The 221,498-nt window shown below is 62.4% G+C and carries 228 protein-coding genes and 6 pseudogenes (2 of these 234 only partly in view); 138 read left to right on the forward strand and 96 right to left on the reverse strand.

Features of this window, described 5'->3' with window-relative positions:
* Nucleotides 1-799, forward strand: the 3' portion of a protein-coding gene (locus tag I6F35_RS05360; RefSeq protein ID WP_225116616.1) for an NAD(P)/FAD-dependent oxidoreductase. It extends 1,208 nt beyond the left edge of the window; the window shows 799 of its 2,007 coding nt (coding positions 1,209-2,007); its start codon lies beyond the left edge, outside the window; its stop codon occupies nt 797-799.
* Here the strand turns inward: I6F35_RS05360 and I6F35_RS05365 are convergent.
* The gene (locus I6F35_RS05365) at nt 777-1,076 is read right to left on the reverse strand and encodes a winged helix DNA-binding protein (protein ID WP_249792389.1); all 300 of its coding nucleotides are present in this window, start codon (nt 1,074-1,076) and stop codon (nt 777-779) included. The genes I6F35_RS05360 and I6F35_RS05365 overlap by 23 nt on opposite strands.
* Nucleotides 1,025-1,363 carry a hypothetical protein gene (locus I6F35_RS05370; RefSeq protein WP_225116617.1) on the reverse strand — a complete coding sequence of 113 codons (339 nt, stop codon included), beginning with the start codon at nt 1,361-1,363 and terminating at the stop codon, nt 1,025-1,027. The genes I6F35_RS05365 and I6F35_RS05370 overlap by 52 nt, the downstream gene beginning before the upstream one ends.
* Nucleotides 1,364-1,536: 173 nt before the next feature.
* On the opposite strand from I6F35_RS05370, the gene I6F35_RS05375 reads away from it, so the two are divergent.
* Nucleotides 1,537-2,769: a dienelactone hydrolase family protein gene (locus I6F35_RS05375; protein ID WP_225116863.1), complete on the forward strand. Its 1,233-nt coding sequence runs from the start codon at nt 1,537-1,539 to the stop codon at nt 2,767-2,769.
* 69 nt (nt 2,770-2,838) lie between these two features.
* On the forward strand, nt 2,839-3,558 hold the full coding sequence (locus tag I6F35_RS05380) for an SDR family oxidoreductase (protein ID WP_225116618.1): 720 nt from the start codon (nt 2,839-2,841) through the stop codon (nt 3,556-3,558).
* A 7-nt stretch (nt 3,559-3,565) separates the two neighbouring features.
* On the opposite strand, the gene I6F35_RS05385 is transcribed toward I6F35_RS05380, so the two are convergent.
* The 5 genes from I6F35_RS05385 to I6F35_RS05405 are packed head-to-tail and all read right to left on the reverse strand — an operon-like array spanning nt 3,566 to nt 9,306.
* Nucleotides 3,566-4,306: a helix-turn-helix domain-containing protein gene (locus I6F35_RS05385; protein WP_225116619.1), complete on the reverse strand. Its 741-nt coding sequence runs from the start codon at nt 4,304-4,306 to the stop codon at nt 3,566-3,568.
* Between the two features lie 16 nt (nt 4,307-4,322).
* Entirely contained in the window at nt 4,323-4,883 is a 561-nt protein-coding gene (locus tag I6F35_RS05390; RefSeq protein ID WP_225116620.1) for a hypothetical protein, read from the reverse strand.
* A 1-nt stretch (nt 4,884) separates the two neighbouring features.
* Nucleotides 4,885-7,788, reverse strand: a complete 2,904-nt coding sequence (locus I6F35_RS05395) for a 2Fe-2S iron-sulfur cluster-binding protein (RefSeq protein ID WP_225116621.1) — start codon at nt 7,786-7,788, stop codon at nt 4,885-4,887.
* Nucleotides 7,785-8,054 (reverse strand): sarcosine oxidase subunit delta, encoded by a 270-nt coding sequence (locus tag I6F35_RS05400; protein WP_225116622.1) that lies wholly within the window; start codon nt 8,052-8,054, stop codon nt 7,785-7,787. Before I6F35_RS05400 ends, I6F35_RS05395 begins: the two co-directional genes overlap by 4 nt.
* 10 nt (nt 8,055-8,064) lie before the next feature.
* Entirely contained in the window at nt 8,065-9,306 is a 1,242-nt protein-coding gene (locus I6F35_RS05405; RefSeq protein WP_225116623.1) for an FAD-dependent oxidoreductase, read from the reverse strand.
* 178 nt (nt 9,307-9,484) lie between these two features.
* Between I6F35_RS05405 and I6F35_RS05410 the strand changes: the two genes are divergently transcribed.
* Genes I6F35_RS05410 through glnT form a run of 4 tightly spaced genes read left to right on the forward strand, consistent with a single transcriptional unit; the run spans nt 9,485 to nt 13,791 of the window.
* Nucleotides 9,485-10,378, forward strand: a complete 894-nt coding sequence (locus I6F35_RS05410; protein WP_225116624.1) for a glutamine amidotransferase family protein — start codon at nt 9,485-9,487, stop codon at nt 10,376-10,378.
* Nucleotides 10,379-10,380: 2 nt separating this feature from the next.
* Nucleotides 10,381-11,070 (forward strand): GXGXG domain-containing protein, encoded by a 690-nt coding sequence (locus I6F35_RS05415; RefSeq protein ID WP_225116625.1) that lies wholly within the window; start codon nt 10,381-10,383, stop codon nt 11,068-11,070.
* A 47-nt stretch (nt 11,071-11,117) separates the two neighbouring features.
* Nucleotides 11,118-12,446, forward strand: a complete 1,329-nt coding sequence (locus I6F35_RS05420; RefSeq protein ID WP_225116626.1) for an FMN-binding glutamate synthase family protein — start codon at nt 11,118-11,120, stop codon at nt 12,444-12,446.
* Nucleotides 12,447-12,483: 37 nt separating this feature from the next.
* Complete coding sequence (glnT, locus tag I6F35_RS05425; protein ID WP_225116627.1) at nt 12,484-13,791, forward strand: type III glutamate--ammonia ligase; 1,308 nt, start codon at nt 12,484-12,486, stop codon at nt 13,789-13,791.
* Between the two features lie 6 nt (nt 13,792-13,797).
* On the opposite strand, the gene I6F35_RS05430 is transcribed toward glnT, so the two are convergent.
* The gene (locus I6F35_RS05430; RefSeq protein WP_225116628.1) at nt 13,798-14,796 is read right to left on the reverse strand and encodes a LacI family DNA-binding transcriptional regulator; all 999 of its coding nucleotides are present in this window, start codon (nt 14,794-14,796) and stop codon (nt 13,798-13,800) included.
* Between the two features lie 130 nt (nt 14,797-14,926).
* Here I6F35_RS05430 and I6F35_RS05435 point away from each other — a divergent pair, with 130 nt between their 5' ends.
* Together I6F35_RS05435 and I6F35_RS05440 are read left to right on the forward strand one after the other, a co-directional pair.
* Nucleotides 14,927-15,799, forward strand: a complete 873-nt coding sequence (locus I6F35_RS05435) for a phytanoyl-CoA dioxygenase family protein (protein WP_225116629.1) — start codon at nt 14,927-14,929, stop codon at nt 15,797-15,799.
* A gap of 88 nt (nt 15,800-15,887) precedes the next feature.
* Nucleotides 15,888-17,237, forward strand: coding sequence for an MFS transporter (locus tag I6F35_RS05440; protein ID WP_225116630.1), 1,350 nt, complete (start codon nt 15,888-15,890; stop codon nt 17,235-17,237).
* A gap of 86 nt (nt 17,238-17,323) precedes the next feature.
* On the opposite strand, the gene I6F35_RS05445 is transcribed toward I6F35_RS05440, so the two are convergent.
* Nucleotides 17,324-17,989 carry a VOC family protein gene (locus I6F35_RS05445; protein ID WP_225116631.1) on the reverse strand — a complete coding sequence of 222 codons (666 nt, stop codon included), beginning with the start codon at nt 17,987-17,989 and terminating at the stop codon, nt 17,324-17,326.
* 251 nt (nt 17,990-18,240) lie between these two features.
* Between I6F35_RS05445 and I6F35_RS05450 the strand changes: the two genes are divergently transcribed.
* The 6 genes from I6F35_RS05450 (at nt 18,241) to I6F35_RS05475 (ending at nt 22,982) form a co-directional block, all read left to right on the forward strand.
* On the forward strand, nt 18,241-18,390 hold the full coding sequence (locus I6F35_RS05450; RefSeq protein WP_225116632.1) for a hypothetical protein: 150 nt from the start codon (nt 18,241-18,243) through the stop codon (nt 18,388-18,390).
* A 370-nt stretch (nt 18,391-18,760) separates the two neighbouring features.
* On the forward strand, nt 18,761-19,198 hold the full coding sequence (locus I6F35_RS05455) for a hypothetical protein (RefSeq protein WP_225116633.1): 438 nt from the start codon (nt 18,761-18,763) through the stop codon (nt 19,196-19,198).
* On the forward strand, nt 19,195-20,052 hold the full coding sequence (locus I6F35_RS05460; RefSeq protein WP_225116634.1) for an alpha/beta hydrolase: 858 nt from the start codon (nt 19,195-19,197) through the stop codon (nt 20,050-20,052). Before I6F35_RS05455 ends, I6F35_RS05460 begins: the two co-directional genes overlap by 4 nt.
* 21 nt (nt 20,053-20,073) lie before the next feature.
* Nucleotides 20,074-21,270, forward strand: coding sequence for an ABC transporter substrate-binding protein (locus tag I6F35_RS05465; RefSeq protein WP_225116635.1), 1,197 nt, complete (start codon nt 20,074-20,076; stop codon nt 21,268-21,270).
* 63 nt (nt 21,271-21,333) lie between these two features.
* Entirely contained in the window at nt 21,334-22,218 is an 885-nt protein-coding gene (locus tag I6F35_RS05470) for an NAD(P)-dependent oxidoreductase (protein WP_225116636.1), read from the forward strand.
* An 8-nt stretch (nt 22,219-22,226) separates the two neighbouring features.
* Complete coding sequence (locus I6F35_RS05475; RefSeq protein ID WP_225116637.1) at nt 22,227-22,982, forward strand: IclR family transcriptional regulator; 756 nt, start codon at nt 22,227-22,229, stop codon at nt 22,980-22,982.
* 13 nt (nt 22,983-22,995) lie between these two features.
* Here the strand turns inward: I6F35_RS05475 and I6F35_RS05480 are convergent, their stop codons facing one another.
* The gene (locus tag I6F35_RS05480) at nt 22,996-23,676 is read right to left on the reverse strand and encodes a GntR family transcriptional regulator (protein ID WP_225116638.1); all 681 of its coding nucleotides are present in this window, start codon (nt 23,674-23,676) and stop codon (nt 22,996-22,998) included.
* A gap of 138 nt (nt 23,677-23,814) precedes the next feature.
* Here I6F35_RS05480 and tcuA point away from each other — a divergent pair, with 138 nt between their 5' ends.
* Together tcuA and tcuB are read left to right on the forward strand one after the other, a co-directional pair.
* Nucleotides 23,815-25,206 carry an FAD-dependent tricarballylate dehydrogenase TcuA gene (gene tcuA / locus I6F35_RS05485; RefSeq protein WP_225116639.1) on the forward strand — a complete coding sequence of 464 codons (1,392 nt, stop codon included), beginning with the start codon at nt 23,815-23,817 and terminating at the stop codon, nt 25,204-25,206.
* A complete protein-coding gene (tcuB, locus tag I6F35_RS05490; protein ID WP_225116640.1) occupies nt 25,193-26,299 on the forward strand; it encodes a tricarballylate utilization 4Fe-4S protein TcuB in 1,107 nt (368 codons plus the stop codon). Before tcuA ends, tcuB begins: the two co-directional genes overlap by 14 nt.
* An 83-nt stretch (nt 26,300-26,382) precedes the next feature.
* Here tcuB and I6F35_RS05495 read toward each other — a convergent pair whose 3' ends face one another.
* The gene (locus tag I6F35_RS05495) at nt 26,383-26,970 is read right to left on the reverse strand and encodes an ANTAR domain-containing protein (RefSeq protein WP_225116641.1); all 588 of its coding nucleotides are present in this window, start codon (nt 26,968-26,970) and stop codon (nt 26,383-26,385) included.
* Nucleotides 26,967-28,139 (reverse strand): transporter substrate-binding domain-containing protein, encoded by a 1,173-nt coding sequence (locus tag I6F35_RS05500; protein ID WP_225116642.1) that lies wholly within the window; start codon nt 28,137-28,139, stop codon nt 26,967-26,969. Before I6F35_RS05500 ends, I6F35_RS05495 begins: the two co-directional genes overlap by 4 nt.
* Here I6F35_RS05500 and I6F35_RS05505 point away from each other — a divergent pair.
* The 10 genes from I6F35_RS05505 (at nt 28,114) to I6F35_RS05550 (ending at nt 37,978) form a co-directional block, all read left to right on the forward strand.
* Nucleotides 28,114-28,281, forward strand: a complete 168-nt coding sequence (locus I6F35_RS05505) for a hypothetical protein (RefSeq protein ID WP_225116871.1) — start codon at nt 28,114-28,116, stop codon at nt 28,279-28,281. The genes I6F35_RS05500 and I6F35_RS05505 overlap by 26 nt on opposite strands.
* A gap of 279 nt (nt 28,282-28,560) precedes the next feature.
* Entirely contained in the window at nt 28,561-29,961 is a 1,401-nt protein-coding gene (locus tag I6F35_RS05510) for an amidase (RefSeq protein WP_225116643.1), read from the forward strand.
* 17 nt (nt 29,962-29,978) lie between these two features.
* Nucleotides 29,979-30,974, forward strand: coding sequence for an acetamidase/formamidase family protein (locus I6F35_RS05515; RefSeq protein WP_225116644.1), 996 nt, complete (start codon nt 29,979-29,981; stop codon nt 30,972-30,974).
* A 31-nt stretch (nt 30,975-31,005) separates the two neighbouring features.
* Nucleotides 31,006-32,244, forward strand: a complete 1,239-nt coding sequence (locus tag I6F35_RS05520; RefSeq protein ID WP_225116645.1) for an urea ABC transporter substrate-binding protein — start codon at nt 31,006-31,008, stop codon at nt 32,242-32,244.
* A gap of 81 nt (nt 32,245-32,325) precedes the next feature.
* A complete protein-coding gene (locus I6F35_RS05525) occupies nt 32,326-33,192 on the forward strand; it encodes a branched-chain amino acid ABC transporter permease (protein WP_225116646.1) in 867 nt (288 codons plus the stop codon).
* Between the two features lie 11 nt (nt 33,193-33,203).
* Complete coding sequence (locus tag I6F35_RS05530; protein WP_225116647.1) at nt 33,204-34,277, forward strand: branched-chain amino acid ABC transporter permease; 1,074 nt, start codon at nt 33,204-33,206, stop codon at nt 34,275-34,277.
* A gap of 1 nt (nt 34,278) precedes the next feature.
* Nucleotides 34,279-34,998, forward strand: coding sequence for an ABC transporter ATP-binding protein (locus I6F35_RS05535; RefSeq protein WP_225116648.1), 720 nt, complete (start codon nt 34,279-34,281; stop codon nt 34,996-34,998).
* Nucleotides 34,988-35,698 (forward strand): ABC transporter ATP-binding protein, encoded by a 711-nt coding sequence (locus I6F35_RS05540; RefSeq protein WP_225116649.1) that lies wholly within the window; start codon nt 34,988-34,990, stop codon nt 35,696-35,698. The genes I6F35_RS05535 and I6F35_RS05540 overlap by 11 nt, the downstream gene beginning before the upstream one ends.
* A gap of 83 nt (nt 35,699-35,781) precedes the next feature.
* Nucleotides 35,782-36,543 (forward strand): SDR family NAD(P)-dependent oxidoreductase, encoded by a 762-nt coding sequence (locus I6F35_RS05545; protein ID WP_225116650.1) that lies wholly within the window; start codon nt 35,782-35,784, stop codon nt 36,541-36,543.
* 31 nt (nt 36,544-36,574) lie between these two features.
* Entirely contained in the window at nt 36,575-37,978 is a 1,404-nt protein-coding gene (locus tag I6F35_RS05550) for an amidase (RefSeq protein WP_225116651.1), read from the forward strand.
* Nucleotides 37,979-37,993: 15 nt separating this feature from the next.
* Here the strand turns inward: I6F35_RS05550 and I6F35_RS05555 are convergent, their stop codons facing one another.
* Nucleotides 37,994-38,437 carry a DUF1127 domain-containing protein gene (locus tag I6F35_RS05555; RefSeq protein ID WP_225116652.1) on the reverse strand — a complete coding sequence of 148 codons (444 nt, stop codon included), beginning with the start codon at nt 38,435-38,437 and terminating at the stop codon, nt 37,994-37,996.
* A gap of 378 nt (nt 38,438-38,815) precedes the next feature.
* Between I6F35_RS05555 and I6F35_RS05560 the strand changes: the two are divergent.
* Nucleotides 38,816-39,031: pseudogene (locus I6F35_RS05560) on the forward strand (protein norD); the annotation flags it as partial.
* A 217-nt stretch (nt 39,032-39,248) separates the two neighbouring features.
* Here I6F35_RS05560 and hemN read toward each other — a convergent pair.
* Complete coding sequence (hemN, locus tag I6F35_RS05565; RefSeq protein WP_225116653.1) at nt 39,249-40,601, reverse strand: oxygen-independent coproporphyrinogen III oxidase; 1,353 nt, start codon at nt 40,599-40,601, stop codon at nt 39,249-39,251.
* Between the two features lie 145 nt (nt 40,602-40,746).
* Between hemN and I6F35_RS05570 the strand changes: the two genes are divergently transcribed.
* From I6F35_RS05570 to I6F35_RS05640, 15 genes are all read left to right on the forward strand, one after another.
* Entirely contained in the window at nt 40,747-41,172 is a 426-nt protein-coding gene (locus tag I6F35_RS05570; protein WP_225116654.1) for a hypothetical protein, read from the forward strand.
* 202 nt (nt 41,173-41,374) lie between these two features.
* The gene (locus I6F35_RS05575; protein WP_249792390.1) at nt 41,375-42,427 is read left to right on the forward strand and encodes an NAD(P)-dependent alcohol dehydrogenase; all 1,053 of its coding nucleotides are present in this window, start codon (nt 41,375-41,377) and stop codon (nt 42,425-42,427) included.
* Between the two features lie 654 nt (nt 42,428-43,081).
* A complete protein-coding gene (locus tag I6F35_RS05580) occupies nt 43,082-44,752 on the forward strand; it encodes an aromatic/alkene/methane monooxygenase hydroxylase/oxygenase subunit alpha (RefSeq protein ID WP_225116656.1) in 1,671 nt (556 codons plus the stop codon).
* An 86-nt stretch (nt 44,753-44,838) separates the two neighbouring features.
* Nucleotides 44,839-45,879, forward strand: coding sequence for a 2Fe-2S iron-sulfur cluster-binding protein (locus tag I6F35_RS05585; protein WP_225116657.1), 1,041 nt, complete (start codon nt 44,839-44,841; stop codon nt 45,877-45,879).
* A gap of 55 nt (nt 45,880-45,934) precedes the next feature.
* Nucleotides 45,935-47,005, forward strand: a complete 1,071-nt coding sequence (locus I6F35_RS05590; protein WP_225116658.1) for an aromatic/alkene monooxygenase hydroxylase subunit beta — start codon at nt 45,935-45,937, stop codon at nt 47,003-47,005.
* 5 nt (nt 47,006-47,010) lie between these two features.
* Nucleotides 47,011-47,382: an MmoB/DmpM family protein gene (locus I6F35_RS05595; RefSeq protein ID WP_225116659.1), complete on the forward strand. Its 372-nt coding sequence runs from the start codon at nt 47,011-47,013 to the stop codon at nt 47,380-47,382.
* Nucleotides 47,383-47,486: 104 nt separating this feature from the next.
* Nucleotides 47,487-48,509, forward strand: a complete 1,023-nt coding sequence (locus I6F35_RS05600) for an amidohydrolase family protein (RefSeq protein WP_225116660.1) — start codon at nt 47,487-47,489, stop codon at nt 48,507-48,509.
* Between the two features lie 4 nt (nt 48,510-48,513).
* On the forward strand, nt 48,514-49,368 hold the full coding sequence (locus tag I6F35_RS05605) for an iron-sulfur cluster assembly protein (protein WP_225116661.1): 855 nt from the start codon (nt 48,514-48,516) through the stop codon (nt 49,366-49,368).
* Nucleotides 49,369-49,456: 88 nt separating this feature from the next.
* Nucleotides 49,457-51,088 (forward strand): molecular chaperone GroEL, encoded by a 1,632-nt coding sequence (locus tag I6F35_RS05610; RefSeq protein ID WP_225116662.1) that lies wholly within the window; start codon nt 49,457-49,459, stop codon nt 51,086-51,088.
* Between the two features lie 172 nt (nt 51,089-51,260).
* Nucleotides 51,261-51,755 carry a hypothetical protein gene (locus I6F35_RS05615; protein ID WP_225116663.1) on the forward strand — a complete coding sequence of 165 codons (495 nt, stop codon included), beginning with the start codon at nt 51,261-51,263 and terminating at the stop codon, nt 51,753-51,755.
* 92 nt (nt 51,756-51,847) lie between these two features.
* Nucleotides 51,848-53,926 (forward strand): sigma-54-dependent Fis family transcriptional regulator, encoded by a 2,079-nt coding sequence (locus tag I6F35_RS05620; protein WP_225116664.1) that lies wholly within the window; start codon nt 51,848-51,850, stop codon nt 53,924-53,926.
* Between the two features lie 22 nt (nt 53,927-53,948).
* Nucleotides 53,949-54,425 carry a hypothetical protein gene (locus tag I6F35_RS05625; protein WP_225116665.1) on the forward strand — a complete coding sequence of 159 codons (477 nt, stop codon included), beginning with the start codon at nt 53,949-53,951 and terminating at the stop codon, nt 54,423-54,425.
* A gap of 55 nt (nt 54,426-54,480) precedes the next feature.
* The gene (locus I6F35_RS05630; protein ID WP_225116666.1) at nt 54,481-55,593 is read left to right on the forward strand and encodes a WD40 repeat domain-containing protein; all 1,113 of its coding nucleotides are present in this window, start codon (nt 54,481-54,483) and stop codon (nt 55,591-55,593) included.
* A 100-nt stretch (nt 55,594-55,693) separates the two neighbouring features.
* Nucleotides 55,694-55,876 carry a hypothetical protein gene (locus I6F35_RS05635; RefSeq protein ID WP_225116667.1) on the forward strand — a complete coding sequence of 61 codons (183 nt, stop codon included), beginning with the start codon at nt 55,694-55,696 and terminating at the stop codon, nt 55,874-55,876.
* Nucleotides 55,877-56,134: 258 nt separating this feature from the next.
* Nucleotides 56,135-57,247 carry a hypothetical protein gene (locus tag I6F35_RS05640; RefSeq protein ID WP_225116668.1) on the forward strand — a complete coding sequence of 371 codons (1,113 nt, stop codon included), beginning with the start codon at nt 56,135-56,137 and terminating at the stop codon, nt 57,245-57,247.
* A gap of 17 nt (nt 57,248-57,264) precedes the next feature.
* Here I6F35_RS05640 and I6F35_RS05645 read toward each other — a convergent pair whose 3' ends face one another.
* Nucleotides 57,265-58,848, reverse strand: a complete 1,584-nt coding sequence (locus I6F35_RS05645) for an FAD-dependent oxidoreductase (protein WP_225116669.1) — start codon at nt 58,846-58,848, stop codon at nt 57,265-57,267.
* Between the two features lie 75 nt (nt 58,849-58,923).
* On the opposite strand from I6F35_RS05645, the gene I6F35_RS05650 reads away from it, so the two are divergent.
* The 4 genes from I6F35_RS05650 (at nt 58,924) to I6F35_RS05665 (ending at nt 64,468) form a co-directional block, all read left to right on the forward strand.
* The gene (locus I6F35_RS05650; protein ID WP_225116670.1) at nt 58,924-59,268 is read left to right on the forward strand and encodes a hypothetical protein; all 345 of its coding nucleotides are present in this window, start codon (nt 58,924-58,926) and stop codon (nt 59,266-59,268) included.
* 263 nt (nt 59,269-59,531) lie between these two features.
* The gene (locus tag I6F35_RS05655) at nt 59,532-59,987 is read left to right on the forward strand and encodes a hypothetical protein (RefSeq protein ID WP_225116671.1); all 456 of its coding nucleotides are present in this window, start codon (nt 59,532-59,534) and stop codon (nt 59,985-59,987) included.
* 71 nt (nt 59,988-60,058) lie between these two features.
* Nucleotides 60,059-60,931 carry a polyprenyl synthetase family protein gene (locus I6F35_RS05660; RefSeq protein ID WP_225116672.1) on the forward strand — a complete coding sequence of 291 codons (873 nt, stop codon included), beginning with the start codon at nt 60,059-60,061 and terminating at the stop codon, nt 60,929-60,931.
* A gap of 183 nt (nt 60,932-61,114) precedes the next feature.
* Nucleotides 61,115-64,468 carry an AAA family ATPase gene (locus I6F35_RS05665; protein ID WP_225116673.1) on the forward strand — a complete coding sequence of 1,118 codons (3,354 nt, stop codon included), beginning with the start codon at nt 61,115-61,117 and terminating at the stop codon, nt 64,466-64,468.
* A 141-nt stretch (nt 64,469-64,609) separates the two neighbouring features.
* Here the strand turns inward: I6F35_RS05665 and I6F35_RS05670 are convergent, their stop codons facing one another.
* The 6 genes from I6F35_RS05670 to I6F35_RS05695 all read right to left on the reverse strand — a co-directional run bounded on the left by I6F35_RS05670 (nt 64,610) and on the right by I6F35_RS05695 (nt 71,628).
* Nucleotides 64,610-65,434: an IclR family transcriptional regulator gene (locus tag I6F35_RS05670; RefSeq protein ID WP_225116674.1), complete on the reverse strand. Its 825-nt coding sequence runs from the start codon at nt 65,432-65,434 to the stop codon at nt 64,610-64,612.
* Between the two features lie 10 nt (nt 65,435-65,444).
* On the reverse strand, nt 65,445-67,178 hold the full coding sequence (locus I6F35_RS05675) for an FAD-dependent oxidoreductase (RefSeq protein ID WP_225116675.1): 1,734 nt from the start codon (nt 67,176-67,178) through the stop codon (nt 65,445-65,447).
* Nucleotides 67,179-67,186: 8 nt separating this feature from the next.
* Complete coding sequence (locus I6F35_RS05680) at nt 67,187-68,386, reverse strand: ABC transporter substrate-binding protein (protein WP_225116676.1); 1,200 nt, start codon at nt 68,384-68,386, stop codon at nt 67,187-67,189.
* A gap of 332 nt (nt 68,387-68,718) precedes the next feature.
* Complete coding sequence (locus I6F35_RS05685; protein WP_225116677.1) at nt 68,719-69,732, reverse strand: SIS domain-containing protein; 1,014 nt, start codon at nt 69,730-69,732, stop codon at nt 68,719-68,721.
* Nucleotides 69,729-70,685 carry an N-acetylmuramic acid 6-phosphate etherase gene (locus I6F35_RS05690; protein WP_225116678.1) on the reverse strand — a complete coding sequence of 319 codons (957 nt, stop codon included), beginning with the start codon at nt 70,683-70,685 and terminating at the stop codon, nt 69,729-69,731. The genes I6F35_RS05685 and I6F35_RS05690 overlap by 4 nt, the downstream gene beginning before the upstream one ends.
* A 19-nt stretch (nt 70,686-70,704) precedes the next feature.
* Complete coding sequence (locus I6F35_RS05695; protein WP_225116679.1) at nt 70,705-71,628, reverse strand: BadF/BadG/BcrA/BcrD ATPase family protein; 924 nt, start codon at nt 71,626-71,628, stop codon at nt 70,705-70,707.
* A gap of 117 nt (nt 71,629-71,745) precedes the next feature.
* On the opposite strand from I6F35_RS05695, the gene nagA reads away from it, so the two are divergent.
* The 4 genes and pseudogenes from nagA to I6F35_RS05715 all read left to right on the forward strand — a co-directional run.
* Entirely contained in the window at nt 71,746-72,936 is a 1,191-nt protein-coding gene (nagA, locus tag I6F35_RS05700; protein ID WP_225116680.1) for an N-acetylglucosamine-6-phosphate deacetylase, read from the forward strand.
* Nucleotides 72,937-74,139, forward strand: a complete 1,203-nt coding sequence (locus I6F35_RS05705) for an aspartate kinase (RefSeq protein ID WP_225116681.1) — start codon at nt 72,937-72,939, stop codon at nt 74,137-74,139.
* Nucleotides 74,140-74,588: 449 nt separating this feature from the next.
* Nucleotides 74,589-75,728 (forward strand): DUF3824 domain-containing protein, encoded by a 1,140-nt coding sequence (locus tag I6F35_RS05710; protein WP_225116682.1) that lies wholly within the window; start codon nt 74,589-74,591, stop codon nt 75,726-75,728.
* A 221-nt stretch (nt 75,729-75,949) separates the two neighbouring features.
* A pseudogene (locus I6F35_RS05715) lies at nt 75,950-76,090 on the forward strand (hypothetical protein); the annotation flags it as partial.
* 507 nt (nt 76,091-76,597) lie between these two features.
* On the opposite strand, the gene I6F35_RS05720 reads toward I6F35_RS05715, so the two are convergent.
* Nucleotides 76,598-76,978, reverse strand: coding sequence for a transposase (locus I6F35_RS05720; protein WP_225116684.1), 381 nt, complete (start codon nt 76,976-76,978; stop codon nt 76,598-76,600).
* 301 nt (nt 76,979-77,279) lie between these two features.
* Here I6F35_RS05720 and I6F35_RS05725 point away from each other — a divergent pair, with 301 nt between their 5' ends.
* The 7 genes and pseudogenes from I6F35_RS05725 to I6F35_RS05760 form a co-directional block, all read left to right on the forward strand.
* Entirely contained in the window at nt 77,280-78,530 is a 1,251-nt protein-coding gene (locus tag I6F35_RS05725; protein ID WP_225116685.1) for an urea ABC transporter substrate-binding protein, read from the forward strand.
* Nucleotides 78,531-78,588: 58 nt separating this feature from the next.
* Nucleotides 78,589-80,196: an urea ABC transporter permease subunit UrtB gene (gene urtB / locus I6F35_RS05730; RefSeq protein ID WP_225116686.1), complete on the forward strand. Its 1,608-nt coding sequence runs from the start codon at nt 78,589-78,591 to the stop codon at nt 80,194-80,196.
* Nucleotides 80,193-81,284: an urea ABC transporter permease subunit UrtC gene (gene urtC, locus I6F35_RS05735; protein ID WP_225116687.1), complete on the forward strand. Its 1,092-nt coding sequence runs from the start codon at nt 80,193-80,195 to the stop codon at nt 81,282-81,284. Before urtB ends, urtC begins: the two co-directional genes overlap by 4 nt.
* Nucleotides 81,284-82,009: an ATP-binding cassette domain-containing protein gene (locus I6F35_RS05740; RefSeq protein ID WP_225116688.1), complete on the forward strand. Its 726-nt coding sequence runs from the start codon at nt 81,284-81,286 to the stop codon at nt 82,007-82,009. Before urtC ends, I6F35_RS05740 begins: the two co-directional genes overlap by 1 nt.
* Nucleotides 82,006-82,704: an ATP-binding cassette domain-containing protein gene (locus I6F35_RS05745; protein WP_225116689.1), complete on the forward strand. Its 699-nt coding sequence runs from the start codon at nt 82,006-82,008 to the stop codon at nt 82,702-82,704. The genes I6F35_RS05740 and I6F35_RS05745 overlap by 4 nt, the downstream gene beginning before the upstream one ends.
* A gap of 31 nt (nt 82,705-82,735) precedes the next feature.
* Nucleotides 82,736-83,674, forward strand: a complete 939-nt coding sequence (locus I6F35_RS05750; protein ID WP_225116690.1) for an acetamidase/formamidase family protein — start codon at nt 82,736-82,738, stop codon at nt 83,672-83,674.
* Nucleotides 83,675-84,165: 491 nt separating this feature from the next.
* Nucleotides 84,166-84,264: pseudogene (locus I6F35_RS05760) on the forward strand (FAD-binding protein); the annotation flags it as partial.
* An 87-nt stretch (nt 84,265-84,351) separates the two neighbouring features.
* On the opposite strand, the pseudogene I6F35_RS05765 reads toward I6F35_RS05760, so the two are convergent.
* Nucleotides 84,352-84,818, reverse strand: a pseudogene (locus tag I6F35_RS05765) (hypothetical protein).
* A gap of 190 nt (nt 84,819-85,008) precedes the next feature.
* Nucleotides 85,009-85,956 (reverse strand): PhnA-like protein, encoded by a 948-nt coding sequence (locus I6F35_RS05770; protein ID WP_225116692.1) that lies wholly within the window; start codon nt 85,954-85,956, stop codon nt 85,009-85,011.
* Nucleotides 85,957-87,623: 1,667 nt separating this feature from the next.
* On the opposite strand from I6F35_RS05770, the gene I6F35_RS05775 reads away from it, so the two are divergent.
* From I6F35_RS05775 to I6F35_RS05785, 3 genes are all read left to right on the forward strand, one after another.
* The gene (locus I6F35_RS05775; protein WP_225116693.1) at nt 87,624-88,493 is read left to right on the forward strand and encodes an SIR2 family protein; all 870 of its coding nucleotides are present in this window, start codon (nt 87,624-87,626) and stop codon (nt 88,491-88,493) included.
* Nucleotides 88,494-88,841: 348 nt separating this feature from the next.
* Nucleotides 88,842-89,735, forward strand: a complete 894-nt coding sequence (locus I6F35_RS05780; protein WP_225116694.1) for an NAD(P)/FAD-dependent oxidoreductase — start codon at nt 88,842-88,844, stop codon at nt 89,733-89,735.
* Nucleotides 89,736-89,799: 64 nt separating this feature from the next.
* Nucleotides 89,800-90,003: a hypothetical protein gene (locus I6F35_RS05785; RefSeq protein WP_225116695.1), complete on the forward strand. Its 204-nt coding sequence runs from the start codon at nt 89,800-89,802 to the stop codon at nt 90,001-90,003.
* 142 nt (nt 90,004-90,145) lie between these two features.
* On the opposite strand, the pseudogene I6F35_RS05790 reads toward I6F35_RS05785, so the two are convergent.
* From I6F35_RS05790 to I6F35_RS05805, 4 genes and pseudogenes are all read right to left on the reverse strand, one after another.
* Nucleotides 90,146-90,300, reverse strand: a pseudogene (locus I6F35_RS05790) (non-heme manganese-containing catalase); the annotation flags it as partial.
* 1 nt (nt 90,301) lies between these two features.
* Nucleotides 90,302-90,772 (reverse strand): DUF2269 domain-containing protein, encoded by a 471-nt coding sequence (locus I6F35_RS05795; RefSeq protein WP_225116696.1) that lies wholly within the window; start codon nt 90,770-90,772, stop codon nt 90,302-90,304.
* Complete coding sequence (locus tag I6F35_RS05800) at nt 90,772-92,055, reverse strand: SDR family oxidoreductase (protein WP_225116697.1); 1,284 nt, start codon at nt 92,053-92,055, stop codon at nt 90,772-90,774. Before I6F35_RS05800 ends, I6F35_RS05795 begins: the two co-directional genes overlap by 1 nt.
* Nucleotides 92,056-92,244: 189 nt before the next feature.
* Nucleotides 92,245-92,418, reverse strand: a complete 174-nt coding sequence (locus tag I6F35_RS05805) for a DUF2934 domain-containing protein (RefSeq protein ID WP_225116698.1) — start codon at nt 92,416-92,418, stop codon at nt 92,245-92,247.
* 575 nt (nt 92,419-92,993) lie between these two features.
* On the opposite strand from I6F35_RS05805, the gene I6F35_RS05810 reads away from it, so the two are divergent.
* Nucleotides 92,994-93,422: a hypothetical protein gene (locus tag I6F35_RS05810; protein WP_225116699.1), complete on the forward strand. Its 429-nt coding sequence runs from the start codon at nt 92,994-92,996 to the stop codon at nt 93,420-93,422.
* Between the two features lie 61 nt (nt 93,423-93,483).
* The gene (locus I6F35_RS05815; RefSeq protein WP_225116700.1) at nt 93,484-94,467 is read left to right on the forward strand and encodes a patatin-like phospholipase family protein; all 984 of its coding nucleotides are present in this window, start codon (nt 93,484-93,486) and stop codon (nt 94,465-94,467) included.
* A 186-nt stretch (nt 94,468-94,653) separates the two neighbouring features.
* Here the strand turns inward: I6F35_RS05815 and I6F35_RS05820 are convergent, their stop codons facing one another.
* From I6F35_RS05820 to I6F35_RS05840, 6 genes and pseudogenes are all read right to left on the reverse strand, one after another.
* Complete coding sequence (locus tag I6F35_RS05820; RefSeq protein WP_225116701.1) at nt 94,654-95,196, reverse strand: DUF1003 domain-containing protein; 543 nt, start codon at nt 95,194-95,196, stop codon at nt 94,654-94,656.
* Nucleotides 95,197-96,243: 1,047 nt separating this feature from the next.
* Nucleotides 96,244-96,681 (reverse strand): annotated as a pseudogene (locus I6F35_RS05825) (transposase); the annotation flags it as partial.
* An 88-nt stretch (nt 96,682-96,769) separates the two neighbouring features.
* Nucleotides 96,770-97,327 (reverse strand): hypothetical protein, encoded by a 558-nt coding sequence (locus tag I6F35_RS39900; RefSeq protein WP_249792407.1) that lies wholly within the window; start codon nt 97,325-97,327, stop codon nt 96,770-96,772.
* On the reverse strand, nt 97,210-97,782 hold the full coding sequence (locus tag I6F35_RS40430; protein ID WP_346283138.1) for a hypothetical protein: 573 nt from the start codon (nt 97,780-97,782) through the stop codon (nt 97,210-97,212). The genes I6F35_RS39900 and I6F35_RS40430 overlap by 118 nt, the downstream gene beginning before the upstream one ends.
* A gap of 107 nt (nt 97,783-97,889) precedes the next feature.
* Nucleotides 97,890-99,341, reverse strand: coding sequence for a TIGR00366 family protein (locus I6F35_RS05835; protein ID WP_225116702.1), 1,452 nt, complete (start codon nt 99,339-99,341; stop codon nt 97,890-97,892).
* Between the two features lie 43 nt (nt 99,342-99,384).
* Entirely contained in the window at nt 99,385-102,789 is a 3,405-nt protein-coding gene (locus I6F35_RS05840; protein WP_225116703.1) for a molybdopterin-dependent oxidoreductase, read from the reverse strand.
* 162 nt (nt 102,790-102,951) lie between these two features.
* Between I6F35_RS05840 and I6F35_RS05845 the strand changes: the two genes are divergently transcribed.
* Entirely contained in the window at nt 102,952-103,623 is a 672-nt protein-coding gene (locus tag I6F35_RS05845; protein ID WP_225116704.1) for a GntR family transcriptional regulator, read from the forward strand.
* Between the two features lie 111 nt (nt 103,624-103,734).
* Here the strand turns inward: I6F35_RS05845 and I6F35_RS05850 are convergent, their stop codons facing one another.
* Nucleotides 103,735-104,643, reverse strand: a complete 909-nt coding sequence (locus I6F35_RS05850; protein ID WP_225116705.1) for a LysR family transcriptional regulator — start codon at nt 104,641-104,643, stop codon at nt 103,735-103,737.
* A 178-nt stretch (nt 104,644-104,821) separates the two neighbouring features.
* On the opposite strand from I6F35_RS05850, the gene I6F35_RS05855 reads away from it, so the two are divergent.
* From I6F35_RS05855 to I6F35_RS05875, 5 genes are read left to right on the forward strand one after another with little or no spacing between them, the layout of a single operon-like run.
* Nucleotides 104,822-105,649, forward strand: a complete 828-nt coding sequence (locus tag I6F35_RS05855) for a creatininase family protein (RefSeq protein ID WP_225116706.1) — start codon at nt 104,822-104,824, stop codon at nt 105,647-105,649.
* A 17-nt stretch (nt 105,650-105,666) separates the two neighbouring features.
* The gene (locus tag I6F35_RS05860) at nt 105,667-106,083 is read left to right on the forward strand and encodes a cupin domain-containing protein (protein ID WP_225116707.1); all 417 of its coding nucleotides are present in this window, start codon (nt 105,667-105,669) and stop codon (nt 106,081-106,083) included.
* A 6-nt stretch (nt 106,084-106,089) separates the two neighbouring features.
* Complete coding sequence (locus I6F35_RS05865; protein ID WP_225116708.1) at nt 106,090-106,920, forward strand: cysteine hydrolase; 831 nt, start codon at nt 106,090-106,092, stop codon at nt 106,918-106,920.
* Entirely contained in the window at nt 106,917-108,272 is a 1,356-nt protein-coding gene (locus I6F35_RS05870; RefSeq protein ID WP_225116709.1) for an FAD-binding oxidoreductase, read from the forward strand. The genes I6F35_RS05865 and I6F35_RS05870 overlap by 4 nt, the downstream gene beginning before the upstream one ends.
* A 1-nt stretch (nt 108,273) precedes the next feature.
* On the forward strand, nt 108,274-108,858 hold the full coding sequence (locus I6F35_RS05875) for an NAD(P)H-dependent oxidoreductase (protein ID WP_225116710.1): 585 nt from the start codon (nt 108,274-108,276) through the stop codon (nt 108,856-108,858).
* Here the strand turns inward: I6F35_RS05875 and I6F35_RS05880 are convergent.
* Nucleotides 108,855-109,250: a RidA family protein gene (locus I6F35_RS05880; protein WP_225116864.1), complete on the reverse strand. Its 396-nt coding sequence runs from the start codon at nt 109,248-109,250 to the stop codon at nt 108,855-108,857. The genes I6F35_RS05875 and I6F35_RS05880 overlap by 4 nt on opposite strands.
* A gap of 214 nt (nt 109,251-109,464) precedes the next feature.
* Between I6F35_RS05880 and I6F35_RS05885 the strand changes: the two genes are divergently transcribed.
* From I6F35_RS05885 to I6F35_RS05905, 5 genes are read left to right on the forward strand one after another with little or no spacing between them, the layout of a single operon-like run.
* Nucleotides 109,465-110,460: an ABC transporter substrate-binding protein gene (locus tag I6F35_RS05885; protein ID WP_225116711.1), complete on the forward strand. Its 996-nt coding sequence runs from the start codon at nt 109,465-109,467 to the stop codon at nt 110,458-110,460.
* A 9-nt stretch (nt 110,461-110,469) separates the two neighbouring features.
* On the forward strand, nt 110,470-111,324 hold the full coding sequence (locus tag I6F35_RS05890; protein ID WP_225116712.1) for an ABC transporter ATP-binding protein: 855 nt from the start codon (nt 110,470-110,472) through the stop codon (nt 111,322-111,324).
* Nucleotides 111,321-112,121, forward strand: coding sequence for an ABC transporter permease (locus tag I6F35_RS05895; protein ID WP_225116713.1), 801 nt, complete (start codon nt 111,321-111,323; stop codon nt 112,119-112,121). Before I6F35_RS05890 ends, I6F35_RS05895 begins: the two co-directional genes overlap by 4 nt.
* Nucleotides 112,118-113,479 (forward strand): amidohydrolase family protein, encoded by a 1,362-nt coding sequence (locus I6F35_RS05900; protein WP_225116714.1) that lies wholly within the window; start codon nt 112,118-112,120, stop codon nt 113,477-113,479. The genes I6F35_RS05895 and I6F35_RS05900 overlap by 4 nt, the downstream gene beginning before the upstream one ends.
* A 14-nt stretch (nt 113,480-113,493) precedes the next feature.
* Nucleotides 113,494-114,519 carry an aromatic ring-hydroxylating dioxygenase subunit alpha gene (locus tag I6F35_RS05905; RefSeq protein ID WP_225116715.1) on the forward strand — a complete coding sequence of 342 codons (1,026 nt, stop codon included), beginning with the start codon at nt 113,494-113,496 and terminating at the stop codon, nt 114,517-114,519.
* Here the strand turns inward: I6F35_RS05905 and I6F35_RS05910 are convergent.
* From I6F35_RS05910 to I6F35_RS05950, 9 genes are all read right to left on the reverse strand, one after another.
* Nucleotides 114,516-114,695 (reverse strand): hypothetical protein, encoded by a 180-nt coding sequence (locus I6F35_RS05910; protein ID WP_225116716.1) that lies wholly within the window; start codon nt 114,693-114,695, stop codon nt 114,516-114,518. The two genes, I6F35_RS05905 and I6F35_RS05910, sit on opposite strands and share 4 nt — an antisense overlap.
* Nucleotides 114,696-114,765: 70 nt before the next feature.
* Nucleotides 114,766-115,170 carry a DUF4440 domain-containing protein gene (locus I6F35_RS05915; RefSeq protein ID WP_225116717.1) on the reverse strand — a complete coding sequence of 135 codons (405 nt, stop codon included), beginning with the start codon at nt 115,168-115,170 and terminating at the stop codon, nt 114,766-114,768.
* A 79-nt stretch (nt 115,171-115,249) separates the two neighbouring features.
* Nucleotides 115,250-115,816, reverse strand: a complete 567-nt coding sequence (locus I6F35_RS05920; protein ID WP_028161443.1) for a nuclear transport factor 2 family protein — start codon at nt 115,814-115,816, stop codon at nt 115,250-115,252.
* Entirely contained in the window at nt 115,813-116,331 is a 519-nt protein-coding gene (locus I6F35_RS05925) for a flavin reductase (RefSeq protein ID WP_225116718.1), read from the reverse strand. Before I6F35_RS05925 ends, I6F35_RS05920 begins: the two co-directional genes overlap by 4 nt.
* Nucleotides 116,332-116,344: 13 nt before the next feature.
* Nucleotides 116,345-117,289 carry a PDR/VanB family oxidoreductase gene (locus tag I6F35_RS05930; RefSeq protein WP_225116719.1) on the reverse strand — a complete coding sequence of 315 codons (945 nt, stop codon included), beginning with the start codon at nt 117,287-117,289 and terminating at the stop codon, nt 116,345-116,347.
* Between the two features lie 74 nt (nt 117,290-117,363).
* Nucleotides 117,364-118,122 carry an SDR family NAD(P)-dependent oxidoreductase gene (locus tag I6F35_RS05935; RefSeq protein WP_225116720.1) on the reverse strand — a complete coding sequence of 253 codons (759 nt, stop codon included), beginning with the start codon at nt 118,120-118,122 and terminating at the stop codon, nt 117,364-117,366.
* Nucleotides 118,119-118,601: an aromatic-ring-hydroxylating dioxygenase subunit beta gene (locus I6F35_RS05940; RefSeq protein WP_028161447.1), complete on the reverse strand. Its 483-nt coding sequence runs from the start codon at nt 118,599-118,601 to the stop codon at nt 118,119-118,121. Before I6F35_RS05940 ends, I6F35_RS05935 begins: the two co-directional genes overlap by 4 nt.
* Nucleotides 118,602-118,614: 13 nt before the next feature.
* Nucleotides 118,615-119,880: an aromatic ring-hydroxylating dioxygenase subunit alpha gene (locus tag I6F35_RS05945; RefSeq protein ID WP_225116721.1), complete on the reverse strand. Its 1,266-nt coding sequence runs from the start codon at nt 119,878-119,880 to the stop codon at nt 118,615-118,617.
* Between the two features lie 48 nt (nt 119,881-119,928).
* Nucleotides 119,929-121,107, reverse strand: a complete 1,179-nt coding sequence (locus tag I6F35_RS05950) for an acyl-CoA dehydrogenase family protein (RefSeq protein ID WP_225116722.1) — start codon at nt 121,105-121,107, stop codon at nt 119,929-119,931.
* A gap of 295 nt (nt 121,108-121,402) precedes the next feature.
* Here I6F35_RS05950 and I6F35_RS05955 point away from each other — a divergent pair, with 295 nt between their 5' ends.
* The 6 genes from I6F35_RS05955 to I6F35_RS05985 all read left to right on the forward strand — a co-directional run bounded on the left by I6F35_RS05955 (nt 121,403) and on the right by I6F35_RS05985 (nt 128,736).
* Nucleotides 121,403-121,867, forward strand: a complete 465-nt coding sequence (locus I6F35_RS05955) for a MarR family transcriptional regulator (protein WP_196237189.1) — start codon at nt 121,403-121,405, stop codon at nt 121,865-121,867.
* A 213-nt stretch (nt 121,868-122,080) separates the two neighbouring features.
* On the forward strand, nt 122,081-123,223 hold the full coding sequence (locus I6F35_RS05960; RefSeq protein ID WP_225116723.1) for an ABC transporter substrate-binding protein: 1,143 nt from the start codon (nt 122,081-122,083) through the stop codon (nt 123,221-123,223).
* Nucleotides 123,224-123,311: 88 nt separating this feature from the next.
* A complete protein-coding gene (locus tag I6F35_RS40435) occupies nt 123,312-126,173 on the forward strand; it encodes a branched-chain amino acid ABC transporter permease/ATP-binding protein (protein ID WP_346283139.1) in 2,862 nt (953 codons plus the stop codon).
* Nucleotides 126,170-126,922, forward strand: a complete 753-nt coding sequence (locus tag I6F35_RS05975; RefSeq protein ID WP_225116724.1) for an ABC transporter ATP-binding protein — start codon at nt 126,170-126,172, stop codon at nt 126,920-126,922. The genes I6F35_RS40435 and I6F35_RS05975 overlap by 4 nt, the downstream gene beginning before the upstream one ends.
* 38 nt (nt 126,923-126,960) lie before the next feature.
* Nucleotides 126,961-127,710, forward strand: coding sequence for a class II aldolase/adducin family protein (locus tag I6F35_RS05980; RefSeq protein WP_225116725.1), 750 nt, complete (start codon nt 126,961-126,963; stop codon nt 127,708-127,710).
* A gap of 30 nt (nt 127,711-127,740) precedes the next feature.
* The gene (locus tag I6F35_RS05985) at nt 127,741-128,736 is read left to right on the forward strand and encodes a 2-dehydropantoate 2-reductase (RefSeq protein ID WP_225116726.1); all 996 of its coding nucleotides are present in this window, start codon (nt 127,741-127,743) and stop codon (nt 128,734-128,736) included.
* Nucleotides 128,737-128,747: 11 nt separating this feature from the next.
* Here I6F35_RS05985 and I6F35_RS05990 read toward each other — a convergent pair whose 3' ends face one another.
* Nucleotides 128,748-129,410, reverse strand: coding sequence for a TetR/AcrR family transcriptional regulator (locus I6F35_RS05990; RefSeq protein ID WP_225116727.1), 663 nt, complete (start codon nt 129,408-129,410; stop codon nt 128,748-128,750).
* A 163-nt stretch (nt 129,411-129,573) separates the two neighbouring features.
* On the opposite strand from I6F35_RS05990, the gene I6F35_RS05995 reads away from it, so the two are divergent.
* The 8 genes from I6F35_RS05995 (at nt 129,574) to I6F35_RS06030 (ending at nt 138,660) form a co-directional block, all read left to right on the forward strand.
* Nucleotides 129,574-130,941: an aminotransferase class III-fold pyridoxal phosphate-dependent enzyme gene (locus tag I6F35_RS05995; RefSeq protein WP_225116728.1), complete on the forward strand. Its 1,368-nt coding sequence runs from the start codon at nt 129,574-129,576 to the stop codon at nt 130,939-130,941.
* 42 nt (nt 130,942-130,983) lie between these two features.
* Nucleotides 130,984-132,093 (forward strand): class II histone deacetylase, encoded by a 1,110-nt coding sequence (locus I6F35_RS06000; RefSeq protein WP_225116729.1) that lies wholly within the window; start codon nt 130,984-130,986, stop codon nt 132,091-132,093.
* Between the two features lie 130 nt (nt 132,094-132,223).
* Nucleotides 132,224-133,519 carry an ABC transporter substrate-binding protein gene (locus I6F35_RS06005; RefSeq protein ID WP_225116730.1) on the forward strand — a complete coding sequence of 432 codons (1,296 nt, stop codon included), beginning with the start codon at nt 132,224-132,226 and terminating at the stop codon, nt 133,517-133,519.
* 12 nt (nt 133,520-133,531) lie between these two features.
* On the forward strand, nt 133,532-134,347 hold the full coding sequence (locus I6F35_RS06010) for an ABC transporter ATP-binding protein (protein ID WP_225116731.1): 816 nt from the start codon (nt 133,532-133,534) through the stop codon (nt 134,345-134,347).
* On the forward strand, nt 134,340-135,068 hold the full coding sequence (locus I6F35_RS06015; RefSeq protein ID WP_225116732.1) for an ABC transporter ATP-binding protein: 729 nt from the start codon (nt 134,340-134,342) through the stop codon (nt 135,066-135,068). The genes I6F35_RS06010 and I6F35_RS06015 overlap by 8 nt, the downstream gene beginning before the upstream one ends.
* A gap of 4 nt (nt 135,069-135,072) precedes the next feature.
* Nucleotides 135,073-135,957 (forward strand): branched-chain amino acid ABC transporter permease, encoded by an 885-nt coding sequence (locus I6F35_RS06020; protein WP_225116733.1) that lies wholly within the window; start codon nt 135,073-135,075, stop codon nt 135,955-135,957.
* Between the two features lie 34 nt (nt 135,958-135,991).
* Nucleotides 135,992-137,002 carry a branched-chain amino acid ABC transporter permease gene (locus I6F35_RS06025; protein ID WP_225116734.1) on the forward strand — a complete coding sequence of 337 codons (1,011 nt, stop codon included), beginning with the start codon at nt 135,992-135,994 and terminating at the stop codon, nt 137,000-137,002.
* 77 nt (nt 137,003-137,079) lie between these two features.
* Nucleotides 137,080-138,660: a GMC family oxidoreductase N-terminal domain-containing protein gene (locus I6F35_RS06030; protein WP_225116735.1), complete on the forward strand. Its 1,581-nt coding sequence runs from the start codon at nt 137,080-137,082 to the stop codon at nt 138,658-138,660.
* Nucleotides 138,661-138,989: 329 nt separating this feature from the next.
* Here the strand turns inward: I6F35_RS06030 and I6F35_RS06035 are convergent, their stop codons facing one another.
* Nucleotides 138,990-140,420, reverse strand: coding sequence for a pyridoxal-dependent decarboxylase (locus I6F35_RS06035; protein WP_225116736.1), 1,431 nt, complete (start codon nt 140,418-140,420; stop codon nt 138,990-138,992).
* A gap of 423 nt (nt 140,421-140,843) precedes the next feature.
* Between I6F35_RS06035 and I6F35_RS06040 the strand changes: the two genes are divergently transcribed.
* The 6 genes from I6F35_RS06040 to I6F35_RS06065 all read left to right on the forward strand — a co-directional run bounded on the left by I6F35_RS06040 (nt 140,844) and on the right by I6F35_RS06065 (nt 147,696).
* Nucleotides 140,844-141,695 (forward strand): AraC family transcriptional regulator, encoded by an 852-nt coding sequence (locus I6F35_RS06040; RefSeq protein ID WP_225116737.1) that lies wholly within the window; start codon nt 140,844-140,846, stop codon nt 141,693-141,695.
* A gap of 116 nt (nt 141,696-141,811) precedes the next feature.
* On the forward strand, nt 141,812-143,317 hold the full coding sequence (locus tag I6F35_RS06045; RefSeq protein WP_225116738.1) for an amidase family protein: 1,506 nt from the start codon (nt 141,812-141,814) through the stop codon (nt 143,315-143,317).
* Nucleotides 143,289-143,666: a hypothetical protein gene (locus I6F35_RS06050; RefSeq protein ID WP_225116739.1), complete on the forward strand. Its 378-nt coding sequence runs from the start codon at nt 143,289-143,291 to the stop codon at nt 143,664-143,666. Before I6F35_RS06045 ends, I6F35_RS06050 begins: the two co-directional genes overlap by 29 nt.
* A 258-nt stretch (nt 143,667-143,924) precedes the next feature.
* Entirely contained in the window at nt 143,925-145,112 is a 1,188-nt protein-coding gene (locus I6F35_RS40440) for an acyl-CoA dehydrogenase family protein (RefSeq protein WP_225116740.1), read from the forward strand.
* Between the two features lie 75 nt (nt 145,113-145,187).
* Complete coding sequence (locus I6F35_RS06060; RefSeq protein ID WP_225116741.1) at nt 145,188-146,363, forward strand: epoxide hydrolase; 1,176 nt, start codon at nt 145,188-145,190, stop codon at nt 146,361-146,363.
* 538 nt (nt 146,364-146,901) lie between these two features.
* Nucleotides 146,902-147,696: a response regulator transcription factor gene (locus I6F35_RS06065; protein WP_225116866.1), complete on the forward strand. Its 795-nt coding sequence runs from the start codon at nt 146,902-146,904 to the stop codon at nt 147,694-147,696.
* A 292-nt stretch (nt 147,697-147,988) separates the two neighbouring features.
* Here I6F35_RS06065 and I6F35_RS06070 read toward each other — a convergent pair whose 3' ends face one another.
* Entirely contained in the window at nt 147,989-148,918 is a 930-nt protein-coding gene (locus tag I6F35_RS06070) for an AraC family transcriptional regulator (RefSeq protein ID WP_225116742.1), read from the reverse strand.
* A gap of 111 nt (nt 148,919-149,029) precedes the next feature.
* The gene (locus I6F35_RS06075) at nt 149,030-150,145 is read right to left on the reverse strand and encodes an SGNH/GDSL hydrolase family protein (protein ID WP_225116743.1); all 1,116 of its coding nucleotides are present in this window, start codon (nt 150,143-150,145) and stop codon (nt 149,030-149,032) included.
* A 703-nt stretch (nt 150,146-150,848) separates the two neighbouring features.
* On the opposite strand from I6F35_RS06075, the gene I6F35_RS06080 reads away from it, so the two are divergent.
* The 7 genes from I6F35_RS06080 (at nt 150,849) to I6F35_RS06115 (ending at nt 158,082) form a co-directional block, all read left to right on the forward strand.
* The gene (locus I6F35_RS06080; RefSeq protein WP_225116744.1) at nt 150,849-152,072 is read left to right on the forward strand and encodes an acyl-CoA dehydrogenase family protein; all 1,224 of its coding nucleotides are present in this window, start codon (nt 150,849-150,851) and stop codon (nt 152,070-152,072) included.
* 111 nt (nt 152,073-152,183) lie between these two features.
* Nucleotides 152,184-152,798, forward strand: a complete 615-nt coding sequence (locus I6F35_RS06085) for a glutathione S-transferase family protein (RefSeq protein WP_346283140.1) — start codon at nt 152,184-152,186, stop codon at nt 152,796-152,798.
* 142 nt (nt 152,799-152,940) lie between these two features.
* Complete coding sequence (locus I6F35_RS06090; RefSeq protein ID WP_346283141.1) at nt 152,941-153,699, forward strand: filamentous hemagglutinin family protein; 759 nt, start codon at nt 152,941-152,943, stop codon at nt 153,697-153,699.
* Nucleotides 153,700-154,724: 1,025 nt separating this feature from the next.
* The gene (locus I6F35_RS06100; RefSeq protein ID WP_225116745.1) at nt 154,725-155,978 is read left to right on the forward strand and encodes an aromatic ring-hydroxylating dioxygenase subunit alpha; all 1,254 of its coding nucleotides are present in this window, start codon (nt 154,725-154,727) and stop codon (nt 155,976-155,978) included.
* A gap of 8 nt (nt 155,979-155,986) precedes the next feature.
* Nucleotides 155,987-156,505: an aromatic-ring-hydroxylating dioxygenase subunit beta gene (locus I6F35_RS06105; protein WP_225116746.1), complete on the forward strand. Its 519-nt coding sequence runs from the start codon at nt 155,987-155,989 to the stop codon at nt 156,503-156,505.
* Between the two features lie 12 nt (nt 156,506-156,517).
* The gene (locus I6F35_RS06110; RefSeq protein ID WP_225116747.1) at nt 156,518-157,348 is read left to right on the forward strand and encodes an enoyl-CoA hydratase-related protein; all 831 of its coding nucleotides are present in this window, start codon (nt 156,518-156,520) and stop codon (nt 157,346-157,348) included.
* Nucleotides 157,349-157,350: 2 nt separating this feature from the next.
* A complete protein-coding gene (locus I6F35_RS06115; protein ID WP_225116748.1) occupies nt 157,351-158,082 on the forward strand; it encodes an SDR family NAD(P)-dependent oxidoreductase in 732 nt (243 codons plus the stop codon).
* On the opposite strand, the gene I6F35_RS06120 is transcribed toward I6F35_RS06115, so the two are convergent.
* From I6F35_RS06120 to I6F35_RS06130, 3 genes are all read right to left on the reverse strand, one after another.
* A complete protein-coding gene (locus tag I6F35_RS06120) occupies nt 158,011-159,003 on the reverse strand; it encodes an alpha/beta hydrolase (protein ID WP_225116749.1) in 993 nt (330 codons plus the stop codon). The genes I6F35_RS06115 and I6F35_RS06120 overlap by 72 nt on opposite strands.
* A 76-nt stretch (nt 159,004-159,079) precedes the next feature.
* A complete protein-coding gene (locus I6F35_RS06125) occupies nt 159,080-159,682 on the reverse strand; it encodes a TetR/AcrR family transcriptional regulator (protein ID WP_225116750.1) in 603 nt (200 codons plus the stop codon).
* A gap of 72 nt (nt 159,683-159,754) precedes the next feature.
* Entirely contained in the window at nt 159,755-161,095 is a 1,341-nt protein-coding gene (locus tag I6F35_RS06130; RefSeq protein ID WP_225116751.1) for a hypothetical protein, read from the reverse strand.
* 204 nt (nt 161,096-161,299) lie between these two features.
* Here I6F35_RS06130 and I6F35_RS06135 point away from each other — a divergent pair, with 204 nt between their 5' ends.
* The 12 genes from I6F35_RS06135 to I6F35_RS06190 all read left to right on the forward strand — a co-directional run bounded on the left by I6F35_RS06135 (nt 161,300) and on the right by I6F35_RS06190 (nt 175,228).
* Nucleotides 161,300-162,442 carry an ABC transporter substrate-binding protein gene (locus I6F35_RS06135; RefSeq protein ID WP_225116752.1) on the forward strand — a complete coding sequence of 381 codons (1,143 nt, stop codon included), beginning with the start codon at nt 161,300-161,302 and terminating at the stop codon, nt 162,440-162,442.
* A 55-nt stretch (nt 162,443-162,497) separates the two neighbouring features.
* The gene (locus tag I6F35_RS06140; protein ID WP_225116753.1) at nt 162,498-163,538 is read left to right on the forward strand and encodes a branched-chain amino acid ABC transporter permease; all 1,041 of its coding nucleotides are present in this window, start codon (nt 162,498-162,500) and stop codon (nt 163,536-163,538) included.
* Complete coding sequence (locus I6F35_RS06145; RefSeq protein ID WP_225116754.1) at nt 163,535-165,307, forward strand: branched-chain amino acid ABC transporter ATP-binding protein/permease; 1,773 nt, start codon at nt 163,535-163,537, stop codon at nt 165,305-165,307. Before I6F35_RS06140 ends, I6F35_RS06145 begins: the two co-directional genes overlap by 4 nt.
* On the forward strand, nt 165,304-166,068 hold the full coding sequence (locus I6F35_RS06150; protein ID WP_225116755.1) for an ABC transporter ATP-binding protein: 765 nt from the start codon (nt 165,304-165,306) through the stop codon (nt 166,066-166,068). The genes I6F35_RS06145 and I6F35_RS06150 overlap by 4 nt, the downstream gene beginning before the upstream one ends.
* Nucleotides 166,068-167,465 carry an FAD-linked oxidase C-terminal domain-containing protein gene (locus tag I6F35_RS06155; RefSeq protein ID WP_225116756.1) on the forward strand — a complete coding sequence of 466 codons (1,398 nt, stop codon included), beginning with the start codon at nt 166,068-166,070 and terminating at the stop codon, nt 167,463-167,465. Before I6F35_RS06150 ends, I6F35_RS06155 begins: the two co-directional genes overlap by 1 nt.
* A gap of 54 nt (nt 167,466-167,519) precedes the next feature.
* On the forward strand, nt 167,520-171,014 hold the full coding sequence (locus tag I6F35_RS06160) for an indolepyruvate ferredoxin oxidoreductase family protein (RefSeq protein ID WP_225116757.1): 3,495 nt from the start codon (nt 167,520-167,522) through the stop codon (nt 171,012-171,014).
* 7 nt (nt 171,015-171,021) lie between these two features.
* On the forward strand, nt 171,022-171,384 hold the full coding sequence (locus I6F35_RS06165) for a YciI family protein (protein ID WP_225116758.1): 363 nt from the start codon (nt 171,022-171,024) through the stop codon (nt 171,382-171,384).
* A 493-nt stretch (nt 171,385-171,877) separates the two neighbouring features.
* On the forward strand, nt 171,878-172,054 hold the full coding sequence (locus I6F35_RS06170; protein WP_225116759.1) for a hypothetical protein: 177 nt from the start codon (nt 171,878-171,880) through the stop codon (nt 172,052-172,054).
* Between the two features lie 15 nt (nt 172,055-172,069).
* On the forward strand, nt 172,070-172,762 hold the full coding sequence (locus tag I6F35_RS06175; protein WP_225116760.1) for a hypothetical protein: 693 nt from the start codon (nt 172,070-172,072) through the stop codon (nt 172,760-172,762).
* Nucleotides 172,763-173,207: 445 nt separating this feature from the next.
* Entirely contained in the window at nt 173,208-174,041 is an 834-nt protein-coding gene (tcmP, locus tag I6F35_RS06180; protein ID WP_225116761.1) for a three-Cys-motif partner protein TcmP, read from the forward strand.
* Nucleotides 174,042-174,050: 9 nt separating this feature from the next.
* The gene (locus tag I6F35_RS06185) at nt 174,051-174,842 is read left to right on the forward strand and encodes a DUF5131 family protein (protein ID WP_225116762.1); all 792 of its coding nucleotides are present in this window, start codon (nt 174,051-174,053) and stop codon (nt 174,840-174,842) included.
* The gene (locus tag I6F35_RS06190) at nt 174,839-175,228 is read left to right on the forward strand and encodes a hypothetical protein (protein ID WP_225116763.1); all 390 of its coding nucleotides are present in this window, start codon (nt 174,839-174,841) and stop codon (nt 175,226-175,228) included. Before I6F35_RS06185 ends, I6F35_RS06190 begins: the two co-directional genes overlap by 4 nt.
* Before the next feature lie 10 nt (nt 175,229-175,238).
* Here I6F35_RS06190 and I6F35_RS06195 read toward each other — a convergent pair whose 3' ends face one another.
* Both I6F35_RS06195 and I6F35_RS06200 read right to left on the reverse strand, forming a co-directional pair.
* Nucleotides 175,239-175,904 (reverse strand): SOS response-associated peptidase, encoded by a 666-nt coding sequence (locus tag I6F35_RS06195; protein WP_225116764.1) that lies wholly within the window; start codon nt 175,902-175,904, stop codon nt 175,239-175,241.
* Between the two features lies 1 nt (nt 175,905).
* Nucleotides 175,906-176,367, reverse strand: coding sequence for a hypothetical protein (locus tag I6F35_RS06200; protein ID WP_225116765.1), 462 nt, complete (start codon nt 176,365-176,367; stop codon nt 175,906-175,908).
* A gap of 50 nt (nt 176,368-176,417) precedes the next feature.
* Between I6F35_RS06200 and I6F35_RS06205 the strand changes: the two genes are divergently transcribed.
* Together I6F35_RS06205 and I6F35_RS06210 are read left to right on the forward strand one after the other, a co-directional pair.
* Nucleotides 176,418-176,585 (forward strand): hypothetical protein, encoded by a 168-nt coding sequence (locus tag I6F35_RS06205; RefSeq protein ID WP_225116766.1) that lies wholly within the window; start codon nt 176,418-176,420, stop codon nt 176,583-176,585.
* Nucleotides 176,582-176,791, forward strand: a complete 210-nt coding sequence (locus tag I6F35_RS06210; RefSeq protein ID WP_225116767.1) for a hypothetical protein — start codon at nt 176,582-176,584, stop codon at nt 176,789-176,791. Before I6F35_RS06205 ends, I6F35_RS06210 begins: the two co-directional genes overlap by 4 nt.
* Nucleotides 176,792-177,230: 439 nt before the next feature.
* Here I6F35_RS06210 and I6F35_RS06215 read toward each other — a convergent pair whose 3' ends face one another.
* Both I6F35_RS06215 and I6F35_RS06220 read right to left on the reverse strand, forming a co-directional pair.
* A complete protein-coding gene (locus I6F35_RS06215; protein ID WP_225116768.1) occupies nt 177,231-177,428 on the reverse strand; it encodes a hypothetical protein in 198 nt (65 codons plus the stop codon).
* A 281-nt stretch (nt 177,429-177,709) separates the two neighbouring features.
* Nucleotides 177,710-178,045 carry a hypothetical protein gene (locus I6F35_RS06220; protein ID WP_225116769.1) on the reverse strand — a complete coding sequence of 112 codons (336 nt, stop codon included), beginning with the start codon at nt 178,043-178,045 and terminating at the stop codon, nt 177,710-177,712.
* 97 nt (nt 178,046-178,142) lie between these two features.
* Between I6F35_RS06220 and I6F35_RS06225 the strand changes: the two genes are divergently transcribed.
* The 3 genes from I6F35_RS06225 (at nt 178,143) to I6F35_RS06235 (ending at nt 179,748) form a co-directional block, all read left to right on the forward strand.
* Nucleotides 178,143-178,742 (forward strand): RNA ligase family protein, encoded by a 600-nt coding sequence (locus tag I6F35_RS06225; protein ID WP_225116770.1) that lies wholly within the window; start codon nt 178,143-178,145, stop codon nt 178,740-178,742.
* Nucleotides 178,742-179,272, forward strand: a complete 531-nt coding sequence (locus I6F35_RS06230; protein WP_225116771.1) for a hypothetical protein — start codon at nt 178,742-178,744, stop codon at nt 179,270-179,272. The genes I6F35_RS06225 and I6F35_RS06230 overlap by 1 nt, the downstream gene beginning before the upstream one ends.
* A gap of 257 nt (nt 179,273-179,529) precedes the next feature.
* Entirely contained in the window at nt 179,530-179,748 is a 219-nt protein-coding gene (locus tag I6F35_RS06235) for a hypothetical protein (protein WP_225116772.1), read from the forward strand.
* 79 nt (nt 179,749-179,827) lie between these two features.
* On the opposite strand, the gene I6F35_RS06240 is transcribed toward I6F35_RS06235, so the two are convergent.
* The 3 genes from I6F35_RS06240 to I6F35_RS06250 all read right to left on the reverse strand — a co-directional run bounded on the left by I6F35_RS06240 (nt 179,828) and on the right by I6F35_RS06250 (nt 181,928).
* Entirely contained in the window at nt 179,828-180,670 is an 843-nt protein-coding gene (locus I6F35_RS06240) for an AraC family transcriptional regulator (protein WP_225116773.1), read from the reverse strand.
* Nucleotides 180,671-180,881: 211 nt separating this feature from the next.
* Nucleotides 180,882-181,226, reverse strand: coding sequence for a hypothetical protein (locus I6F35_RS06245; RefSeq protein ID WP_225116774.1), 345 nt, complete (start codon nt 181,224-181,226; stop codon nt 180,882-180,884).
* 15 nt (nt 181,227-181,241) lie between these two features.
* Nucleotides 181,242-181,928, reverse strand: coding sequence for a Crp/Fnr family transcriptional regulator (locus I6F35_RS06250; RefSeq protein ID WP_225116775.1), 687 nt, complete (start codon nt 181,926-181,928; stop codon nt 181,242-181,244).
* A gap of 396 nt (nt 181,929-182,324) precedes the next feature.
* Here I6F35_RS06250 and I6F35_RS06255 point away from each other — a divergent pair, with 396 nt between their 5' ends.
* The 8 genes from I6F35_RS06255 to I6F35_RS06290 all read left to right on the forward strand — a co-directional run bounded on the left by I6F35_RS06255 (nt 182,325) and on the right by I6F35_RS06290 (nt 185,394).
* A complete protein-coding gene (locus tag I6F35_RS06255) occupies nt 182,325-182,702 on the forward strand; it encodes a helix-turn-helix transcriptional regulator (protein ID WP_225116776.1) in 378 nt (125 codons plus the stop codon).
* Between the two features lie 32 nt (nt 182,703-182,734).
* Nucleotides 182,735-183,490, forward strand: a complete 756-nt coding sequence (locus I6F35_RS06260) for a hypothetical protein (RefSeq protein ID WP_225116777.1) — start codon at nt 182,735-182,737, stop codon at nt 183,488-183,490.
* On the forward strand, nt 183,483-183,869 hold the full coding sequence (locus I6F35_RS06265) for a hypothetical protein (protein WP_225116778.1): 387 nt from the start codon (nt 183,483-183,485) through the stop codon (nt 183,867-183,869). Before I6F35_RS06260 ends, I6F35_RS06265 begins: the two co-directional genes overlap by 8 nt.
* Nucleotides 183,870-183,872: 3 nt before the next feature.
* Nucleotides 183,873-184,349: a hypothetical protein gene (locus I6F35_RS06270; RefSeq protein WP_225116779.1), complete on the forward strand. Its 477-nt coding sequence runs from the start codon at nt 183,873-183,875 to the stop codon at nt 184,347-184,349.
* Complete coding sequence (locus I6F35_RS06275; protein ID WP_225116780.1) at nt 184,346-184,570, forward strand: hypothetical protein; 225 nt, start codon at nt 184,346-184,348, stop codon at nt 184,568-184,570. Before I6F35_RS06270 ends, I6F35_RS06275 begins: the two co-directional genes overlap by 4 nt.
* 115 nt (nt 184,571-184,685) lie before the next feature.
* The gene (locus I6F35_RS06280; RefSeq protein ID WP_225116781.1) at nt 184,686-184,898 is read left to right on the forward strand and encodes a hypothetical protein; all 213 of its coding nucleotides are present in this window, start codon (nt 184,686-184,688) and stop codon (nt 184,896-184,898) included.
* Nucleotides 184,895-185,140, forward strand: a complete 246-nt coding sequence (locus I6F35_RS06285; protein WP_225116782.1) for a hypothetical protein — start codon at nt 184,895-184,897, stop codon at nt 185,138-185,140. Before I6F35_RS06280 ends, I6F35_RS06285 begins: the two co-directional genes overlap by 4 nt.
* On the forward strand, nt 185,140-185,394 hold the full coding sequence (locus tag I6F35_RS06290) for a hypothetical protein (RefSeq protein WP_225116783.1): 255 nt from the start codon (nt 185,140-185,142) through the stop codon (nt 185,392-185,394). The genes I6F35_RS06285 and I6F35_RS06290 overlap by 1 nt, the downstream gene beginning before the upstream one ends.
* Nucleotides 185,395-185,488: 94 nt before the next feature.
* On the opposite strand, the gene I6F35_RS06295 is transcribed toward I6F35_RS06290, so the two are convergent.
* From I6F35_RS06295 to I6F35_RS06460, 33 genes are all read right to left on the reverse strand, one after another.
* The gene (locus tag I6F35_RS06295) at nt 185,489-185,707 is read right to left on the reverse strand and encodes a hypothetical protein (protein WP_225116784.1); all 219 of its coding nucleotides are present in this window, start codon (nt 185,705-185,707) and stop codon (nt 185,489-185,491) included.
* Between the two features lie 398 nt (nt 185,708-186,105).
* Complete coding sequence (locus tag I6F35_RS06300; protein ID WP_225116785.1) at nt 186,106-186,330, reverse strand: hypothetical protein; 225 nt, start codon at nt 186,328-186,330, stop codon at nt 186,106-186,108.
* Nucleotides 186,331-186,332: 2 nt separating this feature from the next.
* Nucleotides 186,333-186,662: a hypothetical protein gene (locus I6F35_RS06305; protein WP_225116786.1), complete on the reverse strand. Its 330-nt coding sequence runs from the start codon at nt 186,660-186,662 to the stop codon at nt 186,333-186,335.
* Between the two features lie 2 nt (nt 186,663-186,664).
* Nucleotides 186,665-186,871, reverse strand: coding sequence for a hypothetical protein (locus I6F35_RS06310; protein ID WP_225116787.1), 207 nt, complete (start codon nt 186,869-186,871; stop codon nt 186,665-186,667).
* Nucleotides 186,872-186,882: 11 nt separating this feature from the next.
* Nucleotides 186,883-188,946 carry a hypothetical protein gene (locus I6F35_RS06315; protein ID WP_275945436.1) on the reverse strand — a complete coding sequence of 688 codons (2,064 nt, stop codon included), beginning with the start codon at nt 188,944-188,946 and terminating at the stop codon, nt 186,883-186,885.
* Nucleotides 188,943-189,290, reverse strand: a complete 348-nt coding sequence (locus I6F35_RS06325; protein ID WP_225116789.1) for a hypothetical protein — start codon at nt 189,288-189,290, stop codon at nt 188,943-188,945. The genes I6F35_RS06315 and I6F35_RS06325 overlap by 4 nt, the downstream gene beginning before the upstream one ends.
* Before the next feature lie 8 nt (nt 189,291-189,298).
* Nucleotides 189,299-189,892: a DUF4376 domain-containing protein gene (locus I6F35_RS06330; protein ID WP_225116790.1), complete on the reverse strand. Its 594-nt coding sequence runs from the start codon at nt 189,890-189,892 to the stop codon at nt 189,299-189,301.
* Nucleotides 189,889-190,932 carry a hypothetical protein gene (locus I6F35_RS06335; RefSeq protein ID WP_225116791.1) on the reverse strand — a complete coding sequence of 348 codons (1,044 nt, stop codon included), beginning with the start codon at nt 190,930-190,932 and terminating at the stop codon, nt 189,889-189,891. Before I6F35_RS06335 ends, I6F35_RS06330 begins: the two co-directional genes overlap by 4 nt.
* 12 nt (nt 190,933-190,944) lie before the next feature.
* A complete protein-coding gene (locus tag I6F35_RS06340; RefSeq protein ID WP_225116792.1) occupies nt 190,945-191,721 on the reverse strand; it encodes a putative phage tail protein in 777 nt (258 codons plus the stop codon).
* Nucleotides 191,714-192,787, reverse strand: a complete 1,074-nt coding sequence (locus tag I6F35_RS06345; protein WP_225116793.1) for a baseplate J/gp47 family protein — start codon at nt 192,785-192,787, stop codon at nt 191,714-191,716. Before I6F35_RS06345 ends, I6F35_RS06340 begins: the two co-directional genes overlap by 8 nt.
* A 3-nt stretch (nt 192,788-192,790) precedes the next feature.
* On the reverse strand, nt 192,791-193,294 hold the full coding sequence (locus tag I6F35_RS06350) for a phage GP46 family protein (RefSeq protein WP_225116794.1): 504 nt from the start codon (nt 193,292-193,294) through the stop codon (nt 192,791-192,793).
* Between the two features lie 4 nt (nt 193,295-193,298).
* Complete coding sequence (locus I6F35_RS06355; protein ID WP_225116795.1) at nt 193,299-194,138, reverse strand: phage baseplate assembly protein; 840 nt, start codon at nt 194,136-194,138, stop codon at nt 193,299-193,301.
* A gap of 20 nt (nt 194,139-194,158) precedes the next feature.
* Nucleotides 194,159-195,418 (reverse strand): phage baseplate assembly protein, encoded by a 1,260-nt coding sequence (locus I6F35_RS06360; protein ID WP_225116796.1) that lies wholly within the window; start codon nt 195,416-195,418, stop codon nt 194,159-194,161.
* 1 nt (nt 195,419) lies between these two features.
* Nucleotides 195,420-196,088: a hypothetical protein gene (locus I6F35_RS06365; protein ID WP_225116797.1), complete on the reverse strand. Its 669-nt coding sequence runs from the start codon at nt 196,086-196,088 to the stop codon at nt 195,420-195,422.
* A complete protein-coding gene (locus I6F35_RS06370; protein ID WP_225116798.1) occupies nt 196,085-196,651 on the reverse strand; it encodes a DNA circularization N-terminal domain-containing protein in 567 nt (188 codons plus the stop codon). Before I6F35_RS06370 ends, I6F35_RS06365 begins: the two co-directional genes overlap by 4 nt.
* Nucleotides 196,651-199,089 carry a hypothetical protein gene (locus I6F35_RS06375; RefSeq protein ID WP_225116799.1) on the reverse strand — a complete coding sequence of 813 codons (2,439 nt, stop codon included), beginning with the start codon at nt 199,087-199,089 and terminating at the stop codon, nt 196,651-196,653. The genes I6F35_RS06370 and I6F35_RS06375 overlap by 1 nt, the downstream gene beginning before the upstream one ends.
* A gap of 146 nt (nt 199,090-199,235) precedes the next feature.
* Nucleotides 199,236-199,634 carry a phage tail assembly protein gene (locus tag I6F35_RS06380; protein WP_225116800.1) on the reverse strand — a complete coding sequence of 133 codons (399 nt, stop codon included), beginning with the start codon at nt 199,632-199,634 and terminating at the stop codon, nt 199,236-199,238.
* An 11-nt stretch (nt 199,635-199,645) separates the two neighbouring features.
* A complete protein-coding gene (locus I6F35_RS06385) occupies nt 199,646-200,011 on the reverse strand; it encodes a phage tail tube protein (RefSeq protein WP_225116801.1) in 366 nt (121 codons plus the stop codon).
* Between the two features lie 45 nt (nt 200,012-200,056).
* Entirely contained in the window at nt 200,057-200,698 is a 642-nt protein-coding gene (locus I6F35_RS06390; protein ID WP_225116802.1) for an FkbM family methyltransferase, read from the reverse strand.
* Nucleotides 200,695-201,351, reverse strand: a complete 657-nt coding sequence (locus tag I6F35_RS06395) for a hypothetical protein (RefSeq protein ID WP_225116803.1) — start codon at nt 201,349-201,351, stop codon at nt 200,695-200,697. Before I6F35_RS06395 ends, I6F35_RS06390 begins: the two co-directional genes overlap by 4 nt.
* Nucleotides 201,348-202,316, reverse strand: a complete 969-nt coding sequence (locus I6F35_RS06400; protein ID WP_225116804.1) for a hypothetical protein — start codon at nt 202,314-202,316, stop codon at nt 201,348-201,350. The genes I6F35_RS06395 and I6F35_RS06400 overlap by 4 nt, the downstream gene beginning before the upstream one ends.
* Nucleotides 202,313-203,038 (reverse strand): hypothetical protein, encoded by a 726-nt coding sequence (locus I6F35_RS06405; RefSeq protein ID WP_225116805.1) that lies wholly within the window; start codon nt 203,036-203,038, stop codon nt 202,313-202,315. Before I6F35_RS06405 ends, I6F35_RS06400 begins: the two co-directional genes overlap by 4 nt.
* Nucleotide 203,039: 1 nt before the next feature.
* Nucleotides 203,040-203,720 carry a hypothetical protein gene (locus tag I6F35_RS06410; protein ID WP_225116806.1) on the reverse strand — a complete coding sequence of 227 codons (681 nt, stop codon included), beginning with the start codon at nt 203,718-203,720 and terminating at the stop codon, nt 203,040-203,042.
* 55 nt (nt 203,721-203,775) lie between these two features.
* Entirely contained in the window at nt 203,776-205,335 is a 1,560-nt protein-coding gene (locus I6F35_RS06415) for a phage tail sheath subtilisin-like domain-containing protein (RefSeq protein ID WP_225116807.1), read from the reverse strand.
* A 61-nt stretch (nt 205,336-205,396) separates the two neighbouring features.
* Nucleotides 205,397-205,957, reverse strand: a complete 561-nt coding sequence (locus I6F35_RS06420; protein WP_225116808.1) for a hypothetical protein — start codon at nt 205,955-205,957, stop codon at nt 205,397-205,399.
* Nucleotides 205,954-206,307 carry a hypothetical protein gene (locus tag I6F35_RS06425; protein WP_225116809.1) on the reverse strand — a complete coding sequence of 118 codons (354 nt, stop codon included), beginning with the start codon at nt 206,305-206,307 and terminating at the stop codon, nt 205,954-205,956. The genes I6F35_RS06420 and I6F35_RS06425 overlap by 4 nt, the downstream gene beginning before the upstream one ends.
* A gap of 52 nt (nt 206,308-206,359) precedes the next feature.
* Complete coding sequence (locus I6F35_RS06430) at nt 206,360-207,379, reverse strand: major capsid protein (protein ID WP_225116810.1); 1,020 nt, start codon at nt 207,377-207,379, stop codon at nt 206,360-206,362.
* Nucleotides 207,380-207,432: 53 nt separating this feature from the next.
* The gene (locus tag I6F35_RS06435; RefSeq protein WP_225116811.1) at nt 207,433-207,813 is read right to left on the reverse strand and encodes a head decoration protein; all 381 of its coding nucleotides are present in this window, start codon (nt 207,811-207,813) and stop codon (nt 207,433-207,435) included.
* A 33-nt stretch (nt 207,814-207,846) separates the two neighbouring features.
* Nucleotides 207,847-208,875, reverse strand: coding sequence for a head maturation protease, ClpP-related (locus I6F35_RS06440; protein ID WP_225116812.1), 1,029 nt, complete (start codon nt 208,873-208,875; stop codon nt 207,847-207,849).
* A gap of 3 nt (nt 208,876-208,878) precedes the next feature.
* On the reverse strand, nt 208,879-210,456 hold the full coding sequence (locus I6F35_RS06445) for a phage portal protein (protein ID WP_225116813.1): 1,578 nt from the start codon (nt 210,454-210,456) through the stop codon (nt 208,879-208,881).
* Between the two features lie 2 nt (nt 210,457-210,458).
* The gene (locus I6F35_RS06450; protein ID WP_225116814.1) at nt 210,459-210,695 is read right to left on the reverse strand and encodes a hypothetical protein; all 237 of its coding nucleotides are present in this window, start codon (nt 210,693-210,695) and stop codon (nt 210,459-210,461) included.
* Between the two features lie 12 nt (nt 210,696-210,707).
* A complete protein-coding gene (locus I6F35_RS06455; RefSeq protein ID WP_225116815.1) occupies nt 210,708-212,672 on the reverse strand; it encodes a terminase gpA endonuclease subunit in 1,965 nt (654 codons plus the stop codon).
* Nucleotides 212,584-213,264 (reverse strand): hypothetical protein, encoded by a 681-nt coding sequence (locus I6F35_RS06460; RefSeq protein WP_225116816.1) that lies wholly within the window; start codon nt 213,262-213,264, stop codon nt 212,584-212,586. Before I6F35_RS06460 ends, I6F35_RS06455 begins: the two co-directional genes overlap by 89 nt.
* A 223-nt stretch (nt 213,265-213,487) precedes the next feature.
* Between I6F35_RS06460 and I6F35_RS06465 the strand changes: the two genes are divergently transcribed.
* The 12 genes from I6F35_RS06465 (at nt 213,488) to I6F35_RS06520 (ending at nt 218,942) form a co-directional block, all read left to right on the forward strand.
* The gene (locus I6F35_RS06465; protein WP_225116817.1) at nt 213,488-214,486 is read left to right on the forward strand and encodes an amidoligase family protein; all 999 of its coding nucleotides are present in this window, start codon (nt 213,488-213,490) and stop codon (nt 214,484-214,486) included.
* Between the two features lie 89 nt (nt 214,487-214,575).
* The gene (locus I6F35_RS06470; RefSeq protein WP_225116818.1) at nt 214,576-215,481 is read left to right on the forward strand and encodes a gamma-glutamylcyclotransferase family protein; all 906 of its coding nucleotides are present in this window, start codon (nt 214,576-214,578) and stop codon (nt 215,479-215,481) included.
* Nucleotides 215,482-215,511: 30 nt separating this feature from the next.
* Nucleotides 215,512-215,961, forward strand: a complete 450-nt coding sequence (locus I6F35_RS06475; RefSeq protein WP_225116819.1) for a hypothetical protein — start codon at nt 215,512-215,514, stop codon at nt 215,959-215,961.
* A gap of 73 nt (nt 215,962-216,034) precedes the next feature.
* A complete protein-coding gene (locus tag I6F35_RS06480; RefSeq protein WP_225116820.1) occupies nt 216,035-216,181 on the forward strand; it encodes a hypothetical protein in 147 nt (48 codons plus the stop codon).
* Nucleotides 216,182-216,194: 13 nt separating this feature from the next.
* A complete protein-coding gene (locus I6F35_RS06485) occupies nt 216,195-216,548 on the forward strand; it encodes a DUF6876 family protein (protein ID WP_225116821.1) in 354 nt (117 codons plus the stop codon).
* Nucleotide 216,549: 1 nt separating this feature from the next.
* Nucleotides 216,550-216,828, forward strand: a complete 279-nt coding sequence (locus tag I6F35_RS06490) for a hypothetical protein (RefSeq protein WP_225116822.1) — start codon at nt 216,550-216,552, stop codon at nt 216,826-216,828.
* A 136-nt stretch (nt 216,829-216,964) separates the two neighbouring features.
* Complete coding sequence (locus I6F35_RS06495) at nt 216,965-217,252, forward strand: hypothetical protein (protein WP_225116823.1); 288 nt, start codon at nt 216,965-216,967, stop codon at nt 217,250-217,252.
* A gap of 62 nt (nt 217,253-217,314) precedes the next feature.
* Complete coding sequence (locus I6F35_RS06500; RefSeq protein WP_225116824.1) at nt 217,315-217,887, forward strand: hypothetical protein; 573 nt, start codon at nt 217,315-217,317, stop codon at nt 217,885-217,887.
* A complete protein-coding gene (locus tag I6F35_RS06505; protein WP_225116825.1) occupies nt 217,884-218,090 on the forward strand; it encodes a hypothetical protein in 207 nt (68 codons plus the stop codon). Before I6F35_RS06500 ends, I6F35_RS06505 begins: the two co-directional genes overlap by 4 nt.
* A 236-nt stretch (nt 218,091-218,326) precedes the next feature.
* On the forward strand, nt 218,327-218,566 hold the full coding sequence (locus tag I6F35_RS06510) for a hypothetical protein (RefSeq protein WP_225116826.1): 240 nt from the start codon (nt 218,327-218,329) through the stop codon (nt 218,564-218,566).
* Nucleotides 218,563-218,736 carry a hypothetical protein gene (locus tag I6F35_RS06515; protein ID WP_225116827.1) on the forward strand — a complete coding sequence of 58 codons (174 nt, stop codon included), beginning with the start codon at nt 218,563-218,565 and terminating at the stop codon, nt 218,734-218,736. Before I6F35_RS06510 ends, I6F35_RS06515 begins: the two co-directional genes overlap by 4 nt.
* Nucleotides 218,737-218,774: 38 nt before the next feature.
* Nucleotides 218,775-218,942: a hypothetical protein gene (locus I6F35_RS06520; protein ID WP_225116828.1), complete on the forward strand. Its 168-nt coding sequence runs from the start codon at nt 218,775-218,777 to the stop codon at nt 218,940-218,942.
* A gap of 61 nt (nt 218,943-219,003) precedes the next feature.
* Here the strand turns inward: I6F35_RS06520 and I6F35_RS06525 are convergent, their stop codons facing one another.
* From I6F35_RS06525 to I6F35_RS06540, 4 genes are all read right to left on the reverse strand, one after another.
* The gene (locus I6F35_RS06525) at nt 219,004-219,630 is read right to left on the reverse strand and encodes a sulfotransferase family 2 domain-containing protein (protein WP_225116829.1); all 627 of its coding nucleotides are present in this window, start codon (nt 219,628-219,630) and stop codon (nt 219,004-219,006) included.
* Nucleotides 219,630-220,394, reverse strand: coding sequence for a glycosyltransferase family A protein (locus I6F35_RS06530; RefSeq protein ID WP_225116830.1), 765 nt, complete (start codon nt 220,392-220,394; stop codon nt 219,630-219,632). The genes I6F35_RS06525 and I6F35_RS06530 overlap by 1 nt, the downstream gene beginning before the upstream one ends.
* A gap of 117 nt (nt 220,395-220,511) precedes the next feature.
* On the reverse strand, nt 220,512-221,147 hold the full coding sequence (locus tag I6F35_RS06535) for a hypothetical protein (RefSeq protein ID WP_225116831.1): 636 nt from the start codon (nt 221,145-221,147) through the stop codon (nt 220,512-220,514).
* Between the two features lie 183 nt (nt 221,148-221,330).
* On the reverse strand, nt 221,331-221,498 hold the final stretch of the coding sequence (locus I6F35_RS06540) for a hypothetical protein (RefSeq protein ID WP_225116832.1). Its footprint extends 426 nt past the window's final position; 168 of the gene's 594 nt are visible here — the last part of the coding sequence; the start codon falls outside the window, past its right edge; its stop codon occupies nt 221,331-221,333.

The following is a 221,498-nucleotide window of genomic DNA, read 5'->3' on the forward strand; positions in this document are numbered from 1 at the left end:
TCTGCCGCTTGTTGCTGTCGACCCCGGGTGGGATCATCCGATCTCCGTCGGGCGCGCCAACGAGAGCCTCCGCCTCGAATGCATGGCGCATCTGGAGGCGCAACTCGTCGACCGTCCGGATCTCCTGAAGAAGCTGACCCCGACCTATCCGCCGGGCGCCAAGCGAATGCTGCGAGACAATGGCGTCTGGACATCGGCTCTCAAGCAACCTCATGCGAGTCTGCTGGTCGACGGCATCACATCCATCACCGAAACAGGTGTCGAGACGCCGGACGGCACTTTGCATGAAGTTGACGTGATCGTATTCGCCACCGGCTTTCTCGCGTCGGACTATCTTGCGCCGATCAAGATCGTCGGGCGGGGCGGAAAGGATTTGCACGTGTGGTGGGGCGGCGACTGTCGCGCCTATCTCGGGATCACCGTTCCCGGCTTTCCCAACCTGTTCATGACGGGAGGCCCCAATACGGGAGTGGTCGTCAATGGCAGCGCGATCTTTTCGGCCGAGTGTGCCGTCGAGTACGCCCTTTCGGCGATCGGGCAACTGCTTGCGGGCGGGCATGCCGCGATGGACGTCCGGGACGCGCCGTTCCGGGCGTTCAACGAGCGCGTCGATGCCGGCAATCTGACGAAAGCCTGGGGCGTCGCCAAGACGACGAGCTGGTACAAGAACCAATTTGGAAGGGCCTCGCAGACCTGGCCGTTTTCGCTGCTGGAATATTGGCGCCTGACCGAGACCGCGGATCTTGCCGACTATGAGCTGCTGCCTGATTCCACGTTCAGGGCTGATGGCGGCGGGTGATCGCAACCTGGGCGGCCTGGGCATAGAGGCTCGAGATCAATTCGAGATAACTGCCCGCGGCCTCGGACTTCTCGGCCCAGCCATCCAGCGCTTCCAGCATCGGCGGCAGGGTTTCCGCCCGCAGGCTGGCATATGCTTCCGTCACGGAGCGGCCGCTCTCGGTGGCGCGATAGCGCGTCTCCTTGCGCGACGAAGAACCCGCCGTCTCGATGAGCCCGGCCCGCATCAGCTTGCGCGTGGTGTATTGTAGGTTCGGGACATCGACGCGGTTGAGCAACTGCCCGATCTCTGACAGCCGCTTTGGCTCGTCGCCATCCTGACCACGTTGAGCACGGCGACGTCATCGCCCGTGAGCGGCACGTCGCAGACGGCGGCAAGGCACGCAGACTTCCAGCGATAATAGGCCTGCGCCAGCCGCTCCAGCCCGAATTCGAATTCCGTCAGGCGTCGCTCGGTATCGGTGCGCGCGAGATGCCAGGATCCCGGCTGATCGGCCGTCGCCTGCGGCTTCAGCTTTGCCGCCCGGCCGTTTCGCTTCACCGCGATCTTCTGCGTCTTCTTCAAAAACGTCTCCTGCGTTCACGCGCCGCTCACGGCCTGGGCATGTCCTGCCCAATCTATGCCATTTACAAGTTGAATTCTTACCTTAAAAATTCAATTAAGAAAGCATGATGAAGTCGCTACGCCCAGGGCTGTTCGGAATGGGTCGGAGCGCGCAGGGAGAGAAGGCCGATACGATGGCGGGACAGTGGATCGACATCGCCGCGAAGGATGGCGGCAGCTTCAAGGGCTATCTCTCCGTTCCCGCTTCGGGCTCCGGTCCGGGCATCCTGCTGCTGCAGGAAATCTTCGGCATCAATGCCTCGATGCGTGCGGTGGCCGACTACTACGCGGAAGAAGGTTACGTCGTGCTCGCGCCGGATCTATTCTGGCGCATGGACCCCGGCGTCGAGCTCGGCTACAGCGAGGCGGATTTCGGCAAGGCGATGGGCTACTACCAGCGCTTCGATGTCGACCAGTCGATCAGGGATGCGGCCGACGCGCTGCAAGCTTTGCGCGCGCGTAGCGAATGCAAAGGCAAGGTCGGCGCGCTCGGCTTCTGCCTGGGCGGAAAGCTCGCCTATCTCGTCGCCGCGCGCACCGACGTCGATTGTGCCGTCAGCTATTACGGCGTCGGCATCGAGGCCGATCTCGGCGAGGCCGGCGACATCAAGGGGCCGATGGTCTTTCATTTTGCCGAGCTCGACCGCTTTGCGCCGGCGGAGGCGCGCGAACAGATCAAGGCGGCATTTGCGGCACGTCCCGACGTCGAATTCTATCTCTATCCCGGTTGCGATCACGCCTTCGCCGCGCCGGAGCGGGCGAGCTTCAACAAGCCCGCGACGCTGATGGCGCATACGCGTTCGATCGCGCTGTTCCGGAAAGTGTTAGGTCCCCGCTACGATCTCTCCGCGTTGTGGGACAGGCATACCGAACTTGAATTTGCGACGCGCTCGGCGGAAGAGACCATGAAGACCATGGTCGCCGAGCCCTATGTCAATCACATTCCGACCCTGACTGGCGGCGTCGGCTATCGCGATCTCTTGCGCTTCTACAAGAACCACTTCATCCCGAAGACGCCGCGGGACACCAAGTTGGTGCCGATCTCGCGCACCATCGGTGCCGATCGCGTCGTGGACGAGATGCTGTTCTGCTTCACCCACGATATCGAGATCGACTGGATGCTGCCCGGCATCCCGCCAACCGGCAAATATGTGGAGATCCCGCTGGTCGCGATCGTCCGCTTCCGCGGCGACAAGCTCTACAACGAGCATATCTATTGGGATCAGGCCTCGGTGCTGGTGCAGATCGGGCTGCTTGATCCTGCGAAGCTTCCGGTGGCGGGCGTCGAGATCGCGAAGAAGCTGGTCGATGAGGCATTGCCCTCGAACGCGCTGATGGCGCGCTGGGCCGAAAGCGCCCCGCAATGACCAGAACAGGAGAACGGCGCCCGCGAGAGGCGCCGTTCTCGCACATGATCCATATCGGTGAGGTGCCGCATGACCGAGACCATCAAGGGTTCTGTCGTTTTCATCACCGGCGCAACTGGCGCGATCGCGCAGGCGCTGATCGCCGAACTCAAGGCCCGCGGCGCGGCGAAGATCTATGCCGCGGCGCGCGATATCTCCGCGCTCGCGGTGTCCGATGACCTGCTGCCAATCAAGATGGATGTCGCCAGTGATGAGGACGTCGCGCGCGCCGCAAGCCGTGCGTCTGGCGTTACGCTCCTGATCAACAATGCGGGCGTCAACCACAACACCGCCTTCATGCTGGCGCCGGATCTGGCCTTCGCGCGCGACGAGATGGAGATCAACTACCTCGCGCCGCTACGGGTGACGCGGGCCTTCGCGCCGATTCTGATCAAGAACCGCGGCGCAGTGCTGAACCTTCTCACCATCCTGGCCCGCGTCAATCTGCCGTTCATGGGGTCTTATTGCGCATCCAAGGCGGCGGGACTGAGCATGACGCAGGGGCTGCGCGGCGATCTCGCACCAGAGGGCGTCCGCGTCGTCGCGGCGCTGCCCGGCGCGATCGACACTCGGATGACCGCGGTGCTCACGATCCCGAAAATGACCACGGCGGAGGCGGCGGCGGAAATCCTCGACGGCTTCGAGAGGGGCGAGGAGGAGATCTATGTCGGCGAGATGGCCCGTGGCCTCGCGCAAGGCCTGACCGAGGATCCGAAGGCAGTCGAGCGCCGACTGGCTTCGCCGGGCTGAAGCGGCATCAGTCGTTCTCTCTGATGTAGCAGATGATCGAAAGAAAGCGGATCGGCAGGGTCACCATTTCTTCCGGCCCGTGCGGCGCGTCGGCGTCGAAGAACAGGCTGTCGCCTGGTGTCATCGTGTAGCGCTTTTCGGCGTGGCGGTAGACCACCTTGCCTTCGAGCATGTAGAGAAACTCCATGCCGGAGTGCTGGAACAGCGGAAATACGTCCGACTCGTTCGTCAGCGTGATCATGTAGGGCTCGACCACGAGACGCGAGTTCTGGTCGCCGTTGTAACCGAGCAGGTGATACTGATGCCCGCTTCGCGTCCCGCGCCGCTCGATCGCGAGACCTTCGCCGGCCTTGACGAAGCTGACCGAACGCCGCTCTTCGTAGCGGCGAAAGAACGAACTGACGGGGACACTGAGCGCGCGCGCCAGCGCCTGCAGCGTCGTGAGCGAGGGTGAGGTCATGCCGTTCTCGATCTTCGACAGCATGCCAAGCGAGATGCCCGCCGCTTCCGCCAGATCGGAAATCTTGATGCCGAGCTTGTTGCGGAAGTTGCGGACCTCGCGCCCGATCGCGACTTCGAGAATGTTGTCGCGTGGCTCGCTCAGCGCGTGGGGATTCTGACTGCTGAGAACCTTCGCTGGATCAAGCGGCGCCTTGATGCCGTCAGAACGTTTCCAGTTGGCGACGTTCTCGGCCTCGCGTTTGGCAGCCGTCTTCGACGTTCGAGCCTTCGTCTGCGCCTTCACCATGCTGCGTCCTCCTCGCTTAGGACACTAGGCTTCCGGCGTCCGTTACGCTGCCTCCGAATTCCCCGGCAGAATCTGTGAGGCACGATAGCATGTAGGCCGATGAGGCGCTATCGGCCAGCACGTGATAGGTCAGTCGCTGCGCAATGTCCGCCCGCAGCACGATCGAACTGAGTCGGGCGACCGAAGTCTGCGCGATCGCAAGATCCTCGAAGCGGTGCGGCCTGAGGTCGACTGCACAGAGCTTGGCAAGCATCGCCGGCGCGCCATCGCCCTGGACAGCGAACCATGCATGGCTGTGGCGGCGGGGCATCGGATAGGTTCGTTCGCCATCCTCGATCCGCCATCCGTTTTCCAGGGGCGCGAAAGCATCTTCGTTTGCGTCCAGCGCGCCGAGGAGGACAATTTCGCTCGCGGCAAGCACCATGCAGAGGGCGCCGCCGGCTTGCCGGAACGCGCGGTTGGGTTTGTTCTCGACCACGATGCCTCGCTTCTGCATCGCCGGCAGCGTGCCGCGGCCCTTGAAACCGAGGCGGGGCAGTTCGGAGAGGTCGACGATGCCGAGCCGAGCAGAGACCATGTCACATCTCCTGTCGCTTGTGTTCGGGATCGTAGAACGGGGTCGGCACCACTTCGGCCTGCACCATGCGCCCGCCATCGACGCGAATCTGGAACCGCGCGCCGACAGCATTCTTCCCGGCGGGCAGGTAGGCGAGACCGATCACCTTGTTCAAAGTCGGCGACAGCGCCACAGACGTGACGCGGCCGGCGATATCGCCGTTCTCGATCACCAGGTGATTCTCCTTCGGCATGTCGGCCGTCGCTGCCACGGTGAAGCCGGTCAGCACGCGCCGTGCACCCTTGGCGATCTGCATGTCGACGGAACGCTTGCCGAGATAGGCCGGCTTGGTCTTCGACAAGGCCCACGTCATGCCGGCTTCGGCCGGGTGAGTGAGACCGTCGGTGTCCTGGCCGACGATGATGTGCCCTTTCTCCAGCCGCAGCACGCGCTGGGCCTCCACGCCGAAGGGCTTGATGCCGAATGATTTGCCGGCCTCCATCAGTCGATCCCACAGCCTGGCGCCGAAGGCTGACGGACAACGGATCTCGTATCCGAGTTCGCCGACGAAGCCGACGCGCAGCACGCGCACGGGAATGCCGGCGAGATGTCCGGTGCGAACGCCGAGATAGGGGAATGCGGCGGTCGAGAAGTCGATGTCGCTTTCGAGCTGTTCGATCACGCTACGTGCGCGGGGACCGGCAATGTTGATGCCCGCGTAGGCCGCCGTGACCGCGGCGATATCGACGTCCAGACGCCACTGTTGGTTCCAGAAGCTCATCAGCCGGTAGACCTGATCGGCCGCGCCGGTCGTGGCGGTGACGTAGAAGTGCTGTTGGTGCAGCCGGCAGGCGACACCGTCATCGATGATGACGCCGGTCTCGTCGGTCAAAAGGGTGTAGCGGGCCCGGCCGACGGGCTGGTTCAGGTAGTTGAACGTGTAGATGCGATCGAGGAAGGCCGCGGCATCGGGGCCGCGGATATCGAAGCCGCCGAGCGTCGAGACGTCAATGAGGCCGACATTGTCACGAACGGCTTTCACCTCGGCGGTGATCACAGCCGCGCTGTTGCCCTTCGGTCCGTAATAGGCGGGACGCAGCCACAGTCCGGCCGGCATCATCTGTGCGCCGAGCGCAAGATGCCGGTCGTGCATCGCCGTCAGCCGCGTCGGCTCGAACCCGCGCCCGGCGAGGTGGCCGAATTTTTCCGGCACCAGCGGCGGACGAAACGTCGTGGTGCCGACCGCCTCGACCTTGCGCTTCGTCTCACGCGCAACCAGGCGGATGGTGTTGAGATTGGCGTGGCGCCCCTGGCTCGGACCGAGGCCCGCGGTCGAATAGCGTTTGACGAGCTGGATATCGTCGTAGCCGTCATGCACGGAATCGACGATGTCGCGTGTGCGCAGGTCCTCGTCGAAATCGATGAAGTCCTTGCCGTGCGCGGCTTCGGTGATCGGCCACGGGTGCGTGACGTCGCTTGCTGTTGCATCCGCGACCGGCGCTGGCGGCGCCGCGCCTTGCCCGAGCGCTGCCTTCGCTGCTGCTTGCCCCACGCTTGTCCCGTGCGCACAGGCGAGATCATCCGACCATGCGCCGGCAACCGAGCCCGCAAGGCTGACGCCCGGCGGCAGGTCCGCCGCGCGATGCATGGCGATCGACGGATCGTAGGCGACCTTCGCACCGGTGTGGCAGGCGAGGTTGATGGCCGGCGTGTAGCCCGCGCTCATCAGGACGAGATCGCAACCGATCCATTCCGGCGGACCGCGCCTGTCCCGGTCGATGATCGAAGCGGCTGCGACAGCCTCGACACGCCGGCGGCCACGGGCCTCGATCAGTGTCGAACCGGGGATGATGCGGATACCCCGGGCTCTCGCGGCCGCGCCGGCGCCATCCTCGACATTGTTTCTGAGGTCGACGACGGCCGCGACGGCGATGCCGGCATCGAGAAGGTCAAGCGCGGCGTCGTAGCCGAACCGGTTGGCCGTGGCAACGACGGCGCGAGTGCCGGGCTTGACGCCATAGAGCCGCATCAAGCGCTGGGCCGCATCGGCGAACATGATGCCGGGCAGGTCGTTGGCGGCGAACACGATCGGCTGGTCATAGCCACCGGTTGCGAGCACCGTCTGGCTGGTGCGGATCTTGTAAAGGCGATTGTCTTTCAGGGCTAACGCCCAATTGTCGGCGAACAGGCCGCTCACCGTCGTGTCGGTCATGACGCGCAGGTTCGGCAGCGCCTCTGCGCGCGACGACAGCTCGAGCCGTCTGGTCTCTGCGTTTGGGCGGCTGCCATTGATTCTTCCGTACAACAGCGATCCGCCGACAACAGGCCATTCGTCGATCAGCAGCGTTTCAGCGCCGGCTTCGGCTGCGGCGATGGCCGCACACAAGCCGGCCGGTCCGCCGCCCACGACAAGGATGTCACTAAATAGATATTGCTTGTCGAAATAGCCGTGCGGCGCCTTCGGATCGAGCGATCCAAGGCCGGCCAGCGCGCGGATCGGCTTCTCGAAAAAACGCCAGGCCCCGTGGGGGCGAAAGAATGTCTTGTAGTAGAAGCCGACCGGGAGAAAGCGCGAGAACAGGCCGAGCAAGGCCAGCCAGTCCCGATCGAGCGTGCCGAAGCGATTGATCGACGTTACGGCTATTCCTTCCGCGATCCTGTGGCGGTCGCCGCGGACGTTGGGTTCGGGCCCGACCTGAACCAGGCTGTTGGAATCGTGCCCGGCCATCGTCAGCGCGCCGCGTGGGCGGTGATATTTGAAGGAGCGCGACAGCACGTGTCGCCCCGAAGCCATCAGTGCGCTGGCGATGACGTCCCCGGAAAATCCCTGGAAGCGAATGCCGTCGAAGCTGAACGTGACCGGACGCTCGCGGTCGAGCAACAAGCCCCATGGACCGGCCGGCAGTCTGAGTTGGTTTGCCGTCATGGTGCGTGATCCGCAAAGTATTCGGCCGGGCTCTTGGTCCAGAGGATCTCATCGGTCAGCCGGTTGCGGCGGGCGATGAACCAGTTGTTGCTGGGTGCGTGAACCCACCATTCGTCGACCTCGCCGGCGAGGTTGTCCTCGATGAAGAGATAGTCGGTCCATTCCCGGTCGGTGCATGACGGATCCGGCGTGCGCTTGACATCGCCGATCCAGACGAACTCCTGGATGTTGCGCGGGCCGTTGAGCGGACAGTTCATGATTTTCATGGCGGCAACGTCAGTGACCGACCGAGGCGGCGCCTTTTTCGCCGACCAGGTCGAAGCTGTGAAAGCGATCGAGTGCGAAGGGTTTCAGAAGGTCCGGCTGGCGGCCGGTGGCGACGCATTCGGCCATCCGGAAGCCGCACACCGGCGTCGCCTTGAAGCCCCAGGTGCCCCAGCCGGAATCGACGTAGTAGCCGCGGATCGGCGTCAGTCCCATGATGGGTGAGAAGTCCGGCGTCATGTCGGCAAGGCCGGCCCATTGCCGCAGCACGCGCAGCTCGGCCATGAAGGGAAACAGCTCGAGCATGTGCGCCATCAACCCTTCCTTGAAGTCGAGCGTGGAGCGCGCCGAATAGAGCCCGTAAGGATCGGTCGCGCCGCCCATCACCATCTCGCCGCGCGCGCTTTGCGAGATGTAGACATGCAGCGAGCCCGATACGACGATCTGGTCGAGGATCGGCTTCACCGGCTCGGACACGCAGGCCTGCAGCGGAATCGTCTTGATCGGCAGCCGAAAACCGGCAAGTGCAGAGACCCTGCTGGAAGAGCCGGCGACCGCCTGCATGACCTTGCCGGCGTAGATCGTGCCGCGGGTGGTCTCGACACCGACGGCGCGGTCGCCTTCCTTCAGGATGCCGGTGACCTCGGTGCCGGGATGGACCTCGACGCCGCGCGCCATTGCGCCCTTGGCGTAGCCCCACGCCACCGCATCATGCCGCGCCAATGCTCCCGGAGGATGATAGAGCGCGCCGAGGATGGGATAGCGAACCTTGTCCGACACGTTCATGACCGGACAGAGCCGCGCCACCTCGTCGGCATCGATCACCTCGGAATCAACGCCGAGATGCTTGTTGACCTCGGCGCGCCAGCGCGCCGTGCGCATCGCGGCATCGGTATGCGCGAGCGTGAAGTGGCCGCGCTCCGAATACATGATGTTGATGTCGAGCTCTTCGGAAAGGCCGCGAAACAGCTCGACCGATTCCTTGTAGAAGGCGACGCCCTCCGGGGTCAGATAGTTGGCGCGAATGATCGTGGTGTTGCGCGCGGTATTGCCGCCGCCCATCCAGGCCTTGTCGAGCACGGCAATGTTGGTGATGCCGTGACGGCTCGCGAGATAATAGGCGGTTGCCAGGCCATGGCCGCCGGCGCCGATGATGACGATGTCGTAATTCCTCTTCAGCTCCGGATGCCAGCGGAACTGCGGCGCGTCCCGATGTCTCGGATTCAGGCCGTATTTCAACAGTGCGAAAGGCAAGCGTGCCTCCGTTAGGCGTTGCGACGGCTGCTTGGTCCGTTGCATCGGCGCGCGAGAGGATGCCCGACGCAGGTCAGTTTCACAATAGGAAACTTAATTTATTGATGTTGAAATTAGCCAAAAGCCTTGCTAGGAATCCGGCACCGTCGCGTTCGGTCCGGAAGCAGGGTGAAATTCGATGTGCGGGATTGTCGGCCTTTTCATCAAGGACAAGGCACTCGAGCCACAGCTCGGCAAGCTGCTTGCTGGCATGCTGGCGACGATGTGCGACCGCGGCCCTGACAGCGCAGGCTTCGCCGTCTACGGATCCGATGAGTCCGGGTCTCGCAAGATCACCGTGCAGTCGCCGGATCCTGCGCTGTTCAGCGGTCTTGACGCCGCACTGGGCGACGCACTCGGCGCCAAGCTGCAGATGACCGTCAGGGATACGCATGCGGTGCTTCGCCTGGAAGCTGCGCAGGCGGATCAGGCGAAGCAATTGCTGCGCGAAAACTATCCGCACTTGCGGGTGATGGGCGTCGGCGAGCGCATCGAGATCTACAAGGAGGTCGGCTATCCCACCGGCGTCGCCGAGCGCTTCGGTCTTGCATCGATGAGCGGCAGCCATGGCATCGGGCATACGCGGATGGCGACGGAATCAGCGGTGACGACGATGGGCGCGCATCCGTTCTCGACCGGCAGCGATCAATGCCTGGTGCATAATGGTTCGCTGTCCAACCACAACAATCTGCGCCGCGAGCTCAAGCATGGGGGCATGACCTTCGAGACCGAGAACGATACCGAAGTCGCTGCAGCCTATCTGACGGCGCAGATGGACAGCGGCCTCAGCCTTGGCGATGCCTTGCAGAAGAGCCTCGACGATCTCGATGGCTTCTACACCTTTGTCGTCGGCACCCGCGACGGTTTCGGCGTACTGCGCGATCCGATCGCCTGCAAGCCCGCTGTGCTGGCCGAGACGGATCAATATGTCGCCTTCGGTTCGGAATACCGGGCCCTCGTGGGATTGCCTGACATCGACGGCGCGAAAGTCTGGGAGCCGGAGCCTGCCACCGTGTATTTCTGGGGACGTTGATCATGCCGACCGTGGATCTCGCGGCGACCGAACTGCGTGCGCTCAATCAGGCGCTGCATGAATTGAGCGACGGCACCAACGAGAGCCGGTGGGAGATCGTCAACCCGCGCGGCTCGCATGCGGTCGCGGTCGGCGTCAACGCGCCGGTGGAGATCGATATCCGCGGGAGCCTCGGCTACTATTGCGCCGGCATGAACCGGCGGGCGAAAATCACCGTTCATGGTTCGGTGGGGCCTGGCGTGGCCGAGAACATGATGTCCGGCGAAGTCGTCGTCAAAGGCGATGCCAGCCAATATGCGGGCGCGACAGGCCAGGGCGGCCTGCTCGTGATCGAAGGCAACGCATCGTCCCGTTGCGGCATCTCGATGAAGGGCATCGATATCGTCGTGCGCGGCAATATCGGCCACATGTCCGCATTCATGGCCCAGGCCGGCCATCTCGTCGTCTGCGGCAATGCCGGTGATGCGCTCGGCGATTCGATCTATGAGGCAAAGCTGTTCGTGCGTGGCTCGGTGAAGAGCCTCGGCGCCGACTGCATCGAAAAGCCGATGCGGCCGGAACATATTGAGGTGGTTGCAAAATTGCTTGACCGCGCCGGCATCACCGACATCAAGGCGCAGGAATTCAGGCGCTATGGCTCGGCGCGCAAGCTCTACAATTTCAATATCGATCATGCGGATGCCTATGGCTAGCCGTTGAATCCCCACATCTCCATTCATGGTCAATCGCGCGGCACCGCATGTCCTATACAAATCCTCCGACCGTTCCCCGCAAATCGCACACTTTCGACGACTATACCTTGTCGGAGATCCGTCGTGCCGCCACGACCGGCATCTATGACATCCGCGGTGCGGGCGCGAAGCGGAAAGTGCCGCATTTCGATGACCTGCTGTTTTTGGGCGCATCGATGTCGCGCTATCCGCTGGAGGGCTATCGTGAGCGGTGCGATACCGATGTGGTTCTCGGTTCGCGCCATGCGAAGAAGCCGCTGCATCTCAAGATTCCGATCACGATCGCCGGCATGAGTTTTGGTTCGCTCTCGGCCAACGCCAAGGAGGCGCTGGGCCGCGGCGCGACGATCGCGGGCACCTCGACCACCACCGGCGACGGCGGCATGTCGCCCGAGGAGCGCGGCCAGTCCAAGACGCTGGTCTATCAATATCTGCCCTCGCGCTACGGCATGAATCCGGAGGATCTGCTGAAAGCAGACGCGATCGAGATCGTGATCGGGCAGGGCGCAAAGCCCGGTGGCGGCGGCATGCTGCTGGGGCAGAAGATCACCGATCGGGTCGCGGCGATGCGAACCCTGCCGAAGGGCATCGATCAGCGCTCCGCGTCGCGGCATCCGGACTGGACCGGGCCCGACGATCTCGAAATCAAGATCCTCGAGCTGCGGGAAATCACCGACTGGCAGAAGCCGATCTTCGTCAAGGTCGGCGGCGCCCGCCCATATTATGACGTCGCGCTGGCAGTGAAGTCGGGCGCCGACGTGATCGTCGTCGATGGCATGCAGGGCGGCACCGCGGCGACGCAGGAAGTCTTCATCGAGAATGTCGGCATGCCGACGCTGGCCTGCATCCGCCCCGCGGTGCAGGCGCTGCAGGATCTCGGCATGCATCGCAAGGTGCAGCTCATCATCTCCGGCGGCATCCGCAATGGCGGTGATGTGGCCAAGGCGCTCGCGCTCGGCGCCGACGCGGTTTCGATCGGGACCGCGGCGCTGGTCGCGCTCGGCGACAACGATCCCACTCACGAGGCTGAGTACGAGAAGCTCGGCACCACCGCCGGCGCGTATGACGACTGGCATGAGGGCAAGGACCCCGCCGGCATCACCACGCAGGACCCTGAATTGATGGCGCGGCTCGATCCGGTTCTCGCCGGTCGTCGCCTCGCCAACTACCTGAAAGTTATGACCCTGGAGGCACAGACAATCGCCCGTGCCTGCGGACATAACCACCTGCACAATCTGGAGCCGGAGGATTTGTGCGCTCTAACCGTTGAAGCCGCCGCGATGGCACGCGTGCCACTCGCCGGGACCGATTGGATCCCGGGTCGCGACCGGCTTTAGCGGGTTCTCGTCAACCGCCAATGAAAGAGAAAGCGTCGTGTCCCAGGATCTGGCTTCCCTCGCGAAAGACCGAGGCATTCGCTATTTCATGATCTCGTTCACGGACCTGTTTGGCGTGCAGCGCGCCAAGCTGGTCCCGGCGTCCGCCATTGCGGACATGCAGAAGGACGGCGCGGGGTTTGCGGGCTTTGCGACCTGGCTCGATATGACACCGGCACATCCGGACCTGTTTGCGATGCCGGATGCGACCGCAGTGGTGCAATTGCCCTGGCGCAAGGATGTGGCGTGGGTGCCGGCGGACTGCGTGATGGACGAAAAGCTGGTGTTGCAGGCCCCGCGCACGATCCTGAAGAATATCGTTGCCAACGCTGCCGCGCGGGGATTGCGGGTCAGGACCGGTGTGGAAGCCGAGTTCTTCCTGATCGAGCCCGACGGCGCGGGCATCTCCGACGCAAAGGACAATGCCAGCAAGCCCTGTTACGACCAGCAGGCCCTGATGCGCCGTTACGACGTGATCGCCGAGATCTGCGACTACATGCAGGAACTCGGCTGGCATCCCTATCAAAATGACCACGAGGATGCGAACGGCCAGTTCGAGATGAACTGGGCGTTCGATGATGCGCTCATCACCGCGGACCGGCATTCTTTCTTCAAGTTCATGGTGCGCTCGATCGCGGAGAAGCACGGCCTGCGCGCAACCTTCATGCCGAAGCCGTTCCCGAATCTCACCGGCTCCGGCTGCCATGTTCACGTCTCGGTCTGGGACGAGGCAGGCAATAAGAACCAGTTTCATGATGACGACGATGAGATGGGCCTGTCGAAACAGGGCTATCACTTCCTCGGCGGAATCATGAGGCACGCCGAAGCCATCGCGGCCATCACCAATCCGACCGTGAACAGCTACAAGCGGATCAATGCGCCGCGCACGATTTCGGGGGCGACCTGGTCGCCGAATACGGTGACCTGGACCGGCAACAACCGCACCCACATGGTTCGCGTTCCAGGCAAGGGCCGTTTCGAGTTGCGGTTGGCGGATGGTGCAGCAAATCCGTATCTGCTGCAGGCGGTCATTATCGCTGTCGGCCTCGATGGCATTGAATCGAAGGCGGATCCGGGCAAGCGCCTCGACATCGATATGTACGCGCTCGGCCATACCGTGAAGGACGCGCCGAGGCTTCCGCTCAACCTGCTCGATGCGCTCCGAGCTTTCGACAAGGACGTGAGCCTCAAGACCGCGCTCGGAGCGGAGTTTTCGGAAGCCTATGTCAACCTGAAGCAGCAGGAATGGAACAGCTATACCGCGCACTTTACCCAATGGGAGCGCGACGCGACGCTCGATATCTGAACCAGTTCAGCCGCTGTCGCGCAGCACCAGCTCGAAGCCGAGATCGATGCGGCGTTCGCCGCCGCGCTCGAGCGTCAGTGTCGCCGCGGTGCGGCCGATCGCATCGCCGTGGACACTGATGGTGCTGAGGCTTGGCGAGATCAGCCGGCCCATCTCGAGATCACCGAGGCCGATGACCGCGACCGGCTGTGCCGAGGCCGGGCCGTCGCGCAACAGTCCGGCCTTGCGCAGGCCAGCCATGAAGCCGATCGCATGGGCGTCGTTGGCGGCGAACACGGCATCGACGCCGGGCAGGTTCGCATGCGCGGCGACGCTGCCCGACGCGTTGCGTTCGAGGATCAGCCGCCGCGGCGGCCGCAACCCGGATGCCAACGCGTGGTCGTGGAAGCCGAGCCATCGCCGCGTGCCACGCGGGTCGTCGCCGCCGATGAAGGCGAGGTGCTGACGGCCCTGTGCGATGAAGTGGCGTGCGACGGCGACACCGGCTTCGTAATTGTCGAATCCGGCAACGGCATCGATCGGATCGATCGGCAGCTCCCAGGTCTCGACGATCGGAATACGCGCGTGACGCAGCAGGCGCTTGCCATCCTCGGTCGCCGGCGAGCCGACCATGATGATCGCTTCCGGCCGCCGCGACAGTAGCGCCGCGAGCATGCGGTCCTCGCGCGCAGCGTCGTAGCGCGACTGTGCGAGGATCACGGAATAGCCGAGCGGCTCAAGCTTGTCGGAAAGGCCCTGCACCGTGTCGGCAAAGATCGAGTTCGCGATCGTCGGCACCAGGACACCGACCGAATTGGTCTTCGCGCTCGCCAGCGCTCCCGCGACCAGATTGGGCACATAGCCGAGTTCCCGCATCGCCTTCTCGACCCTGGCGCGGGTCTCCGGCGCGACCAGGTCCGGCAATCGGACCACCCGGCTCACGGTGATCGATGAGACGCCGGCGCGTTTGGCCACTGCCGACAGCGTCGGGGCGAGCTGGCTGGAACTGGTTTCGGTGTCGGTCATTCGGAACTCATGATGACGGCGAATCTGCACGATTCCGGATTGCGTATCCACTGTGACAGCGCTAGCATTGCTTATGATAGCGCTGTCATCAGAAATGATAGCGCTAGCATAATAACGGAGGAACCGCTGCATGATTTCGGACGAAATGGCCCAAGCCTACCGGCGCGACGGGGTGATCGTCGTCCCCGAGGTGCTCGACAAGGATACTCTGGCGCGGGTTCGCACGGTGCTGGCCGAACTGGTCGCCGGCGCGTCCAATGTGACCGAGCATACCGACGTCTATGACCTCGAACCCGGCCACACCCCGGACAATCCGCGAGTCCGCCGCATCAAGGCGCCGCACAAGGTGCACCCGATCTTCGATCAGATCGTGCGCAGCGACCCCGTCATCTCCATCCTCACCAAGCTGATCGGACCCGGCCTGCGCCTGCACGGCTCCAAGCTCAACATGAAGTCCGCGCAGTACGGATCCCCGGTCGAGTGGCACCAGGACTGGGCGTTCTATCCCCACACCAATGACGACATCCTTGCGATCGGCGTGCTGCTCGACGATTGCGATCTGGAGAACGGTCCCATGCTGGTGACGCCCGGATCGCATGTCGGCGACACCATGTGGAATCACCACGGCGAGGACGGCTGCTTCGCCGGTCTGATCGATCCAGACCTGATTCAGGACGAGATCAAGCGCGCGGTGCCCTGCATCGGCAAGGCGGGCAGCATGTCGTTCCATCACGTGCGCGCGCTGCACGGCTCGGCGACCAACACGTCGAACCGCCCGCGCAACCTGCTGCTCTATGAAGTCGCGGCAAGCGACGCCTGGCCGCTGGCGGGTGTGAAGGATTTTGCCGAGTTCGACAGCCGTCTGCTCGCCGGCGGTTCGGTGATCGCGCCGCGCATGACCAGCGTTCCGGTGCGCATGCCGCTGCCGCCGCCCAAGCGCCAGGGCTCGATCTACGAAACGCAGTCGGCGTCGAAGAAGACCTACTTCACGCGCGCAGCCTAGAGAATTCAGACGAAGCCCGCGGGGAGCAAGACCCGCGGGCTTCGCGCTTGTGACGATCAGATAAACAAACCAACAGGGATGGAAACCCATGACCGAGCTCAAGGCCGGCGACGCCGGCCAATCGCGTTTACGTGTGATCCTTGCTGCGAGCGTCGGCTCCGCGCTCGAATGGTATGACTTCTTCCTCTACGGCACCGCGGCCGCACTGGTGTTCGGCGAGCTGTTCTTCCCGAAGAGCGATCCCGTCGTCGGAACGCTGCTGGCGTTCCTGACCTTCGGCGTCGGCTTCGTGGTGCGCCCGTTGGGCGGCATCCTGTTCGGTATCATGGGCGATCGTTATGGCCGCAAGCCGGTCCTGGTCGCAACGCTTCTGATGATCGGCGTCGGCACCACCGCGATCGGCCTGTTGCCGACCTATGCGCAGATCGGGATCTGGGCACCTCTGCTGCTTGTCGCAATGCGCGTGGTTCAGGGCCTCGGCGCCGGTGCCGAATATGGCGGCGCGGTGATCTATCTCGTGGAGAACGCACCGCGCCGGCATCGCGGCTTTTGGGGTGGCTTCGCGCCGCTCGGCGTGTCGGTTGGCAATCTGCTTGCCGCCGGCGCCTTCGCGCTTGTGACCATGTTGCCACGCGAGGCGATGATGAGCTGGGGCTGGCGCCTGCCGTTCCTGGCAAGCTTCCTGTTGATCGTCGTCGGCATCTTCGTCCGCATGCGCGTGGCGGAAACGCCCGTTTACACCGAGGCGGTCGTCGCGCGCGGCAAGATCGAGCGCAACCCGGCGATGGAGGCGTTGCGCCAGCATCCGCGCAACTTCCTGGTCGTGCTCGGCGCGCGGATGGCCGAGAACGGGCTCGGCTATTTCTTCCCCGTGTTCGGCCTCAGCTACGTCATCACCACGGTGGGCGTACCGAGATCGGAAGCGCTGAGCGCGCTGATGCTCGCATTCACCATCGAGCTGTTCGCGATCCTCGGCTTTGCGGCGCTGTCGGATCGCATCGGACGGCGGCCGGTCTATCTGTTCGGCGCGTTGGCGGGCGTGGCGTTGGCTTTCCCGTTCTTCTGGATGGTCGGGACCAAGGAGTGGATCTGGATCGCGATCGCGTTCATCCTGGCCCGGGCGGTGGTGACGGCCGCGATGTTCGGACCGCAGGCTGCCTACTTCGCCGAGCTGTTCCCGCCGCAGCGTCGCTTTGCCGGATTCGCGTTTGCGCGCGAGCTCGGCTCGCTGCTCGCAGGCGGTCCGGCGCCGTTCGTCGCAACGGCACTGGTTGCCGCCTACGGCAGTTGGTGGCCCGTCGCCTGCTACGCGATGTTCCTGTCGCTGTGTACGGTGATCGCGGTCTGGATCGGGCCCGAGACCTATCGGGAGGATATCGCCGCGGACGAGCCCGTCGTGCAGCACGACTTACCCGTGGCAATGCCGCAGCGGGCCTGAGGGCGGCGCAGCCCCTCCGCGCCCAGTCGCCGCTCCGATTCATGGAGCGGCGATTGGCCGATGCGATGCCTTTCACAGCGCCGTTGCTACGACGGCAACGGTTTGCCGGTCTGTTCATTGACGATGTACTCGGCGTACCAGTCAGGCCAGTTCGCATCGTGCTCGCCGCCGTTCCGCTTCTCGTGCTCGCCATGCGCGGCCGCCGCGCGGCGGAGTGCGCTCGCGAGTTCGCTCGGCGAGGTGAACATCGTGCCGTCCGTGTCCACGCGGCCCGGCAATCGCGCGGTGATCTCCTGGAGCAGCCAGCCGTTGCCGTCCGGATCGCTGAACGAGGCAAACGACTGATAGCTGCGATGTTCGGGATCGACGCCGCCGACCCGCAGCCGGCCAAACAAATAGGGTTCGTCCCTGCCATTGTGTTCGTCACCGCCGCCGTGGAACACTTCGCTGACCTTGACGCCGCGACTGAGCAGATCGCCGCGGGCGGCCTCGATGTCGGAGACGATCAGGTACAGGCCCTGTGCGGAGCCGGGCGCTGCCGGGGTGACGTTCTTGCCGAAGATGACCGAGGAGGGCGAGCCAGGCGGCGTGAACTGGATCACACGCCACTCGCCAGCGGCGAAATCGGCATCGAGTCTCCATCCGAGCTTTGCGTAGAACTGTTTCGCGCGATCGACATCTGAAACCGGGATGACGACGATCTCGAGCTTCATGTCGACCCGCGCCTTCGAGCCTTCGACTGCTGCTGCCATGCTTCTCTCCCTGATGTTGATCGTTGATCGGCGAGCACGTTGCCCGTGCCCCTCTTGATTTTATATCGATTGCCGCAGGCACTGCCGTGTGAGGTGGGCCTGCCATCGGTTCCCTTCTCACGCACTTTCACGATCTTTTTATAGCCGCATCGGGACCTATGGGATGCGGATTTCTGCCGCGATCACAATGTATTTGAGATGATTGCCGTCATCTAACGGGAATTGCCTCTGGGATTGGCTTGGAGCCGCATATGGGTGAAGTCGTTCGATTTGTTCCAAAGTCTGAGCTGGAACGGGCTCGGCTTATCCGCGAAGCGCGCGCCATCTACGACGCCATATTCCCGGCGACCGATGACGCCAGCTCACCACGGCACGACGAAACGCCGCAGGATCAGGGGTGAGCTCACGTTCAAGGCGGCCGCTCCTCGCATCCACTGAGCGCTTGGCCGGCCTCAATTGAAAGCTGTTTTGGCGCCGAAAGCGATCGGCGTCTTTATGTTCGACGTATCCCCCGGCCGACCGCCATAAGATCCGCTACTCCAGCAGCGGGAATTTCCTCGGCACGTTGCAGGCCTTGGGTCATCCTGGCCGAGCCATGTAGTGGTCCCAGCGCGCTCGGATCGCGCGTGGCAAATGCACCAAGCGCGCCCGAACCACCAAACACCGATGCCCATCGATCCCCCTTGAGTTCGATCGTCGACTGAGTGTAAAGGAGTGCCAGAAAAATAGAACAGCGTTCTATTGTGCAGAACGATGCGGGAGGAAATTAGCGTGAACCCTGATGCGGGATCGACCGACCGGCAATCTGTCCCGTTCGACAATCAGGTGGTCGAAGCGTTCAGGACCATTCCAGAATTGCTGTCGCGTGATGAGAAGCTGATCAGCCGCGGCCGGTTGCTCGACGTGGAGTGCCTGCTCGGGCCCACGGTGCAGCCCTTTCATGTGACCATTCAGGGCGGGCGCATCCTCGATATGACCCCCGCGCCGGTGTTGATGCGGTCGTGGCGCTTCGCCTATCGCGCGACGCCGGCCGCGTTCCGCGCCTATTGGCAGGCGATGCCGCCGCCCGGCCGGCACGATCTGCTCGCGCTCACCAAGCGCGGGGAGGCGACGCTGGAAGGCGATCTGCATCCCTTCATGGCGCATCTGCAGTACTTCAAGGATCTCCTGGCGCTGCCGCGTCGCAGCGGTCTTTTGGGCGCATCATGAGTGGCTTTGTTGAACCGATCGTTGGCCGCTACGTTCACGTCGAGATCGATGGCGAGATCAACCGCATCTATTTCGAGGAGAATGGCACCGGCATTCCCCTGGTATGCCTGCACACCGCCGGCTCCGATGCGCGGCAGTGGCGCCATTTGCTTGTTGACGAAGAGTTCACCAGGCAGTTTCGCATCATCACGTTCGACATGCCCTGGCACGGCAAGTCGAACCCGCCCGACAGCCAGTATGGCAACGAGTACAGGCTGACGACGGCGACCTACACGGCCACGATCCGCGCGTTTTGCAGCGCCTTGAGGCTCGATCGGCCGGTGGTGATGGGCTGCTCGATCGGGGGACGCATCGTCCTCAATCTGGCGATATCGCATGCCAGCGAGTTTCGCGCGCTGATCGGACTCGAGGCCGCCGACTTCCAGCAGCCCTGGTACGACACGGCCTGGCTGAACCGGCCCGATGTCCATGGCGGCGAAGTGTGCGCCGCGCTGGTCTCCGGCCTGATCGCGCCGAACGGACCAGTGGTGGCGCGCGACGAGACTCTTTGGGGCTACAAGCAAGGCGGTCCCGGCATCTTCAAGGGCGATCTCTATTTCTACCGGGTTGACGGCGATCTGCGCGGCCGCGTCGGCCAAATCGATGTGCGCCAATGCCCGCTCTATCTCTTGACCGGTGAATACGATTTTTCCTGCACGCCGGAGGACACGCTGCGCACGGCCGCGAGCATTCCCGGCGCCAGGGCCAAGATCATGGAACGGCTAGGCCATTTCCCGATGAGCGAGAATCCAGCTCAATTCCGCGCCTATATCGCTCCAGTGCTGCAGGACATCCTGAACAGACAGAATACTTGAATTAGATAGGGAGGCGTATTGATGAAGTTGTGTTGGATGGTCGCGGCCGCGCTTGTTGCGCAGGTGAGTGTCGCGTCGGCAGCCGATAATGTGATTCGGATCGGTGTGCTCAACGATCAATCCGGCGTGTTCGCCGACAATGGCGGCCGCGGCTCGGTGGCAGCGGCAAAGCTCGCGGCGGAGGATTTCGGCAACGAAATCCTCGGCAAGAAGATCGAGATCATCTCCGCCGATCACCAGAACAAGCCGGACATTGCCTCCGCCACCGCGCGCAAATGGTTCGACAACGAAGGTGTCGACATGATCGCCGATGGCGCCGCATCCTCCGCGGGCTTTGCCATCCTCGAAGTCGCGCGGCAGAAGAACAAGATCTTCGTCATCTCCGGCCCCGGCTCGTCCGACTTCACTGGAAAGTCCTGCTCGCCGGTCAGCTTTCACTTCAACTACGACACCTATGCGCTGTCGAAGCTGACCAGCGATGCGATCACGCGCGCCGGCAGCAAGACCTGGTACTTCGTCACGGCCGACTATGCGTTCGGCCATGCATTGCAGCGTGACGCCACGAAGTTCATCGAGGCCGCCGGCGGCAAGGTGATCGGTTCGGCCGCACATCCACTGGGCACCGCGGATTTCGCCTCGTTTCTGCTGCAGGCGCAGGGATCCAAGGCCGATGTGGTCGGGCTCGCCACCTCGGGCGCGGATGTGCAGACCGCGATCAAGCAGGCCGGCGAGTTCGGCATCGTCGAGGGCGGGCAGAAGCTGGCCGGTCTTCTTGTCTTCATTACCGACGTCAACTCGCTCGGACTCAAGGCGACGCAGGGCCTGCAGGTGACGACCTCCTTCTACTGGGATCTCAATGACGAGACCCGCGCCTGGTCGAAGCGCTATGCGGCGCTGATGGATGGCAAGGTCGCGAGCATGGTCCAGGCCGGCGTCTATAGCGGCGTCCACCACTATCTCGCCGCGGTCAAGGCAGCCGGCACGACGGATACGACCGCCGTCGCCGCCAAGATGCACGAGATGAAGGTCAGCGACATGTACAACAAGGATGTCACGGTCCGCCCCGATGGACGGGTGCTGCACACCATGTATCTCGTGCAGGTGAAGAAGCCGGACGAATCGAAGTACAAATACGATTACTACAGGATCGTCAGCTCCAGGCCCGGCGAAGAGGTGTTCCGGCCGATGAACGAAGGCGGCTGTCCGCTGGTCAAGTGAAGATATCGAGACGGGCGGGCGCTCGCATCAGGCGCCGCCGCAAAGCGTGAGGAGAATGCCGGCATGGCACAGACAATCGGATTTATCGGTCTTGGCGTCATGGGCGAGCCGATCTGCCGCAATCTGGTGCGCAAAAGCGGACGAAAGGTGCTGGCATTTGATCTTTCGGCGGAGCCGCTGGCGCGGATCGTCGCCGATGGCGCTGCGGCCGCTGGCTCCGTTGCCGAAGTCATCGGCGGTAGCGAGGTCATCTTCATCTGCCTGCCGAGCGCGAAGCATGTGTCATCGGTGTTCGAGGGCGGCATCGCGGCGTCGATCCGAAGCGGTCAGACCGTGATCGACCTCGGCACCTCCGAGGTCGGCATGACCCGTGAGTTTGCGCGGCGGCTGGCGGAGAAGGGCGCGCTCTGGATCGACGCGCCGATCGCTCGCACGCGCCAGGCGGCGCAGGACGGCACGCTCAGCGTGATGGTCGGCGCGACGGCCGACGAATTTGCCAAGGTCGAGCCGCTGATCCGGCATTTCGCCACCGACGTCACGCTCTGCGGCGGCACCGGCGCCGGACAGGTGACGAAGATCCTGAACAACATGGTGCTGTTCGAGACGGTCAACGCACTGGCGGAAGCCGTTGCCGTTGCGAGCCATAGCGGCGTCGAACCAAGGCTGCTGCTGGAAACGCTATCCAAGGGGTCGGCGGACAGCTTTGCGCTTCGCAACCACGGCATGAAGGCGATTGTTGCGAACGAATTCCCGCTGCGGGCGTTCTCGACTGAATATGCGCTGAAGGACCTGACCTATGCGCTGGAGCTCGGCGGTGAGGCCGGCCTGAACCTGCGCGGCGCGGCGCTGATGCGCAGCATTTTCGAGGAGACGATCGACAAGGGGATGGGAGATGCGTACTTTCCGGTCATCGCAAAACTGATCGATCCCGCCAGCTTCTCCAGCTAGGACACACCATGCGTTCGCCCGGCGTCGCCGCCGTCGATCGTGCGCTCACCATTTTGGGGGCGTTCGAGGAAAGACCGGAGCCGATGAGCCTGGCCGAGCTCTCCCGGCACACCGGGATGTACAAGAGCACGCTGCTGCGGCTGATGACCTCGCTGCAGGAGTTTGGCTACCTCGTGCAGCTCCCCGAGGGACGCTATCACCTCGGGCCGACGCCGTTCCGCCTGGGCGCGATCTATCAGCGCGCCAACAATCTGCATGACCGTGTGATCCCGGTTCTGAGGCAATTGGTGGCTGCCGGCACGGAAAGTCCGTCGTTCCACGTCCGGCATGACGGCAAGCGCCGCTTGTGCGTCTTTCGGATCGATTCCCAGCACTCGACGCTCGACCGCGTCGAGGCGGGGATGCTGCTGCCGCTGGACCGCGGCGCCGCAGGGCGAGTCATCCTGGCGTTCGACGGCGAGAGCGGCGAGGTGTACGATCCTATCAGGAAGGGCGCCATTGCGGTTTCGTTCGGCGAGCGCGACCCGGACTGTGCCGGCATTGCCTGTCCCGTGTTCGGGCCAAACGGGAAGCTGGTCGGCGCGCTGTCGCTGTCCGGCCCCAAACCGCGCTTCACCAAGGAGAACATCAAGACGATGTCCTCGCTGCTGTCGCAAGCTGCGTCTCGGCTGACGCGCTCGCTCGGCGGTCCGACCGAGCTTCTCGATCACGCTGCCGCGCCGCTCGACGGGACGGCGCGCCCGCCGCGACGGGCAAGGAAATAGCGCGCGGCGTGCGCTACTGCTTCTGCAGAAGTTTCAAGCGACAGCGCAGCGCTTCCCTGATATGGGTGCGCGCCAGCTTCTCCGCCTTGTCGCCATCGCGGGCGGCGATCGCGCTGATGATGGCGCGGTGCTCCTTGCGGCTGGTCGACGGGCGGCCGGCCACGGAGAAGGTGGTGGGGCCGAGCAGCGCAATCCAGTCCTGCAGCTCCCTGGAGGCACCATCGAGATAGCGATTGCGGGCCGCGCGGCAGATCGCCTCATGGAAGGCGCGGTTGAGCTCCGCCATCTCGGCCGGATCGTCGGGGTGTTCCGCAAACGCCTGCTCGATATCCGTGAGGGCATCGATCTCGGGCCGCGAGGCGTGTTCGGCGGCAAGCCGGGCGGCCGCGCCTTCCAGAATTTCGCGCATGGTATAGAGCTCGAGCACCTCGCTGATATCGAGGCTGCGGACGATCAGCCCGCGGCCGCCTGCCGGCGCCACGAAACCGCGCGCAGCAAGCCGCCCCAACGCCTCGCGCACGGGGGTGCGGCTGACCTTGAGCCGCTGCGCGACCTCTTCTTCGCGCAGCCGGTCGCCGGCGCGATAGGCTCCCGCCTTCAGCGCCTCGCACAAGGAGCGGAACACGGCCTCCCCGAGCTGTACGCCGGAGCCGCGCGAAATCGATCCGATCGCCTTGTTTGGCCGCCTTGCCATCCTGCCTCCGGTCGCAAGCGCATCAATCCCATGCAAAGACGACGCTTGCGGCATCGATGTATATCTTTGTATACAAAAAGGAACAATGGGTGCAAACCCGGAAACGCCGAAAATGGCCTTCGCGATCGGGCAGAAGGAATGAACAGCAAATACGACGTGCTGGTGATCGGTGGCGGCAATGCGGCGCTGTGCGCGGCGATCAGCGCGCGGCGCGCGGGCGCCTCCGTGCTGGTGCTGGAGGGCGCGCCCAAATTCTACCGCGGCGGCAATACGCGCCACACCCGCAACATGCGCTGCGCCCATGACGCGGCGACCGAGATCCTGACCGGCCCCTATACCGAGGAGGAATTCTGGGACGATCTGCTGCGCGTCACCGGCGGGGAGACCGACGAGGAACTCGCCAGGTTCATGATCCACGAATCCAAGGACATCCTGAACTGGATCGTGGAGCAGGGCGTGCGCTGGCAGCCCTCGCTCGGCGGCACGCTCAGCCTCGGCCGCACCAACTCGTTCTTCCTCGGCGGCGGACGTGCGATGCTGAACGCCCTCTATCTCACGGCGGAACGGCTCGGCGTCGACATCCGCTACGACGCCGAAGTCATCGATCTCAGGATCGATGACGGCATGTTCGTCTCCGCCGAGCTGAAGCGGCCGATCGACGGCACGACCGAGGTCCGCGCGTCGACGCTGGTTGCGGCCGCCGGCGGCTTCGAAGCGAATATCGAATGGCTGAAGGAATATTGGGGCGAGGCCGCCGACAATTTCCTGATCCGCGGCACGCCCTATAATCGTGGCTCGATCCTGAAGATGCTGCTGGCCAAGGGCGTGCAGGAGGTCGGCGATCCCACCCAGTGCCACGCGGTGGCGATCGACGCCCGCGCGCCGAAATTCGACGGCGGCATCATCACGCGGCATGATTCAGTCGTGTTCGGCATCGTCGTCAACAAGCATGCGCAGCGCTTCTACGACGAGGGCGAGGACATCTGGCCGAAGCGCTATGCGATCTGGGGCCGGCTGGTCGCCGCTCAGCCCGACCAGATCGCCTACATCATCTTTGATTCCACCGTCGTGACCAGCTTCATGCCGACGCTGTTCCCGCCGATCGCGGGCGACACCATCGCCGAGCTTGCGGCCAAGCTCGAGCTTGATCCGGCGGCGCTGGAAAAGACCATCACCGAGTTCAATGCCGCGGTGCGGCCCGGCACTTTCGATCATACCATCCTCGATGATTGCCGTACCGAAGGCATCACACCGGCGAAGACGCATTGGGCGCGCCGGATCGAGACGCCGCCCTATCTCGCCTATCCGGTGCGGCCCGGCATCACCTTCACCTATCTCGGCACGCGCGTGAATAAGCAGGCGCGGATGCTGATGAACGACGGCAAACCTTCCGCCAACATGTTCGCCGCCGGCGAGATCATGGCCGGCAATGTGCTGGGACGCGGCTATGCCGCCGGCATCGGCATGACCATCGGCAGCGTGTTCGGCCGGATCGCAGGACGGGAAGCGGCAAAGAATGCACGGAACTAGGATCTTGCAGGAAGCCGATCGTCTGATGACGGTCTGCAATTCATGTCGTTACTGCGAGGGGCTGTGCGCGGTCTTCCCGGCGATGGAGATGCGCCGGTCGTTCTCCGACGGCGATCTCAATTATCTCGCCAATCTCTGCCATGCCTGCGGCGCCTGCTATGTCGACTGCCAGTTCTCGCCGCCGCATGAATTCAACGTCAATGTGCCGAAGACGCTGGCGGTGGCGCGCGCCGAATCCTATGCCGCCTACGTCTGGCCGCGCGCGCTGTCCAGCATGTTCGAACGCAACGGGCTCGTCATCAGCCTGGTGGCTGCGTTCAGCATGGCCGCTTTCATTCTCGGCTTTGCCGCCTTCAACGATCCGAAGCTGCTTTTCGGCGTCCACACCGGCCCCGGCGCTTTCTACCGCCTGATGCCTCACAACGCGATGGTGGCGCTGTTCGGCGCGGCCTTCCTCTATGCCATCCTGGCCCTGGTCATGAGCGTGCGCGCATTCTGGCGCGATATTGGCGAGCCGATCGGTGCGCGCGCCGACGGTGGTTCGATCTTCCAGGCGATCCGCGATGCCGGCGAACTGCGCTATCTCCATGGCGGTGGGGTCGGCTGCTACAATGAGGACGATCGGCCGACCGACAGGCGCAAGCTCTATCACCATCTCACCTTCTACGGCTTCCTGCTCTGCTTTGCTGCAACGTCGGTTGCCACGCTCTATCACTATCTGCTGGGACGCGAGGCGCCCTATGCGTGGTGGGATCTGCCGGTCGTGCTTGGCTCGCTCGGCGGCATCGGCCTGATCGTCGGGCCGGTCGGCTTGCTGGTCGCGAAGGCTCGCCGTGATCCTGCTCTGCTGGACGAGGGGCGCTATGGCATGGACGTCGGATTCATCGCCATGCTGTTCCTGACGGGCATCACCGGAATGGCGCTCCTGCTGTTGCGCGCGACGCCCGCGATGGGACCGCTGCTCGCGCTGCACCTCGGCGCCGTGTTCGCGTTGTTCATCACCATGCCCTATGGCAAGTTCGTCCACGGCATCTACCGTTTCGCCGCGCTGGTGCGTTACGCTCAGGAGCGACGCCACGGCCCGAATGGTTAGGCGGATCCAGGGAGGGACGACGAGGTGGTGCTGGTGACCGCCACGGAGATTTCCGCGAAGTCGAACGACCAGGTCAGATGAATCTACCCGGTCGCGCGGGGCAAGCTCCCTTTGGCGGCGATCTCGGCCGACATCTGCTCAATGGTTTTGCGCTGCTCCATGGCAGCCCGCCGGATCAGCGCAAACGCGGCTGGTTCGGCGACGGAGTGGCTGTGCATCACCTGAAGGACAGCAGCCAATACGACGCGACGCGAGCGAAGACGCTCTTCCAGCTTGACGACTTGCTGCTTGAGCTCGTTGGTGCGCTCGGCCCGCTCGAATGCCATCACCAGCGCCGCATAAATACCCGCCGAGCGCAGCGGCTTGACCAGAAATGACGCCGGATCGAGTTCGAGCACCAGCTTCAGCCGGCTCGGCGTCTCGGTGCCCAGCAGGGCGATGACGGGACATCGTCCGAGCACCGCCCGCTGCACGGGCGAGGTAAGCGGCAGGAATTCGTCGTCGATCAGCGTCACATCCGGATCGCACGCCAGGGCGCTATCCGGCTCCCATGTGAAGACGTCGATGCCCAGACGTTCGAACTGGCGCCTGACGATCGACAGGTCACGCTCGTCCTTGATGGCGACGAGCGCCTTGCGGCCGCGGAGGGAAAATGAAGACGGCTTGCTCATTTCACAACCCGCAAATGGAGCGCACTCGGCGACGATCCGTCCCTTGACTTCTCACGCACAGGTCCGGCGGCGACGTCGAGCTGCGTCAGGTAGGGGTCCGGTTTAACAGGCGCATCGGATTCCCAGAAGATGTCGAACTGTCCTTGCGCGTTGGAGACCGCGAGGCGTGGCGTAAGGACGCAATGGTTATTGCCACCATCGATCCAGACCGGTCCCTGCGGCGAATTGTAGCGATAGCCTGCTGCAGCGCGCCGTACCTCGCCAATGTTGGACGTTCCCGCCCGCTGCAGCGCGCGGGCCAGCAGATACACCGCGACATAGGCCGATTGTCCGTCGACCGAGGGGCTGCTGTTTTCACCATGGCGTGCCTTCCAGCGCTGCACGAAGGCGCGGTTCTCGGGCAGGCGGATGCTCTCGAAATAGGCCGATGACGTGATGCATCCGGCCGATGCGGGTCCGACGATCTTGAGCTCCGGTTCGCAGAGGCTGCAACTCAGCATCGGGATTTCGAGACCGGCGGCCGTGGTGGCGGCATGAAGGGCGCGGATGAAATCGTAGCTCGAGCTGCCGACGAGTGTATTGAACACGACCGGCGGCTTGCGGCGGACGATTTCATCCACGATGTGTCCGACTGCGCTTTCGCCCAATTCGAGCAGCCGTTCGGCAACAATGCTTCCTTGCGCGGCCGTCACCAGTTCGCGGGTGACGCGATTGGTCTCCCACGTCCAGACATAGTTGGATCCGACGCAGAAGATGTGCCGTGACACGTTGTCGAGCGCATAGCGCACGAGTGGCAAGACATTGTGGTTGGGCGACGCGCCGACATAGATGACATTGTCGGAGCATTCGAATCCTTCGTAACGGGCAGGATACCAGAGCAGCCGATCGGTACGCTCGACGATCGGCAGCACCTGCTTGCGCGAAGCCGACGTGTAGCAACCGATGATGTGCTCGACCCCGGCGTTGCGAATAAGGTCGTCGCAAACCGTGTGGTATTCCGAAATGACGCCGCGGGGATCGCGGACGTGCGCCGTGAGTGAGAAATCAAAATCAGGGTGATTGTTGATCTCGTCGACTGCCATCAAGGCGCTCTTGAGTATCTCGCGCCCCATGGCCTGGTAGGGCCCGGACTGCGAACATATGATGCCAACTGGAACCGACGGCTTCATCGTTAATGGCTTTCGAGAGAACAGACTTCAGGAAATCATCATCGTCGATGTTGGTGCAAGAGGTCTTGCCGATTTGCTGCGCATGATGCTTGTGAAATTTGTGCAGCCTCCCTCGTTGACAATGCGCTGCACACGAACCTAGAATTTTTGACTACCGGGCTTACTGTCGAACCTTAATTTGCTTCGGTCGGGCCGATGACGTCCTGATCCCTGCAGCGACTGCTTCGTTCGATCTTAAGCCCATGCGATAGACCATAGCAGCGGCATTTGAGCCATTCGTCACCTCATTCGGGAGGGGCGGGTGGCTTTTTTCTTTTGCCGCACAAGAAACTGGCGAAACACGCGTGTGGCCAGGGCGATGCCGCATGCGCAGCGATCGGCCGAGACGCGCTTGAGGAACGACAAACGGGGACGAAAGACAATGCCGACAACAGATATTTGCTATCTCGGGTTGGTCGAAGTTGGGCAGCAGATACAGGCGAAGAAACTGTCACCCGTCGAAGTGACGAAGGCGATGCTTGAACGCATTGAGCGGCTCGACGCCAGGCTCAAGAGTTACGCCTATGTCATGGCGGATTCCGCGCTGGCCCAAGCGGCCGCTGCCGAAAAGGAGATCGCATCCGGCAAGATCAAGGGGCCGCTGCACGGCGTGCCGGTCGCGATCAAGGATCTTTGCTGGGTCAAGGGCGCACCGGCCGCCCACGGCATGACTATCCATCGCGACTTCCGTCCGAGCGAGGACGCCACGGTCGTCGCACGCCTGAAGGATGCGGGCGCGATCATCCTCGGCAAGCTGCAGCAGACCGAAGGGGCCTATGCCGATCATCATCCGAAGATCGACCCGCCGAAAAATCCGTGGAATGCAGATCTGTGGTCGGGCGCATCGTCGAGCGGCTCGGGTTCCGCCACTGCGGCCGGCCTCTGCTTCGGATCGCTAGGGACTGACACCGGCGGATCGATCCGCTTTCCATCCGCAGCCAACGGCATCACCGGGCTGAAGCCAACCTGGGGGCGCGTCAGTCGCTACGGCGCGTTCGAACTTGCGGCCACGCTGGATCACATCGGGCCGATGACGCGTAGCGCGGTCGATTGTGGCGCCATGCTCGGTGCGATCGCGGGCCAGGACGCCAAGGATACCACGGCCGTGCCGCTGCCGGTGCCGGACTATCTCGCCGGCCTGTCCGGCAGCTTGCGGGGCGTTGTGATCGGCGTCGATCGGCGCTGGACCAGCGAAGGCACGGATGAGGCCGCGAGCAAGGTTCTCAGTGAAGGTTCGCGGGTCGCGGCAGACCTTGGCGCCGAGATCAGCGAGATCACCTTTCCGGATACCAAGGCCATGGTCGACGACTGGTTTCCGCTGTGCGGCATCGAGGCGGCGGTCGCGCATGAGGCGACCTATCCCTCGCGCAAGGACGAATATGGCCCTGCGCTTGCGGGGCTGCTCGACCTTGGCCTTCAGCAGTCCGGCACCGACTATCAGAAGATCGTGCTGCGGCGCGAAGCGTTCCGCGGCGCGGTGCGACGGCTGTTCGAAACGGTCGATCTCATCGCCGTGCCGGCCCAGGCGTTCGCCGCACCGACGCTCGCCACGATGGCGACGCTCGGCGAAGACGCTTCCCTGATTGCCGGCTTGTTGCGCTTCACCTGTCCGTTCGACATGACCGGCAGCCCGACCATCACGCTTCCGGGCGGCTTCGCCCCGAACGGCGGTCCGGTCGCCTTCCAGTTTGTCGGCCGCCACTTCGACGAAGCGGGTCTCGTCCACGCAGGCGATGCATTCCAGCGCGTCACTGACTGGCATAAGCGTCATCCCGCTCTCTGATCCAAGGAGCCGTTCGCATGAAAGAAGATTGGTTGCGGAGTTCCATCATGTCGAGGCGTGCCGTCGCGAAGGGGATGGCCGGGGCGAAGCGTAGCCTGACGATCGAGCAGCAAGGGGGCTTTCACTACGTCTACGGACCTTACGCCAAGCCGACGCTGTCGATCGATCCGGGAGAGGTCGTTGTCGTCGAAACCGAGGACGCGTTCGGCGGCGCGCTGACGAGCGAGAGCGACAGTCCCACGGCGAAGCTGAATTTTCCCTACCTCAACCCGCAATGTGGGCCGATTGCCGTCAAAGGCGCCAAGAAGGGCGATTGCCTGGCCGTCTATATCCACGATGTCGAGACCCGCGGCGAGCAGCCGGCCGGAACGACCTGCATCATCCCCGAATTCGGCGGGCTTGTCGGGACGGGTTCGACGGCGATGCTCAATCCGCCGTTGCCTGAACGCGTTCGCAAGCTGCATGTCGACAGGAACGGCGTACGCTGGAACGACAAGATCACGCTGCCCTACGAGCCGTTCATCGGCACGATCGGTGTGTCACCCGAGATCGAGGCGATCTCCTCGCTGCAGCCGGACTATCACGGCGGCAACATGGACCTGCCCGACGTCGCGCCCGGAGCCATTATCTATTTTCCTGTGCACGCCGAGGGAGGACTTCTTTACGTCGGCGACTGCCATGCAACGCAGGGCGATGGTGAACTCTCCGGCGTCGCGCTCGAGCAGCGTGCGACGGTCACGCTGCAGATCGATCTGATCAAGAACTGGAGCTTTGCCTGGCCGCGCCTGGAGACGCGCGACTTCATCATGACGATCGGCAGCGCACGGCCGCTCGAGGATGCGGCCCGCATCGCCTATCGCGAACTCACGCGATGGATGAGCGCCGACTACGGCTTCGACGAGATCGACGCGTACATGCTGCTCAGCCAGGCAGGCCGCATGCGGCTCGGCAACATGGTCGATCCGAAATACACGATGGGTGCATCGATCCTGAAATCTTACCTCAAGGCGTGAACTTCCGAGGCTTTCAACAGGGGATATTTCAATGAAATCAGGACATCTGCTCAAGGTTGCGGTTCTTGGCGTCGTGCTGGGAACCGCGGCGTTCGGAGTTGCCCAAGCGGCCGAGCCTCCGTTGAAGGTCGGTCTGCTCGAAGACGTCTCCGGTGATCTCGCGTTCATGGGCATGCCGAAACTCCACGGCTCGCAGCTTGCGGTCGAGGAGATCAACAAGAGCGGCGGCATCCTCGGACGGCAGATCGAACTGATCCATCTCGACCCGCAGGGCGATAATGCCCGCTATCAGGAATTTGCGCGGCGCCTGCTCAGCCGCGACAAGGTCGACGTGCTGATCGGGGGCATCACGTCAGCTTCGCGCGAGGCTGTCCGGCCGATCATCGATCGAACGACGACGCCGTATTTCTACACCAACCAGTACGAAGGCGGCGTGTGCGACGCCAGCATGATCAGCATGGGGGCGGTACCCGAGCAGCAGTTCTCGACGCTGATCCCCTGGATGGTCGAGAAGTTCGGCAAGAAGGTCTATGTCATCGCGGCCGACTACAATTTTGGGCAGATCTCGGCGGAGTGGAACCGGAAGATCATGAAGGATCTCGGCGGCGAGGTCGTCGGGGAGGAATTCATCCCGCTCGGGGTTTCGCAGTTCGCGCAGACGATCCAGAACATCCAGAAGGCCAAGCCCGATTGGCTCTTGACGATCAATGTCGGCGCCGCCCAGGACTCGTTCTTCGAGCAGGCCGCCGCGGCCAAGCTCAACCTGCCGATGGGCTCGTCGATCAAAATCATGCTCGGCTTCGAGCACAAGCGGTTCAAGCCGCCGGCGCTCAACAACATGCACGCAACCGCGAACTGGTTCGAGGAGATCGATACACCCGAAGCCAAGGACTTCAAGAAGCGCTGGCGCGCGAAGTTCCCCGATGAACTCTACATCAACGACATGGGCTACAACGCCTATAACGCGCTCTACATGTACAAGACGCTGGTCGAGAAGGCGAAATCGACCAAGCTCGAGGACCTGCGCAAGGTGATCGCGGCCGGTGATGCCTGCATCGATGCACCCGAAGGCAAGGTCTGCATCGACCCGAAGAGCCAGCATACGTCTCACCGCATGCGTCTGATCTCGGTCGGCCCCCAGCATGAAGTGACCGTCGAGAAGGACTACGGAACGATCAAGCCCTACTGGCTCGGCGACATTGGCTGCGACCTCACAAAGAAGAATGACAAGGATCAGTACACGCCGAGTCATTTGCCGAACAAGTCGTGACGCATTGATCGGTCATGATTTTGGACTGCACGGGCGCCGCATCGTCGCCGCGCCCCATAGCGAAGGAGCAGGAGACCGACGATGTCGGCTGAACTATTCTCGGTATTCTACCAATTCGCCGACGTCTTCGCGTTTCTGATCCTCTCGGCGGCAGGCCTCGCCATCGTGTTCGGCATGATGGGCGTCATCAACATGGCGCATGGCGAGTTCATCATGTGCGGTGCCTATGTGACGGTCGGGCTTGTCAAGCTCGGCCTGCCGCTTGCCATTGCCCAGGCGCTTGCCGCGCTGACGGCAGGATTGATCGGGGTTGCCGTCGAATACCTCATTGTTCGTCGCCTCTATAAGAGGCCGCTGGATTCGTTGCTCGCCACCTGGGGGCTCAGCCTGATCGTCACGCAATCGATGCTTTTGATCGTGGGATCATCGATAACCGGGATCGGCACGCCGGAGGGCAGCTTCGCCATCGGCGGCTACACCTTCTCGACCTATCGCCTGGTGCTGTTCGCCTGCGCTGTCGCCGTATTGATCGGTCTCTACGTAATCTTCATGAAGACGCGCTTCGGTGTGATGGCGCGCGCCACAATGCAGAATGCGGCGATGGCAAAGGCGTTGGGCGCGCGCACGGGGCGCATCTATGCAATCAGTTTCGGCATCGGCGCCGGCCTTGCGGGGCTTTGCGGTGCGCTTTATGCGCCGACGATGACGCTGATTCCGACGATGGGGGCGACGTTCGTGGTAGAGAGTTTCGTTACCGTCGTGGTCGGCGGCGCAAATGTCCTGCTCGGCACTGCGCCGGCCGCGGTGTTCCTGGCGATGATTCGAATGGCCCTGAATGCGAGCTATGGGCAGATCATCGGCCAGATCGGCATGTTGTTTGCAGTGATCCTGATCATCCGTGTCTTGCCCGAAGGCCTTTCCAGCGTGCTGGTCCGTCGCGGGCGCTAAGCGGGGGTGTGATGTTCAAACTGCTTGATGGTCCGCAGACCTTGGGACGTGGACGGACGTTCTGGTCCTGCTTTCTTGTCGTGCTGGCGGCGGCGCTGATCTATCCGGTCTTTGCGGACTCCTACGATGTCGGCAACTTTTCCTATTTCCTGATCTGGGTCTTCATGGCGCTCGGCCTCTGCCTGATGTGGGGCTATGGCGGCATGCTGTCGTTCGGCCAGACGTTCTTTTTCGGCATCTCCGGTTACGCCTATGGCGTGCTGGCCATCAACATGGGTGGAGGATCGACGACGATCGCCGCGCTCATCCTGTCGGTTTTCATCGCGATGATCGCGGCAGGAATCCTCGGTTACTTCATGATCTGGGGCGGCATCAACGGCATCTTCTTCGGCATCGTGACGCTGTCGGCGACGCTGGTGCTGGCGTTCTTTCTTGGACAGACGGCGGGACCGGAATGGCACATCGGCGCAGCGCGGCTGAACGGCTTCAACGGCATGAAGGGCATGGATCCACTTACGATCGGCGACTTCTACATCGAAGGATCCGCGCTCTACTACGTCATGGTCGCGCTCATCGTCATCGTCTACATCGCGCTGCGCATGCTGGTGAATTCGCGGATCGGTAACGTGATCGTCGCCACGCGCGAAAATCCGCAGCGGGCCGAGATGCTCGGATATGACGTCCGCAAATATCAATTGCTGACATTCACCATCGGAAGCGGGCTGGCGGGCCTCAGCGGCGCCCTCTACACGTCCTGGGGGCAGTTCATCACCCCGTCGAGCATCGGCTTGCCGGCCGCAGCCATGCCGATCGTGTGGGTCGCATTCTCGGGACGAAGCGATCTGACGGCAACGCTGGTCGGCTCGTTCCTGCTGCTGTTCGGCTTCCAGACCATCACTGTTTATAGCCAGCAGGCGGCGCTCGTGCTGATGGGCACGCTTCTGCTCGCCACCGTGATGTTGGCGCCGCACGGCTTCGTGCTCGGTATCGGCAAGCTTGTTGTCGATCGATGGACCGGGCGTCGACGAAGCGACGGGACGCCTGCTCTCGCGGACACCAGCCGTTTGCAATCGGACGAGACGTAACATGGCGCTTGTCGATGTGAAGGGCGTGACAAAACGCTTTGGTGGATTGACGGCCGTCTCAGACGTCGATCTCACGGTGAATGCCGGGGAGGTCCACTGCCTGATCGGCCCCAACGGAGCCGGCAAGAGCACGCTGTTCAAACTGATTGTCGGCCTCTATCCGCCGACCAGAGGCAGCATATTCTTCGACTCCATCGATATCACCGAAGAGCGCCCGTTTGCGCGGGTGCAGCGGGGCATGAGCATCAAGATGCAGGCGCCGAGCGTTTTCAAGGAACTGCCGGTCCGGCAGAATATCCAGATCGCGCTGCAGGGGCGCTTTTCGGGATCGGAGCGCGACGCCGAGGAGGAACGCCTGCTCACGCTTCTCGGTGTGGCGTCGGACAGCAGCAAATTGGCCGGTGCCCTGTCGCACGGCCAGCAGCAATGGCTCGAGATCGGCATGGCGCTGGCGCTGCAGCCGCAGCTATTGCTACTGGACGAGCCGACGGCCGGCATGTCGCCGGAGGAAACGTTCAAGACCGGAGAGCTCATCAAGTCGTTCAATGCCGAGGGCATGACGGTTCTCGTCGTCGAACACGATATGGCGTTTGTGCGCCAGATCGCGCAACGCGTGACCGTGCTGCATCTCGGCAAGATCTTTGCGCGAGGCAGTCTCGAGACCATCATTCAGGACGAGAAAGTCGCGGAAATCTACCTGGGTAAGACGCATGCCCACTGATCGGATCCTCGACGTAAGGGAACTCTGGGCAGGCTACGGCGCCACGCCGATCCTGCAGGGCGTGAGCATGTCGGTATCGCGCGGCGAGATTGTCGGCGTGATCGGTCGGAACGGCGTCGGCAAGTCGACGCTGATGCGGTGCCTCATCGGGCTTCTGGAGACGTGGCGCGGCACGATCACCTTCTTGGAGCAGGATGTAACCCAGTTGCAGGCCGATGCCCGAGCGCGCGCAGGCTTCGGCTATATCCCGCAGGGACGGGATGTGTTTCCGCAGATGAGCGTCGAGGAGAACCTGCAGGTCGGCGAACTGATCGGCGGACCAGAAGGAAAGAAGCTGCCGGAGCTCGTCTACGAGTATTTTCCGCGGCTGAAGGAGCGCCGGCGACAGGTTGCCGGCACGATGTCGGGCGGCGAGCAGCAGCAGCTCGCCATCGGCCGGGCTCTGATCGGAAATCCGAGTTTGATGATCCTCGACGAGCCATCCGAGGGCATTCAGCCGTCGATCGTGCAGCACATCTGCGACGCGCTGAAATCGTTCCGGGCCGAACTGGGGACGACGATCATTTTCGTCGAGCAGAACCTCGACACGATCCTGGAGATCGCCGAGCGCTGCTACATCATGGAAAAAGGCAAGATCACGCGATCACTGGCCGGCGAGGATGTCAACGCAGACAATGTCCGCGCGCAACTTCTGCTGTGAGGTCGACCGGTCCTCTTTCAGGAGTATGCCGATATTCATGAGTGCGTCGTTTGAAATCGAACTTATGACGGAGGGAGACGAACATGGATTTAGGACTTCAGGGAGCCAATGTTCTCGTCACGGGCAGCACGAAGGGGATCGGCCGGGCCATCGCCGAGACTTTTGCGGCCGAAGGTGCCAATGTCGGAATCTGCGCGCGCAATCAGGCGGACGTGGACAGCACCGTCGCACAGCTCAAGGCAAAAGGCGTTGCGGCCTTCGGCGGTTCAGTGGATGTGTCCAATGGTGCGGCACTCAAGGCCTGGGTGAGTGACACGGCATCGAAGCTCGGCGGCATCGATGTCGTCGTCGCCAATGTCAGCGCGCTCTCCATAGGGCAGGATGAGGAAAGCTGGGAGAAGGAATTCTCCACCGACATGATGGGGACAGTGCGGCTGGTGAATGCCGCGATGCCGTATCTGGAAAAGAGCAGCGCGGCTGCGATCGTGACAATCTCCAGCGTCTCGGGACGCGAGGTCGACTTTGCATGCGGTCCCTACGGCACCTTCAAGGCCGCAATCATCCACTATACGCAGGGCCTGGCCTACCAGCTCGCCGGGAAGGGCATACGCGCCAATTCCGTGTCGCCGGGCAACACCTATTTCGAGGGTGGAGTTTGGAACATGATCAAGGACAACAACCCCGAACTGTACAAGACCGCGCTGGCGCTCAATCCGACCGGCCGGATGGGCACGCCACAGGAGATGGCGAATGCCGTCGTCTTTCTTGCGAGCCGGGCCGCCAGCTTTATCACGGGAACGAACCTTGTCGTGGACGGTGCCTTGACGCGAGGCGTCCAGTTCTAAGGCGCATTCCCGATGACAGCAGGAAATCGATATGTCCGCGGATCAGCTGCACTACAAGTCCATAACCGAACTGTCCGAACTGTTTCGCCGCAAGGAGGTGTTGCCTTCAGAGGTCACTAGGGCAACGCTGAGCCGTATCGAAAGGCTCAACGGAAGCCTGCACGGATACGCCATTGTCCTCGCCGAGCGGGCCATGGCCCAGGCAAAAAAGCACGACGGCGAAATCGCCAAGGGCATCTGGCGCGGCCCGCTGCATGGCGTTCCGATCGGACTGAAGGACCTGTGCTACACGACGTTCGCGCCGACGGCGGGCGGCACCAAGATTCACGCGAAGTTCGTGCCGTCGTTCAATGCCACCATCGTCGATCGGCTCGAGCGCGCCGGCGCGGTCACGCTCGGCAAGCTCAAGATGACGGAGGGCGCCTATACGAGCCATCATCCGGACGATCAAGTGCCGATCAATCCGTGGAATGCGAATTACTGGGTCGGCTCTTCGTCGACCGGCTCCGGCGTCGCCACCTCCGCCGGGCTTTGCTACGGATCGATCGGAAGTGACACCGGCGGTTCGATCAGGTTTCCATCGGCGACCTGCGGGCTGACCGGGATCAAGCCGACATGGGGGCGGGTGAGCCGATACGGCATTTTCCCGTTGGCGGATTCGCTCGATCATGTCGGACCGATGTGCCGAAGTGCCGCGGACGCCGCAGCGATGCTGGGTGTCATCGCAGGTGCAGATGCCAACGATCCGACGGCTTTGCAGGCGCCCGTTCCGAACTACCTGGCCCGGATTGGAGATGGCGTTCGCGGCCTCAGGATTGGCGTGGACCGCAAATACACGCAGGAGGGAATAGACCCGCAGGTTGTTGCGGCCTTGCTGGAAGCCGAGCGCGTGCTGGCGGATCTCGGTGCCGAGATCCGCGAGGTTCAGTTTCCCTCCTACGAGAAACTCGTCAGCCTGTGGATACCGATGTGCTCGGTCGAGACCGCCGAAGCGCACCTGGGGACCTATCCGTCGCGCAAGTCGGAATACGGTCCAGACCTCGCGCAGTTGATCGAGCAGGGCAGGTCGGTGAGCGGCATCGAGATCGCGGCGATCCATCATGAACGCCTCAAATTCTCTGGCAGCCTGGCGGCGCTGTTTGGGGATATCGACCTTTTGCTGATCCCGACGATGCCGGTGCCGATTCCGACCCTCGCGAAGATGAGTGAGTACGGCGCCGACCCAAACGTGCTGTTGAGTATCTTGCGCTTCACTGCGGTGTTCGACTTCAGTGGAAGTCCGACGATCACGCTCCCGATCGGGATGGCATCGGACCGGATGCCGCTGAGCATGCAACTGGTCGGTCCGCATCTATCCGAGGATGTGCTTGCTCGCGCGGCTCACGCATTCCAGTCGATCACGGACTGGCATACGCTGCGACCACCGATTGGATGACCGCTCCTCATGCCGTCAGCCATCCTGGCAGCATCTCACCGTGTGCTCGATGTCGGTTCGGCTGACAATACCCATGTCCCGCAGGGTCCGATCATCGAACTCCGACAAAGCCGCGACCGCCTTTCTGACCTCTCGTTCTCGTCGCCAATATGCATGCAACGACAGGATGGCTTCCTTCAGTGAGGTCAGCCAGCGGAAGCCGCTTGCATCAACAGTGCAATCAGGTTGGACAACGTCGTGCTTGGCGGACGCCGCGTCGCAAAGCGTGGCGCGCGAAGCGGTGCGCATTCGGTCGAATTCCGCGACGATCAGCATGGCCGAGTGCAAATCCAGTACGGCAGGCCATGAATGCGTGACCAACTGCATGTCGGTAAATGCCACCCGGACGGCCTCATCGCTTCTCATCGCAAGAGGTTCGACCGCGCTCTTCACATTTTGCGACGAATGCTTGTTCAGCATGCACCGTCTCCCTAAGGAAAGCCCCAAGGAGACTCTGAAGAGCGCGCGTTACGGCGTTGTCACCAGCCGAGGAAAAATGGTTACGTTTGCAGCTTGTGTTGCAACACCGCGCACCTCGCTTGGGCCTGACCTCGAGACCGCCTTACGGGATCAAGCGACGTTCGAGCGTTCGTGAAGTCGGCTCCGTCTGAAATCACGTGCGCGAGGTATCATCTCCGGTTCGGATAACTCGATGCCGTTCGCCTTCGCGCGCTCGAACTTACCCGCCTTTGTCCGGCGACAATGATCGGAGCTCCCATCCCCGATAGCGATCGCAGGCATGACCCCGTCAGGAGGATTCATGTCACCTCAAGATTGCGAAATGCCGGAAAACGGCCCGTCGACCACTACGAAGGGCGCTTCGCCATCGAAGACACCCGCAAGACCGTGCAGGAGGCGCGCCGGCTTGCCGCCGCAGTTTTCGGCGGCTCGATCGACGCAACCGCCCAGCGCTATTGTCCGACGCTGTTCGGACGCGGCGGCTAGGCGATCGTTGGCAATATCCGACGGCTGCCTGCCGTCTTGCCGGCCCTCTACCGGCAGATCACGCAATAGTTCGCGTCTTGGGCAGATGCAGGGCTATCGCATATAGTTGTTTGATGGCTGAGAACGAGGCGGGCCTCATGGTTCGAGACGCGCCGCAAGCGGCGCTCCTCGCCATGAGGGTCTAAGATTCCGCCGCGAAATCAGACCTCATCCTGAGGAGCCCGCTAGGCGGGCGTCTCGAAGGATGGGCCGCGAAGGAGCCGCCCACCAAGTTCTATTTCATAGTTCAGACCGCGCGGCTGTGCGTCGCCGCGGATCGTGGAAGGTGCGCGTCGAACGCCGAAGCGACGCTTCGGACCAGGAACTCCGCACCGTGGTTGACCGAGAGGCGATTATTGAACATCGTCACGGCGCCGTCGGCGATGAGCCGCTCAATCCGCGACCGATCGACGATAGCGGAATCCGGATCGCGGCCGTGCAGCCGCGATATCCTGGGGAGATCGACGGCAAGGTCGCACATGATCCGTTCGATGATGTCGGAGCGGAAGCGATCTTCCTCGGTGAATGCGTAGCCCTTGACGGTAGCAAGCCGCTCCTCGACGATGCGCGCAAGATAGTCGCGGGTCGGCACGGCGTTCTGTACAAATCCTTGAGGCATCCGGCCGATGGCGCTGGCGCCGAGACCGATGAGCGTGTCGGCCGAATCGTCGGTGTAGCCCTGGAAATTCCGCCGCAGCCTGCCTTCCTGTTTTGCCAGCGCTAGATTGTCGGTGGGAAGCGCGAAATGATCGAGGCCGATACGCACGTATCCTGCATCGAGCAAGGCTTGCGCGATCGCTTCGGACTGACTATGCCGCCCGATGCTATCAGGCAAGGACTCTTCGGCAATCTTGCGCTGATGCTTCTTGAAGGACGGGACGTGCGCATAACCGAACACCGAGAAGCGATCCGGACGCAGCTCGATGCATTTTGCTACCGTATCCAGGCACGAATCCACCGTCTGTAGGGGAAGGCCGTAGAGCAGGTCGAAATTGAGCCTGCCAACGCCTGCCCGGCGCAGCCGCTCGACGGAGGTGGCAGTTTGCTCGAAGCTCTGCCGCCGATTGATGGCGTGCTGCACGGCCGGATCGAAGCTTTGGATGCCGAGGCTGGCACGGTTGACGCCGCAGTAGCCCAGCGTCTCCGCCATCGGCTCGGTCAGTGTGCGCGGATCGATCTCGACAGCGATCTCGGCATCGGGCAGCACGAAGAACGAATAGCGCAGGGCGCCGACGAGGTCCGCGAGCGTCTCCGGCGACATGATTGTCGGCGTGCCGCCACCGAAGTGGATGTGAGAGACCGGCAGCCTGTGTCCAATCGCCTCGGCGACAAGGAGCGCTTCGGTGCGCAGGCCAGCCGCGTAGATCGCGATCGGTTCATCACGCTTGGTCACCGACGTATGACATCCGCAGTACCAGCACATGGATCGGCAGAACGGTACGTGGAGGTAGAGCGAAGCCGGTTGGCGGACGGGCACCGATTTGAGCCAGCGCCGGTAGTCATCTTCGGAGATCGCCGGCGAGAAATGGGGGGCCGTGGGGTAGCTGGTGTAGCGCGGCAGCCGGTCCTGCCCGTAGGATAGCGCCAAGTTCGATCGCATCTGCCTTCCTCCTCGGTCTCCGCATCATTTATCGGACCCGTGGGGGAATGACTTTGTTCTAGCTCAACCCTCCGTTAGCCATCAGGTTCATACTTGTCGCACCTTCGCGGCGGGTTTGAAGCGAGTGGATTCGGCTTCATAGCGGGTGATCCAGGCCTGCGCCGGATCCGCGGGGACGACCAGCGGCAAGGCTTCGTCGCGCCTTCTCGGCGGCCATAGCAGCTATCTGCGCGGTCGCCAGGCGATCGCGGCGCTTTTCCCGGACAAGGACACCAACGGGAACGCGATCCGCTATCAGGGCGATATCACGCTGTTCGGCGGCTCGGGCGTTACCACCAAATTCGGCGGCGACATCCAGTTGCTTGCACCCGGCGGCCAGGTGGTGTTGGACGTGGAAGGCGAGGTCCCCCGAGCACGGCGGGGCTGGTCACGCAAGGGCAATATCGAGATCTACAGCAAAGGCTCGTCGCTGAAGGTGAACAACGGAGGATACGGGATATGGCAAACTGAGGACGCGACAGCTCGTTATGCGATCGACAACCTCGCGTCGTTAAGCTCGTATTCGATGTGAGGCCGGGACGTGGGCCCAGTCCCGGAAGTGCTGGCGGTCCCCTCGGTGCCGAGACTCCGTGGCGGTCACGAACTCCGGGACAGGACGTGCGCTGCTGAGACGCACGAGCGTTTGCGCCGCAATAAGCGCTCCACTGGCACGAAAAATGCTGAGGCGGCATCCGCAATGGTGAGCGAAGTTCGCCAGACAAACGGAGGACGACATGAGGGCTCAAGTATTGAGAGCGTATGATGAGAAACTCTCCAGTGATCAGTGGGTCGGCGAAGAAAGAGTGCCCGATCCCAAGCTGACGAAATCGACAGACGTCATTGTTCGTATCGGCGGCGCGGGAGTGTGCAGGACCGATCTCCATATCATCGAAGGCGTATGGAAGCCGCATATGGATCCGACCGGCGACAAGCTGCTGCCCCTCATCATGGGACACGAAAATGCCGGCTGGGTCGAGGATGTTGGCAAGGAGGTCGAAGGTGTGAAGAAGGGCGACCCCGTGATCGTTCATCCCAAGATCACCGGCGGCACGTGCCTCGCTTGTCGCCGTGGCTTCGACATGCATGGCCCCGGCACATTTCCCGGCCTCGATTGCAACGGCGGTTATGCGGAATTCCTCTGCACCTCGGAACGCAATATCGTATCGCTGCCGCGGACGCTCGCACCGAAGGATGTGGCGCCTTACGCCGACGCCGGTCTCACCGCCTACCGCGCCGTCAAGAAGGCCACACGTCACCTCCTGCCGGGCGAATTCTGCGTCGTCATCGGCGCGGGCGGATTGGGCCACATTGGGATCCAGTGCCTTAAGGCGATGTGTGCGGCCAGCATCATCGTCGTCGACAAGTCCGACGCCTCGCTTGAACTGGCCAAGAAATCGGGCGCCGATCATCAGGTGAAAGCCGACGGCAACGACGTGGAGGCGGTGCTGGGTTTGACAGCCGGAAACGGCGCGGAAGCGGTGATCGATTTCGTCGGCGAGAAAGGCACGACAACCAAGGGGCTCGCCATGACCCGCCCGATGGGAAGCTATTATGTCGTCGGCTACGGCGAGGATATCCGTGTCCCGACGGTCGATATGGTGATTACAGAGAAAAACATCATCGGCAACCTGGTTGGCACATGGGCCGAGCTAACCGAGTTGATGGCGCTCGCGGACCGAGGCTTGGTTGAACTGGCAACCGCCGAATATCGCCTGGCCGAGGCCAACAAGGCGTTGCACGACCTCAATGCCGGCAAGATCCATGGACGCGCCGTCCTAATCCCCTGAAATCCGAAACGGCTGATCCGTCGCGAGTAAGCAATTTACTCGCGATGGATCCAACCGATGCCGTGAGTGGCAGCGTGCCGATAGCAGGCGTCCGTCAGCAATCCGGCATGCGATTTCTATTGCGACGCAATCATTGCGGCGCACACGCCATGCATTCTGCGTGTCGCACAGATTCTCATTTTGCAATTTCTGTCGCAATTTGCATCTCGATCAGTCGCAGCCCAAGAGCAGCCAAAGGGTTGTAGCGGCTGTGCGGCCGCTCTTCCTTGCCGCAACCATTCAGAAAACCAATCAAGAAAGCCCTCCGACGAGGTGGCACGCTCATTGCAATCCCCGCGTACAGAACAACGCCGACTGGTCCATCACGGGCGAGCCGCGAAAAGAACGAGGGAAGGGATGCCTAGCTGAGGGTGGCAATCTTGCGCACGCGATGACGGGATTGCGATCGAAGAGCCGCCGGCTTTGAAGATCGCGGCAAGTCATCCCCTGAATGCTCCCCAGTGATCCCGAGACCCTTGCCGATATCAGGCGCCCGACTGTGAAGGCGGTCGGGACGCTACCCGTCACGCACGGGGAAGCGCTGTCCGGTCCGTACAGGTCGCGGGCAGGCGGAATATCGATGTGGTTTCTGACCCGATCAGGAGGATACGCCCAATGTCCGGAACTCTGACACTCAACAAGATCACCGCCCAGCGCGGCATTCCCGTCGGTGAGGCAGCAAAGAGGATTGCCGATCTCGGATGGAATCCGTCCTATGTCCAGGAGGCGATGACTTTCCCCACGGACTACAAGATCACGAAGGCGCCGAAGGATCCGATGAAGCAGGTCCTCCGTTCCTATTTCCCGATGCAGGAAGAGAAGGACAATCGCGTCTACGGTGCGCTCGACGCTGCGCTTCGCGGCGACATGTTCCGCAACGTCGAGCCGCGCTGGGTTGAATGGATGAAGTTGTTCCTGGCCATCATCCCGTTTCCGGAAATCTCTGCCGCGCGCTCCATGGCGATGGTCGGCCGCCTTGCACCCGGTGAGGATCTCCGCACTGGATTCACGATGCAGATGGTCGACGAGTTTCGTCACTCCACGATCCAGATGAATCTCAAGAAGTGGTACATGGAGAACTATATCGATCCGGCCGGGTTCGATATCACGGAAGAGGCGTTTGGAAAGTGCTACGCCACCACGATCGGACGGCAGTTCGGCGAGGGCTTCATCACCGGCGACGCAATCACGTCCGCAAATATCTATCTGACCGTCGTAGCCGAGACGGCATTCACGAATACGTTGTTCGTCGCAATGCCATCCGAGGCGGCCCGCAACGGCGACTATGCGCTTCCGACCGTCTTTCTCTCCGTGCAATCCGATGAGAGCCGGCATATTGGCAACGGCCACTCGATGCTGATGTCGATGCTCAAGGAGCCCGAAAACCACCTGCTGATCGAGCGCGACTTGCGCTACGCCTTCTGGCAGAACCACGCCATCGTCGATGCCGCGATCGGCACCTTCATCGAATACGGGACGACCAACCGCGACAAGAACAAGGAATCATATGCGGAGATGTGGCATCGCTGGATCTTCGAGGACTATTACCGCACCTATATGCTGCCGCTCGAGAAATACGGCATCAAGATCCATCATGATGATGTCCAGACAGCATGGAAACGCCTGACCGAGAAACACTACGTCCACAAGGTCGCGCAATTCTTCGCGGTTGGCTGGCCGGTGAATTTCTGGCGGATCGAAGCGCAGACCGACAAGGACTTTGAATGGTTTGAGCACAAATATCCGGGCTGGTACGCCCAGTTCGGCGAGTTCTGGCGGTGGTACGAGAAGCTTTCACGTCCCGGCCAGACCAACATTCTCTTCAACAGCGATGTCGGTTACGTCTATCCGCATCGTTGCTGGTCGTGCCTCGTGCCCTGCCTGATCCGCGAAGACATGGTCACCGGAGAGATCGACGGCGAGCTCTATACGTTCGCGCACGAGCTGGATCGCTGGACCGCCGTCGAGGCGTTCGGGAGCGAGTACCAGGGACGTCCGACGCCCGCGATGGGTCGGTTCAGCGGACGGCGCGAATGGGAAAGCTGTTACCATGACTGGGATCTGGCCGATGCAATCAAGGATCTCGGCTTCGTCCGGACCGATGGCAAGACGCTGGTCCCGCAACCGCATCTGCGCTTCGACGAGAAGGAGATGTGGACGCTCGACGATGTCCGCGGACATGTTTTGAAGAGCCCGCTCATCACCTTGCGTGAAATGGCGCCCGCAGATCGCGAAGCCCACCTTGCCGAGTATCGCAAGGGATTCACGGTCAATCCCTGCCACTAGCCAACCTGGAGGAGCCAGCAACGCTGGCTCCTCCCTCCCGTGCCACTCAGCGGAGGCTCGAATGCCTTTGCGCCGAGGAGAAGTCTATGGGCGCGCCTGCCAACGTCGTTCGACTGCATCCAGTCGGGATCGAATTCGAGGTCGAGGAGAACGAGACCGTCCTGAATGCGGCCTTCCGTCAGGGAATTTCCTTGCCGCATGGCTGCAAGGAAGGGCAGTGCTCCGCCTGCAAGTGCGTGCTGACGCAAGGTGAAGTCGAGCTGAAGAAATACTCGACATTCGCTCTCAACGAAATGGAGCGCGATCAGGATTACATCCTGCTCTGCCGGACGCTCGCATATTCGGATCTCGAGGTTGAGCTGCTCAACTACGACGAGGAGGTGTTGTCGAAGTCGATACCCGTCAGGGAGTTCGTCGGCTCGATCACTGGCGTCTCCGCGCTGACCCATGATATCCGGCGCCTGGAGATTGTGCTCGACCAACCTCTGAAGTTTTGGGCGGGCCAATATGTCGACATCACGCTCCCGGGAGCAGAGACGATTACGCGCTCGTTTTCCATGGCAAATTCGCCGAGCGAAACCAAGGCGCTCGCGTTCATCATCAAGAAATACCCAAACGGACGTTTCTCCTCAAAACTCGACGGAGAACTCGTCACCGGCACCGAAGTCAGCATCAAGGGACCATATGGAACCTGCTTCCGGAGAGAAAACAGAAACGGAGCAATGATCCTGATCGGCGGCGGATCGGGCATGTCGCCGCTGTGGTCGATCCTGCATGATCACATCGGTTCTGGCGAAAACCGTCCTGTCTATTTCTTCTATGGCGCCCGCACGCGCAATGATCTGTTTTACCTCGACGAGTTCGAAGAGATCGCAGCCAACAATCCGGAATTCACCTTCATACCCGTGTTGTCACACGCCTCCGACGACAACGCGTGGGCGGGCGAAAAGGGTTTTGTCCACGAGGCTGTGAGCGCTCATCTGCGCCGCTCGCCTCCTGGCGAGGACGTAGACGTCTATGCCTGCGGACCGTCTCCGATGATCGAGGCGCTGACGCCGGTCCTTCAAATCAATGGGATCGATTCCGACAGGATTTTTTTCGACAAGTTCACGCCGGCCAACACTTGATGGACCAACTGGAAGTGACGCACCGACTACTTTCTTCACCAAAGGGAGGATGACGATGGATACCGTGACAAGTGCCTCAATCAAATCGGGAGCGGCCGGCGCCGCCACATTTCCGGACTCGAATAGTCGCAGTTACCGTTATTTTGAGCCGAGAGGCAGGCGAGCCACGCATTATGAAGACGTAACCGTCGATGTGCAGCCGGATCCCGAGCGATATCTGCTGCAGGACTGGATCATTTCCTTCCCAAACGGCAAAGGCGCCTACACCAAAGACAACACGGCCGCGCTGAGCTCAAACTGGCACGCCTTCCGGGCCCCCGACCAGGAGTGGGAGCGGACGCATTATCAGCGACAGTCCAAGGTCGAGACGATGGTTCAGTCGGTGATTGCCAATGGACGCAAGTCCGGCGCGCCGAAGCTGTTCAACAAAGCCTGGGTCAAGATACTTCAGAATCATCTTGGTGCTTGGAAGCACGCGGAGTTCGGTCTGGCCACCGCGCTGATGCAAGCGCAGCGGTATGGCTACACCCAGATGATCAATAATGCGACGCTCACGAACTCGTCTTACAAGCATCGTCTGGCCCAGGATATCACGCTCTATCTTGCCGAGATCGGGATGGACATTCCGGGGTTCGATGATGCGGCCGGAAAGCGCGCCTGGCTCGAAGACAAGGGATGGCAAGGAACGCGCGAAGCGGTCGAATCGATCATGGGATCGACCGATTACCTGGAGCAGTATTTCGCCACCAACATCGTCTTTGAGCCGCTCGTCGGCGAGCTGTTCCGCAGCAACTTCCTGATGCAGGTCGCGTCACCGAACGGCGACTTCATCACTCCGTCGGTGATGTCGGCGGCGGAGGCCGACTATGAACGAAACCTCGCGAACGCGATCGACCTGTTCCATCTGCTCGCGACCGACCAGAACCATGCGGCCCATAACAAGAAGCTGTTCGAGGGCTGGCTGAGCAAGCACGTCAGCCTCGCCAACAAGGCGGCGGCCGACCTGCAACCGATCTGGTCACAGCCTCATTCAAAGCCGGTGCAGTACGCCGACGCAAGAGAGCAATCGGTTGACCGCATCAAGAAAATTCTCGGCGAGCTTGGGCTCGCTCTGCCCAAGGAGTGAAAGCAATGTCAGTGGCTTCGAGGTCTGCGACCAATCACAACATCTTCCAGAAGATGAAAGACATCGTCTTCGATCGGACCATCTCACATCAGTGTGGCGTCACCATGAATGATAGTGTCGAAGCGCGCGCTATCGCCGAATTCATGGCCAAGAAGCCAGGTGTGACCGTGACCTATCAGCCGGCCCTTATCCGCATCGATGGCGAAGGCAAGCTGGTCTTCAAGATGGATGAAATCAGCGAGATTCTCGGCAAGGACATGACCGCCGAAATCTTCGAGGTGAATACGTCGACGCATTACGGCCGGATGGTCCGGATCGATGACAACACGGTCACGCTGTTCGGAAATATGGAGGAAATTCTCGAATACATCGAGTGACAGGAAGGCCCTCTCGCGCTGGGTGGAGCGGGCTGTTCGTGGTCGGCTCCACTCCCTTTCTCGCATTGATAGTCAGAGCAACATCTCAAAACCTGGAGAATACCATGTTCATCACACCCACCGGCGAGAAGGTCTTTGTCATCGATGGGCATACGCATTTCTGGGATGGCAGCCCGGCCAATCAGCTCAACATTCATGGCAGGCAATTCATCGATTGCTTCTATGCCTATCACACCTCGCTCAGTCCGCCGGATAAGCTGTGGCCGAAGGAGCAATTCGAGAAGTATACCGCGGAGCAGATGTATCACGATCTGTTCGTCGACGGGCCGGACGATATGGCCATCGTGCAGTCAACCTATCTGACGGAGTTCTACAGGAACGGCTTCAACACGATCGACCGTAACGCCGAGATGGCGAAGAAGTACCAGGATCGTTTCATCGTCAACGGCGCCTTTGATCCGCGAGATGGCGAACGTGCGCTCGAATATATTCACTACATGAAGGAGACCTTCGGCATAAAGGGCGTAAAACTGTACACGGCGGAGTGGAAGGGTGAGTCCCGTGGCTGGAAGCTGACCGACGCAAATGCCTATCGGTGCTTCGAGCTCTGCCAGAAGCTCGGCATTACCAACATCCACGTCCACAAGGGGCCGACCATCATTCCGCTCGATAAGGATGCGTTCGACGTGCATGACGTCGATCATGCTGCGACGGATTTCCAGGGGCTCAACTTCATCATCGAGCATTGCGGACTGCCGAGGCTGGATGATTTCTGCTGGATTGCCGTCCAGGAGACCAACGTCTATGGCGGTCTGGCGGTCGCGCTCCCATTCATCCATGGCCGCCCGCGCTATTTTGCCGAGGTCATCAGCGAGCTGCTATTTTGGCTCGGCCCGGACAAGCTGCTGTTTGGCAGCGATTACGCCATCTGGACGCCACGCTGGCTGGTGGAGAAATTCTGGAATTTCGAGCTGCCGGAAGACCTGAAGAAGGAGCATGGCGTCGATCTCTCGCGGGAGGCGAAAGAGAAGATCCTGGGCCTTAATGCCGCGCGTCTCTACGGCATCGACGTCGAGGCGCAGAAGGCAAAGCTCGCCAGCTACGTCCACGCGACGGCCGCGGAATAGCGGCATGGCCACCTTCCTGGAACACGACCGCAGAACCGGTGAGGTGTGGGATCGCCTCGCGCTGGTGACGGACCCCGAGCTTGATGAGCCCGTCACCAGGCTGGGTTTCGTGGAGCTTGTGACGGTGGATGACCAGGGGGGAGTCGATATCGTCTTTCGACTTCCCACCTATTGGTGTTCGGCGAACTTCGCTTTCCTGATGGCCGACGACATGCGGCGTTCGGTGATGGTGCTGCCCTGGGTTCGCCATGTGCGTCCGAGGCTTCAGGATCACATGGTCGCGGACGAGATAAATCGGGGTGTCGCGGCCGGTTCATCGTTTCGCGAAGCGATGAAGGACTTCGCGCCGGGAGAAACCCTGGAGGAGTTGCGAGAGAAGTTTCGGCGCAAGGCCTTTGAACGGCGACAGGAGGTCATGATCCTTGCTTTGCGGAACGCCGGCTACGATGACGTCTCAATCTGCCTGATGAATCTCGAGTCCTACGACCGGTCGGACTTCGGTGAGGGCGAGGGGGCATACCAGAAGCCGCGCTATCGCGAGATTCTCGTCGAGCGCGGTCTCGCGTCGCTTCCCGGCGACAGAGCGTTTGTCACCTGGTCTGGCGATCCGATCGAGCCGCGCGAGCTCGCGCCTCATCTGCGGAGGCTGAGAACAGTCCGGATCAACATGGAGTTCAACAGCGCGCTGTGCCGGGGCCTGCTCGGCGCACGTTATCTCGAACGAGATGGTCGCAGTGCGGAATTGACGCGGACGGGCACCAGAGAGTGCGTCGCATGCCCGGGAGCCGGTTGCGGTCAGCGGCAGCCGGCCGGAGCCCTGGCAGGCGCGGCCGATGAAGGGGCAGGTATGTTCACGTGAAACGAACTGCCGCTGCAAGATGCGTCGTCTAATCGAGATCCGGCAAAAGATCGGACCGGCACAGTGACAGGAATTGGGAGGGATGGTTATGCCGAAGAAACTCTTGCATGATATCGAAGCTCGCCGAGCTCTTGCCCGTGGGGTGGAGAAGCTCGCGGCCGCTGTTGAATCCACACTTGGACCGAAGGGCATGAATGCCATGGTCGATCGGCCGATCGGCACGCCGATCGTCTCGCGCGACGGCGTCACCATTGCGTCGGAAATCGAATTGCCGGATCGTTTCGAAAATATGGGCGCGCAGGTGGTGCGCGAGGTATCCATGCAGACCAACGAGGTTGCGGGCGACGGCACCACCACCGCGATGGTGCTCGCCAACGGTCTCATCCAGAATGGCATTGCGGCCCTGGAGCGCGGCGCCAAGCCTGTTGATCTATGTAAGGGCATCGACAAGGCAGTCGAACTGGTCGTCGAGATTCTCAAAAAGACGGCGATCGAGGTGTCCGATCAGAAGACACTGCAGGCCGTGGCGACGATCGCCGCGACAGATCCCCATTTGGGCAAGCTGGTTGCCGAAGCAGTGGAGCGTGTCGGAAAAAACGGGATCATCAGCTCGGACTATGGACTCACGACGGACACCACTCTCGAGGTCGTCGAAGGCATGTCGTTTGAACGTGGTTATATCTCGCATCACATGGTGACCGACGTCGAGAAGATGGAGGTGGTCTTGGATCAGCCTTACATCCTTCTCACCGATCTCAAGATCAAGGCGCCGGCTGAACTCGCAGGAGTACGCGCGGCGGTGGAGGCGACAAAACGTCCTCTGGTCATCATCGCGGAGGAGATTGCGCCGGAAGTGGTCGCGACTCTCTTAGGCGATGGCAACCGGGGAAAAGTGCTGGTCGTCAATCCTCCCGACTATGGGCATTGGCGGAAGGCGATGATGGACGATCTCGCCATTGTCACCGGCGGCCGCGTGATTGCCCGCGACCTCGGCGCGAACTTGGCGGAGGTCGTTCTCGATGATCTCGGTACCGCAAGGCAGGTCAGGGCCAGTGCCCGCGAAACTGTGATCATACGCGGTGGCGGCGATGACGTCGCGATCGCCGCAAGGCGACAGCAGGTGGCCAGGCAGCACGAATTGGCGCCGCCCAACATCGAGCAGGACAAGCTGAGGGAACGGCTGGCAAAGCTATCGGGGGGAACGGCCGTAATCCTTGCCGGTGGCGTGACGCCTGTTGAGCAGAAACGGACGATTCAGCTCATCGATGACGCGCTGAGTGCGACGCGCGCTGCGGCGGAGGAAGGGATCGTGGCCGGTGGCGGCACGGCGCTCGCCCAATGTGCGCCCGTGGTCGCCAGGGTTCTCGGTAACATCAACGGTGATCTTGGCGAGGGCATTCGGCTCGTCCGCGAAACCCTGTCGCGTCCAGCGGCATTCATTGCGAGAAATGCCGGACACAATCCCGACCGCATCGTTGCCGAGCTTCTCGGCTCACCGGCCGGCACCGGCTTCGATGCAGCAAGCGGTGCATTCACCGACATGATCGCGGCCGGCATCGTGGATCCCGTACGTGTCACCTACACGGCGTTGCAAAACGCAGCGTCCGTGGCGACGCTGGTCCTGACCACGAATACGCTGGTCGCCGATGTGCCGGAGTATGTCGATCCGACTGCCGGACCTGCCCTCGGAGGTGGGGCAGAAAGGCTCGGGCGCGCATAGTCAAGGCTGGCGTCTCGCAAGGCGCATAGGCTGCGGTCTGATCGATCCGATCGCTGCCGCGGCCAATTTGGAGAGTGACAAGGACCAAGAAGGCATTACAATCTTCAAACTTTGGTGGACCGATAAGAGGCGATGCGACAAGCCTCAGCCGCCAAGCCGGAGGGGAACGCACATGGTCGAGATCATCTCGAAGCGGGAAGGTCCTCGGAAGGAAGATGTCGCGGCAAAGCAATTTCTTCGGAAGAACCGGGCAGCAATCGAGGGCATTGCCGACCACCTGACGGGTGGACGTTGGCGGCAGGCGCGCAACCCCGCTCATGCACCAGAGCCCGAGCGGTCTGGCAAGCTCTGGTATATCCCGCCGGGGCGTGCCGCAGAGCTGGAACCCTATGTGCGGATCAGCCTCAATGGGCGCGTCGTCGTCGCCGATCTCGCATCAGGAAGACAAATCCATTTCCTCGGCGAGTTGAGAGGCGAGCGTCAGTCGCGCCGTCTGGCACTTGCGACAGCGCAGAATGGATTTTTTGTACCCCTGGAAGACCACCTGCATGCTGCGCTCGCAGATCTCGAGGGGTTGAGCATCCCGGATGAAGCGTCGGAGCAGCGCCTGGAGCAGGAATTGGCAACCCGTCTCGGTCTGAGCGTGGTGGGGCAGGGGAGCGAATAAGGAATACGCGGAGCGGCCGCAGGAAGACGGTTTCAAGGGAAGCGTTGCCCGGGAGCCATACGGGCCGGACTCGACTGGTGGTAGGTGCTGCGATGCTGACGGAACTGCTCATGGCAAAGCCGCCATTTGCCCTCGAAGGATTGGACGTTCCAAGCGACGGGACAGGGGCGCCGGACGCGGATGAAAGCCGTCCGTATGACGAGCGGCAGACCGGCAACGCATGGGAATCCTTCCTGACGACGGGGGAAGTGCGCAGCGGCGACACATTTGTGCGAAACGTCATCGAGAGGTCATGGCAGCGCAGCGTCCAATCGGGCGTCGACGCGCATTGTCGGGGGAGCAATCTCATCGTCTCACCTGACGATCTCTACGAACTCCGTCTCAAGAACGAGGATCTGCTCGGGGCGAGCGCGGAGACCTTCCGCCGCGTGGCCGACGTTCTTGGAGATGCTGCCACCATGGTGGTCATCACCGACAAGAACGGTGTCGTTCTTGATGTCGGAGGCGATCGGCGCACCATCGATTCAGGACACGATATCCACCTGGAACTCGGTGCTGGATGGGGAGAGGGAGTGACCGGCACCAATGGTATCGGCACGGCGCTGGTGACCGGCAAGCCGGTCCATGTCCATGCCGCGGAGCATTTCTCCGAGGGGATAAAGTCGTGGACCTGCGTCGGCAGTCCAATCCGAAGTCCGGTCGACGGAAGCATCATCGGGATCATCGACTTTTCCGGTCCGCAGGCGATTTTCCATCGGCACAATGTTGCCTTGGCTGTGATCGCGGCCAGCCACATCGAGCTCGCTCTGGCGGAAAAGATCCGCATCGAACGGGTGCGGTTGCTCGAGGCCAGTGTCGCGCGCCTGCCAGGAACGAGCAGTGCGGACGGCGTGGTGATACTCGATCGCTTCGGCAGAGTGATCCATCACAACGACATGGCCTCGATACGCTGGAGCGCCATGACTCAGTCGTCGGATTTGCGCGTCGGGGCCAAACTCCTTTCGATCGACGATGGCAGAATTCCGGCGGATCTGGCCGCGGAGCTGCCCGAAGCGTTGCGAGAGCAGAGGATTGAACCGCTCCGGATTGATGGGGTGACGCGCGGGGCGATGCTCGTGCTGCCGGCGAGGTCGAGGTCGACGACGGCGCGGACCTCCGCTTCACCAAATTCCCTTGTCGCAACGATGGAAGCCAGGACAGCAATTGTTGGATGCAGTGAGGTGCTGCTGCAGGCAGTGGAACGGGCCGAGCGTGCTGCGTTCGGAAAGACCGCGATTCTGCTTGAGGGAGAGACCGGCGTCGGCAAGGAACTGTTCGCGCGGCTCATCCATGCTGTCAGCCAGAAGTCGGGCAAGGAGCCATTTGTTGCATTCAATTGCGGCGCGGTGTCCAAGGAGCTCCTGGGAGGAGAACTGTTCGGTCACGCGCCGGGGGCCTTCACCGGAGCCACCCGCGAAGGAAGAGCAGGTCGGTTTGAATTTGCCAATGGCGGCGTTCTCAGCCTTGACGAGATTGGCGAAATGCCGCTTGAACTCCAACCGTACCTGCTTCGCGTTCTGGAAGAACGCGCAGTTTATCGGCTCGGTGAGAGCAAGCCGCGTCCGATCGACGTCCGATTGGTCGCTTCCACCAATCGAAATCTCAAACAGGAAGTGGCCGAAGGACGTTTCAGGGCGGATCTCTACTTTCGCATCGGCGTTGTCAGGATTGCGATTCCGCCGCTGCGGGAGCGCGCAGGCGATGTCGACGTCCTGATCGGGCATTTCAACCATCAGTTCTCGGCGGCCTACAATCGCGAGCCGCTGCAGTTCGATGGAGAGACCATGAGCGTTCTGCGGCGCTATGAGTGGCCAGGCAATGTGCGCGAACTTCGCAATCTGGTCGAGAACCTTGTTCTGATGTCGATCAATGGCATAGTGACGCTCAAAGATCTCCCGGAAGAGCTTCTGGAAGCAACTGATCGGGTAACGCGGCCACGAGCAGCAGAGCAGAGCCACCTCCGCAAGGGCGCGCTCGACGACGAAGTCTCCCGTTTCGATGAAATGGAACGCCGCGCGATTGAAAGAGCGATCGCGATAGCCGGCGGAAACATCGCAGCGGCGGCTGACAAACTCGGCATTTCTCGTAGCACGCTCTATCGCAAGTTACACCAATATCGCTCTCGTACCTGACGGCAGGCTGCAGGAGCGAGCGATGGCATATAGGCGCAGCGGAAAAGAGGGCCAGGTTGAGTCGAATGCTGCTGCCGCAATTGCCTCGCAAATTCTCGCGCGAGCCGACCGCGATGTCGCTTTCACGGTTCAGCTCGTCGGCGAAAGCCGCCATATCCTGGTGCAGCATTTTGTCAGGTTTATCGAGAGTGAGCTAGGACAGCGCGGCGTCGTCTACGGTGCGCATCCGCTGTTGCGGCCGTTCATCGAAACCCACGCGCGCGAGCTGACGGATTTCGTCCTGAACGGAGTGAGTCTGCGGCATCAGTTCGGCCTGCAGGCTCTTGAAAGGATGACAGGAGATCCTTTGCGGTTGTTGCGAGTCGACCTGTGGGACTCGCTGCAGTCCCATATCGACGATGCACAACGACACTTTGTCTCTGACGCCGGCGGCATGCTGCGAATCCTTCAACAGATAGACGGCATTTCGCCGGCACCAGGGAACGGCAATGATGTCTGACCGCAAGCGAGATGTACCCAACATCAGGCGGTCAATCTTGGATACGAGGTCGGGGATGGACACTGTCGAAGTCGATGCGGCATCGCTTTACAACCTTCTTGGCCGGCACTGGAGGCTGGATGTCCCGGTGGATGAAGTCGCTTTCGATCGCGCCGGAAAGACCGTTGCGTTTTCGCTCGCGGATGGCTCCCTGGCGCTGGCATCCGTCGCGGAAGCCGAGCCGCCGCAACAGCGCTACCGCGTTGGGCTCGAGGATGGCCGGCCGACGATTTCAGCGCGACGACAACCGATTCCCCCGGTCATGAAGGTGGCAATTGGAGATCCGCCCCTGCGGATTTTTTCGCCGGAACCTTCAGGAATCATTGTCCATGAGCGAGGTGGGCGCCTTTTCCGCGTCGCTGCCTCCGGCACGGCGCAGGAGATATTGGAGATCGACGACCAAGCACTCGAGGCCCTTGCGTTCATGGTCAACGGGAGCGTGTTGGCGGCGGTAGGCGGATCCATCGTTTCATATGATCCGGGCGGAGGCCGGTTTGCCACGCCAACTTATGCGGGAATGGCGTCCGCTCTGGCAGTCTCGGCGGATGGCGCGAGCATCGCGATCGCGAGTACCCGAGGCCTTTTCGCCGGAAAGATCGGCTCTGAGCCTGACATTGTGTTCGAGGTCGGAAAGCTCGCGGCAATCTCCTGGAGCCCGGACGGTGTCTGGATCGCAGCCTCCCTCGAGCGCGGCGGCATCGTGCTCCTGCGGCCAGCCGATGAACGGATGATCCGTATTCCTGACTATCCCGCTACTGCGCGGTCACTGGCCTGGAGCGCCGATTCCCGCAGACTTGTAACCAGCGGTGCATTCCGCATCATCGTGTGGGACGTTTCAACGCTCGACGATGGTCGCGCCGAGCCGGCAAGTGTTGGGACCGGTCAGGCCGGCTTCATCGCCGTCGCGACGATCGATCTGCAATCCCGCGGTTCGTTGATCGCGGCAGGTTACGGGGACGGCAAAGTTGTCGTTGCAAAAATCGGTAGCCGCGACGAACTGCTCGTCAAGGCACCCGGTCAAGGAGAGGTGCGCGCCATAAGGTGGTCGACCGACGGCCAGCACTTGGCGTTCGGGACCGCAGAGGGAGAGGCCGCAATCGTTACGTTCCCACCGCAACTCTTCAAGTGACGCGCAGGGAACATCGACACTCGCAACAGCCTGAATCGATCAAGGTTACAACGTGATCTCGCAGCCACGCAAAGGGCGCAGCTCCAGGAGGAGGAATCGCATGAGAGATGTCGGAACGTTGACGGAACAGGAAAGCAAGGACCAGTTCTTCAGGGAAATTGCAGAACTCGCCGAACGAATGGTCGCAGCGCACGGCAAGGAGTTCTCGATGGGCGCGCTGGTTCTGGCTGCCAGGTTCATCGCAGAAAACAGGTCCTTCGAGCAACGTGCAGCCACGCAGTAGGGCATAACCTCTACGATTGCGCATTGGTGGGCCACGGGCGCGGACCCATCATCGTGCTATGGGACGGCACCAAGGGCCCCGCCAACGTCAAGGTGATCGCTGCGGTCGGCGAGCACCGAAGCAGAGCGAACTTGAGTCCGGCCGGCCGACGTGTAACATCACCGTAGTCATAGCCGTCGTCGTCGTGACTTTCCATCTAGCGCGCTGTGTCGAACCGCAAGCGAATCGACTGATTGGCGCGGGTCAGGAGTTGCCGTCATGCCGCCCACTTCTTCTTCAGGATCCCACCTACCATCGCACGGTGACGGCCTGCTGCGCTTCGGAGAGATAGCGCTTCGCTTCGGCGCTGAGGCGTACGGTCAATGGTGGACGATAGCCAGTCGGAGTTGGGGACACGAGGTCGACCGCTTTGTGCGAGGCATGATGTCATCCGTGCCACTTGAGACGCGGCTGCGGGATATGGCTGGTGGCTACGTGAATTGCCTGAGTGAGCTCGCGGCACTTGCACCGTCGGTTGCCGAGAAAGCGGCGATGGAATTGACGCGGCGATCGGAAGCCGGTCTGGAGCCTTACATCGGAGGCGGGGATGTCGGGCCCACGCCGGATGGAGAGATCTTCGAGGTCGACGGCAAACCATTCGCGATGCCAGCGCGGGTTCTGGACGCCTCGCAGGGATGGGCGATGTATTTCGTAAACACCGAGGCGGCAAACCGGTCGCTTGGCAGCGCCCGCGAAGTTCTGTCGGCGTATGACGCCGGTGGCGGACGCACGCCTCTCATGATCGTCGGAGTAGATTATCGCAACAGCGACTTTGGCGTTTATCCGGAATTCGTTGTCGCGTTGACCGTGACGGTGAATGGCGATCCCGCAGGGCAGTTGTTCACCTATTATTTGGCGATTGTCGTCACGCAGGAGTTCACCAAAGAGGCCGCCCACATTGTGTGGGGGCTAGAGAAGGTCGTTTGCCCCAAACTTGAGGTTCGTTATGCCGCGGACAACGTGTGGTTCGGCGTTCCGAATAAGGAGGGGGCGGCCTTGGCGATCCGCTTTCCGCGCTTCGGCGATGCCCGATCTTCCGATCTGCCGACCTTTTCCATCTCTCAACGTGGAGCGGGTCCGGAGCGGCGGACCTATTGGGCAATGACGACGAAAAGCGGCAGCGGAGAGGGAACGCAGATCGGAGGCTCGGTGGTGCTTGAACTGGGGATGTCCGCAAGCGGCGGGGGTCTGTGTGGCGACGGCAACTTGCAACGCTTATGCGATATGCTGCGCAGCTTCGACATCGCTGACAGGTTGCCGGCCGCGAACGGCTGGACGGAGCGCCAGACCGCAGTCTACGGTCCGCCCCGGTTGCTGGATCTTCCACGGTGAGTTGCGGCGTCCAAAGATCATCCGTTGGGCAAGATCCGGGAGAAATTTGTGCGCATCATGGTATCGGCCATCGAGACTGCTTTTGCAGCAAAGGCCGCAGGACGTAGCGCCGCCGCGAGTGTTGCAGGCAGCAATGCCGGATAAGAATCCGGCTGGATGATATCGATCGGAGCACCAATTCCGCGCCTGCGCCGCAACGCCTCGGCCGCCAACAGGCCGCTGACAACGGCTCCTTCGACCGTGACGACATCGACGAAGGTCTGGCAGAAGTCGCCTGCCAGGAAGAGGTTAGGAATCTTACAAATCGCCTTCGGGCGATTGACCCAGCTCCCGACCTGGTTGACGAAAAGCTCCTCGCCGACATTGGTTTGAACATGGCAGCGGGTATAGTCGACATCATCGAGCTGGAAGTCGAGGAAACGCTGCAGTTCCTTGAGTATTACGTCCAGGATGACGTCCTTCGGATAATCCGCAATCAAATCCGCGTTTGAAGAGATGACGTTAAGCGCAGTGCCTGCTTCCGCTGGCCGATCTGTCCACACCTGCGAAATGTCGAGCAGGCTGAGTGTATAGTTCGAGCCTAGAAGCAGCGTAATGCTGCCGGTCAAGCCTGGAATCCTGCGCTTGAAATACGCGTCAACGGAAATCATGGGCTCGGATCGCAACAGGCGAACGCGCTCAAGCTCGGGCGCGCAGGCCGCGACTTCCGGGCTGACGAGACGATCGAGCGGGCCTGGCGGCACGGCGAGCACGAGATCGCCGGGAACGTCGACCTTCCACACCTTGCTCGCCGTCGGCTCGTCGTTGCGATCGGTGGTCGGTTCTTCCGGCATCTCGCCGAGCGTCAATTCGCGCACCTGGCCATCCCTCAAGTGGAGGCTTTCCACGCGTGCCCGGTGATGAATCTCGAAACGGCGCCCAAGAGCTTTGGCACGCGCTTCGAGGTGTCGGCGCCATGGTTCGAAGATGGCGTCGTTGGTGTTCTGCGTGAGCAGCCACAGGGAGGGAGTCGGGTGGCGATACCCGTACTTTACCAGGCTCTGATAGCTTCGCGCGGACGACAGGTAACTTGGCGAGGCAAAGGCCTCGGCCAAGGTACGGGCAGAGGCCGCTATCGAACCCTCTGTGCTGTAGCCCCTGGATCGAAAGAAACCGCTGACAGAGGTTTGCTCCAGCACGGCCCCCGACATCCATTGCGTGCCTATGAGATCGAGCAGTGAATAGGCCGAGAGAAATTGGTCCGCGGGGGACGCGACGCCATTTAGCATGTTGGTCAGAATGGTCGCGGGCGAACCTGGGTTGGTGAGATATGGCCGCGTCTGCTTGTCTCCTGGGGAGCGGCAGCCGATCACAGGGCTTGGTATGAATTTGTCGGCGGCGCCGATCTCGCGCATGAATTGCCAGAAATTATTGTACCAGTTCAGGTACATGTGGTAGCAATGCTCGTGCGGATCGGGCGAGCCGCTGTCTCTGTGGGCGCCGAGCTTGCCGCCGAGGAAATTGTTCTGTTCGTACAGTGTTATGTCGAAGCCCCGCTCAATCAGGCGGGTCGCTGCGGACATACCAGCCAAACCGGAGCCGACAACTATTACTTCGGGCATCTCGCTCTCGAGTTGCACTGAATGATATCGGGATTGTTGCCTCTTGCTGGCTGCAAATCAATGGAATTCCACCGGATGCAGGCGAACTACCGGATAATCTTCAGGGAAATGCTGCTCGCCCAGTCGGCCGCGGCGGGCGCGTTTGGCCATGCTGCTGGCCGATATGCCGAGCTCATGGGGCAGGCATATCAGGAAGCGCTGATGGCCCTCGTTGCGGAGGTGCAGCCGAAAGATGGGGCTTTTGGGCCGCCGCATCCGGCCGATCGGGCCGGGAATCCCGCAGCGCTCGGCTTGATAAACTTCTGCCGAGCTTTTGCTGGCTTGCCACGGGCTTCAATGATTGGGTTTCTTTCGCGATACGATAATTTGCGTGGAAAGCGCGTCATGGTTCAGGATAGACCGGGTTCTACATTGTCGTGACATGAATTGCCGGTTGGGCTTCGCGCCCGCAATCACGCGGCGCGACATGGGGTTCGGGGCAAGAGCGCTGCCCGGGGTTTTACGTCAGAATGACAAACGGGGAAGGCATGCCTGGTTCTGGTCCCGGCCGATCGCCACAACAGTCTCTCACGGCCACTTTGATCGCCATGCATGATGCCTGGTCGACGGCTGTCGGCTTGCGGGGAAATTCGAGCGCGCAACCGGCGGGACGCGATCCGGGTGCCGGCTCTCCGCTGGCTCCGATGATCGCCGCCGTCGCTGCGATGGCCGATTTGGCTGCCGCCAATCGCCAGCGGTTCGAGCAGCCGAGCGCTGGACCCGCCATGGGTTTGCCGCCGACGGGTCAGGAGAGTCCGGCCATAACCGATTTCGTGCTGCCAATGGGCCAAGCGATGGTCATCGCCGCGAACAGGTCGCTCAGTTACTGGTTCGGTCTGGCTCAAATACTTGAAAATCATCAGGCGCTGATGGCGCAGTCCCTTGTCCTCGACCCAACAAGCGGCCGCGGCCCTGAATCGGGACGCCTCACCGCGGCCGACGAACTGCGCGCATTGTTGCGTGAAGTGGGGGAGCTGGCTGTCAGGCAGGCGCGCATCCTGCAGAGCGAATTAAGTGATTTGGATGAGAGTTTGGCGCAGAATTTCCAGCAATCTGATCTGTCCGGGTCCTATCGCAGACGCTGGCGCAGTAAAATCTAGGGCGGCGCGTTTCACAGATGCAGGGGCAAACAACAGAAACCGTCATTGTCCGACTGGGCTTTGAGTCGGAGATGAACGACTTGCGCGAGCGCATTGCGCGCTGGATCGCCGGCTGCAGCGAGGAATTGCGCGAAGCGCTTGAATGGCAATTTCTGGCTGGATCAAAATACTTTCGTCCATTGACGATCTTCTCCTGCTATCGTGCGGTGAATAAAGGCCCGATCCCCGAGCAGATCATGCAGTCGGCCCTGGTGATCGAGCTGTTTCACAATGTCTCCCTGATCATCGACGACATCGTCGATCGTTCCCCGACACGGCGCGGTCGGGCGACCATGCATACCAAGTTCGGCGAACTGCAGGCTTTGATGACCTCGGGCTACATCGTGGCGGAAGGTTATCTGCAGCTCAAGGACGACCTGGCAGGCATTGCGTTATTTTCGGAACTGATGAAACGGCTGGGTGTGGCTGAATGCATGCAGTGGCGGCTTCGTCGTCAGCCGCTGGGCATTGAGGACTGGCGCAAGGTCGCCGGGGAGGATACCGGTTCGATGTTCGAGGTGTGCGCCTGCCTGGGGGATCGGTCGGGCCGGCTGCGAACGTTCGGCGGCCTGCTGGGGCTGCTCTATCATGGCTGCGACGATGTTGGTGATGTGAAGGGTCTGGCCGCGTTGGGAGGGGGCGGAGAGGAAGATCTGCGCGACGGCATCTTGACGCTGCCCGCGGCCCTCGCAATTCGCGATCCCGCAGTGGCCAGGATATTCTGTGACCCGGAGGGCCGCAACCTGGCAGAGCTCGGCAGGCATTTCGTAGCCAAACTGCCGGAAGCAGAATCCTATCTCGACAAGATCGCCGAGGAGGGGCGAACCGAGGCGCGGTTGTTCGCCGCCGACCCCGCACCATTGATCGCCCTGATCGAGCAAACCAGGCAGTTGAGCCGCTACTAGCTGGCGATTATTGGTGCGAAAGATGTTATTGGTGCGGGAAATAATGTCGAATTGAAAGAGGCTTGGGCTGCGTGGTCCAGGCAGCTTTGGAGGAATGGCGCTAACCGGATGTCGGCAAACTAGACGTCGCTGGCTGCAACGGGCAAGTTTATCCGATATCGGGGCTCTAGGATCCGCAGTCTCATGCAAAATCTGGATATCGGTGAATGGCTCGAAGAATTAGGGCTTGGCCAATATCGGGCTTTGTTCTCCGACCAAGCGATCGATAGCGATGTTGTGCCTGACCTGACAGACGACGATCTGGCGCGTCTTGGCCTGCCGTTGGGTCATCGCAAGAAGCTGCTCAAGGCGATCGACCTCCTTCTGGGGCGGGAAAGGACCAGCCAGCACGCGCCTGTCGAGGTCATGCGAATACGACCCGACGCCGAGAGGCGACAGTTGACCGTGCTGATCTGCGATCTGGTGGAATCGACGGTCCTTGCCTCCAAGCTCGATCCGGAAGAACTCCGCAAGGTGATGGGCGTCTATCTCGACGCCTGCGTAAATGTCGTGACCTCATTTGGTGGTTTCATTGCCCGATATACCGGAGACGGAATAGTCGCCTATTTTGGTTACCCGGCCGCATTGGAAGATGCCGCTGAGCGGGCCGTGCGTGCGGGCCTGGAGCTCAGTCGGATTGTGCCGAACGTGGTCGCGCTGCCTGGCAAAACGTTGCGCGTGCGGACGGGCATCGCGACAGGCCTTGTTGTCGTTGGTGATCTTCTGGGCGAGGGCGCGGCGAAGGAGGAATCCGTCGTCGGTGAAACCCCGGCTCTGGCGGCACGGCTGCAAACTCTCGCTCCACCCAACGGGGTAGCCATCGCAGGCGCAACGCGCCGGTTGATCGAGGGCATGTTCGAGCTTGAATTCTTTGGCATGTGCGACTTGAAAGGGTTGCCGGGCCTAAGACCTGTCTGGTGCGTGCTGCGCGAGGCGGCGGTCGAAAGCCGCTTCGCCGCCAGACACCGCGCCGATTTGACAGAAGTGGTTGGTCGCGAGGATGAGCTGTCGCTCCTGCTCGGGCGATGGAAGACCGCTTGCGAAGGCGAGCGTCAGTTGATCCTGCTGGGCGGTGAAGCGGGAATCGGAAAGTCGCGATTGTGCATGGCGCTTGCGAGCCGGATTGCAGCAGAGAGCCATTTCATCATCCGTATGCAATGCTCGCCGTTCCATACCGATAGTGCGCTGCATCCGATTGCTACCTATTTCGAACGCGTGGCCGGACTGACGCTTGGTATGGAGCCGGAGGAGAAACTGAATCGGTTGAGTGCCGAGATGCAGAAGTCCGGCAATGTGGCGCCCGAGACGATGGTGCTTTTCGCCGATCTGCTCTCGATACCCACTGGCGATCGCTTGCCCCGGCACGAGGCGCCACCGGAGCAATTGAAGAGCCTGACACTTGATGCCATCGACGATTGGGTCGTGAACCTGTCGCGGCTGAAGCCTGTCCTATGGATACTTGAAGATGCGCACTGGATCGATCCGACGACGGTCGAAGCAATCAGCCGTGGCCTGGCCCGGACCGATAGCGCGCGCATCCTGGCCGTCGTAACGCACCGGCCGGAATATCATCCCCCGTGGCCTGGCCGCGGCCAAATTGTTTCGTTCAACCTCAATCGCCTGAGCCGGCGGCAATCGCAGGAGCTGGTCCGGCGCGTGGCGAAGAAGGATTTGCCCAGCCGCCTCGTCGAGCAGATCGTCGCCAAGACGGACGGGATGCCATTGTTCATCGAGGAACTAACAAAGGTCGTAGTTGAGTCCGGACCGTTCGAGGCGAGCTCAGGTCTCCATGACGACAGGCGAGGATCCGGTGAACCGGCGATACCGGTAACGCTGCAGGATTCATTGCTCGCGCGTCTTGATCGGCTGACAGAGAGCAAGGCCGTTGCCCAGATTGGCGCGGTGATCGGACGGGAGTTCTCGTACGGGTTGCTGGCTGCGGTGGTGGACTCCAAGCTCAAAGAGCTCCAGGCGGCTTTGGCGCTGCTCGAGGCCGCCGATCTCATCAGCGCGCGGGGAAGTCCGCCCGAGGTGATCTATACCTTCAAGCATGCCCTCCTTCAGGAGGCCGCCTATTCGACCTTGCTGATCAGCCGTCGCCAGACGCTGCACCAGCGCATCGCGGAGACGCTGCAGAGCCAGTTTGCCGAGATCGCGGAGGTTCACCCAGAGCTATTGGCGCATCACTTCATCGGCGCGGGCCTCATTTCGCAAGCGGTTGACTGGTTGGCCCGTGCCGCTGCTCGATCGGCAGGCAGATACAGCAACATTGAAGCGGTCAGCCAGTTCGATCGGGCCTTGATGCTGCTGCAGCAGCTTCCGGATGAACCGGCGCGTCGCAGCCGCGAATTCGCGTTGCGGATCGAGTTGATCGAGCCGCTCTACGCAACCCATGGCTATTCCGGTCCGGAAGTCGAACATAACTACGGGCGATTGCTCGAACTTGGCCAGGAGTTGAAACAGACGGGCCAGTTGCTGCGCATCCTGTGGGGGCGCGCCGGCGGCACCCTCGTACGATGCGACTTTCCGCGTACCGACGAGTACGTTGGCAGCTTTCTTGAACTGGCGCGCCAGACCGCCGACCGGACGTCGTCAGCACAAGGGATTCGGATCAGGGCAATGGTCGCGCTGGCGAGCGGAGAGTTCGTCAGGGCGCGCGAGCTGTTCCTGGAGGTGATAGAGGAGTTCGAGCGGGAAGGCACGGCGACGACGCTCGGCAACTATCTGACGATTCCGCGTCCAACGACCTTGGGGCAGTATTCCATTGCTGCACAACAACTCGGTCATCTCGGCGAGGCGAGGGAGCTTTGCGCGCGCAGTTTGCAAGAGGCTCGTGAATATGGACACCACCTGACAAGCTGCTACGCAATCCATCATTGCGCCATGAAATCGATGGTTGAGCAGGATCCTGTCACCGTCTCGTCGCTCGCCGAAGAGATCGTCGAGATCATGAACCGGCATCACGTCTTCTACTGGGAACTGTTTACGGAGGCGCTGCTTGGCTGGGCTTCGGCGATGACGGGCGCGTTGGATGCCGGCTTCGCCCGACTGCAGCGCAGCCGGGAGATCCGCGATCGGGTCCAGACCAGAATCTGGAGTCCTTATTTCCTGATCAGCGAAGCTGAAATCCTGATGCGGAACCAGAGAAACGATGAGGCTATCGCCTTGCTGGATCGCGCGGCGGCGGAAGCCGAAGCCACTGGACAGCATTACAGCGCGGCCGAGGGATTTCGGGTACGAGCCTGCGCCAGACTCGCGCAAGGAGCATCGCTGGCCGAGACCGAAGCATTGTTGCAACGCGCTTTGACAACGGCGCAAGTCCAGAATGCAAGGCTTTTCGAACTGCGGGCCGCGACAAGCCTGGCGCAAGTCTGGCGCGATGCCGGACGATTTGACAGCGCACGCAGGCTGCTCGAGCCGACCTATCGCCGGTTCACGGATGGCCACGACACGCCAGACCTGAGAAACTCTCGTGCAGTGTTGGAGACACTAAGCTAGCCATCGTCTTTCATCTGGAAAGGGCCTCTGCTTCAGTTTGCCTGACAGCTTACTGCCCGATCACTGCGACGTCGCGTATCGCCGATCCACACTTGTCGCGCTTCGGCGCCATGGCCGAGCCGTCAAGATCCGGTTCCGTGCTCATCTCGGCTTCGTGGCCGTGTAGGTGTCATCACCATCGCCCGCGCGATTGCCATGGCCCAGCCGCTTGGAAATCCCGCCGGCACACTCGCATAGGGCGTTCGCGATCGCGCCGTCCCAGCCCGCATCGAACGTGGCCTCGGGCCCCATCGCGGTGATGACGAGCGCCACATAGCCGGCGTGATCGAACACCGGCGCCGCGAGAGCATTGACGCCAGGCAGGGGATCGCCGAGCGCACGCGCGAGCCCGTGCTTGCGCACTGTAGTCAGCACGTCGGAAACCTTGGCGCCCTTCGTCGCGCGTTTCGGATTGTAACCGACGCCAAACCGGTCGAGGGCGCTGTCGAGCGCGGCATTGATCGTCTTTGATGGCAGGAACGCCGCAAAGGCGCGGCCGGTGGCGGTTTCGAGCAGGGCCATGACCGAGCCGACGCGCATTGCAATGTGCACGGGATGGCCGGGTTCCTCGATCTGCACCACGGTCGGGCCGTGGCTGCCCCAGACGGCGAGCGAGACTGCATGATCGATGGTGTTGGCGAGCGTCCTGATCTTTGCCGTGGCGATCCGCACGGCCGAGAGTCGGCGCAGGCTGATAAGTCCCAGTTCGAGCGCCAGCGCTCCAATCTCATAGCGGCCCGTGGTTTCGTCTTGCTCGATGAGCCCGATGCGCGAAAAGCTCACGAGATATGGATGAGCCTTGGCCGGTGCCATCCCGGCCTCACGCGCCAGATCGCGCAGCATCATTGGCTCGCCGCTCCTAGCGAGGGCGCGGAGCAATTGTCCGCCGACCTCGATCGACTGGATGCCGCGGCTTGCTGCTTTCATAGCTCCCCGTTCATGCCGCGTTACGCGCCGCGGCGCTTTCGGCAAGATGACGTCCGGCAATGTAGCCGAAGGTCAGCGCCGGCCCAAGCGTGATGCCGGCGCCCGGATAATTGCCGCCCATGATGCTCGCCATGTCGTTGCCCGCGGCATAGAGGCCGGGAATGACGCGGCCCTCGGCATCGAGCGCGCGTGCATTTGCATCGGTGACGATGCCGGCATAGGTGCCGAGATCGCCGACCACCATCTTGATGGCATAAAAGGGACCCTGCGCTACCGGAGCCACGCAGGGGTTCGGCCCGTGCAGCGCGTCGCCCTGGTAGCGGTTATAGGCCTTCGAGCCCTTGCCGAAGGCAGCGTCATGTCCTTCCGCCGCTGTGGCGTTGAATTGCGCAACCGTCGCGACGAGACCCTTCGCATCGATACCGGCCTGTGCTGCAAGCGTCTCCAGCGTATCGCCACGCATGAGATAGCCGGTGCGCAGATGATGGCCTAGCGGCATGGGGAAGGGCGGCACACAGCCGAGGCCATACGTCCGTAGCGTCTTGTGGTCGCAGATGAGGAAGGCCGCGATCTCCTCGCCAGGCCTCGTCGCCTTCATCATTGCCTGGACGAAGTCGTGATAGGAGTTGCCTTCATTGGCAAAGCGCCTGCCGTCGCGCATCACCGCGATCACGCCCGGCTTTGCGCGGTCGATGAAATGCGGCATCACGCCGCTTGAGCCGTCCTTGCGCTTTGTCAGCGAAACCGGCACCCAGGCGGCTGCATTTGGCAGGTGATCCTCGATGCGCCCGCCGGCAGCTTCCGCAAGCCGCAGCCCGTCACCGGTATTGCCGGTCGGTCCCGGCGAATAATGCTCGGCGCCGGTCGGCGCGTGTGGAAACATCTTCTTGCGCCGCGCCACATCGTGCGGGAAGCCGCCGCAGGCGAGCACGACGCCGCACCGCGCGCGAACGCGCACATTTCGTCCGTCACGGGCGACGATCGCGCCGGTGACAGTGCCATTGTCGATGGTCAGCTCGCGAACCGGCGAGGACAGCCACATCGGGATGTTGAGGTCGAGGGCGGATTTCCTCAGCCTTCCTGCGAGCGCATTGCCGTTGGTCAGCGTCATGCCGCGGCCGTAGCGCAGCACGTCCATGAGATGACGCGACAGGCGCTTTGCGACATAGATCGCTGATGTCAGCGATTTCGTCGCACGCATGAAATGGATGATCTCCTTGCCGGAGCCTAGCATCATGCCGAACACAGTAAGCTCGGGCAGGGGCATGCCGAGCGTCTTGATGTGGTCGCCGAGCTCGCGTCCGTCGAACGGCCGCGTCACCATCGAGCGGCCGCCTTGCGCGCCGCCGGGCGCCTCGGCATGGTAGTCCGGAAACACCAGCGGCATATCGAACCGCAGTGCGGTCCTGGTCGTGAAGAAGTCAATCGCCTCCGGACCCGCGCTGAGAAACGCGTCGACGCGCGCCGCATCGTAATTGTTGCCGGCTTCATGCCGCAGATATGTGCGCGCCTGGTCCGGCGTCTCCTCGATGCCATAGGCGCGCGCGAGCGATGTACCGGGGATCCAGAGCCAGCCGCCGGAGCGAGCAGTGGTGCCGCCGAAGCGTGGCTCCTTCTCCACGATCAGCACGTCGAGACCGCGCGAGCGCGCAGTGATCGCGGCCGACATCCCGGCCGCGCCTGATCCGGCTACGATCACATCGCACTCGTAGCAGTCGCCTGCATTGCGCTCGTTGCCGGTCATGCTCTATCTCACTTCTTCAGGAGCGGACATTTCGACTCGGAGACTTGACGATAGGCGTCTTCGCCCTTCACGGTCTTGACGATCTCGAGATAATCCCACGGCTCCTTGGATTGCTCGGGTGACTTCACTTTCGCAAGATACATGGGGCGGATCACGCGACCATCCTCGCGCAGCCGGCCGCCATGGACGAAAACATCCTCGATCGGCAGCTCCCGCATCTTGGCCATCACCTTTGCCGGATCGTCGGTGCCGGCGGCCTTTATCGCCTTGAGATAGTGCAGCACCGAGCCGTAGACGCCGCTCTGGATCATAGTCGGCATCACATTGGTGCGGGCGAAGAATTTCTTCGACCAGGCACGGGTGGCCTCGTCCATGTTCCAGTAGGATGCCGTGGTCATGTAGGTGCCTTGCGCGGCCTTCAGCCCGATCGCGTGCACGTCGGTATCGAACATCAACAGGCCAACGAGCTTCTGGCCGCCCTGGACCAGACCGAATTCGCCGGACTGTTTGACGGCATTGTCGGTGTCCTGGCCGGCATTGGCAAAGGCGACCACGTCGGCTTTCGAACTTTGCGCCTGGAGCGCGAACGACGAGAAGTCGGCCGTATTGGTCGGATGCCGCACGCTGCCGAGCACCTTGCCGCCCAGCTCGTTGATGAAGCGCGTGGCGTCCTTCTCGAGCTGCTGTCCGAAGGCGTAGTCTGCGGTGACGAAGAACCAGGATTTTCCGCCTTCATTGATCACGGCTGACGCGGTTACCTTCGACAGTGCATAGGTGTCGTAACTGAAATGCACAGTGTTCGGGCTGCACAGCTCGTCCGTCAGCGAGCTCGCGCCGGGACCCGAGAGCAGCGCGATCCTATTGCGCTCGCGCGCCATGTTATGCACGGCAATGGCAATGCCGGAATTGGGGATGTCTACGACCGCATCGACCTTGCCATTGTCGAACCAGCCGCGCACGATCTGCACACCGACGTCGGTCTTCATTTGATGGTCGGCGCTGATGATCTCGATCGGCTTGCCGAGCACGGTCGGGCCGAATTCCTCGACCGCCATCCTGGCAGCCTCGACGGAGCCCGGGCCGCTGTTGTCGCGACCCCAGCTCGATAGGTCTGTCAGCACGCCGATCCGCACAAGATCGTCGGACACCTGCGCGCTGGCCACCGATGTCATGGCCGCGAGCATGGCGCAGGCCAAAAGCCCTCTCATTGTCGTTTCCTCTTCGTGATGCCGTTTGCCGGCTGTTCTGCATTGGCTAAAGGTTAGATTTAGACGAATTTATTTGTCAATGACGAACTCGCTTTGGTGCTCGTACCCGAAAGCGGACATCAGCCGCGCAGATCACGTCGGCTAGAGCGTTTTCGAGCGAAGTGGATACCGGTTCGCGTGAAGAAAACGCGTCAAAACAAGAATCTAGAGCTTCGGTTCTGATTCAATCAGAACCGAAAATGCTCTAGCGCTGCGGAAGGAGGCGTCCCGACTGCTCGGCGATGACGCCGTGGCAACGGTTGTTTGCCGAGGCCTGAGCGATCAGTCAGTTGTCAAAACGTCTCGGTAATCTTGCTCAGGCGAGGAGGACGATCCGGATCAAATCCGCAGGCGCGCGCCGTCTGCTCGATCATCCGATAGGCTGGAACGAGCATGGTGATCGGATCGGTGGCGGGGTCATCTTCGGCCAGCCAGGGCAGCGAGCCATGCGGTCCGCCGCATAGATGCAGCGCGATCTTTTGCCCGCGCAATTCTTCTGCCAGCGCGTCCACCGTAACAGCCGTTTCATCCATGAGGCGCAGCATGACAACCGGCGTGCGCGACGATAACGCGGCACGTGGCCCATGCTGCAGCTCGGCGGCGCTCAGACCAATGGAAGGCAGGCGCAGGATTTCCGAGAGTTTGAGAGCGATCTCCCGCGCAGAGCCCAGGCCCAGGCCTCGCGCCGCCACAAACACCGCTGATGCCTTGACGAGATCATCGGCAATCTTGGACCAGTCGAGCGCCAGCGCGCGGTGCAGGCGCTCGGGCAGCCTGTCCAGGGATGACCGCAGTAAGCGATCTTCCGCCAGCTCGGCAACAAGTCCGGCGCTGGCAGCCATCGAGCCGATCACGGTCTTGGTGGCCGCTACGGAGTGCTCTCTGCCGGCTTCGATCGGAACGACGAACTCCGCTTCATCGGCCACGGGTGACGACGTCGCATTGACGATGGCGATGGTGCGGGCGCCCGCGGCGCGCGCCGACCTCGTCGCCGCGACAAGATCCGGGCTGCGCCCGGATTGCGAGATCACGATGAACAGCGCGTGGCGCAGCATCAAGGGCGTGCGAAATGCCGTGATCACCGAAGGAGCGCTGGCCGAAACGGGAAGGCGAAGTCGCGTCTCGACAAGGTATCTTAAGAAAACCCCGGCATGCCCGGAGCTTCCCCGGCCGCACACGACGCACAGCGGGGCGGAGCCGATCCCGATTCGCTGTGCGATGTCGCGCGTGGCAGGGCGATTACGAACAATTCTGGCGACAACATCGGCGCTTTCTCCGATTTCGCTCGCCATCGCGGATGTTGTCACGGCTCAATTGCTCCGCCTTGCTTGCGCGCCGCCGCTCCCTTGGGGGGCCGGTCAGGATCCTTGTCACGATCCTTGGCGAGTTCGGCAAACACGCGCCGAAGGTTGCCGTCACAGTTTTTCAGAATGGTCTCGGCATCAACCCTGTCGACACCCAGCGCCAGAAGGCTCGCCGTCTTGATGTCTCCCTCGGCCTGCTCAAGCGAGCGCGCCGCGTGCGGCGGATCGCAGTGCGCGATGTGCGCCACCATGGCCTCGGCGCGCCGCTTCAGCTTGGCATTGGTCGGCTGCATGTTCACCATCATGCCGCGATACACCCGGCCAAGGCGCAGCATGATCCCTGAGGAGATGAGGTTCAGCACGACCTTCTGCGCGGTGCCCGCCTTCATCCGCGTGGAGCCGGCGATCAGCTCGCGGCCGGTCTCGATCAGGATCGGAAACTTTGCCGATGCCAGCAGGGCGGTGCCGGGATTGTTGGCGACACCGATCGTCACTGCACCGGAGGAGCCCGCCTGCTGCAGCGCCGCGACCGTGAATGGCGTTGTCCCGCTGGCGGCAACCGCGATCACCACGTCATGCGGTGTGAGCCGCGCGGCATTGATCTGCCTGACCGCATTATCGACATCGTCCTCCGCGCCCTCGACGCTGGTGACGAACGCGCTGTCTCCGCCGGCGACGATGAAGCGGACTCGCTCGTTGGGCCAGGCAAAGGTCGGCATCAACTCGGCGCCGTCCTGGACCGCCACGCGGCCCGAGGTGCCGGCGCCGACATACACGATGCGTCCACGATCGCCGAGCGCGGTCTTGGCCGCTTCGGTCGCTGCAGTGATCGCGGGAAGGGCATGGCCGATCGCCGCGACTGCCGCAAGCTGGCCCTCCCACATCGCTTCCATCGCCGCCGTCAGTGACCAAGCATCAAGATCGGCAAAGCGGGGATCGACTTCTTCGGTGGCCATATAGTTGATCCATGCGCCATCAAACTCGGAACTTTGAAGCCTGTTCATGGTCAGTTTCTCTCTTGGGCAGGTCAAGCCGCCCTCGCGCCACCAGTAATGCGCCGGCCGCCGCGTCGGCGTCAGGGCACCTCAGGCGGGCGCGCAGGTCGGGCGTCAGCCAGGGCGTAATGGCATCCGCGAGCCCTCCTACCAGCGAGAGCCGGCCAATTCCTCTCGCCAGGAACAGATCGAGCAGATCGCCGATGGCGTCGGCCGCGCGTTCGACGATGCGACGGCCGACCGGATCGCCCTGATTGGCGTGCCGTATCACGATCGGCGCGAACGCAGCGTAGTCTGTGGCCCTGGCTTCTTCGGACCAAGCCACCGCCTGATAGGGATCATGATCGAATGCGCCCAGCACCTCTGAAAGCAACGGGGTCAGCTCGCCGCGACGATCCGCCGCCCGCAGCGCCAGTCGAACAACCTGCAGGCCGATGTCGGCACCGCTGCCCTCGTCCGACACCGGAAAGCCGTAACCGGCAACACGGATTTCGCGGCCGTCGATCAGGCCGACACCCACCGAGCCCGTGCCGGCTACCACGATGGCCCCGTCCGCGCCGCTATGGGCGCCAAGACAGGCCGCCAGGCCGTCGCTGATGAAGATGACGGACGCAAAGGGATGCGCGATCTTGTTGAGCGCCGCTTCCGCGCCGCGGCGACCAAGACCGGCAAGGCCAATCCCGGCGTGCATCTGCGAGAAATCGTCGGGCGTCAGTCCGGCCTGTGCGGCTGCCGCCTCAGTGGCTTCCATGATGGACCGCCAGGCCTTCTCGAAGCCGATCCGCGTCGTGGCAGGTCCCGAACTCGCTTCACCGAGTACCCTGCCGTTTTCGTCCTCGATCCGGGCGCGGCAGCGGGTTCCGCCGCCATCAATGCCGAGATATGTGGTATCTTTTGTTCCCATGGAAAGTTAACGCGAGGGTTTTCGCTCCGGGTCCTCCCAAGCTTCCTAGTGTACACATGAAGTCCTGAAGTCCGCACGGACCCGCCTCACGAGTCCGTGACTGCCATTCTCGGATCAATGCTGATGGGCCACGCTGGGTCTTCCGTCTCTCTCACGATTGCCGCGCAGCAGATCTTTGATGGTGCCGACATGCGCGGGCCGGGGTCGGTCAGGATCTCGCAGGGGCGGATCGACGACATCGCCTTCGGCGAGGCGGACGCGCGCGCCTCAATCCACCTTGCCGCAGACGCCATTCTTGCGCCCGGGTTCATCGACATCCAGGTGAACGGAGGCGGCGGCGTTCTTCTCAACGACCAGCCAACGGAGGCCGGCGTCCGGCGCATCGTTGAGGCGCACCGCAAGGGGGGAACCACGGGCTGCCTGCCGACCCTCATCACCGATCGCAGCGAAGTCATCGAGCGATTGGCTGCAGCCGCCCAAGCTTGTCTCAAGATTCCCGGCGTGCTCGGCTTTCACCTGGAAGGACCGGCCCTCAACAGGTCTCGCAAAGGCATTCATCCGGAAGCCGAGATACGCGTGCCCGACCGGCGCGATCTCGCCGCGATCAAGAGTTTTGGGGGCTGCGGCCGCTCCATCGTGACCTTGGCTCCGGAATGCGTGCCCGCGTCCATGATCGAGAAACTGATCGGCGCCGGATTGCGCATCGCGGCCGGCCACAGCGACGCCACCGCAGCCGACGTCCGTCAGGCGGTCGACCGCGGTGTCTCGGGGGTGACCCATCTGTTCAATGCCATGTCCCAGTTGAACGCCCGGGAGCCGGGCCTGGTGGGCTCCGCGCTGGGGAATGACCGGCTGTTTGCAGGGATCATCTGCGACGGCATCCACGTTGACCGCGCCGGTTTGCGTGTTGCCTTCCGCTGCAAGGGACGCGACCGATTGATGCTGGTCACCGATGCGATGCCCCTGGTGGGCACGAATGACCGGCAATTCATGCTGCAGGGAAGGCAGATCACGTTGCACGAAAATCGCCTGACAGGCCCCGATGGCACGCTCGCGGGCGCTCACCTCACCATGATCGAGGCGGTGCGCAACGCGGTTGCGCTGCTCGAAATCCCGCTTGTCGATGCACTCATCATGGCCTCTCGGACATCAGCGGCATTTCTGGGCCTTGAATCCGAGCTTGGACGGATCGCGCCCGGATACCGCGCGGACCTTGTCGCCTTCAATCCGAACTTTGAAGTTATCGGCACATGGATAGGCGGTGTCGGTTCGATGGGCGCGGCGAGCGAGGCTTCTCACCGAGGTTAGATGCGCAACCATCCGATCATCGTGCAAAAATATGGCGGTGTCTGTCTTGAAACACCGGCAAAAATTCGCGCGGTTGCGCGCAGTCTCGCCGACCTGCAGGGCCGCGGTCATCGTGTCGTGGCGATCGTCTCCGCCATGGGCAAGACCACCGACCAGTTGATCCAGATGGCTTACCAGGTAAGCCCTGCTCCCAATCGCCGTGAACTCGACATGCTGCTGACGACCGGTGAGCGCATCAGCATGTCCCTGATGAGCATGGCGCTTGCCGACCTCGGCGTGCCTGCGATCAGCTTCACCGGCAGCCAGGCCGGCGTGATGACCGACGATTCCCATTCCTCCGCACGCATCCTGGATGTACGGCCCATTCGCGTGCGCGAGGAACTTGATCGTGGGCGCGTTGTGGTGCTCGCAGGATTTCAGGGCGTGAATCCGGCGACCAGGGAAATCACCACGCTCGGCCGCGGCGGCAGCGACACCACGGCGGTTGCGATGGCTGCCGCGCTGAAAGCCGAACGCTGCGAAATCATCAAGGAGGTCGACGGAATTTGTTCGGCCGATCCCCGCATCGTGCCGGACGCAAAACCCCTGCGTCGAGTGGACTTCGCGTCTCTGTCCGAAATGTGCTTCTGGGGCGCAAAGATCCTGCATTTTCGCAGCGTAGAGCTGGCGCAAAGTCAGGATGTGCCTCTGGTTCTCAGGCAATGGGGTGGCGTTGAGCACAGCACGCAAGTGATGAAAGAGGTTGCAGGCATGGAAAACGGAAAGGTTCTGGCCGTCAACTCGATCGCTCGCATTGAGCATGTGGAAATCGATTCCGATGATCTCAATGACGGTTTCGAGAAATTCGCGCAGCATCTCAAGCAAAACAGTCTGTCATGGCCGCAGCTCCTCGCGTCGAACTTCACCGCGGGAAAAACCAGTATGACCGTGGCCTGCGATTCAGAGTGGCTCGACGCGTTGTTGCGCACGCTGGAGAACGCCAACGATCTGCGCAAGCAGCGCGAGGCTTCGAGTTCGGTCAGCCTGACCTGCTTCGGCGGCGTTTCATCGGAATTGCCGTTCAGGGCGTTGCAGGTTCTCGGACATCACGGGATTGTCCCCGACAAGTACGTGTTGTCGCCGCATTCGGTCAGCCTGTTTGTCCCCGTGGAGAAGCGGGAGGCCGCCGTTAAGGCGTTGCATTCGCTTCTCCAGCAAACATAGCCGTGCGCCCGCTTATCGCTCGAGGAGCATCACGCCATCGAAAGATCCGCCCGTAGCGCGAAATGAAAGCGCAGTGTTGTCCCTCCCGCTCAGTGTCGACGGACCAGGCCCCTTTCGTATTCCGATTCCGTCATTGACGATCCCGCCAGTCCCATGGCGGAGCTAGCAGCGAGCGGTCCAAGCAAGGGGCGGATTGCTATTGCAGGGGCTACGCGAGCATTATACAGGGTTGGATGTCAGGTAGCGGTCCCCACGAGATACCCGTAGCGTTTTACCGCACGCGGGGCGGAGGTCGGTCGTTGCGGCTCGAACTGGCTTGATGCAGGGCTGCGGCATCGCAGTTCGCGATAGAAGCGGGAGGCAGCGGCGGTGCCTATGATCGCGTCGATGCGTCGGCTCTGCCCGCGTGCCATCTACAGCTTTCCAATCCCTAGGAACCGACGTCGCGCATGAGCGAATATCAGTACTACGAATTTGAAGCGATCGATCGACCTCTCGACCGAGCAGCGCAGGACGCGTTGCGATCGATTTCGTCACGCGCGCGGATCACCGCGACGAGCTTCACCAATCATTACGAATGGGGTGATCTCAAAGGCGACCCGCGCAAGTTCATGGAGCGCTGGTTCGACCTCCACCTCTATCTCGCTAATTGGAGCACGCGGCGTCTGATGCTGCGGGTGCCGAAGCGCGTCGTGAACCAAGCGGACATAGATCCTTTTCTTCGGGAGATCGATTGGGTCGAAGCATGGACTTCCGGCGATAACTTGATTATCGATATTTGCCGTGATGAAGTGGAGGTTGATGACGACTGGCATGACGGTTCCGGTCAACTAGCCGCGCTTGCGCCATTGCGCGCCGATGTACTTTCGGGCGATCTCAGGCTGTTCTATCTTTTGTGGCTGACTGCGGTTCAGGATGAGTTCGTCCCCGAAGATGAACTCGAGCCACTGCCGGGGATAGCCCCGTTGACTGGCGCGCTCGAGGGCTTTGCCGAGTTTTTCGGGATCGATCCCGATCTCGTGGAGGCGGCTGCCGAGTTGGGCGGAGACGACGCGGCAATGTCCCAAAACGAGCTGCGCAAAGCAATAGCGGCCATTTCCGCACGCGAAAAAGATGACTTGCTGCTACGCGTCGTCGATGGCGACACCCATGTGGCCGCCGAGCTCAGGACTAGAGTTCGCAAGAAGAACCTGGCATCAGCCGCACACCGCACCGCCGGTATGTTGCGAGTGCGGGCGAAGGAAATCGCAGAGGCGCGGGAACGCGCCAAGGCCGAGCGTCGTGAGGCGGAACAGCGTCGCCAAGCCGCGGAAGCCGAAAAAGCACGCCGCGCGCGACTCGGAATGCTTAAGCAACGCGGCGTCCGCGTCTGGCGCGAGATCGAGCAAGAGATCGAACGCCGCAACCCGTCGGGCTATGATAACGCCATAAGTCTGCTGTCCGATCTTCAGGTATTGGCTGAGGAGGAGGGAAACCAAGATGATTTCGATCGCCGCCTCAGCTCGATCCGCGAACGGCACGAAAAGAAGGGAAAGTTCATTGAGCGGCTAAGCAAGCTTGGACGCGATGGTGATGGGAGAATTGTCTGATCTGTTCGAGATTGTGGGGCGCGATCGTGAAATCGCCGCGATCCGCGAGCGGTTGGCGCGGCTCGAATCCGCGAGCGACCGAGCAAGGGAAGAGCCGCCAGCACGAAGCTCGCGTGTCGTCCTATGAAATCGGTCGGTGCTGGAGATCGACCGGCGCTTGTCGTCAAACCGTAATATCAGGCCACTAGTTAGCCCGAAGGGGCGCCGTCGGAAGGAATGCTTTTGCGATGGAAGCGGGCTCGAACGACGTTCTGTCCGAGACTGGTCGCCATTTCGTCGGCGGAATTCTCGAGCAAGCGGCTGCGGCATCTGTATTCACAACTCCCACCGTGAACGCTATCACCGTCGAAAGGGCGGTCTAGGCCGCACCCCTCCAATGCTGCGATGCTGGAAAGGAGGGGGCGGTTCTCGCCTGACGGCGCGCTTCCTCTTCACGATAGCGCTTCTGCTGCTCTTCGCGTTCGCGGTTCATTTTTGAGGTCGACCCTGCCGCCATCATCGCGCCGACGATAGTTGGCATGAATCCTCTTACGTCTGGGTATTCGGTCCGCACGGCGTCACCTGCTATCCCGCCGGGGACTGCCGCGAAGGCATACCGACTTTGGTGTTCGACTCGCTTTCGTCGTCGTCATCCGACCGGGTCAAATTCCGCGCGAACTGGTTCAAGGCTCTGCCAGTGCCGCGCTCAAGCCGTTTCCGATTGAGCCCGATGCGATCTACACGCTGGAGCGCGCGGCCCAAACCTTTGTCGCCGTGCTCGGATCCTCGCGTGATCGTCTCGTCCTCCAGACGTATCAGTGAACGCCATGCATGTCGTACGTCTGCCGGCGATTGCCGCCGAACTCCATCGGCCAACCTGACCTCCTGGCTCAGCGCGTGCCGCGCACGAACGCGAAGCGGCCGAGCGATGCGCCGCGCGCTTGATCCGGTGCGTCGAAGGGAGCGGGCCGCGGCGCGAACCCGCAGTCGCAACGGACCGGTGCCCGCGGAGTTTCGGATGCTGTACGGACTGTTGTGTCGGCGCTCTCCGACAGCCTGCTCAGCAGCGTCCGCAGCCGTCGGTTCTCGGACTGCAATTCTTTCATGGCCAATAGCGCCGGTGGCGTCAGGCTGCCGTAGCGCTTGCGCCAGCGATAAAACGTCCGTTCGGAAATGTGGGCTGTGCGGCAGATTTCCGGTATCGAAATACCGGTTTCGGCCTCATGCAACAGATGCAGGATCTCGGTGTCGGTGTGCTGCGAGTGGCGCATAGGCTCACGCTTTCATCGTTGCGTAGCTGCAGAACAAAAAACGCCCGCCCGGCGCAACACGTCTGTGCAGTCACGTGCGGCGATTATCATTCGCGGCGCCGACCGTGTCGAGTTGCGACGCCGTGGTGATGCCGAAAAGACTACAGCGAAAAGCCGGCGATCCAAAATGGCAAAATTGACATCAAGCGTCTCGGAAAAGCACTTTTGCTGACTGATTAAGCAGCCTTGCAGGTTATTTGGAGTTGCCGCTTCGTCGCCCGCGGGCGAACACTCGCGCCACTTCCACCACTGAGGTTGGCACATGAGCAGGTTTACGCGGCGTTCGTTTCTTCAGACCACCGGACTCGCAGCGGCAGCGCTGGCGTCGCCGCTCGGCGCGTCTTCGATCATCCGCTCCGCACAGGCCGCCGGCACTGTGAAGCTTGGTTGTCTGTTCTCCTCATCCGGCACGATGGCGAATATCGAAGGTCGGCTCAATCACGTCGTGCGCATGGCCGCCGACGAAATCAACGCCAAGGGCGGCGTCAACGGCCGCACCATCGAAGTTGCGGTGTCCGATCCCGCCTCGGACTGGCCGCTCTATGCGCAAATCGGCAAACAGATGCTGGAGCAGGATAAGGTTGCGGCGCTGTTCGGTTGCTGGACCTCGGTTTCACGCAAGTCGGTGCTGCCGGTGGTCGAGCAGGCCAACGGCCTGCTGTTTTATCCGTTGCACTTCGAGGGCGACGAGAATTCCAAGAACGTCGTCTACGTCAATTCGCCGCCAGCCAGTTCCGTGCTGCCCGCGGTCGACTACCTGATGAGCGAGGACGGTGTCAGCGCCAAGCGCTTCTTCATGCTCGGCTCGGACTACGTCTGGCCGCGAACCATCAATAAGCAACTCAAGGGGTATTGGAAGTCGAAGGGTATCTCGGAGAGCGCGTGGAAGGAGGAGTACGTCCCGCTCGGCTTCTCCAACTTCCAGACGCTGGTCAATCAGATCCGCGCTTTCGCCGATCAAGGCGGCGGCAAGCCGATCGTGGTGCTGACGGTGGTCGGCTCGTCGATCCCGGACTTTCTGCGCGAGTTTGCCAATCAGGGCATCAAGGCGACCGACGTGCCGGTGCTTGGCCTCGACATGGTGGAAGCCGATCTCGAAGGCCTCAACACCGAGCCGCTGGTTGGCCACCTCAACTGCTGGGCGTATCTGCAGAACGCCAAGGGCGACGCCAACGCCAAGTTCCTCAAGCAGTGGGCGGACTACGTCAAGACGAAGAACGTGCCGTTCAAGGCCGACGTTGCGATCGACCCAATGGTCTCGGCCTACGACGCCGTGCATCTGTGGGCAATGGCGGCCGCCAAGGCGAATTCGTTCGACGTGCCGGAGGTGCGAAAGGCGTTCGCAGGGCTCAGCTTCGATTGTCCATCCGGCTACAAGATCCAGATGACCGCCGAGAATAACTACGCGTCGCGCGGCGTGTTCATCGGCTCGGTCAACGAGAAGCAGGGCTTCGACGTGCTATGGCAGTCGAAGGACGCGCCGAAGCCGGTGCCGTTCAGCCCATACAGCTGATGATGCGGTGGATGAGCGACTGTCGGCAGGGATCAGGCCGGCAGAATCGGCGGACTTGATGCGGCGTTTATTTCTCATTCTGTTGTTCCTGTCTGCGGCCGTCGGCTCGTCCACGGCCGCCGAGCTGGATCGTGCGGAATTGATCGACCGGTTGTGCGGTGATGCCGCCGCGCTGGGCGAGGCGGGTCGCTCTTTGATGGGTGTCGCCGCTGAAGGCTCCACAGCCGATCGCGCCTGGGCCGCTCCGATTGCGCGGGCGATGATGGACCGTAAGCTGACATGCGACGGCGCGGGCGCGGTGGCCATAACCGCCGACGGCAGCCGGGATGCACTCAGCGGTGCGCCGCGCACCGCTGCCGAGAGTGGTCGCTCGCCCTTGCTCAGCCTCAAGAACCGCAGCGTGTTCGAGATGGCCGATGCGGCACTGGCGCTGCGCAGCTCGTCCGACCTGGGACGGCGCGCGGCGGCGCTTCGCACGTTGGAGCGGCAGGCCGTAACCCTGCCGGAGCTCCTGTTCGAGTCAGCGGCCGCGGAGGAAAGCGATCCGGTGCTGAGAGCGCAGATCAGCGCGGTTGCGGAAGCCGCGGCGCTCAATTCCGTTGACCCGGCGAAGCGGATCGCAGCATTGCAGCGCATCGCCGCGACCCCGGACCGACGCGCGCTCGCCAAGGTCGGGCCTTTGACCAAGGACCCCGCCTACGCCGCCGATCCCGCCTTCAAAGGTGCCGTCGACGCGACGGTCAGAAAGATCGAGCGCGGCATCAAGATCGGTGACGTGCTGGCGACGCTGTATAATGGCCTGAGCTTCGCCAGCATCCTGTTCATGGCGGCGATCGGACTCGCGGTGATCTTCGGCCTGATGGGCGTGATCAACCTAGCGCAAGGCGAGCTGATCATGATCGGTGCCTACGCCACCTGGCTGGTACAGGAGGCGCTGCAGCGGTTCGCGCCGGCGCTGACCGAATACTACCTGATCATCGCCGCTCCCGTCGCGTTCCTGGTCACCGCCACGATCGGCATCGCGCTCGAAGCGGTCCTGCTGCGGCATCTATATCGCCGGCCGTTGATGAGCCTTCTAGCGACCTGGGCGGTCAGCCTGTTCCTGATCAATATCGTCCGCGTGACGTTCGGCACGCAGAATCTGAACCTTGTCACGCCTTTCTACGTCACCGGTGGCGTGCCGGTGATCGGCGATTTCATCTTCACGTGGAACCGGATGTTCGCGATCGCCTTCGCGGCGGTCACGTTGGGGCTGACCTGGAGCCTTATCCGGCTGACGCCGCTCGGCCTCAACATTCGGGCTGTGACGCAAAACCGCACCATGGCGGGCTGCATCGGCATTCCGGTCCGCCGTGTCGATATGCTGGCGTTCGGGCTGGGCTCGGGGCTTGCCGGGCTTGCGGGCTTGGCGCTGGCGCCGATCTACAGCGTCAATCCGCAGATGGGGCAGAACTTCATCATCGACAGTTTCATGGTTGTGGTGCTCGGCGGCGTCGGCACCATCGTCGGTACCGTGGTGGCGGCTCTCGGCATCGGCCAGGTCAACGTGCTGATCGAGCCGCTGTGGGGCGCGGTCGCCGCCAAGGTGATCGTGCTGCTGATGATCATCGCCTTTCTGCAATGGCGACCTGAAGGACTGTTCGCCATCAAGGGGCGCCGCAAATGAAGCCGCTGGCATCCGACCACCCGTTTCAGATCCTGCTCGCCGTCGTGCTGGCGGTCGCCGCGCTGCTCGCCGTATCCATGGTCACGCCGCTCGGCATCTCGGCTTACCTTGCGAATGCCATCGGGCAGCTCGCGGCCTTCGCCGTGTTGGCGCTCGCGCTCGACCTGATCTGGGGCTATCTCGGCATCCTGTCGCTCGGCCACGGACTGTTCTTCGGCATCGGCGGCTACGTCGTGGCGATGCATCTGCTGAGGCATTCGAGCGAAGTCACCGGCCGGGTACCGGATTTCATGCAGTTCATGGGCTGGTCCAGCTATCCGTTCTATTGGGCCGGGCTCGACTTCTTCCCGTACGCCTTGCTGGTTGCGGCGGTGGTGACGGTTCTGATCTCTGGCGTGTTCGGTTACGTGTCGTTTCGCTCGCGGGTCGACGGCGTGTACTTCGCGATCATAACCCAGGCGCTGGTCTATGTCGCCATGCTGCTGATGTTCCGCAATGATACCGGCTTCGGAGGCAACAACGGCATGACTGGCTTTTTGGTGCTGTTCGGCTGGCCGATCGGCGGCAGCGGTGTGGTGATTGCAATGGCGGTGGTCTCCGTGCTGTTGCTTGCAGCGGTCCTGCTTGGCTGCCGGCTGTTGCTCGGCAGCAATTTCGGCGTGCTGATGATCGCGACGCGGGACGACGAGGTGCGGCTGCGCACACTGGGCTATGAGACGCTACGGCTGAAGCTTGCGGTGTGGTGCCTGTCGGCGCTGATCGCCGCGCTTGCCGGCATGCTCTACGTGCCACAGGTCGGCATCATCAATCCGCGGCTGTTGTCGCCCGAATTGTCCTTGGAAATCGCCGTATGGGTCGCGATCGGCGGACGCGGTCATTTAATCGGCGCGGTGATCGGCGCCATGTCGGTCAACGCGCTGAAGTTCTGGCTATCCGCGGCGGCGCCGGAATTGTGGCCGTTCATCCTGTCCGGCCTGATCGTCCTGGTCGTGCTCGTATTTCCCAACGGGCTGGTGGATCTCGCCAAGTTGAAGCTGACGCGGCCAATGGGTATCAAGCGTCTCGCCTCCGAGCCGGAGCTGCGCTGATGGCGGTAGCGCTGCTGATCGACGCGGTCACGGTGGAGTTCGGCAGCTTCCGCGCGATCGACGGCCTGTCGCTGGCGATCGATTTCGGCGAAGTCCGCGCCGTGATCGGTCCGAACGGCGCCGGCAAAACCACGATGCTCGACGTCGCCTCGGGCATCACGCGCGCCAAACAGGGGCGGGTGATATTCGACGATGCGATCGACATCACCCGGTCGAGCGAATCCGATATCGCGCGCGCCGGGGTGCGCCGCAAATTCCAGAAGCCGAGCATTTTCGAGGGGCTCGACGTACGTCAGCATATCGCGATCGGCGCGCAAGGCGGGCTGCGGCGGACACTGTCGTCTTACGCTCTCGCGCAGCGCGTCGACGACGTGCTGGCGGAGGTTGGGCTCGCCGATCTTGCGCTTCGCCCGGCGTCCGAACTGGCGCACGGCCAGAAGCAGTGGCTGGAGATCGGCATGGTGCTGGCCTCCCAACCCAAGGTGCTGATGCTGGACGAGCCGGTCGCGGGCCTCACCGACGAGGAGACCGAGCGCACCGTCGCGCTGGTCCGCAAGCTTCGACGTCCTGATCGCGCCATCGTGGTGGTCGAACATGACATGGACTTCGTTGAGCAAATCGCGGATCGCGTTACCGCGTTGCACGAGGGGAGGACGCTGTTCGAAGGCTCGATGCAAGACGCCCGCGCCGATGCGCGAGTCGTCGAGGTTTATCTGGGGCGATGACGATGCGCTTCCGCGTCGAAAGTCTCGACCAGCACTATGGCAGCGCGCAGGCGCTGCGCCGCGTCGACTTCGAAATCGCCCCGGGCGAATGCCTTGCCGTGCTCGGCCGCAACGGCGCCGGTAAGACGACGCTGCTGAAATGCCTGATGGGTGTGCTGCCGGTGACGCGTGGTAGAATCCTTGTCGACGACACCGACATTACCGGCTGGTCGTCGCATCGCCGCTCCACCGCCGGCCTCGCTTATGTGCCGCAGGGCCGCGAAATCTTTTCGGAGTTGACGGTCGGCGAGAACATTGAGGCCGCGGCGCGCGCACACGGCACGTTCGGAACGCCGTACATGGACGAGGCGATCGGGCTTTTTCCGGTGCTTAGCCAGATGTGGCGACGGCCCGGGGGCGCGCTGTCCGGCGGCCAGCAGCAACAACTCGCGATCGTGCGGGCGCTAGTGACGAAGCCGGGCCTGCTGATCCTCGACGAGCCTACCGAAGGCATCCAACCCAACTTGGTTGCGATGATCCGCGACGTGCTGGCCACGTTCAAGGGGCGGATGTCGCTGCTGCTGATTGAGCAGTATCTCGATTTTGCCGTCAGCCTCGCCGACTCCTTCGTGGTGCTCTCGCGCGGCAGCGTCGTCGAGGCCGGCCGCATCGATCGTGCCAGCCGCGAAACACTTGCCCGCCATATCTCGATCTGATCCCTGTTTAACATCCCAACGGAGCCATGCGATGTCCCGCCGCCACGAAATTCCAGCGACGCCCGAGAACATGGTGTGGGGCTATCTCGACAGTACCACGCCGCCAGTGCTCGAGGTCGCCTCTGGCGATACCGTGACGTTGCATTCGTTTCCGGCTGGGGGCAAGGAAACGCTGCCGGAAGACCGCAGCATCGTGCCAGCGGACTATCTGAACGCGCTCGATACCATGCTACAAGGGCCGGGCCCGCATTTCATCACCGGCCCGGTGCACGTGAAAGGCGCCAAGCCCGGCGACGTGCTGCAGGTCGACATCCTCAGCGTCAAAGTGCGCCAGGATTGGGGATTTGTGTCGATCCTGCCATTGCTCGGTACGTTGCCGGACGAGTTCACCGAGTATGAAACCATTCATCCTAAGGTCGATCACGACCGCAATGTCTGCATCATGCCGTGGGGAACGGAGATCCCGCTCGATCCGTTCTTCGGTATCATCGCCACCGCGCCGCCGCCGGCGTGGGGCCGCTGCGGATCGCCGGTGCCGCGCGTCTTTGGGGGCAACATGGATAACAAGGAACTGCGCGCCGGCACGACCTTGTATCTGCCGGTGTTCAATGAAGGCGCGTTGTTCTTCGCCGGCGACGGCCACGGCGTGCAGGGCGATGGAGAAGTCTGCATCACCGCGCTGGAGACCGGCGTTACCGGCACTTTCAGGCTGACGGTTCGCAAAGACATGGACCTGACCTGGCCGTTCGCCGAAAGCGCCACGCACCTGATGTCGATCGGTCTCGACGAAGATCTCGACGACGCTGCCAAGCAGGCGGTTCGCGAGATGGTCAAGCACGTCTGCGACCGTACCAACCTGTCGCGCAACCAAGCCTACATGCTATGCTCATTGGTCGGCAATCTGCGCGTCACGCAACTCGTCGACGGCAATAAAGGCATTCACATGCTGCTGCCGAAGGCGTATCTCTAAGAGCCAACGGATAAGCAATCCGGCGAACCGGCCGCTCATGCAATGCAGCCAGAGGTGATACATCGCGCTTGTCCTAGATTTGGATATTGTGGCGGGCAAATCGGACGCCTGATCGCCAAAGAACAACCCCAAGGGGTTTGCCCGCCACGCGGCGCCACGACTCTTATGCGGAGCCACGAATTGCTGCGATCGCTTTCGCTCACTTGATGGCGGCCTGATTGTGCGATGTTCGCCTTCGCGCTCGACCGGAGGTCGTGCGCCGTCCGACCTGCCGAGCGATGCCGGTCCTGGCGATTGCACGGCCAACATGCGTCGTTAGGGGAGCCTGGGCGAAAGCTCGCCCGCCATCGCCTTCAATTTGAAGACAAATTCTTCTGCTAATCTTTCTCTGCTCGCGCGTGCACTGCTTGTGCTTGCATTGAGCGCTGCCACGACGAGGCCGGCCCGATTGAAGACCGGAACGGAGGCACTCGGGCCCAATTGCGAGCCCACCCTTTTACGCTCTGCGTCTGTATCCGGCGGATATTGGATGCGCGACGGGATTGGTTGTCGACGAGTGGGCACGCGTGCTGAGGGCAGATGGTGCACCCAATAAGCTTCTAAGGGCGGAGACGCTGTTTGCGGTGGCGGTGAGACCCTGAGCCACGTCGGCGCAGAGCACAAGGCGGTCGACCTTGTCATTGTGGTCGGCCGCGCAAGCGCCCATAATCACGGTCCCCTACGACCAGCCCAACAGATGGAGCTTCGATACGCCGTGTCGCTGAAGGATGAAATCGATTGGCGCAATGTCGGCATCGCAGCCGGCTGGCGAGATCAGCGATGGCAGTGGAGGCGACGTGCGGCAGGGCGGCGAGATCGACGCTGTGCGGCGTCTTGCAGCGGGAGCATTTTATTCCAGCCAGCCGTACCGTCATTGACGGCCTGATCGATCGTCCGAGAGGGATCGATCAGGCCTCCACATCCGTTCGTTCCAGCTCCGGCAGACAAGGCTGTCCACCTCCCGGATCAGCGCCTCGCCGGCAGAGCGCTTTTCAGCGCCGCGCTCCGCGAGAATCTTGGTCATCGCTCGGGCCTTCGTGAGCTCCTTCGCCAGCGCTCTCCGGTCGCCGCCGGATAGCGGCGGAGGTTGGTGTTTCGGGGCCATTGCACATGATCGGACGGAGAACAGGTCGTGAGAGGACGAGCTTAGGAACGGTGCTTCTATCATCGGTTCACGCTGACTCAACGACCGCAATTGGCCCCGGGCGGATCAGCCCGGCCCTGATCTCCCGCCTGGCTAGGCGGTCCCCACCGGGGCGCCTCCTAATGTGGGCTAGACAGTCTTCTCCACATATTCAAGTGAAGGACCGTACTGGTCCACGCGTCACCGTCGGCGTCACTGCACTGACCTGGCCAGCAAAAAACGCGGCCAGAGCACCAAGCAGAAGAGCCAGAGCACCGAATAGCGCACCGCGCGACACCGTCTTGGCCGTGGTATCCGCCGCTTGCTGAGCTTGTAGTTTGGTCTTAGCAATCAATTCTCTGTACTGCTGTTGGTACTGAGCAACCTGAGTTTTGGCCTGATCGACAGAAATATTCTGCGCCTTAGCCAGAGCGTCAGCAGCCTTATCCGTCGCAGCGGCCTGTTGTGTGGGGTCTCCTGAGAGCGCCGCACGAACTGCTGCTGCTGCGGCGTCTCGAAGTGCCGCGGGATCCTGGCCGCCTGAGGCACTGCGAACCTTGCTCTCGATGGCCGCCATCGGATCGCTCATGGTGTTTAAAGAAGGCGCTGCGGTCTGGACCGCAGTTTGAACGGACCCGCCGACGGCTTTACCGGCTCCGCCAAGTGCTGACGATGCCGTGCTCAGGGCGCCGCCAATCAGACCCGAGGCTGCCGACGAGAGCAGGTACACGACGATGAGGGTGGAAACTGCCCATGCGATCAAACCGTGATACGCGGTTGTCGTGTGAGATGCCTTTCCTGAAAGCCGCCCAGCGATGTAGCCTCCAATTGCAGCGGCAACTATTCCGGAGATAACCCACCAGATACCGGCTCCAATGGAAAGTGATCCGGCGCTCGGAGTATCTCCCGCCGCGACGTCGACGGTCGAGAGCCCTACGCCGATTCCAATCATGTTGAGGATCATCTGCATCACGAGAGCGATCGTGGCGCCAGCGAAGACGGCACCCCAGGATATCTCATTCAGCATTATGGTGCGGACCTCGTCGGCGGGAGCGACTGCACTCGCCTGGGGAGGATTTCGGTGGTCGCCTGGACGACCCGCTTCCGGGGAATAAGCCATTTTGAGTGCCTTCTAAAAAGAACTTGGGTCTGTAACCTCCTCTTTCCAACGATGTTCCTATGCTCGCGAGCTCGCTCCTGCGTCCACCTGACACAGGCAGCTCCGTTTCCATTTCCAATTCCGAACCGCCCACGAGTCGCATTCAGGGAGCGAGTGCCGACCCAAACCCCATCACCTGGCGCACGCCAACCTAACAGGGCGTTTGGCTCGGCAGAGGTTCGAAGAGAGTTCGATGCCCAAAGCAAATAGTCGATCGTGGCAACTCTATCGACCCGACATCTTCTTCGAACTCAGAGATTTCGCCGCATCAAGGTGCTCCTGCAGCACCGGAAGTTGAGCTTTGGCGTATTACCCGGCCGCATCGGATTGCTTAGCTGCTTTTTTGTATTCGGCGATGTCCTTTTGATGATCGGCGACCATGTGCCTCGCGAACTCTTGGTCTATCGTCACCTCCCGCACGAATATACGCGGCACTCAACCGAACAGCCTGGCTCTTAGTTCCTAATGGAGCGTAGAGACCCATCGTCGAGCCAAGCGGCCTAAAATCGGCCGTCCGCCGGCTGGGTCGACTGGATGAATGGCAGCGCCCGTCGGCTCATCGGAAGCTACATGGCGTCGTATAGAAGAGACCGCGCGCCGGTTAGTCACCGTTCGGTCCGCATGTATTCGCTGCGTTCAGATATCAACCGCAGATCAGGATCCGCACTCAAGGAATGGGACGGTTCTAGCCGTACCGAGCTATCTCGAGGGCGCTCTACTATGAGAACCCAGCCAATCACGCCAAAAGCGAAAAGAGCGGCAGCTACCGCCGAAGAGTGCTGCACCATAGCGTCCTCCCCTGCCAGTTAATGCTGTCGGGAAGGTTAAGCATCGAAGGCTCGTTATCCCAATTCACGATCGCGCGTGTCCGCACATCAGATAGGCGTTATAGGCGCCGAGGGCGCTCCAGGAAACGGACCAGGAGACCCATCAAATGGTGCCGCCGGATTGGTGAAAGCGGTCCGGGAGCGCAAAATCTGCCGGATTGATATTATCGTTCAAAGCTTTTTCGTCGGCGAATCGTACTAGCCAGCTCTCCGGCTCGAGCGGATGCTCCGCCGTTAAGCCGATCCGGGAAATATTGACGTTTAGATCGCTTAATTCTCGAGATGATTGCCGACACGCTTGTGACGCTCTTCCATCGAAAGCTGAACGTCGATCCCTGGTCGCTCGTGTCGGCCGCCAACCGCGGCGCCAGAGGCGACGGTATAATCGCCGATGCGCCCCCGATGCATCCACTTGTACGTTGGCACGGGGTGAAGTGGCGCATCAAGAGCGCACGGTCTCTCCCAAGGAGGCACGGAGGGCGACCTCCTAGAGCGCGGCAAGCCCGAGGGTCGCCAATCAAGCATGCACAGTGAGCGTTGGCCCGCTCTAACCTGCGCTAAGTGGCAGCAAATAGTTAAACGTCGATTTGACGGGCGTCGATGCGGTCAAAATGATCAATAGGTTTTCGCACTAGCGGCCTCTCGCGCGTCGGGCAGCGGTCCGGCAAATGCGACCTGCCGGCAACAACAAGAGCTAAGATATGCTGGGATCCCGGCAATTGCGGATCCGAGCTGCAGACCGGCGTGATCGACGCCTAGCTCTTAGTAGGAACCCGAGCATGCGTCGTCCGTTGATCGGGCATGAAGGTCACACAAGCGGATGCGGAAATGCAGGCGCGGTCGCCGAGGGAAATACTTGCGGCTGCTATTCGGCAACGCCACGCAGTGCTTTTTGTAGGCGCCGACGCCTCTATGGCCGTCGGGCTGCCGTCCTGGCAGACCCTTATCGATCATCTGCTGGATGACCTGAAGATCGATCGCGATGTGATCGATGGCATGAATGACGGTTATCCCATGCTGGCTGAGTACTATCGTTTGAAGCACGGGGGCATCGGTCCATTGCGGAGCTGGCTCGATCGCAACTGGAAGGTGGCGTCAGACCGGGTGGCCGATTCCCGCCTCCACAAGCTGATCGTGGAGCTTGATTTCCCGGTCATCTACACCACGAACTATGATCGAAATCTTGAGACCGCCTTCGACATCCACGGCAAGTCCTACGCAAAAATCAGCAATGCAAAGGAAATTGCCAGTGCGCGTCAAGGTGTCACGCACGTAATAAAGTACCATGGCGATTTCGATGACGATTCCTCTCTCGTTCTCACCGAGACGGATTTCCTCAACCGGCTTTCGTTCGACTCTCCGCTCGACATCCGCTTTCGCGCGGATGCACTGAGTCGTACCATCCTGTTCATCGGATACAGCATGTCGGATCCCAATATCCGCCTATTGCTGCACCGCATCTGGCAAACGTGGGAGGACTCGGGACACCGTGCGGATCGGCCCCGCTCTTTTGTATTCATGCCGTCGCAAAATGCCGTCCAAGACGCGATCCTTGCACGCTGGGGCATCACGGTGTTGACGGCGGAGAACGGTGAGCGGGTCGAAAATGCGCTGGTCGGATTCTTGTCGGACATCCAAGCCAGGATATCGTCTATGCAGGACGTTTCATAGGTGGCCGCCGGCATATGAGCGAGCGCGATCAGTTGCCTCCAGCCTTCCTTTTGTCTTTCGTCGCGCGCGCAATCGGCCGCTCCTCCTTGCGGGCCACTGACGCTCGCTCCTGGCAGATGATCTGTGCGGCCGGCGGCCCGCTCCCGTCTCAGTTCGCGCTCGATGATGTCACGCGAGCTCCCGGCGGGCTCGTTGTCAAACGGGTTTGGGTTCGTTCCGCTTATAAAGACCTCTTTCGGATGTTTACTTCACGCGGTTGGCAACGGCTCGGGCGTAGCGTCGTTACCCAGAATGGCCGGCCGCCCCCGGTCCGTCAGAATGTCCTTCGCGGGAGCAGGTTGGTCGCAGATGCACGAAGATGTTGATGTGCTGATTATCGGTGCTGGCCCGGCGGGTCTCATGGCTGCGATCTACCTTGCGAGATTCCAACGAAAAGTTCTGGTGGTCGACGCCGGCGCGTCCCGGGCGGCACTAATTCCGCGAAGCCACAATTTTCCAGCGTTCGCGAGCGGAATTTCCGGCGCCGAATTGCTGGCGCGCATGAGGGAGCAGGTTGCAGAGCTGGGCGTTCGGCTGGTCGAAGGCACTGTTGAGACGCTTGTGCGAGACAGTCGCGGCTTTTCCGCGACGGTCGGGCGCACGAACATTGGATCCTCAAGAGTTGTGCTCGCGACCGGCATTGTTGATCGGCAGCCTCCCATGAACGATTGGACGAGCGCGGTCGAGGAGGGCCTGCTGCGATATTGTCCGATATGTGATGCGTTTGAGGCGCGGGGGAAACGGATAGGAGTGATCGGCCCGCTCAAGCACGCGGCAAGCAAGACGCTTTTCCTTCGCACTTTCACCGCTGATGTGGTTCTCGTTCCGACCGATCACGCACGTGACGATGGGCTGGCGGCGAAGCTGACCGAGATGGCTGTGCAAACAACCGCTCCGCTCGCTCGACTTGAAAAAGTCGATCGCCGAATAGGGACCCGGCTGATCGATGGCTCCTCCGCTGAGTTCGATGTTGTCTATCCCGCGATGGGCAGTGAAGTCCGATCCGGCCTGTCACTTGCGGTGGGCGCGAATCATACGGCGGAAGGGTTTGTGATCGTGGACCAGAAGCAGCAGACTACGGTCAGTGGACTGTACGGAATTGGCGACGTCGTCAGTGACCTTCACCAGATATCGGTCGCGTTGGGTCACGCGGCCGTCGCGGCATGCCACATCCACAATATGCTGCCACCGAAGTATGTGTAGCCGCCGCGCCTGAATTAGGAACGGTGCCGCCTCTTCCGGCTTTCCTTCGATCACGGAGAGCGAGATGACCTATCCCAATGACAACGGCCCGCCGAACGATAGACAGCGAAGCCCGACGGCGTGGATCGTCGGGGCTTGCTTCGTGCTGGCGATCGTTGGCGCCGCATTGTTCTATAACGGCAAGGACAGTTCCACGCCATCCGATCCGAACAAGGCACCAAGCGTGATGACCGGCTCAAACAACCGTCCCGCCGACGCGGGCAAATAGGCGCGGGTCGAAGTGTTTCGCGATCAGAGGGATGTCGATACCGGTGACTGGACGCAGGCCTATCCAGACACCCAGACCGTAAGGCTCGGCGGGCGGTCCATCGACGTCCATTCACCGGTGATCTTCAGTAGTCCGCCGTCTAGGGATTTCCTTGCGAATCGAACAGATTGACACCTCCGCAGCCCGCAATCGCGATCGACGAATAGGCCTCCGCCTTCTCGCGATCGAACTTCGTCGGCTTGAGATGCACACGGGCGAGACCGCCACGATCTCGAGATGACCCAATTCCTTCGTGCCGCTACCAGATCGAAGGGCGCTGTATCATCAGCCAGAAAATGCCCATCACCGCGCCGAATGCCGGGAAGCCAAAGGCGAACCAGGTCCAGAACAGCTTATGATATCGCGCAGGCAGTGGCTTTCGTTGGGCTGCGGAGGCTGCCGCCAGGTTACGCATCTGCATTTGGATCCAAACAACGGGAAGCCAGAAGGCGCCCGTCACGAAATAAAGGACAATGGAGAGCACAATCCAGCTCTCGCTCAGCGAATATCCGGCCTCATACGCGAGGGCGATCCCGGTCAAGGGTTGGGCCACCACGGCTGTCGCCGTAAACAAGAAATCAGCGCGAACGACAATGCGCGCGACCGCCGCGACAATCACAGGGTCTCCGGTCAAGTGCGCGCGGAGCATGAAGAACGCGATACCCGCTCCTGTACCCAGCAATACAGCCGCCCCAATGAGATGAATATACTTCAAAAGAAAATAGATCATCATCTTTCATCTATGATCGCCAGCGCGACCAGGTGCAACACGAAGATCGGGATGATCTTCAAGAGTGGACCAAGAGGCTCGATCCATAGGTCGGGCCGGAGAATGCTGCCTGCAACAGCGTAGAACAGCGAAAGCGCCAAGGCGCCGTAGAGTCCCTGCCGGGTGAGAGGGCGCCAGGCGATGCATAGGCCGACGGCGATATCCGCAAGCGCGCCGGCAATGACCGACGGGCCGGAGAGCAGACCCGCACCCGTACTGCGCATGAGTTCCAGGCCGCTGGGGTAGCCGACCGTCAATGAAATCACGCCGGTGGCAACCCAGAAAATGGCCAAAACAACAAAGATGACCGCCTTGAGCAGATACAGCCGGGCAAACCATTTCTCTTGGATCGTCGCGGACTCGGCCGCCAGCGCGTCCGCAAGCGATCGAGGCCGTATCCCGGTGATCGAGATCCACTCCTGCGGGTCTCCAACGGCTCCTCTCGCAATTTCGCGCGCGGCATTGGTCCGGACCGGCGGCCGCCAACCCAGCGCCCCCGCGACATCGCCGAGCCAGTAGATGAACTTCGACAATGAATGCGGCATTACGAATGAGCGGGCTGGCCGCCGATCATACCAGCCACGGTATCGAGCAATGATCTCTCCCATCTGCAGCCTTTCGGGGCCGGCGAGCTCGATCGCCACGCGCGACGGAGCATTTTTTTCGAGAAAGAAAGAGACAGTATCAACGACATCATCAAGCTTCACCACCTGAAGGGGCTGTGTATCAGGCATCATGGGGAGCCACGGCAGGCTGGCAAGTGAGCGGATCAAGGCGCTTGCGCCGAATGCCGGATGACCAAGTACTACCGACGGCCTGAGAATTACCCAATCGAGCTTAGTCGCCATCAAACGGCGATCGCCCTCGTATTTCGTCGATGAAAAGCGCGACGGCTGCGCGCGATCGACGCCGATCGCGGAAAAATGGATGACGCGACGAACGCCGCTTTTTTCACAAGCATCGAACAGCACGCCAATTCCGGTTGCATGAACACCTTCCGTATCCTCGCGGCCGCTGTCCTGCAGGACTCCCGCGCAACTCACCACCGCGTCTATATCTTTGAGAACTGGCAGCCAATCTTCCGCTTTGCGAACGGATGCAATATCCAGCGTCACCCATCCAGCTATTGGCAAAGACCCACTCGCATGGCGAGCGACCCCAATCACCCGATGTCCCTCCCGTACGAGACGTGTCGCGACCGCGGATCCAATCAGACCCGTCGCTCCGGTGAGCAGGATCCTCATCGTGGTCTTCCAGCAGGTTTGTCGCTTTCTACCTCAGTAGCTTCGCCGGACAGCCAGGCTTGGTCTCCGGAGCCAAGCCCGCATTGCAGTTCGCCGTGCCGCCCTCCGCTCTCCAGGCACCGAGCGAGCCGAATCGTAGATCGTCGCGAGCGCTCGCGCGCCAGATGCGAAGATCTGCTGCACTGCTCTTCAACCCGGAAGATTGTTTGGCGGCTCCTTTAGCTTGTCCAATTGTTCGTCTTCCATCCGCAATTCCAGTTCCGCACGGCGCCGAAACTCCTCATCCCTGCCTTCCGGTTTCCCCGCTTCTTCCCATAGCTGATGGGTACGAGCTCGGATTTTTTCGCCGTTCGGATTTGCCATGGCTCTGTCGCATCCTCTCGAGGAACTGTTTCTGCCTAACGCCTCGATGAACTCCACTGCCGAATAGCCGTCGCTCAGGTCGAAGTAGCATCCTCCATGGAGTGAAAATACCTACGACCGCGGAGTGTTCCTGAACCGTCACTCGGACCGCTGATCTTGCTCAGTTCTGGCTGAGCTCAAAGCAAGATCGGCGCCCATGCTCTTTGGACAACGCTGTTGTCGCTTACGGCGGTTCTACGGAACCACGCCGATCCGATGCTGGAACGAACAGTCCGCGGAGACGCGTGGCGTCCCGCAAATGTTCGACGAAAGCTGAAGCGGAGTACCGCCACCGACAACGTCCAATTGTCGTCCCGCGCTTTCGGTGATCCGAAGAGTAGGAATTTGACGACGATAACTTTGTAATATGCAGGATCATCGCGACCTGGTCTTGCCGCACCGTAGGGATCGGCTTGCGGGTATCCGTCTTCGCCGTTCGCGGAAGGGCAATCTGTATCGTGTGACACCCTGGCACAAAGCTTTCAGCAAGCACTCGGCTGGCAAACTTGCCACGTTCACCTGCCTGAGGGCGCCGTATGCTGGTCAGCCTTCCGGCGCAGATCATCAATTATGTCCTGCGCACCATGGTGGGTGAGAAGTTCGCCGGATTTGTCCGGAATGTCAGCGTCCTGGCACAGCCGTTTGATTTCGTCGCGCTGTGCATCTGTCATGGGATCGTGTTGGGCATTCAAGGTCATGGTGTGCTTCCTCTTTGGCCGCTCAACGTGCTGGCACTGGAGCTGTTCCTAACTGTCGACTGTCGACGAGATCCTTACCGCACCAGCATATGGAACCAGTCGCGACCCACCAGGCTTGTCTTTCTGAAATGCCGCCTCGCCTCGACCTTGATAGCCATCATGGCTGATCACGGCTTCCAGGACTGTATCGACGAAAGGCATGAAAGAAGCGAGCCGACGAGTGGTTTATGGCATGGGCATTGGAGGAGTTTAGCGTGTTGGGACTGACCGCGGTTCGACTTTGTGAAAATGTCAATGATGATTTGGGTTCAGCGACTGAGAGCCGCCCATGCAGGCGATGAGTGATCCGGCGCAACCAACGACCGCAATGGTGTTCTCCGGCGGTCTTGGTCTTGCAGCGTATCATGCTGGCGCCTATGAGACTTTCGCGGAGCGCGGCGGTGTGTTGCATTGGGTGAGTGGTTCGTCGGCAGGAGCGATCACCGCTGCCTTGATTGCAGGAAACCGGGTGGATCACAGGATTGCGCGGCTGCGCGACTTCTGGAATCATCCGCCTCTCGATCGCGCCAATCGAGATCCGTGGAATCATCTCAATGGATGGATCGGGGCGATCGGAACAAGGCTCCTCGGAAGCGCGGGACATTTCTATCCACGTCTGCCTTCCCTTGATCCCTTCCGCTTTCGCAGCTTCTACGATCTTGCGCCGATGCGCGAGCGTTTAGCGAAGCTGATTGATTTCGGCCTTCTGAACGGCGGATCGATGAGGGTTTGCGTTGCCACGACTGATGTCGAGACCGGCGAGCCAGTTATTTTCGATTCCATTCGCGAAAAGCTCGAGATGGATCATCTGCTCGCGAGTTGCGGGTTTCTACCGGAATTTGCAGCGGTCGAGTTGGGTGGGCGCCTATTGGGAGATGGTGGGCTTTCGATGAATGCGCCATTTGACCCTATGTTGGAGGAGGACGTGCAGGGCGACATGATTCTCTACGTGATCGACCTTTACGCGCGAGACGGGCCGTGTCCGGCATCCCTCGAGGCTTCGCTGGAACGCAAGAACGATCTGCTGTTTGGCAATCAGACCTTGCTTAGGCTGAAGTATCTTGTCGAGGCGCGGCAGCTTCGAGGGCAGCTGGCAGGCCGCGCACCGGAAGCGTGGAAAGACCGCGTCGTACTGCTGAGCTATCGCCCCGGAGCCGAAGAGCCAGGACCAGAGAAATCATTCGATCTCTCGGCTACGGCGCTGGCGCAAAGGTGGAAGGCGGGAGGCTCGACATGGAGGAGGCAACAAGAGCGAAGCATGAGAGTACGTTGAATGTGGTGCGGCGCTTCGAATAGGGCGGTCGCCAATCGACTGGGGGTTTCCGAATCGGCCATACCTGCGCCGCGCGTGCAGGACCATTGTCTCCTGGCGTCTGACGTTCGACTTTGGCCGGGGCTTCCACAAATTGCATTGGGCGTCGCGCGTGCCCGCTTTGGGAAGCAGCACGACCAGCCACGGCTATTTGCGTTCCTCTTTGGTTTCCTCGATCTTATCTAAGACTCGCTCAGGGGCGATGTCACAGGCGGCCTCGCTTAATTCTCGCTCGGCCTTGGGCGCGACTTGAAGCCTGTCCGCAATCTGATTGAGCAGTCCCGCGACTTTCGTGAGTTCATGTTCAGTTAGAAGGCTGATCTGCAGATCAAGATCCGCTCTCTTATCCGCGTCCGCTCCCATCCGATTTTGGGAGATCAGCACGAATGTAGAAAGGAATATCGCTTCCACCGATGCGACCATCGCAAGTGCAACAAACGTATCATCCCAAGCGGGCACCCCCGGCAACCAGTGCAAATTTGCGACGATCCAGAAGCCGAACACCGCGAGGTGCAGGTACACGGACGCCATGCTGCCGGTGAAGGCCGTGATGGCATCGGCCAGCTTCTGTTGAGCTGTGGCTGCTGATTCCTCGCGTCGTCGGCGGTCGACAAGCGCTTGAATGTTGCGCTCAAGAACCGGGCTCATGCCTTCCGGCGGCGGTGATTTGTAGGTAAGGCCAATGGTCATTAGATATCAACTAATCCGCCCTGCGCACGTTCCTAGTGTGCCAGCGAACGGCGCGCTGCCAACAACCCGGTCCCTAACGAGCTTCTCTCTGCATTTCGGGTCAAAGGAGGACCTCGTTCGCGAGGCGCTAGCAAGCGCGCGCTGATCAGCAACATCGCCCTAAGGAAGATCAGCGAAGGGCCTGGACCTCGATGGCGCGATCCTGAGGTACCTTAGCGAGCTTGCCTCGAAAACCCGGCAGGGGTGCCCCCGGCAGCGTTGCTCACAGAAGTGGCCCGCCGGCCCCTGCCCACGGGGCAGGCTAACGGCGGAGGAAGCCCGGCAAATAATTGCCGAACGTCGCCGCACTCTTGGGCGTTGATAGGCATCCAAAGACATGTGTAAGAACGTCGTGTCATAGCGCATGTCGAGATCGGGTGTTGCGAGCCCAGGAATTGAACCTACTCGAGGATCATTTTTGAGCTGGCGATGGATTGCGTACGAACGGCGGCTTTTGACGAGCTACCAAGGCTCCACGTTGCGCTTTAGCTAGGCTGCCCTCCGGTAGGAAAACAGGGCTTCCGAAATAGTGGGTCCCGCGATGTAGCGGACCCCCGCTACTTATTCCTGCGATTTTCTACGCCCGCCTACGATCGCTTGCGATTTAGCACGCTCGTGGGAAGGGCTGAGGAGAGGTCTTCGCGCAATGATCGATTGTGGGATGGCTGCTTTTTGAAGGGTTTCGGATGCCGGCGCTTGAGAGGCTGCGCCGCGTATTCGGCGGCCGGCGTCCGAAAGCCTCCAAGGGAGGAAACCGCGCATGAGGGAGGTAAGGCGTGCGGCAGGCACTATGGGGATTTGAGCGCCACGGGCGAGCAGGCTGATTTGGATCGAGCCGATGTAAGGAGTTGTTCGACGGTGAAGCGTCTGACGAATGAGCGGCGAGTGCGTCGAGTTCTAAAAATTGTCGGACGATTTGCGGCGATGGGCGGATATGTGGGCGCACTCTACCGTGGCCGGTCGAGCGCCAGCGAGCGTGACGAGCAGATTTGCGGGAGTGTGACGCGGTCACGAGGTGTCGATCCTGATGCGGGTCGTTGGAGCTGTCGGCCGCTGCCGTGGCGTACAACCGCGCTCGAACACCTCGATGATGATCATGTGACCGCCGCAGCATGGACAACTCGGCTTGCTGGCATCGACGGCAGCTCTGGTTGGCTCCCCCTGGGAGTTTGCAGCGGCGAGCAGCTCCCGGGCGTGGGCGATGTTGTCGCCGCAGGCGCCTTTGGCGAGCAGGCCGTAGTGGCGGATGCGGTGTAAGCCTTTTAGCAGCACGTGTATGAGGAAGCGGCGGATGAACTCGAAGGTGGCGAGCGTCATCTGCTTGTAGCGATCACGGCCCTCGATGCGGTAGTCCTTCCACGTAAAGGTAACGCGCTGCGCGTCGCAGGCGATCAGGCGGCTGTTGGCGATGGCAACGCGGTGGGTGTAGTGCGACGGATAGGCCAGTCCTGGGTTGGCACTCCATCAGAAGCTCCGTGAGCCGTCCCGAGGGTGGTCTCGCACGACGCCCGTCCCACGTCACGTCGATTACCTTTTACCCACGCCAGCCTTTATAGATCAAACTCGCAGCGGCGAGGTCCGCCAGCGCTGTGCCCACCGCCTTGAACATGGTGATGTCATCACGGGACTGGCGACCGTGGACGGCTCCATTGCAGAGTTCAGCGAGCGATCCTTTCACGCCCTCTCGTGACAAGATCCCGGCATTGATCGGATGGACGAGGTCCCCCGCCTCATCCAGGGCATCGTAAGTGTCCACGAACACGGCCGAACGCGCGACGGCCTCATCATCGGCTTCGCGCATGGTCGGCGTAAAAGAGCCGATCAGATCGACGTGGACGCCAGGTTGAAGCCATTCCCCCTTGATCAAAGGTGCCGTTGCCAGGGTTGCCGACGAGATGATGTCGGCGTTCCTGACGGCTTGTTCGAGATCGGAGACACCAACGGCATCGTGCCCGTCCTTGCGAAGACGATCGATCATTCTCGAAGCGCTGTCGGCGTTGACATTCCAGACGCTGATCCGGCGAATATCACGGATGGCGCGATAAGCTTCCGGCAAAAGACTGGCGATGCGTCCGGATCCCAGAATGAGCAGGTTGCTGGCGTCTTGGTGCGCCAGATAGGAGGCCGCGAGCGACGACGTCGCGCCGTTCGTCGGGCGGTGAGGACGTCGCCGGCGATCGTCGCGAGCTGCGCACCGGTGCCGCTATCGAACAGCTGATAGACGGACGTGAGTGCTGGCATCTTCCGGGCAGCGTTGCCCGGGAACACCGCAACCATCTTGATTCCAAGCAAGCTATCATTATCGGATTTCTGCTGCCATGAGGGCATGAGCAGCAGTGTCGCATCCGGTTCGCCCGGAACTGGAATTCTGTGATGATGTCGCTGCGGAGTTTCGCAACCCCTGAGGAAAAATGCGCGCAAGTGGCGGATTAGACCGTCCATTGGAAGACGACGTGTCGCCTCATCAGCGCCGATCGTCAGCAATTGTCTGTGTTCGGCCACAGGCTTCCTATACTTAAGAGTTCGAGTACGGGCACGCGCGTGCATTCGCTGCCTGATGCAAAACGAACGCGCTGCATCGTGAGAATTTGAACGGGGATGTCAGACGATGTAGCGCCGACATCCCCCGGTCGGTGTTCGGGCTTGGCGATCCGCTACGGATGAACGGGCGCGTGATAAGTAAACGTCGTCATCAGTATCGCAGCCAGGATCATGACGATCGGGAAGTGCACGAAGAATTGCACCGAAGTGTAGCCGATCAAGTCCTTTGACTTCAACCCAAGTATGCCGAGCAGGGGCAGCATCCAGAATGGGTTGATGAAGTTCGGCAGGGTCTCTGCGATGTTGTAGACCATGACGGTCCAGCCCAGATGGGCGCCGATTTCGTTGGCGGCCTTCATGATGTAAGGCGCCTCGATGATCCACTTGCCGCCGGACGGGATGAAGAAGCCAAGCACCGCGGAATAGATTCCGACCAGGAACGAGAAGACGGTCGAGTTGGCGGAGGCGTCCACGAACCAGTGCGCTATGGTGTCTGACAGCGTTACGCCCTTGCTATTCGGCACCTTGGTCAGCATCTGGGCGATTCCGGCGTAGAAAGGAAATTGCAGCAGCACGCCCGACACGCTTGGCATGGCTTTGGAGAAAGCCTCGAGCAGGCTGCGCGGCCGCCAGTGCAGAAGAATGCCGAGCACAAGAAACACGAAATTATAGGTGTTCAGGCCCGACAGGGTGATCAGCGGATTGCCGGATTGAAAGGTCTGCCAGAGCCAGCCCAACGCCAGCACGACGATCAGGATGGTCAGGACAGGACTGAACTCGAGGAAGTCGCCGGGTCGTGCCGGTTTCTTCGGCTCGATGCGGTCATCGTCAAGCGACACGCCAAGATCGGCGGCGGTCTTCACCTGCATCGGATCTGGCGCGGTCAGGTAGCAGATCGCCGCGGATAACGCGGTGACGACCAGCGTGGTGACCAGATTCTGCCATGTCAGGATCGTCTCGGAGAAACCGATGACGCCGGTGATCGGCAGCAGCGAGCTCGGAATGCTCGCCGCATTGGCCTGAAGCTGGGCGGCCGACGATGTGATGCCCAGCGTGAAGCCGCAGCCCAGGCCCAGGTAACCAGCCGCACCGGCCGCACGATAATCCAGCTTTATGTCCTTGCGCCGCGCGATCTCGCGCACCAGAAGGCCGGAGAAAATCAGGCTGAGTCCCCAGTTCAGCAGCGACAGGACGATACTGAGCACGCCGACGAAGACCACCGCGCCACGCGCGGTCGAAGGCACGCCGGCCAGCCGCCGCAGCACTGCCGCAACCGGCGGCGACATCGCGACCACATAGCCGCCGATCGCGACGAGCGCCATTTGCATCGTGAACGGAATCAGGTTCCAGAAACCGTCGCCAAAGGCGCGGCTGACCGCGAGCGGTGAACTGCCGTGAACGATGGTGCCGAGCGCGATGACGACCACGGCAATCAGCACGAACACATAAGCGTCGGGAAACCAACGCTCGGCGAAGTTGACCATGTGCTGCGAAAATCTTGCAAGCAGGTTGGCTTGCGTCGGCATTTTGTCCGGAAAGACATTCTTGTGCGTGGCGTCGGTCATTGTGGCCCCCGTTATCGAGTTGGAAATACTTTCGCCCTGTCGATCAGAGCGCGAGCGTGAGCTCCGAGAGAGGAACGGTCTGACAGGTCAGGCATCGGTCTGTTGAGCTGTCGTCACCACCGAGCCATGCGACGTTGCCTTCGGTGATACGCATGGCACAGCTCTCGCACTGGCCGACGCGGCAGCCGCTGGGAAGAGACAGGCCTGCCGCCTGGGCCGCATCGAGCAGGGTTCCGAGCTCAGGCGACCAGGTAAAGCTCTTGCCTGTGCCGGCGACGTGGACAATCTGCGGCTTCGCCGTCTGCGGCACGGTCGGCGGAGACGCAAAGGCTTCCGTAAAGATGTCGAAATGCGGCATGCCCCGCTCGACCAGTCGTGCAGTCATTGATGTCGTGAAGTCCGGCGAGCCGCAAAGATAGGCCAGAGGTCTTTGCGGCAGCAGCGGATCGATCACCGACAAGTCAAGCCGGCCCGCATAATCGTAATCCTCGGGACAGCGGTCTTGCGCGCGCGGCGCAGAAAATGCCTTGACGAGATCGAGCTCCGGCAGCAGGTCCGTGAGCTCCCGCAAGCGCGGGGCAAAAGGATGCTCGCCGCCATTGCGGCATCCGTAGAGCAGAAGCACCTTGGTGACGCGTTCGGTCGGTTCGCGTCTCGCCAGCGCTTCAAGGTGCCCCATGAAGGGAGTAATGCCAATTCCCGACGCAAGAAATATTAGAGGGCGGCGGCCCCAAAGCGGCGGTGTGAAGATGCCTCTCGGCGCCTCTATCTGCACTTCATCGCCGACGCCGAGCTGATGGACGCGGTCCGACAGATGAACCGGATCTTGGTTGGGATCGAGATCGCCGGAGCGCCGCTTCTTGACTGCGATCGACAGGACCTCCTGCCCGTCGTGGCCGGTCAGCGAATAGGCGCGGCTAGCATCGATGCCCGGCACGCTCAGCATGATATGTTGTCCTGGGCGGAACGCAGGAAGCGCGCGGCCATCGCGCGGCGCGAGCTCGAGGGCGACGACATCGTCGGACTCGTTGCGAATGGCGGCGACTGAAAACGCCCGCCGGCCGACCCAGCGACCACGGCTCGCGATTTCGTCCTTGCGAATTTCGCAACGTGTCGCACGCAGTGGTACCGAGCCGCTGACCGGATCGCGCGCTGCATCGCTCAAGGCATCGTTCATGTTCGACGTCGGAAATCCGGCGGGGCGGATCGCGTCGCGGCCCAACGGCGGGCAATCTTCCCACCAGCCGAACTCGGCGATGGCGATGCGATCGTCGAGAGAGTCGTTCAGGCGTACGCGCAATCTGACTTTCCCCGTGGACGTCTCGACAATTGCCCAGTCGCCGTCCTCCAGGCCGCGCTGCGCTGCGAGCCTTCCGTTGATTTCGATCGCCGGATCTGGCGTCTTCCTGCGAAGCGAGGCGATGTGACGATGCGAGCTATGTACGAACCAGCCGCTCTTGGCCGTCGTGAGCACCAGCGGAAAACGGTTGTCGACGGTGTCTGCAAGCGGGCTTTCGGCAGGCTCGCTATGGCCAGGCAGCGGCGGGTAGTCGTGCTCGAGCATCAATTCCGAATAGATCTCGACGCGGCGGGTGGGGGTGGCAAAGCCCGCTATCGTGGCGCCGTCCTGCCGGACCGCATATTTCTCATGACGAAAGCGCTGAGGGAAACGCAGGCCGTCAGGATGCCGGCGCAGTTCGTCGACCGTCACGCCAAGCGGTGCGAGCTGATAATTCCAGCCGGCGTGGATGTCGCCGCCGAAGAATTCGTTGCCCAGGCCCAATCTGGCGGCGAGTTCGGCGGTGATCTCATAGTCCGCCTTGGACTCGCCGAGCGGTGGCAGCATCCGTGGACGGAACTGTATCGTCTCGACGGCTTCCTGCGTGATCTCGAAACCGATTTTCAGCGCGTCCCGCTCCCACGGCATGTTGGCGGGTAGGACGATGTCCGCATTCTCGGCCGTCGGGTTCATGAACATGTCGACGTGGACGTGGAAGTCGAGCGCACGCATTGCCTCGCGATTCCGCGAGGAATGGCCCTGCGACACCACGAGGTTCGTACCGAAGCTCATCAGCGCCTGGACCCGGTAAGGCTCACCGGTGAGGACGGCGCGACTGAAATCCCGTGCCGTGATCCATCCCCGGCTCGGCGGCCCGAGCGGCAATTCGTCGATACCGAGCGCCTTGGCCCTCTGTTCCGGCGACAACAAGGCATAGTCGTTGACGGTGCGCGTCGGCGGCGGCACCGGCCAGACATTGCCGCCCGACCGGTCGCAGGCGCCGGTCAGCGCGTAAAGCGTCGCGATGGCTCGCTCGGTCATCGTCGCATTGGTGTGCTGGCCGACACCGGTCCATGAGTGGTAGGCGAGCCGTGGACTGTTCTCGAACAGACTGTAGAAGGCGGCGATCTTGCTCTCATCGAGCCAGGTCACGTCGGCGACGTGAGAGATCGTGTAGCGGCTCGTCTCAGCCGCCAGCAGGCAGAAGGCCGTGGCCGCGCGGATTGTGCGGTTGTCACGCGTAACAAGCGTCGTCCGGCCATCCAGTCTGCAGTACGCGGGATCGAGAGTCGCAAAGCGGGCGTCGTGGGCCTGCGCCGCTCCGGACTGGTCCAGCGCGACGAAAGCGTCCGCTGGTTGATCTGCCCAGAGATCGCTTGCGCGGACGAAGCGGCCCGTGTCGGTGTCAACCAGGAAAGGCCCGTTGGTCCATCGCGTGACGAAATCCTCATCGAAGGACCTTGTCGCGATGAGATGCCGGATCGCCCCCATGGCCAGGGCTCCGTCCGCGCCGGGGCGGATGCGCAGCCAGATATCCGCTTGCTGTCCTGATCCATTCGGCTTGGGATCGACCACAGCGACACGCGCCCCGCGTCGCCGCGCGTCGGCGATGCGCGTTGCCTGGGCGAGCCACGTGCGGGCAGGATTGTGCCCCCACAGGACGATGGCGTCGGCGTGCTCATAGTCCGGAAATCCGATGCCGCGGCCGAAAGTGAGGGCATGGGCATAGTCCTTGTGCCAGCCGCAGACTTCGACCGCGTAGATCAGATTTGGACTGCCGAAGCACCTGATGAAGCGCTCGACCCATTCGAAGCTGTCGACCATCGGCGTGCCGCTGGGCGTGGTGACGGCGAAGGCCACGGCTTCAGCGCCGGATGTCTTGCGAATGTCGCCGAGCTTTTGGGCGATCTCGTCCAGAGCCTCGTCCCAGGAAATTTCAGTCCAGCCCGGATCGGCAGCTTGTCGCGGCGCGGTTCGGCGAAGCGGTTTGGTCAGGCGGCGCGGACTATGCACCATCTCTGGTGCGGCGCGGCCCTTCGCACATAGCGCGCCGCCGGTCGGATGCCCATGCAGGCTCTCGACACTGATCAGCCGGCCGTTCTCGACGACCATGGTCGAGCCGCATCGCGATCGGCAGAGCGTACAATAGCCGGGAATGCGCTCAGCCATCGTGAAAGAGACCGTGTCACAGAGAAGTTAATGTAGCGCGTTACTATAAAGCTTTACACAGCATGATCTGTGGGCATATCCTCCGTCAAGCGCATTTATTGTGCTGCGCTGCTAAACCGGAGGGTTCTGGAACCGACGAAGGGGGGAGGGATGGAACAGAATTTGCGGGAGCAGGTGCTGCAGCAGGTGCGCGCGGAGATCATTTCCGGTCAAAGCATGCCGGGGACGATGTACTCCGTACCGACCCTTGCCGCGAGCCTCGGCGTGTCGACGACACCCGTGCGGGAGGCGCTGCTGGAATTGACGCGCAGCGGACTGATCGAACCCATGCGCAATCGGGGCTTCAAGGTGGTCGAGCCAACCTTGACGGAGCTTCGCAACCTGTTCGATCTCCGCGAGATCCTGGAACTCCACGCGGCGGCCATCGTTGCGCGCAAGCCGAAGAAGAATCTCGATGAGCTTTCCCGTTTCGCCGACGACATCGCGCGCGCGGTGAGAACGGAGGACATCAGGCTCTATCTCGAATCCGATCGATGCTTTCATCAGCTGCTGACGGCGGCGGCAGATAATGCACGTCTCACTGAGATGGTAATGGGACTGCGTGATCAAATGCGACTTTACGGCATCAAGTCGCGTGCAGGTCTCGCCCGCCAAAATGAGTCAACCGCAGAGCACTATCAGATCATTGAGCTTGCGATCGCCGGCAACGAGGAGGCTCTGACAAATCTTCTCAGGCACCATATCAGGGCCTGGGAGCCGATCTTTGTTGAGGCGTTGTCGCAGGTGGCGATCGCTCGCGAGCCGCTTGTCGCCAATCGCGGTCGTGGGCGCTAGTTGCAGCTGCTCCACGATCCACAACACGCCCGAGGGTGTCTGCGAAAGCCGGGCTGCTCTTCCATGTGGAAGATTGCTGCGGTAGACCGCCGAGCCCGCGGAGCAGGGCCTCTATCCGCTGGCTTCGTGCATCATCGTCTTGAGCATTTCCGCCAGCACGCTTGCGATCGCGCTGGTGCCTCGTTCATGGCCGATCAGCATCAGGGTCTGGGATTCGTGCGACAGTTCGCGGACCGGTACGTAGACGAGACGGCCGGCGCGCCGCTCGAACTCGATATCGAATGGCGTGAGAAAGGTGATGCCGTTATCGACGATGGCGGAGTGTCTCATGATCTCGATGGCATTGGTCTCGATGATCGGCTGCAGCTCGAGTGAGACGCGCGTAAACGCGGTGTTCAGGTAAGGCCTGATGGCGCTTGTATCGTCGGCGACGACAAGCGGATAGTCGATGCAGTCACCGAGCCTGATACTGGTTCGCTTCGCAAGCGGATGGTCTGGCGCCATGACAGCACCGAGCTTGGCGCCGGCGCGCGCAATGACCTTCAGATTGCCGTCCTTGGTAAAGTCGAACCCGATGCCGAGATCGGCTTCGCCGTTGGTGACAGCGAACTGGATCTCCTCGCCCGTGTTGAACAGCGTCAGATTGAGCTTGACCCTGGGATTGGCGATCCGGAACGCCTTTACCGTTCCCGGGACCAGGTTGGAGGCAAGCCCACTCATCATCGCGATGGTGATCTCGCCGCGCCGCAGCCCCTTGAGCTCCTCAATCTTGGTTTGTGCGCGGGTCAGTTCTTTCAGCGTCTGCCTGACGTGGCCGATCAGGACTTCGCCCGCGGCGGTCAGGACCAGCTTCTTGGGCAGCCGCTGAAAAATTGGGGTTCCCAATTGCGTCTCCAGCGCCAGGATCTGGCGGCTGATCGCGGAAGCAGCGACGTTGAGATGGTTGGCGGCCTTGCGGATCGAGCCCGTCCGCGCAACCTCGTCGATATAGTTCAACAACCGGCCGTGAAGCATTTCCATTCTACCCGGGTCTTGTCTTCGGCGCGGATGACGTTGCGTTGCCCAAAAGGCAACGGACTTGCCGAATTAAAGCGCTTTCAAGTGATCGTGGCGCGTGCACAATCGCAAGCCTGAATAGCAGGCAATCCGCGCCAGACTCGCAGGTCGGCGCAGCCGGTTGTTGGAGTCGAACGAAAGAATGGTGCTGAAGTCGCGTTGGTGGTGGGATCTGAGCACGAAGGACTTCGCCGGGCTCGACGCGGAGAGCATGGTCGCGATCCTGCCCGTGGGTGCCGTCGAGCAGCACGGGCCGCATCTGCCGGTTAGGGTCGACGCAGCCATCAATGCGGGCATCGTGGCCCGGGCAGTCGACCTGATGCCGCCAGACTTGATGGCGCTGGTGTTGCCAATGATGCCGGTCGGCAAGTCCGACGAGCATCTGGCATTTCCTGGCACGCTGACATTGTCGCACGAAACACTCGGGCGCGTCTGGTATGAACTTGGCGAGTGCGTCCATCGCGCCGGCGTGCGCAAGATCCTGTTCCTGAACTCGCATGGCGGTCAGCCGCAGCTGCTCGAGATCGTCTGCCGCGACCTGCGCGTCAAGCTCGGCATGTTCGCCGTCAGCGTAATGTGGCCACGGCTGATCGACATGGATGCCCTGTTCCCGCGCGAGGAAAATCGGCATGGCATTCATGGCGGTCAGAGCGAGACCAGCGTGATGCTGCACCTGCATCCCGACCTCGTCGAAATGGGCAATGCCGAGAACTTCGTTCCGCTGTCGGTCGAGATCGAACGCGAGTCGGAGATGCTGCGTCCGGAAGGCGGCGCCAGGTTCGGCTGGCAGGCGCAGGACCTGCATCCAAAGGGTGCCTGCGGCGACGCGACCAAGGCCACGGCCGAGTTGCGCAGGATGGCCGTCGAGCGGACGGCGCTACGGCTGGTCAAGCTTGTCGAAGAGATCAGCCGCTATCCGCTGTCGCGCATCGCGACATTTACGGCGTTCGACGGGTCACGGCCCAGTTGAACCAGGGAGCCCTGTCGATGGCATTCAGCGTAGCGGACCTTGCGCGGGCGAAGGCGTTCCGAATTTCGCCGAAGGACACCAATTATTTCGTGATGCTGTTCGATCAGGTAACCGATCAAATCGACAACATCTTCGTCATCGAGATATTCAAGGTCGGCGGAGCGACGCCGCCGAACGAGCACAGTCGCGCCCACGAATTCTTCCACGTCCTGCACGGCGATGGCGTCGCGCATTGCGACGGCAAGGCGCTGCCGATCAAGAAAGGCGATTCGCTGTTGCTGCACCCCGGTTCCGAACATGTGATCGAGAACACCGGGGCGGGCAAGCTTTACACGCTCACCGTGATGACGCCGAATGAAGGCTTTGCCGAACTGATCCGCAGCGGTGAACCTGTCGAGCTCGACGCCGACGATATCCGCATCCTGCGGGGATAATAGTTCATGGATTTGACGCCGTGCTGCGCGAGCGAGGACGATAAACTGCAGCCCCTCGGGTCGAGCGGGCGCAACCGTTGGCGGGTCTCCGAAAGCCGCGCCGACCTTGTGCGCGCGCCTATCCGGCCGGACCCGATCACAGTACAGGCCGACAGCAAGCTGATCACCATCGATCTGGCGCGCACCGCGATCATTGTGATCGACATGCAGAACGACTTCTGCCATCCGGATGGCTGGCTCGCGCATATCGGTGTGGATATCGCGCCGGCGCGCCAGCCCATTGCCCCACTGCAGAGATTGCTTCCGGTGCTGCGAAGCCGCGATGTGCCCGTGATCTGGGTCAACTGGGGCAATCGGCCCGACAGGCTCAATCTCAGCCCTGCGTTGCTGCACGTCTATAACCCCAACGGCAACGGCGTGGGTCTCGGTGATGCGCTGCCCGGTTCGGGCGCTAGGGTTCTCGAGCGCGGAAGCTGGTCGGCGGCGATCGTCGATGAACTGAAGTTCGATCCGTCCGACATTCAGGTTGCAAAATACCGGATGTCCGGCTTCCAGGACACAGAGCTCGACAGCATTCTGCGCAATCTTGGCGTCACCACGCTGATGTTCGCCGGCGTCAATATCGACCAGTGCGTGCTGTGCACGCTGCAGGACGCCAATTTCCGTGGTTACGATTGTCTGTTGTTGCAGGACTGCGCCGCGACGACCTCGCCGGATTACTGCCTCGCGGCGACCCTCTATAATGTGCGCCAATGCTTTGGTTTCGTCATGAACTCCCAGGCAATCGTTGCCGGGTTGGACGACGGCGTGCGGCAAGCAACCGTGGACATGCCATGATCGATCTCTCGTCCAGCCATCTGGCGCGGCTCGTCGACGATCTCGGCGACATCCCGATCGTGACCGATCCCAAGATCGTGCGGCGGCGTTCGCGCGATTTTTTCTGGTACAGCCCGGTGCTGAACGAGCTGTTGAACGACAAGTCCGCCGATCTCGTCGTCTCGCCGCGGAACGAAGCCGACGTCATCCGGGTCGCCGCCGTCTGTGCGCGGCATCGCGTGCCGATCACGGTGCGTGCCGGTGGCACCGGCAATTACGGCCAGGCGGTGCCGCTGCGCGGTGGCGTGCTGCTCGACGTCATGGGGCTGGATGGCATCCGGTGGATCAAGCCCGGCCTGATGCGGGTCGGCGTCGGCGCGAAGCTCAACACGATCGATGCCGAGCTTCAGGCGAAGGGCTGGGAGTTGCGGATGCATCCGTCCACCAAGCGGACCGCGACGATCGGTGGCTTTGTCGCGGGCGGATCGGGCGGCATTGGTTCGGTCAATTATGGCGGTCTGCGCGAGCCCGGAAACATCCTGGCCGCGCGCGTGGTGACGGTCGAAGAAGAGCCTCGTGTCATCGAATTGCGTGGCGACGCGGCGCAGAAGGTCAATCGCGCCTATGGTACCACTGGCATCATCACCGAGCTCGAAATGCCGTTGGCGCCGGCATGGCCCTGGATCGATGTCGTCGTCGTGTTCGACGATTTCGTGGAGGCCGCGGCCTTTGGCTATGACATTGCGTTGGCGGACGGCGTCGTCAAGAAGCTGTTGTCGCCGATCACCGCGCCGCTGCCGTCCTATTTCGGCTCGCTGAAGCCGTTCTGCCCTGACGGCAAGAGCATCCTGATCGCGATGATCGCCGAACCTTCGCTCGAGAGCTTCAAGTCGCTATTGGGCAACCGCGGCATCATTACGCTGGAAACGCCGACCGACGACGGTCCCGGCAAGGTTCCGCTTTATGAGTACACCTGGAATCATACCACGCTGCAGGTGCTGAAGACCGATCGTTCGGTCACCTATCTGCAATGTCTCTATCCGCACGACCGGCTGATGGAAAAGGTGGTCGAGATGCGAGAGCTGTTTCCCGACGAGGTGCTGCAGCATCTCGAGTTCATCCGTTTCGGCGGCCGCGTGACCTGCAGCGGATTGCCGGTCGTTCGCTACACCGATGCAGACCGGTTGAACGAGATTATCCGCCTGCATGAAGCGCGCGGCGTCCATATCGCCAATCCGCATGTCTTCACCGTCGAGGACGGCAGCCGCTACAAGCGCGCCGATGCTGATCAGCTCGGCTTCAAGCACGAGGTCGATCCGTACGGCCTGTTGAATCCCGGCAAGATGCGCAGCTTCGTGCCGGCGAGACCATGACATGCGCGTGCTGTATGTCTATTGCCATCCGCTCAGCGACTCCTTTCACGCCGCGATCCGGAAGGAAGCGCTGGCCGGGCTGGATGAGGCCGGGCACACGGTGGACCTGCTCGATCTCTATGCGGAGGGCTTCGATCCCGTGCTGACGGCGGAGCGCCGGCGCGATTATCACGATCCCGCACGCAATCGCGCCAACAACCAGGCCTATGCCGATCGTCTCATGGCTGCGGACGCATTGGTCGTGCAGTTCCCGACCTGGTCGTTCGGGCCCCCGGCGATGTTGAAGGGCTGGTTCGACCGCATGTTCGGTCCGGGCATTGCGCTCGATCTGTCCGAGCCGTCGCACGCCAAGCCGATGCTGATACACATCCGGCAGATCGCCGGCATCTCGACCTATGGCCGCCCGCGCTGGCAGGCGATCGGCATGGCGGACCCGCCGCGCCGGATCATCAAGCGCTATCTGCGCTGGTTCACGGGCTCAAGGGCCACGGTACGTTACTATGCGCTCTATCACATGAATGTCGCGACGGATGTGCAGCGCGGCCGTTTCCTTGCCAAGATACGACGGGCGATGGCGCAGTTCTAGGCGGGCTCGACTGCGGCCGCGACGGCCTCGATCTCGAGGAAGAATTCCGGGCGGGTGAATCCGGACACGATCACCAGCGTCGAAGCCGGCGGTACTCCCTGAAAATGCCGGTCGCGCGAGCGCATATAGCCCTGCATGTGCTCGCGCGCCGTCACATAGGCGTTGAGCCGAACGACGTTCGCGAGCGTCATGCCATCTTCGGCGAGAATGGCTGCGATGTTGGCGAAGCAGAGGTCGGCCTGCTGCTCGCACTCCGCGGGGATTGTCTCATCGGAGGAAATGCCGAGTTGACCGGAGGTCACGACGAGCCGATGTCCGGCCGGAATCGCTATGCCGTGGCTATAGCGCGCAAAGGGCGGCCTGATCGAAGCTGGAGCGAGCGCGCGCAAGATGATCCCTACGATGGCTGGTGAAGCTGAAGGTAACGCCGGATGCCGACCCGTTCCAGCACAAACATTGTTGCCTCAAAGGCAACGGATGGCTCGAATAAAAATGCTTTCAGGCGACAGGCCGGCTGTGCATCCTGCTATCGAAGACGAGATTGTCTCATCGACATGACGACCGGATCATGACGGCGGCTTGCAGCGCCGCAACGGGGAAGCCGCAATGGCCACGAAGTTCCTGCCGCGAACGATCGCAATCACGCTTGTGAGCGCGGGTGCGCTGCTCAGTTCGACGGCATCGAGCTTTGCCGCCGACAAAGTCACGTTCCTGACAAGCTGGTTCGCACAGGCCGAACACGGCGGCTTCTATGAAGCCAAGGCGACCGGGCTGTACGAGAAGGCTGGCCTCGACGTGACCATCAAGATGGGCGGCCCGCAGGTCAACGGCTCGCAACTCTTGCTCGCCGGCGAGACCGACTTCCTGATGGGTTACGATATCCAAGTGCTGAAGGGGCGGGAGCAGAACCTTCCACTGGTCACGGTGGCGTCCTCCTTCCAGTTCGATCTGCAGGGGCTGATGACCCACGACGATGTCGCCGATATTGCGGCGCTGAAGGGCAGGCCGATCCTGATCGCAGGTTCATCCCGCGTCACCTTCTGGCCCTGGCTCAAGGCCAAATACGGTTTCACCGACGACCAGATCCGTCCCTATACGTTCAACCTGCAGCCCTTCTTCGCCGACAAGAACATGGCGCAGCAGGCCTATCCATCATCCGAGCCCTATCAGGCGGAGCAGCAGCACGAGAAAGTGAAATTCTTCCTGCTCGCGGACGGCGGCTATCCGCCTTACGGATCGACCATCGTCACCACCGAGAGGATGGTTGCCGCGAAACCGGACGTAGTGGCGCGTTTCGTCAAAGCCTCGCTCGAAGGCTGGCGCGACTACCTGAAGAATCCCGAGCCCGCCAATGCGCTGATCAAGGTTGACAATCCGAAGATGACCGACGGGCAGATCGCCTTTGCGATCGAGAAGCTGAAGGAGAACAAGGCGATCGACGGCGGTGATGCTGGCAAGCTCGGCATCGGCATCATCACATCGGAGCGCTACAAGCAGATCTACGATTTCCTGGTCGCAGGCGGCCTGCTCGATCCAAAGGTGGACTGGCACAAGGCCTATGACGACCGTTTCGTCAAGGACTTGAAGATTGGAGTGCAGTAGGAGCGGTCGATGAACGCTCTCGTGCCGGGCGAGCCGCTCGATGAAAGCGGGCAGCGAATGCTTGCGGGCGGCGAACGGCCGCCCGCGGTGGAGGTGCTGTCGGCCGAGAAGGTTTTCTCGAATGGAACGCGGGGATTGGCGCCGATCGATCTTTCGATCGCTGAGGGCGAGTTCCTGACGCTGATCGGCCCATCCGGCTGCGGCAAGAGCACGCTGCTCAAACTGATCGCCAATCTGATCGAGCCGTCGGACGGTAGGCTCTTGTGGTGGCGCGGAGACTTCTCGCAAGTCGGACAGGAGGGAAGGCGGTTCGCCTTCGTGTTCCAGGAGGCGACGCTGATGCCATGGGCTCGGGTCGACGCGAATGTGCGGCTCCCGCTCGAACTTGCCAACCTCGCCAAGGCCAAGGCGGCGCCGCTGGTGGCCGAGGCGATCGAGCGCGTGGGCCTGTCGGCCTTTGTCAGGCATTTCCCGCGACAGCTCTCCGGCGGCATGAAGATGCGGGTGTCGATTGCCCGCGCGCTGGTGACAAAACCCAATCTGCTGCTGATGGACGAGCCGTTTGGCGCGCTCGATGAGTTCACGCGCAACAGGCTCGACGCCGACCTGATCCGACTGTGGTGGGACGGCAGGTTGACCACGGTATTCGTGACGCACTCGATCTACGAGGCCGTATTCCTGTCGACGCGCATCATCGTCATGGCGGCAAATCCCGGCCGTATCTTCCGCACCATGACCATCGACGAGCCGCAGCCGCGCGACGAAGGCTTTCGCGACAGCCCGAAATTCGCCGCCTATTGCCGGGAGCTGTCGACTTGGCTTGCAGAGGCATCGCTTCCTTCCGCATCGGGAGGTCTTCCATGAAGCCGCTGCTGCAATCCGAAACCTTCGTGCGGATCGCTGCGCCGCTTGCGGTGGGGATCACGTTGTTCGTATTGTGGGAGGTCGGCTTCCGGCTCGCATCCGTTCCCGTCTATCTGTTTCCGAAGCCGAGCGACATCTTCGCAAGCTTTGTGCACAACGGTCCATCGCTGTTCCGTGCGCTGCTCGTGACGTTGCGGGTGACGTTGCAGGCGTTCGCCGCCGCCGTGATCATCGGGACGCTGATCGCGTTCATGTTCGTCCAAAGCCGTGCGATCGAGGTCAGCCTGTTTCCCTATGCGGTGCTGCTGCAGGTGACGCCGGTCGTTGCGATCGCGCCGCTCATCATCATTCTCGTGAAGAACACGCAGCTCTCGTTGACCATCTGCGCGACGCTGGTCGCGCTGTTTCCGATCATCTCCAACACCACGCTTGGCCTGCGCAGTGTCGATCCCGGCCTTGCGAACTATTTCCGCATGAATCGCGCGAGCCGGCTCAAGACGCTGATCAAGCTCCGCATCCCCGGCGCCTTGCCCTATTTCTTTGGCGGCTTGCGGATTTCCAGCGGGCTAGCGCTGATCGGCGCGGTCGTCGCCGAGTTCGTCGCCGGCACCGGCGGCCGTTCGTCGGGGCTCGCCTATGAGATCCTGGATGCCGGGTTCACGCTGGATATTCCCCGCATGTTTGCGGCGCTGTTCCTGATCACGTTGACGGGAGTCTGTCTGTTTGCGGCGATGGGCGTGCTATCCAGGCTCGCACTAGCGAACTGGCATGAAAGCGAAATAAGGACTGAGACATGACCGCGATGCTGATCGAGAACGCCACCGGGATCTTCACCGGCCTCCCGGGCGCCCAGATGCGCACCACCGGTGCCATCCGGATCCGCGACGGCGTCATCGCCGAGATCGGCGCGCTTGAGCCGCAGCCGGACGAGCAGAGGCTGGATGCGCGCGGCTGCGTCATCTATCCCGGCCTGATCTCCACCCACCATCATATGTTTCAGAGCGTGATGAAGGGCGTCACCGCCGGCATCAACCTTCCGCTTGCGGGCTGGTTGCGCGCGGCGCCCTATAAGCTCTGGTCGAAGATCGACGAGGAGGCACTGGCGGTCGCAGCGAAGATCGCGCTTACCGAACTGCTCTTGTCGGGAACGACGACGGCCGCCGACCATCATTATCTCTTCAGTGACACTTTCAGGTTCGATCCCGCGCATGTGATTTTCGAGGTTGCGCGCGGCCTCGGCATCCGCCTGGTGTTCTGTCGCGGCGGCGCCACCAAGGACCGGCACATGAACGCGGACGACTTCCCGCCGATGCCGGTCGAGTCGCTGGACTCCATGCTGAAGTCGGTCGAGGCGTGCGCCCAACGCTTCCACGATCCATCGCCGCGGAGCCTGACGCGGGTGGCGTTGGCCCCGACCACACCGACCTGGTCGCTGGATCCCGGAGAGTTGAAGGAGGTGATCGCGGCGGCGCGGCGGATGAAGCTGCGTTTGCACAGCCATCTTTCCGAGACATCGGACTATGTCGATTTCTGCCTGTCGGTTCACGGCAAGCGACCGGTGGAATGGCTTGCGGAGCACGACTGGCTCGGTCCCGATATCTGGTTCGCACATCTGGTCCATCTCGATGCCGGCGAGGTGGAGATGCTCGTGAGCACCGGCACCGGCATGGCGCATTGTCCGCAGTCCAACTGTCGTCTCGGCTCCGGCGTTGCGCCCGCCGATCACATGGCGCGGCTCGGCGGGGCGGTGTCGCTCGGGGTCGACGGCGCGGCATCCAACGAGGCGGCCGATATGATCAGCGAGATGCATAGCTGCTGGCACACCCATCGCGCAGTCAAGGGCGCGCATGCGGTGACGGCCGAGGACGTCGTGCACTGGGCGACGGCCGGCGGTGCGCGCGTGCTCGGATTTCCCGAGATCGGGACGCTCGTGCCTGGACAGCAGGCCGATATCGCCATCTTTGACCTGAACCAGCCGCGGCACTTCGGGATGCACGATCCGCTGATCGCGCCGGTCACCTGTGCGGGCGCTGCCCACGTCCGCCACCTCCTGGTCGGCGGCCGGATCGTGGTCGAGGACGGCGCCATCCCCGGTCTCGATATTGCGAAACTCAGGTCCGATGCCATCCGCGTTGTCGAGCGTCTGGCTGCCTGATAGTGGAGAAGATCATGCTCAGCACCAAACAGCCGGTCCTTCGCCGCTTCTGGTATGCGACCGTGCCGCTCGAACATCTGAACGACGGCCCCAAGCCATTCACGCTGCTGGGTGAACCAATCGTGCTGTTCCTTGACGCAGAGGGACAGCCGGCGGCGCTGGAGGACCGCTGCTGCCACCGCACAGCGAAATTGTCGAAGGGCTGGTGCAACAACGGCAACATCGTCTGCGGTTATCATGGCTGGGAATATGATCGCGACGGCAAGCTCGTGATGATCCCGCAATTCCCGTTCGAGCAGCCCGTTCCTGAGGCGAGGGCGCGGTCATTTCAGGCGCGGGCGCGATACGGCTATGTCTGGGTCGCGCTGGATGAGCCGTTGCGCGACATTCCCGACATTCCCGAGGAGGGCCGTCCGGGCTATCGCCGCATCCATCAGTTCTACGAAAGATGGAATACGGCGGCGCTGAGGTTGATGGAGAATTCCTTCGACAACGCCCATTTTGCCTTTGTGCACAAGGGCACTTTCGGCGACATCAATCAGCCAAAGCCGGAGAAATATGAAATCGTCGAGACCGATGATGGCTTCGACGCCGAGACCATCATTACCGTCCGCAATCCGCCGAATGCCTGCCGCATCAGCGGCACGACCGATCCGACCACGAAGCGGCACCAGCGCAACAAATGGTTCATGCCGTTCTGCCGGCGGCTTGACATGGAGTATCCGTCAGGCATCCGGCATATCATCTTCAACTGCGCGACGCCGATCTCCGATGGCCAGATACAGGTGGTCCAGATCCTGTTCCGCAATGATACCGAGACCGACTGCTCGACGCAGGAGTTGATCGATTGGGATGCCGCGATCATCGCCGAGGATCGCGATATGCTGGAATCGACGGATCCCGACGCCATTGTGGACATGAGCCGGAAGATCGAAATGCACATGCCGTCGGACCGGCCGGGCATGATCATGCGCAGGCGACTGCTCGAACTCTTTCGCGCGCATGGTGAAGAGGAGCAGCCCAAGGCCGAATGGGCCTAAAGCGGGCGCGCAAGGTTCAGGAAATCCACCTCGCGCATGCCATCGGCCATGGTCTCGTCATCGATGCCTTCGATGCGCACGAACCACACGCCGTACGGGTCGCGCCATTGCTGAACGACCTGCACACGATGGCCATAAAACTCGTAGAGCTTCCACATCTCAGCTTTCGTTGTCATGGTCCGCATGCTCCGTATCGCTGCATCAGGCATGATCGGAAAGCCGACGCCCGTCTTTCCGGAGGATGTCTCAGCCGATCCAGGTCTCCTGCAGATGGCGCCACACTGGGGTCGGCCGATCGGAGCGGTTGAGCAGCAACGCAGTGGAGACCCGATCGTTGGTGCCGGTGTCCTGAATCTGCCGTTCGCGATAAGTAACGAGCGCAGCCTTGTCGCTGACATGGCGCACCATCACCTCGCCGATCTCCATGATCAGCGTCGGCCGGCTGCCCCGCATGCCCGGGAGGCCGTCGGCAAACTGCTGATAGGTGACCAGCTTGCCCGCCGGGTTCACCATGTTGAAGCCTTCATCGAAGCGGTTAAGGATCGCTGCCGGATCATCGCTGCCCTCGGCACGAAACCACGCCTGTAGCAGGCGGTGCAGCGCATCGATCTCGCGGGCAGCATTATCGGCGAATGTGGTGGAAGCGGTCATGTTACCTCCGGATCGGTGAACGTGTGATGATTCTCTCTCCCCGGTGTTATGGAGAGGGGCTCGAAACGAACTCCTGATCTTATACCCGCATCAGCACGGAACGTTCGGGAATGCTCTCGGCCCAACCGGGGCTTAGCGGCGCCACGAAGACGTTCTCGGTGCGCGTGCGCGATACTTTCCAGACGCCGTCGACCTTGCGGAACCTGTTGTTGAGCCGGCTCGAGCGCAATAGCGATGAGCCGTCGCTGAAGATCCAGGGCTGGCAGTGCACCCACTGGCCGTCGGCCTGGTCGCCCTGCACGTGGATCTGTTCGGACGTCAGATAGTGCACGTTGAGCACCAGCGCAGGATCACGCTTGGCGCCCCAAAAACCCTCGAAATGCTTGCGGATCGCGGCCTTGCCGACGCTGCGGCCGAACTGGTTGTCGTAGTAGCTGCCGACGCCTTCCCAGATCGCATCCTCGGTGTAGAGGTCCATGATGCGGTTGATGCGCTCGGCATCATCGTCGACGCCGGTCTCGGGGCAGGGCGTGTCGCACAGAAACATGTAGCGCGCCTGCAAGCGGCGAATGTCGGCTTCCGCGCGCAATGCATCGATCTCTTTTTCGAGCGCGTCGAGCCGTGCCGAAAGGTCTTCGAGGTTCATTGGAGACGATCTCCTTTGCTCAGGCGGGCCTGCAGATGATGGTAGGTGCGGTTGAAATAGATCAGCGCTTCGGGATCCGGCGCCATGGCAAGGTCAACCACTTCGCAGAAGAACACGCTGTGGGTGCCGATCTCCTCAGTGCGCACGATGCGGCAGTCGAGGTTGACAGACGCGTCGGTCAGCACGGGCGCGCCGGTCGCGAGCACGCGCCATGAGCCCGCGGCAAAGCGCGCGGCCACGCCGAGCCCATGAGTGCCGAAAGCGCCGGAGAGGTCGCGATGCCGGCCGCTCAGCACGTTGACGCACAGCACGCCGTTGCTGGCAAGGCTAGCATGCGCGCTTGCCGTGCGGTTGACGCAGACCAAGAGCGTCGGTGGCGCATCGGTGACGCTGCAGACGGCAGAGGCCGTCAGCCCGTGGCGACCGGCAGGTCCGTCGGTCGTGATCACGTTGACGGCCGCGCCGAGCCGGCTCATCGCGTCGCGGTAATCGCCTTTGCCGATGGTGGTTGTCATCGAGGGTCTCCGGCTAGAGATCGAGCACGAGCGTCGGCGTCTTCGCGCGCGAGCAGCATGGCAGGATCTGGTCGTTCGCCGCCTTCTCCTCGTCGGTCAGATAATGGTCGCGGTGATCGGGAATGCCCTCGATCACCGTGCATAGGCAGGTGCCGCAAATGCCCTGCTCGCAGGATACCTCGATCTTGACGCCAACGTCCGCCAGCGCCTGCACGATGGTGACACCCGCCGGCACTGTCACGGTCCGTCCCGATTGTGCCAGTGTCACCTCGAAGCCGTCGCCCGCAATGTCCACTTCGGCTTCGAAATATTCACGATGGATCTGCGTCTCGGTATAACCCAGTCGGCGTGCCTCGCCGATCACCCATTCCATGAAGCCGGCCGGGCCGCAGATATAGAGATGCGTGCCGGGCGCGGGCTTCGGCAGATCCCGCGCCGGGTCGAAGCGCTGCGCCGGGTCATCGTCGTCGAAATGCAGATGGGTCGCGTCGCGCAGCGGTTCCTTCTCGAGCTCCTCAAGGAATGCCGCTTTGCTGCGCGAGCGCGCACAGTAGTGCAGGGTGAATGCCTTGCCGTTGCCGACGCAGTGATGGGCCATGGCGAGCAGGGGCGTGATGCCGATGCCGCCGCCGATCAGCAGGGTCTGACGCGCTTCCGGCGCCAGCGGGAATTGATTGCGCGGCAGCCCGATCCGGAGCCTGTCCCCGGTGTGCACGGAACGATGCACTGCCGCGGAGCCGCCGCGGGAACCGTCGGCGAGCAGAATCCCGAGCTGATAGCGCGAGCGGTCCGACGGGTTGCTGCACAGCGAATATTGCCTGATGAGACCATCGCCGAGATGGACATCGACATGTGCGCCCGGCTCGAAATCCGGAAGCGTCGTGCCCGCCTCCGCCACCAGTTCGAGCACGATGATCCCGTCCGCCGGCTCGCTGCGCCGCGCGACGAGAACTTCCACGGTTGCCTCGCTCACCATCGCGCGCCCTCGCTGCCTTTCACCTCTCCCGCTTGCGGATGCGACTCGATCCAACTTCATCGCAAATACAGTCCGCCGTTGACGTCCCATGTCGCGCCATTCGCAAAGGCCGCCGCGGGCGACGCCAGTTGCAGCACGAGCTGTCCGATGAAAGCGGGATCGCCGATCTCGCCGACGGGGATCGTCGCCTTCAAGGCTGCGAGCCGTTCCGGCGTCAGTGTGCGATGGACCATCGGCGTATCCATCGGCCCCGGCGCGATCGCGTTCACCGTCACGCCGGAAGGGCCGAGATCGCGCGCGAACACTTTTGTCAGCGTGACGATGCCGCCCTTGGAGGCTGCATAATGCGCGCCGGTCGCGGTGCCGCCGTTCTGGCCGGCGAGCGAAGCCATGTTGATGATGCGGCCGTGGCCGCGGTCACGGAAATAAGCGCCGAACACCTGGCAGCCCAGGAATGTGCCGCGCAGGTTGACCGCGATCACCGCGTCGAACTCGTCCGGCGAGATCTCCATCACCGGCCTCGCCACGGTCACCGCTGCATTGTTGACCAGCGCATGCACGGTTCCCCAGCGCTGGACCGCGGCATCAAGTGTCGCCGCGAACTGCGCCTTCTCGCGCACGTCCAATCGCTGCGCGATCGCACTTGCGCCGGAAGCATCGAGCGCGGTAGTGACACGCTGCGCGGCCGTCTCGTCGATGTCGGCGACCATGACGCGATAGCCGCCGCCATGCAGCGCCTTCGCGATCGCCTCACCGAGGCCGTTGCCGGCGCCGGTGACGACCGCAATGCGGCTCTGTTCGGTAGCGCCACTCACAGGATGTACCCGATGCCGGTGAGAGCTTCCGTCGAGTTGATCAGCCGCACCACCTTCTGCGCGATCTTCAGCTTCTCGTCATCGCGCACCAGGCGGAATTCGACATCGGCGGTGTAGTTGCGCTCGCGGCCGCGGCGGAATTCGGTGAGGATCTGGGCGCAGCGCAGGTCGCAACCGTCAGCATCGGACTTCAGAAGCCGGAAGCGCGACTGGATGCGGATGGTGCGCGGGACCGGGGAGGCGGAGATCGAGAGGCCGCTGCGCAATCGCGATACGCGCTTCTCGCGCATCGTGTGGTCGTCATAGGCGTAGTTCAGCGAATTCTCGAAATCGGTCGCGCCGGGCTCGATTGGTACAACGTAGTGCGCATCCGCGGTCCACAGCGTCAGCCATTCATCATATTGCGCGCTGTCGAGCAGGTCGGCCTCATACCAGGTGAAGGCCATTGCCTCGTCGAGCGTGATCGGTTGGGTCGTCATCAATTTCTCCTGATCACACAGCCATCATCCGCGCCCATTGCGCGTAGGCGGCGCGCATGCCGGTCTCGGCCGAGACGTCGCTGCGGCGATGGCCCTCCGCCGTCGCGCTCTCTGTGGCGAGGCCGCGGTTGAGCATCACCCAGAGTTCATGATCGCCTTGGGCGCCGTGCTGCACGCGGTCCCAGACTTCGGCGTCGTCGGGGCTGCCGAAGCCCATCGGGCCCTGGAAGAATTCGTGCAGCCGCATGCGGGCGCGGTTGCCGGCTGCGGGACCACCCTTCATGCCGATCGCGATGTGGCGGATCTCGGTTTCCTCGACCGAGATCGGCTGCAGCACGCGGAAGAACGCCATCGAGCAGGCGACGTTGGGGAACAGGTTCAGATTGAAGCCGGAGCCGCCGACCGCGCGCACGATCCGCCGCACCTCGATGTCACCGTGATCCTTGGCGAGCTCGGCTGCGAGGTCCTTGAATTTCTCCGGAATCGGCGCGTCGAGATTGTCCTCGAGGTCGATCAGTTCGGGGATCATCACCATCACGCTGTGGCCGTTGCCGAGATCTTCGACGAAGCCGCCCTTGTTCAGCATGTCGAGGCTGGCCTGCGTCTCCTTGTCGGTCGCGGTCAGGAACGACTTGTGCACCAGCGGGAAGTGATAGGCGTCGGTGGTGTTCTCGAGCTGGATCTTCCAGTTGCCGGGGAAACGGAACTTGTGCTCGCCGAGTGTGGTGACGGGATAGCCGGCACCCTGTTTCATGAACAGGTCGATCCACTTCTTCGCCGGCCCCAGGAAATCGACGAGCGGCTCGATGTCCTTGCGGAAGGTCGCGAAGATCATGCCGTGATACTCCTCGACCCGAAGCGAGCGCAGCGGGAACTGGCTCTTGTCGAGCGAGCCCTCGTAGCCCTTCTCGTAGGGCACGCCGCGCAAGCTGCCGTCGAGCGCGTAGCTCCAGCCATGATAGGGACAGACGAAACTGTTGGTCCTGCCGTTGCTCACCTCGCAGACGGTCGCGGCGCGATGGCGGCACCGATTGACGTGGACATGCACGGCGCCCTTGCGATCGCGCACGATGATGACGGGATGCAGGCCGACCTGTCCGGTCTTGAAGTCGCCGGGGTTCGGGATCTCGCTCCCATGCGCGACCCAGACCCAAGTGTTTTCAAAGATTTTGCGCATCTCGGCGGAGAAGATCTCCGGATCGGTGTAGAGCGTGGTCCTGGCGCGGTCGGGCTGGATCAGTGGACGAATGTCGGGATCGGCTTGCGCGGTCAGGGTCATCGGAGAGAGTCCTTGTTGCGGCGGGTCACGGGCAATGGCGGCTGTGCGTTATGGGAAACCGGGCTGTGCCGGCAGGCCGAGCAGGATTCGGCCGGCGCTTTGCATCGTGCCTTCGCTGAGGAAGGCGTGCTGGGCGACCACGAGGCTGTCGCACATCGCGCGCGCAAGATTGTGCGTCGTGTAGATCGAGGTAGTGCCGGCGAGGCCGCAGGCGATGCGCGCCACCTCTGCACCGCAGCGGGCGGCGTTGGTGGCCGCAAGCCGCATCAGCGTCATCGTCTTTTGCGTCGGCGCGCCTGCGAGCACTTCGCTCCACAGCGCGTCGGTTGCGTCATAGAAGAAGCTGCGCGCCGAACGCAGCATCGCCTCGGCTCGTGCAACTTCGAGCTGGACATAGCCGCGATCGGCCATCACGGGCGCGCCGGTGATCGAGGCGCGGCTGCCGGCCATCGCGATCACGTCGTCCAGCGCCGAACGCGCCACGCCGATGCCGACGATCGCCAGCACCTGCGCTGCGAAACAAAGCGAGGGATAGCGGTAGATCGGCGCATCGAGGCTCGCCGGACCACCGCGGATCAGGGTCCATTCTTCCGGCACCACCACGTCCTTGACGATGATGTCGTGGCTGCCGGTGCCTTCCAGGCCGATCACGTCCCAGTTGGGACGGATCGTCACCTTATCCGCGGGCATCACGGCGACGCGCGGCAGGCCGCCGGTGGAGTCATTCTCCACCATGATGCCGGCGCCGATCAGTTCCGCGCCGCTGGCGCCGCTGCAGAATTTCCAGACGCCGTTGAGCACGAAGCCATCCGCGCTGCGCGTGGCCGGCTGCAGCGGGAACAGGCCGCCGGCGAACACCACGTCCGGCCCTTTGGCGTAGACCTTGCGCAACGTCGGCTCCGGCAGGGCGGCGAGATAGCAGGCGGCGCTGCCGAAGCTTGCGACCCAGCCTGCCGATCCGTCAGCCTCCGAGATCGTTTCGATCAGGCGGCAGAACTCCGCCGGCGTGCGCTCCTCGCCGCCGAAGCGCTTCGCCACCATCGCGCGATAGACGCCGAGCCGCTTGAAGCCCTCGATGATGTCGGCCGGAATCTTTTGCGCTGCAACGAATTCGGATCGCCGAGCGCGGATGTCGGCGAGCAGCGCCGGCAGGCTGTCATGCCGGCTGTCCGGCGCAGGAGCGGTGGAGCCGCTGTCGCGGGCGACTGTCTTCAGCGGAGGGGTCATCTGTCTTCTCTCCGTTTATTGGCCGGGCGAAGTCACCCCGGCGCACGTTGATGAAAGCAGAATTACTGGAATATTCCAGCGAAAAATCTAGCATCTCTGCACAAAGATCGCCCATTGTGCGCCGCGTAAAGCGGCGTTCGGCCGTATTCGTCGCCAGACGAATGACTGGCGCATGGACCGGTTCAATCATCAAAGCTCTCGCATTCGACGATTCTTTATCTTAATGGAGTGGTGTCGGCGCCGGTCACGTGTCGGCGAACGGTATTGACCCGGGAAGGACATGCGGAAGAGCGACTTGGACAAGATCAAGCTCCACGTAAAGAGCGAGGATAGCCGCTTCGTCGTCAGCCGCTCGCCATTCTACCAGACAGTTCGCATGCTTGCGCGCTATTATGCGCGCATGAACACGGTCCTGAAACCGATCGGCATCGACGTCGCGCGCTGGCGGGTATTGAGCCTCTTGGTCGAGCGGGAACCGATCACGGTGTCCGAGATCGCCGAGGAATGCGTGGTCCACATTTCGACAATGGCCAAGACCATCACGCGGATGGCCGGCGAGGGGCTGGTCACGGTGCGCACCTCCAGCGCTGACGCGCGCTCCACCGAGGTCTTGATCACGGCGGAAGGCCGCGCGCTGATCGATCGCACGCGCGAGAAGGTCAATTACGTGTTCAAGGAAGCGCTGCGCGGCCTGTCCAAGACCGAGATTCAGTTGCTCAATTCGCTGTCGGCGCGCATCTTCGAGAACCTTTCGCCGTAACTTACGGGCGTCGCAGCGGCGTCACTATTGACTGCGAAACATGCAGATTGCCGCGATAAGGGGCGGCTTTCGCCGAAGTTAATTGCTTGACTATTCCAGTGAAGTCGCGAGTAATTTGCATGTTACTTGATAGCGCCGATCGTGCGGCCGCAGATGATGCGACGCTGACTGCGGGCGCGACATTCGCGAAAGAACCAGCAAGAGGGGATTGTCATGCTCAGATTGATTGCCACGGCAGCCTTGCTGGCTGCGACCGCGAGTGCCCCGGCCAACGCCCAGGTCAAGATCGGCGTGATCGCTTCCTCGACCGGCCCGATCTCCGTGGTCGGCATCCAGCAGAAGAACACCGCGGCGCTGCTGCCGAAGCAGATCGGCGATCTCGCCGTCGAATACATCTACATGGACGACAACAGCGATCCGACGCAGTCGACCAAGAACGTGCAGAAGATGCTGATCGAGGACAAGGTCGACGCCATCATCGGTCCCTCCGGCTCACCGAACGCGGTGGCCGTGCTGCCGTTCATCGCGGATTCCAAGACGCCGATGCTGGCGCCGGTTGGCACCACCGCGGTGGTGCTTCCGATGGACGACAAGAAGCGCTGGGTGTTCAAGACCACGCAGAACGACAATCTTGTGATGGAAGCGATCGTCGCGCACATGAAGAAGAATGGCGTCAGCACGGTCGCCTTCATCGGCACCAGCGATCCGCTCGGCGACAATTTCGCTGCATCCTTCAAGGCGGCCGCAGCACCGGCCGGCCTCAAGATCGTGCAGGAGGAGCGCTTCGCGCGCACCGACACGTCAGTGACCGGCCAGATCCTCAAGATCGGCGCCGCTTCCCCCGATGCCGTGCTGATCGGCACCGCCGGCGCTTCCACCGTGCTGCCGGAAGTGACGTTGGTCGACCAGGGTTTCAAGGGCAAGATCTATCAGACCCACGGCGCGGCGACGCCGGAATTCCTGAAGGTCGGCGGCAAAAAGGTCGAGGGCACCTTCCTCGCCGCAAGCCCGATGCTGGTGATCTCGGAGATCGGCGACGACGTGCCGTCGCAGAAGGTCGCGCGCGCCTATATCGACGCCTACAAGAAGCTCTACAATGTCGAGCCCGGCACCTTCGGCGCCAACATCTATGACGCCGGTCTCCTGCTCGAGCGGACCATCCCGCTGGCGGCCAAGCAGGCCAAGCCCGGCACGCCGGAGTTCCGCGCGGCGCTGCGCGACTCGCTTGAAGGCGTGAAAGAGCTGGTCGGTGCGCAGGGCGTCTACAACATGACGCCGCAGGACCACAGCGGCTTCGATGGCCGCAGCATCGTCATGATCGCAGTGAAGAACGGCAACTGGTCGCTGGTGAAGTGAGAGCTCGTCTGCCGCCGCACGGTCGGGGCGAAGCCCGGCGCGCGCGGACGGTAGGCAGGCGCATGCCGCGGCATCCGGAGCAAACCTCGTGAACGCGTTCGTCGCGCTCTATCTCGCGCAGGACGGCATCGCGAACGGGCTCGTCTATGGCCTGCTCGCAATGTCGATCGTGCTGCTGTTCAGCGTCACCCGCATCATCTTCATCCCGCAAGGCGAGTTCGTCTCCTTCAGCGCGCTGACGTTCACGATGCTGCAGGATGGCCGGACGCCCGGCACGATCGGCTTTTTGCTCGCGCTACTCGTCCTCCACCTCGCGGTCGATCTCCTCAGCGGCTACCGCGGCACGCGCTTGGTGCCGTTGTTGCGCGCCTCGCTCAGCCGGGTAGCGATCCCGCTGATCGTTGTCATCCTCGCCTTCATCGGATCGAAATACGAACTGCCGCTGCTGGCGCGCGCGGTGATCGCGATCGCAGTCGTCAGCGGGATCGGGCCGTTGCTTTATCGCCTCGTCTATCAGCCGATCGCCGGCGCTTCCGTACTGGTCTTGATGATCGTCTCGGTCGCGCTGCACTTCGTGATGGTCGGCTTCGGCCTGTATATGTTCGGGCCGAGCGGCCAGCGTTCGGCGCCGCTGGTCGATGGCGCAGTCAGGATCATGAACGTGCCGGTCAGCGGCCAGACCTTCCTGATCCTCGCCGTCACGCTGCTGACCATCGCTGCGCTGTATTACGCCTCGCAGCGCACGCTCTACGGCAAGGCGATGCGCGCGGTCGCCATCAACCGCTCCGGCGCGCGGCTGATGGGCATCTCGACCGAACTCGCCGGCCGCATTTCCTTTCTGGTTGCGGCCGCGATCGGCGCGGTCTGCGGCGTCCTGATCGCGCCGACAACGACTATTCTCTATGATACCGGCTTCCTACTCGGCCTGAAGGGCTTTGTTGCTGCCATTCTCGGCGGTCTCGTCAGTTTCCCGCTATCCGCCGTCGGCGCCATCCTGATTGGCTTGCTTGAGAGCTACTCCGCCTTCGTCGCGAGCACCTATAAGGAAGTCATCGTCTTCAGCCTGGTGATCCCGATCCTCCTGTTCCGCTCGCTGCGGATGACGCGGCACGAGAAGGAAGAGGCCGCCGAGGATGCGCACGCCAAGACCTTCGACGACTTCGATCCGCGCGAGTTGCGGCGCAAGCAGCAGATCAAGAAGTTGATCGAAATCGGCTTCGTCCTCGCCGCCATCGCCGCGCCTTTCCTGCTGTCCGACTATGACATCGCGCTGCTCGACTATGTCGGGCTGGCCGCGATCGTCGGCCTCGGGCTGGTGCTGCTCACGGGCGTCGCCGGCCTGACCTCGTTCTCGCAGGCCGCCTATGTCGGCATCGGCGCCTATGTCACGGGCTATCTCACCTCGGTGCACGGCGTCTCGCCCTGGCTGACATTGTTCGCCGTGCTCATCGTCGCCTTCCTGCTGGCGCTGTTGAATTCGCTGGTGACGGTCCGGCTCTCAGGTCACTATCTGCCGCTTGCGACGCTCGCGATCGCGATCATCGCCTATTATCTGTTCGGCAGCCTGCCCGGCCTCGGCGGACAGGCGGGGATGACCGATATCCCGGCGATCTCGATCGCTGGCTACCAGGTGCGCGATCCCAAATCCTTCTATGTCGGCATCTGGGGCGCGCTGCTGCTGTCGATGCTCGGGCTACGCAACCTTCTGGATTCGCGCCCAGGTCGCGCGATCCGCTCGCTGCGCTACAGCACGATCATGGCCGAGAGCGTCGGCGTCAATACGCATAGTTTCAAGATCGCGAGCTTCGTGATCGCCTGCCTGGCGGCGGCGCTGGCCGGCTGGCTCTACGCGCATTTCCAGCGCTTCCTCAATCCATCGCCGTTCTCGTTCGGCCAGGGCATCGAGTATCTATTCATGGTGGTGATCGGCGGCGCGGCCAGCATCGCTGGCGCGGTGACGGGTGCGGCCATCGTGGTCCTGAGCAATCAATGGCTGCAGTCGCATCTGCCATCGCTGATCGGCATCGAGGGTGATTTCGAGATCGTGGTATTCGGCGTCGCGGCGGTGGCGATGCTGCAGTTCCTGCCCGAAGGCATCTGGCCGGCCTTGATGCGGCTATTGCGTCTCGATGTTCCCGCCGCGCGCGTCGCGGTGGAAGCCAAGCCGCTGCCGGAACGCGAGAAGCCGCCGCGCGGCCGGGCCATCCTCTCGGTCTGCAACGTCCACAAGCTGTTCGGCGCGGTAGCGGCCAACCGCGACATCAGCCTCGATGTCTCCGCCGGCGAGATCCTCGCTTTGATCGGTCCGAACGGCGCCGGCAAGAGCACCTTGTTCGACGTCATCAGCGGCGTGCAGCCGCCAACGTCGGGCTCGGTCAACTTCCTTGGCAATGAGAGCCGCTATTCGACCCGCGCGCTCTCGCTCGGCGGTATGGGCCGCACCTTCCAGCACGTCCGCATCATCCCCGACATGACGGTCCTCGAGAACGTCGCGCTCGGTGCGCACGCACGCAGCACGTCGAGCCTCCTCGCCGCAAGCCTCCGGCTCGACCGCGCCGAAGAGGCGCGGCTGATCGCTGAGGCGCAGCGGCAGCTTGCGCGCGTCGGGCTTGGCGCGCTCGCCGATCGCAGCGCCGGCAGCCTCGCGCTCGGGCAGCAGCGCGTGCTCGAGATTGCCCGCGCGCTCTGCACCGATCCGTGCCTACTGCTGCTCGATGAACCTGCCGCGGGCCTCCGTCACCTCGAAAAGCAGGCGCTGGCGGAGCTCCTGCTGCAGCTCAAGGCAGAAGGCATGGCGATTATGATCGTCGAGCACGATATGGATTTCGTGATGAATCTCGCCGACCGCGTCGTCGTGATGCAGTTCGGCGAGAAGCTCGCCGAGGGATTGCCGAAGGATATCCAGGCCAATCCAAAGGTGATCGACGCCTATCTCGGGGGCGCGGAATGAACCTCGTACCCGACAGGGACGTCCTGCTGGCGGCTGACGACATCAATATCGGCTACGGCCGGGTGGAAGTCGTCCGCAACGTCAGCCTTTCCATCCGCCGCGGCCAGATCGTCTCCATCATCGGACCGAACGGCGCCGGCAAGACCACGCTGTTGAGCGGGCTGATGGGCCAGCTTCCGGTGCGCGGCCGGCTCAGCTTCTTCGGCGAGACCGCAACCGAGCAGCCGAGCGTCGAGGCGCTGGTGGAGCGCGGCGTGACGCTGATCCCGGAGACACGCGAATTGTTCGGCGCGATGAGCGTCGAGGACAATCTCCTGCTCGGCGCCTTCATGCGCTATCGCCGCGGCGACAAGACCTATCCCGGAACATTGGCCGAGGTCTACGCATTGCTGCCGCGCCTCAAGGAGCGCCGCATGCAGCTTGCCAGCACATTGTCCGGCGGCGAGCGCCAGATGCTGGCGATGGGGCGTGCAATGATGTCGAAGCCGCAGCTTCTGATGCTGGACGAGCCGAGCCTTGGGCTTGCGCCGTTGATCACGCGCGACATCCTGAAGTCGGTCGCCGAGCTGCGCGACCGCGGCGTGTCGTGCCTGCTGGTGGAGCAGAACGCGCGCGCCGCGCTGCGCATCGCCGACTACGCCTATGTGATGGAATCCGGCGCGATCGTTCTCGAGGGGCCGGCAGCCGAAGTCGCACGGAACGCCAACGTGATCAACGCCTATCTCGGCGTGCGGTCCGCGGCTTCGTGATTGGAAGTGTGAGGTTCGAAACAGAGAGGGCGCTAGTCATGCAGGCTGTTGAAACGCTGGAACTGTCGCAGGAGAACGAGCTCAGGTCCGAGCTCGCATTATGCTATCGGCTGGTCGACTTCTTCGGCTGGACCGAGATGATCTTCAATCATATCTCGGTGCGGCTGCCAGGCGGGCGCAGCTATCTCGTCAATCCCTTCGGTCTCAACTACAACGAGGTCACCCCCGACAATCTGCTCACCGTCGATGTCTCCGGCCATCTCATCGGCAAGTCCAACTACAAGCCGAACCCGGCGGGCTTTGCGTTGCACGGCGCGATCCATTCGGCGCGGCCGGACATGCATTGCGTGATCCACGCCCACACCACGCCGATGTCCGCGGTCGCGCAGAAGGAAGCCGGCCTCAGTCATGACAATTTTTACGGTGCGCAGCTCGCCGGCCGTGTCGGCTATCACGCCTTTGAGGGCATCACGCTGTTCGACGACGAGCGCGAGCGGATGCTCAAGAGCTTGGGCGACGGCGACGTCCTGATCCTGCGCAATCACGGCGTGGCCGTCGGCGCGCCGGATATTCCGCGCGCCTTCATGCTGCTCTGGACCGTGCAGCGCGCCTGCGAGATCCAATGCCAGGCCGGCATGATCCCGGGCCCCGACACGGCGCTGTCGCAAGCGGTGCGAGACCAGTGCGTCACCAATTCGAAAAACCTGATCGAGCAGGCCGAGTTCGCCCGCCTGTTCTTCGACGCCGCCGTCCGCCGCATGATCGCGGCAAGTGGCAAGCCGTTTTGAGATTGGCTGCGGATTAGTCGAGCGAATTCAGTGCGGCTCAAGATCGGCATTGTCGGCGCAGGTGCTATTGGAACTGCCCTAGCGGGCAGTCTCACGCTGGCGGGCCAGCCGGTCACGGTAGTCGCGCGCGGCGCACGGCGAGATGTCATCCTCAGGCATGGTCTGCGCTGGCGCGAGAATGACGAGGTCCGTACCGTCGTTCCGAAAATCGGGGAGATGCACGAGCTCGCCGATCGTGATGTCGTCATCATTGCGACCAAGGCGACGGCACTGCCCGATCTATTGCCGCAGGTCACCTCAGTTCTCGCGCCGATGGCGCGGGTGATGCCTGCAGTCAACGGCCTCCCCTGGTGGTATTTCCAGAATGAGGGATCATTGTCAGCGACGATGCTGCCAATCCATCCCGGCGCGCACCTGCAGGCCCTGTTGCCCGCAGATCGGGTGATCGGATGCGTTGTCTACAGCCGTGCGTCAATGCGCGAGGACAGTGAGGTCGAGATCTTTGGCCGACAGAGGCTCAAGATCGGATCGATTAGCGCTGCGCCTCAACCCGAAGCGCTTGCAGCGCAACTGGCTGAGGCGGGCATCGCCGTCAGTCTTGAGGAGAACATCCGCCGCGAGGTCTGGCGCAAGATGGTGCGCAATGCCTCCACGAACCTCGTGTCGGGTCTGACCGGTGCCACACTCGAGCAAATCGGGCAGGACTCGGAGCTCCTCGAGGTTACCTGTGCCATCGCCCAGGAGGTGGTCAGTCTGTCCCACCGTGTCGGCTGCCCGGCTGAAGTCGACATGGCGGAGTTCATCGATGAAATCAGGCGAGCCGGTCCGTTCGCGACATCGATGTTGCAAGACATCAGAGCCGGGCGCGAGCCGGAACTCGACGCGCTCGCGGCGGTTCCGCTTGAAGTGGCGAAGTTTATCAATTGCGAAATGCCCACGTTGCGTCACATCGCTGCGCTCTTGCAAGCGCAGCTTCGCAATGAACGTCATCGCTGCGGATCGCCGAGCTATAGCGCGCCCTCCTGATACAGTCGCGACTAATCTGTTACTCGCTTACTTTCCCGCGGCTTCCTACGGGTGTCGGACAGACCGGCCGCGAACGTCTGCGTCGCCGCAATCAGCGCCTCGATCGCCCGCGACGACCGGGCCTTGTTGGGTTTCGCCAACTCCTGCAGGAGCAACCCGTCGATGCCGGCCAGCATGAAACGTGCGACATTGGCACATCCAGCGGCATCGAGCTCGCCGGTTCGCGCGGCGACGCCTTGCAGGAGGTCCTGATAGACCTTGACGTAGGCGTCATACTGGTAGGCGGCGAGCCCGGCCGCATCGTCACGCCGCAGCGCATACAAGGTGAGCTCATACTGCACGATCTGCAGATCGAGGGTCCGCGTGAGGAAGCGCCAGCCGGCGCGCAAGGATTCGCGGATACAACCTGCGACATCTGCACTGTCGCCGGCTTCTTCGCGCAACGCCGCGGTCGTTTCGTCGATCAGATGTTCGAGGACAGCCAGCAGGAGCGCGCTTTTGCTTTCGAAGTGATAGTGCAGTGTGGCGAGGCGAACGCCGGCACCGGCCGCGATGTCCCGCGTCGTTGTCGCGGTGACGCCTCCGGTCTGCAGCGCGTGCAAGGCCCCCTCGATGATCTGGCGTCGCGTTCGTTCGCCCTTGGCGCCAGTCTGCTCACGTCCTGCAGTTGTCATTGCTCTCTCGCTCTCTCCGCATGCGCGCAAGGCATGTCGTTTCCGTGCCGCAGAAATTTGCATGTTGCACAAAATTGGTCATTTGACCAAATTTATCCCTCTATCTAAGCTGAGCGAATGAGCGCGGTGCCCCCGGAGGGAACCAAGATCGGAGGAACGAAGAATGTCCATTGCAGCCGCTCGAAATAACGACACGCTAACTCGTCACGTCGTCTACCCGTTCGCAAACGCCAACTTCCTCGCCGAGAACCCGCCAATCTGCATCGAGGGCGGTGACGGTGTCTATGTCTCGGACGGCCAGGGCGGCCGCTATCTCGACGGACAGGCGGGGCTTTGGAATGTCAATGTCGGACATGGCCGTCGTGAGATCAAACAGGCGATCATCGAGCAACTCGATCGGCTGAGCTTCTATTCAACCTTCGGCAACACCACAAACAGCCCGTCAGTAGCACTGGCGGACGAGCTCTGCCGGCTCGCCGAGCCGGAAGGCATGGTTCGCGCGTTCTTCTCGTCCGGCGGCTCGGAAGCGAACGAAGCCGCGATCAAGCTCGCCAAGCAATACTGGCGGCTCGCCGGCGAACCGCTGCGTCCCAAGATCATCTCGCTGCGTGGCGCCTATCATGGCGTGACGCTGGGCGCGCTTTCGGCCGGCGGCGTGAATGTCTACAAGGAACAGTTCACGCCGCTGCTGCCGGGATTCTTCCAGGTCGAGGCGCCGCACGTCTATCGCAACCCGTTCACGTCGGATCCGGAGGCGCTTGGCCATCTCTGCGCCGAGTTACTCGAGCGTGAGATCATCTACCAGGGGCCGGGCAGCGTTGCGGCCTTCATGGCCGAGCCGGTGCAGGGTGCCGGTGGAGTGATCGTGCCGCCGGCGAACTTCTGGCCGCTGGTGCGCGAGGTCTGCGACCGGCACAATGTGCTGCTGATCGCAGACGAGGTCGTCACCGGCTTCGGCCGTTCCGGCAGCATGTTCGGCAGCCGCGCCTGGGCCGTCAAGCCTGACATCATGGTCTTCGCCAAAGGGATCAACAGCGGCTATGTCCCGCTCGGTGCCACGCTGATCAATGCGAAGGTGGCGGCGGCGTTCCAGTCGGACGACAAGTCGCAGTTCACGCCGCGCGCGTTCATGCACGGCAACACCTATGCCGGCCATCCTCTTGCCTGCGCCGCCGCGCTCGCGAATCTGCGCATCGTCGAGGAGGAAGAGCTTCCCGCCAACGCCGGCAGGGTGGGCGGCTATCTGCTGGCGCGACTGAAGGACATCCAGAAGCGTCATCCCAATATGGGAGACGTGCGGGGCAAGGGGCTGATGGTCGGAATCGAACTGGTTGCAGATCCCGAGACCAAGCGGCCGTTCGATCTCGCGGAGAACTTCGGCGCGCGAATCTGGGACCGTTGCGTCGCAAAGGGCATCCTGATCCGCAATCTCGCCGATACGTTCATCATCTCACCGCCGCTGACCTTCACGACGGAACACGCCGACAAGATCGCGGATACCTTTGATGAGGCGATCAGCGCGGTCGAATAGATTGGCACAAGGTCGGCGCGCTCTTTAAAGGGGATTGCTCGCATGGCTACCGGGTTCGTCTGCCATGAACTTTACATGTGGCATAACACCGGCAATTGGGCACAGGTGTTTCCCCCCGGATTGACGATCCAGCCCGGTACGCATGCGGAGAATCCGGAGACCAAGCGTCGTTTCCGCAATCTGGTCGAGGTGAGCGGCCTGCTCGATCATCTTGTGCAGATCAAGCCGCGTCCGGCAACGATTTCAGAAGTCGCCCGCGTCCACACCGCTGATCATATCGCCCATATCAGGCGACTCAGCGACGCCGGCGGCGGCGACGCCAGCGAACTGACGCCGCTCGGCGCTGGCAGCTACGAGATTGCGCTGCTGGCGGCTGGCGGCGCCATCGCCGCGGCCGAAGCGGTGGCATCGGGCGCAGTCGAGACCGCCTATGCGCTGATCCGGCCGCCGGGACATCACGCCCGGCCGGAGCTCGGCATGGGCTTCTGCCTGTTTTCCAACGCAGCAATCGCGATCCGCCATCTCCAGGCGGCCGGTCACGTCTCGCGCATCGCCATTGTCGACTGGGACGTCCATCACGGCAACGGTACCCAGGCGGTGTTCTACGAGGACCCCAGCGTGCTGACGATCTCGCTGCATCAGGACAATCTGTTTCCGCCGAACTCCGGCTCACTTGACGAGAACGGCGCGGGTGCTGGCGAAGGCTACAACGTCAATATCCCGCTGCCGCCAGGATCAGGCATTGGCGCCTATCGCGCGGCATTTGAACGCGTCGTGCTCCCCGCACTCGATCGCTTTCGGCCGGACATGATCGTGGTGGCGTCCGGCTTCGATGCGTCGGGTGTCGACCCGCTCGGCCGCATGATGCTGTCGTCGGCCGCCTATCGCGAGATGACACGCATGCTGCTCGCAGCCGCCAGGTCGCTGTGCGGCGGCCGCATCCTGATGACGCATGAAGGCGGTTATTCGGAGATGTATGCCCCCTATTGCGGGCTTGCCGTTCTCGAGGAGCTCTCCGGCATCAAGACACATATCGCGGACCCGTGGAAACCGCTGATGGCAGGGTGGGGCGGCAACGAACTGCAGCCGCATCAGGCCGCAGTGGTCGATGCGGCGGCAAAGCTCGTAGCCAGGCTCCCTGCTGTGGGTTGAGTTGGCGATGCGGTTCGCGGATCGCGTTTAACGGATGCCATGGCATGGTTCCTGCAACGACCGCCGCCATGCATCGCTCGCTTTCCACGGCGCCGGATTGTCCGCGCCATACACGAGGGGACAGACGATCATGCTTGACCGACGTTCACTTCTCGGCGGCGTTGCCGCTGGCGCAGGCTCAATCGCACTGCTGGCGAGCCTGAACCATGGTGCCCGCGCTGCGGGCAGCCCGATCAAGGTTGGCTCGGCGCTGCCGATGTCCGGCTTCGCCGCCGCTGACGGCATCGAGTTCAAGAATGGCCTCATGCTTGCAGCGGAGGAGATCAACGCCGCCGGAGGCATTCTCGGACGTCCGATCCAGATCGAGGTCGAAGATACCAAGGAGATGGGCGCCGATATCGTGACGCAAGCGATGCAGCGCCTGATCGATCGCCACTCGGCAACCGCGATTATCAACGGATACAACGTCGGCACCAACATGGTTGAGATGGATGTCGCCGCCGACAACGACGTCATCTTCGTGCATTACAACACGCTGATCTCGCACAACACCAAGTTTCTCAGCGACCCTCAGCGCTACTATTCCTGCTTCCAGGGCGACCCGCCCGAGTTCTATTATGGTCCGGGCTTCCTGCTGTTCCTGAAGTCGCTGATCGACACCAAGCAGTGGTCGCCGCCGAACAGGAAGATCGCGATCATCCCATCGGCGAACGAATATTCGATCGTGATCGCCAACGCGATTCGCGACCGGGTCAAGGAGTTCGGCTTCGAGCTTGGGCTCTACGAGACCGTCCCGTTTCCGACCAATCAATGGGGGCCGACCCTCGCCAAGCTGCGTCAGGACCCTCCGGCCGCGATCGCGGTGACGCATTTCCTGCCGCAGGATCTGGCGCAATTCATGGTCCAGTTCCTGCCGGAGCCAACGCAAAGCCTCGTCTATATGCAATATGGTCCCTCGCTTCCGGCATTCCGCGAGATCGGCAAGGAAGCGATCAACGGGGTGATCTATTCGACCGTGATCGGCTGCCTGCCCGATGACTTCTCCGCCAGCTATCGCAAGACCTACCGCGAGAAGTTCGGCGCCAACGCCGCCTTCATCACGGGATCGCAGACCTATGATGGGCTCTGGCACTACGCGCTGTCGGCGGCGATCGCCGGCGGCGCGGGAGAATCCGGCAACAAGGAGCAGACCCGCAAGGTGTCGGAAGCGATGAAGCGGCTGATCTATCGCGGCGTCAACGGCATCTACCACGCCGATCCCAAAGGCCAGTCCGCCTTCTGCTATCCGACCCAGGTCAAGGATCCTTCGCTCGGCATGGCGCATCAGTTCCTGCAGCATCAGGACTACCGCACCGATCCGAAGTTGATCGCGCCCTCGCTCTACGCGACCGACGCGATGAAGCTGCCACCCTGGATCAAGGCGTGAGAGGCCGACGAGGTGAGCTCTTCCGGCCAGGCGAATGATCCGCTACTCGTCTGCGAGGGCGTGACCAAGACCTTTGGGTCGCTCCGTGCGGTGGACGGTCTCTCATTGACCGTTCATCCCGGCGAGGTGGTCGGTCTCGGTGGGCCGAACGGCGCCGGCAAGACGACGTTCTTCGACGTCGTCACCGCCGTCACCTCCATCAGCGCCGGCCGCATCCTGTTTGCAAGCCGCGATATCACCGGACTCGCGGCGCATGAAGTATGCCGCGCCGGTATTGCCCGCACCTTTCAGCTCAACGCGGCGTTCGACAGCCTGTCGGTCCAGGAGAACATCGAGGTTGCCGCCCATTTCGGCTACGCCGACCGCCGCTTCCCCGGCTTTGCGATCGGCGGCGCCGCCCGGCAGCGCGCCGCAGCAGCGCTCGATCTCGTCGGCCTCGCCGGTCGGGACCGCGTCGCACGCGACCTGCCCGTATTGGACCGCAAACTGCTGATGATCGCAGGCGCGGTTGCGACTTCGCCGCAGTTGCTGCTGCTCGACGAGCCAGTCGGCGGGCTTAGCCCGTCGGAAGTCGACCGTATTGCCAACGTGGTGAAACGGTTGTCGGCAGCGGGGATCGCGATCCTGCTGATCGAGCACGTCATGCGCTTCCTGCTCTCTCTGTCGACGCGCGTCGTGATCATGCACCATGGCAAATCGATCTTCGAGGGCGCGCCCTCGGCGGTGGCCGACGACCAGACCGTGGTGGAGACCTATCTCGGCAAGGCCGCGACCAGCCGGCTCAAGGCCTATTTCGTCAAGCAGCCGGAGATGAGCACTCATGGCTGAACCGATCGGCTCCTCCTGCCTGGCCGTCAACGGGCTCGTGACCGGCTACGACGCCCGCAACGTCCTCACCGGCGTATCGCTGTCGCTGAATTCAGGCGAGCTTGTCACTGTCGTCGGCCCGAATGGGCATGGCAAGACGACGTTGCTACGCGCAATCTCGGGCCTGCTTCCGGTCCGCAAAGGATCGGTGTCGCTGAATGGTCGCGCGATATCAGGCCTGCCGGCGCATCGCGTCGCGGCCAATGGCGTGATCCATGTGCCGCAGGGTGATCTGTTGTTCGCCGGCATGAGCGTGCTCGAGAATCTCCTGATGGGCGCCTATCTCGATTCCGACCAGGTGGCGGTGGCTCGGCGTCTCGATGAAGTGTTCAGTCTGCTGCCAAAGCTGGCCGAACGGCGGACGCAGATCGCGGCGAGCCTTTCCGGCGGCGAACGGCGGATGGTCGGCATCGGCCGCGGCCTGATGATGAAGGGCTCCGTGATGCTGATCGACGAGCCGTCACTGGGCCTCGCGCCGATCGTCATCGAGCAAATCTACGACGTGATCGCGCGGCTGAAGGCCAGCGGCCGCACGATCTTGCTGGTCGAAGAAAATCCCGCCCGCGTCGCCGATATCGCCGATCGCATTCATCTGCTCGACAACGGCGCCTTCGTCTGGTCAGGCGAACCTGCCGTCCTGCTCCAGCGCGACGAACTCCTCGCAACCTATCTCGGAGGCTGACGACGTGGACATCATAGGACCCGTGCTGGTCTCCGGGATGACCACCGGCGCATTGTATGCGCTGGCGACCCTTGGCCTTTCGCTGGTCTGGGGATCTCTCGGTATGCTCAACATGGCGCATGGCACGCTGCTGACACTGGGCGGCTACGCCGCTTTCACGGCTGCGAGCCAGCTCGGCTGGCCCGTTCCGGTCGCGGTGCTCGCTGCCGCCGCAGTCGGAGGCCTGATCGGTGCGCTGATCTTCATGCTGGTTGCCTATCCGCTGTCGCGCCGCAACCCCGAGACGTTCGAAACGACCATCATGATCGCGACCTTCGGCGTCGCGCTGACGTTGGAGAATATCGTGCTGCGGCTCTATGGCGGCCAGCCGCTGGGGCAACCGCTCACGGTTGGAGGCTCGATCAGCCTCGGCCGCTTTGTGCTGCCCTGGCAAAACCTCGTCATCATCATCGCCGCTATCGCGCTGATGGCCGCAACCGCCCTGTTTCTCGCTCGGACCAAGGCCGGCCGGGCCATTCGCGCCACGGCGCAGAACCCGGATGCCGCGAAGCTGCTGGGCGTGCCGGTCGCGCGTGTCTACCTGCAGGTCCTGATCCTGTCCGGAATGCTCGCCGGCGTCTGCGGTGTGCTGGTATCGTCGATCACCCAGCTCTCGCCCTCGCTCGGCGCAGATCCGATGCTGAAGGCCTTCATCATGTGCGTGGTGGCCGGGCTCGGCAATCTGCCCGGCGCGATTATCACCTCCTTCGCTCTCGCCCTCGTCGAAGCTCTGGTCCAGTTCCTGGCCGGCGCCCGATGGGGTTTCCCTGCCTTGCTCGCCATCGTCATCCTGGTGCTCATTCGCCGGCCCGGCGGACTGTTCGGCCGGGTCGAAATGCGGCGTCTGTGAGGTCAATGTGAAACGCCAGGATTTCGCTCACCTCATGATCGGCCTCGTTGTTCTTGCCGCGGCCGTCGCACTCCCGTTCTATGTCGACAGCCGCTACGTCATCGGCCAAGTCACGCTCGGCCTGTTCTATGCAATCGTCGCCTCGCAGTGGAACCTGCTGTTCGGTTTCGCCGGCGTCTTTTCGCTGGCGCAGATGGCCCTGTTCGGCTTCGGCGGTTACGCCACAGCGATGCTGTGCTTCTATTTCGGCATGAATGTCTGGGCCGCGATGCCGCTCGCGGCGGCCGCGACCGTGCTGTTCAGCCTCGTAATCGGTGCAGCATGCCTGCGCCTGAGCGGCGCCTATACCGCGCTTCTGACCCTTGCGGTCGCGCAGGTGATGTATCTCTTGATCGTCACCGACACCGACTGTTTCATCATGGTCGGCACGCAGTGCCGGCAGTTTACCGGCGGTGCGGTCGGCTTCGCGCGCTTCGGCGACCTCGGCACGCGCGCGATGTTCAAGACCAAATACCTGGTCGCCAACTATGCGCTGGTGGTGATCTTGTTCACGGCGACCATGCTGTTCACCTGGGCCATCATCCGTGGCCCGATCGGGCTGGCCTTCCGCGCGCTGCGCGACAATCCCGGCTGCGCAATGGCCCGCGGCATCAGCCGCTTCCAGATGCAGCTACTCGTGTTCGGTCTTTCGGCGTTCTTCACGGGACTGGCCGGCGGGCTCTATGCCGCGCATTTCAACGCGATCGGCCCCGGTGTCCTGTCATTCTCGCAGCTATTCTTCATCATCGCGATGGTGGTCGTGGGCGGCATCGGACGGCTGTGGGGACCGTTGGTCGGCGCCATCGTGCTCGTCGCCGCCGATGAGGCGATGCGGGAGATCGGCGAATTCCGCTCGCTCGGGCTCGGGGTCATCATCGCCGCCGTCATGGTGCTGATGCCGAACGGCCTGATCGGCCTGTGCGAGAACATTTGGGACAGACTGCGCCGGCTGCGCACGCGCAGTCCCGCGCTCGCCGCCGAGGTGTCCGGCGACACGCCCGCGTGAGGAGATCGGACATAACAACTTCGCCCGCTGCGCCGGGCTGCGAGCTTTGCGGTGACTTTGGACCGATGGAGTGAGAGATGTACGATACGATCATCGTGGGCGCCGGTTCGGCCGGCTGCGTGCTGGCCAACCGGCTGTCCGCCGATCCGGGCCGCAAGGTGCTGGTGCTGGAGGCCGGCCGTGCGGCCCCGCTCGCTTCCGATATCCCGTCGGACTGGCCGACGATGTTCAACACGGCGGTCGATTGGGGCTATTACACGGAGCCTCAGGCAGGTTGCCGGGGCCGCCGCGTGTTCTGGCCGCGCGGCAAGATGGTGGGCGGCTCGGGCGCGATGAATGCGATGATCTACATCCGCGGCCTGCCGTCTGACTATGATGGCTGGGAAAAGGCCGGCTGCGCCGGCTGGGGCTGGCGCCATGTGCTGCCGGATTTCATAGCGTTCGAGAACAATGCCGATTTCACGGATAATCCGCTGCATGGCACCAAGGGTCCACTGTATGTCGCCAGTGTCCCGTTCGTCGATCCCAATGAGCGGTTGTGGCTCGAAGCTGCGAAGGCGGCTGGCTACAAGCACAATCTCGATTTCAACGGCGAGAGCCAGGAAGGCGCGGGCTTCTTCCAATTCGTCATCAAGCAGGGCGAACGCTTCGGAACCGGCAAGGCCTATTTGCGGCCCGCCCTGGAACGCTCAAACCTGACGGTCAAGACCGGTGTCCGCGTGATCCGCGTCGTCATCGAGAAAGGCCGCGCGACCGGCGTCGAGTATCTCGAAAACGGACAGATCAACACGGCACACGCAGCCAGCGACGTCGTGATGTCCTCCGGTGCGATCGGCTCCGCGCAGCAATTGCTGCTGTCGGGTATCGGTCCGGCGGACGAGCTCAAGGCCATCGGCGTGACGCCGGTGCATGACCTGCCGGGAGTGGGCAAGGATCTCCAGGACCACATCAACATTCCGATCACCTTCTACACCAGGGAAAAGATCGGCGTCGGCGCGTGGACGGACGAAAGCCTGGAGGCGAGTTTGAAGGAATGGCAGGAGAGCCGGAGCGGCCCCCGCTCGTCTCCATGGGTCGCCGCCGGGGCCCATGTTCGCAGCCGTCCGGACGTCGAGCCCGATCTTCAGCTCTATGGCGCCATCAGCCCGCACCGCGACTACGTGCGCTTCCTGTCCTCGAAGCCTGGCATCACGCTGCATTCAACGTTGCAGCGGCCAAATAGCCGTGGCGAGTTGACGTTGCGCTCGGCTGATCCGCTCGAGTATCCCTCGATCGATCCGCGCTACTTTTCATCCGATTCGACCGGTCAGGATCTGCGGACCATGATCGAGGGCGTCCGAATCAATCGTCGCATCGCCGGACAATCGCCCTTGAAGGAGCTGATCGAGTGTGAAGTTACGCCCAGCGCGGAGGCGGAAAGCGATGCCGAGATCGCCGAATATGTGCGGGGCCATTGCACGACGCTGTATCATGCCTCGTCAACCTGCCGCATGGGCACTGACAAGATGGCGGTCGTCGATCCCAAGAGCTTCAAGGTTCACGGTCTCGACGGGCTTCGCGTCGCCGACGCCTCGGTGATTCCGGTCATGATCTCCGGCAACATTCAAACACCGACGATCCTGATCGCCGAGCGAGCGGCCGCGGCCGTCATGAGCTGAAGGTGCGCCCTACATGAAGAAGCGGAATCGATAACTGCAGAACCGAGGCCATTCGTCCTCTTCACGTTTGGCGCCGAACCGATGCAATCGGTGGGATCCTAGGTGCGCCTACGGTAAGAAACGCAACAATCGGGTGTTGCGCGTCCAAGATTTGAACCTGCTCGGGAGTTTTCGAAGCGGTACTTCGCGCACAAGAGGCGGCATTTGGCGGATTATCAAAGCGCCGCTAAGCCAATTACGCTGCGCGCCGATAACAAAACAGGGCCTCCGAAATAGTGGGTTGAAATTGGCGCGGTGCGACTGGGAGTCGAACCTGGCGTCCGCGCAGGTTAAGCTGATGCTCTTTGCGCACTGATTTGCTGGGAAATTTCGACGATCACGTCGAATGCCGCGTCTGCATCGGCTTCTTTCATATCGAATGAACCCGCCTGAAATCGGATGACGAACTGCCCATCGACTTTGGTCTGCGTGAGATAGATCCGTCCGTCGTTGTTGATCGCGTTGATCAGTCGAAGGTTGTGTTCATCAAGGTCGGCAACGTTCTTCGGCTCATGGCGAAACGAGAACAAGGAGAGCAGGGGCCCGGTTGTCACGCGAAAATCGGCTGTCCTTGTCAGCCGCGCCCCAAGCTCCTCCGACCAGCGCACATGATTACGGATCATGGTGCGTAACGCATCCAGCCCATAGGCTCGCAGCAAGAACCAGATCTTCAAGGCGCGGAAGCGGCGGCCAAGGGGTATGCTCCATTCTGAGTAGTTGATGATGCCGTCATGGCCGTGCGTCTTGAGGAATTCTGGGTGAATGGCCAGAGTTCGCACCAGGCTTTCGGGATCGCGCAGAAAATGCGCAGAACAATCGAACTGCGCGCCGAGCCATTTATGGGGATTGAGAACCAGAGAGTCGGCCAGCGCGACTCCCTCCCACAGATGGCGAAACTCCGGGCAGATCATCGCGGACCCGGCCCACGCTGCATCGACGTGAACATAGAGACCATGTCGCCTCGCAACTTCACAGATTCCGGCGACATTGTCAGTTCCGCCTACGCTGGTACCTCCGACACTGGCGACAATACCCGCGGGTAAATAACCAGCTTGCTGGTCCGAGACAATTGCAGCGTCCAATGCTGCGACATCGAGGCCGCGCATTTCGCCAAGGACCGGAATGCGCACAAGATTGTCCTCGCCTATTCCCGAAATCCAGATGGCGCGATCAATCGAGGTGTGCACCTGATCCGAACTGTAGATCCGCAATCGCGGTTGACCCGACAGTCCCTGCTTATTGCCTGACCATTTCAATGCGCGCTCGCGCATGACAAGAATCGCCGCCAGCGTTGCCGATGATGCGGAGTCCTGAATGACACCCCTGAAGCCTTCAGGCAGACCCAGCGCCCTGCGCAACCAGTCCAGGACACGAGTCTCCAGCTCGGTTGCAGATGGTGAGGTTTGCCAAAGCATGCATTGGGCGGCGATCGCCGACACAAATTGCTCGGCGATCACTGACGCGGGGGCCGCATTGGCCGGGAAATAGGCAAAGAAGCGCGGATGCTGCCAATGGGTGATACCAGGCATCACGATTCTTTCGAAGTCCGCAAAAATGGCATCCATCGGTTCCGGCGACTCGGGCGCGCTTGGAGGAATGGCATTAAAAATAGCTCCGGGCATTGTCTGAGCCCGGACGGGACGATTGCGCAGATCCTGGCGATAATTCACGCCCCAGTCAGCGGCCTTATGGCTCCAAATACGAAACTCATTGTCGTCCATCGGAGCCTCGCTATCGGCCGTTTGCTCTATATCGGGCGTTTGCTTTATCGAAGAGCCGAATGCTGGCCAAAGTCACGATCCCGTGACGTCCAAACTCTTCCGCATGCTCCGTTTTCGGATGGCTGTTCGTCCTCGTGCTCTATCTGGCGATGGTTACAGGCCAATGGCCGCTTTCATGGTCGAGCCGTTTCCGGCCCGCATCCGATACACATCGCTTTCGTTTCCATTCCATATTGGAGCAGGTTGGGTCAGGGAGCTCAGCTTCTCGTTACTGAGGTCGGCAGCCTTGATACGGTATAAGGATCGGCCCGTCTGAGCGGGTACGACATTCTTGCCCGCCTCGTTGCTCTTCAGCGAACGCCATCGTCGCCAAGGCAATAGAGAGCTCGGTACTGCGGATCGATCTACTCAGAGGAGCTCTCCATGGCGGAGGACCTTGATATCTTTTTGCGGAGAGTGCCAGTTGCCGCGACGTCGATAGCTGCTGGCGGTGGATTTTACGCTAAAGTATATCATCATTCGTGGTCCGAGTTGGCGGCGCCGCCGATCGGCAATCACGAAGTCGTCCTCGTGCTGAAAGGTTGCGGGATGGCGCGGCGAACGCTGAGCGATGGAAGCAAGCAAGCCTTTCGCTTCCGCCCTGGACTTCTCGCTGTGACTCCCGCCGGCGAAACCCAACAGATCTCTCTTTCCGGAGAAAGCTTGGCTATACACTTCTACGTCGCTCCGAGTCGGCTCCTTTCGGTCGTCGGCCGAAAATTCGATCTTCCATCCGCTTTTGGTGCGAAAGACGACGCACTTTCGTCGCTTGGACGATTACTGTCCGTCGAAATGCTGACGGGGTCGCCCTCGGGATCCTTATTCAGCGAGCATTTGGCGGGCGCTGTATTGGAGCGTCTGCCGCTGGGTTTTGGTCAAACCGAGACATCGGACTGCCGTCGCGAACGATTGGCTCCGTGGCAATTGCGACGCGCGAAGACACTTATTCGAGATAACATCCGCAAGAGCTGGTCGCTCGAAGAACTTGCCGCGAAAGTCGGAACGAGCACAAGCCATTTTTGCAGAGCGTTCCGCAACTGCGAAGGAATTCCGCCATATCGGTATCTGATCGGATTGAGGGTCGAGCACGCGAAGATGCTACTGACGGTCTCGTCGATGCCGCTTTCCGCGGTCGCGGAGGAAGTTGGTTGCGAGACTGTCGCCCAGCTTTCTCGCCTTTTCAGGCGAGAAGCAGGTAAGAGCCCAACAGCATATCGCCGCGAGTTCGAACGGTGAATAATTCCGAGCAAAATCGCAATCCAAGTTGATCCGAGCATTTTGAGATCTTTCCGTTTCCCGGGCTCGAGCGTTTAAATGCACCTCGGCGCACTCTTACGGTTACGGACAGGCAAATGACGCTCGGCGCGAATACTTCGGTAGGGCCCTTCTCCACCGCCCAGGAATTTTCCCTAGCACTCAACAGGAATGAGCTGAGCGCTGAGGAACTGTTGATGGCGACCGTCGAGCGGATCGACGCGATCAACCCGACCGTCAACGCTATCGTCGCCATTGACGTGGATGCCGCCCGGAAAGCGGCAAGAGAGAGTGATCGGAGGCGCGCTGCGAACGCGGTGCGCGGACCGCTCGACGGCATAGCGATGACCGTAAAGGACAGCATCGCTGTCGAGGGACTTCCGGCCACCTCGGGTTTTCCTCCGCTTGCAAATTATCGGCCGAACTCCGACGCGCCGAGCGTGTTACGATTGCGACGCGCAGGCGTCACCATCGTCGGAAAATCCAATTTGTCCACGATGGCAAGTGACTTTCAGTGCGACAATCCGCTTTTCGGCACCACGCGGAATCCTTGGAGCCCGGAGATGACGTCTGGAGGTTCGTCGGGAGGCGCGGCCGCGGCCTTGGCGACAGGCATGATACCGCTTGAACTCGGCAGCGATATCGCCGGTTCGGTCCGTCAGCCGGCCCATTTCTGTGGGCTTTACGCACACAAGCCTACTTTCGAAATCTATCCGCAACTGGGCCATGTTCCACCGCCGCCGGGGGTCATGAGCCTAGCCGACATGGGGGTGCTCGGACCAATGGCGAGGTCCGCCCAGGATTTGAAGCTGGCGTTGGAAGCTCTCCTCATCGAAGAGGAGAGCACACGGCGCGGGCGGTGGACGCCCAAGATGCCGCCCCGCCGTTTCGAGCGTCTTTCAGCAGCTCGCATCGCAATTTGGTCGGACGACGATGCGTCGCCGGTGGATCGCGCGACCTCGGACATGATGGAAACCGTAGCCGCGCAACTCGAAAAAGCGGGGGCTACTGTTGACCGATCCGCTCGACCGTTCTCCCGTCTGACCGAAGTGGCCGACGCCTATTTTCAGCTTCTTATGCCTATACTGCTCGGCAGTTACGAGCCGCGCGAGTTGGAAATCATGTCCGCGCGTAGCCCGCATGCAAAGTTCGTGAAATTGATCTGCGCCGGCAGAGGGCAGACTTCCGCGTTGATGGCGGAGGCGAAAGAGGTTCAGGCGAGAGCGATTTCCTCGTGGCGTTCTTTCTTTGAGCGGTTCGACGCCTTGATTTGCCCGGTAGCACCACACGCCGCTTTCCCGCACAATCTTTCGCTTCCATCCGTCGAGCGCGAATTGGTCGTCGATGGCCGCCACTACCCTTATTGGGATCATGTTATTTGGTGCGGCGCGCTGGCCAACTTCGCTTATCTTCCGGCGACGGCAAGGCCAGTCACCTTCACTTCCGCCGGACTGCCCATGGGAATCCAGATCGTAGGCCCGTATTTGGAGGACCGAACACCGATCCACGCAGCTGAGCTGATGGACGATCTATTCGGAGGCTTCGTACGACCTCCGCGATTTGAGGAAAACGCACATGGAAATCGAACTCAAGCGTCTCATTGACGAAGCTTGCCGACACTTCGAACGAAACTTCTCCGCGGGAGACGCGGCAAAACTCGTGAACGAGTACTATGATTCAGATGTCTTGATCGTTGCGGAAGGCATCGGTCGTCTGGAAGGTCACGAGGGGGCAGTCCGATATTTCGAAGGTGCGATGGCGAAGTATGCCGCCTGCGAAATGGCGACACAGGAGATTCTTCCGACCTCGTTCGGTGCGATCGAGACGGGATATGTGAAACTGACGCCTGGAGAGGATGCCGCGTCCACGACGCTCGTCTATGCCGTTTCTTGGCGCCGAGAAAACTCCAGCATGAAAGTCGTGTTGGACTATTTCGCTCCGGCGACGATGTAGTTCGCCCATAGACATTCCGCGACCATCGCCGGATTGCGTCACCCACTATTCGCCAGCGGTGGCTAAGCGCGTGAGATTCTTGCTTGACCGTTCGACCGACATCGCGGATGCGCCCGCGCGGCATCAACAGCTTGTTATCGGCGTTGGTCGTGTGAAGTCCGATTCTTGCAATCCACCGGCCTCTCCTGTCGCTAACGTCGCCCGGATTGTGGTTTCCGGTGGAACCACCGACATAAGATCACCGAGGAGCGAAGGCACGTGCAAACCTCCGAGCAAGAACTATCGACCGTGCAGAGCATCCCAAACGAGGCTGCCGATCGCATTCTCTCGGACATCAAAGCTCTCGCCCCGACGATCGCGGCGCGTGCATCTGAAGCCGAAGCGGCGCGGCGCATTCCGGCCGATATCTTTCAGATGCTCAAGTCGGCCGGAATCTTCCGCATGGCTGCGCCTAAAAGTCATGGCGGCCTGGAGCTTGATTTACCTGCGGTTGGCCGCGTCATCCAGGCACTCGCCAAAATCGACGGCTCGATCGGGTGGATGGGCATGGTGGCCGGCGCGACGGCCACTTTGCTGCCGCTCCTCCAGCGCGAGACCTACGAGGACGTCTATCGAAATGGTCCTGATGGTTTTCTCGCAGGAGGGGGCCAGCCCGTCGGAACCGCTGTCGCAGAGGCCGGCGGATTTCGGGTGAATGGCAGATGGCCGTTTGCGAGCGGGTGTGAGGACGCAGACTGGATCGCAGGAACCTGCGTGCTGACGGAAGACGGGAAACCTGTTCCAGGTCCGGCCGAAGGAATGCCGGCGATACGCGGTGTGTGCCTGCCCGCTGGCCAATGGCAGATCGAGGATACCTGGCAAGCCCCTGGACTGCGGGCCACCGGCAGCCACCACGTCGTGCTCAAGGATGTTTTCGTGCCGGCAGAAAATGCCGTCGATATGGTTTCCGCTCGACCTTGTCTTCCGGGGCCGCTCTACACCGCTCCAATGCAAATTGTACCGCTATTGCATGGTCCAGTTGCATTGGGGCTTGCTCAAGGCGCGCTCGACGACATCATCGCGACAGCACAGAGCGGCAGAAAACAGCAGCGCGCGGCCGTGTCGATGCGAGACTCGGAAATCTTCCACTACGAGCTCGGCCGTGCGCAGGCGGAGTTCCGCGCCGCTCAGGCGATGTACGAAGTTCAAACGTTTAGCCACTGGCGCCACGCTCTTGCCCGGACGTTGGATGGCGACGCCCTGTTCGCGGAGGCAACCCAATCCATGGTTTGGGTGACTGAAGCGTGTCTACGGGTGGTCCAGACTTGCTTCACGCTGGCTGGCGGCGCGGCCGTCTCCGACTCATTGCCACTGCAGCGAAGATTGCGCGACATGCAGACCGCCGCTCAACACGCCGCTGTCCATCAGCGTCACTATGCACAGGCGGGGAAACTTCTCCTTAGCTAGAGTTGAAACCTAATTGACAACGGTGAGACTCAACTAGTCGGGGAAGCCACGAACGTTAACATGTCGAGGCCGAGCATGCTTCAGATTGCCCCGTTTCCCATAAGCATTCCCGAGCATGACCTCGACGACCTACATAGGCGGCTTGATCTCACTCGGATTCCAGAACCCGAGACAGTGCCGGACGCAACCCAGGGTATAGAGCTTGACCGCCTGAAGGCCCTTCTAAATGCCTGGCGGCAGCACGACTGGCGGGGATTGGAGGAACGGTGGAACGCGATACCCCATTATCGAACGCAACTCAGCGGCCTGAACATCGCGTTTTGGCATCTCTGCTCACCTGAGCGCTCTGCGATTCCTGTGTTACTGACGCATGGTTGGCCGGGTTCAGTACTCGAGTTCGAGAAGATCCTCGGGCCGCTCACCGATCCAGTCGCGCACGGCGGCTCGGCAGAAGATGCCTTTCACGTGGTCATCCCATCCATTCCCGGTTTTGGGTTCAGCGACCGACCCCGCGAACGTGGCTGGAACCCCAGCCGTACTGCGCTAGCGTGGGCCGAGCTGATGTCGGGTCTCGGCTACGAGCGGTTCGGCGCACACGGCGGTGACTGGGGAGCATTCATTAGCATCGAGCTGGCCCGTCTCGTCCCCGACCGGGTCTTTGGCCTGCACCTAACAATGCCACTGGCGTCCCCCTTGCCGGACGATCAGATCTCCGCTGACGACAAGGAGAAGCGCATGATCGAGAAGCGTGGCCAATTCCTCATGGACGGCTATGGCTTCGGGATGATCCAGGGCACGCGCCCTCAGACGCTTGGTTACTCCCTGCTCGACTCACCAGCCGGCCTTGCCGCGTGGCTTGGTGAGAAGCTGGTCGCGTTCGCGGACACGCGATCCGAGGCTGGCGGCGGGGTCAGCCTCGCACAGCAGTTGGACAATATTGCCCTGTACTGGTTCACCGGCACCGGTGCCTCGACAGCTCGCTGGTACTGGGAAGCCATGCGATGGAGACCGCGGAGTGCGGAGGAGGAGAACGCGCGCCCAGTGACTGTGCCCACAGCTTGCACGCTGTTTCCGGCCGAACCGTACCCGATAGCCCGTCGATGGGCCGAGCGCCGTTTTCACAACCTCATCTCATGGAACGAGATGAGTCGCGGGGGACATTACCCAGGCTGGGAACAGCCGAATATTTTGGTTACCGAACTCAGAAGCGCTTTCCGGCATGCGCGAAGCAGTTTGAAGGGCGAGGCATAGGCGATGGCCTGCTGCCCGGTCAAAAATCCCCGTATCCTACTATTGATCCCCTCAGTGCGCGGCCATGCGTTGCGGCAACGAGCGATGTCGAAGATGCGTATTTGCTGAGAAGATATTGTCTGGCACGGAGTACGGCGCTCTTCCGGACCGAGCAAGCTTCACGGTGTATGCGGAGCGCCTTGTCGGACGTTCCGCCTATCTGCGCGCCAAGTCTATCGAAAACGCCTTGACGCCAGGTAGCACCTGAAGGTGATAGGGACACGAGCGAGTGGGACGCGGTCGCAAAGCCAAGTAGAGCCGGGCCGACAGCCTTCGGTCACCGGTGACAACAGATTGCGGTCAGATCACGCTCGTGATTCGTCTGGCAGTCGCGCACAAACGGTTCGCGTGTCCGATTTCTCCAATCCGCCGGCGGGCCAATTGTGTATTGAGGCTGGGCCATCGCCCCAACGACGGCCGGCCCTTAACACAATCTGTCAGAGCTCTCCTTTTGGATGCGAACATGATTGCCCCCCGATCCGGCGAGGATCGGCCCTCCATGAGCCCACAACCAAACCGCACCAGGCCCTTCGCGGACAGCAACGCGCAGAGATGGGTGCTCCTCGTCGATAACCGGTTCGCGATCCGAGACCGATTGGTCGACTACCTCGAGAGCGGCCACATGCACGTTGCCGCGGCTTCCGATCTAAAGCGCGCGTTATCGAAATTCGATGCGCTGCAACCGTGCCTTGTGATCCTTGTCCTCGCACCGGGTTGGCTCAACGCGTCCGACGTTCTGCGTGCAATCCGATCGCGTTCGGTAAATTGCGGAATCATCGTCCTTTTCCGGGAACAACAGGGCTGCTGTGAGGCGGAGCGTGTGAGGGTGCTGGAGCTTGGCGCGGACGATTGCGTCTCCGAGAAGATCAGCATGCGAGAGCTGCTGGCGAGGACTCGCGCAATCCTGCGAAGGCGCAAGCCTCAATTGGTCGCGCCTGGAGGCCATCGGGGTCCAAGCGGCTGCCGGTTCGGTGGATGGATCCTCGACCATCATACGCGCCGCCTCACTGCCCCTAATGGATGTGAGGCCGTCCTGACCAGAAGCGAGCATGACTTGCTCGCGGCGTTCCTCAACGCGCCCCAGCGGCCGCTGACACGCGAGCAGCTGATGAACGCGACCAGCATGCACGAGGACAAATTCGACCGCAGCATCGATGTCGGGGTTCTTCGACTGCGACGGAAGCTGAAAATCGAATTGAAAGCAACGGAAGTGATTCGAACCGAACGTGGTGTCGGTTACGTGCTGGACGTGCCAGTCGAGCGGCGAGGGAAGGAGGCTGAGATCTCTTCCTAGGCTAGGTGTTTTGATGTTCTGCGCTCTTAACTCTAAGGGCATAGAACCTCTTTTTGCGCTGAAGTCGAACGAGCGAGATGCGATGATAGCTGGCATAGCACTCTTCGATGCGTCGTCCGAGTGGAAGAGCTTCGGAAAGCGGGTCATCGTCGCCGACGAGGTTCTCGGTGGCGGACTGGCACGGAGAGCCCGATCGCGCCAAGTGCGGTCGGGGCGGACCGTTGTTCGTCCAGTGGCGGAGGATAGCGGAAGCCAGCAGCGAACACGCCGAAGCGGCAATTGGACGTAGGCATTAACGTGATTTGGCCGAGCTTTGACGTGTGCCCGAGTCTTTGCCGCAACCCGTTCCCGAATGGACCAGTTCTGCCGGCGACACGCCCACAATCTCGGTAAATTCATTGATCATGTGTGCCTGGTCGGAGAATCCGAGCTTATAGGCGACGTCCCGCCAGGTTGCTCCCCGAGCTCGGGCCGCCATCGCGCTTTCGATGCGAGCAATTCGGGCGAACTGCTTGGTACCCATGCCGAACATCTTGTAAAAGTTGCGCAACAGTTGACGTTCGCTGATATCGATTCGGGCGGCGAGCTGGCAGACCCGCAACTGAGGATTCCGTCGCAGGAGAGCTGCGGCCCGGGAGGTGACCAGTTCAGCTTGGCGTATGCGCAGATTTGCATGAAAGAATTTCTCCACGCAGGCAAACCGCTCGGCGCTGGTCCTTGTATACGCTAGAATCTCCTCCAGCCGGGATATCCGGCTCGCAGGGAACAGCTCGTCGAGCCCGATCTGAGCATCGAGGAAATCCAGCATACGCTCACCGAGAAGGTTGGCGGCCGCCTCGGCCCTGAGGCGTATCACGATCACGCCGAGCGCTCCGCCTGGCTGCACGATGACGAGACCGCTTTGCAGCTTGGTCGCACAGTTACGGCGATCCGGTTGGCGAAAGGCCTGGGCTCCGAAACGCCGAGTCAAGGCCGGTGGCGTGCGATAGTTGATCACAAGAACCGGGCTGGTGCCCGGAATGATCTTAAGGGTGAGCGCTCGCGCCTGATCGGGACAAGGGATATCCCAATCCGCCATTTCGTCGACGAGATGTGCCAGCAGGGAAGATTTACCAAGTACCGGACCAGCATACTGAGCCGGGTGCATCATGGTCCGCACGCCATGTTGGTTGAGATGCACGTGGTTCTCGGTCGTCAACCGTTGCCGCATCGGCGGTGACAAGGGCGAGCTTTCCTTCGGCGAGTTCCTCGAACTAGACATCCTTCCTTCCCTACCTCTGTCAGAATTCTTTCACTTCTGCGGCCACCGCCGCTGCCGCCTCGGCGCGATGGTTTATTGTCGGAGCAGAAGCTTCAGGTCGACGGCCTTGGCCATGACCAGATACCCAGCATCGTTGGGATGCACGTGATCCCCGCAATCATACGCCGGCGCCAGATGGCCGGGCTTTGCCGGATCCTCCAGGATCTTGCCGAAGTCGATCACGCCGTCGGCGGCGTTGCCGGTTCTGACCCAGGCATTCACGGCCTCCGCGATCTTCGCCTTCTCGGGTGTGCAGTACTTTGAAAAGCGCGTGCCGGCAAAAGCGTTGGCGGCTGGCGTCAGGGTCGACAACACCACGCGGATGCCGGCCGCGTGGGCGCGCTCGATGATCTGCTTGAGGCCGGCAATGACGTCGTCGGCTGTCGGCTCCGGATCGTTCGGTATGGTGGCGCCCGGCAAGCCAATGTCGTTGCCGCCCAGCATCAGGACGACGGTCGATACCCGGGCATGGCTCAACACGGACATATTGAACCGCGCGAGGCCACTGGTCCCGAAGCCACCGGCCAGCACGCGATTGCCGTAAAATGCCTCATTCACAACCGCGATATCGGGATGGCCCTCCGCCTGCAGATGGCTGGCGAGTTCATCCGTCCAGCGATGGTTGCTGTCGGGAGTAGAGCAGAACCCGTCGGTGATGGAATCACCAAGGACCACAATGGCGCTGGAATCGGGCTTGGCGGTCGTCAGGATGCGGCTGAGCAGCAGACGCGATTTGGTGGTGCTTTCGGGCTTGAAGTCGGCAGCCTTCGTCATGTCACCCGAGCCCGATATGTAGCCGGTCTGCATGGCCTCCCAGTGAACCGAGGCGAGTTTGGTAGGGTTGGGCAGATAGAAGCTGACGACCACACTCGACAGCGGCTTAACCGGTAAGTCGACCGGGTCACTGATCAGCGGTGCGCCCGGCGGTATCACGGCGTCGATGTGACCGCTGAAGGTCACGGGCTTGATCGTCGCCGGATCGACGGCGCTGCCGCCGGCCGGCAGAGCAACTGTCGCCGCGCCGATGGTGATGGGACGGACGCCGAACTCGTTCGAGATCACGATCCGCAGTTTCTCGCCGCCTACGCTGATGCGCGCGGTCTGCCGCACCGTCCTGTTGCTCAGCACCTCCGGCACGCCAAAGGGCACCGGCAATTCGTCCGCCCAGCGCGGTCCAGGGGTTGCGGCCCATGTCGTGATCCAGGGCTCGGCAGGCTGGGCGCCGGCACAAGTCACAGCGACCACGAGCGCCGGCAGAGTCGCGGCCAGCCGCGCCCGGCGCGATGCGCCCAATCGACGTAGGAACATCGCAAGTTTGTTGGAATGCATCTTCTGCGAATCCGTGACGGTTGTCGCGGCAAGGATGCATTCCGCGTTTTTCGGCTGTATTTCAAAAGCGCGCGGCACCGCTACAACAGTAACGATCGCTTCCTTGATGCCGCAATGCGGTCTCTCGCAAGATGCCGGGATGGTGCCCGAGTGGAGGATCAGCGCGACAGCTTTCACTCGCCCTGAAAGGTCGGGCAATGGGCGAGGCGCATCTTCAGGAGTTGCCGCGAGCCTCGCTTGATTGGCGCGGACTAAATCGACAAATTCCTCCCCTTATGCGACGTCTATCTCGGTTTGCATTTGCCGGGCGCGCAAGACGCCGCCTCCGATGCTGTCTCGGTCACGCGACGGTTACCACGTCGTGGGGTGCGAGTCCGATTTCTGCAATACGCCGCCATCTCCGGTCGTTATCCTTTGCTGCGATTGTCGATGCTGGCGAAACGGCCGACACTAAATCATCTGTCAACAGTTCAACATCGCTGAGCGCACGTACGTGCAGACGAGTGAACAGAAACAATTGGCCATGCAGAGCACCAACAATGAGGCGGCGGATCGTATTCTCTCGGAGCTCGATAGTCTGGCTCCGATAATCGCAGCGCAAGCTGCCGAAGCTGAAGAGGCGCGGCGCATTCCGGCCGATATGATTCAGATGCTCAAGTCGGTCGGAGTCTTCCGGATGACGGCGCCCCAAATTCATGGCGGCCTGGAATTTGATTTGCCTGCAGTCGCACGTATCCTCCAGAAGCTCTTCAAGATAGACGGCTCGACAGCGTGGGTCGTCACCATCACCAACGCAACAGCCCTGTTGCTGCCACTCCTGCCGCGCGAGACCTACGAGGAAACCTATCGAAATGGTCCTGATCGCCTTTGCGCGGGGGGAGGACAGCCCGCCGGAACAGCCGTCGCCGAGGCCGGCGGTTTGCGGGTGAATGGCAGATGGCCATTTGCGAGCGGGTGTGAGGACGCTGACTGGATCGCAGCAGTATGCGTGCTGACCCAAGACGGGACGCCCGCTGCGGGGCCGGCCGAGGGAGTTCCGGCGATACGCGGTGTGTGCTTGCCCGCTCGCTACTGGCAGATCGAGGATACCTGGCGAGCGCCCGGACTCCGGGCGACCGGCAGCCACCACATCGTGCTCAAAGATGTTTTCGTGCCGTCAGAAAATGTCTTCGACATGGCCTCGGCTCGACCTTGTCTCCCGGGACCGCTCTACAACGCTCCACCAATGCAGATTGCGACCCTGCTGCATGGGCCGGTTGCGTTGGGAATGGCTGAGGGTGCGCTCGACGACATCGTCGCCATGGCGCTGAGCGGCAGGAAACAGCAGCGCGCGGCTGTATCGATGCGAGATTCCGAGATCTTCCACTACGAACTCGGCCGTGCTCAGGCCGAGTTCCGCGCCGCTCAGGTGCTGTGCGACGCACAAATCGCCAGCCATTGGCGCCACGCTGTTGCTGGCACGCTCAGCGGCGATGCGCTACTCGCCGAAGCGACTCAATCGATGATATGGATGACCGAAGCGTGTCTTCGGGTAGTTCAGAGCTGTTTCGCGCTGGCAGGCGGAGCGGCTGTCTCCAATTCATCGCCGCTGCAGCGACGACTGCGCGACATGCAAACTGCCGCACAGCACGCGGGAGTGCACGCTCGCCACTACGCTCACGCGGGAAAGCTACTGCTTTCGCGGGGAAACGACGGGTTGCAACAGGCAGGCAGCAGCCCAGGCGACGGGCTGCACGCAAAGTCGTAGTTTTTGACATGCATGCGCAATCGTCTGTCACAGCACAACTAGGCAGGCTCATAAAATGCACGTTCTTCGGAACGTCTTGAGCCGTGAGTTTCGCCCGCGAAAGGAGGCATAGTGTCCGACTTGATCTTCTATACAAACCCAGTGTCCCGCGGACGTGTCGCCCGCTGGATGCTTGAAGAAATAGGGCATCCTTATGAAACCGTAGTCCTCACCTTCGAAGAGATGGAGAGGCCTGGATATCGTATGATCAACCCGATCGGCAAGGTGCCGGCCCTGACGCACGAGGGTAAACTCATTACAGAAACGGCTGCGATTTGCGCATATCTCGCCGACGCATGTCCCGAAGCTGGCCTCGCACCGAAAGTGCGCGAGCGTGCCAATTATTACCGTTGGCTGTTCTTCATGGCTGGACCTGGAGAGGCCGCAGTGGTTGACAAGTTGATGGGCGTTGCACCGAGCGCCGAGCAGCGTCGATTTGTAGGATATGGTAACTTCGATGCAATGATGATGATGTTGGAGGTCGCAACCACGAAACACCCCTATATTGCCGGCGACCGATTTACGGCCGCGGACGTCTACTTTGGTGGGCAGCTGATATTTGGTACGGAGCACGGTTCCATGCCCGAACGACCGAGCTTCGCGGCATATAAAGAGCGACTCGTAGCCCGGCCCGCTTATCTGCGAGCCAAGTCAATCGACGACGCTTTGGCGGTAGACGGCAGATAAAGTGACGAAACATAAGAAGTGTCCACGAACGTGGGACACTTAGGATATCATCGGCACGGCGAACGACCATGCTGGTATAGCCTTGTGCCCCTCATGCGCGTGAGGCATACCGGATCAATGACGCCGCGGGGAAATAATAGCTTTGTCGGAGCAGTTTTTGCCGGGCGCCGATGCAGGCCTGATCACGCGGGGCGAAGGCAATATCCAGATCTATTCGAAGGGAAGCATCCTGCTCGGCCTGTCGCGCATCATGACCACCTTTGGCGGCAACATCCTTGCCTGGTCTGCCGAAGGAGACATCAACGCTGGCCGTGGCTCGAAGACCACGGTGGTGTTCACGCCGCCACGCCTCGTCTATGACAATTACGGCAACATCAGTGTTGCGCCGACTGTCCCCTCGACCGGCGCCGGCATCGCGACACTGAACCCGATTCCCGCAGTACCACCCGGCGACATCGACCTGATCGCGCCGCTTGGCACCATCGATGCGGGCGAAGCAGGCATCCGCGTCTCCGGCAATGTCAATCTCGCGGCACTGCAGATCCTCAACGCCGCCAATATCCAGGCGCAAGGCAATGTCACCGGCGTTCCCACGGCGCAGGCGCCGCCGGTTGCGGCGCTATCCACCAGCAACAACCTGACGGCAGCGACGCAGCAGGTTCAGCCGGCCGCGCCCAGCACCAGCGATCGTCCGTCGATCATCATCGTCGAGTTCCTGGGCTATGGCGGCGGGGACAAATCGACGCCTGACAATACCGACCAGCGCAACACGCACGAGCGACGGAGCGAGAATCAGGGGCACTTCGATCCGAACAGCATGTTCCAGATCGTTGGTAGTGGCGAACTCACGGACGAGCAGAGAAAACTGCTGACGGGGGAAAGGATGGAAGCCGCTCATTAGTCGGCCGCCCTGCCGTTGCTTGGGCCTTGTTCGCGCTCAAACCGTTGGTCGGGGCCCTGGCTAGGCTGTTGTTAGACCACCTGAAGTGAAGAGACGATCGCGGAGAGGTCTTCAAAGTTGTGCTGGGTGGAGCGTTCCGGGTTCTCCACCCAATTTGCCCACGCGTGGCTTCAGCGTTGGCTTGTCCTCGCGCCGAATCGTTGCAAGAAACCCGCTCTTGCGCCTTGCTGGCGACGCGCAGCGACGACGCCGGCCATATCACCATATGGTATCTCATCGCTTCGAATTCGTTCGCAGTGTCTTCGGGAACGCGCCGCGCAAACTCTTGCAGCATCTCGCGAGAGGTCAATGCCTTCGCTAAGATCACGTCCGCTCCCGCTTCAAGATAAAGTTTCGCGCGAGCGGCCGCGCCATCGATCCTTCGAATGCCGCAGCGTCGGTCTCGCGACGAGATACATATGCCGCCTGTCACGATTTGAACCTGCTAAGTCTTGGCCCGACCTGAGCGAAAGTTGCACGCCGCTTCGCGACTGAGTTGCCAAAGGCGCGCTCCCGTTCGATTTAGCGCGCCATCATTCGCTCTCCGCAAATGTTGGGGGCGGGGCCTTTCAGGATCCTCATTGCGCGAGTAAAACCTGTAGCTCAGTTTCTTGCGTGCCGCATCAAGCTGATGATTGAAGAAAGTAGCGCAAGTTAGCCGAGTGTGGGAAAAGGCGGTAGCGCTCCTCGCTACGCCACGACACGGCTTTCTCGGCGCAAACTACGATTTGCTCCGACTTCGCCGATAGAGCGGATATATATCCAACTCCTGGCAGGCGACCTTGTGGACCAGGTACGACGTGTTACCTACGTCTCGGGCCCCATGATTCCTGCGCCAAACTGATTTCTAGGATTTCGTACACCCGCCGGTGGCCCTCCCGCAGAATCTCGTCAGCTGATCCATACCTTCTCAATTTACGACTTGACGCCGGATACCCTCCAGTTATTAATAGTCCGAACGATCGGACTAAGAAAACGGGAAGCCCATGCCGCCTGCGTCGAGTTGCCATTCTCACGCGCTGATTGAGCCGACACGGGTTCACAGCCGCCTCTACTACGATCAAGCCATTTTCGAGGAGGAGCTTGAGCGCATCTGGTATCGGAGCTGGGTCTATGTCGGACATGTCAGCGAGGTGCCGAATCGGAACGACTATGTCATCAAGTCAATCGGGCCGATGCCGGTGCTCCTGGTCCATGATCGGACCGGGCAGATCACACTGCTGCTGAACAAGTGTCCGCATCGCGGTAATCAGCTCTGCGCGTATCGCGAGGGCAATCGCAGCACCTTCACGTGCCCTTATCACGCCTGGACCTTCAGCAACACCGGCGAATTGGCGGGATTCGCCTATGCGGACGGTTACGAGGGCGTCGACAAGAGCAAGTTTTCGCTTGGCCGGGTCCCGCGCGTCGGCATCTATCGCGGCTTCGTGTTCGGCTCGCTCGCAACCGACGGACCCTCGCTGGACGAATATCTGGGCGGCGCCAAGGCTTCCATTGACCAGCTTCTCGATAACTCACCCGAAGGCGAGCTGGAGCTGACGGCCGGATTTCTGCAGCATCGCACCAAGGCGAATTGGAAATTCATGCTGGAGAACGAGACCGACGGGTATCATCCGGGCTTCGTCCACAGCTCCGTCTTTCAGGTCACCGACAGCGCCATCGGCAAGCTCTATGGACCGCAATCGACCGCGTTGACCCGCGATTTCGGCAACGGCCACACCGAGTTCGATCTCAGGCCCGAATGGCGCCGCCTCGGCGAGCCGCTTGCCTGGTTCGGAACGACTGCAGAGCGCTTGCCTGATTATGTGAAAGCGATGGAGACGAGTTACGGCGCCGAGCGCGCCCGGCAGATCATGATCGACGGTTCGCCGCATATCATGATTTTCCCAAACCTGTTCATTGCCGAGATCCAGATGTTCGTGCTGCAGCCGCTTGCGGTCAATGAGACGATTCAGCACGTAACCGCCCTGCAGTTCAAGGGCGCGCCGGACTTCAACCGTCGCTTGCGGCAGCAGACGATGGGCTCGGTCGGGCCGGCCGGCTTTCTGCTCGCCGATGACACCGAGATGTATGAGCGCAACCATCGTGGTGCGATGATCAGCGATCCGGAGTGGCTCACCCTCAGCCGCGGCCTGCATCGCGAACGTCATGACGAGAACGGATACCTCGTCGGTCATTCGACCGACGAGGTGCCGCAGCGAGGCATCTGGCGACACTACGCCAGTCTGATGGCGGCGTGAGGCTCTTGATGGACCAGCAGGTGATCTTGACGGCTGCAAAGCCGAGCGGAAGTGGGACGACTAACTTGCTCGAGCGGGTCGAGCAATTCCTGTTCATGGAAGCGCGACTGCAGGATACCCATGCCTATGACGAGTGGGAAGCGCTGTGGACGGATGATGCGATCTACTGGGTGCCGGCGAACGGCGCGACTAATCCCGACACGCAGATGTCGATCATCTACGACAATCGCTCGCGCATCCGCGTGCGGATCAACCAGCTCAAGACGGGCCGACACCATACGCAGACGCCGCGATCGGAACTCGCCCGCATCGTGTCCAATGTCGAGTTGATCAGGCAGGCCAGCAACGAGGTTGACGCCCGTGCCAATGTCCTTATTTTCGAGGATAGCCTGCGCGGCGAGACCTTGTGGGCGGCACGCAACGAATATCGCCTGCGTATGACCGAGGATGGCTTCAAGCTGGTCCGCAAGAAGGTCTCGCTGGTCAACAATCACAAGCCGATCTTCACGCTCTCTTTCCTCGTCTGAGGTTGATTGTCCATGACCAATCAAGTCGGCGCAGACCACGCGGAAGATTGGATGGCCGACGGGCCGGTCTTGCTGAACTATAGCAAGCATGTCGCGACCCTGACGCTCAACCGTCCCGAAGCTTCCAACGGCATGAACATCGCCCTGATGCGCGCACTGCATGAAGCGGTGATGCGCTGCCACGCCGATCCGCGGGTCCGGGTGGTTCATCTGCGCGGCAACGGGCCGAACTTCTGCGCCGGTGGCGACGTTCGCGAGTTTGCTTCCAAGGGCGAGCAGCTCGGTGACTTCCTGCGCGAGGTCACCGCCTACCTGCAGATGGCGGTCGGCGCCTTGATCCGCCTGAACAGCATCGTCGTCACCGAGGTGCATGGATATGCCGCCGGCGGCGGCGGGCTTGGTCTTGTGTGCGCCTCCGACATCGTGATCGCCGGCAAGTCCGCGAAATTCCTTTCCGGCGCCACGCGCGTCGGCATGGCGCCGGACGGCGGTGCCTCGGTCATCCTGCCGCGGCTGATCGGCTTCCGCCGCGCCGCCGATTTGGTGATCTCCAATCGGGTGCTCGCGGCCGAAGAAGCGTTGTCGGTCGGTCTGATCACGCGACTGTCACAGGATGACGAGCTCGCTGCCGAGGCGCGTACGCTGGCGTTGAGCTATGCGAAGGGCGCACCAAAGGCGATGGCCGCGGCCAAGCGACTGCTTTGGACTGGGCTTGGCATTGGCGTCGAATCCTGCCTGCCGGAAGAGGCACGAACGGTCGCGGAACTGTCGGCGACTGCGGACGCGCGCGAAGGGCTTGCCGCCGTGCTGGACAAGCGCGCGCCGGTCTTCACCGGGCGCTGAGCATGGCGAGCGCAAGCCGCGCGTTGATAACCGGAGGCGCCAAAGGCATCGGCGCCGCGGTTTGCCGCCAGCTTGCGCGCGATGGCATGATCGTCGCCTTCTGCGACCGCGACGCCCCCAGCGGCAGGATTTTGGCAGACGAGATCGGAGCCAATTTCGCACCTATCGATGTTACCGACGATCAGGCGGTGGCTTCCTGGCTCGAGGCGGCGGGTCCCTTCGACGTGCTTGTGAACAATGCCGGCGTTGATCAGCATGCCTTCTTCACTGATACCAATCGCGCAGACTGGCGCCGGCTACTGGCCGTTAATCTCGAGGCCACCTTCTCCTTCACGCATGGCGTGTTGCCGCACATGCAGAAGCGCGGCTATGGCCGCATCGTCAACATAGCCTCCGAGGCCGGCCGGCTCGGTTCGAAAGGAGGGGCGGTCTATGCGGCTGCGAAGGCTGGCGTGCTTGGCTTTACCAGGTCGATAGCGCGAGAGAACGCGCGATTCGGCGTTACCGCCAATGCCGTGCTGCCCGGCCCGATTTGCACGCCGATGGTCGAGAAGGCGATCGAGGAGTTTGGTGAGAAGGTGCGCATGGACCTCGAAAATCTCACGCTGCTCCGGCGTCTCGGCACGCCCGAAGAGGTCGCCGCCGTGGTCGGCTTTCTGGCGTCACCGGCCGCGTCCTTTGTCACCGGCGAGGCGATCGGTGTCTCGGGGGGTATGGGATGCGGCGCAGCTTGATCGGAATCCTTCCTGCACCTCGATCGTGCCCGGCACACGCTCCATGATGAACTTACCCAGCTCGATCAGTGATTCTCTACTTTCGGGGAGATCGCTGAACATCTGGAAATGGTGGAACATGCCTTTCCAGACCTGAACCCGCACATCGACGCCATGTCGCCGCGCGCGGCCCGCGAGAAGGAAAGAATCATCGAGCGTTATGTCGTCGTCCCCTGCGTGAATCAGGATGGGTGGCAACCTCGACAAGTCCGCTTCCACCGGCGAGGCGATGGATGCCGTGGCGATTTGATTGCGGCCAAGATAGGTGCGCGCCATTGCAGCGAGCTGTTCAGGTTTCGAGAAAATGTCCACTGCCGCGCGGCTGTCGTAGCTTGCACCGCGCATCGTAAGGTCGAGCCAAGGTGAAATCAGCGCGGCACAGGCCGGCAGCGCAAGTTGCTCATCGCGGGCGCGAAGCGCGACCTGAATTGCAAGCGCTGCGCCCGCCGAGTCGCCGGCAAGCGCAATGCGAGAGGCAGGGAGTGCCTGCTCGAGCAGCCAGCGATAGGCAGCAAACGCATCTTCAGTCGCCGCCGGGTATTTGTGCTCGGGCGCAAGCCTGTACTCGATCGCGAGGACGCGTGATCTGGCGGCATCGGCGAGGCGTCGCATCAAGCCGAGGTGAGAGCGGATCGATCCCACCTGGAAGCCGCCGCCGTGACAGAACAGGATGGTTCGCCCGTTCGCGCCGACTGGTGGTTCGATCCAGGCGGCACGCATAGTTCCAATGGAGAACGTGTCGAAATCACACGGTTCGTCACCGGCAAACAGCGCATCAAAACTCGCGCGAATTTCGGCAAGGGACGTGGCTCGCGCCCATGAGCCGGTCGCCGTGGCAATGCGCCGTTTGATGCTGGCGAGCTCGCCTTCGGTGTCGTGCACCAATCACCCCTAGTTGTGTCTCAATCCGTTGCAAAACGATCGCTCGACCAAGGCGGTGAGCGGGACATGGAGCGGATCAGAAGACCTTCGACTTGACGTAGCCGTCGAGAAAGAGACTTACCGCGCGATCGGCAAGTTCCGTCGGCAGTACGCGCCCGTCCGGCCGGAACCAGGTATAAGTCCAATTGATCATGCCGAAGAACAGCATGGAATCGATATGGGCGCTGGAGGTGTCCTTGGCACGGTCGGGGCGGATTTTCGCGAGAACATCGGCGACGATCTGGATGAGCTGGCGCTGCTTCTTGATCACGTCCTTGCGGACATTGGCCGGGAGAAATTCCAGGCAGGTCAACATCACCGCGTGCTTGTCGCGCGAGACGGCATAGATCTCCATAAAGAAACGGATCAGCCGGCGAAAACGCGCCACGTCGTCCTCGCGTGCGGCCAGGATGTCGCTGCATCCGGCGAGCAGCTTGTCGACGTGCTCGGTCAGCATGAAGACGAGGATCGCATCCTTGGACTCGAAATAATGGTAGAGCCGCGATTTCGAGCAGTTGCAGGCCGCGGCGATATCGCTGATGGAGGTGGCGGCATATCCGCGATGAGCGAACAGCGAGGCGGCCTGCTTGACGATGGATTCCTGTATGTTGTCGTAGTCCGGCGAGCGGGGTCTCGTCACAGCTGTCCTGTATGATCGTTCGAACGGTCGGACTATATAGACCCGCCCTCGACCCGTGGCAAATCGCATCGGTCACGCAGATGGCGCCCCCTCGCTCGCCTCCGCGCGATGCAGCACGCGCGTTGCCTTGGCCTCGTAGCGGGGCAGGGTGCCTTCCGAAAAGCATTCCACGACCGCATTGAAGCCGAGGCGGGCGCGGATTTCGCGGCGAACTTCCGCCACCACGTCCTCCCTGGGACGGTTCGCGCGCGCATCGGCTTCGATGGCGACGCACATCGAGCCGATGGTGGTCTTGTGCTTGTCGACGTAGATTTGCCAGGCCTCCTTCACAGTGCCCGGCGTCGCCGCGACAATATCCTCGATCTGCGAAGGGAAGACGATGACCCCCCTCACCTTGATCATGTCGTCGGTGCGGCCGATGATGCGTCCGATCTTGCGCATGCCGCGGCGCCCCGATCTGCAGTCGAAAGGATGCGCCGAGAGGCGGACGAGGTCGCGTGTCCGCCAGCGCACCACCGGCGAGGCCTCGCGGGCGAGCGTCGTGATCACGATCTCGCCGACTTCGCCCGGCGCGACGGGTTTCAGGGTTGCCGGATCGAGGATCTCGGTGATGATGGTATCTTCGTTGACGAGCTGCAGCTCGTCATCGGCATGGGTGAACGGAGTCGAGATCGCCAGCACCGGGCCGCCCGCTTCGGTCGTGCCATAAATGTTATGGCTGACAAAGCCGTCCGGCATCTCCGCCTCGAGCTGGTTGCGGAATTCGGTCGAAACCGACTGGCCGCCGAGAATGGCGAGCTTGATCGACCACTCCCTCCTCGGATTGATGCCGACCTGCCTGGCAATCGTGATCAGCGACATCAGCCAGAGCGGCGACATCGAGGCGACGTCGTAGCAGTGGTCGCGCAGCCATTTCACCACCAGCTCGCCGCGGCCGGGGCCGATCGGGAAGCTCGTGCAGTCAAGCGCGGCGAACCCGACGTCGAGCGCCGGCCCGCCGATCCATAGCCCATAGCCGTAGCCCTGATATGCGCGCTGGCCGCGCTGCACGCCCGCAGCCGACAGGATGCGAGCCATCTGGTAGGGCAGCAGCCGGCCGTAGTCGTTCTCGGTCATGCCGAACAGGACGGGTAATCCGGTGGTGCCTGATGTCGCCATGAAGCGCCGCACCGAAGGCATGGCGGCGGTGAGGAAAGGAAACGGATAGCGTCCGTGCAGCGCGCTCTTGTCGAGGAACGGCGCGTGCGCAAGTCCATCCTTGGCCGCGAGATCCGATGGCTTCATTCCGGCCGCGGCGAAATGCGTCATCCAGTCGGGCTGTCCCTCGAGCCGTGCAGCCAGCTCGGACAATCGTTTGCGTTGCAGGGCCTGGATCGCTGGGTAGTCGAGGCTCTCGATCTCAGAGTGAATCATGTCGGTTCCTCCCATGGTGACGCACGCATGGCCCGGGTCGGCCTTCGGAATGCGTCGCATCTTCATTTTTCTCTTTCTTAGTCCGAACGTTTGGTCTAAGTAAAGAGCCATGAGCGCCCGAAGAAGGCGGATCGGCTGATCACGAATTTGTCTGCGCCGGTCGTAAAAGCCGGCGGAGGGAAACCGTCGGCGGGAGGAGGATTCATGAAGAAACAGCTCATCACCTTGATGGCCGCGTTGGCGCTGGCTACCTCGGCACGTGCGGAAGTCCGAATCGGCGTAATCGTCTCGGCCACCGGGCCGGCGGCATCCGTCGGCGTCACTCAGCAGCGCACCGTGCCGGTCCTGCCGCAGAAGCTTGGCGGGCAGGACGTCCGCTACATCCTGCTCGATGATGCCTCCGACACGTCGGCCACGGTGACCGGTGCGCGCAAACTGATCACGGAGGAAAAGGTCGACGCCATCGTCGGTCCAAGCCTCACGCCCAATTCCCTGGCCTTGCTCGATTTCGTCGCCGAGAGCAAAACGCCCATGATCAGCCTTGCAGGCTCGGCGTTGATCATCGATCCGCCGGTCGACAAGCGCCGCTGGGTGTTCAAGACGCCGCAGAGCGATGCGCAGATGGCCTCAATCGTGCTCGAGCACATGACGCGCAAGAACATCAAGAGCGTCGGCCTGATCGGCTTCAGCGACGCCTATGGCGAAGGCTGGATCAAGGTGATGACGGGCCTGCTCGAAGGCGCCGGCATCAAGGTCGTGGCATCCGAGCGCTATCAGCGCACCGACACCAGTGTGCTCGGCCAGATCCTCAAGATCACCTCGCAAAATCCCGACGCCATCTTCATCGCGGCATCCGGCACGCCGGCGGCGCTGCCGCAGACCACCCTGGTCGAGCGCGGCTACAAGGGACTCGTCTATCAGACACACGGTGTCGCCAACAACGATTTCCTCCGCGTCGGTGGCAAGGCGCTGGAGGGCACTTTCGTGCCGGCCGGTCCGGTGCTGGTTGCCGAGCAGTTGCCTGACAGCCACCCGGCGAAGGCGGCCGGCCTCGATTTCATCAAGCGCTATGAAGCGATTCCGGGCGCAGGCGCGCGCTCGACCTTTGCGGCCTATCTCTGGGACGCGCAGCTCATCCTCAACAAGGCGATCGCCGTCGCCTCCGATATCGCCAAGCCCGGCACGGAGGAATTTCGCGTAGCGCTGCGCGACGCCATCGAGAACGTCAAGGACGTCGCCGGGCCAAACGGCGTCTACAGCATGTCGCCAAAGGACCATCTCGGGCTCGACGAGCGCTCGCGCGTGATGACGCGGATCGTGGGCGGCGAATGGCGCCTGGTGCAATGATGCCGCTTGCGGGACCGACGCGCCTCGCACACCTCCGAGAATCGGGTGAGGCGGCATGAATACTGATGTTGCGATGATCCTGCTGCAGGACGGACTGGTCAGCGGCGCGATCTATATTCTGCTGGCGACCGCGCTGGTGCTGGTGTTCTCGGTCACCCGCGTGATATTCGTGCCGCAAGGCGATCTGGTTGCGTTTACGGCGCTCACCTTATCCGCCTTCGAGGCCGGTGAGCGGCCCGGCACGATATGGATAGTGACCTTCGCCGCGGGGATCGCCGTGTCGCTTGAGATGGTCGAGGCCGCACGGTGGCGGGATCGCGCCCGCGCCCTGCAGTCCCTGTTGCGATTCGGGCTCGTGCCGGCCGTCGTCATCCTCGCCGCGCTGTTCCTGGTGCCGAAGACCGCGCCCCTGGTCTGGAAGATGGCGGTGAGCGCGGGTCTGATCACCTGCCTCGGGCCGCTGATCTACCGGATCGTGTTCCAACCGATGGCCGCGGCCTCGCCGCTCGTGCTGCTGATCGCCGCGATTGCGGCGCATCTCGGGTTGAACAGTATCGGGCTGCATGCTTTCGGTCCTGAGGGCGTGCGCACGGAAGGCTTTTCCGGTGCGCCACTCGCTCTGTTCGGGATGATCGTGACGCCGCAGGCGGCCGGCGTGCTCGCCAGCAGCGTCGTGGTCGTGGCCGCGCTCTATCTCTTCTTCCGCTTCCCGCTGCGCGGCCGCGCGCTGCTCGCGGCGGCCCATAACCGGCGGGGTGCGGAGATCGTCGGCATCAGCACGGTCGCGGCGGGCCGGACCGTGTTCGTGCTGGCCGGCCTTGCCGCCGCCATCTCCGGCCTTTTGATCGGGCCGACGACGACGCTGTACTATGACTCCGGCTTCATCCTCGGCCTGAAGGGCTTTGTCGGCGCGATCGTCGGCGGCATGGCGGTCTATCCGCTCGCCGCCGCTGGCGCGCTGCTGGTCGGCACGGTCGAATCCTTCGCCTCGTTCTGGGCGAGTGCCTACCGTGACGTCGTCGTCTTCCTTCTCATCATTCCCGTGCTGTTCTGGCGCTCGGTCTCGGTGCTTGCGCCAGAGGATGGCCTCGAATGACCCGTGCCTCGATCCGTTTCGCGCCCCTGATCGCGCTGGCGCTGGCCGCCCTATCGCCGCTGCTCTTGCCGACCTATCAGGTCGCGGTCATCACCTATGTGATGATCGCCGCCGTCGCCTGTCTTGGCCTCGTGCTGATGACCGGCATCGCCGGCATGGTTTCGTTCGGCCAAGCCGCCTTTGTCGGGCTCGGCGCCTATGTATCGGGCTATCTGTCCTCCCAGCTCGGATGGCCGGCCTGGATCGGGCTTGCCTGCGCGGTGGTCGCCGCGACCTTTGCCGCCGGATTGATCGGCGCCATCACTGTGCGCATGAGCGGGCACTATCTGGCGCTGGCGACGCTGTGCTTCGGCATCAGCTTCTATTTCCTGGTCGGCAATTCCGAGATGCTCGGCCGCTTCAACGGCCTGACCGGGATTGCACCCGTCAGTATTGCGGGCTTGGAGCTAAGCAGCGAGCGGCAGACCTATTATCTCGTGCTCGTGATGCTGGTGCTGGTGATCGCCTGGTGCCGGCAGCTCTTGTCGTCGCGGACCGGGCGTGTTCTGCGCTCGCTTCGGACAGGGCCCGTCATCGCCGAGACCTTCGGCGCCAATGCCCACCATTATCGCCTGATGGCGTTTGTTCTTGCGGCTGTCATCGGCGCCATCGCGGGCTGGCTCTACGCCCATGTGCAACGCTTCCTCAGCCCGACGCCGTTCGGGCTGACCGCCAGCATCGACTATCTTTTCATGACCGTGATCGGCGGCAGCGGCCAGTTGTGGGGCGCGCTGCTTGGCGCCGGCCTCGTGACGATCATCAAGCACGAGCTGCAGGGTCTCCTCAAATTCGTGTTCGGTCCCACCACGCGGCTTGAGCTGCTGGTGTTCGCGGCGATCATGATCGTCGTGCTGCAGAAGGCGCGCAAAGGGCTCTGGCCGTTTCTGGAGCAGAGATTCGCGCCGCATATTGCTCCCGTGGCGGACATCGAGCCGGCTATGCTACCGTGCCGCTGCGCCAAGCCCGAACATGGCTTGACCGTACTCTCGGCAAGCCACCTGCGGCGAAGCTTCGGCGGCCTCGTGGCCGTCGACGACATCAGTTTCGACGTCAAGAGCGGCGAGATCCTCGGCATCCTCGGCCCGAACGGCGCCGGCAAGTCCACGCTGTTCAACCTGATCAGCGGCGTGCTCTCGCGCAGCAAGGGAGAGCTCAGCTTTCTCGGCAGCCCGCTGTCGAAAGTGAGCGCGCGAGACATGTGCCGGCGCGGGCTGTCGCGAACCTTTCAGCATGCCGCGCTGGTGCAGGACATGACGGTTTTGGAGAACGTTGCCATCGGAGCCACGCATCTCGGCCGGCGCGGTCTCTTCGCCAGTTCGCTTCGGCTCGATCGCGCCGAGGAGCGGCAATTGCTTGGATGGTCGATGCATCTGCTCGATCGCGTCGGGCTCGCGGACAAAGCCTTCGAGCTCGCCGGCAATTTGTCGCTTGGCCATCAGCGCCTGGTGGAGATCGCCCGCGCGCTCGCGGCCGCTCCGGATCTGCTCCTGCTCGACGAGCCCGCTGCCGGGCTGCGGACGAACGAGAAGGCGGTCCTTTCGGATCTCCTGGTCGAGCTGCGCGCTGAAGGCCTCGCGATCGTGCTGGTCGAGCACGACATGGATTTCGTGTTCGGCCTGGCCAACCGCCTGATGGTGATGAATTTCGGCCGCCGCATCGCCTTCGGCCGCCCGGAGGAGGTGCGGGCCGACACCGGCGTGCAGGAAGCCTATCTCGGAGTGGCGGCATGACGGCACTTCTTCAGATCGAGCGCTTCTCGGTCCGCTACGGCCGGCTGCTTGCGGTGAAAGACGTCTCGCTCGAGGCACACGCCGGCGAGGTGACGACGGTGATCGGGCCTAACGGTGCCGGCAAGACCTCGCTGGTGAATGCGATCATGGGCCTCGTCCCCTTCGAAGGCAGCCTTGCCTTTCCGGCCTGGCCGGGGGCATCGCGTTCGATCGAGGCGCGGATCAGGGCGCGCATTTCACTGGTGCCGGAGACGCGCGACCTGTTCGGGCCGATGAGCGTGCTGGACAATCTCAGGCTCGGTGCCTTCGCGCTGCGCCGGGAGGCCGGGTTCGACATGGCATCGCGGCTTGCCGAGATCTTTGCGCTGTTTCCGCGCCTTGCCGAGCGGCGCGACCAACGGGCCGACACCTTGAGCGGCGGCGAGCGGCAGATGCTGGCGCTCGGCCGCGCGCTGATGCTGCGTCCCTCGTTCCTGATGCTCGACGAGCCGAGCCTCGGTCTTGCGCCGATGATCGTCGCGGAGATGTTCCGCATCATCCAGCGTCTGAAGGACGATGGTGTCTCTATTCTCCTGATCGAGCAGAACGCGCGCGCCGCGCTGCGCATCTCCGATCGCGCCTATGTGCTGGAGAATGGCGCCGTTCATCTCGCCGGCAAGGCCGGCGAGATCGCGGCTGACCCTCGCGTCATCGATGCCTATCTCGGCGGATCGATGGCGCTTGCCGATAGTGGCAGGCAACGCGTGTCGGGGAGGCGATGATGAAGCGCAATACCATGCAGGCCATCGCCTGCCTCGGCGGCCGCTTCGGCGATCAGCTCTCGACCGCCGAGGCGGTCCGCCGCCATCATGCGACCGGCGTCACGGCGCACCGCACTGAGCTTCCTGACGCGGTGTTGTTTGCGCGCGCGACAGCGGATGTCGTCGACGCCGTGCGGATCTGCCATGAGCATCGCTGCGCGATCGTGCCGTTCGGCACCGGTACCTCGACCGAGGGACAGATCAGCGCGGAGCAAGGCGGTCTCACCATCGACCTCTCCGGCATGAACCGGATCCTGCGCGTCTCGCGCGACGATCTCGACTGCACGGTGGAGGCAGGCGTGACGCGCAAGACCCTCAACGCATCGCTGCGCGACACCGGCCTGTTCTTCCCGGTCGACCCCGGAGCCGATGCGTCGATCGGCGGCATGGCGTCGACGCGGGCGTCCGGGACCAATGCCGTGCGCTACGGAACGATGCGGGACGTCGTGATGTCGCTTGCGGTGGTGCTCGCCGATGGCCAGGTGATCGAGACGGGAACGCGAGCACGGAAATCCTCCGCCGGCTACGACCTGACTCGCCTCTTCGTCGGCGCCGAGGGCACGCTCGGCATCATCATGGAGGTGACGCTGCGGCTTTCGCCAGTTCCCCAGCGAATCGCCGCAGCGGTCTGCGCGTTCCCGACCGTGCGCGCCGCGGTATCGGCCGTGGTGGCGGCGTTGCAGAGCGCGCTTCCGCTGGCGCGTGCCGAGCTGCTGGATGCGCTGCAGGTCGAGGCCTGCAACCGCTACTCCAAGCTCGATCTGGCGGTCTGCCCGACCCTGTTCCTTGAATTCCACGGCACCGATCGCGCGGTCGACGAGCAGGTCGAGCTGATGGCCGAGATCGCGAAGGATCACGGGGGCGGTGACTTCCGCTGGGCCACCGCGACTGAGGAGCGCAACCGGCTCTGGCAGGCGCGTCATGATATCTGGTGGGCGGCGCTGGCGCTGCGTCCGGGCTCGCAGGGAGTCCCGACTGATATTTGTGTGCCGATTTCGGCGCTGCCGGACGTCGTTGCCAGGACGCAGGAGGATGTCGCCGAGCTTGGCCTAATCGCGCCGATGTGCGGCCATGTCGGCGACGGCAATTTCCACCTTTGTATCCTGGTCGAGCCGAATAATCGCGACGAGCAGGCGCGCGTTGCGGAGCTGAACGGGCGCATGGTCGCGCGCGCCCATGCGGTCGGCGGCACCTGCACCGGCGAGCACGGCATCGGCACCGGCAAGATCGGCTATCTTGCGGCCGAGCGTGGTGAGGCGATGATGGCGCTTGCCGCGGTGAAGCGCGCGCTCGATCCGCGTAATACCATGAATCCCGGCAAGATCCTGGATACCGCGACGTACCGCCCCTACCAGTAAACGGCGTGATGCGCGGGAGAAGCCCCGCGCCAACAATGAACCGAGCAGCTTGTCATGACTCTTCTCGAATCCGGCCAGGCCACCGTAGATCTCGACTATCGACTTGAAGATGCCGTCACGCGGCCCGAGGGCCGCGTCTTTGCATCGGGCACGCAGGCGCTGGTGCGGATGATGATCATGCAGCGGCTCGCCGATCGCCGCGACAATATCCACTCGGCAGGCTTCATCAGCGGCTATCGCGGCTCGCCGCTCGCCGGCGTCGATACGGAATTGTGGCGGGCCAAGGCTGCACTCGCGCAGCACGAGATCAAGTTTCTCCCGGCGGTGAACGAGGATCTCGCCGCGACCGCGGTCGCCGGCACGCAGCGCGTCGGCGGCGACCCCCAGCGCACGGTCGATGGCGTGTTTGCGCTCTGGTACGGCAAGGGGCCCGGCGTCGATCGCGCCGGCGATGCCATCCGGCACGGCCATGCGGCAGGCGCCTCGGACAAGGGCGGCATGCTGCTCGTGGTCGGTGACGATCACGCCGCGACATCGTCGAGCATTCCGAACGCCAGCGACAACTCGCTGATGGGTTGGAGCATGCCGATCATCCATCCTGCCAGCGTGGACGAATATGTGCCGTTCGGCCTGTGGGGCTGGGCCGCCTCGCGCTGCTCCGGCGCCTGGGTCGCGTTCAAGGCGATCTCGGAGACGGTCGAGAGCAGCCGCAGCTTCACGGCAGGGGCCTTGCCGCGCTTTGCCATGCCGGCGCGCGAGGGCCTGGCGCCCGGAGACCTGGGCTACGACACGCGCGACTTCCTCACGCCGGCGATCGAGCTTCGCATGATGCGCCGGCTCGAGGCGATCTCGGCCTTTGCACGCGCCAACCCGCTGGACCGGCTTCTGATTGGCGCGCCGCGCGCCGACATCGGCATTGTCGCCGTCGGCAAGACCGCGCTCGATCTGATGGAAGTCTTGTCGCGCGCCGGCCTGTTGCCGCAGCACCTGGCAGAGCAGCGCGTGCGCATCTGGAAGCCCGGGTTGGTCTTTCCGCTCGATCGCGAGGGCTTTAAGGCCTTCTCAGCCGGACTGAAGCACATCCTCGTCGTCGAGGAGAAGACCAGCCTCGTCGAAGGTCAGATCAAGGAGATTCTGTTCAATCGCCCGGCGGATCTCAGGCCAAGCGTCGCCGGCCGCCACGATCTCGCTGGCGCGCCGCTGATTTCCGCGCTCGGCCAGCATCGGCCGTCATCGCTGCTGACGCCGCTGTCGAAATGGCTGGCGGCGGTTCGTCCCGACCTTGTGCTGGCGGATGCCGTGTCCTTGTTCGAAAAGCCGCCGGTGCTCAGCAACGCGGCCGACGGCATGCGCCGCCTGCCTTATTTCTGTTCGGGATGCCCGCACAATTCCTCGACCAGAGTGCCCGCAGGCAGCGTCGCGCTGGCCGGCGTCGGCTGCCATTACATGGCAAGCTGGATGGACCGGCAAACCTCCGGCCTCACTCAGATGGGCGCCGAGGGCGTCGACTGGGTCGGACAGTCCGGATTCACGGCGACGCCGCACGTGTTCCAGAACATGGGCGAGGGGACCTATTTTCATTCCGGCTATCTTGCGATCCGGCAATCGATCGCGGCCGGCAACAACGTCACCTACAAAATTCTCTTCAACGACGCGGTGGCGATGACCGGCGGGCAACCGGTCGACGGCCAACTCTCCGTGCCGCAGATCGTGCGCCAGATGCTGAGCGAGGGCGCGAAGAAGGTAGTGCTCGCGACCGATGACGTCGGCCGCTACGCGAACGTCGCGCTGGAGCCGGGGGTCACCGTGCATGATCGCCACGAGCTCGACGCGATCCAGCGCGAGCTGCGCACCATCAAGGGCGTTACGGTCCTGATCTACGACCAGACCTGTGCGGCGGAGAAGCGCCGCCGCCGCAAGAAAGGCACCTATCCCGATCCCGACAAGCGCATGTTCATCAACAGCGCTGTCTGCGAAGGTTGCGGCGATTGCGGCCAAGCGTCCAACTGCCTGTCCATCGTCCCGCTCCAAACCGAGCTTGGCCTGAAGCGGGCGATCGACCAGACCTCCTGCAATAAGGATTTCTCCTGCGTCGACGGCTTTTGCCCGAGCTTTGTCTCCGTGAGCGGCGGCAAGCTGCGCAAGCCGCGAACTTCCGGCACGGATTGGATCGCACGCGCCGATGCGCTCGCGAAGCCGAAGCCCGCAATTCCTTCGGATCGTCCACACAACCTGCTCATCGCGGGCGTCGGCGGCAGCGGCATCATCACGGTCGGCGCGATCGTCGCGATGGCGGCGCATCTGGATCATCTCGCGGTCGCCGAGCTCGACTTCACGGCGCTGGCCCAGAAAGGCGGCTCGGTGATGTGCCATCTGCGGCTCGGTCGTGCCGGCACGGAGATCAACCAGCCCCGTATCGATTGGGGCGAGGCGGATGCGGTGATCATGGGCGACCTCATCGTCGGATGCCTGCCGGACAGCCTCGGCACCCTTCGCCATGGTAAGACGCGGGTGCTTGCCAATACGCATATCGGCTCGACCGCGGAATTCACCCGCAACCCGGATTTCGAGTCCCGCGCGGATGAGCTGTTGCAGAAGGTGCGCCACGCCGCCACCAGGGAGATGCTGACCAGCTTCGATGCGCATGCGCGCGTGCAGGAAGAGTTCGGCGACACCACCGGCGTCAACATGTTCCTGATCGGGCATGCCTGGCAGCAGGGATTGATCCCGGTCAGCGAGGCGGCGCTCTCGCAGGCGATTGCGCTCAATGGCGTCGCGATCGAGGCCAACAGGCGTGCGTTCGCTTTCGGCCGCGTCGTCGCCACCGGCGGAGTGCAGGCGGCTCCGGCCGTGGTCGTGGCGGCGCAGGGGGAGGATTGGCGGGCGCTGCTGGAGCGGCGCGCGGGCCAACTAGCCGATTACCAGAACGCGGCCTATGCAGCGCCGTACCGCGCCTTTGTCGAGCGATGCGCCGCGGCCGAGCAGCGGCTCGGCCTCGGCGCCGATTTGCCGTTCACGCGCGCGGTCGCGAACAATCTCTTCAAGCTGATGGCCTACAAGGACGAGTACGAGGTCGCCCGGCTTTACCGGTCGCCGGAATTTGCGGCCGCGCTGAAGCACCAGTTCGAGGGCGATGTCACCCTGCGCTTTCACCTTGCTCCGCCCTTCATCGCGAAGCCCGGTCCAAACGGCGCCGCGCCGCGCAAGCTCGCTTTCGGCCCGTGGATGATGCATCTGTTTGCGCTGCTCGCACGGCTGAAGTTCCTGCGCGGCACGCCGTTCGATCTCTTTGGCTACACCGAGGAGCGCAAGACCGAACGCCGCCTGATCGGTGACTATCGGGGGATGGTCGAACGGCTGCTGGCCGGCTTGTCACCGGCCACCCACGACACGGCGGTGCGGCTGGCGGCGCTTCCCGAAAGGATCAGAGGGTTTGGCCACGTCAAAGCCAGGAGCCTTGCCGCCGTCGAGCGGGAGCAGAAGCATCTGCTCGGACAGTTCGATGCGATCCGTGCACCACTCTCACGGCAGAGCAAGGGAGCGGCGTAGCAAGGTCATGCTGACGGTCGTACGATGTCTCTACAGGCCTGGCGGCGCGCAGGAGCGGCTGCATATCCGCGACGTCCATGTCGAATACATGATCGCCAACCGTCATTTTCTGGAGCAGGGCGGCGCGCTGGTCTCGCCGGACGGCGCGGTCGAAGGCATGTTCCTGATCCTGCGGCATGACAGCCGCGCCGACGTCGAGGCCTTCCTCGCCGGCGAACCCTATACGCGCGCAGGCCTGTTCGCGACCACCACGATCGAATGTTTCGATCGCTTCGTGCCGCATGCGGATCCACATTTCCTCGAGAAGCTGCTGGTGGCCGCGCGGGAATGGATCGCCGTCAATCGGCGGAAGGCCGGAGCGAAGACATGATGCCGCCGAACGCGCCTAACCGCGAATTGACAGCTCGATTCCGCCTGCTCTAATCCCTCATCGCAACGAAAAGCGCACGTATCTGGTGCTGTTTCTGGTGCGGTGATTCCGATCAGAAGAAACGGGGTCTGATAAGTTGCTGATTCCATTGGTGGGCCCGGCAGAAGTCCCACCTTCGTGGAAAATCAAACACTTAAATTCGTCTAGTCGGCGCAACGGACCACAGAAGAACCAAAGGTTTTTAACGGAGTGTCTAGGCAATTTGGGGTTTTCGGGCCCAGTTTAGACCTCGCGATCTGGTGCCGCGCCGCCCTTGCCGGCGCTTTTCAGAAGCGGTGTCGCCCGCCGGCCCGACGGGGCTGGCCCAAGGGGGTGGATACTAAGCTAAGTCCATGATATACGGAACCTTAACTATCTGAAATTCCACTTGAATTGGAACCGTTCCGCAATTACCTTGTTGGTTTCAGAGCGCTGCTGCGCAAGGATCGGTTGCATGAAAGCGATCAAGGACATTTCGCTGAAGGAACTGGACGACATGTTCCGTGCCGCGACCCTGGCCGCGAAGGAACAGGCGGATGCCCATGGCTTGCCCGTTGTCGGTCTGGACAAAAACGGCAAGCTGGTAAGCTCGCAACCTGAGCCGAACACTCACCGCAAGGCCGCTTATTAAGCAGGGCGCACGCAATTGTCCGAGCCGTCGCGCCCCTTTTGCCTGTGCTTGGCAGGACCAAACGGCAGCGGCAAATCCACCCTCACCGCAAAAATTCGAACGCTGCATACTCTCGACAACTGGATCGATCCAGACGTTGTCGCGCGTCAGTTGGGTGATGAGGCTACCGCATTTGCTGCGGCTCGAAATCAACGTGTCGATTTTGCTCAGCAGCTTTCGGATTTTGGGTTTGAGACGGTTTTTTCTCATTCTTCCAACGCCGACTTCTTGGACGCGCTGAAGACGCTTGGATATGAGGTGCATCTTTATTTTGTGTGCACCGATGATCCCCAAATCAACGTCAGCCGCGTGAGTAACAGGGTTAGCCTCGGCGGGCATGATGTTCCCACACCCAAGATAACGGAGCGCTACTGGCGGTCGTTAGATAATCTGGGTCACTCGATTGGCAAATTTGACCGTGTTGTTCTGTTCGACAACTCCTCCGTGGAGGGTCAGGGGCGCGTGGTGGGCCAAGTCACCAACGCGCCGAGGTCTCGGATCGCCCTCTACCCAAGGCCGCATCTGCCGGTATGGATCGTCAGAATGCTGAGCAAGACATACCTCCAGCGCATGAACCCGGCTGGACCAGAGCCGATGCTGTACGAAAACCCGTGGTATCACGATGACCCGGCACGCCGAAAACAGCTGCTCGATCAATTTCGGATGTAGGTCGGCGCTGCCATGACGCTCGCGCTCGCTTCTACGGCGCGATCATTGGGCGGACCGACCGAGGCGGAAAAGGCAGATGAAAAACTGCAGCTGGTCCGGGTGATCCCCCCAATTTTGTCGCCGGGTTCGAGACCGATGGGACGGTGCGGCGGGCGGCCCCGATCCTGAAAGCGCGGCCCGCTCTGCCGCCGCTGGTGCGCTTATCCGAACTTCTATGCCGATGTCGGCGAGCGTCCCTCATGGCGGCATCTTTTGATCCGCGACGATCCGACCGGTGAATTCGGCCCGGGCAACGCCCGATGGCAGGTTGCGAGATGGTTTTCGGCGGCGACCACCGATCGCGAAGACAAGTTGACGCGCGTTAGCTTCAATCTACGAAAAAGAGCCTTCGCGTTAACCCTCAACCTACGGCGGTGTGGTAGTGCTTCCTGGGGGAGCTGCCGCAATGGCCAAGAAGGAAATGAAATTCGATGCCGACGATGGCCTGATTGTCGGTGAGGTAGGTCCGTGGGCGACGGAGAAGCACGAGCGTCTCCGCAAATACATCCAGGCAGCGGGACCAACCCGAGCGAAATATGTGCCTCCAAGAGGTTGGGCGACCGCGAGTTACATAGAACTGTATTCCGGTGCTGGTCGCTCGCTCATAGCGGGTACAAATCGCATCATCGATGGCAGCGCGTTGGTGGCCTTTAGGGCGGGCGCGTCCAGCGCCATGCCCTTTACTGACCTCCATCTATCAGACTTGGAGCGCGTCAACAGTGATGCAGCCGCGCAGCGAGTTAAGGCGCTGGGCGGTGCAGCGCAGAGCTATCACGGTCCTGCCGACCGAGCCGTCGATAACGTGCTTCGTTCTCTCAATCCGAATGGCTTGCACCTCGCGTTCCTCGATCCCTTTTCGCTTGGTCAGCTACCGTTTTCCATAATCGAGAAGATGCTCAAATTTCGACGCATGGACATGATCATTCACGTGAGCCTGCAGGATTTGCAGCGCAACCTTGACGAATATTCGCGCGTCGGAGGAACGCTCGACATTTTTGCGCCGGGATGGCGGGATGCTGTGGACGTGAGGCAATCAATGTCTGCCCTTCGGGCGGCGCTCATCGAATACTGGCTTAAGTCTATTCGTTCGCTGGGGACGCATCCCGCGACGGGCATACCGCTGATCGTCGGCTCGAAGAACCAACGCCTCTATTGGCTGGTGTTCCTGAGTTCAAATCCGCTCGGACAGAAGCTGTGGAATGACGTACAAAACTTGAACCGACAAGGGTCGCTTTTTTGAGGGAATGTGATGGCTGACACCTCGATCGAATGGACCGATGCGACGTGGAACCCGGTCGCAGGCTGCACGGTGATCTCTCCCGGATGCACGAATTGCTATGCGATGCGGATGGCGGCCCGGCTCGATGCGATGGGCATGAAGAAATATCGCGGGCTAACCCGCAAGAGCGGCAAGCGCGCGGTTTGGACCGGTAAGGTCAGGCTTGACCACGCAGCGCTCAGCATCCCGGCAAGCTGGAGGAAGCCCCGCCGAATTTTTGTGAACTCGATGTCGGACCTATTCCACGACGCCGTCCCGGCAACATTCGTGGCCGCTATCTGGGGCACGATGCAGGCAACGCCGCAGCACACCTATCAAATTCTGACAAAGCGGCCGGATCGGATGGCGGCCATCGCCGCGTCGTTACCGGTGCTGCCGAATGTTTGGCTTGGCACGAGCGTCGAGAGCGCCGACTATCTCGGGCGCATTGATGAGCTTCGCAAGGTCCGTGCTGCCGTCAGATTTGTCTCGTTCGAACCGTTGCTCGGGTCGGTGGCTGGTGCCGATCTGACAGGCGTCCAGTGGGCAATCGTAGGCGGCGAGAGCGGCCCGCGTGCGCGTCCAATGGCCGAGCAGTGGGTCGCGGAGATTGAGGCCGCTTGTCGCACGGCAAAGACAGCGTTTTTCTTTAAGCAGTGGGGCGGCGTTCGCAAAAAAAGCACCGGCAGGCACTATCGCGGCCGCACGTTCGACGAGATGCCGCGCTCCAACGGTAGACGGGACAAAGCACTCCCCATGATCGGTGGGAGGCAAGCGCAGTGAACTGGGGACGCGGCTTGTTTCGCTTGTGGGTGATCCTTAGCGCCCTTTGGATTGCGGCTCTGTCGGCGATCTTCATTACAGAGGCGCACTTGCTCGAAGCAAAGAAGACCTTTGAAGTTGAGGGGCCAGCTAAGGAGAAATACGAGATACTAGCGCCGCCAGATGCCACCGAGGCCGAGGTAGTCGCCTTCGCGCAGAAAAACCCTCGCACCGACTGCTCTCCGGGCAAAAGCGGGCCATGGTGTAGTTATCCAGCCAAGCTAGAGATGCCGCGCAAGCCAATCGATCTTCTTGCGATTTATCTCGCGTTTGGCGTTCCAGCAGGTGTGCTCTTGGTCGGTAGCGGCTTCTATTGGGCACTGTCAGGTTTCCGCCGAACGACGTAAGGCATTGCGCTCATGCTGCCGCCGCACGATCCTCTTTGTCGGCCCCGCACATCACGATCTTGAGCGCATCATCCGGCAGTGGCCTCTGCAGCCCCTTGGCTTCATCCCACGGTGCGCGCATCCAGACATCGCGCTCTTCATCGGTCATCAGGATCACCGGCATCGCCTTCGGATGGATCGGCGCGACGATGGCGTTCGGTGCCGTGGTGAGGAAGCCATAGACCTGATGCGGCCCCGGCACCGGCTTGGACTTCGTGCCGCGATCACCGTTGAACGTCGTCCAGATGCCAGCGAAGGCGAACAGCGGCCGGTCATCGCTGATAGCGAACCAGACCACGTCCTTTTTCTTGGTCTCGGGGTTTGGCACAGGCGCGTACTCAGCGAAGCTGTTCGCCGGGACCAAGCACCGGTTCTCCGGCTTGAGCCAGCCGCGCCAGTGCGGCGACGAGGTGTTGCGGATGTTCGTAACTGGCGGACCGCCTGTGCGCGGCGGCGGAGGCATGCCCCACCGCATGGTGACCATCTCGGTACCCGAGTCCGTGTTGCGGATCACCGGAGCCGGATAGTCCGGAAACACCCCGGGCATTGGCGCGAGGTTGCCGACGTAGCGGTTGATCACGCGAAACAGCGCGATGATCGCCGCCTGATTGGTGGTGATGGAATACAGATTGCACATGTTACCGGATGATCCCACCCTTGGCCTGGATGGCATAGATGTGCGCGCGATGTGGCAAGCTTTCCTCCGGGTTGTGGCTGTCGAACACGACGCCGCAGGGACAGCGCATCATCGAGCTGGGGATTTCGGAGGGCAGCTTCTCGCCGCGCTCATGTATCTTGCGGATTTCGGCGCGGCTCGCCACGGCATCGCGCCATTCGTCGAACGCGGCTTCGGTCAGGGTGGGCAGCATCCGCCGCCACGCCGTCTCGAAATCGGCGCGCGCATCTTCGAAGCTGGCCGCTATCCCGTGCTGCTGCTGTCCCGGCTCCATGCCGGGATAGAAGCCACAGTTCCAGCCCCACTGTGGCGCGCTGCTGGGCACACCGGCACGCACGCCGATCGTGCCGACGTGGACGTCGCCGTAGTAAACGTGCCAAGTTTCATGGTGGACGTCCTTCTGACGTCGGCGGTTCAGTTCCATTGCCGCATGATCCCGCAGCGCGGCGACTGGGTCAACCAAGGGGGAAGCAAATGGGTCAATCTGACGACGGCACGGCCCTCGGTCTCGCCTTGAAGGTGGTTGAGGACTGGAAGGTGGCGAACAATCTCGGCTACCTCGCGCCGCGCCTGTCGCGCGATCTGGCCAAGCGGATCGAGCGCGCCTTGCTGGAGGAGCGCAGCGAGGCCGGTCAGCCATGAACCGGGACGCGATCCAGACCGAGCTGCTTGAAATCGAGGCCATCCTCGCCGACGACGGGCTGACCGATGAGGATCGCGCCGCGCTCCATGGCGCGCAGCAGACCTTGCGCAACGTGCTAGATCCCGAGACGTGGCACCCGGCCAGCCAGACCTTCTATCGGCTCGGCGCGCGGCCCATCAAGGCTGTCAGCACGTCAGTGAACTGAGAAAACCGCAAGCACCATCAGGATCGTCGAGGCGATGCCCGCCACGATGACGAGCGCGGTAAACAGACGGTCCTGCATGACCTCGCACTCCCAAAATTAGCCGCCCCGGCGCGATCATTGGGCAGATCGGCCGGGGCGTGCTCCCTCTCATCCGACCGGGGTAGAAGGGGGCTGGGGTAATCAGCGAGAGGTCGCGCCATCAGAAAAGCACAACTTTGGCGCGGATGTCAGTGCAGTTTGTGCCTGCAAGCAGCTCAAACTTCTGAGGCCCTCGGTTACATAGTGAACTGACGCACGGCATCGGATGTGCCTGCCTCAGAGAGCGATCCTCTCGCGCTGATCACCGGGGCCTCCAAGGTCGTTAGCCGAGAGGAAGCGCCGCCCCGGCGCAGGCCGCTCACTGCTCCGCGCCGGGGCGGTCGAACCTCGGTCTATGTACCTAGCTGTCCTCGGTTGACGAGGCATGGTTAGAGGGCTTAGCGGGCGCGATCTGTAAACCTGCGTCAGCCAACGCCTCGACAATGCACTTCGCAATCGATTTAGCTTCCTCGATATCAATCTGCTGATCCGGACGTTCCTTGCGGCATTCGCAAATCGCCGTGGCGATTATCGAATGCATTTGATGCTCATCAATCATAGGGCCTCCCGAGATAGAACGGCGCGTTGGTCAAAGAGCACATCATGGTCACACGTCGAACGCGCCGGGTTAGTGTTTGACCGGTGGGGTCTCGTCAAGGACCCCGCTGACATCAGGCTCATCAATCCCGTCGCCGCGGTTGCACTCGCATGGCATGCCGGCCCCGCACTGACATCCCCAGACGTCCTCTGACCAGGGACGGTCGGGGTGATTTTCGCACACCCATCCCAACCCGTGGCACACCGGGCAGTTAGGTTTGGTCACCGGAACGGTCCTTTGACCTAGAGGAGCGACAGCTGGACATCGACGCGGTGGCCGTGCCGCGCCAGAAACTCCTCCAGCGTCGGCGGGACCTCACCGCGCTCGGCGCAGCGCTGGCGCAGCTCGGCGGCGATCTCCTCGGAGGCGTCTTGCGACCAGCCTTCGCTGGTGTTGAAGCTGACGATGCGGATCGGGTTGCGGTACTGCCCCTCCATTAGGTGACGGAGCAGGGTGTCCCGGTCGGTGTCTTCCTCGTCGGTCTCGGGCCACGCCCGGCCAAGCCGTTGGCCATAATCGTCAAGCACCAGATAAATGTCCCGGTCGGCTCCGGGTGCGATCGACGGCGAGGAACGCATCACTAGAACTCCGCGAAGGCTGAACCGTCATCCAAGCGACGGGGTGGGCGGCCGTCAAGGACTCGCATTTAGCCCATGAATTAATATATTTGCCGCCATGCGCAGGCGTTCGGATTTCGCCCTGCCGGTGAGGGCCGACAAGGTGCCGGCTGGGCCAGACTGGTTCCACGAAATTAAATACGACGGCTATCGGTTGCAGGTCATCCGAGAGCACGACCGCGTGCGCCTGATTACCAAGGGCGGGTACGACTGGACCAAGCGCTACCCCTGGATTGTCGAGGTCGCGCGCAAAATCCGGCAGAGCCATTTCGTGATCGATGGCGAGGCTGTGCTGCTCGGGGTGGACGGCATCTCCGACTTCAACGGCCTGCATTCCGGCAAGCACAACGCCGAGGTGCAGCTCTATGCCTTCGACATGCTGGCCGGCGATGGCGACGACATGCGCAAGCTGCCGCTGTCGATGCGCAAGACCAATCTGGCCCGGCTGCTGCGGGGCCGCGCCGAGGGCATCTTCGTGGCTCCGTTCGAACAGGGTGAGATCGGGCCCGACCTGTTTGAAGCCGCCTGCCGGATGGGACTGGAGGGACTGGTGTCCAAGCGTCGCGAGCGCCGCTACGAGGGTGGCCCCTGCAAACACTGGATTAAGGTCAAGAACCGCAAGCATCCGGCCTACAGCCGCGTGCAGGACCAGTTCTGATGCGTATCCCGGCTGGGCGCATAGTGTTTGAACTCGGCGAGCCGAAGAAATTGACCGAGCACGGACAGCGACTCAGTGCGCGTAAACTCTACGCCAAAGGTCAGAGTTTCGTCGCAGCCGCGATCCTGCTGCGGCAGCGCGGGGGCGTCGAAGACGTCGTGCTCCATTGTCTCTGTCAGGGCACCGAAATCATGCTGAAAGCTCTGCTGTTGCTCTTGGACTACAAGACGTACAAGCCGCGCATGACAAAATACGGTCACGACCTCGAACAGGTCGTCGCAGCTGCCGTAAAGGCGTTCGGCGTTCGTCCGTTGCGCCCGGCGGTTGCGCAAGAGCTGAAGGTTCTGAGTGCATTCTACCGCAAACATCTGCTGCGGTACGACGCCCTCCATGACCTTTTGCCTGCAGGATCGCTTCCGAGCGATCGGGCGCTGCTGCTGAAAGTGGGAGCGGTAATGCGGCTTGCGCATCGCAAGCTCAGCGCTGGCGACGACCCTCCAATCGAGGGATCTGCTCCTTCATCAGCGTAACAGGTCGTTCGCGCATCGCGATGTGGGTATTCTGCCACATGGCAAAGTCCCGCCCGTTAATGCCTGCAAAACGTGGGGAACGGCTGTCCCGCCACCTTGCGGTCCCCCTGGTCTGGCCCCATGCTGCCGGTCGTGATTTGCCTGTTTCGGGCAGTCGCGCATGGAAAAGCCGAGCACACTTTGCACGGCGGGCTCGGCTTTCCGTGGTCACCGGAGGCGCTTTCGCGTCTCCATCATCCCACCTTGGAGAGCCTAGCTTGACCAAACCTGTCGTTCAAGACAATCACCCCCGAAAGACCAAGTTCACGGACGAAGAAGCTGTTGATGTTTGGCTGCGCCGCTGGAGCGGACAGTTCCAGCACGAAATCGCGGCGGCCTATGTGATCAACGTGCGGGCCGTGAACCACGTGCTCAAGGAAGTGACGCACGTCGGCAGCAAGGAAGAAGCCGCACGGCGTTTAGAGCGTTCCGCCTGACATTGTGAGGGCGGCGGCGGGCGACTTCGGTCGCTCGCTTCTGCATCGGCGGCGCGGTGACGTCCTCACCGTGATTTCGTTACAGTGCCGCAAATGGCGATCGACGCAAGGTCCTTAACGGCGGCTCGCCGAACAGCCGGCTGTACTCGTTGGCGAACCGACCATGAAGAAAGCCGTGCTCCCTCGCCACACTCTGGACCGTCGCGCCGGGTCCGGCCGTCAGCAGCGCGTCGTGTACATCGCCCAGCCGCTTGTATCGCAGGAATTGCTTGGGCGGCATGTTAAGCACCTCCGCGAAGGCGCGATGTAGGGTGCGTCTTGGTACGCCAAACTCGGCGCTCAGCTCCGAGATGTGGACCGGCCGCGTGCCGGCATCGATGAGAAAGCGATCGACCTTGTGCACTAGCTCGACCGCGGACGGCAGCCACGGTCCCCGATACCCGACGCCCCTGATCATCGGCGCGGTCATCAGCTCCAGAATGCAGCGCTTGTAGTAGTCGACGGCCTCGGCCGACATCGTTGCGCCATGATCAACGATGGTCTTGAACAGCGTCGCGAACGCTCTGACGGTGGCGGCATCCCTGGCTGGATCTTCGAGCTGCGCTGTCACCGGCTGCCGCCACATCGCGTCATCTCGCGCCCCGGGTTCGTGGCCGAGGAACCCAAACAGCTCATCCGGCTCGATCAGCACCCCGGCATACGAGTTGGCACCGGAATAGATCGAATACTGCTCAGTGCCGGGCGCGAGGGCCAGAATTTGTCCCGGCTGCACGTCGAGATGGTGCCGGGCCGGGGCGGCGAGGGCGATGCCGAGCAGCCAGCGATGCGGGCTCACGACGCCACGCGAGCGGAGGCCGCGCGAGAAGCTGCCCGTCGAGATGCCGAGCGAGCCCATCGATACGTGGGTCAGCTCACCGGCCATTCTGCCGCGGCCAAGCTGCACGATATCCAGCGGAGCATCTTGCAGCCCTTCCCGCATCGCCTCGAAATCGGTGAATGCCGTCCGCTGCACCCTGATGATTGAAGTCACGCACACGCACCTCTCGCGCGGACCTCCTCCTGACAAAAGGGTAAGGCGCGCATCTTGTTAATCCCAGCCGGATCACCCGACCTCTTTTCCTTGTGAAAGGTGCTTACGCGAGCGTGTCGACGTCGCTTTCGGTGGCAATGATCGCGTCATCCCGCTCCTCGACGTTATTGAGGATCACGTCGATGAAGGTGATCAGCCGGCGCAGCCGCTGCTCCGTCTCTTCTGCGCCATTTTCGCGGAGGTCGATCATGTTGACGAGCCGGCCGCCCAGCTCGCTGGACCGGAACGGCGTGAGCGCGGCGACCAGTGCCTCGAACATGTCGTCGCGGGTGACGGCGCGCGCGATCTCGCGTGCGATCGCTGGTGCGTTCGCGCTGCGAACGGTGACGGTGTCATTCTCGTTGAGGTACAGGGTCGCGCTGCTGTCGGCGGTTAGTTTCAGCTTCATCGGGCTACTTTCAGTTCATGCATTTCTCTTGGCTTTCGCGCGATCGAGTTCGATGGCATCGGACGCCAAGAACTGTTCGAGCTTCTTCTTGCGAAGGTGGTAGATCTCCTCTCCGGGCTTGGTCAGCAAGCCCATATCCAGAAAAGCATTGATGATCCTGTGAACGGTCTGGCGGCTGTTGCCGATCAATTCGCCGAGCTTGGTCGGGCTGATCTTTACCTCCTGCTCCTCAACGTCCTTGCCGATGAACATGTTGAGAAACGCGCGGGCGAGTCGCTTGTCGGCAGCGCCAAACCGGTGCTCATCCAACGCCTCGTGCATCATGTCGAGGTGACTGGCCATCCCAATCACGAACATGTCGTTGAGAGCAGCATGATCCGCAAGCAGCTTCTGGAAGGTCGCGCGCGAGAAGGCGACGACGTCGCTGTCCATTGTCGCGATTGCAGTGTGGCGATGAATTGCGCGGCCAGCGAGCGCATCCTCAGCGAGCCAGCTTAGTCGACCGCGCACCTCATGCAGAGCGGTCTTGCCGTCGCGCGTGGCATTCACCCGGATCTGGCCATGCAAGACGAAATAAATGCGCGCCACCTCGTCGCCCTGTCTGAACAGCGTCCTGTTTCTTTGCAGGTGGAGAATTTCGCGGCCGGGTCCTGGTGATGACAAGAACTCTCGCAACCACGCGACTTGATCATCTGTCGGCATTCCGCAACTTCCAAACTTCCAAGCGCCCCCGCGCCCGTGCGTAAAACGCTTTACTCATTGCAAGTAGAGTAAAGCGCTTTACTCATGTGATGCTTGCGTGTGTGCGTCTCCTCGCATAGCTTGCCGAAAAATGTCAAAGGTTAAAAAGTAGCAATTGGGGAGGGCGATGTGAGCATCACGAAACTTGTTGGCACAAACTGGAAATCAATCGCGCAGCGAATTGCTCGACGCGATCACAGCGCGCAAACATCACCGTCGACTGATTTGACTTTGGTTGTGACCGCGAGTGGCACAGTTTGCATATGTCACCAAAGCTGTGCGCGAACTCACCGCGCGCCGCGCAACAACGCGCGAAGCTGGTGATCAATTCAACCGAGCAGAATAGGGAAATCAGCCATGTCGAAGACTCGATCAGCCACAGACGTCGACGCATACATCGGCGGAAAAATTCGCGGTTATCGCAACCAGCACAAAATGTCGCAGGAAGAACTCGGGCTGCAGCTCGGTGTCACCTTCCAGCAGGTGCAGAAGTACGAGAAGGGCACCAACCGGTTGTCCGGCTCACGGCTGCAGCAACTCGCCCAGATTTTTGGCTGCACAGTCGATGAACTGCTTCCACCACAACGCGCCGGGAAAAAGGTGCAATTGACGAACGTCGATCGCCTTGTCGCGACGCGCGACGGCATGCGGCTGGTCGACAGCTTCGTCACCATCAAGAACGAAACCATGCGGGCCGCTGTCGTCGAGATGGCGCGGCGGTTCGAAGGGCAGTGAGCCCAACTCTCTCATCACAAGAGGAAAGCGGAATGGCGAAGAAAGAACCAGAAACAGTTGATCGCTACCAGATCGTTGCGGAAACCTCGATCGAGCAGATGGGGTACGTGCTGGCTGCGCTCGCGAAAATGGGCGTCGAAAACGTCGGCTACAAACTGATCACCGATGTGCATCGGTTCAAGAGCAGGGAGCGCACCGTCCATGATGTCAGTGCGGAGGACTTCACCGCTGCTTACGTCAAGGACAATGCCCGCTTCACGCCGGCACAGCTGGTCGCGCACTTCAAGGACGCGGGCCGCACTGCCAGTTCGGCCTATTATGCGCTCAAGAAGCTGATGCAGGCGAACGTCGTCAGAAAGAATGGTGACGAATACGTGCGGGTCGAGGCGCTTGCGCCGCCAGAGGCGAAGCGAACAGGTCGAGGCACAACCCCACCATATGCCGTGGCAAACAAGGACCTGATCGCGACCGCCATCCGGGGCCGGAAGCAATTCACGGTGCGAGAGCTGCGCGAGGTGTTCGCCAAGGAAGGTCGGCCGGAGAAATCGATCAGCCCGATCCTGACGCAGATGATACAGCGCAAGGAGATCAAGCTCGTCGGCAAGGGCCACTATGTCGTGCTGGCCAAAGGTGCGAAGCCGGCCGCCTCCGATAAGACAAAACGGCTGGAGAAGGACAAGCAGCGCAAGCGGAACGAGCGCGCGGCGAAAAAGAACGCTGCTGTCGCCGAGGCACCTGCCGCCCATATCGCAGCGATGAACGGCAGCGGGGAGGCGGCTCATGGCTAAGCACAGCAGGAGGACGAACGGCCACGGTCAATCAGGACACAACTCAGGCTCGCTCTGGCTGTCGCGCGTGTACAACGTGGTTGATCGCGATCCCGAGATCGATCGCTTCCACGAGGTGTGGGGAAAGAACCACATCAAGGAAAGCGATCTTGCGGTGCTCGCTGGTCTGTCGCCGTCAACCGTCACCAACATGTTTGGTGGGAAGACCCGTCGCCCCCAGCATGCGACGTTCGCGAAGATGGCCGGCGCAATGGGCTATCAGTACGGCCTGGTACGGCATGGTGACGCCCCGGATTACGAGAGTGAGATCCCGAAGGCGCGTGAGGAGTTCAAGCGCTACAAGGCGCAGCTCAAAAAGCAGAAAGCGCGCAAGCGCTGATGCGTGCCGGCCCGCCCCAACACAAGGGTGGGCTTTTCCAAAGAAAAAGAAGAATGGGAGGATCTACCGATGTCATTGCGCGCGATCGTTATCGACCCGGAGCAGCGAACCGTCAAAGCGGTTGAGACCGCCGCCACGACTGCGGATATCCGCAGGCTGGTCGGCGCGTCCGGCCTCAGCAGCTTCCGCATCGCCGATCATGGCACCAGCTTCGACTATGGATGGGTCAACGATGTCGGCCTGATGGATGGGAAGCCCATCTATGGGTTCAAGTTCGACATCGCCAAAGACCCGATCGCGGGACGCTGCGTGTTCATCGGCGTGGACAAGGAAACGCGCGAGAACACCGACGCGGCGACGCCGATCGGTTTCTTGCTTGAGCACATCATCTGGCTCGGCCTGATCGTCCCCGAGGTATTCTGGGAAGAGACGGAGCAGGGGATGCGCGCGATCGTCACCTATGAGAGGGCGAAGGCATGATCAGCTATAGCAAGGGCGACTCCGTCGTTCTGATCTGTGATGGCCGAACGGTCGATGCCAAGGTCCTGATGGGCAACCAAGCCGGGGTGCTGGTCGGCTTCGACGCGATCGTCGGCGGCTACGTCGGCAGTATGCCGCTGCGGGTGAGGGACGCGACGCTCGGCCTCTATTGCTCGGTGGACGGCACCGAAGTCGTCATCAGAGGAAAGCTGTCATCGTGAGATCGACGGCACCTGCCCAAGCAGCCCCCTTGCCCCACAGGTGCCGTTGAGGCGCGGGGTGGGCACCGGTTGGCAAGCCCGCCCCGCGCTATTGATCGAAGAAGAAGAGGAAGGAATGCCCATCGTGGTCGAGAACGGTAAATTGGTCGAGGGCAGAGGCGACATTCTCAACGCGCTGCGGCTCGACAAATGCCCGGACTGTCTTCGCGGCCCGCTGCGCCCGGGTCCGCGCGGTTCTACGGCGATCAACCTGTTCTGCGACCATTGCGGATCGCGTTGGAATGTCGCGACGCCGCGCTATGTGATCTTCGCGCAGAGGATCAAATGACAACCGAGGACGACATCGAGGCTTACAACGCCGAGCGCAATGCCGCGGTGATCGCGGGTGTCGATGCCTTGATCGCCTTCATGGCCAAGCGGGGGATGCAGCCAAGCAGCCGGGAGGTAGCCGAGATCATCCTGCACAGGGTGCGCACCGCGATCAAGTCGCTGCCGATCGAGATGCGCCGGGCCTCGCGTCAATGGCTGATCCAACGCAGATACCGGCCCTGGGACGACGGCGACCTTTGATGAGCTATGTGCCAGGCTTCTGGATGCATGAAACCAGTGGCGTCTTACGTCCGGCCGTCGAGGCGTACCTGCAGCAGCGCCCGATGTCGCCAGAGCAAATCGCGGCTATGCGGGCCTACCTTCGGCAATGGATCGCCGCGCCGCTGTGGGGCGATGTGGATGAATTGCGGCGTGATATCGATCAATTGACAGATCGGGCGGCTATCGATCACTGGCTCGCCCGAGCTGCGGACGTCGGGATTGATCCGCTCTAAAACGCAAGCGGCATTGAAGGGGATCAGCATCCCTTGCAGATCGATGGCGGCGGCGGCGGATAAGGCGGCAGGTCTTCGACCTGGCTGCGGCCACCTATAGCTTTCCCAGCCGGGGCACCCCGCCGTCAATGACCCCGAGGAACTGCAACAGCAGCAGGATGATGATCAGGATGCTGAGCACCATGAGCGCGATCTTGGCCACGCGCTTGAATGGCTCCTGCAGCGGCACGTTGTCGATCAGGTAGTTGAGCAACCAGACAATCAGCCCGATGATAATGAGTGCGACAACGAGATAGATCAGTGACGCGATCATGGCGGCTCTCCTGAGTTGGCCTCTCTGAATACCCGATCCACCAAGCCCAGCAGCAGGATGCTGTTGTCCCTGAGCTTGGCGATCCCCGCCATCGTTCGTTGTTCCCCACCGCTCATGGCTATTGCGTCCTTCCGGAGGTGCCCGAGGTGGGCGGTCGCGGGCGGCGCGGCTCCGGAGGCCGCTGCAGGAAGATCGCGACGGTGCATTGCTTCTTCGGCTTGCTGCAGTTGTAGCTGCAGAGCGTCGAGCCGCACGCTGTGGTGCACGTGGTCTTGCCCCCGCACTGCTTTTTCACGTCGGCTTGCGTGGTGTTGATGACGGTGACGCCGCCGCCTCGGTTGTCAGGAAGCCAAGAACGGCAACAGCCACCAGAAACGACTTGCGCATTTCAAACCTCCTCATTGCCTTGCCTCGATCAATTTGCGGACCATTCCGCAGTCCTCGATCACTGATACGAACTTGCCGCTGGTCATGTTGACCACGCAATGCACGCCCTCTGTGACGACCTTGCCCTCGCCGGTTGCCTGATGCAGCGTCGTGACTTCCGCAGGGTTGACGGCGACCTCACGGCCATCGGGGACGTGAAGCACGATCAGGACGACGGCGATGAGCGGGGGGCCCATGGTCAGGCCGCCGCAAACGCCAGCGAACGCGCATCCCAGATCGATGCGAGCGCGAACTCGATGTCACCATCGGGCACGTTGGAGCCGAGCGCCGCCGGATCGCTGTCGATGGCCGCAGCGATGGTTGCGTTCGAGGAGATCACATGCGCGCTGACCAGTTGCGGCTTCTCCTCGCCCCGGATCACCAGAGACGCATAGTCGATGCGTTCGGCATGGTTCGGGGTGGCGGGGTCCTCGCTGGCGACGTTCTGCGCTACCTTGAACATGATCATCATCACGCGACCCGAGAACGTCGCATCCGAGGCGGTGGCAATATGGTCGAGGGCGGACATGATCACACTCCGAGAATTTGAGCGGCGGTGTCGAACCAGTGGCGGTTGAGCGCAGGGTCGATTTTCGGCGGCGCAGGATCGGGCACGCCGCCGTCGGCGAGCCATTGCTCATACTGCTGGCGGTCCACATTGCCCGGCACGTTCGGGATGTGGGCCTTGTCGGCCGTGCGGATCACGACGTCAGTTGCAGTAAGCTGGTAATCGGCCATCGCATCCTCTCTCAGAACAGAAACGCACTGGCGGTCCAACCGCCGATCACCATCGTGCCAGCGCCAGCCGTGCCGCCGCTGAGGTTCAGCACCGCGACAAAGTTGATGTCGTTGTATTCGAGGAGGTTCGTGCTGGTTGAGTTCTTGAACAGGCCGACCGAGGGATTGTACCATTGCCACAGGCCGGGGCTGGGCACGTCGTTTGATCCGCCGGGGGGATAGGGCGAGTGGAATGCGATGGTCGGATAGTCGCGCATCCGCGTCATGAACGGGATGTTCTGCATCACAATCTGCGTGGTGCCGAGGAAGTACCCGCCAAGCCGGTAGGACCCGGCATTGGCGTTGCCCGGCGGCTGCGACGCCCCGTAGCTCTTCTGGTAGTAGCGCTGCAGCAGCGGCAGCTCGACCGCGTGATGCCGTATCGAGTACCGCGCCCGCGCCGCATCCGGCAGCTCGTTGCCCGGCAGCATGATGACGCCAGTCAATCCGAACGTGTCGGTGTTGGCCGCGATGCCGTTGGCCTGTCCGGTGATCCCGAACTTTAGCGACGACAACCATGTGTTTGGCGTGCTGGTGCAGCGCGCAGCGTCCATCGCGACGTTGATGGAGAGATACAGCACAGCCGTGGTGGTAAAAGGTTGCGGCCAGCTCGCGTCGATGTCGCCCGGAATGACCACGGTTTTCCATTCCCACACGTTGGACTGGTTGACCGTGAACGGGAAGGTGTAGGAGCGGCCCGAGCCGCTGATGTGATACACGGTGCCGCTATATTGTCCCGCTCGCTGCATCCTGACCCAAAAGCCGATGGCAAGCGGCACCGCGCTGGCGGTGCCCCAAAAGAGCCGCGCCATGCGCAAGCCTTCGACCGGCTGAATGAGGCGCAGCTCGGTATTGGCGGCGAGGGTCGGCAGCCCGGTCGTGATGGCAACGTGAAACGAACTGGCGTAGCCCGGCGGCCGGCTGGCGGCATCGCCTTGAAACACGCTGTATTGAAAGCCGCCTTGCGCCCCGAGCACCCAATTGTCGAGCACACGATAGTTGCCGGTCGCGGTGAGGGCCTGATTGAGGGAGCCGAAATATTGGCAGATCGCCATCTCGGCGTTGAGCGCGAGATTTTGCCCGGCCAGCGCCTCGATCGGCGCGGCGACGATGTTCTGGCGGGCCTGAAGTTGCTGCGCCGCTGTGAGGCTCTGCGCGGCGTCATGGCGAATGAACCGCGTCGCGGTGTCGGCCCATGCTGAGTTTTGCCGGCTGTAGAACCCGCCATCGGCCGGCGCTTCGGGCACCGGACCCGGCGGCCCCTGAACGCCCTGCGGCCCTCGGATGTTGCCGACCGGCGAGCCCCATGATCCTGCGGTGAGCGTGTAGACGTCACCGTTCGTCGTGTTGAGGTAGCTATCGCCATTGAGTTGGCCCGAGATCGTGCCGGGCGGTCCGGAGCCGGTGTAGAACAGGCTGCCGCGCTGTCCGGTCGCGCCTTGCGGCCCGGTGTTGCCGATGTTGCCCTGAATGCCTTGCGGTCCCTGGGGGCCGATCAACGACGTCCCGGCGGGCCACGCACCTGCCGCCTTCGGCCCGAACATGAAGTGCGTCGTCGTGTTGATGTAGAAATTTCCGTTGACGCCGTCGCCTGCGGTCGGATCGCTGGTGCCATAGAGCACCGTATTGCCAGGCACGCCCTGAATACCCTGCGGTCCCTGCACGCCCTGGATGCCCTGCGCTCCCTGCGGCCCGACGAGCGATGTACCCGCTGGCCATGCGCCGCTCGCCTTCGGGCCGAAGATGAAATTCGTCGTGGCGTTGATGTAGAAGTCGCCGTTGACGCCAACAGCTGCGGTCGGATCGATCGAGCCGTAGCGCACGGTGTTGCCGGATGGGCCGGTTGGGCCCTGCGGTCCCGCAGGCCCTATTTCGCCCTTAGGCCCCTGCGGTCCGGCAGGGCCGGGCGGTCCCGGCGGTCCCTGCTCGGGCACCACGATGGTGGTGTCCAGCGTGTCGGCGACAATGGTGCCGTCAAGCGGCGGCACCGTCGCGATCTCGACGCCGGGATCGTTGATGACTTCGACCTTGCTCATCGGCTCGGCCCTGCATTGATGGTGAGCGCGCCGGACCAGATCGGCGTCTTGGACGCGCCGTCGATCAGGATCAGCGAGTGCTCATAGTCGCCGGTCTGCATGCGGACGAGCTGGCCCTGCGTCATCTTCACCGTGAAGTTGCCCGCCGGTCCATTCACGATGGCAAGCCCGCCGTTCTCGGTCGTGAGCAGCATCTGCTCTGCGACATCTGCTGCGTGGCGGCGCACGCCCATCCGCAGCGCGCTGCCGGTGATGTCAATCGGATCGCCATCAACGGTGACGTAGTTGAAGCTGCGGTAGAAGTCGGCATCGTTCTCGCAGGTGATGTTGACGATGGCGGTCATGATGCGCTCTACCTTGCTCCGGCCGCCGGGTGCGTTGTCGGGATGGTGGCGTACTGCGCATCGACCTGCGCGCGGGTGGTGATGGTGCCGCCGGTAATACCGTCATCGACCACCTTGCAGGCTCCGAAGCAGTCGTTGATGAACATTTGCAACTGATCGTGCAGGGACGAGGCTTGTGGGCCATCGATGGTGTAGATCGCGCCGTCGGCGGCATAAAAAGGCGTGGTTGAATTGTTGAGATTGTTGGCGGTCACCGCGAGCTGCAGCCCATTGATCTTGGCCTGCGAGCGGTCGTCGGTCTTGATCGGAAACGTGGACGAGCCGACCGACACGGTGACGCCGCTCTGCTCCGTCCGCCAGCGCTTGTAGTGGTTGTAGAACGTCAGATTGACGAACAACTCGTAGGGTTCGAGCACCGCCTGCAGCGCCGCGTCGGTCTGGTTGCCGGCGTCGTCGCGCGGCCAGCCGGTCGCGGCATTCCCCGCATCGCTCCATGCGACATAGTCGGGATCATCGCTCGCGACCAACGCCTGCTTGCTGCTGGAGAACAATCGCGCGTCGTCGGCGAGCCAGTACCAATCAAAGGGATTGTACGTCGTCATGTGTATTGCCCTCCGCTCGCGGTCTGTCCAGCAACCGTGCCCGGCAGATAGTTCACACCGCCGCCCAGAGAGTCACAGATGCCGTTCTGAAGGATGAAGAATTTCTGTCCGGTGACGTTGGCGAAGCCCGTGATGGTGCCGTACTTCATGATGGTGACGCCGGAGCCCTGAAACACCCATTGGCTCACGGTGATCGGATTTGGAATGATCACGTTCAACAAAGCCGGCGCATACGTCGTGTTCAGGACGCGGCCACCGCTTTCGGTGCGGACATGCTGGATTGTCGTTGCGGTAACCCAGAAGGGACCGAAACACCCGATATAGCCGCCGTTGACGCTATCGATGTGCGCGTCTTTGCAGTAGCCGAACTCGCTCGGCCCCAACACCACGGTCGCCGTGCCCCACGCCAGCACACCGGCCCCGGCAATCCCGTCGCCCTTATCCAGCGACACGTACTTGAACCCATGAAAGCGATAATCGCCCGCGCCAGTGACCAGAAGCGCGGGGCCTGCCGCGTTTGAAATGGTGCAGAGCGAAGGCGTTGACGTATTGCCGACATACAAAACAGTGCCGAAACCACCGATTGACCCGACGCTGAGCGGAGCATAGGTCGCTGGCGCAACATGTACGGTGACATTGAAACCATTCAGGTTGAACCGGACCAGCGTGTCCTGCGCCTTCTGCAGGGTCCTGAACGGCTTCGCAGCGGACAGCCCGTCGTTGGCGTCATTACCGGTGACGCCATCCACCCAATATTCGCGCGGCGCGGTCAGCAGGCGCGAATTGAAGATGCCGAAGATCGCCTTGAGCAGTTGCGTCAGATCGGCGTTGCTCGGGGCCTGACAGAGCTGCGCCGCATAATCGTAATAGCCGTGATCGTAAGCCCACTGGATCACCGCCACGATCTCGCGCTGATCGTACTCGATGCCCGCGCCCGGCGGGATTGAGCCCGCGCGCCCGATCGATGGATCGCCATTGATGTAAGGAGTGTCGTAGAGAATTGTCTCGTCCGGCAGGCCATACGGCTGATTGTACTTCATCGCACCATTCCCCTACGGTGTGCCGGCCATCGGATCGCTGGGCTTGAGGCCGGAGTAATCGAAAATCAGGTGGGTGTGGGCAGGCTTCCAGCGCTGCAGGAGGCATTCGAGGTCGTCGGCAATGCCGATGCGCAGATGCGGATCGATGCCGGTTTGGCCGCCGCCGTTGCCGCAGCGAAACCATGTCAGGCTGCCCTGGTGGACATGCACCGTCCAATAGTAGCGGGTCTCCGGCGGGCCGGGTCCGTAGTTCGGCCACTCCGACAGCTCGCCGTTTCGAACGCGCTCGCCGTTCGGATTGTCGATCGGCAGATAGCCGCGCACGAACGTGTCCGAAAACATCGGGTTGGAGCCGTCACCATAGACGCGATTGTCGCCGCAGCGGTCGAGCCCCACCATGAATGGCCGATACTCGCTGATAGTGATGGAGTAGCCGAGATAGCTGCCGAGACCGATGAAGAACTCGCGCGACTGCGCGCCCAGCATGGTCATGCGCAGCACCAGCTCGCGCTGGCGTTCACCGATCGACTTGGCCTGCGACCAGCAGGGATCGGGCAGGCCCCAGTTGCGCTCCCAGTCCGGCAGCAATTCGAGTGTGATGCGAGGGTCGCTCTCCACCTCCAGCAATTTGCTGGCGCGGATTTCGAAATCGCCCCAGATGCGGGTGAGCCCGCCCACCACCTTCATGAGCACGCTGTCCTCGCCGCGCGGCCATGCCTGCCCGAGCGGCAGCAGCGCCTGCATCGCCTCGGCGTAGTCGTCACCGGTTCTGGTAACGTGACTATCCATAGCTGATGGTCCCCAAGAACGGCATGTAGCCGGGCTCCGGCATCACAACGGTGTCGAAGACCAGTTCATGGCTTTCCTCGCCGATCGCCTGGCTGATCGCCTCGTCGACCCACGAGCGGTACATGGTCTGTCCCGGCTTGCTGCGCTTGAATTCCATCTCGGCGATCGAGGTCTCGATGCGGGCGCGCACCGTGGCGTCGTCATTGGTGAGGTCGTTGATGGTGATGGCGTAGAAGTACGGGACCGGAGCCACCACGAAGCAGTCCTTCACCGTGACCGGCCGCTTGCGTTCGATGTGTTCCTGCACCAGCAAGATGTCCTCGGCGGTCGGTAGTCCGTGATTGTCGCCGTGCAGGTCGTCCATCAGGAAGCGCACCGTGATGGTGCCCACGCCCATTTCCGGTGCGGCCCATGCCCGCGTCACGCCGGGCACCGCCGTTGCCCAGCGCACATAATCGGCCTGACTGCCGCCCATCGGCGGGTTCTGGATGCGGAACAGGATGCGCTCGCGCAGCTGGTCGTCGGTCTCCGTGTCGACGCCGCCGCTCATGTCGCCGAGCAGGCCAGCCGTGTCGACGCCGGGAATGGCCTCGACCAATCCCATCGCTGTGCCGTCCGGCAGATTGCCGACCGTGCCCGCCGTCAGGGCCGTGGCATTGGCAACGCCCGTGCCGCCGCTGCCGATCTCGCCCGCGGTGACGGTCTGGTATTGCACGCGGTTGGGACCGGTCAGCAGCGAGCCAACCGGAATGATGGTGGCATTGATGCCGGTGAACTGGATCTCGCCATGGGCATAGGTCGCCGCCTTGCGGCCCTTGGAGCCATCGGCGTTCTCCAGCCAGATGACGCCATGACGGTCCAGCCATTCGGTTTCGGCGGTGTCGGGCAGCAGTTGTTTGGCGAGCCAGTCGAGATAGAGGAAGGTGAGGTGGGTGAGCCCGGCCATGGCATCGCTCATGATGCGCAGCACCGAGTTCGGGATCATCGCCTTCGCCCCGAGCTGGCTGAGCACGTAGTCGCGCGTGAGACGGCGCGTGTCCTTGAGGGTAGGGGTGCTCCACGGCATCGGCTATTTCCCCAACTCTTCCCAGAGGTCGTTGTAGCGAAGCTCGATTGCCGGTTCGGGACCGCGATAGATCACGACGTCGACGTCGATGCGCTGGGTGTCGATCTGCTCGGCAAGCACGTCGATGCGCGACGCGATCTTGTTGGTGGTGAACGGCTTCATCGCATCGCGTGTCCACCCTTCGGCGCGACCGAGCGTCGAGCCTTGCTTGGCGAGCGGCCCGGTGATCTTTGCCCGCTGCAGCAGCCACAGCAGACAGCCGACGGGCCAGCCACCCCATAGCTCCTGGGCATCAAGATCGCCCCACCATCCGCGCCTGTCGGTGGCGTCGGGATCAGGCAGCTCCTCATCATCTGGCGCACGCGCATCGCTGCCGAGCGCGACGATCACCGCCGACTGCAGGTCGTAGCCGTCCGCGATCAGGTTCTGATCGGTCATCAGCCAGTCGAGTTCGACCGCATAGGCTGGGAAATCGAGCTGCTGCAGAAAGCGGATATCGCTGGCCATGGCTTCACCCCGGCACTTCGAACGGCTGCGTCGATGTCCCGCCGCCGTTGAACTTGATCGGCTTGCCCCAGATTTCGGTCGGACCACCGGAGCATTTGATCGTCATTTTGTTCGCGCTCTCGAACGTCCACGACTTGGCTTGCTTGTCGTAGGTCGCCACCACGGTCTCGCCGTCGAGGATCTCGATCTTGTTCTTGGTGGCACGCACCTCGGTGTTGACCGTTTCGCCCTCGTGTTTGTAGTCCTCGTGATTGGCGGCCTGCTGCTGCCCGCCTTCGCGTGTGCCGGCAGACGCGCCGCCGCCGCCTCCCTGACCGCTTTTCTTGCGCTCCTGCTTTTTCTTTTGGACATGGCGCAGCGACACCATGCGTTCTTTTTTCTGGCCGTCGTTGGAATACTGGCCGGGGGCCGTGCCGTCGCCGTTGTCGTCATCAAGCGAGACCATGAACAGGCCATTGCGCCTGATCAGCGTCATCTGCCCCTGATCGTCGTACTGCGCGCTCTCGCCGCCTTTCAGACCCATCGGGCGGTGGCGGCGATCGTCGACTGCGATCACGACCGGATGGTTGCGCTGACCGCCCAGAAACAGTGCGATGCCTTCTGCCGCCGGGCCCTTCGGCTGCTCGCCGTCACCGCCCGTGCCGCCGGCACCGCCGCCACCCTGCTGCTGTTTGTCTTCATCGCGCGGCAGCGGCATCGAGGACATGCCGAACGCCTGAATGCGCTCGACGATCTTGCGGCCGTCGCCGTTCATGCCGTCGAACGAAAGCTCCTGCATCATCGGGTTGTCGTTCGCCTTGTTGAGCGTCAACCGCACCGCCATGTGCATGATGCGGCCCGACATCTCCATCAGACTGTTGCGGTTCATCGCATCGCCTCCCTTTTCGCCGCGTCGATCGCGCGCTGCGCCGCCTGAAACGCCATGGCTTCCTGTCGCACGTTGTAGAGCCCGTTCATGTGGACCGGATTGACCATCTGCATCGTGGTGGTGGAGCCGCCGTCGCTCTGTTCGTAGACGCAGCCCGCGCAGCCGAGCAGCATCCCGTTCATGATCAGCATCGGCGAATAGACCGTGTAATATTCGCCGGCCTTCCAGAGGTCGTCGCTCTGGTTGCTGTCCTTGAACCAGCCCTGCACCGTGATCTGCGCCTCGATGAAGCTGCCCTCGGTGAACACGCTCTCCATCTTCACGCGGCGCTGGATGCCGTGCATCGTGTCGGCGATGTCGGCGGGCACCACCAGATAGCGGTTACGGGGCGATGACCCCGGCAGGAATGCGATCTGCTTGTTCTGGCTGTCGCCGTAGGCGTTATCGCTGCCCTTGTCCTGGCCGATCACATAGAGCCGCCGATACACCATGTTGTCGCGCACCACCGCGTTGGCGCGCAGGATGTTCTCGCCCTCGACCAATTCGCCCGCATTCACCGCCTCATGCTCGCCAATCGCCAGCAGTCCGCCGGTCGCCACCGAGCCGATGATGATGTTGCGCATCTTGGCGTAACGCTCGATGCTCTGCATGATCGTCTCGCCGGGCTGGATCTGGATGTTCTCGAACGGCGTGTTATCGACCGCGCCCTTGCCGTGGATCTGGATGCCGAGATGCTCCGACAAATCTTTCGCGAGCTGAGTCCAGCTCTTGCCGTCATGCCCGCCCAGCTTCTCGATAGGCACCGACGAGTTGGTCAGATCGACGGTGTCGCCGCAGCCAACCAGCCGCACGCCGTGGTTCTTGCCGTCATAACCGACGTGGCGCTCCACGATGTAGCCAAACACCGCCGGCACGCCGCCGACGAACACCCGGACGATATCGCCGGGCTTGAACTGCGTGGCGTCGTAGTTGGTCGCGATCGGCGTGTCCTCGGTGCATTCGAACTGGAATGTCGGGAAGGGTTCGGTGACGCGCTGCTCGACCCGTACCGTGGTCCAGTTGGAGAACAGCGCGCCGCGCACTTCGAGCGTGATGATCTCCTTGCCATCAGGCCGACGCACCGGCTTGAGCTGCTGTGCTCCCGGGCGTTCCTCCGGTGCGCTGATCGGCCGGTCGGCTTGCGGCGAGGACCCTGGCACCTGCGTTTGCGGCGGGGCTTCGACTTCGACGGGCGGCGGTTCGATCACATCGGCCATGTCACACCGCCAACATCTGCCCCTCGCGGGGCATGAAAGCCGGATGGACGACGTGGTTCTCGTTGATCAGCTCGCGATAGCGCGCCGGGTTGCCATAGGCCGATTGTGCCAGCCGCAACGCCGGGAAAACCGCCTGATGGTGGTAGCTGATCACGCGCGGGAGCTGCCGGCCGCGATCAGCCAGATGCTTCACGACGTCGCCGTGCAGGCGGATGATCGCCATATAGGTGCCGGCGTCGAGATCGTCGGCGGCGGCTTCCGCGGTCTGGTTGAACGCATCGTTCATGGCGGTGGCGACGGCGTCGACCTCGTCACGCGAGCGGAAGTTCGTGAACGCGATGATGCGCGCTTCGCATGCCAGGGTCAGGCGCACGATGGCGTTGACCGTCAGCACGGCCGGCAGGCTGAACGGGGTCTCGGCGAGCGCCGCCTTGCGCACGCGATCCATCGTCACCACGGTGGCGTAGCTGTACCGCGCCAGATCGAGGCACACCGCGAGCGCGTAGCCGAAGGTGCCCAGGTTGACCATGTTGGCGTCAGCCACCATCATGCCAACTGCGCGCCGCAACGCGGTGCCGACATCGCCGCGCGGATCGACCGCCGCCGACAGCACCACCGGGCCGATGCGCTGGACAATTCCAAGAACTTCGTCTGCTTCGTCGCCGGTCATGGCAGGTTCGGTACGCTGTTGGAGGTGTTGGCACCGGCATACGCCCGCGCGTAGGGCCGGATCTGCTGTGCGGTGTCGAGTGCAGGAGGTCCGATCACCGAACTCTCAACTGCATTCGCGGACTTCTGAATTTCGCCCGGTGTCGAGATGGTGGAGCGATTGACCGGGTCGCCGTACTCCACGAATGTCATCTCGACCGTGCAGAAGCCGCCGCGCTCCCGCGCTTCGGTGATGCTGTACTGCTGCACCATCACCTCGACATCGGCCATCTGATACGGGAGCGGCAGCCGCAGCCAGCCGGGACCATCCTTCTCCAGCGCCTCGATCAGCGAGTCCTTGTCGCGCAGATAGTTCGGCCCGATCAGGAAGCCCTGGACGGCGAAGCCGTTGGCGCTGCGGCCCATGTCCTCGGCATAGGGCGTGTTGCGCTTCGGATATTGATGCAGGGCCACGCGTCGGCCGCCGCCGCGCGCCTCGGTCTCGACATAGAAGATCGCGTTGCGAAACTTCGCGCGCTGGAACCGATCACGCCATGGATTGTGGATGTCCCTGATCGCGACCATCAGTCGGCCTCAATGCTCGCGGTTTCGGGCTTGTCGGTCGGCTGCATCTGCTTGTGCTGCGTGACCGTGCTTTTCTGGAACAGGTCGCCATTGGTGCTCGCGCTCGCGCGCGCCGCCGTGCCGTTCGAGGTGATGTTGACCGCGACCGAACCATCGACCTTGGTGCCGCCGGTCGCAGCGGTGTCGACCGCCTGATCGACACGGCGATAGGAAAACTGCCTGTCAGTCGGAAATGTCTTCGGCGAGTAGCCCATCGCCGCCGCACCGGCCGCGGTAATGTCGATGCCGCGCCCGGTGCGGGGATGAGGTCCGGTGTCGATGTGCGGCAGCACCATCGTTTTCCCGTCAGGCCCGGTCACCTCGTACAACTGCCCGGTAGGCTTGCCGTAGGATTTGGGGAGCGCGATGCCGGGCATGGTGTTCTTGAAGCCGCCCGCTGTCGGTCGCGACGCCGGCTCGGATAGATCACCGGGCCAACCTGCTGCACCGCCGCCGAACCAAGAGCCCTTGACGACCTTGCGATCGGCTGCGCTGCCGCCGGCTGCGCTCGGTCCGGCGTTCTTCGATGCGGCCACCGGATTTTTCTCGCCGCTCGGGCCGGTCCATTCGATGTGGGGCGCGTCGGTGTCCGGCAATGGCTGGCGCATGTTGCCCGCCGCCAGTGCTGCCTGGAATTTTTCAGGGTTGTCCTTGATCCATTGCTTCATCTGCGGCGACAGCGTCGCCTTGTTGTCGATGTCCCACGCCGCGCCATAGGCGTGCGAGGACCAGCCCTTGCCGCCGAGCCACGCCCGCTTCATGCGCTTGGAGTAGCCGCCGAAACTCTGGATCGGTGCGCCAGCCTCTTTCATCGCGGACGCGAACTTCCCGAAGTCTTGCGCTGCCTCCGGGTGCGCCGGCACCTTGCCGTAGGGCGTGTCTACCGTCGCCAGCTGGCTGGCTTCGAGCGGTTGATCACCGCGTCGCTGGAAGTAGTTCACAGGTCGCTGCCCGACCGGCCGGTCGCTGCTGGGGCCCTGCGGTGCGGTTGGCAGTGCGGCACCGGGAGGCGGCAGCGCCGCTTGTTTGCCGCCGGCAGCGCCGCCCGAACCGGGTGTCAAGTTCTGCTTGGGCCCGCCCGGCTGACCTGCGACGCCGTCACCGACAATGCCGCCACCGGCTGGTGCTGGCGCGCCGCCCGCGGTGCCGCCGCCCGTGCCGGGCGTGAGGTTGGTGTAACCGCCGCCGCCCCAGCCGCCAGCGCGACCACCAACGCCGTCGCCTGTTGCTGCACCTGCGCTGCCCCCGAACGCTGCTGGCGTGAAGCCGCCGCCGCCTGCTGCCTGTCCCGTCGTGACATAGCTTTGAAACTCGACTAGCGCCGCGAACACGCCTTCCTTGACCATCCGCGAAGCGTCGGACAGGCCACCGCCCTGGCCGAATGAGACCGGCGACATTCCCATCGCCAGACTTTCCGCTGGCGTGCGCGGCATGCGCTGCTGTGATGGCGGCAGGTACGACTGCGATGACGGTTGCCCGCCTTGGCCGGTCGCCCACTTCCAAGCATTCTGAATGACCTTGGTCCAGTTGTTCCAAGTCTCGATGTAGCCCTGGATTTCCTTCTCAAGGTTGGCCAGATCGCGCCCGAACTTCTCAAGCTCCTGCGACAGGAACGGAAACAGCTTGATGCCGGCGCGCTCGCCGAGCTGCACCATCGTGTCCTTCAAGTCGATCCATGCGTCGTTGAATTTGATGGTCTGCTGGATCTCGGCGGCGGTGGGCACGCGGACCTTGGCCTGAGCCTTGACGAATTCATCCAGCGACAGTCGTGCCTTATCGGCCCCGAGTCCGATGTCATCGAACCATTTGCGCGCCTTGAAGCCGGTGGGATCGGACTTCATCAGCACGTCTTTGAAGTCGAACGCGATCTTGAGTTTTTCGGCCTGCGTGGTCGCCGCCATCATCCGCTGCACGACGGGGCCGGCACCCATCTGGTACAGCTCGCTGCGCACGCCGCCGATGTTGTACCGCAAGCCGTCGGTGGTTTTCTTGAAGCTCTCCAGTCCTTGCACCATGCTTTCGCTGGAAATGCCGGCCTTCTCGGCCGCGAGCGACCACGCGCGAATGTCGCGCTCGCTCATGCCGAGTTCTTTGCTGGCGTAGCGCAGCTCGACCAGTCGGCCGGAAATATTGGTCAGCGAGCGCATCAGCCCGCCGAGTGCGAGCCCGGCACTCGCCGCGCCGAACCCGATGCCGCCAAGCGCAGGGAAGGCACCCTTTAATTCATTGCCAACTTTCTGGACTGATTGACTGAGCCGGGTGAACTCGGTGGTGAGTGTCCTGATGCCGGGCGCAGCCTTCTGCGGCACCAGCCCCAACTCGCGCCCGATCGTGCGGATCTGCGCCAGCGCCTGATCGCTGACGATGGTAGCCCGCATCCGTAGGACGTCATCAACCATGCTACCGTCTCATCGTTGAGGCCGCGTCTTCTCCGCGGTCTCCAGCAACTTGTCGGTCCACTCGATGTGCTGATGGACTTCGTCCAGCGGCAGCGCCAAGAACTCAGCCGGATTGCGCGAGTAGAATTTGGCGAGGCGATAGCAATTCAGTATTGCATCGCCTGCGCGCCCGGCGGGAAAAAACCCATCAGCGCATGGGCACAGGTGGACCAGTCCTCCGCGTCTAGAGCCTTGATCGTGGATGGCGGCACCTGCGCCAGCGTTGACATCATCATTCCCATCACCGCCGGATTGGGCCGCACCTGCCCGGTGCTCCAGTCGATGTTGATGGGATAGCCTTCGCCCATGCTCATGATGTCGCCGCCGGTCGGCCGACGAAATCTCAACTGCTTGATCATCTCGCCGTTCGCCATCACCGCCGTGGTGAGGTCGATCACCACTTCCTTCACGCGCTCTGCTTTCGCAGGCGCAGACGCCGCCGCTGCCGCCGCAGCTTCAGCCGCCTGTCCGTTGGCCTCTTTGGCCCTGAGTGCCGCCTCGGGCATCGTGCGCGCTCCTACTGGACTTCGTCGCACTGCACCCCTTCGAACCGGATGCGGAATTGGCCGTCGTGGGTGTTGATTTCGAGCGGTCCCTTGGTCCACGCATTACGCAGCACATAGACCGAGCCATTGATCAGCTCGGCCGTGACCGTGGCGTCGATGATGCCCTCCAGCGTCTCCAGCGAGATTTCAGGCAGCGTCGACACGTCGCCCTCGATGTAGGGGACGCGCGGCAATTCCTGATAACCGTGGACGTAGTCCTGGCCAGCGATGCCGGTGCGCTCGACCGGCGAGGACGATACGGTGAGGTTGCCCTTAAGCGGGATCATCCCGCCGTCGACTTTCAGAAACGCAGTACCTGCAATCGGTCCTTGCGGCATGGTGGCCTCTTTCGAAGCCCGCCTCCCATGTAGTTCCGCCTCACTTCACTTCGGAATAAACAGCGTGTTGCGACCGTCGAGGATCGCGGCGATTTCATAGGACGGCAGCAGTCGCATTGCCTCATTGCGCATGTTGTCGTCCAACGTCTCGATCAGCAGCGACGGTCGATCGCGCTCGATTGTTTGCATCGCGCCGCGCAGCACGCAAGGCTCATGGCGCTCGACATCGATTTTGATCGCACACAAATTATTTAATGCGAGCGCATCAATCGTAACGCGCCGAACGACGATGCTGTCGCGATGCTGGGCGTTGCCGTTTTCCAGCGAGGCACCGGTTGTGAGCGGCACGTTCGGATTGAAATGCAAGGTGCCGACGCCGTTGTCATCGGACGCGGCGACATCGAGCAGCATGACCGCGACCTTGTTGGCGGCAGCGTTGCATTCGAGCCGCCAGCGATTGGCGGGCATCGGCTCCAACGCGATTGCCGTCGCGCCGCGCTTGGCCGCAATGATGGAGAACAGACCGGTGTATGCGCCGACGTCGAGCGCGACCTTGCCCGGCTGCACCATCCTGGCCCATGCGGTCAGGGTCTCCGTCTCGTAGCCGCGACCGTAGGCCATGTGGAAGACCATCCGATCGTCGGTGTCGATGATCACTATCTCGGTCCCGTCGACCTCGACGATCATGCCCACGCCTCCTTGACCCATGGGATCGGACAATTATCCGGCTTGTTGTTGCCGCCGAAGTTGATCACGGCGGCCTGCTTCGGCGGGTGCATGGTGAGGTTACGGTAGTTGCAGAAGAAGTGCGGCGGCAGCAGCCGCTGCAGGAAGGGCGCGGACGGATACAGCTCCTCGATGCACGCCTGATCGCCGTGGCGGGCGTGGGTCATCATCAAGAGATCCCGCCGCTTGTCGAAGCCGTTCCAGATGAAGTTGCCCATGCCGCCGCCGATCACCATGACGCTTGAATTGTACTTGCAGGGATAGGCGGGGTTGGTGATCAGGCGGGTGAAGTTCTCGCAGATCGCGAACTCGCCGGCCACCTCAGTGAGCGGTGAGAGGTCGCCGATGATGACGGTGTCAAGGTCGAGATAGATGACCTTGGTCCGGTCGCGCCACGCTGGCTCGAACAGCGCCATCTTGCCCCACCAGCCCGGCAGCTGCAGGACGGCGATGTCCACAAAGGCGACACCCGAGCAGCGTTCGGGCTGATCGGTCAGGCAGACCATGGTGTAGGGCCGGGGCAGATGGCGCGCGACCATGTTGCGGAGTCTGGTGACGTACTCCATGCCATAGCGGGTGCCGGTGCGGACGCAGGCGATGATCAGGTCTGTCATCGGTAGTCCCCTAACCAACGAAGCATGCGGTCCGCGACCTTGTCCCACGTTTGCTCACGCGCAAATGTAGCGGAGGCGACCGGATCGATACTTTCGAGGATCAAGGACCATGGCGCGCGGCAGCCCTCGTACTGCACATGCCGAATGGTATCGAGCCGGTCCTGATAAATCAGGCCCTTCGGTGCTACGACCTGCGCGCCGCAATAGGCCAATTCCAGACAGGTCAAGCCGACGCTTTCCTTGTGGGTGACCATGTACACGTTGGTCTTGCGATAGCGTGGCGCGATCTCCTCGAACGGGATGTGTTTGCGATCGAACGGCGCGAATGACGGCGGGCTGTTGAGATCAACATTTTCGACGCCACCATTGACCAGCCGATGCACCCGGATGCTCTGCCAGCGTTCGCGCCATTTGCCGGTGTGGGCAAAATCCAGCACGTCGCGCGTCACCTCCACGGTGTGATCCGGCGTGCCGCCCTTGTAGTAGGGATGATCGATCAGGATGCGCAGCGTGCGCTCCGACTGCTCCGGGTACAATAGCTCCGGGTCCGCGGCCCAGCCGATGTAATGATTGCTCTTGGCGTAGCGACCCCATTCTTTGGTCCGGGTGCTGTCGTCGCGGAAGGTGAAGGTGCAGTCGACGCCGACCATGTGGTCGGCCAGATACTCATGCACGAGGCCGTCATGCAGCTGCGTCACCGCGCCCTGTACCTTGAGGGACAGGGCCGTCGCGCAGCCCGGCGGCTGATGGGTGAAGTAGCGCAGGCCCAGCGCCAGCACGTGGTCGCAGCCTCTGCCATCGACCTCGGCAAAGTAGCGCAACGGGTCCGGGTGCTTGGCCTCGATGAAGTGCAGCTCGACGCCGCGCTTCCGCAACTCGCGCGCCAGATAGAACGCCTGCACCCCGGTGAAATTCTTCACCTTGCGACGGTCTCTGATGTCCGGACCCACCACCAGCAATTTCATTGCGCCCAAAACTCCAGCTCGGCCCGCCATTCATCCGCGAACTCGCAATGCTCGAAGCCGGCCATGTTTGGCGTGCCATTGGTGAAGTGAACCAGCTTGGCCCACGGATCGGGTGGCCGGTCGCCGACCAGATGGTTCCAGCACGGTGCCAGCTCGCCGATGTCGGCATCGTCGAGCCATGAGAACTGATGCAGCCACAGGCCGCGCATGCTGTTGACGAGGGCAGGGGTGAGATGCCTGGTGCCCGGGTGATCGCAATTCCACAGCACCACGCTCGACCAGTTTTTTCTGGCGTAGGCGGTCTGCACCTGGCCGTCCATCTTGATGTCGCCGGCCGGCGCATAGTCGTGCTTGACCACCATGCACGCCTTCTTCGGATCGGCGGCGGCGAACAGCGCCGCCAGATTGACGCGCGCCATGACGTCGGCATCGACGAACAGCGCCCAGCCATGCCGCGCGATCGAGGGGACGAGAAAGCGGCTGATGGCGAACTCAGTGGACATCGGGGCCCCTGAGATCACGTCCCACAGCCGCCCGTCACGCCGCTCGGTGGGGCGGTCGTACAGTTTCGCCTGCCTCAGTGCGGCAAGGCTCAGCCCCCGGATGGGGATTGGCATGGTGAGCCGCCGTCTGATCGACTGGCGCGCGACGGCAAAGCCCTGCGTCTCCGCTGGCCGCGGATCGAAGCCAACCCAGATCGAGAGGGTGCCGCCGCCGAGCATGTCACGCTCCGACTTTCGCGCGCAGCATCGCCACTCCATCCTCCAGCGTCACTTTCTGGAAGCAGCGGATCGCCGATGCCGGGCAGGCGTTGACCACGTGGATGCCGTGCTGAGTGAAATAGGGCACATAAACGTTGAAGTGCGTCGCCCACGCTTCCCAGTTCGCGGCGTTCTGGGTGCGCCGCTTCAGATAGTGCCGATCGTTGAAGCGGAAACTGCCGCCCATGTTGGCGACGTCGAACGCACCATCATAGTCGAAGCCGAACAGCACGATCTGCTTGGCCCGCTTGTGGATGCAGATCTGGATCGCGCCGAAGCCCGACGTGCCGCCGCCATAGATTTCGCCGGGGTCGTCCGACAGGTTCTCGCCGTCCAGCCGCTTCAGGAAGGTGACGTTCTTGGACGGCGGCGGGCCGGTCTTGTTGAGCTGATCCTCGGGCACCGCCCAGTAGACCCGGCTCTGCACATTGGCGAGCTTGTCACGCCATTCCTTGTAGCGCGGCATGTCGAGGCCGAAGCCTGCATCCGCCCATGGAATGTCGAAGATCGAGCCCTTGACCGCGAGCACATGCGCGCCGCGCAGCTGCTCAAAGTCGAAGCCTCGCAGTGATGGGCCACCGCCCACCACCGCGACGGGCCTGTCGTCCCAGAACGGCTTGTTGACCTTGCCGTATACGTCCATTGCTTGTCCCGCCTTTCACTGGCGCGCCTCCCGCCAAGGCGCGCGCCACGCTGCATTAGGCCGCGATCTCGGTGTCGACGCCGCGGTTGTACTGAAGCCGGAATTGCGCCAGCACGGCGAAGATGCGCAGCTGGTTGATGAGATCCGGCGGATAGAGCACGTTGACCCGGTTCGGATCGGTGGGATCGCGCTCCACGATCAGGTTCTTCTTGAACGCCACGGCGTTCTCGACCCGGCCCAAGAACTCATCGAAGCGATACTGCGCGATCAGTTCGGCCTTGATGATCTTGGGCGTGACGATCGCCTGACCTGCACCGAAGCGGGTGCCGTCGTCGGCCAGCTTGTGGCGTGGATACTTGGAGGTGATGGCGTGACGCTGCGAGCGGAATAGCGCCGCCAGTGTCGCGAGCGTCGGCACCAGCTCGTAGGCGTCGTCGCCCTGACCATAAAGGTTCTTCTGATAGGTGGTGCTCTCCCGCAGGATCGCCGGGATGCCATCGCCGTTGATGCCTTGCGTGGCGATGCCAACTCCCGACAGGTCGTTGCACTCCTTCTTGGTGAAGCGCTGGTGCTTGGGCGCGGGCAGGCAACCCTCCAGCGTCAGCGTCTGCAACGGGCGCGCAGGGTCGTTCAAGAGCGCGCGGGCTGCCTTGGCGGCGTAGGCCGATGCCCAGCACCATGGCGGCGTCGGCGAGTGATGCTCGACACCCATGATCGAGACCACGCCGGAGTTGTTGCTGGGCCCGTACTGGATCAGGTCCCTGTAGCCCTTCTGGTCGCCCGTCACGACAGCGCCGGTCTTGGCCGCGAAGACGTGCCCATAGAGCTGACGCAACCAGCCCCACCTGCCTTCGTCCCCGAAGCCGTATTCGCTCTCCAAGAGCGCCAGCGAGGTGCTGTCGATGAAGCCGGTGGCGACGTACTCGTAGATTTCATCGCCAAGGTTTGTCAGCGCCTGCGTGATATCGGACGTCCCGGTGCCGCCGGTCAGCTTGTTGCCGCTGAGCGTGATGCCGAGACCGACCGGCACCTGCTCTGCCGCGAGCAGGCCGCCATAGGCCATGCGCACGTCGATGTCGTTGCCCTCGACGCCCTTCCACTTGCAGGTCAGGGTGATGAGAGGGCTGTCACTGCTGGCGGTCGTCGCGATCACCGGCATCGACGGATCGGCGTTGATGGCCGCCGCGATCTTGCCGCCCGTGACGCCAACGTCCTCACCCGCGGCGACGAAGACCTGGACCCGGCGGCCCGCGATGTAAACCGGCAGCGTGCCTGCGGAGACCGCGGGCGCGTCGACGGTGATGGTGCCGTTGGCCGCGACACCCGCCGCCGCTTCCACGATCGGCACCACCCATAGCTCCTGCGCAAAGTTGTTCTTGGTGAAGAACTCGACCATGCCATCGAGCATCGAGCCGAAGCCGAACAGTTGCCGCGCGTCGGCCTGCGACGGCACCGGGATCGGCACGTCGGGGAGGGCGCTGCCGCTCGGCAGCATGGTGCCGATCAAGAGCGAGGTCAGCCGCGACCGCGGATAACCGGCCATGCTTGGGTCCACTTCGACCCAATAGAGCGGCATCCGCCAGTTTTGGGGAATGGAATTGAATGACACGGGCATCGGCGCGGTCTCCTTCTTCGGTCAGAGGTGATGCGGCCCATCGGGTCCGCGTGGTCCCGCCTCAACTGTTCTGGTCCAGCTCGTACACGCGCGTGATCTGCGGCGTGCCGCCCTCGGCATGCTCCTCGTCGGGGAATTGCGTGGTGACGACCACCGTGTTGAAATCGTCCACGACCTTCGGCGGGAAGCGGCTGGAGAACTCCAGCACCATCTCGACCCTGATCTCGTAGAGCGTGGTTTCGCCGACCTTGGCGAACTGACCGACTCGGTCCATCGCGGCGACGCCCTCGGTCAGGCTGACGAAATCCGGATCGGAGAGCAGGATGTCGTCCAGTTCGCTCATCCATTCTTCCAGCGGCGGGATCTGCTCCTGCTTGTCGGTCTCGACATGGACGCCGCCGGAGAAGCCCAGCGTCAGGGTGTGCTTGAAGTGCGGCTCGGCGTGGTTGGCGTGACCGTCCTGCGCCCGCTGCTCCCGCAGGATGTAGACGCCAAGGATCGGCAGATCGCCCGGCTGCACCTGCAGCATCGGCGTCAGGCGGTAGGTCTTGAAGCGTGCGCCGAACCCCGCCTGCGCCAGCTCCATCGCCTTGAGTTGCACGGTGCTGGCGTAATGGCTCACGTCGGCGGCTCCTTGGTGCGAAGCAGCAGCGTCGCGCCGCCCTGGCCATCCTCGTCGCTGTCGCCGACCCAGTATTTCTCGCCGAAGGCGGGATGGCGGATGTCGATGATCTCGATCAGATCGCCCTGGTCCGGCGGGATCGTGAAGTCCCGCAGCCGGATGCCGAGCGATACCTCATGGTCGGAAAAGATCGTGCCGTCCTGCATCTCGACGTCGAGGTCGCGCTTGTTGTAGACGCCGGTCGCGTCATAGGCGGCCACGCCCGGTTGCGTTGCCAGTGGGGTGACGAGAACCTTGATCTCGAAGATCACCGATGCTGGCTTGAGAACCAGCGCGTCGAAGTCGATCATGCCGGACCTCAAAATGATGCGGCGCAGGCGGACGCCGCATCCAGTCGGGGAGCTACGTGAGGATCGCGCGCTGCAAGGCCAACGGCTTGGTGCAGAAGTTGAGCGCGTTCATCTGAACATCGAGGTTGATGCCCTTGTCGTTCGGCATCGGGTACTGCTTGACGTAACGCGGCTTGCCCATGGTGTTGACGGTCTCGATGTAGTCGGCCGGGGCGAACACGGTAGAGAACAGGTCCGGCACACCAATCGGATAGAGGTACGCCATGTTGGTCTCGATCATCGGCGTGGTGCCGACGTTGCCGCGATAGTTGGTCCAGAGGATGCCGCCGAACGGGAATGACGCCCACACCAGCCCGCCCGCATCGACGTAGCCCTGACGCAGCTCGGCTGCCGCCTGATAGTTCAGGTAGGTTTGCCGCACCTCGGGATGCTTGATGAACGCATCGAAGAACGCATCGCCGCACAATGCCTCGACGCCCGTGAAGCTGATGCCATCGAGGTTCGCGCCCATGGTGCGGACGATGCCGGCGCACTTCAGCCGCAGCGAGCCGTCCGGGGTGCCGGCGAAGTCGAGGTTCATGTCGATGTTTGGCGGCACCGGCAGGTTATACTCGTTGAACAGATCGAGCTTGGTGCCGTCGGCATAGGTGATGACGCCCTTGATCGCGCCGACGCGTGAATATTCCTGCGTGTATTCGAGGCTCTGACCGGCCTGCGCCATCCGTTCCGCGACCTTGGTCATCACCTGCTCGGTGCCGTCCTCCTGGCCGAACGGGCGCACGCCCTGCACCTCCTCGGCCATGACGGCGTCGTTGATCTCGAAATGCGGCACGCTCAGCATCCGCATCGAGCGCCGGCCACGGTCTTGCGTCTGGCCGGGGCCACCGCGCGGGGTGGGACGAACCAGCGTCAGCGTGTTGTTCTTCTCCTCGATCGAGAAGGCCGTGGTTGCGATGCTGCTGGTCGAGAACAGCCCGCGGCTTGAGACGTAGCCGGGCACAAATTTCAGGTTGTTGATGGCGAGCGTCAGCGGCACCACACCGAAGGCATCGCCGCGAAAGATATCGAGCATTTTCGTGATCCTCTCCTAAATGCTGCCTCTCGGTCAGCGGTTGCCGCCGCCTCTCACAGGCGAACGATGATGCCCTTGCTCGCAAGCGTGGTTGCGCCGATGACCTGCTCGGCGGTGGACATCGAACCCCAGAAGATCAGCCGGCCGTTGACCTCGGCATCACGCTCCAGCACCGCGATGCGCAGGTCATTTCCGGATGACGACACCCCGCCGTAGATCGCCAGCGCGTGGCAGTCCGCGCCGACCGTGGCAACGACGTAGGTCGCGGGCTTGTCGGTGGTCGCCTCTGCGGTCTTCTTCAGCGGCTGGCCGACCTTGACGGCAGAGGGATCGGCAAGGAACGCATTGCCGCGCGAGCGATGACCGTTCGCTTCCGACAGAATGAACTCCGCCGTATGCGTGCCTTCGTTCTGAATGGGAAACTGCGGGGACATATCGTTCTCCTTTCCATGCCCTTGTGGGGCGGTTCACTTCACGCGGGCATTGAGCTTGTCGGTGATCTTTCCCCACAGCGTCGCGGGTGCGACCGTCTTGTCGATCAGGGGATGGTGCGGCAGCACGTCGGTCCTGGCCGCGCGCAGCGTGAGCAGGTCCTTGCGCACGTCGTCGACCGGCTTGGCCGCGCGCACGAAGTAGCCGACGCGCTCGGGCATGCCGGCGAGCACGCACAGATCGGTGACGCTGGCGACATACGCCTTGTGCTCGTCGATGCCCTGCTGCTTGGCGGCGTTGAGATCCACCACCTTGGCGGCGGGCGCTGGCTCGGTGACGGCGGGCGCGGTCGCCGGTTCTTCTTCAACGGGCGAAGCCGGTGGCGCTGCCGGCGGCACCACCGGCTTCTCAGGCTCTGTGGCAGGAGGAGGCGGGTCGCCCTGCACGTCACCTGTCTCGGCACGGAAGCGCTCTGCCGCGGCCTTCGGCATCAAGCGCAACGAAAAGTTGGCGGCCATCTTCACCGGCTTGGTGACTTCGTCGGCGAAGCCCAGCTCCTTGGCTTCGGCCGCGTCCATCAGGCGGTCCTCTTTCATCAGCGCCTTGACCTTGGCGGCGCTGCTGCCGGTGCGCGCGACGTAGGTCGCGGCGATCGACTTGTCGATGCGATCGAGGTCGGCGGCGATCGTGCGCATGTCGTCGGCATCGCCCATCACAAAGCCGCTGGCGTTGTGGATCAGCATGAAGGCGTTCGACGGCATGACGATCTTGTCGGCCGCCATCGCGATATACGACGCGATCGATGCGGCAATACCGTCCACATGCGCGGTGACCTTGGCCTTGTGGTTCTTGATCGCGTTGTGGATTGCCACGCCGTCGAACACGTCGCCGCCCGGCGAGTTGATGCGCAGCGTGATGCTGTCGATATCGCCCAGCGCGGCGAGGTCATCGAGGAATTGCTTGGCCGCAACCGTCTCTTCGCCCCAGAATGATTTGCCGATCTCGTCGTAGATGACGATCTCTGCGTTCGTGTCCTCGGCCTTCATCGTGAACCACTGGCGCATGATCTAGCCTCCATCCTCGGCCGCGGCTCGATCCGCAGCGTCTTGCGCCGCCTGATCGGCGGCTTCCTGATCGGCGGCGTCTTTGGCGGCCTGCTCCTCCGGCGTCAGCGGCTGGTTGGCGGCAGCGGTGTGGACCGCAAAGACGAGGTTCAATCGTTCCTCGCGCGCATGGTCGGCTGCGATGCGCTGATCGTTTTCTTCCGGGTCTGAGCCTTCAGCTTCGATCACGTCGCTGCGGCTCTTGAAGCCCGCATCGACTGCGAGTTTTTCGGCCTGACGGTCCTTGAGCGGATCGACCCAGTCATTGCGCTGCGGTATCCACTTCGCGCGCTGATAGGTCGGCTGATTGAGCAGGTAGTCGGTCTCGTTGATCGGCAGTGCCTGGGCCAGCACCGCGGTATCCATCCAGCGCCGCCAGATCGGCGTGCACATCTGAAAGACGATGACGTTGTGCTGGAATTGCTCCAGCTTGCGCCGGTACTCGACGATGGAGCCGCGCAGCGAGGAATAGTTGGCGCGGCGCAGATCTGAGGTGCAGACCGAGTAGGGGATGCCGAGTGCGCCGAACAGCGCGAGCTGCTGGCGATACTGATATGCCTCGTAAGCGCCGCCGACGTCCGCCGGTTCGGAGAACTTGATGTCCTCGCCCGGCAGCAGCGTCTGCATGGTGCCCGGCTCCAGCCCGGACAGCGCGATGTTCTCCTGTGGCGCGGAGCTGTCGATGCCGTCGATCGGGACGACGTCCTCGGGTGTCGCGGTGGTGATGAAGCCGGCGAACATCGCGGCGATGCGCTTCCGCTCCAACTCGGCGTCGTCGTACTGGTCGAGGAAGAACATCCGGATCAGAGCCGGCGTGACCAGTGGCACCCCGCGCATCTGACCAGGCCGGGTGCATTTGAAGATGTGCAGCACCTCGCTTGCCGGCACCCGCACCGGCTCCAACTGCGGCACGGGCTCGACGGCGGCATCGCCGGGATGGGTGGGAAAGAAGTAATAGGCGGTACGGCGGCCCCGGTAGTCCAGCTCGATGCCGTTCATGATGTAGTTGCCGTTGGCGGCGAACTGGTTGAGCCAGTAGGGGCACATCTCGCTTTCGAGCAACTGCACCTGCAGCGGCACCAGAAAGCCGTCCGAGACGTTGCGGGGCCGGAAGCGGATGAAGCACTCGCCGGCCTCGAACAGCGCGCGCGCAACGATGGTCTGCAGGCCGTAGAAGTCGGCGATGCCATCGGCGTCGCACTGGTCCGTCCAGTCCAGCCAGAGCTGCATCATGGCGGCGCGCAGGTCGGGCTGGTCGGTGAGCAGCGAGGAGGGCTTGATGCCGGTGCCGATCAGGTTCGCGGTGAAGCTCTCGCAGGCGGCGTTGGCATGAGCGTTGTTGCGCAGCGCATCGCGGCAACGCGCGCGGAGCAGCGGGCCTTGCGAGGCCATGATGGCGTTGGTGGTGTTCTGCGTCGGCTGCCAGCTCTTGAGCCGCCGCCGGTTGCGCCCGCCATCGAAATCATTGCGGGCGGCTTTGCCGGTGCGCGAGATGAACTTGCCGAGCGCGCCCTCCGACAGCATGTCGCGCAGCGCGCCCATCGCTACAGCCCCTTGTCGGCTTGCGTGGTCATCCTGATCTGACGCACGCGACCGCCCTGGCCCTGCAGCTCGGCGAGTTCTTCTTCGAGGTCGTTGAGGATCTGGCGCAGCTCGGTGAGCGAGCGGAATTCGGTGCGCTTGTCGCCATAGCCGGCGCTGTTGACGCCGGAAATGATGACCGACTTCAGCGCCGCGATCTGCGCGATGATCTCTTCAGGCGTAGACTTGCCGCGAGGCATTGCCGGGAGCCGTCAGGCTCCGAGATAATTCGACCTGATGATGCGTCTCACCCTTCGCCCACGCGGTGGTGGCGGTGCGTCTGGGGGCGCGAAGGTCGCGCTAACTACCTCGGATGGGGTTTCCGGCTGCCTGCCGACGCCATTCGTAGTCCCAGTGTGAACCTTTTGCAATGGTATGCGCTGCACGTTCAGCAGATAGCCGGCCGCCGCCTGCATCGCCTCGCAGTCGAAGAAGTGGTTGTCCCGACTGCGCTGCACCCACTCGACCTTGCCGGTCGGCTGCTTGAGCCGCGCCTCGCTGACGAGCTGGTGGCAGTAATCGTCGTCCACGCCCTTGAACACATGCCAGCCGCCGATGTGGGCCTCGGGCCAGCGCAGCCGTTCGTGCACCCAGCTTTTCCAGTGATCGGTGTCCAATCTCACCAGATCGAGTCCGTACTTGGCGGCGCGGCCATCCTTGCGGCTGACCTCGATCTTGGAAAAAATCAGCGGCGTGCGCATCGGTGCGCTCGACCCCTTGGTCGGCCGCACCCGGCGCATGAAGCGGCGGCAGAACTCATAGACCCGGTTGAGCGGCAGGGTGTCGGTCTTGCCTGGACGAAAGCCGCTGTCGACGAAGGCGAGCTTGATCGGCACGCCGTCGATCGGCGTTGCGACCAGATCGCCCAGCGCATTCCAGATGTCCTCCTCGGTGGTGTCGCCCCGGAGATAGCCGTAGTTGACCAGCCATGAGGTGGCGCGTGCGCCCCAGCCGCGGATCACCCACGGGATCGAATGCTTCTGCACGTCGCAGGTCAATGTCAGATACAGCACGTCGTCTGGCACGGTGCCGCGCTGGTAGCTGGCCGCGCGCGACTTCTCCTTGATCTCCATCCATTCCGGCACCTCGCCGCCGCCCGGCGAGTACAGTTCGCCGAACCCGGCGTTGATCGCCTGCTGCACCATGGCGTCATCGCCGCTCTGCTGCGCCTCGACCAGCACCGCGACCCGTTCGCCGAAGGTGACGAACGGAGAGGCCAGACCGCTGACCCAGTACGAGATCGACTTTGACTCGTGCGGAGCGCCGTGAATGTTGCCGCCCTTGTCGACGCTTTGGCCCGGCGCGACATATCGGCCGCGCGCATTCATGTCGGCCTTGTGGTGGTCCTCGATCACGCCGGCACAGTGCGGGCATTCGAGGAAGGTCTCGCGCGCAGCTTCCAGCGGTCCCGCCTTCAGCGGATAGCGCAAGAGGTTGAAGCGCGGCACGAAATAGGCGGCGCAGTGTGGACATGGCCAACACCAGTGATGCCGCGTGCCCTGCTGCCAGAGCTGCCAGATCGGGCTCTCGATGTCCTCGGGCACGGCGACCTCCCAGAAGTGCAGGCCGCTGACTTCATCCTTTGCCGCCGCGACCCTGCCGCGCTTGGGCGTCGACGTCACAACGCAAACGAAGTCGGCGAAGGTGTCGCCGCGGCGCTCGACCAGACCGAGCGGGCCGCCCTGATTGTTCACGTTGTCGCGCATCTCGTCGTATTCATCGACCAGTGCCAGGACCGCCGGATCTGACTTCAGCGCGGTTGACGATCCCGAATGCGCGAGGCGGAACGGCACGCCCGCCACCACCTTTCGGGTCTTGGTCATGCGCTTGCCGCGCGCCACCTTGGCCATCAAGGTCGGCGCTTCATCCAGCAGCGCCATGACGCGCGGCTCGAACTGCTCGGTGAGGAATTGCTTGTTGGGTCCGACGTACAGGATGGGGCCGGGCCGCTGATCGAGCCGCTGGCCGGCGACGTCGAGCATCGCCTCGCTCTTGCCGGTCTGCGCGCCGAACACCATGATGACGCGCTTGGAGACGCCGCTGGCGATGACGCGCTCGGGCTCGATCACATAGGGTGTGAGGAGCGGATCACGCGGCCCCGGCACCGCTGCCGTTGCCGGATAGGTCCGGTTCGCCGCCGCCCACAGGTCCGGCTCCATCGGCTCTGACGGCATCATCAGCGCCGCGAACCGTCTCCAGCCGTATGGCCTGTGCCATTGCGTGCTCTGCGATCCGACGAAGTCGAGCATTGACCTCTCGCTCGATGATCCTGCGCAAGGTCAGATCACGAGTGCAGGCCGCAGCCAACCCCGCGAATTCGCTTCGCACCTCGCCAGCGAGGCTGTCGATCATCTCCTCATAGACTTCGAGCGGGACCAATCGACCGAGCCGCTGGTTGGTGCGCACCTCGATCTCGCGCGCTTTGGCATCGCGCATCCGGCTGTCGGCCGCCGACTTCTGCGAGCGGCGGTCCTCATCGCGCAGCCAGCGCACATAGCCCTGACAGGCGTCGAACCAGTTGTACTGCGCTTTCCGGCCGGTGGTCTTGAGCCAGCCCTGCGCCACGAACTGCGAGATGCGCGGCGTGGTGACACCCCAGCACCTGGCTAGCGTCGCGCTGTCGGTGAGCATGACGTTGTCGCGCGACCATTTGGCAAAACCTCGGATGAGGTCGGCCAGTCGCCAACTGTCTTTGCCGATCGGTTTGATGAAGCCCTCGCGCTGCAGTTTTTTGAGTTCGTCCGGGTGCTCCATCAACAGCAGCGACATCGCCAGCGCGGTCGACACCGTCCCAGCCTCGTTTTCTGCCATTTCAGCCTCCACAGCCTCCGATTGAAAGATTTTTGTCGGGATGATCCAAAATTGAAAGAATTTCCTCCCCGAAATGATAAGTTTGGCTTCACTGCACCGGCAAATTGTCTAGTGTTTTCAAGTGGTTCGGCGGCGGTCGCCGGAACCGGGAACTTCACCGGGCATTTTCGGAGCAAGCGAAGTGCACCCCTCTATTTCCTCCCTCACGTTCGGCGCGGAATTCGAAGTCATCCTTCCGTCCGATCGCAACCGCGCCAGCGCTGCGTCGGCGGTTGCCGCGCATTCCGGCCTTACCGTCGTTTCCGCCGTGCTCGGCGGCCGTCCCGTCACCACGTGGAAGGTCGTCTCCGACGCTTCGGTTTCGGGCGGCGGCGCTGGTCTCGAATTCGTCTCGCCGGTCTTGAAGGGCGCGGACGGCCTTGAACAGGTTCGCAAGATTTGCGCAGCGCTTACTTCCATCGGTGCGACCGTCAACACCACATGCGGCTTCCACGTTCATGTGGGCGCGCGCGATCAGGCCGACAATCCGGAGTTTTTCAAAAACCTGCTGAAGCTCTACGGCAAGTTTGAGGAGGCGCTGGACGGCATCATGCCGGCGTCGCGTCGCGGCAATGCCAACCGCTATTGCGCGTCGATCGTTCGCTATGCGCCGAATGTCGACCGGGCGCGCAGCGTGCAGGAAGTCATCGGCACCATTCCGGGCCGCTATCACAAACTCAATCTTGCGGCGTTCAAGAAGCACCGCACCGTCGAATTCCGCCAGCATGCCGGAACGGTTGACGGCGAGAAGGCAGTCAACTGGATCGTCGTTTGCCTCAAGCTGGTCGCCGCCGCGAAGGCCGGCAAGACCGGTGCGGGTCCGGCGATTGCGCGGGATTTTTCTCGGCTCGATGCGAAGGCGCGGGCGGTCGCGGATGCGATCAGCAAACCCGAAGGTGCGACCGCGGAAGAAATCCGTGCGGCGAACGGTTTTCGTGCGCTCTCGGTCAAGCGGCAGGTGGCCATCGCGGGCTTGCAGGTTCGCGTCGTCAAAGAGCGCGGCAAAGAGCGGTTTTTCCTCGTCGCGCAGACTGACCCCGGCCGCACCGTGCCGTCGACGCTGGAGGGGCTGTTCGAGGTGATCGATGCCTCGCCAGAGGAAGCCGCCTTCCTGCGCTCGCGCGCGCAGCGTCTCGCCTAACGACGTTTCGACGGTGCGGCCCATCGCGGGCCGCACAACGAAGCGGCCAACCGGTTCTTCACAACCAACAGTCAACAGGAGCAAGCCACATGACCACGTTTACGAAACTTTGGGTTCTGAAATCGCCAGTGCAGGTCGCGGCCGGCACCGTGCTCACCGTCAGCTTGAAGGGCGGTCGCACCAAGGAAGTGCCGGTTGGCCAGTTCATTGGCCAGCGCGGCGCGAACTACCTCTACCTGCCCGCCGCGCAGGCCGACGACGCCGACGCGGAAGCGGGTGTGAGGAGCGAGCCCATGCTGTACTTCGCCTATGGATCAAACCTCAACAAGAAGCAGATGGCGCGGCGCTGCCCGGCGGCTGTGCCGCTCGGCAAGCTGATCATGCCGAACACGCAGCTCGTGTTCCGCGGCGTCGCCGATGTCATCCGCGCCGATGGTGTCGAGTGCCCAGGTGGCATCTGGCGGATCACGCCGGAATGCGAGGCGGCGCTGGATCGCTATGAGGGCTTCGATCCGGACTACCCTGATCGCGGCATGTACACCAAAGAGTACGTGCGCGTCGCCGGGCTGCCGGATGGCGCGACCGAGATCATGCTCTACGTGATGAACTCGTCCGGCATCTATCCGCCGTCCGAATACTATTTCGACGTCATCAGGCAGGGCTATCGCGACTTCGGTCTGGATACCGCGGCGCTGCGGATGGCGCTGAAGCACTCGCACGATGAGAAGCGCCCGACACACGTTGAGCGCAAGCGGACGCGGCGCATGGGCCGCCCCGCGCTCGCACCGCGGCCGGCAGGCAAGCCGGTGCAGTCCAAGGCAGAGCGCAAGGCCGACAAGAAAGCCGCGCGCAAGGCCGACAGGAAGGCCGACAAGACCGCGCGCCAGATGTACCGCGACCCGCAAGCCGACCTGACCCCCGAGCAGCGCCGCCGGAAGATCACCAACCTGACCGAATGGCTGCGCGACCGCCGCAACAACGGCATCAAGCACTGACCCCCGAACCCACATTTTGGAGCAAGCAAAATGTCCAACAATCCTAAGAACGCACCATTCGCCAACAAAGCCATCGCTCTCCCTGTTCTCGCATTGCTGTTGCTCGGCGGGATCATGAGTTCGGGCGGCAGCCATAGCGGCGCGGAGACGCCAGCACCGAAGCCGGCTGCAGCACCGGTCAAGCGACCGGCACCCGGTTCGACGGTGGTCGCCAAACGCGACACAGTGGCATGCATCGAATTTAAAGACGCGCTTGGCGTCGTTGCCAATGAGATCAGCCCCGGCATCCACATGGATAACAAGCACCTGATCGCAGCAGGCCGCTGCGTCGAGCTGCCGTTCGGCACCGTGGTTACCGAGGATGCCAGCGAACGCACAATCGCTGCGCCGAATGCCCGGTGCGTCCGGGTCGACGGTGCGCCTCGTCGCGCGCCGTGCCTTTGGGTGCTGGTTCAGCGTTTGGCGATCATCACCGATTGACCCTTCGCCCCTGCGCTCCATGCGAGCGCAGTACGAAGCGCCATTCCGGTGACTTCACATTTGGAGCAAGCAAATGAATACCGAAGCCGAACGCCTGAGGGCGCGCGTCGAAGCGCTCGAAAAGATGCTGGCCGAACTGGAGCGGGTGCTGGCGCAAAGCCGTCGCTGTCAGCGACTGGCCCAATCCGGCACGCGCAAAAGCGCGCCGGTCACCCACTAGCTGGAGCGAGCAAATGAAACTCACTCATGCCGACTTGCGGCAATTCACCGGCACCGAGCAGTGGTTCCGGCATAGCCTGATGCGCACCATCCTGTACACCGAAGGCGTGCAATATCTCGCCGAGAGCGGTGGCGCGTACTGGCTGCTCGATAAGGTCGCCACATGGCAGCTCGAACCGAGGGTGAAGGCCGAGCCGTTCCAGTCGTGGAAGCTGAAGGTCAATGAGAACCGGACCGCGACGCTCACCTGCGATGATGGCAAGGGCAACATTGTCCATTCGGAGGCGATCGACTGGACCGACTTCCCGCTCGATCAAATCGAACTGTGGGTCGAGGGAAACGTGATCCTATTGCCCAGCGAGCACTGACATGGGCGACGACAGTGAGATCGTCAGCCATCCCGATGGCGGCATCACCTTCGCAGGCCCCGACGCCGTGGCGCTCTATGCCGCCACGACGCTGTGGGCGGCGCTCGGGCTGTACATCAAGAGCGGGATCAAGGTGAACCGCGCTTATACGCCGACCAAGATGCTGGCGGCGGCGGGGCAGATCACTGGCAAGACCTACAAGCGCGGGCAGCATCAACTCGCCCGCGATGACCTCAAGATATGGATGGATACCATGTCGGCGGCGTTGCCGAAGCGCTGATGCGCAAAACGCTGATCGACAGCATCAAGCCATGCGAAAAGATAAGCTATACTTTGCATCGCTCGCGTGGCCTGATTTTCTCAAGACCGGGCAGGCGATACCCCGGAGCAAGTACCGCCAAATGTGGAGCAAGCACATGAAGTTCATCACCTTGAATATGGTTGAGGCCGGTCGCCCGCAGTACAACGAGGACACCGGACGCGAGGAAGTCACCGAAACCAGCAAGCCGGTCATGATCAACGCCGCCAACATCCGCTGCTTTTACGCGCGTCGCGATGGCAGAGCCGGCACTCGCATCACGTTCTCGGACGGTGGCGGGTTCGCGGTCGCGGAAGCGCCCGACCAGATCGCGCAGATGGTCGCCAGCGGCGACACGGCGGCGCGGCTCGCGCTCGCACCGCCCGCGACCGACAGCGCCAACTAACCACGACCACCGCAGCAAACGGGCGGGCCGCAGTGCCCGCCCTTTTAACAGGAGCCAACGAAATGCCGATGCCGACAACCAAGAACGACCTGCCGGCGATGCAGTGCGTCTCGGCGATGCAGAAGTGCATTCGCCGGGGCATGGAGCGCGAGGCGATGGAGTTCGCGTGCGAGCTGCTGCACACCTCGAAGGCGTTTCACACCATGGTGTGCAATCGCTTGGAGGTGATCTGCCACGAAGATTTGGACACGCTGGCCGCCCCGTGGGTGGTGCCGTTCGTCGCCACCGCGCTCGCGCAGTCCAAAGAGCGCTACTCCAAGCACGTCGGCGAGGCGCGGCTGATGGTGGGCAACGCCATCAGGATGATGTGCCGCGCGCCGAAGTCCCGCGCCGGCTGCCACTTCGGGGCCGCGATCGGGCTGCGCTCGCTGCTGGAGGAGTACGCGCCGACCGTTCCCGATTGGGCACTCGACCAGCACACCCACAAGGGCCGCAAGATGGGGCGGGGTCTCAAGCACTTCCGCGAGGAAGGCGCAAAGCTGGTGCCGCCGCCGACCGACCCCGACCCGTACATCGAGGAAGCCTATCGGCTGTGGGCGATCAAGCAGGGCGAGATCGAGGAGGAGGAGGCATGATCTGGCGGCTGATGGCTTCCGTGCTGGTGGTGTCCGACGCCGGCAGCATCGCGCTGACCAGCGAGCACACCGACTGGCCGAGCGAACGGGCCTGCATCCATGTGGTGCAGAGCATCTACAGCATTCCGCCGACCGCGCAGGTGATCGGCGGCCACCGCGTCACCATCAAGATGTCGGCATCGTGCGTGCCGGTCACCCCATAGGAGCAAGCCCATGACCAGCCCCAAGCAACCGGGCTGCAAGCACCAGTGGCCGGATGAGCCAAACTGCCAGCCCGCGTTCCTAAACTCCTACCACTGCGACAATTGCGACGTCTCTTGGGAGGACGAGTGGTCATGCGGCTGCGATGACGAGTGCCCCGAATGCGGCATCGCCATCAGCCCGGAAAAGTCTGAACCGATCGCGCCATGTGCGTGCGAGCGTCTGTGAGTGAGAAAACATGAAGAAGATCGTCCTGATCCTGCTGCTGCTGCCGAGCGCGGCGCTGGCGCAGCAGCGCACCTATTACGATGCCGCCGGCCGCGTCGTCGGCCGTTCGACCACCGACAGCCAAGGCACGACGACCTTTTACGACGCGCGCGGGGGCGTATCGGCGCGCTCGTCGACCCGCGGCAACGCCACGACCACCTATGACGCGGGCGGCCGGGTCATTGAAAGAAGCGAGAGGAGCAAGCGATGACTGACCCGCAGATGATCCGCGCGCTCGTTGAGCGGATCGCGTCCCGGCCGTTGTCGACCGAGAACACCCACGCCACATGGAACCCGCCGGATTGGGAGGAGGTGGTGGAGTGGTGGGACGAAGCGGTCGCCGAGGCGCGCGAACTGACCGGCAAGCGCTACCGGTCATGATACAGCCTGACCTTCCGCCAGAGGTCGCACGCGCGTTCATGGAGGACATGCGCGCGTACTATGCCGCGACAGGTGAGCACAAGCGCAACGAGATTGCCGCGCGTCAGGCGCACATCCTGAACGGCTATCTGCCGCGCCGCGCCAAGCGGTTGGGGCTTTCCGACATCAAGGCGATGTTTCAGGAAATGCGCCGCGCTGGTGGTTGAAAAAGCGGGAGAGGCATTTGCGCCCTCTCCCGCAGGTGTCGGGCGGAATAACGGAGCCCGATCAGTCGTACCCGAAGCGGTCGCAGAGCTGCTTCTCTGCGTCCATGATGCGCTGGCGCATTTGCTTGGTGACCACCGCCTCATTCTCCATCCGCCGCTCGGTGGCGTTGCGCTTGGGCGGCATCAGCGGCATTGCGGAGCGCACCTCGCCAGCCTCGTCGAGGATGCGGTTGAGATCTTCGAACAGGGTCTCGGTCTTGCCGATGCGGTCGACCGGCTTCTCGCTCCACATCCCGAGCTTCTGAAACATCGTCTGCGTGGCGATGCCGGGATAGCGCTCCAGATACTTCTCCAGAAATTCCTCAAAGCTGAAGCTCCAGCAGGATGCCATCCAGACCTGCGCCGCGGTGCCGCGGTGTTGGACATGGACCGGGTAGCCTGACGTCACCGCGAAGGCCCAGCGCGACACCAGCCAGTTGACCGGGTGGCGGACGAAGCCGAACGACAGCCGGCCGCTCTCGATGCCTGGATGCCGGGCCCGCAGCTCGGGCAGGCCGAAGTGCCGCTCGCCCTCGGCGTCGCCGCTCTCATGGCCGACTGGATTGCAGCGGTACAAGACCTCGCGCACGCTCATGCCGCCGGTCTTCTGGACGTGTATAAACAGCGTCTTGTCAGTCACGAAGGCCATCATTTCTTTCCTTTCGCCAGCATGTTCTGCCGCCGCACCGCCGGCACGCCGGCCACGGTGTCGCCGGTCTTCATGTAACCCGGTCGCCGGAAGCTGATCGCGGTGCCCCAGCGCTTGGCGACGATTTCAGTGGAGCGCTTGAAGTCTTCCGGCGTCACCAATCCGCTCTGGCCGCCGCTGCCGCTGAATGATCTGCCGAAGTCGAAGTAATAGCGGATGTCGGCCAGCACGATGCGGTCCTCCAGCAAGGTGCGCATGGTCCAGTCCAGATCGGCGCGCGACTTCAGCGTCTCGTCGTAGAGCCGATGCCGCGCCTTACCCATCACGCCCCAGCAGCCATAGACCTGTTGCGTCGGCACGATGGGCCGCTCGTCGGGCCGGATCACCGTGGTGTTGGCAGTGCGCGACCAGCAGAACGTGGTCAGCCCGAGATCGGCGCAGCAGGTGACTTGGTTCTCGATGATGGCCATCACCTCGTCTGCGTCGGTGATGAAGCGCTTGGAGCCAATGTTGCTGCGGATGCCGACCAGATCGTCGTCGCTCTGGATCAGGCAGGGGGCTGCCACATGCTGGATGATCCAGTTGCGCGCGGCCGGCGCGCCAGAGGAGGGCGGGTGCAGCAGGAGCTGCTTCTTGGGAACGTGCGGGCGATAGTCCTCGCGCTCACGCTCGTCGACGCAGATCAAGGCGTCCGGCATCAGCGACAGCATCGTCCTGGCATTGTGTGGTCGGCCGCGCGACGGCACCACGATCTGATACTTCATCACCGCCTCGCTTAGACTTGTGCTTGGCCTCGACCCGCACCACGTCGCGGCATGGTCCGCAATACAGCTTGGTGCCGCTGACGCCGGCACCGCAGCGCTTGCATGGCCTGATGTGCCTCATTTTGTCTTGCTTCCCAGCATCTCGACCAGCTTGTCGGCGCGGATCGCGTGCGCCAGTCCCATCCGATTGCGCCGCTTGACCACCGGCAGATCGAGCCGGTCGCACAGCACGTTCCATTCATGAGTCGTGGATGCCAGCACCACCAGATAGTCGTAGTGCTCGTGCGGCTGCAGCGCCATGCCGGGCACGTCGAGCCGGTCATCTTCCTTGGTGCCCTCGCGCTCGGCATATTTGCGGGTGAGATCGGTCACCACCTTGCGCAGCTCGGCGTGCTCGTCCAGCTCGATGCCGGTCAGCAGCAGCTTGAAGGCGTCGACATCGGGGATGGCGAGCGCGCTGAGCGGGTCATAGGTCGCCAGCACCTTTGCCGCCTCATCCTCATTGAGATCCACGATCAGAACCGGCATCTCGCTGTCATCGGCGAGGTCGGCCCTGAGATGGCCGTCGATCAATTCGACGCCGTCGGCGGTATCGCGGCCGATGCCGGCCCCGACAAAGCCGACGGTGGCGAGCAGTTCGGTCAGCGCGGACCTCTGCCCCTCGGGGTGCTGCCGCCAGTTGCGCGGGTTGCGCCGCAGTTCGCTCGCCCTGACGCGGCGCAACTCCACGATACGATTTCGAAACGCGGTCATACGCAGTTCACCCCGCTGGCAAATTTATCCGGATGGAATGATTGGCAAATATATTCAAGGCGGGCGGTCGCGCGGTCCCCGCACCGTTCCACGCCCTCGGAAGGACCCGCGTTGTTGAGTTGGCTGAGCATGCGAGCCTTGCTTGAGCTGGCTGTCTGTCTGCGTTGACTGAGCATGGAAGCCCTATCGTCGTCGTCGCGTCGCCATTGCCTGGGCGATAGCGAGCGGGATGGTCCGCTGCAGTTCACGTTTCATCGACATGGCGAAGTCCTCATAGAACGGGACACGCTTGGGTATCTGGGTGGCGTGCTTCAGCACATAGAGCAGGCGCAATCGGCCTTTCTTATCCTT

The sequence above is a fragment of the Bradyrhizobium sp. BRP22 genome (assembly GCF_020194175.1).
Lineage (GTDB): Bacteria > Pseudomonadota > Alphaproteobacteria > Rhizobiales > Xanthobacteraceae > Bradyrhizobium.

Excerpts from the sequence above, each read along its gene's own strand:
- I6F35_RS06400 (WP_225116804.1), bottom strand. The coding sequence starts at position 202,316 with ATGAAATTGCTGGTGGTGGGTCCGGACATCAGAGACCGTCGCAAGGTG.
- I6F35_RS05505 (WP_225116871.1), top strand. The coding sequence starts at position 28,114 with ATGCCAACTGGAACCGACGGCTTCATCGTTAATGGCTTTCGAGAGAAC.
- I6F35_RS05470 (WP_225116636.1), top strand. The coding sequence starts at position 21,334 with ATGGCACAGACAATCGGATTTATCGGTCTTGGCGTCATGGGCGAGCCG.
- I6F35_RS05605 (WP_225116661.1), top strand. The coding sequence starts at position 48,514 with ATGGCCACCTTCCTGGAACACGACCGCAGAACCGGTGAGGTGTGGGAT.
- hemN (WP_225116653.1), bottom strand. The coding sequence starts at position 40,601 with ATGCGATCGAACTTGGCGCTATCCTACGGGCAGGACCGGCTGCCGCGC.
- I6F35_RS06265 (WP_225116778.1), top strand. The coding sequence starts at position 183,483 with ATGGCTAAGCACAGCAGGAGGACGAACGGCCACGGTCAATCAGGACAC.
- I6F35_RS06350 (WP_225116794.1), bottom strand. The coding sequence starts at position 193,294 with ATGGCCAGCGATATCCGCTTTCTGCAGCAGCTCGATTTCCCAGCCTAT.
- I6F35_RS05465 (WP_225116635.1), top strand. The coding sequence starts at position 20,074 with ATGAAGTTGTGTTGGATGGTCGCGGCCGCGCTTGTTGCGCAGGTGAGT.
- I6F35_RS06100 (WP_225116745.1), top strand. The coding sequence starts at position 154,725 with ATGCCGCCTGCGTCGAGTTGCCATTCTCACGCGCTGATTGAGCCGACA.
- I6F35_RS05775 (WP_225116693.1), top strand. The coding sequence starts at position 87,624 with ATGAAGGTCACACAAGCGGATGCGGAAATGCAGGCGCGGTCGCCGAGG.
- I6F35_RS06035 (WP_225116736.1), bottom strand. The coding sequence starts at position 140,420 with ATGGACGACAATGAGTTTCGTATTTGGAGCCATAAGGCCGCTGACTGG.
- I6F35_RS06000 (WP_225116729.1), top strand. The coding sequence starts at position 130,984 with ATGGCTACCGGGTTCGTCTGCCATGAACTTTACATGTGGCATAACACC.
- I6F35_RS05625 (WP_225116665.1), top strand. The coding sequence starts at position 53,949 with ATGGCATATAGGCGCAGCGGAAAAGAGGGCCAGGTTGAGTCGAATGCT.
- I6F35_RS06250 (WP_225116775.1), bottom strand. The coding sequence starts at position 181,928 with ATGCCGACAGATGATCAAGTCGCGTGGTTGCGAGAGTTCTTGTCATCA.
- I6F35_RS05630 (WP_225116666.1), top strand. The coding sequence starts at position 54,481 with ATGGACACTGTCGAAGTCGATGCGGCATCGCTTTACAACCTTCTTGGC.
- I6F35_RS05665 (WP_225116673.1), top strand. The coding sequence starts at position 61,115 with ATGCAAAATCTGGATATCGGTGAATGGCTCGAAGAATTAGGGCTTGGC.
- I6F35_RS05395 (WP_225116621.1), bottom strand. The coding sequence starts at position 7,788 with ATGACGGCAAACCAACTCAGACTGCCGGCCGGTCCATGGGGCTTGTTG.
- tcuB (WP_225116640.1), top strand. The coding sequence starts at position 25,193 with ATGCACGGAACTAGGATCTTGCAGGAAGCCGATCGTCTGATGACGGTC.
- I6F35_RS06430 (WP_225116810.1), bottom strand. The coding sequence starts at position 207,379 with ATGCTCGATATCTTTCGCGGCGATGCCTTCGGTGTGGTGCCGCTGACG.
- I6F35_RS05380 (WP_225116618.1), top strand. The coding sequence starts at position 2,839 with ATGACCGAGACCATCAAGGGTTCTGTCGTTTTCATCACCGGCGCAACT.
- I6F35_RS05675 (WP_225116675.1), bottom strand. The coding sequence starts at position 67,178 with ATGACCGGCAACGAGCGCAATGCAGGCGACTGCTACGAGTGCGATGTG.
- I6F35_RS05705 (WP_225116681.1), top strand. The coding sequence starts at position 72,937 with ATGCGCAACCATCCGATCATCGTGCAAAAATATGGCGGTGTCTGTCTT.
- I6F35_RS05515 (WP_225116644.1), top strand. The coding sequence starts at position 29,979 with ATGAAAGAAGATTGGTTGCGGAGTTCCATCATGTCGAGGCGTGCCGTC.
- I6F35_RS05400 (WP_225116622.1), bottom strand. The coding sequence starts at position 8,054 with ATGAAAATCATGAACTGTCCGCTCAACGGCCCGCGCAACATCCAGGAG.
- I6F35_RS05375 (WP_225116863.1), top strand. The coding sequence starts at position 1,537 with ATGGCGGGACAGTGGATCGACATCGCCGCGAAGGATGGCGGCAGCTTC.
- I6F35_RS06530 (WP_225116830.1), bottom strand. The coding sequence starts at position 220,394 with ATGAAGTATCAGATCGTGGTGCCGTCGCGCGGCCGACCACACAATGCC.
- I6F35_RS06335 (WP_225116791.1), bottom strand. The coding sequence starts at position 190,932 with ATGAAGTACAATCAGCCGTATGGCCTGCCGGACGAGACAATTCTCTAC.
- I6F35_RS05920 (WP_028161443.1), bottom strand. The coding sequence starts at position 115,816 with ATGAACCTCGAAGACCTTTCGGCACGGCTCGACGCGCTCGAAAAAGAG.
- I6F35_RS06490 (WP_225116822.1), top strand. The coding sequence starts at position 216,550 with ATGGGCGACGACAGTGAGATCGTCAGCCATCCCGATGGCGGCATCACC.
- I6F35_RS06200 (WP_225116765.1), bottom strand. The coding sequence starts at position 176,367 with ATGGAACTGAACCGCCGACGTCAGAAGGACGTCCACCATGAAACTTGG.
- I6F35_RS06340 (WP_225116792.1), bottom strand. The coding sequence starts at position 191,721 with ATGGATAGTCACGTTACCAGAACCGGTGACGACTACGCCGAGGCGATG.
- I6F35_RS06435 (WP_225116811.1), bottom strand. The coding sequence starts at position 207,813 with ATGTCCCCGCAGTTTCCCATTCAGAACGAAGGCACGCATACGGCGGAG.
- I6F35_RS06080 (WP_225116744.1), top strand. The coding sequence starts at position 150,849 with ATGCAGAGCACCAACAATGAGGCGGCGGATCGTATTCTCTCGGAGCTC.
- tcuA (WP_225116639.1), top strand. The coding sequence starts at position 23,815 with ATGAACAGCAAATACGACGTGCTGGTGATCGGTGGCGGCAATGCGGCG.
- I6F35_RS05900 (WP_225116714.1), top strand. The coding sequence starts at position 112,118 with ATGACCGCGATGCTGATCGAGAACGCCACCGGGATCTTCACCGGCCTC.
- I6F35_RS05875 (WP_225116710.1), top strand. The coding sequence starts at position 108,274 with ATGCGCGTGCTGTATGTCTATTGCCATCCGCTCAGCGACTCCTTTCAC.
- I6F35_RS06060 (WP_225116741.1), top strand. The coding sequence starts at position 145,188 with ATGCTTCAGATTGCCCCGTTTCCCATAAGCATTCCCGAGCATGACCTC.
- I6F35_RS06405 (WP_225116805.1), bottom strand. The coding sequence starts at position 203,038 with ATGCTCGGCGGCGGCACCCTCTCGATCTGGGTTGGCTTCGATCCGCGG.
- I6F35_RS05885 (WP_225116711.1), top strand. The coding sequence starts at position 109,465 with ATGGCCACGAAGTTCCTGCCGCGAACGATCGCAATCACGCTTGTGAGC.
- I6F35_RS06345 (WP_225116793.1), bottom strand. The coding sequence starts at position 192,787 with ATGCCGTGGAGCACCCCTACCCTCAAGGACACGCGCCGTCTCACGCGC.
- I6F35_RS05615 (WP_225116663.1), top strand. The coding sequence starts at position 51,261 with ATGGTCGAGATCATCTCGAAGCGGGAAGGTCCTCGGAAGGAAGATGTC.
- I6F35_RS05555 (WP_225116652.1), bottom strand. The coding sequence starts at position 38,437 with ATGCTGAACAAGCATTCGTCGCAAAATGTGAAGAGCGCGGTCGAACCT.
- I6F35_RS05740 (WP_225116688.1), top strand. The coding sequence starts at position 81,284 with ATGGCGGTAGCGCTGCTGATCGACGCGGTCACGGTGGAGTTCGGCAGC.
- I6F35_RS06365 (WP_225116797.1), bottom strand. The coding sequence starts at position 196,088 with ATGACCGGCGACGAAGCAGACGAAGTTCTTGGAATTGTCCAGCGCATC.
- I6F35_RS06110 (WP_225116747.1), top strand. The coding sequence starts at position 156,518 with ATGACCAATCAAGTCGGCGCAGACCACGCGGAAGATTGGATGGCCGAC.
- I6F35_RS05500 (WP_225116642.1), bottom strand. The coding sequence starts at position 28,139 with ATGAAGCCGTCGGTTCCAGTTGGCATCATATGTTCGCAGTCCGGGCCC.
- I6F35_RS05770 (WP_225116692.1), bottom strand. The coding sequence starts at position 85,956 with ATGGCTTATTCCCCGGAAGCGGGTCGTCCAGGCGACCACCGAAATCCT.
- I6F35_RS06285 (WP_225116782.1), top strand. The coding sequence starts at position 184,895 with ATGACAACCGAGGACGACATCGAGGCTTACAACGCCGAGCGCAATGCC.
- I6F35_RS05495 (WP_225116641.1), bottom strand. The coding sequence starts at position 26,970 with ATGAGCAAGCCGTCTTCATTTTCCCTCCGCGGCCGCAAGGCGCTCGTC.
- I6F35_RS06310 (WP_225116787.1), bottom strand. The coding sequence starts at position 186,871 with ATGGCCGATTACCAGCTTACTGCAACTGACGTCGTGATCCGCACGGCC.
- I6F35_RS06185 (WP_225116762.1), top strand. The coding sequence starts at position 174,051 with ATGGCTGACACCTCGATCGAATGGACCGATGCGACGTGGAACCCGGTC.
- I6F35_RS06115 (WP_225116748.1), top strand. The coding sequence starts at position 157,351 with ATGGCGAGCGCAAGCCGCGCGTTGATAACCGGAGGCGCCAAAGGCATC.
- I6F35_RS05510 (WP_225116643.1), top strand. The coding sequence starts at position 28,561 with ATGCCGACAACAGATATTTGCTATCTCGGGTTGGTCGAAGTTGGGCAG.
- I6F35_RS06220 (WP_225116769.1), bottom strand. The coding sequence starts at position 178,045 with ATGCGTTCCTCGCCGTCGATCGCACCCGGAGCCGACCGGGACATTTAT.
- I6F35_RS06150 (WP_225116755.1), top strand. The coding sequence starts at position 165,304 with ATGACGGCACTTCTTCAGATCGAGCGCTTCTCGGTCCGCTACGGCCGG.
- I6F35_RS06225 (WP_225116770.1), top strand. The coding sequence starts at position 178,143 with ATGCGCAGGCGTTCGGATTTCGCCCTGCCGGTGAGGGCCGACAAGGTG.
- I6F35_RS06205 (WP_225116766.1), top strand. The coding sequence starts at position 176,418 with ATGGGTCAATCTGACGACGGCACGGCCCTCGGTCTCGCCTTGAAGGTG.
- I6F35_RS05545 (WP_225116650.1), top strand. The coding sequence starts at position 35,782 with ATGGATTTAGGACTTCAGGGAGCCAATGTTCTCGTCACGGGCAGCACG.
- I6F35_RS06390 (WP_225116802.1), bottom strand. The coding sequence starts at position 200,698 with ATGATCGTCGAGGTCGACGGGACCGAGATAGTGATCATCGACACCGAC.
- I6F35_RS06050 (WP_225116739.1), top strand. The coding sequence starts at position 143,289 with ATGGAAATCGAACTCAAGCGTCTCATTGACGAAGCTTGCCGACACTTC.
- I6F35_RS06025 (WP_225116734.1), top strand. The coding sequence starts at position 135,992 with ATGATCGGCCTCGTTGTTCTTGCCGCGGCCGTCGCACTCCCGTTCTAT.
- I6F35_RS05925 (WP_225116718.1), bottom strand. The coding sequence starts at position 116,331 with ATGACAACCACCATCGGCAAAGGCGATTACCGCGACGCGATGAGCCGG.
- I6F35_RS06500 (WP_225116824.1), top strand. The coding sequence starts at position 217,315 with ATGCCGATGCCGACAACCAAGAACGACCTGCCGGCGATGCAGTGCGTC.
- I6F35_RS05870 (WP_225116709.1), top strand. The coding sequence starts at position 106,917 with ATGATCGATCTCTCGTCCAGCCATCTGGCGCGGCTCGTCGACGATCTC.
- I6F35_RS05785 (WP_225116695.1), top strand. The coding sequence starts at position 89,800 with ATGACCTATCCCAATGACAACGGCCCGCCGAACGATAGACAGCGAAGC.
- I6F35_RS05390 (WP_225116620.1), bottom strand. The coding sequence starts at position 4,883 with ATGGTCTCTGCTCGGCTCGGCATCGTCGACCTCTCCGAACTGCCCCGC.
- I6F35_RS06480 (WP_225116820.1), top strand. The coding sequence starts at position 216,035 with ATGAATACCGAAGCCGAACGCCTGAGGGCGCGCGTCGAAGCGCTCGAA.
- I6F35_RS05750 (WP_225116690.1), top strand. The coding sequence starts at position 82,736 with ATGTCCCGCCGCCACGAAATTCCAGCGACGCCCGAGAACATGGTGTGG.
- tcmP (WP_225116761.1), top strand. The coding sequence starts at position 173,208 with ATGGCCAAGAAGGAAATGAAATTCGATGCCGACGATGGCCTGATTGTC.
- I6F35_RS05980 (WP_225116725.1), top strand. The coding sequence starts at position 126,961 with ATGCAGGCTGTTGAAACGCTGGAACTGTCGCAGGAGAACGAGCTCAGG.
- I6F35_RS06395 (WP_225116803.1), bottom strand. The coding sequence starts at position 201,351 with ATGACAGACCTGATCATCGCCTGCGTCCGCACCGGCACCCGCTATGGC.
- I6F35_RS05795 (WP_225116696.1), bottom strand. The coding sequence starts at position 90,772 with ATGATCTATTTTCTTTTGAAGTATATTCATCTCATTGGGGCGGCTGTA.
- I6F35_RS05695 (WP_225116679.1), bottom strand. The coding sequence starts at position 71,628 with ATGGGAACAAAAGATACCACATATCTCGGCATTGATGGCGGCGGAACC.
- I6F35_RS05550 (WP_225116651.1), top strand. The coding sequence starts at position 36,575 with ATGTCCGCGGATCAGCTGCACTACAAGTCCATAACCGAACTGTCCGAA.
- I6F35_RS05610 (WP_225116662.1), top strand. The coding sequence starts at position 49,457 with ATGCCGAAGAAACTCTTGCATGATATCGAAGCTCGCCGAGCTCTTGCC.
- I6F35_RS05435 (WP_225116629.1), top strand. The coding sequence starts at position 14,927 with ATGATTTCGGACGAAATGGCCCAAGCCTACCGGCGCGACGGGGTGATC.
- I6F35_RS05540 (WP_225116649.1), top strand. The coding sequence starts at position 34,988 with ATGCCCACTGATCGGATCCTCGACGTAAGGGAACTCTGGGCAGGCTAC.
- I6F35_RS06380 (WP_225116800.1), bottom strand. The coding sequence starts at position 199,634 with ATGCCCGAGGCGGCACTCAGGGCCAAAGAGGCCAACGGACAGGCGGCT.
- I6F35_RS06195 (WP_225116764.1), bottom strand. The coding sequence starts at position 175,904 with ATGTGCAATCTGTATTCCATCACCACCAATCAGGCGGCGATCATCGCG.
- I6F35_RS06425 (WP_225116809.1), bottom strand. The coding sequence starts at position 206,307 with ATGATCGACTTCGACGCGCTGGTTCTCAAGCCAGCATCGGTGATCTTC.
- I6F35_RS05805 (WP_225116698.1), bottom strand. The coding sequence starts at position 92,418 with ATGGCAAATCCGAACGGCGAAAAAATCCGAGCTCGTACCCATCAGCTA.
- I6F35_RS06260 (WP_225116777.1), top strand. The coding sequence starts at position 182,735 with ATGGCGAAGAAAGAACCAGAAACAGTTGATCGCTACCAGATCGTTGCG.
- I6F35_RS06415 (WP_225116807.1), bottom strand. The coding sequence starts at position 205,335 with ATGCCCGTGTCATTCAATTCCATTCCCCAAAACTGGCGGATGCCGCTC.
- I6F35_RS06170 (WP_225116759.1), top strand. The coding sequence starts at position 171,878 with ATGAAAGCGATCAAGGACATTTCGCTGAAGGAACTGGACGACATGTTC.
- I6F35_RS06030 (WP_225116735.1), top strand. The coding sequence starts at position 137,080 with ATGTACGATACGATCATCGTGGGCGCCGGTTCGGCCGGCTGCGTGCTG.
- I6F35_RS05480 (WP_225116638.1), bottom strand. The coding sequence starts at position 23,676 with ATGGCAAGGCGGCCAAACAAGGCGATCGGATCGATTTCGCGCGGCTCC.
- I6F35_RS06145 (WP_225116754.1), top strand. The coding sequence starts at position 163,535 with ATGACCCGTGCCTCGATCCGTTTCGCGCCCCTGATCGCGCTGGCGCTG.
- I6F35_RS05710 (WP_225116682.1), top strand. The coding sequence starts at position 74,589 with ATGAGCGAATATCAGTACTACGAATTTGAAGCGATCGATCGACCTCTC.
- I6F35_RS06515 (WP_225116827.1), top strand. The coding sequence starts at position 218,563 with ATGACTGACCCGCAGATGATCCGCGCGCTCGTTGAGCGGATCGCGTCC.
- I6F35_RS06295 (WP_225116784.1), bottom strand. The coding sequence starts at position 185,707 with ATGATCGCGTCACTGATCTATCTCGTTGTCGCACTCATTATCATCGGG.
- I6F35_RS06040 (WP_225116737.1), top strand. The coding sequence starts at position 140,844 with ATGGCGGAGGACCTTGATATCTTTTTGCGGAGAGTGCCAGTTGCCGCG.
- I6F35_RS06230 (WP_225116771.1), top strand. The coding sequence starts at position 178,742 with ATGCGTATCCCGGCTGGGCGCATAGTGTTTGAACTCGGCGAGCCGAAG.
- I6F35_RS06005 (WP_225116730.1), top strand. The coding sequence starts at position 132,224 with ATGCTTGACCGACGTTCACTTCTCGGCGGCGTTGCCGCTGGCGCAGGC.
- urtB (WP_225116686.1), top strand. The coding sequence starts at position 78,589 with ATGCGGCGTTTATTTCTCATTCTGTTGTTCCTGTCTGCGGCCGTCGGC.
- I6F35_RS05595 (WP_225116659.1), top strand. The coding sequence starts at position 47,011 with ATGTCAGTGGCTTCGAGGTCTGCGACCAATCACAACATCTTCCAGAAG.
- I6F35_RS05800 (WP_225116697.1), bottom strand. The coding sequence starts at position 92,055 with ATGAGGATCCTGCTCACCGGAGCGACGGGTCTGATTGGATCCGCGGTC.
- I6F35_RS06315 (WP_275945436.1), bottom strand. The coding sequence starts at position 188,946 with ATGAGCAAGGTCGAAGTCATCAACGATCCCGGCGTCGAGATCGCGACG.
- I6F35_RS05890 (WP_225116712.1), top strand. The coding sequence starts at position 110,470 with ATGAACGCTCTCGTGCCGGGCGAGCCGCTCGATGAAAGCGGGCAGCGA.
- I6F35_RS06045 (WP_225116738.1), top strand. The coding sequence starts at position 141,812 with ATGACGCTCGGCGCGAATACTTCGGTAGGGCCCTTCTCCACCGCCCAG.
- I6F35_RS05950 (WP_225116722.1), bottom strand. The coding sequence starts at position 121,107 with ATGACCCCTCCGCTGAAGACAGTCGCCCGCGACAGCGGCTCCACCGCT.
- I6F35_RS06300 (WP_225116785.1), bottom strand. The coding sequence starts at position 186,330 with ATGGGCCCCCCGCTCATCGCCGTCGTCCTGATCGTGCTTCACGTCCCC.
- I6F35_RS05585 (WP_225116657.1), top strand. The coding sequence starts at position 44,839 with ATGGGCGCGCCTGCCAACGTCGTTCGACTGCATCCAGTCGGGATCGAA.
- I6F35_RS06275 (WP_225116780.1), top strand. The coding sequence starts at position 184,346 with ATGATCAGCTATAGCAAGGGCGACTCCGTCGTTCTGATCTGTGATGGC.
- I6F35_RS06155 (WP_225116756.1), top strand. The coding sequence starts at position 166,068 with ATGAAGCGCAATACCATGCAGGCCATCGCCTGCCTCGGCGGCCGCTTC.
- I6F35_RS05525 (WP_225116646.1), top strand. The coding sequence starts at position 32,326 with ATGTCGGCTGAACTATTCTCGGTATTCTACCAATTCGCCGACGTCTTC.
- I6F35_RS05645 (WP_225116669.1), bottom strand. The coding sequence starts at position 58,848 with ATGCCCGAAGTAATAGTTGTCGGCTCCGGTTTGGCTGGTATGTCCGCA.
- I6F35_RS05670 (WP_225116674.1), bottom strand. The coding sequence starts at position 65,434 with ATGAAAGCAGCAAGCCGCGGCATCCAGTCGATCGAGGTCGGCGGACAA.
- I6F35_RS05655 (WP_225116671.1), top strand. The coding sequence starts at position 59,532 with ATGATCGCCGCCGTCGCTGCGATGGCCGATTTGGCTGCCGCCAATCGC.
- I6F35_RS06440 (WP_225116812.1), bottom strand. The coding sequence starts at position 208,875 with ATGCGCCAGTGGTTCACGATGAAGGCCGAGGACACGAACGCAGAGATC.
- I6F35_RS06210 (WP_225116767.1), top strand. The coding sequence starts at position 176,582 with ATGAACCGGGACGCGATCCAGACCGAGCTGCTTGAAATCGAGGCCATC.
- I6F35_RS05895 (WP_225116713.1), top strand. The coding sequence starts at position 111,321 with ATGAAGCCGCTGCTGCAATCCGAAACCTTCGTGCGGATCGCTGCGCCG.
- I6F35_RS05650 (WP_225116670.1), top strand. The coding sequence starts at position 58,924 with ATGCAGGCGAACTACCGGATAATCTTCAGGGAAATGCTGCTCGCCCAG.
- I6F35_RS05535 (WP_225116648.1), top strand. The coding sequence starts at position 34,279 with ATGGCGCTTGTCGATGTGAAGGGCGTGACAAAACGCTTTGGTGGATTG.
- I6F35_RS05530 (WP_225116647.1), top strand. The coding sequence starts at position 33,204 with ATGTTCAAACTGCTTGATGGTCCGCAGACCTTGGGACGTGGACGGACG.
- I6F35_RS05420 (WP_225116626.1), top strand. The coding sequence starts at position 11,118 with ATGTCCTATACAAATCCTCCGACCGTTCCCCGCAAATCGCACACTTTC.
- I6F35_RS05600 (WP_225116660.1), top strand. The coding sequence starts at position 47,487 with ATGTTCATCACACCCACCGGCGAGAAGGTCTTTGTCATCGATGGGCAT.
- I6F35_RS06135 (WP_225116752.1), top strand. The coding sequence starts at position 161,300 with ATGAAGAAACAGCTCATCACCTTGATGGCCGCGTTGGCGCTGGCTACC.
- I6F35_RS05820 (WP_225116701.1), bottom strand. The coding sequence starts at position 95,196 with ATGACCATTGGCCTTACCTACAAATCACCGCCGCCGGAAGGCATGAGC.
- I6F35_RS06370 (WP_225116798.1), bottom strand. The coding sequence starts at position 196,651 with ATGGTCGCGATCAGGGACATCCACAATCCATGGCGTGATCGGTTCCAG.
- I6F35_RS05945 (WP_225116721.1), bottom strand. The coding sequence starts at position 119,880 with ATGACCCTGACCGCGCAAGCCGATCCCGACATTCGTCCACTGATCCAG.
- I6F35_RS05460 (WP_225116634.1), top strand. The coding sequence starts at position 19,195 with ATGAGTGGCTTTGTTGAACCGATCGTTGGCCGCTACGTTCACGTCGAG.
- I6F35_RS06450 (WP_225116814.1), bottom strand. The coding sequence starts at position 210,695 with ATGCCTCGCGGCAAGTCTACGCCTGAAGAGATCATCGCGCAGATCGCG.
- I6F35_RS05475 (WP_225116637.1), top strand. The coding sequence starts at position 22,227 with ATGCGTTCGCCCGGCGTCGCCGCCGTCGATCGTGCGCTCACCATTTTG.
- I6F35_RS05745 (WP_225116689.1), top strand. The coding sequence starts at position 82,006 with ATGACGATGCGCTTCCGCGTCGAAAGTCTCGACCAGCACTATGGCAGC.
- I6F35_RS06520 (WP_225116828.1), top strand. The coding sequence starts at position 218,775 with ATGGAGGACATGCGCGCGTACTATGCCGCGACAGGTGAGCACAAGCGC.
- I6F35_RS40430 (WP_346283138.1), bottom strand. The coding sequence starts at position 97,782 with ATGCACGCGCGTGCCCGTACTCGAACTCTTAAGTATAGGAAGCCTGTG.
- I6F35_RS05915 (WP_225116717.1), bottom strand. The coding sequence starts at position 115,170 with ATGACCGCTTCCACCACATTCGCCGATAATGCTGCCCGCGAGATCGAT.
- I6F35_RS06505 (WP_225116825.1), top strand. The coding sequence starts at position 217,884 with ATGATCTGGCGGCTGATGGCTTCCGTGCTGGTGGTGTCCGACGCCGGC.
- I6F35_RS05780 (WP_225116694.1), top strand. The coding sequence starts at position 88,842 with ATGCACGAAGATGTTGATGTGCTGATTATCGGTGCTGGCCCGGCGGGT.
- I6F35_RS05960 (WP_225116723.1), top strand. The coding sequence starts at position 122,081 with ATGCTCAGATTGATTGCCACGGCAGCCTTGCTGGCTGCGACCGCGAGT.
- I6F35_RS05815 (WP_225116700.1), top strand. The coding sequence starts at position 93,484 with ATGCAGGCGATGAGTGATCCGGCGCAACCAACGACCGCAATGGTGTTC.
- I6F35_RS05660 (WP_225116672.1), top strand. The coding sequence starts at position 60,059 with ATGAACGACTTGCGCGAGCGCATTGCGCGCTGGATCGCCGGCTGCAGC.
- I6F35_RS05835 (WP_225116702.1), bottom strand. The coding sequence starts at position 99,341 with ATGACCGACGCCACGCACAAGAATGTCTTTCCGGACAAAATGCCGACG.
- I6F35_RS06360 (WP_225116796.1), bottom strand. The coding sequence starts at position 195,418 with ATGGCCGATGTGATCGAACCGCCGCCCGTCGAAGTCGAAGCCCCGCCG.
- I6F35_RS06485 (WP_225116821.1), top strand. The coding sequence starts at position 216,195 with ATGAAACTCACTCATGCCGACTTGCGGCAATTCACCGGCACCGAGCAG.
- I6F35_RS06240 (WP_225116773.1), bottom strand. The coding sequence starts at position 180,670 with ATGGCCGGTGAGCTGACCCACGTATCGATGGGCTCGCTCGGCATCTCG.
- I6F35_RS05415 (WP_225116625.1), top strand. The coding sequence starts at position 10,381 with ATGCCGACCGTGGATCTCGCGGCGACCGAACTGCGTGCGCTCAATCAG.
- I6F35_RS05840 (WP_225116703.1), bottom strand. The coding sequence starts at position 102,789 with ATGGCTGAGCGCATTCCCGGCTATTGTACGCTCTGCCGATCGCGATGC.
- I6F35_RS05910 (WP_225116716.1), bottom strand. The coding sequence starts at position 114,695 with ATGACAACGAAAGCTGAGATGTGGAAGCTCTACGAGTTTTATGGCCAT.
- I6F35_RS05575 (WP_249792390.1), top strand. The coding sequence starts at position 41,375 with ATGAGGGCTCAAGTATTGAGAGCGTATGATGAGAAACTCTCCAGTGAT.
- I6F35_RS06455 (WP_225116815.1), bottom strand. The coding sequence starts at position 212,672 with ATGATGCCGTCAGAGCCGATGGAGCCGGACCTGTGGGCGGCGGCGAAC.
- I6F35_RS06130 (WP_225116751.1), bottom strand. The coding sequence starts at position 161,095 with ATGATTCACTCTGAGATCGAGAGCCTCGACTACCCAGCGATCCAGGCC.
- I6F35_RS05410 (WP_225116624.1), top strand. The coding sequence starts at position 9,485 with ATGTGCGGGATTGTCGGCCTTTTCATCAAGGACAAGGCACTCGAGCCA.
- I6F35_RS06160 (WP_225116757.1), top strand. The coding sequence starts at position 167,520 with ATGACTCTTCTCGAATCCGGCCAGGCCACCGTAGATCTCGACTATCGA.
- I6F35_RS06245 (WP_225116774.1), bottom strand. The coding sequence starts at position 181,226 with ATGAAGCTGAAACTAACCGCCGACAGCAGCGCGACCCTGTACCTCAAC.
- I6F35_RS06255 (WP_225116776.1), top strand. The coding sequence starts at position 182,325 with ATGTCGAAGACTCGATCAGCCACAGACGTCGACGCATACATCGGCGGA.
- I6F35_RS05995 (WP_225116728.1), top strand. The coding sequence starts at position 129,574 with ATGTCCATTGCAGCCGCTCGAAATAACGACACGCTAACTCGTCACGTC.
- I6F35_RS06535 (WP_225116831.1), bottom strand. The coding sequence starts at position 221,147 with ATGACCGCGTTTCGAAATCGTATCGTGGAGTTGCGCCGCGTCAGGGCG.
- I6F35_RS05450 (WP_225116632.1), top strand. The coding sequence starts at position 18,241 with ATGGGTGAAGTCGTTCGATTTGTTCCAAAGTCTGAGCTGGAACGGGCT.
- I6F35_RS05975 (WP_225116724.1), top strand. The coding sequence starts at position 126,170 with ATGAACCTCGTACCCGACAGGGACGTCCTGCTGGCGGCTGACGACATC.
- I6F35_RS05855 (WP_225116706.1), top strand. The coding sequence starts at position 104,822 with ATGGTGCTGAAGTCGCGTTGGTGGTGGGATCTGAGCACGAAGGACTTC.
- I6F35_RS05440 (WP_225116630.1), top strand. The coding sequence starts at position 15,888 with ATGACCGAGCTCAAGGCCGGCGACGCCGGCCAATCGCGTTTACGTGTG.
- I6F35_RS05580 (WP_225116656.1), top strand. The coding sequence starts at position 43,082 with ATGTCCGGAACTCTGACACTCAACAAGATCACCGCCCAGCGCGGCATT.
- urtC (WP_225116687.1), top strand. The coding sequence starts at position 80,193 with ATGAAGCCGCTGGCATCCGACCACCCGTTTCAGATCCTGCTCGCCGTC.
- I6F35_RS06165 (WP_225116758.1), top strand. The coding sequence starts at position 171,022 with ATGCTGACGGTCGTACGATGTCTCTACAGGCCTGGCGGCGCGCAGGAG.
- I6F35_RS05850 (WP_225116705.1), bottom strand. The coding sequence starts at position 104,643 with ATGGAAATGCTTCACGGCCGGTTGTTGAACTATATCGACGAGGTTGCG.
- nagA (WP_225116680.1), top strand. The coding sequence starts at position 71,746 with ATGCTGATGGGCCACGCTGGGTCTTCCGTCTCTCTCACGATTGCCGCG.
- I6F35_RS05940 (WP_028161447.1), bottom strand. The coding sequence starts at position 118,601 with ATGACGACCCAACCGATCACGCTCGACGAGGCAATGGCCTTCACCTGG.
- I6F35_RS06290 (WP_225116783.1), top strand. The coding sequence starts at position 185,140 with ATGAGCTATGTGCCAGGCTTCTGGATGCATGAAACCAGTGGCGTCTTA.
- I6F35_RS06410 (WP_225116806.1), bottom strand. The coding sequence starts at position 203,720 with ATGGACGTATACGGCAAGGTCAACAAGCCGTTCTGGGACGACAGGCCC.
- I6F35_RS06065 (WP_225116866.1), top strand. The coding sequence starts at position 146,902 with ATGAGCCCACAACCAAACCGCACCAGGCCCTTCGCGGACAGCAACGCG.
- I6F35_RS05430 (WP_225116628.1), bottom strand. The coding sequence starts at position 14,796 with ATGACCGACACCGAAACCAGTTCCAGCCAGCTCGCCCCGACGCTGTCG.
- I6F35_RS06470 (WP_225116818.1), top strand. The coding sequence starts at position 214,576 with ATGACCACGTTTACGAAACTTTGGGTTCTGAAATCGCCAGTGCAGGTC.
- I6F35_RS05520 (WP_225116645.1), top strand. The coding sequence starts at position 31,006 with ATGAAATCAGGACATCTGCTCAAGGTTGCGGTTCTTGGCGTCGTGCTG.
- I6F35_RS06325 (WP_225116789.1), bottom strand. The coding sequence starts at position 189,290 with ATGACCGCCATCGTCAACATCACCTGCGAGAACGATGCCGACTTCTAC.
- I6F35_RS05860 (WP_225116707.1), top strand. The coding sequence starts at position 105,667 with ATGGCATTCAGCGTAGCGGACCTTGCGCGGGCGAAGGCGTTCCGAATT.
- I6F35_RS05680 (WP_225116676.1), bottom strand. The coding sequence starts at position 68,386 with ATGAGAGGGCTTTTGGCCTGCGCCATGCTCGCGGCCATGACATCGGTG.
- I6F35_RS06015 (WP_225116732.1), top strand. The coding sequence starts at position 134,340 with ATGGCTGAACCGATCGGCTCCTCCTGCCTGGCCGTCAACGGGCTCGTG.
- I6F35_RS06495 (WP_225116823.1), top strand. The coding sequence starts at position 216,965 with ATGAAGTTCATCACCTTGAATATGGTTGAGGCCGGTCGCCCGCAGTAC.
- I6F35_RS05990 (WP_225116727.1), bottom strand. The coding sequence starts at position 129,410 with ATGACAACTGCAGGACGTGAGCAGACTGGCGCCAAGGGCGAACGAACG.
- I6F35_RS05905 (WP_225116715.1), top strand. The coding sequence starts at position 113,494 with ATGCTCAGCACCAAACAGCCGGTCCTTCGCCGCTTCTGGTATGCGACC.
- I6F35_RS05810 (WP_225116699.1), top strand. The coding sequence starts at position 92,994 with ATGCTGGTCAGCCTTCCGGCGCAGATCATCAATTATGTCCTGCGCACC.
- I6F35_RS05640 (WP_225116668.1), top strand. The coding sequence starts at position 56,135 with ATGCCGCCCACTTCTTCTTCAGGATCCCACCTACCATCGCACGGTGAC.
- I6F35_RS06105 (WP_225116746.1), top strand. The coding sequence starts at position 155,987 with ATGGACCAGCAGGTGATCTTGACGGCTGCAAAGCCGAGCGGAAGTGGG.
- I6F35_RS06445 (WP_225116813.1), bottom strand. The coding sequence starts at position 210,456 with ATGGGCGCGCTGCGCGACATGCTGTCGGAGGGCGCGCTCGGCAAGTTC.
- I6F35_RS05635 (WP_225116667.1), top strand. The coding sequence starts at position 55,694 with ATGAGAGATGTCGGAACGTTGACGGAACAGGAAAGCAAGGACCAGTTC.
- I6F35_RS06525 (WP_225116829.1), bottom strand. The coding sequence starts at position 219,630 with ATGGCCTTCGTGACTGACAAGACGCTGTTTATACACGTCCAGAAGACC.
- I6F35_RS06305 (WP_225116786.1), bottom strand. The coding sequence starts at position 186,662 with ATGTCCGCCCTCGACCATATTGCCACCGCCTCGGATGCGACGTTCTCG.
- I6F35_RS06280 (WP_225116781.1), top strand. The coding sequence starts at position 184,686 with ATGCCCATCGTGGTCGAGAACGGTAAATTGGTCGAGGGCAGAGGCGAC.
- I6F35_RS06385 (WP_225116801.1), bottom strand. The coding sequence starts at position 200,011 with ATGCCGCAAGGACCGATTGCAGGTACTGCGTTTCTGAAAGTCGACGGC.
- I6F35_RS06355 (WP_225116795.1), bottom strand. The coding sequence starts at position 194,138 with ATGTCGGGCCGCATCATGCACATGGCGGTGCGGTTGACGCTCAACAAG.
- I6F35_RS05445 (WP_225116631.1), bottom strand. The coding sequence starts at position 17,989 with ATGGCAGCAGCAGTCGAAGGCTCGAAGGCGCGGGTCGACATGAAGCTC.
- I6F35_RS05590 (WP_225116658.1), top strand. The coding sequence starts at position 45,935 with ATGGATACCGTGACAAGTGCCTCAATCAAATCGGGAGCGGCCGGCGCC.
- I6F35_RS05865 (WP_225116708.1), top strand. The coding sequence starts at position 106,090 with ATGGATTTGACGCCGTGCTGCGCGAGCGAGGACGATAAACTGCAGCCC.
- I6F35_RS05725 (WP_225116685.1), top strand. The coding sequence starts at position 77,280 with ATGAGCAGGTTTACGCGGCGTTCGTTTCTTCAGACCACCGGACTCGCA.
- I6F35_RS05620 (WP_225116664.1), top strand. The coding sequence starts at position 51,848 with ATGCTGACGGAACTGCTCATGGCAAAGCCGCCATTTGCCCTCGAAGGA.
- I6F35_RS05720 (WP_225116684.1), bottom strand. The coding sequence starts at position 76,978 with ATGCGCCACTCGCAGCACACCGACACCGAGATCCTGCATCTGTTGCAT.
- I6F35_RS05690 (WP_225116678.1), bottom strand. The coding sequence starts at position 70,685 with ATGGCCACCGAAGAAGTCGATCCCCGCTTTGCCGATCTTGATGCTTGG.
- I6F35_RS06330 (WP_225116790.1), bottom strand. The coding sequence starts at position 189,892 with ATGACGACGTACAATCCCTTTGATTGGTACTGGCTCGCCGACGACGCG.
- I6F35_RS06140 (WP_225116753.1), top strand. The coding sequence starts at position 162,498 with ATGAATACTGATGTTGCGATGATCCTGCTGCAGGACGGACTGGTCAGC.
- I6F35_RS06475 (WP_225116819.1), top strand. The coding sequence starts at position 215,512 with ATGTCCAACAATCCTAAGAACGCACCATTCGCCAACAAAGCCATCGCT.
- I6F35_RS05385 (WP_225116619.1), bottom strand. The coding sequence starts at position 4,306 with ATGGTGAAGGCGCAGACGAAGGCTCGAACGTCGAAGACGGCTGCCAAA.
- I6F35_RS06460 (WP_225116816.1), bottom strand. The coding sequence starts at position 213,264 with ATGTCGCTGCTGTTGATGGAGCACCCGGACGAACTCAAAAAACTGCAG.
- I6F35_RS06375 (WP_225116799.1), bottom strand. The coding sequence starts at position 199,089 with ATGGTTGATGACGTCCTACGGATGCGGGCTACCATCGTCAGCGATCAG.
- I6F35_RS06215 (WP_225116768.1), bottom strand. The coding sequence starts at position 177,428 with ATGATTGATGAGCATCAAATGCATTCGATAATCGCCACGGCGATTTGC.
- I6F35_RS06510 (WP_225116826.1), top strand. The coding sequence starts at position 218,327 with ATGAAGAAGATCGTCCTGATCCTGCTGCTGCTGCCGAGCGCGGCGCTG.